This is a genomic window from Bacteroidota bacterium, from assembly GCA_016720935.1.
In the GTDB taxonomy this organism is placed as follows: Bacteria; Bacteroidota; Bacteroidia; order AKYH767-A; family 2013-40CM-41-45; genus JADKJP01.
In genome coordinates, this window is sequence record JADKJP010000006.1 from 692057 (window position 1) to 922742 (window position 230686).

General features: G+C 40.9%; 160 protein-coding genes and 1 pseudogene. 68 read left to right on the forward strand and 93 right to left on the reverse strand.

The features are described 5' to 3' along the window. Positions 1-150 precede the first annotated feature (150 nt). From IPP86_11225 to IPP86_11235, 3 genes are all read left to right on the forward strand, one after another. A complete protein-coding gene (locus tag IPP86_11225) occupies positions 151-2874 on the forward strand; it encodes a valine--tRNA ligase (GenBank protein MBL0139083.1) in 2724 nt (907 codons plus the stop codon). Positions 2875-3009: 135 nt separating this feature from the next. Then, entirely contained in the window at positions 3010-4050 is a 1041-nt protein-coding gene (locus IPP86_11230) for an aminopeptidase (GenBank protein MBL0139084.1), read from the forward strand. Between the two features lie 81 nt (positions 4051-4131). After that, positions 4132-4632: a hypothetical protein gene (locus IPP86_11235; protein MBL0139085.1), complete on the forward strand. Its 501-nt coding sequence runs from the start codon at positions 4132-4134 to the stop codon at positions 4630-4632. Between the two features lie 70 nt (positions 4633-4702). On the opposite strand, the gene IPP86_11240 is transcribed toward IPP86_11235, so the two are convergent. After that, a complete protein-coding gene (locus IPP86_11240) occupies positions 4703-5824 on the reverse strand; it encodes a hypothetical protein (GenBank protein ID MBL0139086.1) in 1122 nt (373 codons plus the stop codon). Positions 5825-6120: 296 nt separating this feature from the next. On the opposite strand from IPP86_11240, the gene IPP86_11245 reads away from it, so the two are divergent. Further along, on the forward strand, positions 6121-9501 hold the full coding sequence (locus IPP86_11245) for a methylmalonyl-CoA mutase family protein (GenBank protein ID MBL0139087.1): 3381 nt from the start codon (positions 6121-6123) through the stop codon (positions 9499-9501). A 174-nt stretch (positions 9502-9675) separates the two neighbouring features. Further along, positions 9676-12108 carry a phosphoenolpyruvate synthase gene (ppsA, locus tag IPP86_11250; protein ID MBL0139088.1) on the forward strand — a complete coding sequence of 811 codons (2433 nt, stop codon included), beginning with the start codon at positions 9676-9678 and terminating at the stop codon, positions 12106-12108. A gap of 113 nt (positions 12109-12221) precedes the next feature. On the opposite strand, the gene IPP86_11255 is transcribed toward ppsA, so the two are convergent. Next, complete coding sequence (locus IPP86_11255; GenBank protein ID MBL0139089.1) at positions 12222-14555, reverse strand: T9SS type A sorting domain-containing protein; 2334 nt, start codon at positions 14553-14555, stop codon at positions 12222-12224. A gap of 363 nt (positions 14556-14918) precedes the next feature. Between IPP86_11255 and IPP86_11260 the strand changes: the two genes are divergently transcribed. Next, on the forward strand, positions 14919-15779 hold the full coding sequence (locus IPP86_11260; protein MBL0139090.1) for a hypothetical protein: 861 nt from the start codon (positions 14919-14921) through the stop codon (positions 15777-15779). A 105-nt stretch (positions 15780-15884) separates the two neighbouring features. On the opposite strand, the gene IPP86_11265 is transcribed toward IPP86_11260, so the two are convergent. Genes IPP86_11265 through IPP86_11275 form a run of 3 tightly spaced genes read right to left on the reverse strand, consistent with a single transcriptional unit; the run spans position 15885 to position 19723 of the window. Continuing rightward, positions 15885-17936: a hypothetical protein gene (locus IPP86_11265; protein ID MBL0139091.1), complete on the reverse strand. Its 2052-nt coding sequence runs from the start codon at positions 17934-17936 to the stop codon at positions 15885-15887. Further along, a complete protein-coding gene (locus IPP86_11270) occupies positions 17923-19332 on the reverse strand; it encodes a sigma-54-dependent Fis family transcriptional regulator (protein ID MBL0139092.1) in 1410 nt (469 codons plus the stop codon). The genes IPP86_11265 and IPP86_11270 overlap by 14 nt, the downstream gene beginning before the upstream one ends. Positions 19333-19351: 19 nt before the next feature. Next, positions 19352-19723 (reverse strand): response regulator, encoded by a 372-nt coding sequence (locus tag IPP86_11275; GenBank protein ID MBL0139093.1) that lies wholly within the window; start codon positions 19721-19723, stop codon positions 19352-19354. A gap of 270 nt (positions 19724-19993) precedes the next feature. Here IPP86_11275 and IPP86_11280 point away from each other — a divergent pair, with 270 nt between their 5' ends. Then, positions 19994-20422, forward strand: coding sequence for a hypothetical protein (locus IPP86_11280; GenBank protein ID MBL0139094.1), 429 nt, complete (start codon positions 19994-19996; stop codon positions 20420-20422). Between the two features lie 232 nt (positions 20423-20654). On the opposite strand, the gene IPP86_11285 is transcribed toward IPP86_11280, so the two are convergent. The 5 genes from IPP86_11285 to IPP86_11305 form a co-directional block, all read right to left on the reverse strand. Then, complete coding sequence (locus tag IPP86_11285; GenBank protein ID MBL0139095.1) at positions 20655-21953, reverse strand: DEAD/DEAH box helicase; 1299 nt, start codon at positions 21951-21953, stop codon at positions 20655-20657. A 181-nt stretch (positions 21954-22134) separates the two neighbouring features. Further along, a complete protein-coding gene (locus tag IPP86_11290; GenBank protein ID MBL0139096.1) occupies positions 22135-22989 on the reverse strand; it encodes a trypsin-like peptidase domain-containing protein in 855 nt (284 codons plus the stop codon). Positions 22990-23040: 51 nt separating this feature from the next. Continuing rightward, entirely contained in the window at positions 23041-24339 is a 1299-nt protein-coding gene (locus tag IPP86_11295) for a T9SS type A sorting domain-containing protein (GenBank protein MBL0139097.1), read from the reverse strand. A 102-nt stretch (positions 24340-24441) separates the two neighbouring features. Then, on the reverse strand, positions 24442-25560 hold the full coding sequence (locus IPP86_11300) for a dipeptide epimerase (GenBank protein MBL0139098.1): 1119 nt from the start codon (positions 25558-25560) through the stop codon (positions 24442-24444). 175 nt (positions 25561-25735) lie between these two features. Then, the gene (locus tag IPP86_11305) at positions 25736-26440 is read right to left on the reverse strand and encodes a DNA alkylation repair protein (GenBank protein MBL0139099.1); all 705 of its coding nucleotides are present in this window, start codon (positions 26438-26440) and stop codon (positions 25736-25738) included. 204 nt (positions 26441-26644) lie between these two features. Between IPP86_11305 and IPP86_11310 the strand changes: the two genes are divergently transcribed. Then, entirely contained in the window at positions 26645-27040 is a 396-nt protein-coding gene (locus IPP86_11310) for a hypothetical protein (protein ID MBL0139100.1), read from the forward strand. 61 nt (positions 27041-27101) lie between these two features. On the opposite strand, the gene IPP86_11315 is transcribed toward IPP86_11310, so the two are convergent. Further along, the gene (locus IPP86_11315; GenBank protein MBL0139101.1) at positions 27102-27455 is read right to left on the reverse strand and encodes a nuclear transport factor 2 family protein; all 354 of its coding nucleotides are present in this window, start codon (positions 27453-27455) and stop codon (positions 27102-27104) included. Between the two features lie 280 nt (positions 27456-27735). Here IPP86_11315 and IPP86_11320 point away from each other — a divergent pair, with 280 nt between their 5' ends. Genes IPP86_11320 through IPP86_11330 form a run of 3 tightly spaced genes read left to right on the forward strand, consistent with a single transcriptional unit; the run spans position 27736 to position 29907 of the window. Continuing rightward, on the forward strand, positions 27736-28290 hold the full coding sequence (locus tag IPP86_11320; protein ID MBL0139102.1) for a sigma-70 family RNA polymerase sigma factor: 555 nt from the start codon (positions 27736-27738) through the stop codon (positions 28288-28290). A gap of 4 nt (positions 28291-28294) precedes the next feature. Then, positions 28295-28957: a hypothetical protein gene (locus tag IPP86_11325; GenBank protein ID MBL0139103.1), complete on the forward strand. Its 663-nt coding sequence runs from the start codon at positions 28295-28297 to the stop codon at positions 28955-28957. 20 nt (positions 28958-28977) lie between these two features. After that, positions 28978-29907, forward strand: coding sequence for a hypothetical protein (locus IPP86_11330; protein MBL0139104.1), 930 nt, complete (start codon positions 28978-28980; stop codon positions 29905-29907). A 91-nt stretch (positions 29908-29998) separates the two neighbouring features. Here IPP86_11330 and IPP86_11335 read toward each other — a convergent pair whose 3' ends face one another. Genes IPP86_11335 through IPP86_11345 form a run of 3 tightly spaced genes read right to left on the reverse strand, consistent with a single transcriptional unit; the run spans position 29999 to position 35640 of the window. Then, entirely contained in the window at positions 29999-31555 is a 1557-nt protein-coding gene (locus IPP86_11335; protein ID MBL0139105.1) for a T9SS type A sorting domain-containing protein, read from the reverse strand. 30 nt (positions 31556-31585) lie between these two features. Further along, a complete protein-coding gene (locus IPP86_11340; GenBank protein ID MBL0139106.1) occupies positions 31586-32500 on the reverse strand; it encodes an amidinotransferase in 915 nt (304 codons plus the stop codon). 14 nt (positions 32501-32514) lie between these two features. Next, positions 32515-35640 carry a PKD domain-containing protein gene (locus IPP86_11345; protein ID MBL0139107.1) on the reverse strand — a complete coding sequence of 1042 codons (3126 nt, stop codon included), beginning with the start codon at positions 35638-35640 and terminating at the stop codon, positions 32515-32517. A 487-nt stretch (positions 35641-36127) separates the two neighbouring features. On the opposite strand from IPP86_11345, the gene IPP86_11350 reads away from it, so the two are divergent. Together IPP86_11350 and IPP86_11355 are read left to right on the forward strand one after the other, a co-directional pair. Then, positions 36128-36307: a hypothetical protein gene (locus IPP86_11350; GenBank protein MBL0139108.1), complete on the forward strand. Its 180-nt coding sequence runs from the start codon at positions 36128-36130 to the stop codon at positions 36305-36307. A 173-nt stretch (positions 36308-36480) separates the two neighbouring features. After that, positions 36481-38364, forward strand: coding sequence for a PQQ-dependent sugar dehydrogenase (locus IPP86_11355; protein MBL0139109.1), 1884 nt, complete (start codon positions 36481-36483; stop codon positions 38362-38364). A 146-nt stretch (positions 38365-38510) separates the two neighbouring features. Here IPP86_11355 and IPP86_11360 read toward each other — a convergent pair whose 3' ends face one another. Next, positions 38511-39590 (reverse strand): LptF/LptG family permease, encoded by a 1080-nt coding sequence (locus tag IPP86_11360; protein MBL0139110.1) that lies wholly within the window; start codon positions 39588-39590, stop codon positions 38511-38513. Between the two features lie 211 nt (positions 39591-39801). Continuing rightward, the gene (gene tgt / locus IPP86_11365; protein ID MBL0139111.1) at positions 39802-40932 is read right to left on the reverse strand and encodes a tRNA guanosine(34) transglycosylase Tgt; all 1131 of its coding nucleotides are present in this window, start codon (positions 40930-40932) and stop codon (positions 39802-39804) included. A 222-nt stretch (positions 40933-41154) separates the two neighbouring features. Between tgt and IPP86_11370 the strand changes: the two genes are divergently transcribed. The 4 genes from IPP86_11370 (at position 41155) to rpmH (ending at position 43858) form a co-directional block, all read left to right on the forward strand. Next, complete coding sequence (locus tag IPP86_11370; GenBank protein MBL0139112.1) at positions 41155-42279, forward strand: glycosyltransferase; 1125 nt, start codon at positions 41155-41157, stop codon at positions 42277-42279. Further along, positions 42270-42875: a sigma-70 family RNA polymerase sigma factor gene (locus tag IPP86_11375; protein MBL0139113.1), complete on the forward strand. Its 606-nt coding sequence runs from the start codon at positions 42270-42272 to the stop codon at positions 42873-42875. The genes IPP86_11370 and IPP86_11375 overlap by 10 nt, the downstream gene beginning before the upstream one ends. Before the next feature lie 92 nt (positions 42876-42967). Continuing rightward, a complete protein-coding gene (gene rsmG / locus IPP86_11380; GenBank protein MBL0139114.1) occupies positions 42968-43603 on the forward strand; it encodes a 16S rRNA (guanine(527)-N(7))-methyltransferase RsmG in 636 nt (211 codons plus the stop codon). A 108-nt stretch (positions 43604-43711) separates the two neighbouring features. Further along, a complete protein-coding gene (rpmH, locus tag IPP86_11385; GenBank protein ID MBL0139115.1) occupies positions 43712-43858 on the forward strand; it encodes a 50S ribosomal protein L34 in 147 nt (48 codons plus the stop codon). Positions 43859-43894: 36 nt separating this feature from the next. Here rpmH and IPP86_11390 read toward each other — a convergent pair whose 3' ends face one another. From IPP86_11390 to IPP86_11440, 11 genes are all read right to left on the reverse strand, one after another. After that, on the reverse strand, positions 43895-44734 hold the full coding sequence (locus IPP86_11390; protein ID MBL0139116.1) for an alpha/beta fold hydrolase: 840 nt from the start codon (positions 44732-44734) through the stop codon (positions 43895-43897). 280 nt (positions 44735-45014) lie between these two features. Further along, complete coding sequence (locus IPP86_11395) at positions 45015-45443, reverse strand: cytochrome c (protein MBL0139117.1); 429 nt, start codon at positions 45441-45443, stop codon at positions 45015-45017. A gap of 157 nt (positions 45444-45600) precedes the next feature. Continuing rightward, entirely contained in the window at positions 45601-46074 is a 474-nt protein-coding gene (locus IPP86_11400) for a cytochrome c (GenBank protein MBL0139118.1), read from the reverse strand. 52 nt (positions 46075-46126) lie between these two features. Beyond that, complete coding sequence (locus IPP86_11405) at positions 46127-46687, reverse strand: hypothetical protein (protein MBL0139119.1); 561 nt, start codon at positions 46685-46687, stop codon at positions 46127-46129. Next, a complete protein-coding gene (nrfD, locus tag IPP86_11410; GenBank protein MBL0139120.1) occupies positions 46684-48027 on the reverse strand; it encodes a polysulfide reductase NrfD in 1344 nt (447 codons plus the stop codon). Before nrfD ends, IPP86_11405 begins: the two co-directional genes overlap by 4 nt. 159 nt (positions 48028-48186) lie before the next feature. Continuing rightward, positions 48187-49152, reverse strand: a complete 966-nt coding sequence (locus IPP86_11415; protein MBL0139121.1) for a 4Fe-4S dicluster domain-containing protein — start codon at positions 49150-49152, stop codon at positions 48187-48189. 676 nt (positions 49153-49828) lie between these two features. After that, entirely contained in the window at positions 49829-50602 is a 774-nt protein-coding gene (locus IPP86_11420; GenBank protein MBL0139122.1) for a Crp/Fnr family transcriptional regulator, read from the reverse strand. Between the two features lie 365 nt (positions 50603-50967). Next, complete coding sequence (locus IPP86_11425; GenBank protein MBL0139123.1) at positions 50968-51690, reverse strand: Crp/Fnr family transcriptional regulator; 723 nt, start codon at positions 51688-51690, stop codon at positions 50968-50970. Between the two features lie 244 nt (positions 51691-51934). Beyond that, entirely contained in the window at positions 51935-52507 is a 573-nt protein-coding gene (locus IPP86_11430) for a dihydrofolate reductase family protein (protein ID MBL0139124.1), read from the reverse strand. A 476-nt stretch (positions 52508-52983) separates the two neighbouring features. Next, positions 52984-53766 carry a CPBP family intramembrane metalloprotease gene (locus IPP86_11435; protein ID MBL0139125.1) on the reverse strand — a complete coding sequence of 261 codons (783 nt, stop codon included), beginning with the start codon at positions 53764-53766 and terminating at the stop codon, positions 52984-52986. A 115-nt stretch (positions 53767-53881) separates the two neighbouring features. After that, positions 53882-54256 carry a hypothetical protein gene (locus IPP86_11440; protein ID MBL0139126.1) on the reverse strand — a complete coding sequence of 125 codons (375 nt, stop codon included), beginning with the start codon at positions 54254-54256 and terminating at the stop codon, positions 53882-53884. 197 nt (positions 54257-54453) lie between these two features. On the opposite strand from IPP86_11440, the gene IPP86_11445 reads away from it, so the two are divergent. Next, entirely contained in the window at positions 54454-56187 is a 1734-nt protein-coding gene (locus IPP86_11445; GenBank protein MBL0139127.1) for a T9SS type A sorting domain-containing protein, read from the forward strand. Between the two features lie 565 nt (positions 56188-56752). On the opposite strand, the gene IPP86_11450 is transcribed toward IPP86_11445, so the two are convergent. From IPP86_11450 to IPP86_11490, 9 genes are all read right to left on the reverse strand, one after another. Continuing rightward, the gene (locus IPP86_11450; GenBank protein ID MBL0139128.1) at positions 56753-58804 is read right to left on the reverse strand and encodes an alkaline phosphatase D family protein; all 2052 of its coding nucleotides are present in this window, start codon (positions 58802-58804) and stop codon (positions 56753-56755) included. A gap of 214 nt (positions 58805-59018) precedes the next feature. Then, a complete protein-coding gene (locus IPP86_11455; protein MBL0139129.1) occupies positions 59019-60338 on the reverse strand; it encodes a PQQ-binding-like beta-propeller repeat protein in 1320 nt (439 codons plus the stop codon). 588 nt (positions 60339-60926) lie between these two features. Then, positions 60927-61706 (reverse strand): sterol desaturase family protein, encoded by a 780-nt coding sequence (locus IPP86_11460; GenBank protein ID MBL0139130.1) that lies wholly within the window; start codon positions 61704-61706, stop codon positions 60927-60929. A 287-nt stretch (positions 61707-61993) separates the two neighbouring features. Beyond that, the gene (locus IPP86_11465; GenBank protein ID MBL0139131.1) at positions 61994-63835 is read right to left on the reverse strand and encodes a T9SS type A sorting domain-containing protein; all 1842 of its coding nucleotides are present in this window, start codon (positions 63833-63835) and stop codon (positions 61994-61996) included. Positions 63836-64186: 351 nt separating this feature from the next. Further along, entirely contained in the window at positions 64187-64426 is a 240-nt protein-coding gene (locus tag IPP86_11470; protein ID MBL0139132.1) for a hypothetical protein, read from the reverse strand. 305 nt (positions 64427-64731) lie between these two features. Continuing rightward, positions 64732-65562 carry a hypothetical protein gene (locus tag IPP86_11475; GenBank protein MBL0139133.1) on the reverse strand — a complete coding sequence of 277 codons (831 nt, stop codon included), beginning with the start codon at positions 65560-65562 and terminating at the stop codon, positions 64732-64734. 269 nt (positions 65563-65831) lie between these two features. Beyond that, complete coding sequence (locus IPP86_11480) at positions 65832-67544, reverse strand: T9SS type A sorting domain-containing protein (GenBank protein ID MBL0139134.1); 1713 nt, start codon at positions 67542-67544, stop codon at positions 65832-65834. Between the two features lie 181 nt (positions 67545-67725). After that, entirely contained in the window at positions 67726-69216 is a 1491-nt protein-coding gene (locus tag IPP86_11485) for a T9SS type A sorting domain-containing protein (protein MBL0139135.1), read from the reverse strand. A 79-nt stretch (positions 69217-69295) separates the two neighbouring features. Beyond that, on the reverse strand, positions 69296-70729 hold the full coding sequence (locus IPP86_11490; GenBank protein MBL0139136.1) for a T9SS type A sorting domain-containing protein: 1434 nt from the start codon (positions 70727-70729) through the stop codon (positions 69296-69298). Between the two features lie 342 nt (positions 70730-71071). On the opposite strand from IPP86_11490, the gene IPP86_11495 reads away from it, so the two are divergent. Next, positions 71072-71251 (forward strand): hypothetical protein, encoded by a 180-nt coding sequence (locus IPP86_11495; GenBank protein MBL0139137.1) that lies wholly within the window; start codon positions 71072-71074, stop codon positions 71249-71251. A gap of 1 nt (position 71252) precedes the next feature. On the opposite strand, the gene IPP86_11500 is transcribed toward IPP86_11495, so the two are convergent. Beyond that, entirely contained in the window at positions 71253-72839 is a 1587-nt protein-coding gene (locus IPP86_11500; GenBank protein ID MBL0139138.1) for a T9SS type A sorting domain-containing protein, read from the reverse strand. 1164 nt (positions 72840-74003) lie between these two features. On the opposite strand from IPP86_11500, the gene tnpA reads away from it, so the two are divergent. Further along, the gene (tnpA, locus tag IPP86_11505; protein MBL0139139.1) at positions 74004-74495 is read left to right on the forward strand and encodes an IS200/IS605 family transposase; all 492 of its coding nucleotides are present in this window, start codon (positions 74004-74006) and stop codon (positions 74493-74495) included. Between the two features lie 1063 nt (positions 74496-75558). Then, complete coding sequence (locus tag IPP86_11510) at positions 75559-77145, forward strand: T9SS type A sorting domain-containing protein (protein ID MBL0139140.1); 1587 nt, start codon at positions 75559-75561, stop codon at positions 77143-77145. Positions 77146-78434: 1289 nt separating this feature from the next. Here IPP86_11510 and IPP86_11515 read toward each other — a convergent pair. Then, positions 78435-78818, reverse strand: coding sequence for a hypothetical protein (locus IPP86_11515; GenBank protein ID MBL0139141.1), 384 nt, complete (start codon positions 78816-78818; stop codon positions 78435-78437). Positions 78819-79062: 244 nt separating this feature from the next. Further along, entirely contained in the window at positions 79063-80073 is a 1011-nt protein-coding gene (locus IPP86_11520; GenBank protein MBL0139142.1) for a transposase, read from the reverse strand. A 411-nt stretch (positions 80074-80484) separates the two neighbouring features. Here IPP86_11520 and IPP86_11525 point away from each other — a divergent pair, with 411 nt between their 5' ends. Further along, complete coding sequence (locus IPP86_11525; protein ID MBL0139143.1) at positions 80485-80916, forward strand: hypothetical protein; 432 nt, start codon at positions 80485-80487, stop codon at positions 80914-80916. A 39-nt stretch (positions 80917-80955) separates the two neighbouring features. On the opposite strand, the gene IPP86_11530 is transcribed toward IPP86_11525, so the two are convergent. The 13 genes from IPP86_11530 to IPP86_11590 form a co-directional block, all read right to left on the reverse strand. Next, complete coding sequence (locus tag IPP86_11530; protein MBL0139144.1) at positions 80956-81537, reverse strand: Crp/Fnr family transcriptional regulator; 582 nt, start codon at positions 81535-81537, stop codon at positions 80956-80958. 587 nt (positions 81538-82124) lie between these two features. Continuing rightward, the gene (locus tag IPP86_11535; protein MBL0139145.1) at positions 82125-83420 is read right to left on the reverse strand and encodes a hypothetical protein; all 1296 of its coding nucleotides are present in this window, start codon (positions 83418-83420) and stop codon (positions 82125-82127) included. A 1219-nt stretch (positions 83421-84639) separates the two neighbouring features. Beyond that, on the reverse strand, positions 84640-85266 hold the full coding sequence (locus IPP86_11540) for a hypothetical protein (protein ID MBL0139146.1): 627 nt from the start codon (positions 85264-85266) through the stop codon (positions 84640-84642). Between the two features lie 102 nt (positions 85267-85368). Further along, positions 85369-85572 carry a hypothetical protein gene (locus tag IPP86_11545; GenBank protein MBL0139147.1) on the reverse strand — a complete coding sequence of 68 codons (204 nt, stop codon included), beginning with the start codon at positions 85570-85572 and terminating at the stop codon, positions 85369-85371. A 253-nt stretch (positions 85573-85825) separates the two neighbouring features. Further along, complete coding sequence (locus IPP86_11550) at positions 85826-87373, reverse strand: T9SS type A sorting domain-containing protein (protein MBL0139148.1); 1548 nt, start codon at positions 87371-87373, stop codon at positions 85826-85828. A 573-nt stretch (positions 87374-87946) separates the two neighbouring features. After that, on the reverse strand, positions 87947-88627 hold the full coding sequence (locus IPP86_11555; protein ID MBL0139149.1) for a hypothetical protein: 681 nt from the start codon (positions 88625-88627) through the stop codon (positions 87947-87949). Between the two features lie 264 nt (positions 88628-88891). Beyond that, complete coding sequence (locus tag IPP86_11560; GenBank protein MBL0139150.1) at positions 88892-89191, reverse strand: hypothetical protein; 300 nt, start codon at positions 89189-89191, stop codon at positions 88892-88894. Positions 89192-89247: 56 nt separating this feature from the next. After that, positions 89248-90096 (reverse strand): transposase, encoded by an 849-nt coding sequence (locus IPP86_11565; protein MBL0139151.1) that lies wholly within the window; start codon positions 90094-90096, stop codon positions 89248-89250. A 5-nt stretch (positions 90097-90101) separates the two neighbouring features. Next, positions 90102-90497 (reverse strand): hypothetical protein, encoded by a 396-nt coding sequence (locus IPP86_11570; protein MBL0139152.1) that lies wholly within the window; start codon positions 90495-90497, stop codon positions 90102-90104. A 98-nt stretch (positions 90498-90595) separates the two neighbouring features. Then, positions 90596-91330 carry an RNA-directed DNA polymerase gene (locus IPP86_11575; protein ID MBL0139153.1) on the reverse strand — a complete coding sequence of 245 codons (735 nt, stop codon included), beginning with the start codon at positions 91328-91330 and terminating at the stop codon, positions 90596-90598. A gap of 188 nt (positions 91331-91518) precedes the next feature. Next, entirely contained in the window at positions 91519-91833 is a 315-nt protein-coding gene (locus tag IPP86_11580; GenBank protein MBL0139154.1) for a hypothetical protein, read from the reverse strand. Positions 91834-92083: 250 nt separating this feature from the next. Continuing rightward, positions 92084-92686, reverse strand: a complete 603-nt coding sequence (locus tag IPP86_11585; GenBank protein MBL0139155.1) for a hypothetical protein — start codon at positions 92684-92686, stop codon at positions 92084-92086. A 1133-nt stretch (positions 92687-93819) separates the two neighbouring features. Next, the gene (locus tag IPP86_11590; protein ID MBL0139156.1) at positions 93820-94398 is read right to left on the reverse strand and encodes a transposase; all 579 of its coding nucleotides are present in this window, start codon (positions 94396-94398) and stop codon (positions 93820-93822) included. A 1133-nt stretch (positions 94399-95531) separates the two neighbouring features. Between IPP86_11590 and carB the strand changes: the two are divergent. The 5 genes and pseudogenes from carB to asnB all read left to right on the forward strand — a co-directional run bounded on the left by carB (position 95532) and on the right by asnB (position 104979). Beyond that, positions 95532-98349 (forward strand): annotated as a pseudogene (gene carB / locus IPP86_11595) (carbamoyl-phosphate synthase large subunit). A 75-nt stretch (positions 98350-98424) separates the two neighbouring features. After that, on the forward strand, positions 98425-98664 hold the full coding sequence (locus IPP86_11600) for a DUF4834 family protein (GenBank protein MBL0139157.1): 240 nt from the start codon (positions 98425-98427) through the stop codon (positions 98662-98664). A gap of 402 nt (positions 98665-99066) precedes the next feature. Beyond that, the gene (locus IPP86_11605; protein ID MBL0139158.1) at positions 99067-101550 is read left to right on the forward strand and encodes a YfhO family protein; all 2484 of its coding nucleotides are present in this window, start codon (positions 99067-99069) and stop codon (positions 101548-101550) included. 42 nt (positions 101551-101592) lie between these two features. Next, positions 101593-102897: a glycosyltransferase gene (locus IPP86_11610; protein MBL0139159.1), complete on the forward strand. Its 1305-nt coding sequence runs from the start codon at positions 101593-101595 to the stop codon at positions 102895-102897. Between the two features lie 255 nt (positions 102898-103152). After that, positions 103153-104979, forward strand: a complete 1827-nt coding sequence (asnB, locus tag IPP86_11615; protein MBL0139160.1) for an asparagine synthase (glutamine-hydrolyzing) — start codon at positions 103153-103155, stop codon at positions 104977-104979. A gap of 34 nt (positions 104980-105013) precedes the next feature. Here the strand turns inward: asnB and IPP86_11620 are convergent, their stop codons facing one another. The 4 genes from IPP86_11620 to IPP86_11635 all read right to left on the reverse strand — a co-directional run bounded on the left by IPP86_11620 (position 105014) and on the right by IPP86_11635 (position 111029). After that, positions 105014-108511, reverse strand: a complete 3498-nt coding sequence (locus IPP86_11620) for a PKD domain-containing protein (GenBank protein ID MBL0139161.1) — start codon at positions 108509-108511, stop codon at positions 105014-105016. A 229-nt stretch (positions 108512-108740) separates the two neighbouring features. After that, on the reverse strand, positions 108741-109934 hold the full coding sequence (locus tag IPP86_11625; protein ID MBL0139162.1) for an aminotransferase class V-fold PLP-dependent enzyme: 1194 nt from the start codon (positions 109932-109934) through the stop codon (positions 108741-108743). A gap of 76 nt (positions 109935-110010) precedes the next feature. Then, positions 110011-110754, reverse strand: a complete 744-nt coding sequence (locus IPP86_11630) for a T9SS type A sorting domain-containing protein (GenBank protein MBL0139163.1) — start codon at positions 110752-110754, stop codon at positions 110011-110013. Beyond that, complete coding sequence (locus IPP86_11635; protein MBL0139164.1) at positions 110751-111029, reverse strand: hypothetical protein; 279 nt, start codon at positions 111027-111029, stop codon at positions 110751-110753. Before IPP86_11635 ends, IPP86_11630 begins: the two co-directional genes overlap by 4 nt. Before the next feature lie 494 nt (positions 111030-111523). Here IPP86_11635 and IPP86_11640 point away from each other — a divergent pair, with 494 nt between their 5' ends. Further along, positions 111524-113773, forward strand: a complete 2250-nt coding sequence (locus IPP86_11640; GenBank protein ID MBL0139165.1) for a fibronectin type III domain-containing protein — start codon at positions 111524-111526, stop codon at positions 113771-113773. Positions 113774-114051: 278 nt separating this feature from the next. Here IPP86_11640 and IPP86_11645 read toward each other — a convergent pair whose 3' ends face one another. Further along, positions 114052-114921 (reverse strand): cyanophycinase, encoded by an 870-nt coding sequence (locus IPP86_11645; GenBank protein ID MBL0139166.1) that lies wholly within the window; start codon positions 114919-114921, stop codon positions 114052-114054. A 191-nt stretch (positions 114922-115112) separates the two neighbouring features. Here IPP86_11645 and cphA point away from each other — a divergent pair, with 191 nt between their 5' ends. The 7 genes from cphA to IPP86_11680 all read left to right on the forward strand — a co-directional run bounded on the left by cphA (position 115113) and on the right by IPP86_11680 (position 134283). Next, complete coding sequence (gene cphA, locus IPP86_11650; protein MBL0139167.1) at positions 115113-117767, forward strand: cyanophycin synthetase; 2655 nt, start codon at positions 115113-115115, stop codon at positions 117765-117767. Between the two features lie 310 nt (positions 117768-118077). Further along, positions 118078-121914 carry a gliding motility-associated C-terminal domain-containing protein gene (locus tag IPP86_11655; GenBank protein ID MBL0139168.1) on the forward strand — a complete coding sequence of 1279 codons (3837 nt, stop codon included), beginning with the start codon at positions 118078-118080 and terminating at the stop codon, positions 121912-121914. A 91-nt stretch (positions 121915-122005) separates the two neighbouring features. Continuing rightward, positions 122006-122935, forward strand: a complete 930-nt coding sequence (locus IPP86_11660; protein MBL0139169.1) for a type IX secretion system membrane protein PorP/SprF — start codon at positions 122006-122008, stop codon at positions 122933-122935. Positions 122936-123167: 232 nt separating this feature from the next. Beyond that, positions 123168-125093 carry an OmpA family protein gene (locus tag IPP86_11665; GenBank protein MBL0139170.1) on the forward strand — a complete coding sequence of 642 codons (1926 nt, stop codon included), beginning with the start codon at positions 123168-123170 and terminating at the stop codon, positions 125091-125093. Positions 125094-125423: 330 nt separating this feature from the next. Beyond that, complete coding sequence (locus IPP86_11670; protein ID MBL0139171.1) at positions 125424-131159, forward strand: gliding motility-associated C-terminal domain-containing protein; 5736 nt, start codon at positions 125424-125426, stop codon at positions 131157-131159. 71 nt (positions 131160-131230) lie between these two features. Then, on the forward strand, positions 131231-132160 hold the full coding sequence (locus tag IPP86_11675) for a type IX secretion system membrane protein PorP/SprF (GenBank protein MBL0139172.1): 930 nt from the start codon (positions 131231-131233) through the stop codon (positions 132158-132160). A gap of 206 nt (positions 132161-132366) precedes the next feature. Then, on the forward strand, positions 132367-134283 hold the full coding sequence (locus IPP86_11680; protein ID MBL0139173.1) for an OmpA family protein: 1917 nt from the start codon (positions 132367-132369) through the stop codon (positions 134281-134283). Positions 134284-134364: 81 nt separating this feature from the next. Here the strand turns inward: IPP86_11680 and IPP86_11685 are convergent, their stop codons facing one another. The 4 genes from IPP86_11685 to IPP86_11700 all read right to left on the reverse strand — a co-directional run bounded on the left by IPP86_11685 (position 134365) and on the right by IPP86_11700 (position 141029). Further along, the gene (locus tag IPP86_11685) at positions 134365-135717 is read right to left on the reverse strand and encodes a hypothetical protein (GenBank protein ID MBL0139174.1); all 1353 of its coding nucleotides are present in this window, start codon (positions 135715-135717) and stop codon (positions 134365-134367) included. Positions 135718-135786: 69 nt separating this feature from the next. Then, positions 135787-139173, reverse strand: coding sequence for a T9SS type A sorting domain-containing protein (locus tag IPP86_11690; protein MBL0139175.1), 3387 nt, complete (start codon positions 139171-139173; stop codon positions 135787-135789). Positions 139174-139227: 54 nt separating this feature from the next. Beyond that, positions 139228-139545 (reverse strand): hypothetical protein, encoded by a 318-nt coding sequence (locus IPP86_11695; GenBank protein MBL0139176.1) that lies wholly within the window; start codon positions 139543-139545, stop codon positions 139228-139230. A 308-nt stretch (positions 139546-139853) separates the two neighbouring features. Then, on the reverse strand, positions 139854-141029 hold the full coding sequence (locus IPP86_11700) for a sigma-54-dependent Fis family transcriptional regulator (GenBank protein ID MBL0139177.1): 1176 nt from the start codon (positions 141027-141029) through the stop codon (positions 139854-139856). A 110-nt stretch (positions 141030-141139) separates the two neighbouring features. Between IPP86_11700 and IPP86_11705 the strand changes: the two genes are divergently transcribed. Beyond that, positions 141140-142303, forward strand: a complete 1164-nt coding sequence (locus IPP86_11705) for a hypothetical protein (GenBank protein ID MBL0139178.1) — start codon at positions 141140-141142, stop codon at positions 142301-142303. A 55-nt stretch (positions 142304-142358) separates the two neighbouring features. Here IPP86_11705 and IPP86_11710 read toward each other — a convergent pair whose 3' ends face one another. The 10 genes from IPP86_11710 to uvrA form a co-directional block, all read right to left on the reverse strand. Then, positions 142359-143786 carry a glycosyltransferase family 2 protein gene (locus tag IPP86_11710; GenBank protein ID MBL0139179.1) on the reverse strand — a complete coding sequence of 476 codons (1428 nt, stop codon included), beginning with the start codon at positions 143784-143786 and terminating at the stop codon, positions 142359-142361. Positions 143787-143789: 3 nt separating this feature from the next. Further along, positions 143790-144938: a HEAT repeat domain-containing protein gene (locus IPP86_11715; protein ID MBL0139180.1), complete on the reverse strand. Its 1149-nt coding sequence runs from the start codon at positions 144936-144938 to the stop codon at positions 143790-143792. Between the two features lie 71 nt (positions 144939-145009). Next, the gene (locus IPP86_11720; GenBank protein MBL0139181.1) at positions 145010-146380 is read right to left on the reverse strand and encodes a CotH kinase family protein; all 1371 of its coding nucleotides are present in this window, start codon (positions 146378-146380) and stop codon (positions 145010-145012) included. A 9-nt stretch (positions 146381-146389) separates the two neighbouring features. Next, positions 146390-147706, reverse strand: a complete 1317-nt coding sequence (gene yaiO, locus IPP86_11725) for a YaiO family outer membrane beta-barrel protein (GenBank protein MBL0139182.1) — start codon at positions 147704-147706, stop codon at positions 146390-146392. Between the two features lie 106 nt (positions 147707-147812). Beyond that, complete coding sequence (locus IPP86_11730) at positions 147813-148178, reverse strand: response regulator transcription factor (GenBank protein MBL0139183.1); 366 nt, start codon at positions 148176-148178, stop codon at positions 147813-147815. A gap of 207 nt (positions 148179-148385) precedes the next feature. Next, positions 148386-150833, reverse strand: a complete 2448-nt coding sequence (locus IPP86_11735) for a response regulator (GenBank protein MBL0139184.1) — start codon at positions 150831-150833, stop codon at positions 148386-148388. Between the two features lie 264 nt (positions 150834-151097). After that, positions 151098-152555 (reverse strand): hypothetical protein, encoded by a 1458-nt coding sequence (locus IPP86_11740; GenBank protein MBL0139185.1) that lies wholly within the window; start codon positions 152553-152555, stop codon positions 151098-151100. A 3-nt stretch (positions 152556-152558) separates the two neighbouring features. Then, on the reverse strand, positions 152559-153764 hold the full coding sequence (locus IPP86_11745; protein MBL0139186.1) for a hypothetical protein: 1206 nt from the start codon (positions 153762-153764) through the stop codon (positions 152559-152561). 310 nt (positions 153765-154074) lie between these two features. Next, entirely contained in the window at positions 154075-154782 is a 708-nt protein-coding gene (locus IPP86_11750; GenBank protein MBL0139187.1) for a TIGR00730 family Rossman fold protein, read from the reverse strand. A gap of 105 nt (positions 154783-154887) precedes the next feature. Next, complete coding sequence (gene uvrA, locus IPP86_11755; GenBank protein ID MBL0139188.1) at positions 154888-157755, reverse strand: excinuclease ABC subunit UvrA; 2868 nt, start codon at positions 157753-157755, stop codon at positions 154888-154890. 264 nt (positions 157756-158019) lie between these two features. Between uvrA and porQ the strand changes: the two genes are divergently transcribed. Next, positions 158020-159060, forward strand: a complete 1041-nt coding sequence (gene porQ, locus IPP86_11760) for a type IX secretion system protein PorQ (GenBank protein MBL0139189.1) — start codon at positions 158020-158022, stop codon at positions 159058-159060. A 110-nt stretch (positions 159061-159170) separates the two neighbouring features. Here the strand turns inward: porQ and IPP86_11765 are convergent, their stop codons facing one another. Continuing rightward, positions 159171-159995, reverse strand: coding sequence for a hypothetical protein (locus tag IPP86_11765; protein ID MBL0139190.1), 825 nt, complete (start codon positions 159993-159995; stop codon positions 159171-159173). A gap of 262 nt (positions 159996-160257) precedes the next feature. Here IPP86_11765 and IPP86_11770 point away from each other — a divergent pair, with 262 nt between their 5' ends. Continuing rightward, complete coding sequence (locus tag IPP86_11770) at positions 160258-160986, forward strand: (d)CMP kinase (protein ID MBL0139191.1); 729 nt, start codon at positions 160258-160260, stop codon at positions 160984-160986. 69 nt (positions 160987-161055) lie between these two features. On the opposite strand, the gene IPP86_11775 is transcribed toward IPP86_11770, so the two are convergent. Beyond that, entirely contained in the window at positions 161056-162672 is a 1617-nt protein-coding gene (locus IPP86_11775; GenBank protein MBL0139192.1) for a T9SS type A sorting domain-containing protein, read from the reverse strand. 288 nt (positions 162673-162960) lie between these two features. Between IPP86_11775 and IPP86_11780 the strand changes: the two genes are divergently transcribed. The 9 genes from IPP86_11780 to IPP86_11820 all read left to right on the forward strand — a co-directional run bounded on the left by IPP86_11780 (position 162961) and on the right by IPP86_11820 (position 171542). After that, positions 162961-163848, forward strand: coding sequence for a 4-hydroxy-3-methylbut-2-enyl diphosphate reductase (locus tag IPP86_11780; GenBank protein MBL0139193.1), 888 nt, complete (start codon positions 162961-162963; stop codon positions 163846-163848). Positions 163849-164113: 265 nt separating this feature from the next. Beyond that, positions 164114-165973 carry a 30S ribosomal protein S1 gene (gene rpsA / locus IPP86_11785; protein MBL0139194.1) on the forward strand — a complete coding sequence of 620 codons (1860 nt, stop codon included), beginning with the start codon at positions 164114-164116 and terminating at the stop codon, positions 165971-165973. Positions 165974-166087: 114 nt separating this feature from the next. Beyond that, the gene (locus IPP86_11790) at positions 166088-166549 is read left to right on the forward strand and encodes a DUF1569 domain-containing protein (protein MBL0139195.1); all 462 of its coding nucleotides are present in this window, start codon (positions 166088-166090) and stop codon (positions 166547-166549) included. 127 nt (positions 166550-166676) lie between these two features. Beyond that, the gene (gene pyrR / locus IPP86_11795) at positions 166677-167207 is read left to right on the forward strand and encodes a bifunctional pyr operon transcriptional regulator/uracil phosphoribosyltransferase PyrR (GenBank protein ID MBL0139196.1); all 531 of its coding nucleotides are present in this window, start codon (positions 166677-166679) and stop codon (positions 167205-167207) included. Between the two features lie 166 nt (positions 167208-167373). Further along, entirely contained in the window at positions 167374-168303 is a 930-nt protein-coding gene (locus tag IPP86_11800; GenBank protein ID MBL0139197.1) for an aspartate carbamoyltransferase catalytic subunit, read from the forward strand. A 323-nt stretch (positions 168304-168626) separates the two neighbouring features. Continuing rightward, a complete protein-coding gene (locus IPP86_11805) occupies positions 168627-168998 on the forward strand; it encodes an STAS domain-containing protein (protein MBL0139198.1) in 372 nt (123 codons plus the stop codon). Positions 168999-169014: 16 nt separating this feature from the next. Continuing rightward, the gene (locus IPP86_11810; protein MBL0139199.1) at positions 169015-169770 is read left to right on the forward strand and encodes a T9SS type A sorting domain-containing protein; all 756 of its coding nucleotides are present in this window, start codon (positions 169015-169017) and stop codon (positions 169768-169770) included. Further along, entirely contained in the window at positions 169770-170684 is a 915-nt protein-coding gene (locus IPP86_11815) for a ribonuclease Z (GenBank protein MBL0139200.1), read from the forward strand. Before IPP86_11810 ends, IPP86_11815 begins: the two co-directional genes overlap by 1 nt. Positions 170685-170690: 6 nt before the next feature. Further along, positions 170691-171542, forward strand: coding sequence for a hypothetical protein (locus IPP86_11820; protein ID MBL0139201.1), 852 nt, complete (start codon positions 170691-170693; stop codon positions 171540-171542). A gap of 57 nt (positions 171543-171599) precedes the next feature. Here the strand turns inward: IPP86_11820 and IPP86_11825 are convergent, their stop codons facing one another. The 3 genes from IPP86_11825 to IPP86_11835 form a co-directional block, all read right to left on the reverse strand. Continuing rightward, entirely contained in the window at positions 171600-174209 is a 2610-nt protein-coding gene (locus IPP86_11825) for a tetratricopeptide repeat protein (protein ID MBL0139202.1), read from the reverse strand. Between the two features lie 96 nt (positions 174210-174305). Next, positions 174306-175367, reverse strand: coding sequence for a glycosyltransferase family 2 protein (locus IPP86_11830; protein ID MBL0139203.1), 1062 nt, complete (start codon positions 175365-175367; stop codon positions 174306-174308). A gap of 87 nt (positions 175368-175454) precedes the next feature. Continuing rightward, positions 175455-176909 carry a GWxTD domain-containing protein gene (locus tag IPP86_11835; GenBank protein ID MBL0139204.1) on the reverse strand — a complete coding sequence of 485 codons (1455 nt, stop codon included), beginning with the start codon at positions 176907-176909 and terminating at the stop codon, positions 175455-175457. 334 nt (positions 176910-177243) lie between these two features. Between IPP86_11835 and IPP86_11840 the strand changes: the two genes are divergently transcribed. The 3 genes from IPP86_11840 to IPP86_11850 all read left to right on the forward strand — a co-directional run bounded on the left by IPP86_11840 (position 177244) and on the right by IPP86_11850 (position 180879). Next, the gene (locus IPP86_11840) at positions 177244-178425 is read left to right on the forward strand and encodes a glycosyltransferase (GenBank protein MBL0139205.1); all 1182 of its coding nucleotides are present in this window, start codon (positions 177244-177246) and stop codon (positions 178423-178425) included. Between the two features lie 74 nt (positions 178426-178499). After that, entirely contained in the window at positions 178500-179921 is a 1422-nt protein-coding gene (locus tag IPP86_11845; protein ID MBL0139206.1) for an MBOAT family protein, read from the forward strand. A gap of 4 nt (positions 179922-179925) precedes the next feature. Further along, on the forward strand, positions 179926-180879 hold the full coding sequence (locus IPP86_11850; GenBank protein MBL0139207.1) for a hypothetical protein: 954 nt from the start codon (positions 179926-179928) through the stop codon (positions 180877-180879). 40 nt (positions 180880-180919) lie between these two features. Here IPP86_11850 and IPP86_11855 read toward each other — a convergent pair whose 3' ends face one another. After that, positions 180920-183658: a T9SS type A sorting domain-containing protein gene (locus IPP86_11855; protein MBL0139208.1), complete on the reverse strand. Its 2739-nt coding sequence runs from the start codon at positions 183656-183658 to the stop codon at positions 180920-180922. Between the two features lie 493 nt (positions 183659-184151). Here IPP86_11855 and IPP86_11860 point away from each other — a divergent pair, with 493 nt between their 5' ends. Next, on the forward strand, positions 184152-184652 hold the full coding sequence (locus IPP86_11860; protein ID MBL0139209.1) for an ORF6N domain-containing protein: 501 nt from the start codon (positions 184152-184154) through the stop codon (positions 184650-184652). A 168-nt stretch (positions 184653-184820) separates the two neighbouring features. Here IPP86_11860 and IPP86_11865 read toward each other — a convergent pair whose 3' ends face one another. Together IPP86_11865 and IPP86_11870 are read right to left on the reverse strand one after the other, a co-directional pair. Beyond that, positions 184821-186233, reverse strand: coding sequence for a T9SS type A sorting domain-containing protein (locus IPP86_11865; protein ID MBL0139210.1), 1413 nt, complete (start codon positions 186231-186233; stop codon positions 184821-184823). An 82-nt stretch (positions 186234-186315) separates the two neighbouring features. Then, positions 186316-187908, reverse strand: coding sequence for an aryl-sulfate sulfotransferase (locus tag IPP86_11870; protein ID MBL0139211.1), 1593 nt, complete (start codon positions 187906-187908; stop codon positions 186316-186318). A 412-nt stretch (positions 187909-188320) separates the two neighbouring features. On the opposite strand from IPP86_11870, the gene IPP86_11875 reads away from it, so the two are divergent. Next, entirely contained in the window at positions 188321-189643 is a 1323-nt protein-coding gene (locus IPP86_11875; GenBank protein ID MBL0139212.1) for a T9SS type A sorting domain-containing protein, read from the forward strand. Between the two features lie 168 nt (positions 189644-189811). Here the strand turns inward: IPP86_11875 and IPP86_11880 are convergent, their stop codons facing one another. The 4 genes from IPP86_11880 to IPP86_11895 all read right to left on the reverse strand — a co-directional run bounded on the left by IPP86_11880 (position 189812) and on the right by IPP86_11895 (position 194484). After that, entirely contained in the window at positions 189812-190204 is a 393-nt protein-coding gene (locus IPP86_11880) for a DUF302 domain-containing protein (GenBank protein ID MBL0139213.1), read from the reverse strand. Between the two features lie 170 nt (positions 190205-190374). After that, a complete protein-coding gene (locus IPP86_11885) occupies positions 190375-191196 on the reverse strand; it encodes a T9SS type A sorting domain-containing protein (GenBank protein MBL0139214.1) in 822 nt (273 codons plus the stop codon). A 360-nt stretch (positions 191197-191556) separates the two neighbouring features. After that, positions 191557-192702 carry an ATP-binding protein gene (locus IPP86_11890; GenBank protein MBL0139215.1) on the reverse strand — a complete coding sequence of 382 codons (1146 nt, stop codon included), beginning with the start codon at positions 192700-192702 and terminating at the stop codon, positions 191557-191559. 201 nt (positions 192703-192903) lie between these two features. Next, a complete protein-coding gene (locus tag IPP86_11895; protein ID MBL0139216.1) occupies positions 192904-194484 on the reverse strand; it encodes a T9SS type A sorting domain-containing protein in 1581 nt (526 codons plus the stop codon). Between the two features lie 789 nt (positions 194485-195273). On the opposite strand from IPP86_11895, the gene IPP86_11900 reads away from it, so the two are divergent. Further along, positions 195274-198606 (forward strand): T9SS type A sorting domain-containing protein, encoded by a 3333-nt coding sequence (locus IPP86_11900; protein MBL0139217.1) that lies wholly within the window; start codon positions 195274-195276, stop codon positions 198604-198606. Positions 198607-198717: 111 nt separating this feature from the next. Here the strand turns inward: IPP86_11900 and IPP86_11905 are convergent, their stop codons facing one another. Further along, positions 198718-199203 carry a hypothetical protein gene (locus IPP86_11905; protein ID MBL0139218.1) on the reverse strand — a complete coding sequence of 162 codons (486 nt, stop codon included), beginning with the start codon at positions 199201-199203 and terminating at the stop codon, positions 198718-198720. Positions 199204-199368: 165 nt separating this feature from the next. On the opposite strand from IPP86_11905, the gene IPP86_11910 reads away from it, so the two are divergent. Further along, positions 199369-199893 (forward strand): hypothetical protein, encoded by a 525-nt coding sequence (locus tag IPP86_11910; protein ID MBL0139219.1) that lies wholly within the window; start codon positions 199369-199371, stop codon positions 199891-199893. Between the two features lie 129 nt (positions 199894-200022). Here IPP86_11910 and IPP86_11915 read toward each other — a convergent pair whose 3' ends face one another. After that, entirely contained in the window at positions 200023-203325 is a 3303-nt protein-coding gene (locus IPP86_11915; protein MBL0139220.1) for a T9SS type A sorting domain-containing protein, read from the reverse strand. A gap of 279 nt (positions 203326-203604) precedes the next feature. Between IPP86_11915 and IPP86_11920 the strand changes: the two genes are divergently transcribed. The 4 genes from IPP86_11920 (at position 203605) to IPP86_11935 (ending at position 210229) form a co-directional block, all read left to right on the forward strand. Next, positions 203605-207705 carry a PKD domain-containing protein gene (locus IPP86_11920; GenBank protein ID MBL0139221.1) on the forward strand — a complete coding sequence of 1367 codons (4101 nt, stop codon included), beginning with the start codon at positions 203605-203607 and terminating at the stop codon, positions 207703-207705. An 845-nt stretch (positions 207706-208550) separates the two neighbouring features. Beyond that, the gene (locus IPP86_11925; GenBank protein ID MBL0139222.1) at positions 208551-208808 is read left to right on the forward strand and encodes a hypothetical protein; all 258 of its coding nucleotides are present in this window, start codon (positions 208551-208553) and stop codon (positions 208806-208808) included. After that, positions 208780-209061, forward strand: a complete 282-nt coding sequence (locus IPP86_11930) for a T9SS type A sorting domain-containing protein (GenBank protein MBL0139223.1) — start codon at positions 208780-208782, stop codon at positions 209059-209061. Before IPP86_11925 ends, IPP86_11930 begins: the two co-directional genes overlap by 29 nt. 49 nt (positions 209062-209110) lie before the next feature. Further along, entirely contained in the window at positions 209111-210229 is a 1119-nt protein-coding gene (locus IPP86_11935) for a hypothetical protein (GenBank protein MBL0139224.1), read from the forward strand. A gap of 386 nt (positions 210230-210615) precedes the next feature. Here IPP86_11935 and IPP86_11940 read toward each other — a convergent pair whose 3' ends face one another. Beyond that, a complete protein-coding gene (locus IPP86_11940; GenBank protein ID MBL0139225.1) occupies positions 210616-210942 on the reverse strand; it encodes a hypothetical protein in 327 nt (108 codons plus the stop codon). A gap of 7 nt (positions 210943-210949) precedes the next feature. Between IPP86_11940 and IPP86_11945 the strand changes: the two genes are divergently transcribed. Beyond that, the gene (locus tag IPP86_11945; protein MBL0139226.1) at positions 210950-211087 is read left to right on the forward strand and encodes a hypothetical protein; all 138 of its coding nucleotides are present in this window, start codon (positions 210950-210952) and stop codon (positions 211085-211087) included. A 50-nt stretch (positions 211088-211137) separates the two neighbouring features. On the opposite strand, the gene IPP86_11950 is transcribed toward IPP86_11945, so the two are convergent. The 7 genes from IPP86_11950 to IPP86_11980 all read right to left on the reverse strand — a co-directional run bounded on the left by IPP86_11950 (position 211138) and on the right by IPP86_11980 (position 220039). Beyond that, positions 211138-212109 (reverse strand): plasmid pRiA4b ORF-3 family protein, encoded by a 972-nt coding sequence (locus IPP86_11950; protein MBL0139227.1) that lies wholly within the window; start codon positions 212107-212109, stop codon positions 211138-211140. 470 nt (positions 212110-212579) lie between these two features. Beyond that, the gene (locus tag IPP86_11955) at positions 212580-213119 is read right to left on the reverse strand and encodes a transposase (protein ID MBL0139228.1); all 540 of its coding nucleotides are present in this window, start codon (positions 213117-213119) and stop codon (positions 212580-212582) included. 1015 nt (positions 213120-214134) lie between these two features. Beyond that, a complete protein-coding gene (locus tag IPP86_11960) occupies positions 214135-214392 on the reverse strand; it encodes a hypothetical protein (protein ID MBL0139229.1) in 258 nt (85 codons plus the stop codon). A 45-nt stretch (positions 214393-214437) separates the two neighbouring features. After that, positions 214438-214797 (reverse strand): hypothetical protein, encoded by a 360-nt coding sequence (locus IPP86_11965; protein ID MBL0139230.1) that lies wholly within the window; start codon positions 214795-214797, stop codon positions 214438-214440. A 217-nt stretch (positions 214798-215014) separates the two neighbouring features. After that, a complete protein-coding gene (locus IPP86_11970; protein MBL0139231.1) occupies positions 215015-215929 on the reverse strand; it encodes a hypothetical protein in 915 nt (304 codons plus the stop codon). A 636-nt stretch (positions 215930-216565) separates the two neighbouring features. Then, positions 216566-217129, reverse strand: coding sequence for a transposase (locus IPP86_11975; protein MBL0139232.1), 564 nt, complete (start codon positions 217127-217129; stop codon positions 216566-216568). Between the two features lie 1104 nt (positions 217130-218233). After that, positions 218234-220039 (reverse strand): adenylate/guanylate cyclase domain-containing protein, encoded by a 1806-nt coding sequence (locus tag IPP86_11980; protein ID MBL0139233.1) that lies wholly within the window; start codon positions 220037-220039, stop codon positions 218234-218236. 485 nt (positions 220040-220524) lie between these two features. On the opposite strand from IPP86_11980, the gene IPP86_11985 reads away from it, so the two are divergent. The 9 genes from IPP86_11985 (at position 220525) to IPP86_12025 (ending at position 230678) form a co-directional block, all read left to right on the forward strand. Next, a complete protein-coding gene (locus IPP86_11985; GenBank protein ID MBL0139234.1) occupies positions 220525-221124 on the forward strand; it encodes a hypothetical protein in 600 nt (199 codons plus the stop codon). 42 nt (positions 221125-221166) lie between these two features. Further along, a complete protein-coding gene (locus IPP86_11990) occupies positions 221167-221499 on the forward strand; it encodes a hypothetical protein (protein ID MBL0139235.1) in 333 nt (110 codons plus the stop codon). 106 nt (positions 221500-221605) lie between these two features. Continuing rightward, positions 221606-222592: an Hsp70 family protein gene (locus IPP86_11995; protein MBL0139236.1), complete on the forward strand. Its 987-nt coding sequence runs from the start codon at positions 221606-221608 to the stop codon at positions 222590-222592. A 127-nt stretch (positions 222593-222719) separates the two neighbouring features. Next, complete coding sequence (locus IPP86_12000; GenBank protein ID MBL0139237.1) at positions 222720-223208, forward strand: chlororespiratory reduction 6 domain-containing protein; 489 nt, start codon at positions 222720-222722, stop codon at positions 223206-223208. An 804-nt stretch (positions 223209-224012) separates the two neighbouring features. After that, on the forward strand, positions 224013-225467 hold the full coding sequence (locus IPP86_12005; GenBank protein ID MBL0139238.1) for an N-6 DNA methylase: 1455 nt from the start codon (positions 224013-224015) through the stop codon (positions 225465-225467). Then, on the forward strand, positions 225464-226636 hold the full coding sequence (locus tag IPP86_12010) for a restriction endonuclease subunit S (GenBank protein MBL0139239.1): 1173 nt from the start codon (positions 225464-225466) through the stop codon (positions 226634-226636). Before IPP86_12005 ends, IPP86_12010 begins: the two co-directional genes overlap by 4 nt. Before the next feature lie 22 nt (positions 226637-226658). Next, positions 226659-227549 carry a three-Cys-motif partner protein TcmP gene (tcmP, locus tag IPP86_12015; protein ID MBL0139240.1) on the forward strand — a complete coding sequence of 297 codons (891 nt, stop codon included), beginning with the start codon at positions 226659-226661 and terminating at the stop codon, positions 227547-227549. A gap of 3 nt (positions 227550-227552) precedes the next feature. Further along, entirely contained in the window at positions 227553-228278 is a 726-nt protein-coding gene (locus tag IPP86_12020; protein MBL0139241.1) for a phage Gp37/Gp68 family protein, read from the forward strand. A 3-nt stretch (positions 228279-228281) separates the two neighbouring features. Then, positions 228282-230678 (forward strand): DEAD/DEAH box helicase family protein, encoded by a 2397-nt coding sequence (locus tag IPP86_12025; GenBank protein MBL0139242.1) that lies wholly within the window; start codon positions 228282-228284, stop codon positions 230676-230678. The last annotated feature ends 8 nt before the right edge of the window (positions 230679-230686 follow it).

Consider the following 230686-nt stretch of genomic DNA (forward strand, 5'->3'; position numbering starts at 1 on the left):
GTGAAAAAAAAGAATTGTTGAAAAAACAAACAGGAGTACTTCCTTGACGATCCATTGAGCACATAGTTCTGTTGATGTTTAGTATAAATTTCATCGCTTAAATCTCCTCCCTTTTTTGTACGTTTGCCGATAGAAACAGCCCTTTTTATGATGGAAATCCCCAAAACATACGATCCCTCACAAGTTGAAGACAAATGGTACAAGCACTGGATGAAGCAAGGCTTTTTCAGAAGTGTGCCGGATGAGCGCGAGCCTTATACCATTGTGATTCCCCCGCCTAATGTAACGGGTGTGCTGCACATGGGTCATATGTTAAACAATACCATTCAGGATGTGTTGATTCGCCGGGCAAGAATGCAGGGAAAAAATGCCTGCTGGGTGCCGGGAACGGATCATGCTTCCATCGCAACGGAAGCTAAAGTGGTTGCTTTGCTAAGGGAAAAAGGAATTAAAAAGAGTGATCTGACCCGCGAAGATTTTCTCAAACATGCCTGGGAATGGAAAGAGAAATACGGAGGCATCATCCTCGAGCAATTGAAAAAACTCGGTGCATCCTGTGATTGGGACCGTACCCGTTTTACCATGGAAGATGATCTCAGTGACGCGGTTATTTCTGTGTTTATTGATTTACACAAAAAAGGATATATCTATCGAGGAGTACGCATGGTGAACTGGGATCCGGTTGGAAAAACCGCGCTCAGCGATGAAGAAGTAATTCACAAAGAAGTAAATTCAAAACTGACTCACGTTCGTTATGCTTTGATTGATGCTGCACTTGCATCCGTTTTGAAAGATGCAAAATCAGAGTGGAGCATTTCGAATGATACCTGGACAGTAACCGTGAATGGTAAAACACAGAGCGGAAATCAGTTTATTACTGTCGCTACAGTTCGTCCGGAAACGATACTTGGTGATACAGGTGTTTGTGTGCATCCCAATGATCCACGTTATACAAAACTGAAAGGAATGTTCGCGGTGATTCCAATGGTGAACCGTCCTGTCCCAATCATTTTTGACGAGTATATCGATATGGAATTTGGTACCGGAGCATTGAAAGTGACCCCGGCTCATGATATCAATGACTACAATCTTGGACAAAAACACGGTTTGCCTGTTGTTGATACGATCAATGACGATGGAACGATGAGTAAAGCCGCGCAGTTTTACATTGGTGAAGATCGTTTCATTGTTCGAAAAAAGATCACCAAAGATCTGGAAGCGATGGGCAATGTGGTGAAGATCGAAGATTATAAAAATAAAGTTGGCTTTTCTGAACGAACGGATGCTGTGATCGAACCAAAACTTTCCATGCAATGGTTTTTAAAGATGGATACCATCTCCAAACCTGCGCTGGAAAATGTATTGAACGGTACCATCAAACTCATTCCGGAGAAATTCATCAATACTTATAAGCACTGGATGGAGAATGTACACGACTGGTGTATTTCCCGACAGTTATGGTGGGGACAGCAGATTCCTGCCTGGTATTCTCCGGATGGTAAATATGTTGTAGCTAAAACATCAGCAGGAGCTGTTGAACTTTTTAAACAACAAGGAACTTCAGTAAAAGAAAATGATCTGAAGCAGGATGAAGACGTACTCGATACCTGGTTCAGTTCCTGGCTGTGGCCCATCAGTGTTTTTGATGGTTTCAAAGATCCGGGTAACAAGGACATCAAATATTATTATCCGACAAATGATCTGATCACAGCTCCTGAGATTTTATTTTTCTGGGTAGCAAGAATGATTATTGCCGGTTATGAATACATGGATGAAAAGCCTTTCACCAATGTTTATCTAACCGGAATTGTCCGTGATAAACTGGGCAGAAAAATGTCCAAGTCGTTGGGGAATTCTCCTGATCCGCTGGACCTGATTAAAAAATACAGCGCGGATGGAGTGAGAGTAGGGATGTTGCTCAGTTCTCCTGCCGGTAATGATTTGCTTTTTGACGAATCATTGTGCGAGCAGGGAAGAAATTTCGCGAATAAAATCTGGAACGCATTCCGTCTTGTCAAAGGATGGTCGGTGGATACTTCGTTGAAACAAAATCCAAGTTCGATGGTGTCAGTTGCATGGTTTGCTTCGCGTTTCGAGGAACAATTGGCGATCATCAATGATCACTATTCCAAACACCGGATGAGCGATGCCCTGATGGCAACTTATAAACTGATCTGGGATGATTTCTGTTCCTGGTATCTGGAAATGGTGAAACCGGAATTTGTGGACGGACAAGCTTTGCCTGTTGATCAGGCAACGTATGAAGCGACTATCGGATTCTTTGAACAATTGCTGAAAGTTGTTCATCCGTGGATGCCATTCATTTCGGAAGAGCTGTGGTCACTGCTTGGCGAACGTAAAGAAAAGGATTGCATCATCGTAGCTTCCTGGCCTTCGTCAGGCAAAATGGACGAGACTTTGCTCAAAGGTTTTGAAATTGCAAGTGAAGTAATCAGCCAGCTTCGTAATTTGCGTAAGCAGAAAAATATTTCTCCGAAAGAAAAATTGTCATTGTATTTCAATTCCAAACAAACCATGGATCCGAGATTCAATGAACTGGTTTGTAAACTGGGAAATCTCGATCAGCTCAACAGTACGGATGTAAAAGTCGACAATGCGATTCCGTTTATCGTTCAGCAATATGAGTTTTATGTTCCGCTTACTGCTGCCATTGATTTGAAGGCGGAGAAAGAACGTTTGCTGAATGAACTGGAATACAACAAAGGTTTTTTGAAGTCTGTCCAGGCCAAACTCGCGAATGAACGTTTTGTATCAAATGCCAAACCGGAAGTCGTGGAGAATGAGAAGAAGAAGCAGGCAGATGCTGAAGCCAAGATTAAGGCGATAGAGGAGCAGTTGGCAAACCTTAGTTGATTTTTGATTGCTGATTGTTGATTGAGGATTGAGGATTGAGGATTGCAGATTGAGAATTATTGGTGGATGACAATTGCGTAATTTTAACAACGGACTCCAAACTCCCGACTCCGTACTTCTGACTCCCGACGACTAATGCTAAAGCGCATCCTCAAGTACCTCGCTCTGTTTTTGATAGCAATCATCGTTGTGGCGGGGACCTGGGCTTTGTTCAACAGGGAATTGGTGGGATATGGCTGGCAGCAGTTGCAGGGTCAGCTGAACATCATTCGGAATGCGCGTTCCATTGATAAGATTCTGGAAGATCCCAATGCACCGGATTCTTTGAAAGCAAGAATTCGGTTTATCAATACCGTCAAGAAGTTTGCGGTTGATTCATTGGGATTAAAAGAATCCAAAAATTACACAACCCTTTACGATCAGAACGGAAGACCGATTTTGTGGGTTCTTACCGCGAGCGAACCTTTTGAAATCAAAGCCTATCAATGGACTTTTCCTGTATTGGGTTCCGTTTCATACAAAGGATTTTTTATCAAAGAGAAAGGATTGAAGGAGGACTCTCTTCTCAGAGCGAAAGGATATGATACGGACTATGATGATGTGAGTGCATGGAGTACATTGGGTTGGTTCCGCGATCCGATTTTGTCGAACATGTTGTTTCGTAAGGACGGACAATTGGCAGAGTTGATCATTCACGAAATGACACACGCGACATTGTACGCGAAAAGCCATGTCGATTTCAATGAGAACCTGGCTAGTTTTGTGGGTGAACAGGGAGCTATTCGTTTTCTTACAGCCAAAGAAGGAGCAGGATCAGAAAAACTCGCACAGTACATTCATTCCAAAGAAGATTATGATTTGTTCAGCAATCATATGCTGAGAGGAAAATTATTTCTGGATTCTGTTTACGCGCATAGTCAAAAAATGGAGTTGGAGGAAAGAAAGCAACTCAAAAGCGTTTCGATTGATTCAATAGTTAGCAGTCTTGACACGCTCCCGTTTTTTAATAAAGAGAGATTCAAAGACATTTATAAAAATCAAAAACCAAACAATGCGTACTTCATTAATTTTGTCCGCTATGACGCGATGAAGAAAAAAATGAAGATGCAGATGGATCGTAAATTTGATGGGGACATCAGGAAATATCTGACGTACTTAAAGACAAAGTATTCATAAATCTTTGTGCCCTTTGTCCCGATGGGATGAAATTTTACTTCCCATCGGGACAAAGGACGCAAAGTGGAGTTTGCTAAAGGAATGAATATCAGGGAAGAATTTCTCAGTAAACACTCGAGGAAACAAGCCGAGAAAGTTGTAAAGTATGTAGGAACTGACAAAGCTCGGTTTCGCGAGCTCATGACTTGTTACCTTTCGAATGAAAAGGTGTTGGCTCAAAGAGCCGCGATGTCAGTCGGGTATTGCGCGATGGAACATCCTGAGCTTTTTTCCGGTTATTTTCCCAAAATAATAAAAGCCATAAAAATGCCGGTGCATGATGCGGTTGTGCGGAACGGTCTTCAGATTTTTCGTCGTGTAAATATTCCTGAGTCCATGGAAAGTAAAATTGTTGAACTCTGTTTTGAATTGATGTCTGCAGCGGATTCACCAATTGCCATTAAGGTTTATGCCATCAGTGTCATTCAGAAAATCGCAAAGAAATATCCTGAACTTCTCGTGGAGCTAAAAGCAAGAGTGAATGCTCAATTGCCTTTTGAAAGCAAAGCCTTTGCGGCACATGCAAGAAGAAATTTAAAATAGATAAAAACTAAAAACAATAAACTAATTACGAAAGGAGTCAATCATCAATCAAAAATCATCAATCAACAATTCAAAGCGCTTTCATAAACACCCGATACCTTTTGTAAATACTACCTCCCAGTCTTTCCACTTCAGCCCGCATTTTTAAATTTGTTTCAAGAATCAAATGGCTGTCCATATAAGTAAGTCCGTATTTTCTGGCTGTATCCATCAGTTTTATTCCCAGGATGGATGTGAGTCCACGGCCCTGATATTCTTCCTTCACTGCTCCCAATAGTAAATCAAGTTGCTGAGTTTTTTTAGCGGAACTAAGTATGTGAATAAATCCGAATGGAAATAATTTCCCTTTTGCTTTTTTAATTCCTTTGCTCATATCCGGCATTGCTATTACAAATGCGATCGGTACATTTTTAGCGTCAAGTATTAATTTTACAAAAGCGGGATTGAGAATAGGCAGATACTTTTTGGCCATTTCAAACATCTCCGCTTCTTCCATGGGAATAAAGCCGAAAAGATCTTTGTAAGTTTCATTGATCAGACGAAAAACAGGAACGATATATGGTTTTAATTCGCTCCGGTTATTGAACTCAAGCATTCTGACATTGTTGTTCCGTATGGCACGTTCGTAAATCCTGTTGTAGAATTCCGGAATGACTTCCGGGATTGGTAATTTGTAACTGATGCAATCAAGTAACTTGGAAAAACCTTCCTGCTTCACAAGTGTTTCAAGATAGGGGGGATTCGTCGGTGTTGCGATGACCGGCAAATGTTCAAAACCTTCTACCTGCAACCCCTGTGGGTCTTTGTCGGAGAAGCCAAACGGCCCGATTAAAATTGTGGATCCTTTCTGGATGGCCCAGTTTTTTACAGAAGTAATTAGTTCGTGGGAGACAGAAGCATCGTTTATGCATTCCAGTTGAAAAAATCTCGCGGTACGTTCATTCTTCAATCGATTGTAAGGATGCGGAATGATTCCCATGATGCGTCCAACACAATGATTGTTTTGATATGCTAAAAACTGTATGCTGTCACAATGAGCGAGAGAAGTATTTTCTTTTGGATCATAAAACTTCCATTCATCCATGTACAAAGGTGGAACCCAGGTTGCTCGATCACTGTATAATTTTGAAGGAAGAAAAATGAATTCCCTGAGGTCCGATTTGTTTTGTACAATTCTGATTTCAATTGACATGTTTCAAATGTATACAAATCACCGGCTATCGTAGATGATATTAGTCTTCTAAATAGTTCTGAATTTTGTGGTGAACCTTTTGAACTGGCAATATTCATGAATTCAGCATACTTCTGTCTGTGTTAGTCTGTGTGTACACTTTGTCCCTCTGTATAGTAAAAATTTCAAGTTTAGATTGCAACAAATTTATTTTTCAATTTAATACAATAAGCTGAAAATCAATCTGTATGAGGTGATTTTCTTTGTTTATAAAACCCCTGAATCTCTTATCTTTGCAACAATCCTATCACCCGACTATGCATAAAATTGAAGTCTATAAGCCTAAGAATAAAGTACGAATTGTTACAGCCGCTTCTTTGTTTGACGGTCATGATGCCGCGATCAATATCATGCGGCGCATTATTCAAAGCAGTGGCGCTGAGGTGATTCACCTTGGTCATGATCGTAGTGTAGAAGAAGTGGTGAATTGCGCGATTCAGGAAGATGCGCAGGCAATCGCGATGACAAGTTACCAGGGCGGACACGTGGAATATTTCAAATACATGCACGATCTCCTCAAAGAAAAGGGTGCAGGTCATATTAAAATATTTGGTGGTGGAGGTGGGACTATTCTTCCTTCGGAAATTGATGAACTCCAGAAATACGGAATCACAAGAATTTATCATCCCGATGATGGTCGCTCCATGGGTTTACAGGGAATGATCAATGATTTGCTTCAGAAAAGTGATTTTGCAACTGGCGAAAAATTGAATGGTGAAGTAGGACATTTGCTGGAAAAAAACTGGAATGCCATTGCCCGATTAATCTCCGCTGCTGAAAATCATCCCGAAGGTGCAAAGGCCGAATTGAAAAGAGTCCACGAGCTGGCTAAAGAAAGTAAAACACCTGTTCTCGGAATTACGGGTACCGGTGGTGCCGGGAAATCATCTCTGGTAGATGAACTTGTTCGACGTTTTCTGATTGACTTTCCGGAAAAATACATCGGTGTGGTTTCAGTGGATCCTTCCAAACGTAAAACAGGTGGTGCCTTGCTTGGTGATCGGATCCGGATGAACGCGATTCAGAATCCGCGTGTGTACATGCGTTCACTGGCAACTCGTCAGAGCAATCTTGCGCTTTCCAAACATGTGTCAGAAGCGGTAGCCATTTTGAAGGCTGCAAAATATGATCTCATCATCCTGGAAACATCAGGAATCGGACAAAGTGATACCGAAATAGTCGAGCACAGCAATGTTTCTCTCTATGTGATGACACCGGAATATGGCGCCGCTTCACAGCTGGAAAAAATCGACATGCTCGACTTCGCTGATTTGATAGCTCTAAATAAATTCGATAAGCGTGGAGCACTGGATGCATTGCGTGACGTGAAGAAGCAATACAAACGCAATCATCAGATCTGGGATACCGATGATGAACTCATGCCTGTTTACGGAACGATTGCCAGTCAGTTTAATGATCCCGGCATGAATAATCTGTACAAAGCAGTAATGGATCGCGTCGCTGAGAAAACAGGTGCTCCATTGAAATCAAATTATCATGTAACGAAAGAAATGTCGGAGAAAATTTATGTTATTCCTCCGAATCGTACCCGTTACCTCAGTGAGATTACCGAGAACAACAGGAGTTACGCAAACTGGGCTGAACAACAAAGTCAGATCGCGGAACAGTTGTATGGTTTGCATCTCAGTATGCACACCTTAAAGGAAAGTAAGATTGAGGATAAAGACCGTTTGATCAAATCCCTCCAGGAGTCTTTTGAAAATGTAAAACTGGAACTCGATCCCAGAAATTGGAAATTGATCGAAGGTTGGGAAGCGAAACGGAAACAGTACAAAGACGAGGTATATACATTCAAAGTGCGTGAGAAATCTGTGAAGATTAAAACGCATACCGAATCACTTTCTCATTCAAAGATTCCTAAAGTTGTTACTCCTCCTTATAAAAACTGGGGAGCCATCTTGAAATGGTCGCTGATGGAAAATGTTCCCGGTGAATTTCCATATGCTGCCGGAATTTATCCTTTCAAACGCGAAGGAGAGGATCCGACGCGAATGTTCGCTGGAGAAGGCGGACCGGAACGTACTAACCGACGTTTTCATTACGTAAGTAAAGGAATGCCTGCCGCTCGATTGTCAACTGCTTTTGATTCGGTGACACTCTATGGAAACGATCCGAACTGGCGTCCTGACATCTATGGTAAAATCGGGAATTCCGGTGTGAGCATTTGTTGTCTGGATGACGCGAAGAAATTGTATTCCGGTTTCAATCTGGCGGATCCTACTACTTCTGTTTCCATGACAATCAATGGTCCGGCTCCGATGTTGCTTGGTTTTTTCATGAACGCGGCAATTGATCAGCAATGTGAATTGTATATCAAATCACATGGACTGGAAGAAGAGGTAAAAAAGAAAATCGATCAGATTTATAAGGAAAAAGGAGTGAAGCGTCCCTCATATCAGGGCCCGCTTCCGGAAGGAAATGACGGACTTGGGCTAATGCTTCTCGGTGTCACAGGAGACCAGGTTTTACCGAAAGATGTTTATGCCAAAATTAAAACGGATACTCTAAAAGTTGTTCGCGGTACAGTGCAGGCGGATATTCTCAAAGAAGATCAGGCACAGAATACCTGCATCTTTAGTACTGAATTCGCTTTACGCATGATGGGCGATATTCAGAAATATTTCATCGATCATAAAGTCAGGAATTTTTACAGTGTATCGATCAGTGGATACCACATCGCGGAAGCAGGAGCAAATCCGATTTCACAGCTGGCATTTACCCTTGCTAATGGTTTCACCTATGTGGAATACTATCTGAGCCGCGGAATGCACATCGATGATTTCGCTCCCAACCTTTCGTTCTTCTTCAGCAACGGTATCGATCCTGAATATGCTGTGATCGGTCGCGTGGCAAGAAGAATCTGGGCAAAGGCTTTGAAGCTGAAATACGGTGGTAACGAACGTTCACAAATGCTGAAGTATCATATTCAGACTTCCGGACGTTCCTTGCATGCTCAGGAAATTGATTTCAATGATATCCGGACAACGCTTCAGGCATTGTACGCGATTTATGATAACTGTAATTCTCTTCACACAAATGCTTACGATGAAGCCATTACTACACCTACGGAAGAAAGCGTTCGTCGTGCCATGGCTATTCAGTTAATCATCAATAAAGAATTCGGATTGGCGAAGAACGAGAATCCCATGCAGGGTTCATTCATCAATGAAGAATTGACTGACCTCGTGGAAGAAGCGGTGTATGCTGAATTCGATCGTCTGACAGAACGGGGAGGAGTTCTGGGAGCCATGGAGACGATGTATCAGCGTGGAAAGATACAGGAAGAATCGCTTTATTATGAAACATTAAAACACACCGGAGAATTCCCGATCATCGGAGTAAATACTTTCCTGAGTTCTAAAGGATCACCAACTGTTTTACCAAGAGAGGTTATCCGTGCTACAACTGAAGAGAAGGAATACCAGATCCATATGTTGGAAGAATTGCACAAAGGGAATGCCGGGAAATCCGGAGAGTTGCTTGGTAAAGTTCAGGATGCAGCCGTTCAGAATAAAAACATTTTCGAACAACTCATGGAAGCTGCCAAGTATTGTTCTCTGGGTGAAATCACCAGTTCGCTTTTTGAAGTTGGCGGACAATACCGCAGAAATATGTAATTCAGAAAGGGAGAATTTTATCTCCCTTTTTTTTGTCTCTTTTTAGAGAATTGTTTGCGTTTTCACAGGTTTTAGATTTTATTTTTACTGATGATATAAATCACGGCATTTTCAACACGGAAATCATCGCATTTTCTTCGTGGAATTTGTATTTTACTATAAATAAAATATACCATGGAAACTGCATATGTTATTCCTTACATCAACCTGAATCGTTCTGATCTTGCAAGGGTGGGTGGAAAAAATGCTTCTCTTGGGGAGTTGATTAACTATTTATCAGGTTATGGTATCAAAGTACCGGATGGTTTCGCTACCACAGCGGACGCGTATCATTATTTTATCAGGTATAATCATCTTGAAGAAAAATTGACCCGGGTATTGTCAGGACTCGACAATTTGCAATTCTCCAATCTCGCTGAAATTGGTTTAGCTGCAAGAAAGCTGATGGAAGATGCGCAATTGCCACTTGATTTAGTAATGAAAATAAAAGAAGCATACATTCAGTTATGCGAACAATACAACAGGGAATTGGATGTTGCAGTGCGCAGCAGCGCGACAGCTGAGGATCTTCCAACGGCCAGTTTTGCCGGTCAGCACGATACTTTTCTGAACCGCCGTGGTGCTGATGCTGTGATCAAAGCAGTGCAACGTTGTTTTGTTTCTTTGTTCAATGATCGCGCGATAAAATACCGGGTCGACAATGGTTTTGACCACATGAAAGTCGCTTTGTCGGCGGGTATCCAAATCATGGTTCGTGCGGATCTATCTGCTTCCGGAATTTCTTTTACGCTCGATCCTGAAAGCGGATTCCGAGATACTGTTTTAATTTCCGGTTGTTGGGGACTGGGAGAAAATATTGTTCAGGGTATAATCAATCCGGATGAATTTGTCATTTTCAAACCTACATTAATGGCAGGTAAGAATGCGATTCTTTCAAAGAAGATGGGATCGAAAAGTAAGACAATGATTTATTCAGAGGAAAATGATCTGCAGAATCAGGTATTGAATACGGATACACCCGTTGAAAAACAAAAAGCCTGGGTCCTGAATGACAAAGAAATTACTCAGTTGGCGCGCTGGTCTGTACTGATTGAACAGCATTACGGCAATCCTATGGATATTGAATGGGCGAAAGACGGAAATACAGGAGAGATTTTCATCATCCAGGCAAGACCCGAAACCGTTCATTCACGGAAAGATCCTTTCCTGAGAAAGGAATATCATCTGAAGACAAAAGGTGTGGTGATTACGCAGGGAAGCGCGGTTGGTTCAGGTATAGCAAGTGGCCCTGCCAGGATACTGAATTCACCCGCTGATGCAGATCAACTCAAAGAGGGTGAAGTGCTCGTTACTGATATCACAAATCCGGATTGGGATCCGATTCTGAAAAGAGCAAGCGCTATTGTTACAAACAAAGGTGGCAGGACCAGTCATGCCGCTATTGTGGCGCGGGAAGTTGGTGCTGTTGCAGTAGTGGGGACAACGGACGCGACAGAAAAAATCAGGAACGGTCAGATAATTACCATTTCTTGCTCTGAAGGGAAAGCAGGTTACATTTATGATGGCAATCTTCAATGGGAAGAAAAAACCATTAATCTTCGTGACATCCGTATGCCGCAAACTGCACCGATGATGATCCTGGGTGATCCTGATCAGGCCTTCAGACTTGCGTTTTATCCAAACAAAGGAATTGGTTTGATGCGATTGGAATTTATCATCAACAACGCGATCCGTATTCATCCGATGGCACTTGTTAAATTTGATGAATTAAAAGACGAAAAAGCCAAAGCGGAAATTGCGGAACTCACTTATCAATATCCAAATAAAGAAGAATTTTTCATAGATAAACTTTCACAGGCAGTAGCAACAATTGCCGCGGCATTTTTCCCTAAAGATGTGATCGTTCGTATGAGCGATTTTAAGACGAATGAATACGCGAATCTGCTCGGAGGGAAACAATTTGAACCGGAGGAGGAAAATCCAATGCTTGGTTTTCGCGGAGCATCACGGTATTATCATGAAAAATACAAAGAAGGTTTCCGTCTTGAATGCCTTGCTATGAAAAAAGTCAGGGAGCAGATGGGATTTACCAATGTGAAGCTGATGATTCCTTTTTGCAGAACAGTAGAAGAGGGGAAGAAAGTTGTTGCTTTAATGGAAGAATTTGGTCTGAAACGCGGCGAGCATCACCTGGAAATTTATGTAATGGCTGAAATTCCAAGTAATGTTTTACAAGCGCCTGAATTTGCTAGAGTGTTTGACGGGTTCTCAATTGGATCCAATGACCTGACTCAACTTACTTTGGGTTTGGATCGTGATTCATCTGTGCTGAGCGAATTGTTTGATGAAAATAATCCCTCAGTAAAGAAGTTGATTTCCTCCGTTATTCATGATGCTCATAAATCCGGAGTAAAAATAGGTCTGTGTGGACAAGCACCAAGTGATTTTCCGGAGTTTGCTCAATTCCTGATTTCACAGGGCATAGATTCTATTTCCTACAATCCGGATGCATTATTAAAAGGAATGGAAAATATGCTTCTTGCCGAAAAAACGATGCAACCAAAATTGAAAAAAGAGGCGGCGGCTAAAATACACAAAGTGTATTGATTGTAGATTTTAGATTGCAGATTGTTGATTGCAGATTGTTGATAGAACTTATTTGAAAAAGAAAAAGGCGCGGGATGAGTTCCTGCGCCTTTTTCTTTTTGAGTGAATTTATCTTATAGTTTCACAAATCGTGTTACTCCATAGGTTTCTGATGAACGAACTGTCAGGATGTAAACACCTCCGGAGAGATCAGACAAATCCATTTCATACCAGGAGTCGCGAACACTGTGTACAGGAACCGCGATTGTTCTGCCGGAACCGTCAGTGATGGTAACTTCTTTAATATCCTTCTCCGCTGAAGAAAGATGCAGGAAGGCTTTATCATTAGCGGGATTCGGAATGATAACCAGATCAGCAGGTTTAAAGATGGAAGCTAAACCGGTATTCAATGCGGGTCTGCAATTGTCATGTAAGTCATGCATTGTTTGCTCAGCATCCTGATTGATCAGATCTTGAACAGCACTGATGCAAATGGATGTATCTGTCACAGCACTGAAATATATTCTTACCAAGGACTGATTGGATGAACGCTCCAGTGAAGAATCCTGAATGGAAATTCCGATCACTTCATTAGTAGAAGGAATATACCGTACATCAACAGGGAAAAGCAGCGGATCAGCAAGACTCACTACACTGCTGATAGTAATTCCGCTCATCGTGAATTGGAAAGCCTTGATTTTAGCGGATGGATTTTGAATCGCGACATCGACATAATTGTCGGTGTAATTTACATCTGCGATAGAAATACCAACCATGTCATTTGGATTGACAATATTTCTCGGGAAATTACAATGGTTATGATAACTTCCTCCCGGATGCGCATTGTTACCATGCATGCACCAGTTGATCAGGGCCGCATCAATCGCGGAGATATCACCATCCGCGTTCAGGTCATAGCAACTTGATGGAGGCATATTCGATTGGATAATATCCAAATAAGTATCAATATCTCCTGCATCAAGAGTTCCATCACTATATGTATCTCCATATACTCCAGGTCCGTTACAAACTCCGCTGCAATCCAGTTCACTTGTTCCTCCCGGGACTCCGGAGCAATCGACATATGGTGTACAGTTTGGCAACAAGGTATACGATGGTATTCCACCGTTTCTAGAGATATGCATACAAACCTGCAGCGCGTTATTCAGATAATTTGTTTCATAATGTCCCATAGCATCCGGGAGATGGTGGGAATTTATAATAGCGACCACACGGTAATCACCTTCAGGAACATCCGTGATGTCAAGCCATTGACATTGTGTACCTGCTCCGTAAGCGTCATAGCAACCGGTGGAGATACCCATCATGCTGCAATTGTATTGTCCGAATCCGCACAGATCCATTACGCAGAAACCATTTTTGTGTCCTGCAGGAACAAGATTTCCATTGCTGTCAAACAGACGGTAATCACCATATCCTTCATAGTGCGCGTGACCATGGCAATTGTTTGTATTGAACATTCCGGGATTTGATCCGGGGTCTCCAATATAAAAGTCGAGAGAACCGATATTGTTGATCTTTGAAGTAAAAGTGACAACATATCTTGTTCCGTAACCGGTTACGCAACCTTCATCGATGTCACATATTCCGGCTGACTGGGATTGAATACTGAGGCTATTCAGAAATGCCATTGAATCCAATTGAAGATCCGGACCGGCACAACCGGGGTTTCCATTATAGATGCAACTTCCATCATCGATCGTAGCCAGTGGATTATAATTGCATCCATTGGGATCCATGCATCCTGCGATTGGACCTACATAAGCCAGATCAAAATTGATGCTTCCAGTGCATAGATCGATATTATCTCCGATACGGATGAAATAGGTTGAGTTCGCTACCATCACAACGTTCAGATTTGCCTGTGTGCCACAGTTATTGTCATCATTAAATGCATAGGTTCCGGGAGGACCTTCCGGATAAGGAGTTGTCGGGCAGGTGCTATATACCCAGATTTTAGTATCACAGGTATTGTTATTACATGTTGTAATATTATATGTGCCGGATACTGTAGGTGTATAGATATACCATGTATCATCAAATGGAGCTGTGTAAGAGCCTGCAGTGATGGTCAATGGACTGGTACAGAACATTCCCGGAGGGCAGTTCAGAGAATACTGTGTCTGAAAACCAAAATTAGATCCTGTCGCAACTTCCACTCCGTCAACATAAAGCCAGAAACCGCCAGGGGTAATAATTCCATCACCAAAACTATCATAGATGGTGAATAAATGACAGGAATTCAAAGGGATACAAAGTGTATCACCAATGGAATCACCCATTGCAATAACAGCACCTGCTGAATCTGTAATGGACCAGGAAATCTCGGTAGGATAGTTATCAGGAATGATGCTGACAATAACTTCCGAATAACCGGAAGTACAGCTGGCAGAAGCCTGAAATGTGTACCATAAACTACATACAAGGAGGAGTAAGAGTCTTTTCATTTTCAATTTGGGTTAGAGCCCGAAAGATATAAATCTCCCTTGATTATCAAAATGCAATAATTAGATGAATTCTTGGATTTGTCTGCTTTCAGCATCCTCAATAAGTTGGAATGATTTTCAAAAATCTTCTTCAGGCAGCTGTGAAAGCGCCAATTACACATAGATATTGTCTTTCTCCAACGATGATGGGAAAAAAAATCCCCAAAATGTGGAATCTGGAATTGATCCTGAGTGGTCTTGTTTTTAAGATGTTTCAAATTTTTAGAAAAATCGAAGGTTGGGTTTCTGGCATGGTTCTGATTAAACCTAATCATAATATTAGAGTATAATGTCGAATCCAAATTCTAAAAAAAATAGACGACTATGAAAAAGATCTTGTTTGCCGCATTTATCGTTTTACTGGCAACCGGCTGTCATGATTACAAAGCCGATGCCGATAAGCTCCAGCAGGAGAAGACTAATTTGTCTGCCGCAGTACAATACAAAGATTCTACAATTACAGCATTCCTTGCCTCCTTTAATGAAATTGAAACAAATCTTGCTGCGATCGATACCAAGAAGGCACTGCTTGAAAAATCAACCGGTAATGGTGAATTGAAAGCTACACAGATGGAAAGAATAAATGAAAACATTTCTTCTATCAATGAGCTGATCAAACAAAACAAACAAAAGATAGCTTCATTAACGGCTAGTCTGAAAAAATCAAATGTGAAAATTCATGGTTTCGAAGAGATGATTGCGAAATTGAATCTTCAGATTGAAGAAAAAGACAAACAAGTTGCTGACCTCAATCTCCAACTTGCGGAGATGAACACCAAAGTCGAGAAATTGAATACTGACGTGTCTACTCTGACGGCTGACAATACCACCAAGCAGGTTTTCATAGAAGAACAAACCAGCAAATTGAATCAGGCCTACTACACGACCGGTACATTCAAAGAATTGCAAAGCAAACAGGTCATGAAAAAAGAGGGTGGAGTATTGGGTATCGGTGCGACTAAAAAAGTGAATGCTGATTTTAATAAAGATTCATTCACAGCCATCGACATCACGAAGGTTCAAACCATTCCTGTTGCAGCAAAGGATGCTAAAATATTAACCAATCATCCTTCTGAAAGCTACACAATCGAGCACAAAGGAAACCAGGTGAGTGATATCTTAATCACGAATCCTGAGAAATTCTGGGCTGCCTCTAAATACCTGGTTGTAGTAGTAGATAAATAATTTCCCGTGTATGTGTTTCTCCATCAATTTTCCAACGGGAACGCAACCATTTTTGAAGCCCTCCTTGAAAAAGGGGGGCTTCTTGTTTTATTATTGTCTGCGAAATCAGGATTTAGTCACCGCCGGAAACCGAATGATAAAAGTTGTTCCGTTTTTATATTCACTTTCTACCCGGATGGTTCCTTTATGCGACTGAATAATATTCTGTGTAGTTGTTAATCCAAGCCCCATTCCTTTTGCTTTATTGGTAAAGAAAGGATCAAACAAGTGAGGGATGTCCTCCTGTTTTATTCCTGAACCATTATCTGATATCGTAAGAACACAGAAATCCTCATCCCTTTTACTTTCAATGGAAAGTAATCCTTTTCCTTCTTCCATTGCTTCAATACCATTGAGCATGATGTTTAATATGGCTGTGCGCAATCTTCCCGGATCACCTTCTATTTCCAAAGGTGTTGGACTTAGCCGGATTTCAAGAGCTATTTTTTTTAATTGCATCCGGTCTTTGATCAGTTCCTTTGCTTCTGAAACCAGCTTGTTAAGGTCGCAGGTGTGTGCCAGAATTTGTTCTGGTCTTGAGGAATTCAGTAATTCTGTTATCAACTGATCAATTCGTGAAGAGTTTCGCTCAATAATTTCCGGATAGATTGCTGCTTCTCCAGAGGCAGGCAATTCTGACTTGAGTTGAGCCGCTGCAAGATGAATATTGGTCAAAGGATTTCGAACTTCATGAGCGATCACACGTGCCAGTTTGCCTGTAATGGCAAGCCTTTCAGCAGTGAGGAGTTCTTCCTGTGCATTTTTTCTTCTGGAAATATCACTCACTGTCAATGCCAGTCCGTTTTTAAGAGGAACAGCAACGAGATAAAACCATTTGTTAAAGGCTTTGCTGAAATATTCATGGCTCATTGTTTCCCCGTTTTGAATCACCGGTTGTAAAAGCTCCAGCCATCCTTCGTGAATGGTATCGGGTAAAATCGCGCTCAATTTATTCCCCGGTAAAAGTGTATGGTCCGGACCAAATAACTGTTTCACAGCAGGGTTTGCAATGGTCCAGGTGAGATCTGTGAGTATACCCTCTTTGTTTTTAATTGCAGTGAAAGCCATAATAGCGGAAGGTGAACTGTTCAGTACACCGCTTAATTTTTCTTCCGTTTCTTGTCTGACCACAACTTCCTGGTTTAGTTCAGTGATAACACGTTGTTCACTGCGATGCGTTTCCAGGTAATTCAGACTAATACCGATAAATGGAAGTATATATGTGATGGCAGCCATGAAATGCGAAATGTTGAAATTGTTATCAAACAATTCGTTGGAGCCAAACACCATGTATAATTGAGTAGCCACCGCCGGAATCATACTCAGTGTTAAGGTTTGTGCGAAGAGGGATGGAAACCTGTTTTGAAACCTTGGCAATATATACAATCCCAATATTGCATACAGGATAAGCGGTACAAGATCATACGAGCGCGCTAAATTGCGGTATGGATAAAGCATTTGAGGAATATCTGTCCGCAAATAAAGAGCTCCGATTGTAAAAAAAGTAAGTGCGACAAAAAGAACAGACAAACCTATAAACATACGTCTTCGATTTGTTCCGCTTTCTTCCCGGAATGCGGAAGGTTTAGCAAGAAATACGCCGGTACCAAGAATCAGAATGGATGCATGGAACAAACGACAGAAAAACCAGGTGAATGAAGCAAGATAAAATTGCTGAGACTGAGTATGGATGATCTGTGTCGCCGACAACACATGGAAGGTGTCGAACAAGCCGGAACAAAATAAAGCTACACCAACGATCGGAGTACTGAGCTCTCCTTTAATCCGGTAATCAATAAAGGCAAGCAGGATGGTGAGAAAGGAAATTGTTATGGAGATAGATACAAAAATCGTGTGCACATACCGGCCACGAAGAATTTCCTGCAGATACGTTTGTTGTTCGAATTGGTAGAGCTCGGTAATCTTGTAAGGATCAATTTTACTACTGATAAAACCGAAGTCGACACCGGTAACATTCAGCAGCACAGGGAGGGCACATACCAGTCCAATGATCCAGACAATTTTATCGGGAACACGAATTTTTATCCTGGGCACCAGAACACTGGTTCCTATGCCATCATTTCCGCGCTGGTTGTGCTCTGTTTCATTCTTCGCCATCAGACGTTTCGTTTGTTAAGCGGAACATTTTCATTTTATTGTACAGCGTTTTCCGGTCGATTTTCAATAGCTCAGCCGCTTTGGATTTGTTGAAGTTTACTTTTTTCAAGGCTTCCAGAATTGCCTCGTATTCCGCCTGCATCGCCGCGGATTTTAGATCCGGTGATGTTTTTGGGATTGGAGCATGATCCTGGAAATGCTCATTTCCCATAAACCTGGAAGGATTGGAGATTTCCAATGGAAGATTGTGCATCTGAATGAGATTCGATTGAGCAAGAAGAGTAGCCCTCTTGACCACATTCTTTAATTCACGGATATTTCCCGGCCATGAATAACCAAGCAAACACCTGGATACATCTTCATCAAAACCCTCAATCTGTTTTTGTAATTCTTCATTCACTTCTTTGAGAAACCAGTTTGCAAGCGGAAGGATATCTTCTTTTCGTTCACGCAATGGACTGAGATGAATGCTGAACTCGTTGAAGCGATGATACAGGTCTTCCCTGAACTTTCCTTTTTTTGTCGCTTCGTATAAATTTTCATTGCTGGCAACAAGGATTCTTACATCAAGAGAGATTTCATTAGCACCTCCGATTCTTTTCATTTTTCTTTCCTGTACAACACGGAGTAGTAGGGTCTGAATATCAAAAGGAAGATTCGCGACTTCGTCAAGAAACAATGTGCCACCTTCCGCCAATTCGAACTGACCGGCTTTGGAATTGATGGCTCCTGTAAAGGCTCCTTTTTCATGACCAAACAACTCGCTTCCCGCAAGGTCCTTTGGCAATGCACCGCAATCCAATGCGACAAAAGGATGACCGGCACGTTTACTCTTTTCGTGAATTTTTCTTGCTACCGCTTCTTTTCCTGATCCTGTTTCACCAAAAATGATTACGCTGAAATTTGTTGGTGCGACCAGCTCAATTTGTTTTTCAATTTCGATGGATTGAGGACTGGTTCCCATAACAAAACCGGTACTTGCCGTTGATGGTGGGGGCGCTTTCTTTTCATTTTCAGAATTGGATTTCTGTTTCGAATGAGCAATTGCTTTCTTCAATTGAATCAGGATCTCTTCAGGTATGAGGGGTTTCGCGATGTAGTCGAAAGCTCCGCTTTGTATCACATTGACGGCAGTTCGTATATCAGAATATCCTGTAATAATGATGACCGGTAACTGAGGGGCAATGGATTTTATTCCGCTCAGAATTTCAATACCATCCATATCTCCGAGACGAAAATCACACAACACAGCATCAAAAGTCTGCTCTTTCAGTTTTGTAAGTGCTGACTTTCCGCTATGCGCGGAATCCACCACATATGAATTTTTTTCAAGTAACCTGGTTAATAATTTGCAGGTATCCAAATCATCGTCAACCAGCAGTATTCTATGTTCCATTTGCAATGGATTTATATTTTCAGGATCTAAGGAGGGATGTTTTTACTAATTCATCAATAATCTCCTGCTGAAAGGGTTTGGGTAAAAAGAAATCAGCACCGTTTTGAATAGCTGTGTTCTTTTCAGCCGGTCCATCAAAAGCACTCATGATCACAATTGTTATTCTGGGGAATGTGTTACGTATCATCGGAATAGAATCCAGTCCGGAACCATCGGGAAGCTGAATATCCATGAACAACAAGACCGGAGAAAATTCATGCAGTTTGCTCAATCCCTCCTGCACTGAATTGGCGCTTATCGACACAATTGATCTGCTGGATAGCATTTTCCCAAGCAGATAACAGATGTCAGGCTCATCGTCAATTATTAAAGCAAGCCTTTCGCTTTCCATTTTCAATAGAGGGTTGATTCTAAAGGTACGGAAATCCAACGGAATTTGTACTTATTTATTGAATTCCTTCCGGATTGCCTTCAGGAAACCAAAACGCTGTGAAAATACCATGGATGATGCCGGGAATATTCCATTTTAACATCACTTTATTCCCGTTCAGAGAAAATTAATTTTTGATGAGAACTTGCCACTGTATGTTTACATCATCAATTTGAAATCTAAAACACAATCTACAATCTAAAATCTAAAATATTTCAACCCACCCTAAAAATGAAAAAAAGCCTGAGCTCCATGAGGATGTTTCTTTTAAGTATAGTGCTTCTATTGGGTGCCTGTAAGAAGGACGATAATTCTTCCTCTTCCGGCAGTACCAATAATGTTTCAACAACGGTAACTTCCGGTAGCTGGCGTGTATCACAATTCACTGAGAGCGGTGATGATCATACCGCGGACTTATCGGGTTATGTTTTTGTATTCGCTTCCGGTGGACAGTTGACTGCTACAAAATCCGGTGTGACAACTACGGGTTCATGGAGTAATGATGATAGCAGTAATAAATTGCATCTGAATATCGGCTCAAGTCAACCCTTAAGTAAAATCAGCGATGATTGGGTAGTGATTGAAAATTCAAGCACAATGATTAAACTGAATGATGATAATCCTTCAAGGAATGATGTGCTGCATTTTATCCGTAATTAAGGAATAATGCTCTGAAGATAATCCGTTCCGTAAAACGGCACCGCCCCGGTTCATGTCCTCATGATCACCGGGGCGGATTTTTTTTAATAATTCAGTACAATGAAAATCTAAAATCTAGATTCTAGATTCTAGATTCTAAAATCTAAAATCTAAAATCTACAATCTTCAATTTACAATCTTCAATTTACAATCTTCAATCTACAATCTAAAATCTACAATCTAAAATCCCCGTTCACCATCTCCTTTTTTTCTTCACCGAAGCCTTAGCCGGTGCCGCTGCAGGAGCACTTGTTTGATGATGTCTTTTACCCGCAGTAGCCGGTTTACCGCCACGGTGACTTCGTTGTTGCGGTTTCTTTTTCTGACCGGATGAAGAAGCTTCAGGTGATGGATTCCCGAGAATCGGGTAGGGGTGATTGTCAACAACAGGGATTGATCTTGAAATCAGTTTTTGAATATCCTTGATGTATGGCTTTTCATCGTTGTCACAAAATGATATTGCAGTACCACTTGCCCCGGCTCTTCCTGTCCTTCCAATTCGGTGAACATATGTTTCTGAAATATTCGGAATCTCGTAATTGATAACGTGTGAAAGATTATCGACATCAATTCCACGCGCTGCAATGTCTGTCGCGACCAGCACACGGGTTTTCCCCGATTTGAAATTGCTCAACGCACGCTGACGATTGTTTTGTGATTTGTTGCCATGAATAGCTTCCGCGTGAATTCCCGCTTTTGCAAGATCACGAGCCACGACATCCGCGCCACGTTTTGTTCTTGTAAAAACAAGGGCGGATGCGATTGCTTTGTCTTTCAGCAAATCAACAAGCAAACGTTTTTTATTTCCCTTGTCGACGTAGTAGAGTGATTGCTGAATGGTGTTCGCAGTTGAAGAAACCGGAGTCACTTCTACACGCACCGGCTTTTTAAGGATTGTGTCGGCCAGGCGCGCAATTTCGTCCGGCATTGTAGCGGAGAAAAACAAGGTTTGTCTTTTCTGTGGAATCGCGGCGATCACCTTTTTGACGTCATTGATGAATCCCATGTCAAGCATACGATCCGCTTCATCAAGAACGAAAAATTTGAGATGTTGGAGATGGACAAATTTCTGAGCCATCAAATCAAGCAATCGGCCAGGAGTGGCAACGAGGATGTCGATACCGGTCCTTAACGCGGTAGTTTGAGAATGCTGAGATACACCGCCGAAAATAACGGCATGTTTTAATCCTGTATATCTTCCGTATGCACCGAAACTTTCCGAAATCTGTAAAGCGAGCTCACGGGTAGGTGTGAGTACCAATGCTTTAATGGTACGATGTCCGGGAGCATGTTTTTCTTCGTGTAATAATTGCAGGATAGGAATAGCGAACGCGGCAGTTTTACCGGTTCCTGTTTGCGCGCAACCAAGCAGATCGTGATGTTTCAACACCACCGGAATCGCCTGTTCCTGAATAGGAGTTGGGGTCGTATATCCTTCTGTTTTTAATGCTTTTAAAATTGGTTCAATAAGATGTAATTGTTCGAATGTCATTATTTTTTAATTTGTTGTATAGTAATTATTATTGATTAGATGTTTGTTGTCAAGTGCAAGGTGCAAGGTATTAGGTATAAGGTTTAGTGTTCGATTTTAAATGTTCGAGATTGTTGAGTGCGAAACTCCCAACTCCTCATCATAACTCCCAACTCATAACTCATAACTCATAATTCATAACTCAAACTTCGCTCTTCCTATATTTCACTCCATGCTCATCCAAAAAGCGAAGTATGGTTTTGATATGAACTCCCCAGCCAACATTGAGGAATTGATTTTCTTCAATTTCCTGGTTGCCTTTCCGGATCTTCGGTGTAAATCCTAAAGGAAGGTGTCGGGTCTGACTTTGGATGGCCCAGATTTTTCCTTCTACATCGAAGATCGGTCCGCCACTTTGGCCGCGGAGTCCGGGAGAAGAAGTTTCGATGTATTGGATGTCGAATTTTTTATCGGCAGTTTTTCCGGCATTGATGTTTCGTGTAAATATTCCTTCAATCGGAAACCTCGGAATAGGAAAGATGGAAGGATCGAACATGAAACTGTTGTTTGCTTCATTGAATGTCGCTTTTACATCGTAGAAGGGATATCCAAGTTTGCACAGACTTGTGCCATTCATCAGTACATCCGGATTTTTAAAAACAGGATATTTAGACACAAATGCCGGATTGTAATTTTCTATTTTCCCGATGGCAAAATCATTTTCTTTCAGGATCATGAAATTGTTTATCCGGTGATGATCAGCGCCCCACCAGTGAGAAAAATTGATCAGCCATTTTGGATTGGGCGTAAAATAACTGATGTTACTTCCCGTAGAAGAACTGCTCTTCATAGAAGCTTTGTATTTATCAATTTCTATCGCGTGTTGCTGGAATTGAATCAGTGGATCAAGGATATGCGCGGCTGTCATGATCCAGCCCTCTTCGTTGATGATCACAAAGCTGCCTAAACCACTTTCAACACTTTTGTCGAAGTAACGGAATGAAAGCAATACAGGATGTGTGTATTGGCTGGCAATAGCATAAGCATTAGCAAACATAATAAGAATGGAATCTTGAAGATTGATTTTAAAAAGAAGAAACGGAATTGCTTATTCTTTGATTAATTTTTTTGAGAAATGTTCTGATTGCAACAGGTAAATTCCGGAGGATAATCCACCCAGATCAATTGTTTCGTGTTTTTTATTTAACATTCCTGATATACACAATTCGCCATAGGAATTGTAAATATGAAAGGCTTCTCCGTTCAGAGACGAATTTTCACGATTTAAATACAAGAGGTTATTTACAGGATTCGGGCCCAGTTCAACAGAAGCATCTGTGATAGTTTCTGTACCGGTTGGCACAGAAAAGATCGTTTCATAATTGATCGCGTATTCATCCGTGGAAGCGCAAGTGCTCACGGCATCCCAGTTTATCGACCAGGTCATCATCCCTCTTAAGTCGGGATAACCACCATTTTGTAGTAATGTATAATTGCCTGCCTGTGGTCCTGTACCACGGAGATAATTTACGGCTGATTGCACAACAGCCGGGCTCACGTAACCCCCACCGGCAGCGGAAGGGCATGCAGGCAGTCCGATAGCGACATGATTTGAGGGAATCCCGGAAAATGTTCCGCCTGATGTATTGAATCCGCGAATTACCGCTTCAGTCATTGCAACGATAAAATCAGCAGTACCCTGAGTATAAATGTTCCCATCCAGACCAAACATGGAACCACTGTTGTACAACTGAACTTGTAATATTTCAATGGAATCTTTCAGCGCTTCAATCACCGGTAAATATGCGCCCCATATACCACCAAATGCCGACATGCCACCCTGAACAAACGCGGTCTCCGGGGCCATTGTGAGCATCAATCTTTTTCCATGATGAATTTGATAGTCGAGCATGATCGCGCGAATGGCTTCTATCAATAAAACAATTTGCGGATCCGTTGGGTTTGATATTGTACCGCCGGATGTAGAAAGCGAACTTCCTTCCAGATCTATATCAATACCATCAAAATTATAGGTGTTGAGTATGTCGAGCATTGTTGAGACAAAAGTATTTCGGTCGTTCGTATCTAATAGACTAACCGGATCCGTTGCTCCACCGATACTGATTAAAACTTTTTTTCCCTGGCTTTGTAAAATTTGCAGATCCGTAATGAAAGAAGTTTGTGTTGTACCTGATGGACTGAATTGCATGGATGCATGAGTACCGGGAGCAGGTGTCGCGAAAGCGATTTCAATTACGGTGTATCTGGAATCAATCTGTGGCAATTGCAGATATGGTGCATTCGCATCATTCCAATTGTGCCAATAACCTACCAGATCCGGTCCGGAATTTTGTGAACGAACTGTAATGCCGATGAAAATAAATGCAAGTAAAATCAGATTTTTCATTTTCTGGAATGCTATTAAGGACTATTTCCGGGTGAGGGAGAAGGAAAAATGATCGAAAAGGGGAAATTTCACCAGTTTTAGACTTTCCTATAAGGGTGTAATTTAGTGAATTATATGCTTGTTTTGACGTGAGAGATAGGATTCATCGATCCATACACCAAGACCCGGAGCATCCGGAATTTGAATGCTGCCATGATCTCCGTATTTAATTCCTCCTTCAACAGGATCTTCCGCGAACATTAGTGGTGTGTCGAAATCGATGAATTGAACGGCCGGACTACTCAATGCAAGATGTGCGGATGCAGTAAAACCAATTCTGGATTCAAGAAAACCACCCATCTGAACAGGCAAATGTGCTTGCTCAGCAAGTGTCAGAATTTTTCTTGCTCTGAAAATTCCTGATGACTTTCCTAATTTTACATTTAGTGAATCACATGCATTTAATTGAATGAGTCTTTCCGCGTCGTTTTCGTCACAGCAGGATTCATCCGCCATAATTGGTATCGGACTTTTTTCGCGAAGTGATTTCAATTGCATGAATGCCCATCGTGGAATGGGCTCTTCGCAATGTTGAATATTCAGGGAAGAAATTTCATTCAGAATTTTAAGAGCGGAATCCGGGTTCCAGCCCTGGTTGGCATCGATCCTGAAAGGGATTTCCATCCCGACAGCTTCACGCATGCGTCGGATTCTTTCGATATCCTTTTCGGCGCTGTCGCCAAGTTTAATTTTGATGAATTTAAATCCTTCACTTTTAATTTTTTTCGCATCAGCAACCATTTTTTCAACGGGAGCAAGACTTACAGTATAATCTGTGAACAATATTCTCGATTCATTCGCGCCAAGAAGTTTGTACAATGGTTGATTGTGAAATTTTCCGAGAATGTCATGCAAAGCCAGATCAAATGCACTTTTAATGCTGCTGTTTGAATAAAATAATTTATTCATCAGAGAAATACAATCTTCAATTTCCAATGGATCAGAATGCAGCAATTGACCGGCTAATTCTTTCCCGACAATCATCGCTGTCTCCATCGTTTCGCCATGAATGGTGCGGAACGGACTGCATTCGCCAATACCGGATATACCCTGATTTGTGCGAATGATAACCACTACATTTTCAGCAAAATGCAAAGGTCCAAGAGAAATGATAAACGGTTCTCTGAGTTTAATGGGCGAACTGTAAAGTTCAATCTGTTCTATTCTGAGTGAAGAAGGCATTAGAAATTTTGCTCGAATCTGATAAATAAAAGTACTCAGGCATTGTATTCGATTTCCTTACTTCAAAAGAACTTTTCAGCCTTCTGATCTTGAAAAGCTGCATTCAGAAACAGAGGATTATAAAAGATTGATCCAAAATATTTACATCAGAGGTGTTCTAATGATAAATATCCAATCATTTGGCTGAAATCAATCTCAAGGCTTCTCTGGCACTTAAGGGTTTTAAAGGATGGCTGCTGACAAATTTCACAACAGTTTTCGCGTCGGTTTTGCTGTACTGTCGAAGGGCCCAGCCTATCGCTTTTTGGTGAAAGAATTCTTTTGATGAAAGATGAGGCAGGATAGCCCGGAATAATAAATCAACATCTGTTTTATTTCCATATTTCATCTGAAAAATAATCGCTGTTCTGTTCATCCACATGTCGGGATGTGTGGACCATTTGTCAACCATTTTAATTTTTTTCTCAGGCCATTTAATAAAATAATGACCAATGAGTGTTGTCGCGATCGTATCCACCGAATCCCACCATGAATTACTGAGAACCATTTCTTCAAAAAGAGAAAGAATATCTGATGTCCACTGTTTTTTATTTCTGAAAAGAATTTCCATTGCCAGATAATGCAACTCACGCTGAGGCTTTTTCCAGAGCCATTTCACTGCTCTGAACTGATCTTCCATTGAGATGTTTTTCAATTGAGGTAAATAAGCTTTCAGCAATTTATCTCTGTCTGGTTTTTTAATTCCATAACAATCAAATTTATTCTTTAAATATGCTTTCATTCCAATGGAAATAGTTTCGTTTCTGTTTGAATAATATAGCTGATTGATTTCAGAAAGAATAGTTATCAGGTCCCTGTTATTATTTTTATTTACTGACATATCAGATTGAATTATAAATTAATAAATTGAATTGAGGCGTTTATTAATTAACATTTGATTTTTTTTAAAAATGACAAAAATGGATGTAAAAAAGCTGTATTTATATAATTTCTAATATTCTCTTTCACTATTTATTGTTCATGTTGATTCTTGATTTAGAAGTGTATCTTTGAGTTCTCTTATTTTATACCAAAAACTTTTATTATGGCAAAAAGAAAACCAGGTCGTCCAGCCGCTAAAAAAGGTCCCGGACGTCCACCCAAGCACAAAGGACCCGGTCGCCCTGCGAAGGCTAAAGGTCCTGGCCGTCCGCCGAAGAAACGCGGACCAGGCCGCCCGCCAATCAGCCGTGGTCCCGGCCGTCCGGCAAAGAAACGTGGACCAGGCCGCCCGCCAAAGGCAGAATCGATTAAGCATTCAAAAGTTTCTCCGAATGATCTTGGAAAATTCATTGATTTGCAAAGTAAAATTCTTGATGTTCAAAAAGAAGTATTTAAACGTACAGGTAAATTTGACATCGGAATGCACAAGCAGTTCACTGACAATTTTAACAGCATTGATCAGCTTATCGCCAATGTTGCCAAGTTTTTTGAAGCTTAACCAAGCGAATTAATTTCAGAATGAAAATGGGCAAAAGGAGCAATCTTTTTGCCCATTTTCTTTATGCGTGATACACTCTGGAAGATTGAATTTTTCCATCACGGATTTCCAATACTTCCGCTATCATCATGTCTTCTTCTCCCTGAACTGATCGCAGGTATTCCATGAAAATTCTTTGCTCATTCGCAGTCAGCGATTTTACTTCATAACGCAAAGAAGGTAAACGCTGAAATGCATCTGCCCACCATGCTTTAAGTGCCGCTTGTCCTTCAATCCAGCCTCCTGTTTCCGGTTTTCTTAGTTTCAATTTAGGACTGAAATGCCGGGCATTTTCAGCATATAAACCGATGAGATCATCAAGCTTCTTGGTGTTGAAGCATTCAAACCAACGTATCGCGATTTCTTCGTGGGTCACAATTTTAGATTTAAATTAAAATGTTATTCAAATGTACAGAAATGACATGGATTGAATTTTAGCCGGGACTGAAGATTTTCTTCTAATAAATTCTATTTTTACAGAAAGGGTTAATCATTGTCATTCGATTTATGATTACGAAATTTCCGGAATCAGACCTGAAAACAAGTCTATATAGCCATTTTAATTTGCTTATAATAAGCGGTTTGTGTAATCGTTAATATTTTTAATTGCAGCCAGACAACGAAAGTCACTGTCTACGCATTATATGATTGTGACCATGAAACAATTTTCATTTGCTTTTATAAAGGAATGCGAAGGCGGTGATAAGCGTGCTCAGAAAAAATTATTTGAGCAGCTCTACACACCGATGTTTCGGGTTTGTCAACGCTATGTTTTCCATATTCCGGACGCGGAAGATTGCATGATGAACGGTTTTATGAAAATGTATCAGAATCTTTCATCCTTCCGGTTTGAAGGTGAACATAGTTTGTTCAGTTGGGTGAGGAAAATAATGGTGAATGAATGCCTGATGTTTCTTCGGAAAAAGCACAATTTCATGTTATCTCTCGACGCTGAAGATATGGATGTCGCCATCCCGAATGAAATGATGCTGAAACTTGATACTGAAGACTTATTTCAAAAAATCACAAGCCTGCCTGCCGGATACAGAACCGTTTTTAATTTATATGAAGTCGAAGGGTATTCTCACCAGGAAATTTCAGGGATGCTGGGAATCAGTGAAAGTACCAGCAGAACACAGTTGGCCAAAGCAAAATTCAGATTAAAAAAAATGATAGAAGAAAAGGAGGATTCGCATGCAACAATTGGATAAAAATATGCTTCAGGAAAAACTGGAAACGCTCGATCAGCTACCTGCAGGATATCAGCCGGATCTGAACTCAAAGTGGAATTTATTGGAGACTGCTCTGGATGGTAAAACAGAGCAGAAGAGTAAGAAATTTATAATTCGTTGGAGTGTGGCAGCTTCTTTATTGCTACTTCTTGGACTTGCTTATTATATAGCAAGTGAGCAAAAATTTCATCCTGTTATAAAAAGTCAAATTTCTGAACAAGAGAAAAGCGATAATTCTATAGTGCCGAAAACCCCAATTTCTAATTCTGTTGTGAATTCTTCCATAACTCAGAAATCTTCGGGAAATCAACTACGAAAGAAAATAAAGAAACAAAACGTAATTCCTCATACTCCTGCAAATGCTGTCATCACTCCGAAAGAAAATTTAATTGAGACAATAATTCAGGGACAAGAAGATGTTCTGAATGCATCTTTACCTGAAATCGCAGAAGAGAAAAATGTCCGGCCTTCTTCAAGGTATGTACAAATAGATTTCGGTTCAGAAGAGCAGGGATTACATGAGAACAATATTTCTGTAAATAACAACCAGGGTTTACGCTTACGTGTATTGCCACTGGAAATCAAAATGCCAAAATCATTAAAGCAGTCATCTTCTTCGTCGATGGGACTGCATACAAGATTCTAACCCAAAAACATATTTATTCCATGAAAATTAAATTGCTTCTTGCAACAGGGCTATGTATTGCCCTTACGGTAACAAATATTTATGCAGGCGACCCGGAAACGGAAACAGGTATAAATGACACACTAATATTTTCTCCAATAACAGACAGCAAAGTGCTGATCATCGGACCGGATATGTCGCTCTTTGCCGGCTATACGAAACTTGATTCTATAAAAACGCTTTTTCTTTCCGACATGAAGAAATCTCAGGAGCAAAACAGCTATCCTGCCGGTACGAAAGTGACACATTATTTTGTTCATCCGAATGGAAAGCGACGGATCAAGGCTGAGAACACTGATTTTCTGCAACCCGGTATTAATGTTGAAGAAGAACGAAAGTCATTATCTCTTGAACTTTTTCCTTACAGCTATATCTTGCATGATTTAGAATCAGATATCTACTGTACAATTTATCTCCGTGAACCATCTCAACTTCCTGCATTGGAAACTATCAGTTTCAATGATGCATTGCGTTCACTTTCGGCCGACAAAAAAGCGGCGCGTAAACATTACCGGATTGATCTTGAAAAGGAGGGAAGTGAATGGAAACACAAATCCGAATTCGCTTCGCATCAGGATTTCCTGGAACTCACTCCTTCATTCGGACTTGGAATCATAGGCGGAGCCTGGAGCCCGGTCCTTGGCGCGCATTTGTCACTAACATTCAACAACAAGTACGGCCTCCCCCAGTATAAATTGAGCGGGTCCCTGAATGGTTATCTGTTCGCGGATTATTTCAATAAAACTTTTTCGAATTTTTATCCGGTACACAATTACCAACTCGGTTTCATGTTCAATTTTGCACCCATCGAAAACATCCAAAGCGAATTGGTTTGGTCTGCAAGGTGGATATTTTCAGTCGAGAGAAAGCGGCAGTCTGAATGGAGCTTACAAAGTAGGTGTAATGTGTGAAGGTTTCAGCGTGTTCAATTATTCTGTTGATTTGATTCGTGATAAACAAAAGAATAATATCATGGGAATCACGTTGCGCTTTCCTTTCTGATCAATTGGAAACAATGATTCGTTTTGATCGACGAATTTCAGGAGTCTTCAGTTCAAGTAAATATTCTCCTTCAGGTAAATTAAGATCGCGGAAGTATTGTGTCTGATGACCCGATGGCACCGCGATCTTTTTTGTGTTCCAAACCAATTTCCCTTGCATATCATAGAGACTGAAATCTACATCTGATTTTTTTGGAAGAAAATAATCAGACTGAAAATGATCTTTACAAGGGTTGGGATAAGGTGTATACAATTGAGGAGTGGATACGATTTCACTGTAATTAACTCCGGGAACAGAAGCGATCACAGTAGAATCGATAATAATATTTTCATCACCGGGTAAATAATACGTATAAGAGAAAAATACCAACATCATTTCATCAGTTGTCGCTTCACCAAGAAAAACAGGCTGAGGCGGGTTATTCGGATTGTTTGGATTGTTGATGGTGTTGTCATAATCCGCGCTTGAATAGAGTATAGTACCATTCGGAATTTTCAGCAGACGTGGAAAATGGTACATGCCCTGCCAGTGAAAATCCCATTCCGGAATATCGATGAAAGGAATTGTATCATTCGTTGGCGTAACTCCAAAACTCATAATACTTTTTCCGATCAGGTGCATGTGCGGGCCGACAGCAAGGGCTGTAATGTCAAAATTTACCTGGTAATGCGCGGTGAATGTTCTGGTGGTATTCGCAGGGATATACAAAGGACCATTATCCAGGGCATAATGTGACAGTGGCGCGTCAATGTATACTTCCCGCATAAAATTGGATGAAAGATTGAATCGAATCTGCGTGCTGTCAACCTGATTGCTGACTCCTCTCGGATAATGGATCTGCAAAATAATTTTCGAATTTGCCAGAAGTCCGATACCCATATTTGCAGGGAGAAATTCCGCTGTTTGTCCGGGAACCCAAACGCCAATTAATCTTGATGAACCGGAACCTGTCCCGCCAAAACTGGTATATCCCGGATCAGGATCCGCGGCATCCAGCTGGTCGGGAACAGCTGAAGTATCTGAATAAATAAGCACGTGATGAACAATAGAACGATTGCCCGGGATTGCTTCCAGTGCGGTAATATATTTGTGGAGCGGAATTCCTGTTGGTAACACAAAGCAACGGTATAAATCATCTGTAGGTGTGTTCACTGTGTAAGGCGGAATCTGTACGATGAGGTCAGGGTTTGCCAACTCCGCGATACTGCTGAATACAGGTGGTGCAGGTTCTAGTGTGCTGTCACCACGAGGCGTTCCATTATTTACCCATGCATTAATATCATTGATTTCCTGAGCCGACAAAACCCTCTGATGTGCAAAAGCGGAATATGCAGGATCCGGCGGCCAGGGTGGCATGACCCTGAGATTGATCGCGTCCGCAATATCAGAAGCATTGTCCACTGCATCTGTATAACTCATCAGTTCGAATGGCGCAATTCCGTTGCTGTTGTGACAGCTAGAGCATTTTGTATAAATCGTATTCGCTACAGATCCGGACCAGGTTTGTCCATTGGATAGTAGTGGCAGGAGAAACAGAAGGAATGTAATTTTTTTCATGGGGCTATTTGGGAAGAGGGTTAAATATATTCAAAATAATTCAGCCAGCATACACCGGGCGCCACCACCGCCATAATTTTCGATGGTGTGCAGGTCGGTATGAATAATTTTCGCGTATTTTTCGATGTTATTTTTTTGTTGTGAATTAAATGCCTGAAAGGAACGTGAAGACATTACCAGCAGGTGTTCCCCGTCGACATTTTGAAGCAACAAACAGTTTCCGCAAAAGGCGTGCATTTGTTCAAGGCTGATTTCAATAATTTCTTTGCCCGTCGCTTCAAGTTTATTCCTAAGCAGATTTTTTTCTGAATCCTCCCGGATACTGTCAATGCAAACAATAGCGAATTTGTCTCCAAGAGTCATCACCACATTGGTGTGGTAAACTATCGAATGATTTTGCTCTTCAGCCTCAAAAACCACAGACTCGTAATTCATTTTTGCAGACCATTCTTTCAATAATTGTACTGAAGTCCTTTGTGATTTTGCCGCGTAAACAATGCGATTTTCAGTATCAATCACCATGCTACCTGTGCCTTCGAGAAAATGTCCTTCTTTTTCGTATCCTGAATAATCGGTGAGCTCCGGATAATTTATTTTCAGTTCATCAATTATATTCTTCCTCCGTTCCGATCTTCTGTTCAACGCTTTCATCGGATACAAAACCAATTTACCTTCAGGATGAGTGGAAAACCAGTTATTCGGGAATATCGCATCAGGTGTGAAGAGTTCGTCTGTCTGTGTATAAACTTTTACTTCAATTCCATGTGACAGTAATAAATTTTTCAGCCTTGTAAATTCTTCCAGTGCTTCTGTTTCCGGATTTGAATTCGCATCGGTAGCAGCCTGAAATGAATTGTCGACACTTGTTTCCGGGTTGGAAATAAAATTCCGTGGGGAAATCATCAGCACTTTTTTTGCCGGATATTTGGAGGAATCAATTGACATGTTATCCGGAAAAATTAGTCCTTTAGCTTGATCAGTTTGTATACATATTCCTGATCCTTTCCCTGTATTTTCAGAGTATACATTCCTGTCGGGAGATCACGCAAATCCAACATTTGCTCGGATCTATCTGTACGCAAAGGTCCGGAAATTAATTGACCTGAAATGTTGAATAATCGTAAGGTGATAATACCCTGATTCATTTTCTTCGAACGAATGGTCACAAATTCATTGAATGGGTTTGGATAAATTCCAAAAGATGTCTGGTTGATGTCTTCAATGCCTGAAACTTCGACGTGCACAATTCCTGATTCAGACGAACAACCATTGATATCGGTGATTGAAACATAGTAATCTCCCGTTTGTGTGGCGATGTAGCTGCTTTGATTTGCTCCGGCGATCATTCCGCTTTGAACACTATACCATTGATAGCTGTTTGCTGCTGAGCAATTCAATGTATCTCCATTCGCTGTAATGACAGGTGTTGCAGGCGCGCTCACGGTAATGTAGTTTACAATGGATCTGGTCTTGGTGCAGGTTCCATTGTTGACGGTTACTGTCACCGGAAAAATTCCGGAATTGGAATAACAAATGTTCGTGGGATTGGTCACTGAAGAAGTATTGGGATTTCCTCCCGAGAAAAACCAGGAGATTGTCGAAATCGTTCCGGGAGTAAGGTTTGTAAAATTCGTGCATTCGCCTCCACAAAGTATAGAATCAGCACAGGTGAAATTGACATCGGGAAGTGTAAGCATATTCACGACAATGGAATTCGTAACAGTATCTGTTCCTCCGCCATTGCTCACAATCAGTTCAAGCGGATAAGTTCCCGACTGGGTAAAACAGAATGGAGCGGGTGTTGCTCCGCTTTGGTTTGGATTCACAGCTCCTGGACAAGACCACAACCATGAGGAAGGACTGCCGGTAGAAGTATCCGCGATGGAAACACATGTAGTATCACAACCGGGTGAAATGGATAAAGTATGGAAACCTGCAACAGGTCCGGCGAGACTGACAGTTGAAGATTGAGCAGTGCAACCATTACTATCCGTTGTCACAACATAATAATCAAAACCTGAGATTCCTGTAAAAGTATTTTGTGTAGCGCCGGAAATTAATCCATTCTGTACTGTATACCATTGATAGGAAATAGCAGGTGAAGACGTAAATACAGAACCGTTGACACTTATGGTTGGTATTACAGGCGTGACAACGGAAATGTAATTGCTGATCGTTTGACTCGCTGAACAGGAGCCATTGCTCACAGTAAGTGTAACCGAGTAATCACCTGCATTTTGATAACAGATCGAATTTGGATTTGTCAAATTGGAAGATGCCGGATTTCCTCCCTGGAATGTCCAGGATGAGGTAGTGATAGTTCCTGAACTGAGGTTGGTAAAATCTATACACGTTCCGGAACAGATCACATCATTGCTTGCAGTGAATGACACAGAAGGAGAGGGAAGCATCGTTATGCTGACCGGATGCGAAACGCTAGATGAACCAATTGCATTGCTCACTGTGAGCGTTACTGTGTAGGTGCCTGCAGAAGTAAAACAAAAAGATGCGGGAGTGGTTCCACTTTGTGACGCATTGATAGCACCCGGACAAGACCACGACCATTGAGAAGGATTTCCGCTAGAAAGATTGTTCACTGAAACACAGGTTGTATCGCAACTTTGTCCGGGAGTGCCAAGACTGAAGGCGGCTACAGGAGCAGCCATGTTCGTATTTGCCGACTGAGCTGTGCATCCGTTTGCATCCGTGATCACGACATAGTAGTCGCCCGGTTGTGTGACGCTATACGTAACCTGATTGGCTCCTGCAATCATTCCGTTTTGTACTGAATACCATTGGTAGGACTGAGCAGTGCTGGAACTGAGAATATTTCCATTTATTGTAACAACCGGAACAGTTGCAGTATTTACCTGCACATAATTGCTGATACTTGCGCTCGATGAGCAATTCCCATTTGTCACTGTGAGAGTTACTGCATAATTCCCGGCATTCGCATAACAAACACTCGCAGGATTTTGCACACTGGAAGAAGATGGATTACCTCCCTGAAAAACCCAGGAAGAAGAAGAAATACTTCCGGAAGTGAGATTTGTAAATCCGGTACACTCACCTCTGCAAAGAACAGAATCAGTAGCAGTGAATCTAACCTGAGGTGAAGGCTGAACAGTTACATTCACATTTTGAGTAACGGAATTTGACCCGTTGGAGTTAGAAACAGTAAGCGTAATCGGGTATGTACCGGATGCAGTGAAACAAAGCGGCTGCGGACTGGAGGAAGATTGTGGGGAATTGGTCGCGGCAGGACTGCTCCATGTCCAGGTGCTTGGATTACCTGTTGAAGCATCAGTAAGCTGCACACATACTGTATCGCAACCTGTGTTTGAAGCTGAAGCTGAAAAGGCTGCCACCGGACTGGTAGTAGCAGGCACAGTTAATTCAAAATCGTCAACTGCAAAGGAAGGATCATTGCCGACACCATCATCATTATTGATCCACTTGAATGCAAAACGGAGATTAGGAATATTTTCACAAATAGAAGGAAGGATGGAAGAAAAGGAAGTCCAGTTTCCCTGGCCCGGACAGGTTGTAGGTGTCTTTGGTGTATTGGTAAAACCCAGCCAGCTTGCGCCTCCGTCAATACTGAATTCAATCATCGCGTCATCTAATGAATTCTGCCCAAGTTCAATGTATTTGAAGTGAAGAGAAATATTGGTTCTGCCAACAGTGTTGATCAACGGAGAAATAGCTCTCTTGTTTGTCGTAGGATCTTCACCGGTAAGGGAAGAAGGGCCTGCATTGTAAGCGGCTCCGCAATCACCGCTTGGGCAGGTCAAACAAAGTGAGCAAGGCACGCTTCCGACATGCAATGTCGCGTTGTTTCCACAACCTGCTCCGCAACTGCCAATAGGTTCACCATTTTCTGCACAGCTTACAAACCATTCGTTGGCAAAATTTCCCGGAGGAGTCACATCCACCACGGTCCATGCTCCATTGACACCCGCATATCCATTCGCGCTGCAATTGTCGGTACAGCCATTATTGAAATCCTCAAACCAGATGACGGTTTGCCCCGAAACCAATAGTGGAAATACAATTGAAAGTAAGAGTAATCTGAATTTTAACATAGCGACATTCAATTTTCAAATCTAATGAAAATCGAGAGATTTTAAAATCAGAATCAGATGGATTTCACCTTGAAAACAAGAGTTTAAATTCCCGACGTTTTGAACGTTTTTATCATTAACCTGAAGGATGATAAGAAGGAATGAATGACCACCCAGAATGCTTTGCTTTAAAATCCCCGATTGAGGATTTTAAAGAATCTTTTTCCTTCAAAATTTGAATTCGTTTTTAGATCATATTTTAAATTCATCACCCGATGAATTGCAATAAAATGCCCTTTTGACTCAAAGAATTCTCGATGGGATCATTTTGCAGATAAATGGGAAATTTCTTGCATCTGAAAAACCGCTCATTCCTGCGGAAAGTGCATGATTTATGCAAAACAGTCCTCATTCCGCTTTGTTTTTAGTTTTTCTTACAATGCAAGAATTGACTTGGAAATGATGTGACAAGGCATCGGATTCATTGTATTCTTAGAAAAAAAAGAAGATGATGAAAAGCGAACCCGTAGTAACCTACAATCATATGGAAGATGATGAACAGGGGCAACTTTCCGATCAATTACAGGATGGAAAAGCGGAGATCCCAATCAGTCTTTATATGATTCTGATTGTCGATGCGATTCTGGTATCAGCCATCGTTTTTTTCACCTTCACGGTGATTTTCTGATCTGCACCACACGCACAAAGAATCTGAAGCCTGGCATAGCCGGGCTTTTTTTTTGGATGAAAATGTTTTTTAAACGGAATTTTGCCTGATAATACACGGCTTATTTTAGCTTCCATGCTGCCGGATTCATTCCCTTTTCTATTTTTGTAGGAATCCAAAGAACCCGGTTCCAGATGAAAAAAATTCTACTCCCCTTAGTACTTGTATTGATTTCAGTTCAATATGGTTTTAGTCAAATCACAGCTACCAGCTTTGCAACAGGATTAAGCAGTCCTGTTGACATCAAAAGTTGTGGTGATGACCGTCTGTTTGTTGTTGAGCAACCCGGACGAATCCAAATCCTCGATCAGAATGGTATAAAAAATCCATATCCATTTCTTAACATCGTTTCCCGCGTGATTGTAAGTAGCGAACAGGGATTGCTGGGATTGGCATTCGCTCCTGATTTTGCAACCAGCGGATATTTTTATGTGAATTACACTGCACGTACACACGGTGATACACGCATATCAAGATTCCGTGTGAGTGCAACAAATCCGGATTCCGTGGATCCGAATACGGAAGAGATTCTGCTTACGATATGGCAACCCTATTCCAACCACAATGGCGGACATCTTGCCTTTGGCCCTGATGGCTATCTGTACATTGGTATGGGCGATGGTGGTTCCGGTGGTGATCCTGAAAACCGTGCACAGAACAGAGACTCTCTTCTTGGAAAAATTTTGAGAATTAAAGTTGATCCTTCTATTCCTACTTATGAAATTCCTCCCGGAAATCCATATCCCTGCAACGGTACTCCCGGCAGAGAAGAACTGTGGGCCATCGGAATCAGAAATCCCTGGAGATGGAGCTTTGACCGTGTTTCAAAAGATTTGTGGATAGGAGATGTCGGACAGAACGCAGTAGAAGAAATAGATTTCCAGCCGGCCTGGGCGCAGGGTGGAAGAAATTACGGCTGGAGATGCTGGGAAGGCACTTCACAATATTCTTCAGGTTCCGGTTGTTTACCATTGGTGAATTACACCAGTCCGGTTTATACATACACGCACACAAGCGGAAACTGTTCCGTTACCGGTGGATATCGCTACCGTGGTGGATCGCATAACGATATGTGGAAAAAATATTTTTTCACGGATTATTGCGCTTCAAGCATTCGCTACATGGAAGTAGATTCGCTGGGAATTTATACTGTCACGAATCTGGGTAATATCGGACCGACAAACGTTTCCTGTTTCGGGGAAGATCGTTATGGCGAATTGTATTGCGCCGGAGTTGGAACAGGAACAATATTTAAATTTTCTTCCGCTGATTGCACTCCCGCGACTTATATCAATGGTGGTGTTGACACGGTTATTGATTGTGGAACAGGGAGTGCATTATTAAGCGTTCCTGAAGGTGCCGGTTTTACATACCAGTGGAGCCTTGACGGAACACCACTTACCGGCGCGGATTCATCAAGTATTCCTGCCAGTCAGGAAGGCGTTTATTCTGTTGATGTAAGTGCCGGTCCAGGTTGTACGAATACCGCTGCTACACGTTTTGTTCATTCCACTCCAATCAATCTTAGTTTTTCCGGACTGGATACTTTGTATTGCGTATTTAATCCTGCGGTAACATTAATGCCTTCCGCTTTGGGTGGAGCTTTCAGTGGTCCGGGTATACATTGTATTTCTTTTGATCCTGCCGAAGCCGGAATAGGAACACACGAGATTTCTTACATCTATCATTCGCCGCAAGGTTGCAATCTGGTAGCGACACAAACCGTGCGTGTAGATGCTTGTCTTGGAGTAACAGAAAATACCTGGCTGAAAACAATTGAACTTTATCCAAATCCGAATTCAGGTTCGTTTACACTTGATTTTGTAACCAACATGGAAAAGACACTCGAGTTGAAAATCTCGAACATGCTTGGGCAGACTGTTTCTGTGAAAACAATTTCTGCGGAAAAAGGAATGTCAACTATTCCTGTAGATGCTAACCTTGCCAATGGTATTTATTCCATCCAACTCAGCGACGGAAAAGCTTCAGTAACGAGGACCTTTGTTGTTCGTCAATAATCGTGCGATGTTTCAGATTAGAGGTTGGATTTAAAGTCTAACCTCTAACCTCTAACCTCTAACCTCTAACCTCTAACCTCTAACCTCTAACCTCTACCTCTAACCTCTAACCTCTAACCTCTAACCTCTAACCTCTAACCTCTAACCTACTTCGGCGCAAACCGAACCAACAGCGCCGCGATCCCCGCAAAAATAATGTTCGGGATCCAAATGGCCAGCAGGGGAGGAATAGAGCCATTAATGGCGAAAGTGTTTGATACCTGCATGAAAAGAATATAGGAAAAGCTAAGTGTGATTCCCAATCCCAACTGCGCTCCGATTCCACCTCTCACTTTTCTGCTCGACAAAGAAACACCAATCAGCATCAGAATGAATGTTGAAAAAGGTACAGCGATTCTTCTGTACTTCTCAATGAGATAAGCGTTTACATTTTCTGAACCCTGACTTTGTTCCTCTTCAATGAAACGATTCAGAGCAGGTGTATCCATTGCTTCGATAATGTTCAAACGTCTTTTGAAATCTCCGGGTTTGATGGAGAGCGTAGTGTCCATCCTTGGTCCGGAAGCGAGTTTTTCATGAAAGCCGTTGATGGAACGGATATAATAATTTTCGATTCTCCATTTTGAACTGGTAGAATCCCAAACGATCCTGTCGGAATTCAAAAACCATGTTCTTTTTCCGTTCTCGATTTTTTCAAGAGAGAAACGATAACCGATATTGTCGATATTGTTATAGCTCTCCATATACATGTAGGTGCCCGGTGAAATTTGCCGGTGGAGATTTCTATCTTTGAATTCAACAGGGTTTTTTATGTAAACATTTTCAAAATCAAGTTTGATTTTATTAGAGTGCGGAATCACCCAGCCGTTGAAATAGAAGGATAAAATTGCCAGCGCGGAACAAGCCACAAAATAGGGGTAGAGCAATCGCCGGAAACTGATTCCGCTGTTGAGGATAGCTACAATTTCAGTATTCGCGGCGAGTCTTGCCGTGAAATAAATAACAGAGATAAATACAAAGAGATAGGCAAATAAATTCGCGAAGTAGGGAATGAAATTGAAGTAGTAATCAAAAATGATTTTGTTCAGCGGAGCTTTTCTTTCGATGAAATCGTCCAGCTTTTCCGAAATGTCAAACACCACCGCGATCAAAATGATCAAAGCCAGGGAAAAGAAAAACGTCCCCAGGAATTTACGGATAATATAGCGGTCGAGGATTTTGAGCACTCTGGTGGTTAGTTGTTAGTTGTTAGTTGTTAGTTGTTAGTTGTTAGTTGTTAGTTGTTAGTGCTTGGTGGTTAGTGGTTAGTGGTTAGTGCTTAGTGGTTAGTTCTTAGTGGTATGACCTTAATATTATTTATTAAATTCATAAAAACTGAACCTCGAACCCGGAACTCAGAATTCAGAATTCAGAATTCATAATTCATAACTCATAACCCTAAAGCCTCCGTCCAAGCACCCCAACCATGCTATCCTTCCACTGCCGAAAGGTGCCTTCAAGAATTTTTGTTCTGGCTTCGGTTACCAGCCAGAGATAGAAAGCCAGATTGTGTAATGTCGCTATTTGTGCACCAAGGATTTCTTTGCTGATGACGAGGTGGCGAAGATAGGCTTTTGAATAAAACTGATCCACATAGGAAGTTCCATCCGGATCAATTGGACCGAGGTCCTCTTTCCACTTTTCGTTACGGATATTGATGATCCCGTTTTTGGTAAAGAGCATTCCATTCCGCGCGTTTCGTGTCGGCATCACGCAATCGAACATGTCCACTCCCAAAGCGATTCCTTCGAGGATATTGATTGGAGTGCCCACACCCATGAGGTAACGGGGTTTGTCTTTGGGGAGAATATTGCAAACCAGTTCGGTCATTTCGTACATCATTTCAGCGGGCTCGCCAACAGACAAGCCGCCGATTGCATTGCCTTCTCTTTCCTGACCGGCGATAAATTCTGCGGATTCTATACGAAGATCTTTGTAAACACTTCCTTGTACGATAGGAAACAGAGTTTGTGAATAGCCATATTTTCCTTCCGTGAGATCGAATTGTTTGCAACAGCGCTGGAGCCAGCGATGCGTCATTCCCATACTGGTTTTCGCGTATTTGTGATCGCAGGGATAGGGAGTACATTCATCCAATGCCATCATGATGTCGGCACCGATGCTCCGTTGAATATCCATCGCCCGTTCCGGCGTAAAGACATGCTTGGATCCGTCAATATGCGATGTAAACGCTACGCCTTCTTCCTTTATTTTTCTTTTGTCGGCAAGAGAATACACCTGGTAACCACCGCTGTCGGTAAGAATGGGACGGTCCCAGTTCATGAACTTGTGCAGACCTCCCGCTTTTTCAAGCAAACCGGTTCCGGGTCTCAGGTAGAGGTGATATGTATTTCCAAGGATGATCTGCGCTTTGATATCCGATTTGAGCTCGGGTTGTTGCACTGCTTTCACAGTCCCTCCCGTTCCCACCGGCATAAAAATTGGCGTCAGAATTTTCCCGTGATCCGTCGTAATCTCCCCGGCACGCGCCTTGGAATTGGGATCGGTTTTTTTAATTGTGAAAAGCATTTTGTTCAGTGCTTGGTTCTTGGTTCTTAGTGGTTAGTGCTTAGTGGTTAGTGGTTAGTGCTTAGTAGCTTGTACTATGCACTAAGCACTAACCTCCAAGCACCGGTCATGTCTTCATCAACAAACGAGCGTTAATATCTCCGCAAATATAGACACTTTGGTAGGATGGGTCTGGATACATTTGTAGAAAGTGTAAAAGTTGGATAATTTCTATCTGTTCGTATGATGTTGGTGAAAGGGCCGGTAACGGACCTGTTGTTTTTATTTCTGAGTGCAGTGACTTTCATCCAGTTCTGGGTGTATTGGGTGACGTATCGACGACTGGCATTTTATAAAGCTGAGAAATTAACTCCTGGTAATGAACCGGTTTCAGTGATTATCTGTGCCAAAAATGAAGCGATCAATCTCCGGAAGAATTTGCAGGCGGTACTTGAACAGGCTTATCCTGATTTCGAAGTGATAGTTGTGAATGATTGCTCCTGGGATGAGTCTTCGGAATATCTCGACGAGATGGCGCTCACTTACAAGCATCTCAAAGTTGTCACGATCAAAGAACAGGAGAAATACCGCCATGGTAAAAAGTTCGCGCTCACCCTTGGTGTAAAAGCCGCGAAGAATGAATTGTTGCTCATGACCGACGCGGACTGTATTCCTTCATCAAAAAACTGGCTGGCGCAAATGCAATCACAATTCAGTTCAGAGACAGAAATTGTTCTGGGTTATGGTGCTTATCAGAAAAAGCCCGGCTTTTTGAATAAACTGATTCGCTTTGATACATTCCTCATTGCCATGCAATACTTCGGATTCGCGCTGGGTGGAAATGCATATATGGGAGTAGGAAGAAACCTGGCATACAGAAAATCACTTTTTTTCAGAAATAAAGGTTTCGCGAAACACAATCACCTTTTTTCTGGAGATGATGATTTGTTTGTGAATGAAAATGCCAATAAACAAAATACCAAAATAGAAATATCAGAATCCGCGTTTACACTGTCCGAACCAAAAGCAAAGTTTGGCGATTGGTTCCGTCAGAAGAGAAGGCACATGAGTACAGGAAGACATTACAAAGGAATCCACAAGCTTCAGATCTTCCTTATTTCAATGAGCGGAATCTTCTTTTATCTACTGTTAATTGCCTTATTATCATTGCGTTTTGAGTGGAGAATACTCGTATCTTTGTACGGAGGTTTGTTATTACTCAAAATGCCGGTTTTGTGGAAGAGTGCGACCCGACTCAACGAAAAAGACCTCATTTTCCTATTTCCCGTACTGGAGCCAGTGCATGCATTGCTTCAACCGGTCATTTATATCTCTAACATGTTCACAAAGCAAAAAGCATGGAAGTAAATCCCAATTTGTCAGAAAAAGCACAAGTCGACTTTAAGCTCGTGCAACTCGCTGTGAAAGGCGATCAAAAAGCCTATGCAGAGCTGATGTCGCGCTACAAGGATTCCATTTACTTCATGTTGTTGAAAATGGTCAATAACCGCGACGACGCGGATGATCTGACCATCGAAGCCTTTGGTAAAGCGTTTAAAAACCTTCATCAATATACTCCGGATTTCGCCTTCAGTACATGGTTGTTTAAGATCGCGACCAACAACTGTATCGATTTTATCCGTCGTAAAAGGAAGTACACTTTCTCCATTGATAAAAATATGGAGAACGACAGCGGACAGGAAATGCAATTTGAAATCAAATCTCCGATGCTTGATCCGGAAGAGAAGATGATCAAAAAGCAAAAAGCAATCCTGATGCGTGATGTTGTGGAAAAATTAAAACCACGTTACAAACGTCTTGTTGAACTGCGTTATTTCCAGGAACGTTCATATGAAGAAATTGCTGACGAGCTGAAGCTTCCTCTGGGAACCGTAAAAGCACAATTGTTCCGTGCCCGTGAGTTTCTTTATCAGATCCTGAAGAATCAGGAGGAGCAGATATAAATCCGAAAATTTATTTCGTCCCATTTGGATAAATTGACCAATCTTATCATGGTTGTGTTCTTTGTCCCAATGGGACGAAACATTTATACCTAATGGAGTTCCCGCATTCAGAAATTATCCTTCACTACTTTCCAACGCTTACAGCAAAGCAGCAGGATCAATTCAACCTGCTTGGCTCTCTTTATAAGGAATGGAATGAAAAGATCAATGTGATCTCCCGCAAGGATATCGAGAACCTTTACATCAATCATGTATTGCATTCCCTGGGCATCGCGAAAGTGATCAGTTTTGTTCCGGGAACAAGTGTCCTCGATGTAGGTACCGGCGGAGGCTTTCCCGGGATTCCCCTGGCAATACTTTTTCCGGAGGTGAAGTTCCATCTGGTGGATTCCATCGGAAAAAAGATCACCGTCGTGCAGGAAGTCGCAAAAGCCCTCGGTTTGGAGAACCTCAGAGCCAGCAAAGCCAGAGCGGAGGAATTGGACGAAAAATTCGATTTCGTGGTCAGCCGTGCGGTGACTACCCTCACAGAATTCTATGGCTGGGTCAACCGGAAAATCAGGCCGGGAGGGAAGAATGCGCTGAAAAATGGCATTTTATACCTGAAAGGGGGAGACCTCGATCAGGAAATTGCGGATCTGGGAAAACCGAGTCTGGTTTTTGATTTAAATCGTTATTTCAAAGAAGAATTCTTCGAAACAAAGAAAGTAGTTTATATAAGTATTTAATAATCAGAGCATAAGTATAAAGGCTTCTTTTTCTTCAATATTTGTTCAGAAAAAAAAATAGTATACCTTTGCCATCCTGATTTTTGAGGCCCAAAACAGTTAATTACCATGAAAAGGACATACCAACCGTCGAATCGTCGCAGAAAGAATAAACACGGCTTCCGTGAACGTATGAGTACAGCCAATGGCCGTCGCGTGCTTGCCGCACGTCGTGCCCGTGGACGTAAGAAACTCACTGTTTCTGACGAGAAATAATCGATTCGGTTAAAGATATTATGCAAGATGCTGGCTTCAGTCAGCATCTTTTTTATTGTCCGTAATTAAACGGTAGAGCTCCTCGGCGACTTTTTCTTTGAGCAAATTATGTCCCATCTCGAGGACATCAAACGTTACCGGTGTATCCAGACCTTTCCTGAATTTTTTGCCCCAGACTGCAGGGATGATTGTATCGTAGGCACCAAAAACCAGATGCAGAATAACCTGGTTCTCATCCAGTGAAACTTTTACGATGTATGGATCCGGAAGAATGTTCCGGAAGATCATCCACACATTGTACACCTTTTCTCTTTTTTCTTTTGTGTCAAAATTTCCCAAAGCGAATTTGTATTGCTTGGCTCCAACCAGCCGGAGCTTTCGAAAGAAACCCGCGATCGCGAAAAAGTTGTTGGGATTGACGACAACCCGTTTGAACAATCTTCTTCCGATTCTCCAATGCGTCACAAAACGATACCAGCGACTGATTTTTAAACCGTCAGGAGCCAGCAGAAATACGCGGTTGATTCTTTCGGCGTAAGCAATTGTGAGCTGAAGGACTATTCTTCCGCCCAGACTAAAACCAAGCAAGGAGAATCGTGTGCAATTAAATTCGATGAGGAAGCGATTGAACAATTCATTCAGGTCATTTTCGCTGAAGCCGGGTTTGTAGACTCCTTTTTCGGAGAAACTTTTTCCATGAAAAAAAAGATTGATAGCAACGATGGTATATCTTTTTCCCAACGCTTTTTCAAAACAAGAAAAGTCTACCGCGTCATTGTCAAAGCCATGAAAGGCGAAGAGATATTCAGGTCCGTTTCCGTACACAAAATATTCCCAATGAAAACCTTTCCAGGAAATGATACCGGTCTTGTTCATTTTATAATTTACACGCGATGATATGAAGGCTCAAGATAAAAAAAATGCTGCCAGCATCTGATTTTGCTTATTCTTCTTTACGCTCTTTTCACGAAGTTTTTCTCCCATCGGGACAAAGGACACGAGTTAATTTGGGAACGAGGGTCAATAAACAGGCCCGACCATCAAAGGAATTTCCTTTTGGCCGGGCCCAGTCGAGAGGTGTTCATTCTCCTGACATATCTGTTAGAATGGCGCTCAGCAATGAGCTTAGACCATCTGTCTATTTTTCGGGATTGGATTATTTAAAAGTACGGGTAAACAGTACGATCATCCAGCGTTCGTTGTCTGTTAACTTCTCTTTGTATGAAGGCATAGGTTTTCTTCCTTCAGTTGTTAGCCAGTATAATTCTCCATCAGTTCTTTTCTGATATTTCTCGGAAGTAAAATCACCACAGGAAATATTAATAGATTCCGCTTTGGTTCCATCGCCTTTGCCTGTTTTTCCATGGCAGGATTTGCAATGTTGATTCCATAGCTCTTTACCGGTGGTCATTACACTTGCATCAGATTTGATAGGGCTTTTAACTTTCGCTTCTTTGTCGGGACAGGGCCAGGGTTTACCTTCCGGCTTACCATCACCTGCAAATGATGTATTCGTATAGAGGGTGATTCCTGCGAGTGTGATTCCTGCGAGGAACATGTTGAGGTAATGCAAGGATTTTTTCATATTTTTTCTTTTTAAATTTTGATTGTGGATGGATGGATTAAAGAACTTGTTTGATGACTTTCTCATTGACACTCCCTGTCCCCCAAAATTCTCCGGCTTTAATCTTGCGTCTACTTAAGCCGGAGATATTTCGGGTTGTTCCATGGAGGTAAATTGATTACCGATAACTCAAAGTTTGACTTGAATCTTTTTCTTTTGGAAGTGTACGAATGTAATGGATGACAGACCACCTGTCGATATCTGATAATTCATGTTTCCAGGATGGCATTGGTTTTCTTCCTTCTTTGGTTTTCCAGAATAATTCACCATCGGGTTTGCTTTGAATTTCAGGGGATGTAAAGTCGGCAATTGTCACATCAATATTTTTTGATTTCGTGCCATCGCCGTGACCGGTTTTTCCATGGCAGGACTTACATTTCTGCAACCAGATTTCTTTTCCAGCTGCAAGAATTCCGGGTTCAGGACTGATCGGATTGGTGAGTTGTGCTACTTTTTCAGGACAAGGCCATGGTTTATTTGATGATTTTTGTTTTTGAGCATTTCCGTTAAAAGCGATCATTGTGAAGAGGAGAAAACTGATAACGCTCATTCCAACCAGGAATAACGTTGATTTAGTGGTGAACTTTTTCATAATAAGAAGTATTAGACTGGGTTAATATTACTTTTGAATGAATTTTTTAATGTCAGGGTTGATAATTTGCGCCGCTCTTTTTGACCCGGAAGAACAGCAGGAAGACGATATACCCCATCGTACCCCATATTCCGGCAATAATCGTATTCGAAAGGATAATCAGATACGTTGGCGCGTTTGAAGACCACAATGCATTTGGATCAACCGGAGTGGTGAGAACTGCTTTCGTTCCCCATGCAATCGATTTTTGATCCGTGATGGATTCATCCTCATCGAGACGAGCGATGACAACCACATTTCCATTTGCATCACCGGGAATAGTTTTTGGGAAGTTAACATTGGCTTCACCTTCATCGTTAGTGTTTTTCAGGGTGCCGATCGGAAGCAGTCCGATATTGCGTTGGATATAAAAATTTACTGCAACACCACTTACCGGCTTCGAATCGGCAGATAACACGAGGGCCTTACATGACCTGGCATCCTCAGTTTTTGTCAGCGTGAGTATAATCTTCTGAGGTCCTGATTCAGCTGCCCATACCAGTGAAGGAACGAAACTCAGTAGTATCAGAAAGCTTTTACACATTACCCCGATTGAATTGATAATCTTTTTCATACCATTTTTGATTTAATGTGTTTATTGATCCTGCTCAGATTGACTCCTTCTCCTTCGGCTACTTCCCAAATCGAAATAATTGGAAACAGCCTGGAGAATAAAGTGACAATGAGCAGCAATGCCGCGAATGTCGCGCCTACAATCGTCATCTCAATAAGACTGGGAGTATAGTGCGTCCATGATTCCGGAACATCCTGAATCGGAAGAAACGTATGTGATAATCCCGGTATTACAATAAGATAGCGTTTGAACCAGGCAGCAATTACAACCGTAGTTGCTATGATAGTGAGCGGAAGAGGTTTCCGCATTGCTTTAAACATGGGTAAAGTTCCCGGGATAATGAAGCCAAAGACGGCAACCATCCAATACATCGCGGCGGATTCTCCTACAAATAAATCAAGCAGGTGGTTGGCATGCAATCCGCTCATTTTATAAGATGGCACGAGATATTCGTTCACATTAAAATACGTGTAACAAAGCCCGAGCAATACCAACATCTTACCCATGCGATCAAAATGTTTTACCGTAAGATATTTTTCGTAATGGTAAAATTTGCGAATCATATAAACCGCTACGATCATTGCCGCGCAGCCCAGCAGGAAGGCACCGGAAACAAAGTAAGGTCCAAAATTGGTACTGTCCCATTCCGGACGTAGTGTTGTTGCAAATAACCATGCCGTTACCGTATGAATGGAAACGCCCAGGGGAACAACCATTACCGCAAGAATGTGAACACTCCGCTTCACTATTTTCCATTGTTCGGGAGCACCCTTCCATCCGAAAGAAAGCTTATTGTACATCCAGCGCATCCACGCAGGTTTTTCAGTAAGCCGGTCACGGCATATCGCCATTTCAGGAAGCATCGGAATGAAGAGTAACAAACAGCTTGCGGCGATGTAGGTCACGACAACGATCACGTCCCACACAATCGGAGACTGAAGTCTTCCGTGCAGAAGAAGATAATACAGCCGATCAGGACGGCCCATTGCGGAATCGATACACAGTCCTGCCATGATGATCGCGGAGACCGAAATGATTTGTGCTATTCTGGCCAGCGGGCGATACCATTCGAAGTTGATCAATTTGAGAATGGCAGACATCAAAGCACCGACTAAGCTTAAAGCAACATAAAAAACGAATGTCGAAATATAAACACCCCACATGGTGTAATCCCGAAGTGCAATCGTTTCGTATTTGCTTCTGGATTCCTGCAGATAATAAGCATAAAGTCCGCACAAGCAGGCTATAATTAAAAATCCTATCCAGATTTTCCCTGCAAGACTGATTTTACGAATCGGCTGAAGTAGATCTGATTCCATTTTACTGTACTTCTCCTGCATCCTCTTTTCCCAGGCAAGTTTCTGCCTCTCCTGAAATGCTTTGATCACTTCCGGTTGGACAAAAATTTCCTCACTTGATTTCAGCTTTTCCTGAATCACGGGGTCATATGCAATAGTGGTCGTTTCCATAATGAATGTGTGTGATTGGGATTGATTGTGTTATTCCTGTGTATTGTGTTTTTCCTTAGCTTCCTGGAAGGGGAAATTACGTTTCACCGGCGGCAGATAATAGGTTCTGGGTTTTGTACCCAGCGTATCGAATTGGCGGTAGCCTGCGCGTTCAGTGAGAAGAGCGGACAATTGAAATATTTCATCTCCATTGGAAACGGTGTCTTCGTTCTCATCACCATAGAAGATCACACCATTCGGACATTTGCGGACACATGCAGGAAGTATTCCTTTCGCCATATCATCAGGGCAGCCATCGCATTTGGATACAGTGCCATAATTTTCTGGTTTACTGGTGGGGCAAATACCTGGATCATCTTTATGCTTTTCGAAATATGCTGTTTGTTCGGGTCTTCCGAAATTGAAGCTACGTGCGGAATAAGGGCAGGCTGCCATACAGAATTTGCAACCGATACAGCGTGAATTATCCGTCTGCACCAATCCGTCGCTTCTCTTAAATGTAGCATCCACCGGACATACTTTTGTGCACGGAGGATTATCACAGTGGTAACACATTTGAGGAAACCAATACGGTGATTCCATTTCCACATCCTGCATCTTTTTCACTTTGATCCATTCGATAGGAGGAAGCAGGTTGTGTTGTTTCTGACATCCTTCAATACATGCACGTTCATTTGAACATCGCGCCAAATCGATGACACGGACGAATTTTTTTCCGGGTACGCCCTGACGGATGTTTGTACCGGCAGTACTATCCACGACAACTGCATGCACATTCGCGCTGTCCACTTCAACCAGTTTCCCGTCTTTACTCAACAGCTTAATTTTTTCACCGTTCGATGTCTTGGGTCCGGCCAACATTCTTGTGACTTCCGCTCCTGCCAATGCAACTCCCCCGGCCAAAAGACTAAGTTTTAAAAAGCCCCGGCGAGTGGATGCTTTTTCATTTGCTGCGGATTCAGATTTGATGATTTTATTTTCTTTTCCGGTTTCCATTTATTTCTTTATTAAGATTGGTTAGGATCTTTATTATAAGTGGTCAGAATATTTGTTGACTGATGCAAGGGTAAATCCCGGCGAGAATCACTTCAGCAGAGTTCATTGAAAGCAATGGTGCATGGAATTCTGTCGCTGAAAGTAAACCTGGATTTGTTTTAATTTTCATCTTTGATTGGGTTGAACTCCTTTGAATCACAGAACAAAATTGGCCACTTCTGTATGAATATACTTCGTCCAGGGGCTGACAAATCCAAGTTTGTTGCCCATGTAAATGCCGACATATGTCGCAGAGAAGTTTGTCATTCGTCGGTAAGCAGTAATAGATAAGAATGAAAGATCAATCCTTGCAGACGTGTAAACCTGATATTGTAAAGGTTCTAACAAACAGAACTGTGGACAACAATTGCAGGCCGAACCTGTTATTCACAACGACATCGGCAAGATATTATCGATCGATGGCACGGTAAACCAACAGGCCGAATGCCTTCCCGGAATCATATTTTCAGAAAGTGAAAAGCAAAACATATGCTTTTACTTTCTAAGCGACGAACAGCTAAAAAAAAACAACGGAATTAAAATAATTTTAGAAAGAGTAGAGGGGAGGAGTGCAAAAAAAATCCCTGCTTATCAAGGCAGGGATTCTCCAAAAAATTGGAGGGCTTACACAAGCATATCAGTTCATTATTTTATCGAGATAATCGCTGAATGAAATTATTTTTCGCAAAGCGAGCTTGTCAATATATGTGTTTTTACCATTTGTGATGATGATTCGTTCTTTTCTAAAATCAGACAACTGCTTGCTTACCCGGTCTTCACAAATGGCAGATAATGCTGCGATTTCCTTCCTGGATAATACAACACGAAGCGAAATTTCATCCAGTTTGTTTTTAAACAAGTCAAGCAGTATTAATATGGAGTGAGCTACTTTTTCACGCACATTCATTTCCGCCATATTGCGCAGGTCATCTTCTGTTTTTTTTAATTCCTTGATATAATCGTGCAAAATGCTGTTTAAAGCAGAATCCGATTTGATAACCGGAAGAAAAATATCTCGTGTGATAAAGCAAAGCTGTGAATCCGTCATCGCTGTGGCAGTGAGCGAATAATTATTGTTTTCCAGCGCGCCCCAAAATCCCATCATATCCCCTTCTTTTGCGAAACGAATAATTTGACCGTCTTTGTGCAAGCCTTCCTTCCAGAGTTTAACGATTCCGGATTCAACAAAATAGATAAGATACGAGGGTTGATTTTCATAAAATACAACTTCCCCCTTTCTGTAGTTCCGGCAATTCATGTGCGCGATAATGTAATTTTTTTGATCATCCGTACACCCCTTGCTCAATGAATTGTTTTTGAAAATCGTATTTACAATATTTTCTTTATCCCGGGTAGAATTTCTTCCGGACAACTTGTCAAAATAAACTTGTTTTGAATCCCCGTATCTCATAATGTTCCTGAGTTATTGTTCTTGGTGAAAACAATTCTGTTCGTTTCCGGTTCCCCTAAATAGCCCGCCTTTGGAAGCTGAACCTGTTCTTGTGTGGAGCGTTTTCATTCGACCGTATTCATTAACGACAAATTACAGTACAAAAGAACAACATGTGTATAACCAAGCCCTGCCCGATGACTGAACTAAAAAAGTTTGTGGACGTCAAAAAAGCCGACATATGTCAGAGTTTTAAAGAACGCAGCCTTGGGATTGGAGTTTGATCAAAGTTTGCCTGTCAGGGAAAGTTTAGTAAAATTTTACTGATCAGGATGTACGAAACAGGGCAGAAGCTTATGCTGTCAATAAATTGGAAAAGCCGGAACTCAGGATAACATATAAGGTTTTATAATTTCCTGCAAGGCCTGTTTATCGATAAAGGTTTTTGCACCTTCAACGATAATTTTACGTTCCTTCTTGAAATCAGAAAGTTGCTTACTAACCCTGTCCTCACTTATCGCGGATAAAGAGGAAATTTCTTTCCTGGACAGAACAATTTTATACGTGTGCTCATCCAGGTTATTTCTGAAAAGATCCAAGAGTTCAAGCAGCGAATGGGCTACTTTTTCACGAACATTCATTTCGGCCATATTCCGGAGGCTATCTTCTGTTTTTTTTAGCTCTTTGATATAATCGTGGAGGAGCATATTTAAAGATGAATTGGCCTGCACAATGGGAAGAAAAATATCCTTCTTGATAAAGTATAATTCTGAATCTGAAATAGCTGTCGCTGAAAGTGAATAATTTGAATTCTCAAGTGAACCCCAAAAGCCAAACATATCACCTGTTTTTGAAAAACGGATTGATTGCTCCAGTTTATGACAACCCTCTTTCCAGAGCTTCACAACCCCGCTGCAGATAAAATAGATGAGAAAGGAAGGTTGTCCTTCATAAAAGACTACTTCATTTCTATGATAACTCCTGTGAATCAGATTCTTGACAATCAGCGACTTCTCATCTTCTGTACAGTACTGACTCAATGCACTGTTATGAAAAATCAGGTGTGATTTACACTCCAAATCATTACCCAATTGTTTGTTAAATAACATACACTTTATTTAGCCGCAAAATAAATGATAATTGCCGTTGTAGACAATGACGGATGTCTTTCGCAACACACGAATGAAGGAGAAATGTACCTGCGAAATTGCAGACATTTTTCAAGTTAACGGTAGGTTTGCTCATCATCTTTGAACGAATTGCATATTTCGCGTCCTTTGCGTCTTGCTTTTTCATCTTTGCGAACTTTGCCCCGATTTGCTGAGAGTGTGTCATCCGCAAAAAGAACGCAAATTAATTACTGCTTTTTGCATAATGCAGCGCAATCACTCCGCCAGCAAAAGTTTTAGATTCCAGAAGCTTCAGTTTGGTTGTTTCGGTGATGCTTTTAAAAAGAGGAATACCTTGTCCAAGAAGAATCGGGTTCACAAATAACCAAAATTCATCCACCAGACCCAGACTCAATAAAGAATGCGACGCACCCGGACTACCAAAAATCAGAATATTTTTTCCATCGCGGTTTTTTATCTTGTTGATATTGTCTGTAAGATTGTCGCCAATGACAACAGTATTTTCAAGACCTGCTTCACTCAAGGTCTTTGATAAAACAACCTTCGAAACATTTTTGTACCAAACAGAATGTTCCTTATCGTGTTTTGAAGCGTTTGGTTGTTGACCGGCTGTTGGCCAGTAACTTTGCATCATTTCATAAGTTACCCGTCCATACAAAGCCGTGTCGGCTTGTGCTGTCATCGTAGCGACAAAATCGAAAATCTCATCGTTAATACTTACCCAGTTCAATTCTCCCTTCGGGCCGGCAACAAAGCCATCGAGGGAAGTATGCATAAAAAATATCAGATGTCTCATTTGTAATTAAATTTTCAAGATAAAGATGCGTACTTACAAAACACAACTCCATCAGGTATTAACTGAATTATTAAATATTCTCTTTACCCGAATTTTTATTTGTCCAGTCTGCACAACCTGTAAAACAAAAGACCCTTCCTGGATTTAGCCACCTGTCCATTGTCCGTGAATGTCCAGACAGAATGAAATTTCTTTCCGGGATCACTGTTTTCAAGTAAAACTTTGTTGCCTTTTAAAGTCCAGTTACCGCTGACTGAAATCGAATTCTTCGGATCAGAAAAGTCCTGGTAAAGATAAGTGTGGTCAGCATGGATGGTCAGTTTAATATCGGATGGATCCGAAGAGGAAACACCGTAAGTTCCGGGGAAAATGTGGGGGGAATTTGTGGAGGGAGGAAGAGCACGAAGGCTGAAACAATTACTGTGAGGGTTTTAAGTGTTAGATTCATGGGGGTTGATTTGGTTTATAATTATGTTTTATGTAAATCTTGTAGTCAAATTATTATTCAGGTATTTATAGCAAATTATAAGTATCAAAGTTGCAACAGTCATCATGAATAGCATCAGAGATGGATTCTCATGCAGTTTTAAAAACTTTGACCAGGAAAGGTAAGCCATCATATTATTCAGAAAATGAAGCATGATACATGGGAGCAATGAATTGGTTTTCCAATAGATCCAGCCTGTCAGTAATCCGCCAACAGTAGCTGTAATCATTGCACCGGGATTCATGTGCACTAGTCCAAAGATGATGGCTGACAAAAAAATTGCTACTGTCGGCTTGTAATTTTTTAAAAGCCCTTGAAGTATAATTCCTCTAAAGAATATCTCTTCGGTTATAGGTACAATAATTACAGCACGGACTAAATTTAAAAAATTAGGTTCATATAATTTGTGATAATATTCAGCAGTTTTATGCGTTATTGGTATATAAATTGTGAGTGCTTTTGTAATAATCAGTACAGACATTCCCATTATAGCTAAAATTGACAAATTAAGAAAGCTAACTCTTTTAAATTTTAACTTATAATTATCCTTGTTGCGTTTTCTCATTATCATCAATGCGACAATAATTATAACAGTCATCTCCAGAACAGAACTAATTAAATGAATAAAAGATGATTTCAATTCCGGATTATTTAGTTCCGTTATTTTTCTGAGCAAAGAAAATGGGAATTCGATTACAAAGAGCAAAATGACCAAACCTATTGAATGAAGTAAATTGGGAAAATAGACTTTATCCTTTGTTTCGATTTGCATTTATTGCTTTAATTTCTTAGTCTTTGCATTTTTAAGCGGATAACTTAAAGTTATAAATGAACGTGGTATTTTATAGCAGATATCGTTCAGAACAATGATATTCTCGTTACAATCATCAGCACCATTCCTTAATTTTATCTAATATTGCTGTTTGCTCGCTGGTTAGTTCTTTAAATGTAAGATTAATCTTCAAATATTTGTACAATGGGTCATTAAGTTTTATGTCAACATTTCCTTTGATTTGTTGATTGAAGTGAACCTGTTCGGGTTTATAGGATTCAAGATACGTGAAATTCTTTTTCACTGTGTCAGGTTCTGATGTGACTAGAACAGGAGCAAAAAGGACTTTAAAAACAAAATTCTTTCTGCGAACAAAAGCAAAGTACTTGTCAAATACATAGACATCGCATAAGTTGTTCGGTGATATATACGTCTTCGCACCATTTGATGTCTGATAGTGCAGTTTTATATTATAAAGCACTTTAGGCATTAACTCACCTGTTTGTGTAATAAACCTTTCTCTGGCGGCCAGCGCTTTTTTGTTATGAAAGATCAGAGATATAGAAAGAACGGAAATAAGAATGAATAGGATAGATTTCAAATAAAATCTGTCATAATCCTGCAAACAGCTGATATATATTTGGTACATTCCCAAAGAACATTATTTTTACCTCAAATTACGAATGTATGAAAAGGTTATTTCTTTTGACATTACTGTTTTGCAGCTTTTGTTTGATAGGCGAAGCTCAAATTCCGAATTGGGAATGGGCTAAAACTTTAGCAGGCAGCAAGGATGATAATGGCCGGAGTATAGCCTGTGACAGCAAGTCCAATGTGGTGATGGTTGGCGATTTTCTTAGTGATTCCATCTCTTCCGGTTCGCAGTACTTTCCGAATGTAAATCCTACCGGAGGTATTATAAATCAGTATACGATGTCGGATATTTTTGTAAGTAAATACGATTCATCAGGCAATATTTTATGGACAAAAAGTTTTGGCGGTGATAGCATGGATATAGCTGCCAGTGTAGCTATCGACCAGGCAGATAATATTATCGTAGTAGGAAAATTCAACGGTGATTCCATGAACATTGGAAGTATCGTGCTTAGAAATCCAATCGGCCCTGTACGGTCGGATGCCTTTATTTTTAAATTGGATCCTTATGGAAATGTGTTGTGGGCAAAAAACATCGGTGGCACTTCGATTGATGAAGGCAAAGCTGTCACGACCGACGAATTTGATAATATTTATATAGCAGGTTTGTTTTGGAGCGCGAATGTCAATTTTGGCGCCAACACTTATTCATCTGTCGGTGCGGAGGATATTTTTATTAGCAAATATTCCAGTACTGGAACTGCTATATGGGCAAAGGCCTTTGGATCTTCAATCAATGAAAGCGTCGTGGATATTTGCGCGGATAAACAAGGACATGTCTATTTTACAGGTGAATACAGAGAATCAAGTCTGATCATTGGAAGCATGCTGACAAGCAATGCAGACAGCTCTCCAACGACAGAAGTGTATGTTTCAAAAATGGATCTGAATGGCAACATCAGTTGGACCAAAACCGCCAATTGCATTGGTTCGGATTATGTGAAAGGAGTGTGTGTGGATCAACAACAGAATGTGCTGATTACAGGCCGGTTCTCGGATTTTTACATTGATATCGATGGTAATGTTTTTCCCGGAGATCAGATTCACAATCCTTTCTGCACAAATGGTTCCGGATTTTTCTTAATCAAGTTTGACAGCTTAGGTGTGTTTCAATGGTTTCAGACAATTTCAATTTCTATAGAAGAAGTTGGATTATCGGTCAGGACCGACAAAGATGACAACATTTTTGTTGCGGCATTTGGTAAAGGAGATTCGCTCCTGATTGACACCATGATGGTTTACAACATTCCCATCAGCGCGACATTGCTTTTAAAGTATGATCCGAATGGCCATATTATCTGGCAGAAAACATTTGGAGAAGGAGATCATCAGGGTTATGGAGATACGGAGACGGATATCGATATTTCGAAGCAAGGTCTATTGTATTTAGGAAGTACATTCTTTAAACAAAACTATATCATGGATGGCCTTACATCTGTGAATACAAACTTATATACTACAGAACCCATCATTGCCAAATTGGGGCCCATGGCCAATCAAAGTGTAGGTATACAGCAGACTAATTCTAATCATACCTTCAATCTCTATCCGAATCCAACCCGGGACAAACTCAATATTCAATTAAACATTCAACAGGAATCTTACACGATTCGTTTATTGAATATCCAGGGTCGGCTTGTGAAAGAATGGAAGAATCAAAATGGAACTGTTTCATTATCACTTGGAGATATTGTGGAAGGGATTTATTTTCTGGAACTGTCCAATTCCTCGCTATTCGAATCTTCCCGAATTATAGTTTATCCTTGAAGCAGGCAAATACTCTGCTTCGCCGGATATCCATGCCTTGTATTCTAAAGTGTGATTTCAATCAACCAGCTTCGACGGATATTCATCCCTTGTTTTTTAATTGTGTGATTTTAATCCACCTTGAATCGCTCAACGTGTCGGCATACTTCTAAATTCATTTTAATATTTCAATCGTTGTTGTACGAATGTTTGAATGAAATGGAGTAGGGGAAGCATTCAGCATATTTAAATCGCTATATCTCCTCTGTGAAACTCTGTGTGACACTTTGTGCCCGCTCTGTGTTAAAAATAGTGTTTAGGAAATTAATAAACCTTCTCACAAATACCAGTCTTGCTATTTCGACCATTAGAAATGTCTGCACTATGATTTGTTTGATTTATTTGATTACGCTGATGAGGGAGAATTTATTCATCATTAAACTTTCCTTGAACTACTGAACATACCCTTATAAATAGTCGCCCAAACAATAAGACAGTTACACATTCAGCGAAATCAAAATAATCAAAGTTCAGACTTTTCCCCCAATCTAAAATCTACAATCTAAAATCTAAAATCAAAAATCCCTCAAACACAATACCCCGCATCCCCCTCAAGTATCTCCTGCTCCAGTTTAGGAGCTTCTCCCGCTTTCCATAAACGTGTACGGTGAACAACACGATACCTCAAAGGACCACCATCCGCTTGTTCACTGCGTTCGAATGGTATCGGGATGCAGACAAATTCTGTTGATAGTTGATCGGCGGTGGCTGTGACCAGACCGTAACCATGCCCGCCCATGTCGAGCAAGGATAAATGTGGTGATACATCCGGATTGCGTACAGCTCGGGCCTGCTTCATGTCTCCGGTCTCTTTTAATTTCAGCGTCGATGCCACACCGTGCAGAGCGCTTACATTCACGGAAGGAATCATCTTCCCATCCGGCTGATCAATCAGTTGGAGCACACGTTTCGGGTGATCTTTTTTCATGGTTACTTCCAGTACCTCTTGCAGAGTCTGCTGTGAGATAGAACCGGTGATGAACTCCACACCGATTGGTTCGAATTTCTTTGGCGGAAGCGCTTTGGAAACCAGTCCTGCAAAAAAAGCGTGACGATCACCGCCGACTACACAAAAGCCCGTGATTTTCTGATCGCGGATGAAATCAAAGATCAAATCTTTATCACGAAGGAATCGGTTGTCCATCACCGCGTAGCCGACATCCTTTGGCCACTTGCTTCCCAATTCCCCGGACAAATTCTGATAATCGCAACGCAGTTCCATGGTGCCGAAAGTATGTCCCCAGATTTTCCATCGTGCTTTGGAAGCGCCGAGTTGTTCGATGAACCAGCGTCTTTGTTCTGTACCGAGGAAGGTCTGTGCAAAAACTTCTTTCGTCGGATTCGGAATGTCCTTGCCATTGAATTGAATGGTTTCCGGTGGATTGTTGTTGTTGTAATGCTTACCATAATTCATGATTTCAAGCGGGATCTGTGGAGAGACCCTCGGATACTCCGGAACTTCAAAATCATCCGTCGACATATCGGGAGAGCGGAAGGACCAGTTATCGGTCAGCAACAGATCCACATTCTTGCCCCAACGCAATACACGCTGAATCTTCAGACTATGTATCGCGAGCAGGTTATTGGGCTCTTCGGAGAGTCCGTCATCGTTGAACTCTTCCATAGGAGTATCCACTACTTTGGGAGGAATGAACTGTTCGAGCTTTGGATTGCCGGGTTGTTGCACCATCGCCGGGATGAATTCCCACCATGCCTGATTCGCGTACACCTTCTGATTTTGTGCAGGAGCATTGTAACCACCTCCCGCGACATACTGACTTTGATAACCGGCCCATGCGAATTCGTGATTATCCCATACGCATACAAAAGGCCAACGGGCGCGTGCATCCTGCAGATCGGGATCTTCAAGATAGGCGCGGTAGAGTGTACGGTAATCTTCGAGAGTTGCGGGCAGATGAAAATTGCTCACCTTTCGTCCTTGTGGGAATTTGTACAGATTTCTGATCCGGCGTCCACGGTTTCCGTTTGGATTGTCTTCCGCATACCAGGTCACTTCGTAAATAAAATCACCCAGATGCAAAACAAAATTCAGCCGCTGATCATTTGGACGAGCTTCATCTTCATAGATCATTTTTCGGTAAGCATTGAGGGCGCCTTCGTTCGGACATTGACAGGAGACAAAAGTAAAACGCACAGGAGCGTCCGAATTTTCTTCCGGAGCAGTGATCGTACGACCGATGCGGCTCGCGAAGCCCTGATCATCAACAAAACGATACCAATACTCAAGGTTTGGATCCAGATCTGTTGCGAGGAAACGACAGGTCCAGTCTGAATCAGCACTGAGTTTTGCAACACCGCCCGAATGGATATTTTTGAATTCCGGAGTCGTTGAAATTTCAACGGACAGCCTTTTTGCTGCGTTATCATTCACAGGCGGACGTCTCGTCCACAAGATGACCGACTTTGCTGTGGGATCACCGGAGGCTACACCTTGAGGGAAGAGGTCACGGCGTTCTGTAGCGGAAAGCGGAGCTTTGTTTGACCAGCCTTTTTTTGTCGCTATGGCAAAGCCAAGGAAGAGAGAAGCATGAAGGAACTCGCGGCGGTTTAAGTGCATGTGATTTTATTTTATACTGCTTTAAGATTCGGAATGAAGTGTGTGATTTATTTTTATTTCGTTGTGTTCAGAATTCGTTGATACATTTTATTAAATAATGTATTTTCTGAGAGCAATGAAAGTGTAATTACAATTCATTTTCGATCAACACGCGCAAATAATTATCTTCAATTTACTTAAGAGGTCTAAGTGAATTTCCTGGACAAAATAATTATCACTGTAATGCATATATATTTCCATTTGTTGAGCCAAAATAAATTACGGCATCCTTAATAACCGGTGAAGAATGAATTGAGCCCAGATTAAAAAGCATTTCCATTGATGTTTTATTTTCCTTTTTCCTTTTCTGATCAGAAAAAACAATTTCATAATTCAATACACTGTCCGGACTTAGTATTTTATAGAAATCAGTTTGAGAGGATTCTAATTGGTAAATCCATAATTGTTTTCCTGTCGAAATATCATTTGCATATAAAAAACCATTAAGATCGCCATAGTAAACAATGTTGTTTACTAGGGATGGTGATGACATAATCCAACCTTTTGAATTAACCTGATAAATTGAATCACCGGTATTTTTATTCAGTGCAACTAAACTTCTTGAATCTCCTGTTGTGTAAATTAGTTTTTCATCAGCAACAACGGGACAACTACTTACCCATGCAAAATCATTAAACCGTTTCCACAATAATTTACCGTTTATGGCATTTAATGCATACAGGTGTGAATCACGACATCCAAAGTATAAGTTACTGTCGGAAACAACCGGACTGCCCTGCATACCGGTTTGATTGTATATAACAGTATCAATTCCTGTTTTAAATTTCCATACTTCTGTCCCGCTTTTTTTATTTAACGCATATAAGTATGTATCCCAACTTCCAAAATATACATTGTTAAATGCGATGGCAGGCGATGAATGAATCACGCCATTTGTTTTAAACTTCCATTGTTCTTTACCTGTTGCAGCATCAAGCGCATAAAAATAACCGGAACCGGTTCCGAAATAAACTGTCCCTTCATCAATGGCAGGAGATGAAAGAAAGAAATCCCACTCATCCTGAAAAATAGAATCTTTCGGTAAATGCCCGTGAATACCGGGTGCTGAAAATCGTTTTTCACCATCTGTTTTGAAAGTCCATTTCATTGAACCATCATTTGCATTTAAAGCATAAAAAATTCCATCGTAACTGCCAAAATAAATGGTTCCATTTGAGAATGCCGCTGTAGAATAAATTCCGCCTCCTGTTTTATATTTCCAATTTAGTGTTCCGGTACTTTGTTTGAGAGAATAGAAATTGCTGTCGCCACTACCAAAGTAAATATTTTGTTCATCAAATGCGACAGATGAATTAACCGGTCCTCCCGTCTTAAATTCCCGTTTGAGAGTTGGTTGTTGGATGATAGATTCAGAAACATATTTTCCCTGATGGGTAATATCTCCCCTGAACATTGAATTGAAATTATTTTGTGGAGTTTGAGGTGTACAGGAACAAAGGAGACAAATAAATAGTAGAAAATTTATTATTTTCATTATCAAGAAAATTTAGAATGACAGTTTAATTTAGCAGTGTTCCGAAGCACTGCGCACAATACAAATATATACGCACTTGCTTACGGAATGATAATCATGATAAGATTCATGCTAAGTTTAACACATTTTATGTTAATGAAATTTTAACATGCCTGCTTCTACGGATATTCATCCGTTGCTTTTTAATTGTGCGATTTTAATCCACCATGAATCGCTCAACGTATTAGCATACTTCTAAATCCATTATAAAATTTCAAACGTTGTTGTAAAAATGTTTGATTGAAATGGAGAAGTGTAGGAGAAAAGCATTCAAAAAATTTAATTCACAAGACCCGCTTCGACGGATATTCATCCGTTGTTTATTAATTGTGCGATTTTAATCCACTTTGAATCGCTCAACGTGTCTGCATACTTCTAAATTCATTTTAAAATTTCAAATGTTTTTATAAGAATGTTTGATTGGAATACAGTAGGTAGGAGAAAAGTATTCAAAAATTTAATTCACAAGACCCGCTTCAACGGATGAATATCCATCGAATCGTGTCATGAGTAGAATGGAGGATGCAAAGAAATTCGGATCAGCTGTGTTTAATTGCTTCCTTCTCGATTTACGTCTCCACTATTTATATCTTTAAACAATAACATATCTCCTATTCTTGAAGATGCCCCCGTATAAAATCCTGTTTCGTTCGCGAATTCTTTTGGATTGTTGAAAGTTCCCAGGATAATGTCAAAAAGTGGAAGGTCAGAATAATTGAATGCATGAATACCTTTTGCGTGATGAACAGAGTGCGATTCAGGTCTTTGAAATATATATCCCATCCATTGCGGTGTCTTAATATTTGCATGTTGAATTACTGCCAGAAATGTTGCTCCGTAAATCGCATAAATTGTTGCCTGAACAGTAAATCCGCCTGCTACGACTAATGCAAGGCTGGTTAAGAATGTGAAGCCTATCATATCCATTGGGCTAAAATAGAATGCACCATATGCATCTACACGTTCGGCACTGTGATGCATTTGATGAAATATCCGCCATAGAATATTGCTTTTATGCATGGATCGATGCCAGATGTATACTCCAAATTCATAGATAAACAATGCAACAATTGCTCCACCAAAATCACCCAGGAATGACATATCAAAGAGTTGATATTGTGCAAGTGTGTCATTCCAAAACATCGGCAGATAGGTGGAAAGAAAAAAATAAATGACAAAGAATACTATCCCTTTTATTTTCCAATATTTGATTTTTGGTAAAGGTCTGCCTGGAAACAACTCTTCGGCAATCATTAGAACGATAAAGATACTTATCACAATTATGGATGCCGGGTCCATCAAAATTTGAAGAGGATTTGGTAGGTTCATTAATTTGTCAATAATAGAATTGTCGTGATATAAGTGTTTACAAATTTTGTGCTAACAGGTAAATATACAAAACTCCCTGAAAATACTTATAACGATAAATAGCTGTTTTGCTAAGATTTAGTGTCGGCATTTACGAAACCATTTTAGACCCAGGTTTACCGGACTGTGATGTCTTGAAAGGGGAGCAGCCTTCATCCGGAGTCGGAATACCCTTACTCACAACCATTCACATAACGTTCCTCCGAACTGGATTTTTCTGATTTCTCAATCGTATATCCCTTGATAATTTACAATTTCACCACGCGAACCGCCGCCTTTTTATCTCGGGTTCCAATTTTCAAAAAATAAACTCCCGGTGATACATCAATATTTAAATGCAGTAATTGTTTATTCGTGAATGTCTCGGACCGGACAATTTTTCCATTCAGATCAGTCAGATTTACGGTAACGGTGTTGTAGATTTCTCCCAATTGAATATAAAAATCGGCGAGGGAAGGATTTGGATATAACGCGAACTTATTTCCGAAATCATTTTCGATGATTCCGATATGTGTTATAGCCTGGCAATCTGTCGTATCCACACAATTATGTTGTGTCAGTTGAACAGCATACAGACCATTATATCCCGGAGTAAAAGTTTGGTTTGTTGCATCCGGAACTATTGCATAATTGTTACCGCAATCCAACCATTGATAGGTTGCGGAACTATTATTGGCAGTTATTGTAGTATCGGTTAAAGAAGTTGTCGTATCCGATACATAACAGCCATCGGAAAATTCAGCAAAAATTGCGTCGCCGTGATTGTTGATGATAGAATCTGAGTAATAGTTATAAATAAAAGGACCATCAATCCGTCCGGCATAGAGAATCCGATTGTCTTTGCAGGTAACCTCATTCTCAAAGGTTGCTGATAATTTCTTTGCCCATTCTGGTACCCGGTTGCTATTTAATTTTAATAAAAAGCCGGCATTGAAACCGGTGAGCATGATTGTGTCAGGTACAACTCCAAGAACTACAGTATCATTAAAAGTACCGGTGATAAAGCATTCATCCGAACTATTGAAAGCAATACTATGCAAGCGACAATAATTCGATGAATAAATATCTTCTGATTGTACAGCTCCATTCGAATCATAGAATCCAAGGAGCCCATCCGGATTTGATCCCAATGAATTATATCCTGCGACTCCGATCAGACCGGAAGACGAAATACCCAATCCCTGACAATATGAACTACCGTTATTAAACAGGCTGGTCTTCCACAATTCCGTTCCATTGGTATCGTATGCAACCAAAAAGGTTGCATAGCTGGCAGTCGTAGATAAAACACCTGTATCAAAATAGATGTCATTTTCAAATCGCCCTACAATGATAATTTTGCCGGAAGTCCTGTCAAGCGCAATGTTGTGACCGAATGCAAATGAATTGTGTACTGTACCACCTACATGTTTTGCCCACACCAAGTGACCATTGGGTTGATACTTTGCAACAAACATATCTTTCGTAGTGCCACTCGTTGTATTTGTCAACGTAATTGAATCTCCCAATGTAATCGTACTGGCAAACCAGCCGGTTAAAAAGATGTTTCCCTGTGCATCGGTTGCAACGTTTTGAAAAGAACTTGAAATGGAACCATGGTCATACCACAGATAATTCCCATCGTTATCGACCTTGAGGATCACGCCTTCACCACTGTATTGTCCCGGAGAAGTTATACCGGCAAGTACCTGTCCGTTATATGTAAAGTTATGTCCCGCAGAAGTTACCAGTATGATCACATCATCATTATCGTCGACATGAATATCCATTCCGGAATCATAATAGGTAGGGTCATCGCCGCCTAAAGTTTTAAACCATAACAATTGATGGTAGGGAGAAAATTTCGCGATGAAAGCATCACCGTCACCATTCGCGTTGTAGCTGGTGGTGTCTAGAGCCACAGTTGGTCCGGTACCATAGCCAATAATAAACAGATTTCCTTGAGAATCCAGATCAGAGGCAACACCGTATTCATAATCGTTACTGGAAACACTTTTTGCCCAAAAAGCTTCCTGTGCATTACTTGTTTCTGTAAAAAGTAAAATGATACTCAGGAATAATGTGTATAAAGAAAATATTGTTCTATTCATGTCGGTAGGGTAGAGTGTTCCTGATTTGTTATGGCTGAATTCAATTGTGGATCAATGATACTAGATATTGAAAGAACTAAAATGGAACTTGCATTTTAATATGGAAAGATAAATGGTTTATGTATTATTAGCAAATGGTATTTGATTGCTTTTTTACGCATTTAATCTTTCTCATCTACCGATTGTTTATTCAGGACTGAAGAAAGTTTTAGAAAAAGAAATTTAATTCTCTATAAAATAGCATGCTGAAAATTGACAATTGAAAAGATTTGAATGATGGATGAATATCACACAGTTGGTTGGCTCAGGATCTTGGAGATCCTTCGCAGCGGGATAACGTATTTTGTCTTGTTACCTTAATGCAATGATTTCAATTTTCATATATGGATAGTATGGTAGCGTTGACAGTTTTTTATCTGCGTCTGATTTGTCGTTAGCCATTAAGACCAGGTAGATCCCGGCAGTTTCGCCTTTTATGTAAGAAGCTAAAAGGGTGCCATTGTCTTCCCACTCTTTTATTATTTCTTGTTCCCGGGGTAACAATTTTAATCTTGTTTCATTGTCTATTCCTTGTAAAAGGATATCGATCATAAATTTATTCATTGTTTGTTTTTTTTAGTAGCTTCCTCTATTCGGTTTTCAGCGTTCTCCGCTTTAAATATTATCAAAACTATTTTTGGTACAGAATTTCAAGTTAAACTTTCGTCTTTTATGCTGACGCATAACAAGTAAATGTACGAAAATTCGATAAAATACTTATAAAGATAAACAGCTGTTTTGAGAAGATTGTGTGCTTGCATATATTCAGCCACTTTTGTCCAAAATCTACCTAACGTGATGTTGTGAAAGAGGAGCAGTTGGCTTCAAGATTTATGGTATTCATAATTAAATATACTCTAACAACCACAAACTGTATATCTCGAAACTTCTTCAATTAATTTGTCTGAATATTTATTTGACATCAGGAGAACATAATCCATACATGCGAAGTGACCCGACACAGATAGTAATATGTCCAATTTTCCATCTCCGTTGATATCTCCAATCCATCTAATAAAATAACCGCCTTCGTAATCTCCATCGAACCAAGTATTAAGATTCATTTCATAAAGTTGTTGTTCTCTGGTGACGCTGTGTTGTGATAAGCTATCCCGGCTGATTTCTCTAAGGATCAATTTATAATTTTGTATTTCAGAAAAAGGTAATATTGAATCTTTAGATTCAATTACATTTCCTTTTGCATATAAATGGTATGAAATCCTATCCATGTAAAAGTTAACCGTCTCTCCGGGATATAACCTTCCGTTACTAAGTCGTTTTCCCTGAATCAATGAATCTTTGATATCAAGACCTGAAATTATAAAGTCTGGCATAGGATCTTCGGTTTTCACAACGATTCTATATGCTCCAAATGTATAGTCTTCTAAAAGACTATCCTGACCATTAAATAATTTAACAGCAGATGTATTTTTATGCTCTTGTGGGTAAATTCCGTAGTATTTATTTTCCTTAGAAAAAATTGCGATGGCGCTATCTCCTTGCCAATCATCAGGGCAAATAATTTTTATAGAATTGTTTGATTCATCCGAATTTTGAACTTCCGATTCCAACGAATTTGCTATATATTCTGTATTACCCTTTTCTTCAGATCGTGTGGAATTTATTTGGGCTATTGAATAAGTAGTTACAAAAAAGAAAAGAATAAATAGGTAAATTGTTGTTTTCATTTTTGCGAAGTTTAATAAACAAAACATTAAATTCAATTGCATTGTCCTATTATGTCAAACTTACTAATTAGTAAATATACAAGACTCTCACAAAAAGCTCTTTAAATGAATAGCTGATTTGAAATGAAGATGGCAAGAATTTAACCGACCTTATTTTCCAAAATCTACCTAAGATGCAGACTCGAAAAGGAGTAGTTGGCTTCTGGAGGTGTAATAATTTGTTGCATGAGCTTTCAAAAAACATCCTCATCTATAGAAATTCTGTCCGTTCATTTTTTTACTACTTTTCCATTCCTGAATACTCCATTTTGATTTCTCAATACATAAAAGTAAATTCCGTTTGCAAGTTCTTTCGTATTTATTGTGACAGCTTTTGTAAATTCCTGTTTTAATAAATTTCTGGCAGAAATATCGTAAAGAATTATTTCTGTTTGTTCATTTGTTTTCACTTCGATATTTAAATTATCACAAAACGGATTGGGATAAATGGATATTTCATCTTCATAACTGCTTGTTGAAATTACTGTTGGAAAGCAACTCCGATCAATTTTGTAACGCCACATGCTGTTATAGCTGTTGGAGTTTCCATCGTCGCTACCGCCAAATATCCAAACCTCATCATTGAGATACCATCCGAGAGAGCCAAATGTTTTTGGTGGTGCATTGCCTGGAGAAGAAACTCCTTTAGTTCCCCATGCTACCGGTCTATTTTGCATTAATAAAGTCCATTCATTGTCAATAGTGCTGTATTGCCATAATTCATTCGTACTTGCTGTATATGTTGGGCAAAAGCTACCAATACTACCAAACATAAATACATTGCCTACGGAATCATAGCATGTTGAACGATTTTCAAATCCATTTCTTGGGATATTAGTAGAGAGCGGAGTACATTCACTAGCATAAGAGCCAGAATTGTTTTCAGTTGAATCACCCCCTATCCAAGTCCAATTATTCAAATTGATGTCATATTTCCAAATATCATTATAACCCATGTAGCCGCACGATCCCAAATTGAAACCTCCAAACAAATAAAAATTTCCAGAGGGATCCTTCCATTTTGCGTAAGACATTCTTGCAGGTGGACGATTCAATGGAGAAGCGATCCCTTTTATTCCATAATAGCCGGTATCATTGGGATAATCAGGTCCATTCATCCACACCCACTGATTGACTGAAACATCATATTTCCACATATCATTGTAAATAGCTGGAGAGGCGATAGGATCTCTTGAATCACCGCCAAAAAGCCATAAGTTTCCATTATTGTCGGTCCAGGAAGCAGTCACTTCGGATCTATTCCCGGGCGTGTTCAATGAATCAGGAATTTGAAAAGTACCATGATGAGGATAAATCGGATGTAACAAATTACCATAGTATGTACTTCCTTGCATCCAAGTCCATTCATTAGTAGCAATATTGTACCTCCATAAATCAGCACTATTGGTTCCTGAATAAATCCAAAAGTTCCCATTATCATCTGACCATGTTGGCGTTCCCCAACCTCTTCCTGCTGGTCTATTTAAGGGAGAAGAAACTCCAATTGTTCCATAATATCCCGGATCTACACCACTAACTATTACGCCCACACCTTTCATCCATGTCCATTCATTTGTTAATGGATTGTATTTCCATAAATCAGCCATATCACTGCCAAATCGATAACAGTAACCTCCGAACACCCAAAAATTTCCACTTTTGTCATACCAGTCACATGGTTCATAGACTGCCGGAGGATAATTTGCAGTATCTGGTATTCCTTGTATTCCATAATGTCCGGCAGATTGAATATAATTATCTCCACTCATCCATGTCCATTCTCCGGACTGTGCAAAACTGCTAAAATACAGAAGACAAAAAATGTAGGTGATAGTTTTTCTCAGCATTGCTGTAAAGTCTGAATTAGCAACATCATTTATTTTGGAAAGTTGTAAATTTTCATCTTTTACTTTGAAATGAAGATCAGGAATTACTTCCGACAAGTAAATATACAAAACTCCTGAAAAAATCTTCTGATGAAAAAGCTGTATTGATATGATTGAGAGCTGATCCAATGCTTAGGCTATAACTCCTTATTAATGCTAGTAGCTTTAAAATTTGGTATGCTGATAATGATGTTGTAAGTCCCTCTCGCCAGTTACATTTCCACTGCATCGGCTTGCCTTATTCTTTCATAACCTTCCAGGATTTTATTCTCCCCTCGCTTTCAATACGAAGCAAGTACAGACCATTCGAAAGAGCTTGGGTGGGTAAATCAATTTCTGTTCCATAAAAATACTGCTTTATAACTTCTTTACCGGTGCAGTCAAGCAGTGATAAATTCCCATGTTCAACACCGGGTAAAGTCAAATGCAAACGCGAAGAAAAAGGATTTGGAAAAGGATTGATCGAAAAAGTAGAAAGATCCGGTATCGCATCAATCAAAAGAGAAAAGTCCAGAGGAGTACCACAGGAATCGGTGTGTTTTTTGTAGTAGAGCAAATCAAAGTTATCAGGGTGGGTAAATTGGGTGTCAAAATTGTAATGACTCACTTCACCCAAACCTTCTGCAAAGGTTGCATTTAAATGAATACATCCGCCACATCCAGCTACATTTAGGTTTACACAATTTATCCCAGCCCATTCCACACAATTTTGAATATCAACAGCTATTCGATTTCCACACGAAAAGGTGTGCCAGTTTTGGTATGTATTTTCATATTGCAGATAAGGCATTGCATTAAAGACTTGCGAACAATCCCATGTATCAAATCCTATGATCGTGCTTACGGTTGCTGTATCAAATCGTTCAGAATGACCCATCCATCCACCGGTAATATAGAGGCTGGAATCAAAAAATGTATATTCGACACTTAAAGGTTGAACAACTTTTGATAGGACAGTTCGCTTTGTGTAATCTAAATGATCAACGTTCGAAGTATACCAGATCTGTCTGAAATGAAATTTATCACCCACATCATAATTGTAAATAGCTTCAGGTAACGGTCTACTGCGTCCGGCCTGCATACCGCTGTCGATTCCGGCAAGCAGATACATCCGGCTGCTGTCTGGGAAATTTCTTAAGTATGGGAAACGATACAGCCCAAACTTTTCACTGATTTCAAAGAAAAGAAAATTCACAGGGTGTGTAATCTGATTATTCAGACTGTCTTCCATTTGAAGTGAAATATGCTTCAACGTGTCGGCTATACCCAGAACAGTATCCGGTGTATTCGAAACAACCTGCGCACGGATATGATTCCCATCTGAGAAGGAGGTAAGAATCCATTGATCACCCGGCTGTGAAATTGTTTTCAAAGCGAGTGAATCACCTCTTCCTGTGATTATATAACTCATCGGTCCCTGTTTCACATAAATCTGTGATCCGAAACCATCTTTATGTGTGAAACAGTAGTATCCATTCATGACGCGATGGTTCAATGCGGAATCATCGAGATGAGTATAATTCTTCAGGACCGTATCACTTCCGAGCGCCAGAACAAAATCAGGTTTGTAGACACTGTAATTTCCCTGAACATCTTTATACATAGCAATCCTGTTGGAATACATCAACTGATAAGCTTGTCCGAAGGAAAGGAGAGAACAGGCAAGCAAACAAAACACACACATTAGTTTCTTTATCGGGAGATGAATACGAAGAGTTAGATTAAACATGTCTGTGTGTTTTTTGAAAACAATTTTATAGTTTTCATTCATTCCGGAAATAAACCTTCCGGTTTGTATATTTTTTGTATTAATGCAAAATCATTAAGCGTTTGTATAAAACTTCCTTACCCGATTTTATTTTCAGTAAATACAGACCTTGGTTCAGATGAGATACATCCAGACTCCACTCTTCACCGGGTTTGCCACTCAGCAAGCCGGCAGATTTTCCGTCTATCGATAAGAGATCAACTTTTTCAATTTGCTGTGCAGGATTGTTTGTTTTCAAATGAACGACAACGCTTGCCGGATTCGGCCATACTTGTAGATTCTCTAAAGGAGGTGTTTCTTCCAATTTGGTATAGAAATCACAATAGTCTCCATTTGTTTGGTAGACTGTAAAATGAAGAGTGTCGGTTATCGGAATCGGGTTCTGACTCAGGTTTACAGGGATTCTGTTCATGGATATTGTCCCTAAGGGTATGTTTTGAAAAATAAAATCACCCGGAATATCGGGCCCCATGCAGGTGTTGTGCAAAGTAGAATCAAATTCCATGGAGTAATACGCATTGCCCGGATTAAGCCATAATTCTGTGTGTAGTTGATTGTCAGTAAAATGCATTTGAGTAAAATGGTAAATATTTGGTGGAAAAGAGTTCCATTTGTGTTCTCTTATTATGTTCCCCAATGAATCAAGTTTCGAAGCGATGTATCTTTTCTGGTTTCCGGATGGAGTTACAGAATCACAGGATGAAATCATATAAACATCGCCGATGGAATCGCAGGAAATCACACTGTTGTAAAGAATCATATTAACGGTTGTATCTGTATCCTGCATTGTTTTCGTCCAGAGTAGTGAACCTTCCTTTGATATTCGTGAAAGCAATGTGGAGCTCACATTCATACCTATGTTTACAGAGGAGAATATAAATACATATCCTGAATCGGGCATCATCGAACATTCAAAATAATTACCATAACCCGGCAAAATATAAGCCGGACTTGGAAATGCCGGATCAATCAGGCCCATGCTGTCTGTTTTTAATAAACAACAATAGGTTGAATCATTGTTGTTGAGGAAAGAGCAGATGATCCAGGCTCCCTTTTCCGCATTATTAAAGATTGAAAGCTGCCATATACTGATGTTGTACATCCATACAACATGCGCATCAAGCATGTTTCCGAGAGTGTCAAATACAAATGTTGCTAAGAAATAGTCACCGGGAATTCCAAACGGATTTCCTTGTAATCCCAGCACAATTATTCTGTCTCCCGACACAGTATAACCATAGATCCGGTGAAAGTCAGGGCTGTTCACGAAAGGCGCTGAAAAATTCCAGGCCCAAAGCGTGTTTCCGCTTGCATCCATTTTATAAAAAAGGGTGTCATTGAATCCATACGAAGATGAATTCACACTTTCCTGTGAGAGCTGGGATAGGTCAGTTTGCTGAGCCTTTGAATTCGGCAATAAATTCAGTAGCAAAAATAAAATCGCGCAAAAGATTTTTCGTAAATAAGAATTCATTGCTGAAATTTAAGAAACTGACAAACGAAGTTACCTATTGTTAGTCAAACAGAAGTATTTTTCACAATCACTTGTGTAGAATTCACCCTTGATAAACAATGCTTAGCCAAAAAATGAAGATTATGTTTAATGCACAGACATGCCATTTGTCAGGCTATAAGTCCGTAATAAAGCTAAATGCTTATACAGCGGTAACATATCCTGCGCAACTGGGGAGGATCAGAGATTGAAAAAGCCAGGTGTATCGACTGCAATGACCGGTGGTGTGAGACAGTCAACAGCAAGCAGGGCTCTGTTGCCTGACGGAATATTGTGGGCGGGATTTTGATAGCTCATTCCGCCATGGACTTTCGAAAAGTTTTCAGTGAAAGAATCGCTACCCACCTCCGCTACGGAATGACCTTGCATACAGGCATTCACACAACATTCCGTCGAGCGGGAGCCATTACATATCCTTCGAAGTGCGGACATATCCTGCGCAGCGGGGGTTATATCCAGCGCAGCTGGGAATTATATTTCTAATTTATTGAATAATTAATTTCTTAGTGTAATACTTTTCTCCGTCACATACTTTCACACAATAAACTCCACCTGAAATATCTTTTAGACTGATTTCCTTACTCATTTCATTTAAAATAATTTCTTTAAAAACACTTTCTCCTAGTGCTGTTAATATTTCGATATTTCCTTTCATAATCATTCTTTCAAAGGACACAGTGAAATTATTTACCGATGGGTTAGGGAAGATGTAAAAAGAAATATCCGATGCAATTTCATTTATTCCAACATTACTGCATAGCAATGTTATAATCCCTCCACTACCCACAAGCGGAGTAGGGGTGGTTGTTATGCCGCCTGATGAAATTATAATCAAGGGACTTGCAACTTGGGTAGGAGGTATTGTTGTAATTGTGGTGGCGTTAATTTCATTACAACCACTATTACCACTGCTATCTGTTTTGATTAAATAAAAGTCATCATAGCTTGTTCCAAAATCACTAGTAGTAGCAGCTATAATGTAGCCACCATCATTTGTTTGCTGAAAAGAGTTTCCATGTTCAGAATCTGATCCACCGAAAGTTTTTTTCCAAAGAATATCACCTACGCTATCAACTTTTATCAAACTAACATCGATTTGTGCCCCAATTATATTAAGTGTTTGGTTACTTAGGAAAATATATCCACTATTGTTTGTTTGAAAAACGCAAGACCCATTATTAGTATAATTTGCCTCACCAATAGTTTTTGACCAAAGAAGATTTCCAAAACTATCTGTTTTTATTAAATAGATGTCTCCACTACCAACTCCAAAACTACCTGCATAGCCGACAATAATATAACCATTATCAGTCGTCTGCTGAACAGAACTACCTAAATTATAACCAGCACCACCAAAGCTCTTCGTCCAAGTTGTATCTCCATACTTATTGGTCTTGATAAGGTAAATATCGCCAATTGAAAATCCATCTGATCCGAAAGTGCCTACAATGATAAATCCACTATCTCTGGTCTGTTGCACAACATTACCCCAATCATCATTTATGCCACCATAAGTTTTTGTCCAGACTGTATCACCGTTGCTATCCATTTTAATAAAATACACATCTTTCCCCCCTGCACCAAAACTACTTGTTCCGCCTGTAGCAATGTACCCTCCATCAATTGTTTGTTGAATTGAATTACAAAAATCATAATTTGTTCCGCCAATTGTTTTTGTCCAAAGGACATTTGCATTAGTATCAACTTTGACTATAAAAACATCATTACTTCCTGCTCCAAAGCTATTTGTTGTACCCGATACGATAAAGCCACTATCTGAAGTTTGCTGTACAGAATAACCATCTTCTTCACCAATTCCACCAATAGTTCTCGTCCATGCAGTATCCCCATTTGAATTTATTTTAACTAAATAAATATCATTATCTCCTGCGCCATAGCTTCTTGTCATACCAACAAAAATATAGCCTCCATTGCTTGTTAATTGAACAGAATTACACTCTTCTGCACTTGATGTACCCACAATTTTTTCTTGAAAAGTAATTTGAGCAAACCCAATGTTCGAATAAAGAGAAAATAGTAATATCGATAAAAAATGCATCTTTCTTTTCATTGGTATGAAATTTTCACTATCGTCAAAGCATTGTGACTAACGGGAAATTCGCTGAACTGCCGACCTTCCACATTTCGCTTTGGAAAGATAACCTGTTTGAGGCATTTCAGCAAACAGTTGTTGTTCGCAGTTTTAATGGTTTTCTCCATCACCTTTAGCTCCTGCAGTTTTAATAAAAATCTATTGCGCTAATCTTTGATTGACACAGTAAATTTAGTTGTCAGGATTGCAGATAGATTCGCCCGGGTATCCGTAATTCTCTGTGAAATAGTAACCTCAAATTTGACATCTGAAAAGCCTTGATGAGTGGATGAATATCACACAGTTTAAGGGTAAAGGATCTTGGAGATACTTCGCAGCGGTGACATATCCGTCGCAGTGGGTAAGGAGCACACATGCTGCGCAGCAGGGTGACTTCGGCATAAACATGCGAACCTCGTGAGCAATGTCATTATTTAATCACAAGAATTCATAATAAGTAAATGCATTTAGAAGTGACAGGCCCTATAGGGCTGTACTTTTGGTAATTCCAGAAACACGGGCATGTTAAGCCCCTTTAGGGGCGCACTCTTTAAACACAACTGCACTCAGATTGGCAGGCCCTATAGGGCCTTACTTTTGGTGATTCCAGAAACAAGGGCAAGTCAAGCCCCTTTAGGGGCGCACTCTTTAAACACAACTGCACTCAGATTGACAGGCCCTATAGGGACTTACTTTTGGTAATTCCATACTACACGGGCAAGTCAAGCCCCTTTAGCGGCGCACTCTTTAAACACAACTGCACTCAGATTGACAGGCCCTATAGGGCCTTACTTTTGGTAATTCCAGACTGCACGGGCAAGTCAAGCCCCTTTAGGGGCGCACTCTTTAAACACAACTGCACTCAGATTGACAGGCCCTATAGGGCCTTACTCTTGGTAATTCCAGAAACACGGGCAAGTCAAGCCCCTTTAGGGGCGCACTCTTTAAACACAACTGCACTCAGATTGACTGGCCCTATAGGGCCTTACTCTTGGTAATTCCAGAAACACGGGCAAGTCAAGCCCCTTTAGGGGCGCACTCTTTAAACGCAACTCATGTGTCAATTTATTCAACACCGTAAAAGTTCCTGCATATATCGGTTGCATTCGACTCATCCCTCATGTATAATTGTGAAAAAATCAAATGGCAAATACCTACACACAAATACATCTTCAACTCATCTTTGGAGTAAAATATCGTGAAGCATTAATTAATCCCAATTGGGAAACGGAATTGCATAAGTACATTGCCGAAATTATAATGAACCGTCGTCACAAATTGTTGTGTATAAATGGGGTTGAAGATCATCTGCATATTCTGATTGGTTACCGTCCATCTGATCCCCTGCCTGATTTGATGGAAGAGATAAAGACGGACTCTAGTAAGTGGATAAACAAGCGTGGATTTATAAAATATAAATTTCATTGGCAGGGAGGTTATGGAGCCTTTTCTTATAGCAAATCCGATTTGATGAATGTGATTAATTATATTAAAAATCAAAAAGAACATCATAGGAAAATCTCCTTTGTTGAAGAGTACAATAAGTTCCTTCAACGCTTTGAGGTTGATTTTGACGAACGATATATTTTTAAACAACCGATTTCAATTTTTGATGACAAGTTATTTGGGAGGTGAATACAGTGAGCCTTTGGTGTCGAAAAGGTATGTCTTTAAAGAGTACGCCCCTAAAGGGGCTTGACGTACTCGTGTTTACAGTATTACCCAAAGTATGGCCCTAACGGGCCTGATAATTCGATAAGCTGAATTGAGTTTCTCATTTTTTCAATAGAGATTTTTAAGCTGTGTGTTTAAAGAGTGCGCCCCTAAAGGGGCTTGATGTACTCGTGTTTATAGTATTACCCAAAGTCTGGCCCTAACGGGCCTGATAATTCGATAAACTGAATTGAGTTTCTCATTTTTTCAAGAGAGATTTATAAACTGTGTGTTTAAAGAGTGCGCCCCTAAAGGGGCTTGAGGTATTCGTGTTTATAGTATTACCCAAAGTATGGCCCTAACGGGCCTGATAATTCGATAAACTGAATTGAGTTATTTATTTTTTCAAGAGAGATTTTTAAGCTGTGTGTTTAAAGAGTGCGCCCGCTGCGCAAGCTATAACCCTTTTAAAAGCTAACCGCCTTCGAAGCGTTATGCTGCGAAGGATTTTCCAAAATCCTTTGCCCTTAAACTGTGTGATATTCATCCACTGATCAGAGCTTTTCAGATTGGAACTTAGGAAGCCGGTATTGGAAGGGAAGGATCAGAGATTGAAAAAGCCGGGTGTATGGAATGTAATGACCGGTGGTGTGAGGCAATCAACAGCAAGCAAGGCGCTGTTGATTGGCGGAATATTGTGGGTTGGATTGTGTGACAGCTCATTCCGACATGGACTTTCGCAAAGGTTTCAGTGAAAGAATCGCTACCTACTTCAGCGACGGAATGACCTTGCACACAGGCATTCACACAACATTCGTCGAGTGGGGACGGGATTTCTTTACAAATAGATGACGCAATGAAAATAGGTTTTGATGTATTATTATAAAAATAAATAGCTGGAACCAAAAATAAGAACAGAACTATTAGAATTTTGTAATTTAGCAATCTATCAAGATGCTGTTATAGTATTTTAAATATTTTCCAGATGAACCTGATTATTATATCTATCAATTTTCAATTAATTGAATTTACAAACCATTGACCCATGAAGAATATTCTAAAAATTGCATTGTTTTGGAGCTGTTTAATGTTAAGCTATACTGCCCACGCTCAACTAACCTGGCAAAGAGTTGTAGGTAGTCCATCTAATGAATCTGTGTTAGATTTAATTTTGACAAATGACAGTAATTATGCCTTTACCGGTTTTATAAATGAATTGGATTCAACACGTGTGTTATTATGCAAAATGGATCTAAATGGAAATATTATTTGGAATAAAACATATTTAGCGAACTCTTTTTCCTTTGGAAAATCATTGATTGAAACAAATGATGGAGGTTACCTGATTGCAGGTGATACTTATGGCGTATTGAATGAAATTATATTGATTAGAACAAACAATATTGGTGATACACTTTGGACCAGGACAATACAGGACACAATGGGCTTAACTTTACGGACCGTTTTTCAAAAGAACAATGGATCATATATTCTGAGCGGTGATTTACTAACATCCAATGGCTTCTGTTTCATTGAAATTGATACCGCCGGAAATATTGTATGGTCAAAGAAATATCTGACTAATGAAGTTGCAACATACCAAACGCTTCAAACAACAAATGGGGCACTTTTTACGGTAGGAGAAGATTGGCGAACATTGGATTCTACGCGGACTTTATGTTTACAGATGGACTCATATGGAAATTTACTTCAGAATAAAACTATTCAGTTAAGTGGTTCCGAAATGATGTTTGCTCAATCCGTTTCAAATACAGTTGATTCTGGGTTAATTGTTGTCGGTATTGATTATAGCAGGACTTCACCATTTAAATTTATTTTGACTAAGCTGAATAATAACATGGATGTCCTTTGGACCAAAGTAATTTCAGATTCTACGGGTGAGTATATGCCGACTGATGTATACATAAAAGAATGCCTGGATAGTGGATTCATTATTACAGGTGCAGTCCATACAAATTTTCCTGATTCGATGAGTATGTTTCTTCTTAAAACAGATGAACGGGGAAATGTTTTGTGGTCAAGGATTATGGGAGCTTTGGGTAGTCCATTTGGTGAAGCCGCATATCAGGTAATTCAAAATATTGACGGAGGATATTTGGTTGGTGGTTATACTGATTTTTTAGGTGCATCAACTATTGGAGTCAGAGATATCTATCTTGTTAAAACAGACGGTGAAGGTAACAGCTCTTGTTGGAATTATCCCGGACATTTCGGTTCGCAAACAGAAAATGTATTAATTGATTCAATCCAGATACAAGTCGATACAGGCATAGTTTGTATTCAACAAAGTGTATCCATTGGAACACCTGTCTTGCGGAACGATACGCTCTGCTTCACGAGTTCAATACAAGAGGTCAACGGCAATTATCCTAAACTATATTGCCATCCCAATCCGGTCCATGATTTCACCTTCATATCATTCCCAAATCCAAACAATCTAAAATGTTCATTGACACTTTATGACATGACCGGAAGGGTGAGGAGAAAAATGTTAAGAGTTGAGAATACATTGACCAGAATCGAAAAAGGAGATTTGGAAGCAGGACTTTACATTTTTGAAATCAATTCTGAAACGAAAGTAATGGGAGTAGGAAAACTTCTGATTGAATAGTGGGCTGAAGCATTTATTTAATTTCGATTGTAGAAATTATCCCGCTGCGAAGGCTATAACCCCTTTAAAAGCTAACCGCCTTCGAAGCAGTATGCTGCGAAGGATTTGTAAAAATCCTTTGCCCTTAAACTGTGTGGTCTTCATCCACTGATCAGTGCTTTTCCGATTGGGATCTAGGAGGCCGGTATTGGAAGGGGAGGATCAGAGATTGAAAAAGCCAGGTGTATTGAAGTGACGACCGGTGGTGTGAGACAATCAACAGCAAGCAGGGCGCTGTTGCTTGGCAGAATGTTGTGTGTGGGATTGTGTGAAAGCTCATTCCGCCATGGACTTTCGAAAAGGTTTTAGTGAAAGAATCGCTACCTGCCTCCGACGACGGAATGACCTTGTACACAGGCATTCGCACAACATTCCCCGGGCTGGGGGTACCAGATCCTGCGCAGCTGGCTTTCGAAAAGTTTTCGTCGAAAGAATCGTTACCTGCCTCCGACGACGGAATGTCCTTGCGCACAGGCATTCACACAACATTTCGTCGAGCTGGGCAGCAGGGGACATATCCTGCGGAGCGGGGGTAGTTGGTCTCCAGAGATGAAATGACCTTGCTCACGGGATTCTAAACATCAGTCTCCCCAGCAGAAAATTCTTCCCAGCTATACTTATAAAATTGATTGTTGCCTAAGAACAGCTAATAAAATTAGTAGTACCATTGGTAAAACAGTTATCGTAATTGCTTTCAATCGATTTCTATAAGGATTGGTATATGTTTTATTGTATACAAGTATTAAATGATTTGTTCGATTTTTATTAAAATGAATTCCAATGATAATCCATAGAGGAATACAAATAATAAAATAAACCATTTTATTTGAAACATATTGTCCATTATTTGGTAGGGGAAATATATTAATTCCTATTGTACGTAAAATGATCTCAGCTAAAAATAGAAAGTGAATTATTAAGGTAAAAAGTACATGCGCACTTCCGACAATTCTTCCGTCATTTCCACGTTTTTCCCAGAATTTATAGAAATAACAAAAAACAAAATTGTAAATGTTCATCTTTTACTTTGAAATGAAAATAAGGAATTGCTGCCGAGAAGTAAATATACAAAACTCCTGAAAAGTACTTATTTAAAATGCCTTGATCAGTGGATAAATATCACACAGTTTAAGGGCAAAGGATCTTGGAGATCCTTCGCAGCGTTGACATATCCAGCGCAACTGGGGAACATATCCTGCGCAGCGGGAAGATCCTGCACAGCGGGGTTGTTTTTTGTCCATCCAAAAATTTTATACCGCTAATATTCTTTTGTCTATTTGGGTCCAATAGTCCCTTCTCATCCAATAATAGAAGATATTCCAAAATTTGCAATTGAGTCTATGAAAAATATTTTTTCTCCGATTGAATCTCTTAGTACATTCTGAAAGTAGCCATTCTTCGTTAAAACCTGCCCATTCTCCAGCCACATTCAATAAGTTTGGTTGTAGAAGCGGAAAAACCTCAATCAAATCAATTTTTTTTATTTCACTTAATTCTAGTCCTGATTGTAAAAAAGTATTTGATATTCGGTCAAAGTCCTCACTTGTCAACTCGGTATCCAAGTAGAATTCGGATAATTCAATCCAAATTTTCCTTCGAGTTTCAAGTTGCTGACTATCCAGAGTATCTTTCATTAGATAATGTTTGTCTTACAATGCTCCATAACAGTTGAAAGCTTGCCGAAGGCGGGGCTTTCGGAGCATAAAACAGTCGAGCCACTACAAAGATAATTAAATGCACGAAAACTTTAAATTTTCACTGTCGCCCCGCTTTTGGCAAGGTGCAGTTATGTGTTCCGCTTTCTTACCGTTCATTTTTCTCCAAAAGTGAATATTTATATTTCTTAACTAAAGTCAACGAGATTAAAAATGGTGATGTCTAATTCTTAGTTGAAAAATTGCATCGTGGTTTCCTGATGACGTGATTTTTGATTGCTTCCTGTAATTTATTTAGATGTTTAAAGTTATGAATTTTATTCAAATTATTTTCTAATTCCAATAAGGCTGCAGCAACCCATCTTTGTCGTTGATTACTGTTGGTCCAATGCTTAACATTTCGTACATATTTCGCCATTTGGGAGTTCAGGTTTTCAATACAATTTGTCGTAGCCAAACTTCTGGAAAATATTTGCGCAACTTTCAATTTGTGGAGTGTAAGCGTTTCTTCCAAGCCTTCCAGTAGAGAGTTCGCTGCATTTTGATTGATTTTTAAGAGCTCTTTGTGGATGTTTAGCAATACCAGTTTAGCTTTATTGTAATCAGGTTCCCGGTATGCATTCTGTATTTTTGTTTTAAAATTCGATTTGTCCCGATCACTTAAATAGCTCAGTACATTTTCACGTTTGTGCCACTGACAACGCTGAATAATTGCTTTTTTTCCAAACACATCGACCACCGCCTTGTGAAGCCCCTTGCTACCATCGATCACGACAAGTAAGCCGTCAGTAAAACTAAATTTCTTTGCGAGTATTTGTTTAAGCAACTGGCTTATGGCACGGCTATTTTCATTTGATGTTTGAATAAAACCTACCGGAATTTTGATCCCTTTATCCGTCACACCCAAGGCGACTACCATCTGTTCACTGGCCAGATATTTTCCGTCAATTAACAGTACAACAAAATTGTGATCTTCATAGGTTCGTTCACAAAAATGCTTGAATGCTTCTTCGCTTTGTTCTTTAAACTCACGACTGACCTGACTTGAACTGAGTCCGAAACTTTCGGCTAAATGGTTAGTTACTTTTTTATAATCACGGGTGCTGATTCCATGAAGAACCTTTTTGAGAACTTCTTCGGTTGGCTCGGCTAGGTTTCTTAAGTTTTCCAGACCTGGAAGCGGTACACATTTTCCACTTGAAGATTCCCTGATTCTTGGAATTTCCACCGGCAATCGATGATCTCCCATTTTGATGCTCCCCGGATTGAAACCGTGGCGATAGAATTTTTTGGGCCCGAAAGTGAATGCTCATAACGTTCACCTGTCTTTTCTCTGATAATTTCTTCAAAAATCTGATTAATCATGATTCGACACATCTCAAAATGATTCATCACCATTTCAAATTTAATGTCGACTGGTTGGTCGTAAAACCAAGCAATGTTTTCTCGTTGAACTTTTGTAGATTTGCTCATGGTAGTTTGATTTTAGATTTTAGGTCGCAAATCAAAAATACTCATTATCAAACCACTTACTTAGCAGCGACTTCGGTAGCTGCTAAGTTTTTTTCAACTAACTTTGGGACTACACCTTAAAAATTGTCAAGTCTACCTTTGTACAATAAATTAATAAAAAGAAATATAAAAAATGAACACAAACGAAAATTCAACAGAAATGACAAACACAAAATCAAAACTTGCAGCATTATGGTTATTTGCAATGCTTACTTACACCTATGGTGATGTAGTAACATTAATGGATCCTGTCAAACACGGTGATTTTGAATTGACCGAAGGATTTCTGTTAGGAGGCTCCATATACATGATGATTCCTCTTTCTATGGTTCTTTTGTCAAGGCTATTGAATTACAAAGCAAACCGATTGGCTAGTATAATAGCAGGCTCAATAATGACAACTACTCTGATTATGACATTATTTGCAGCTGTGCCAACTTCGTATTATGTATTTTTCACTGCAATTGAAGTTTTGACTACTGCATTCATTGTTGGGTTTGCATGGAAGTGGCGTAAAAATGAAGGCAGTATTAACACTACATTCATCGAAGCTAAAACTGTATAAACTATTTCGATTTAATTTATTAAACCAACAGAAAAAGAGTTACTTGAGTTTATCAAGAACTCTTTTTCTGATTCTGCTCAATGATTCAGCCTTTACACCAATATAACTAGCAATTTGATATTGAGGAATTCTTTGAAACAAGTCGGGTCGTGAATTCAATAAAAGCAGGTAGCGTTGTTCGGGAGAGTCCGTCAAGAAGGAAGTCAGTAATTTCTTTTGCTCTGTAAAAAATGATTCCATTACCGCCCGTGATATAGTTTCAAATCTCGGAAACCGTTTGAACATTTCCTGAGCTGATTTTTCATTTCCAACACTGACTGTTGTGTCCTCAACACATATCAGATTATTTGATGCCGGGCTTTGAGGGCCAAAGTTGTTTAGTGAAATCACCCATTGCCCCTCTGTGAAAAAATTAGTTGTTTTTTCTTCTCCATCGATTACTACAAACTCTCTGATACATCCTTCCAGAATAAAGTAAGTATCTACCGATAGTTGCCCCTCCTTTAGCAAAACAGTTCCTTTCTTGAAGGTTTTAATGCACATACCATCTTCAATACCTTTTGCCTCTTCCTCAGAAAGAGGTGAAATTCTCGAAAAATATTCTACAAATTTGTTTTTCATTACGATAGTGTCTTTTTAAGCTGACGAATAACAAGTAAATATACGAAACTCCAGGAAAAAGCTTGAAACGATAAACAGCAGTAATGAGGAGAATGAAGGACGGCAACTACGAGACCACTTTAGGTCAAAGTCTACCTGAAGTGATGTCTTGAAAGGGGAGCCACTGGCCTACGGAGGCGGAATAACCTTGTGCACGGGCTTTCACACAACATACTGATCAACGTGGCAATTCACCCTTTTAAAAACCAGCACGCATTAGCAAATCTGAAAAGCCTTGATCAGTGGATGAATAGTACACAGTTTAAGGGCAAAGGATATTGGAGATCCTTCGCAGCGGTTGCATATCCTGCGCAGCTGGGCTTTTAAATTGGGTCATATCCTGCGCAGCGGGGGCACCCTTTGCAGCTATTAATTATTAACTGGGGGCATATCCTGCGGAGCGGGAGGTGCGACGAAAATAAAAGAAATCAAGGTGCTATGCAGGTTCATCAATATTATAAAATTTGGAGCACCTTTTCTTGTCCATTACAGAATTCCTCTATATTATTCACTCGCCATATCGTTTTTAAAAAAATTGGCTTAGTAATTTATTCCAAAACAAATTTTGCAGTGTATATCTTTTTCCAATTGTACAACGCAACATTGTAAATTCCAATGCTATTCCCCGTGAAATTGATTTGGATACTTTCTGTATCGCTTTTAATATCTTTTTCGATAATGACACGACCTAATACGTCTACTATTCTCAGCGTGCATTCAGTGTGCATCATTTCTGATGGAATTCGTATCGAAAAATTTCCTGAATTTGGATTTGGCGTAATTAAAAAATCAGAATAATATTCAGGAATACTACCAGTGCTTACCCCTCCATTTCGTGTTTTTAGTATAACTTCTTCATACCAGTTCCCTATAAAAGCCATACCAACGATATAACCTACACTATCATTGAACATTTTTACTCTTGGATTGAAAAGATTACTTATTGATACTGGATGGGAAGACCAATGAAGTCCTGAATCTACAGTTGTATTATAGTAAACATTGCTGAGCGAATCTGTGGTCGTTGAATAAAAGTGAGTTTCATTTAAAAAATGAATAAAACCCATTGTGTCATTCTGAAGAGCAACAAACCATGAATTTCCTTTGTCGATTGTTTTGTAGATGAAACCTGAATCAGCCCTTAGATATACAGTCGAATCATTAAGAGCTTCAATTTGAGGGTAAAATGTTCTTGTGCTATCTAATGACACCTGGCTCCATGTCATTCCACCATCCGCAGTTCTCATCATTTTGTCAATGGTATAGTCATTTGGCGATGGCCGTAACATTATAATTCCTGTTAAGCTATCCATAAAGTGCATTCTGTAGTTATTAATTGAGAAACCGGTTACTGTGTTTACAAAGTAGATCGAGTCATTGTAAAACCTGTATAGATCATTACCGGTAAAACCATATCCCAAATGACCATTTATAAAAAATATATCCTCTGGCCGATTTGTTGAAAGTGAAGTCCATGTTGCACCACCGTCGTGTGTTCTTTCGAATTCATATTGGTACCAACAATAATAATAATGAAATACAGTATCTGCTGAAACAATGTCATTATCTAATAAGTATCCATAGTCACTGCATTGTTTAAAACCCTGTGTAGTTTCAAAGGAATTTGTTGTTCTATCAATATAAAAATATGCGGTATTGGTCGGAGAGCAGGCATCTCTTGACCAACTCCAATATGCCACATCTGGATTGATGAATTGCAAGTTGTAGGGTATTGGATAATAATCGCAATCTGCATCGAAGCCGAGTGAGTCCACTACATACCATTGTGAGAAACAATGACTACTTAAATTCAGAAGTAGAATTACAAGAAAATACTTTTTCATTTTGGCATTGATTTTTAAGAATTGTGTGCCAAGTGTTGAAATAAAATAGTTGAAAAATATGCGTCCTCCTATTGCAATGTCAAGGTACACATTTATCCGTTAAATCTCAAGAGGTTATTTTTATTAATTCTTCCCGCGCATAGATTAATAGATACGATTTTTTTATTGTAGAATCAATGAATGAAGGTTTTTGAGAGTCGAGGTTGTGTCGTTAATGATTTTATTGCTGTAAAAAGGTAAATTTTAGCTAGTTCTATATCAGGCAAGCTTATAAATAAATTCTTCTATTTCCTTCTGCCTGGCATTTGCATAACCTCTGTCGGTGCCGATTATGCTGCGAAGGATTTGCAAAAATCCTTTGCCCTTAAACTGTGTGATATCCATCCACTGATCAGGGCTTTTCAGATTGGAATTCAGGGAGCCGGTATTGGAAGGGGGGGGATCAGAGATTGAAAAAGCCGGGTGTATTGACTGTAATAATCGGTGGTGTGAGGCAATCAACAGCAAGCAGGGCGCTGTTACTTGGAGGAATGTTGTGGGTTGGATTGTGTGATAGCTCATTCCGCCATGGACTTTCGCAAAGGTTTTAGTGAAAGAATCGCTACCCACCTCCGCGACGGAATGACCTTGCACACAGGCATTCACACAATATTCGCCGAGCTGGTCGAAAAGGTTATGTCTTTAATGAGTTCGCCCCTAAAGGGGCTTGACGTACTCGTGTTTATAGTATTACCCAAAGTCTGGCCCTAACGGGCCTGATAATTCGATAAACTGAAATGAGTTTTTCATTTTTTCAAGAGAGATTTTTAAGCTGTGTGTTTAAAGAGTGCGCCCGCTGCGCAGGCTATAACCCCGGTTAAAAGCTAGCCGCTTTCGAAGCTGTATGCTGCGAAGGATTTGCAAAAATCCTTTGCCCTTAAACTGTGTGATATTCATCCACTGATCAGGGCTTTTCAGATTGGAATTCAGGGAGCCGGTATTGGAAGGGGAGGATCAGAGATTGAAAAAAATCGGGTGTATTGACTGTAATGACCGGTGGTGTGAGACAATCAACAGCAAGCAAGGCGCTGTTGCCTGGCGGAATGTTGTGGGCGGGATTGTGTGATGGCTCATTCCGCCATGGACTTTCGAAAAGTTTTCAGTGAAAGAATCGCCACCTACCTCCGCGACGGAATGACCTTGCGCACGGGCTTTCACACAACATTCGCCGAGCGGGGTTCTAATCCGTCCAAAACTTATCAGTTGTGAAAAAAACTGTATCTATAAAATATAGAATTCCGTTTCTTGTCAATACATTTTCATCGTGTAAATCCTCTAAAATAATTCCAAGTTCAGGATTGAAGTAATCATTATTTCTTGTATTTATAAAACCGTTCGAATCCATAAAAACTTTCACATGTTCCAATTCGGTATTTTGAGAAATTTCAACATACGATTGCTGAACAACTGCATATAAAATATTCTTTTCCTTGGTAAAACCTATTAATTCGTATGCTGTATCAGTAAAGAAAAAGTTGTGAAGTAATAAATTGTAAAAATAGTCCTTCCAGGAACGATAGTAAATTGCATCGTTTAATTTGAGAACATGTTCTGAATCCTTTAGAAAAACTCTTTGCTCAGCACCTTCACTCACATATTGTGTAAAATCAATATCCTTAATCCAAAGCCCCTTTTCAAAAATGAGTTTTTCTAACCTCGCTGTTTCTTGTTCGCGGATTTGCTTTGTGTCTTCAATTTTTGAGCCTGCTTGCGGGCCTTTTTCAAGGTCACTGGCGATTGTTTGGATAATTGTTCCGAACCTAACTTGGACCTTTCCTGAAATGATATTTCGTAGTTCATTTTTCAGCTGATTTTGCATTAACACAAAGATAAGCAAAACCCTAAACATCGAAAAACTGCTATAAATAGGGTTTCTTTGAAATCCCCCGCTGCGCAGTCTATAACCCCTTTAAAAGCTAACCGCTTTCGAAGCCTTATGCTGCAAGGATTTCCAAAATCCTTTGCCATTAAACTGTGTGATATTTATATACTGTCCAGGACTTTTCAGATTGGGATCCAGGAGGCCGGTATTGGAAGGGGAGGACCAGAGATTGAAAAAGCCGGGTGTATTGACTGTAATGACCGGTGGTGTAGGGCAATCAACTTCTTGCAAGGCGCTTCTGTTTGAAACATTTTAACGAACTTAGAGCATAGCCTGCACGATGAGCGATTCAAGGTGGATTTAAATCACACAATTAATAGACAACGGATGAATATCCGTCGAAGAGTGGGATGAGTAGGATGGAGGATGCAATTAAATACGGCACAGCTGGGTGAATATCCGTCGAAGCGTGTGGGATGCAAAGAAATACGGCACAGCTGGGTAGGATGGGGGATGCAATGAAATACGGCGCAGCCGGAGGAGGTCATTCAACAACAATCTTCGCATTCATCATTTGTCCGCTTTCATTAACTAGTTGAAGAAAATATATTCCGTTCTGAAGTTCATTACGATTCAATACATATGTTTTTTGATTTGAAATTCTTTCTGCTCTTATAAGCGAACCTTTAGCGTCGAAAATATTCAAATTTGCACTGGCAAACTCTGAAGTTACTTGCAACCAAGTTGATGTATGAAAAGGATTAGGAGAAATTTGAAATCCAGGATGTGAGATCAATATTTTTGGAGATTCTTTGTCAGAAAGCCATGAACATAGGTCTCTTGTAAATAAAGAAGATATAGTAAAGGATGAAATTGTATCTATAAGGAAAAAATTGGAATGGGTAACCAATGGAGTAAAAAATGAATCTTCGATCATCACAATAGAGTCAATGATAGTAGCTGGCTCATTGAAGCAAAGATCATCACAGTTAGTATTCGATCGTATGAAAATAATTTGTGAAAGGGGAATGCCCCAAAAATTTTGGTACATCCCAAATAAGTAAAGAGTATCTATTTGGGAATCAAAATAAGGAAATGCGAATGTATTAGATGTTTGAGAGAAGTTATTTTGGTAAGCTGAAATCAAATTTCCAGATGAATCAAGTTTAATAAATAAAGGTGTTCCTATCTGATTGGAATCCTGAAGGGAACCAGATAATCCAATTGAATTATTTTCCATTTCAACAGGTAAAATAAGACCCAAATCAGTTGTACTACTATGCAATGTTCTTGAAAAGATCACATTACCAGAATTTGAAAATTTATAAACCGCATATGCGGTATGTGTAAATCCAGTTATAAGAATGGACGAATCCGAAAGTTTCAATAATGAATGTGGAGAGTAAGCCGAGTTTCCTTTAATGATTTTAGCCCACGAAACATTTAAGTTAGTGTCAACAACTATTAGAGCAGTTTGATTCCAATCATCATAAGTAATTGCAAATTGAGAATTATTGATACCGGATATTTTGTAATCCCAGATAATGTGATTAATGGTATCAGAAAATGCAATTTGGTCCAAAATATCACCATTGTTGCTTAATTTTAAAATTGTTATACTGTTTCCAGGGCAGTAAGAAAAGGTGCAGAAATAATACTTGTCCTCTATCTCAATAGTATATGTGGGAAGCGTACTAAAACAAGAATCGGGACGTAATAATTTAATCCATTCCAAATTGAATAAACTATCAGTCTTAATAATGCATTGATCATATTGAAGATTACCTGCAATACCTGTAAATAGATAACCCTGATCAGATGTTAGAATGAAAGACCTTAGATACAATGAATCGTTTGCAACACACGAAATAATTTCTCCATTTTTGTCAAGCTTAGAAATAATATAGCTAATATTTAAGAACGTATTATCATCTAGACTACCAAGAAGAACAAACCCTGAATTATGTGCTGGTGCTGCAAATGTGAGATAAGTACTTGCACGTGAAGTGTCTACGATTGATTTTGTTATTGCTTGAGAAAATCCCGCTTTACTTACGTAAATAAGAATAAAAATAAATAAAAGTTTTTTCATGACTCTCACTTAAAATTTTACAGATACTTTAATTGAAGTGTGAAAGGATTGACAACAAATAAAGCTTGTCGAAGTTATAAAAAAAATGAATGGGTAGCACAGATTTGCATTCAACTATTTTGGAATAAAATTGGAACAAATACCTTCTTTGTTTTATGTGGAAATAGTACTTATAAATATTCAACCAATGGATGGTTTTTTATAAATTCTTTGTCCTTGTATTATGCGATATTCATCCACTGAATAGGGCTTTTCAGATTGGAATCTAGGAGGCTGGTATTGGAAGGGGAGGATCAGAGATTGAAAAAAGACGGGTGTATTGACTGTGATATCCGGTGGTGAAGGGCAATCAACTTCTGGCAAGGCGTTTCTGTTTGAAACATTTTAACGAACTTAGAGCATAGCCTGTACGATGAGCGATTCAAGGTGGATTTAAATCACACAATTATAAGACAACGGATGAATATCCGTCGAAGCGTGGTATGAGTAGGATGGGGGATGCAAAGAAATAGGACACAGCTGGTAGAGGGACCACCGCTATCGCAACCACCATGTTAGTTGCCGTTCTGCTATTCATTCGAAGTCGTGTCGTTTCAAGTTTTGAAATTCAATTCGATATTCTTTCAAACCTCCCTTTATTATCATGAAACCAAAGTAAGAGCCGAGCAATAGGACTATTAGCCCGATAAACATTGGATATCTTAACCATTCATACAGCGTCATCTTTCCACTTTCCATTCCTTTGACACGATTAACGTTGGGATTGTCAGATAAATATTCAACAATTATCTGATATGGCGTGTTCGCAACATCTGCCAAGTATTCTGGAATATCTCCGTTTTCTTTTCCTCCTCCTTGAATAGTTCTGCCATTCGGAAGTTTGAAAGTAAATTCATAATAGTAGAAATAAGCAACAGCAGCACTTCTGCTGTCGTTGTATTCAACAACATCTGATTGTTGCTCAACTTTATTAATAAGGCCTTTGGCGGTCGTTGGATTAGTAATCAACCTATATTCATTAAATGGATTATCGAATGAAGAAAACCACATCCACATTCCAATTATAGGGATTGCTATTCCCCAAAAAATGCTTTTAGCAAAAGTAAATTGAACTCGCTTTTCATCACTAAGTCGGTCAAGAAGGCGATTAACTATAATGTTCAAGATTAAAGCTGCAATACCAATACCAATCCCAACAATGGCAAGATAAATCAAAGGATAATTCTCACTTATACTGTGCAACCAATCTTTCATAAGAATTCAATTTTCTTGTTTGGTAATATATTTCTGGCTTGCCGTTGCTTTTACATATCCTTCTCAGCAGGCATTCGAAAAGTTTTCAGTGAAACATTCTCAACCTTCTTCCGCGATAGAATGACCTTGCACACAGGCATTCACACAACATTCCGCCAAGCCGGGCTGACAGATCCTTCGCATCAAGAGCTAGACGCTCTCAAACTTCGATAAAGTAAATTGGTTTTAATCCCCTTCAAATTAGTACTTTCTGCCTGCTTGATTTTAGCCTTTGTTCACGGCTGGGCTTCTTCCATTTTTATTTCTCTTTAATAATATTAATTCATCTCGATACTTTTTGAATTCGGCATCACTAGGGTTTATTTGCAAAATGAAATTTACTTTACCTAAGAGATGTTCAATATAATTTTGTTTTTTAATCCCTTCTCTTTCCATATGGCTATCTAATCCGAACTTAATTATGAAATAAAGTTCCTGGCGGATTTTGTTTCTTTTTTGAAAAGCAACTTGAGTTTTCTTGTTTACCACAATACCGGTAACCGTCTGCCTTTCATTAGGCCTCATCAATTTTGTTTTTTCTTTATTTATTGACAAACCTAAAGTACTAACAGAGGTGATGTCTAATTCTTAGTTGACTTTTTTAGAAGTGGTTTCTTTTTGAGATGATTTTTGATTGCATCCTGTAATCTGTTTAAGTATTTAAAGTTATGTATTTTTTTCAATCGGTGTTCAACTTCTAATAGTGATGCCGCTATCCATCGTTGGCGTTGGTTGCTATTCGACCAGTTTTTCACATTTCTTGTAAATTTTCCGATTAAGGAATTCATACTTTCAATGCAGTTCGTTGTCCCCAGGCTGCGACAGAATATTTGCGCAACAGTTAATTTTTGCAATGTCAGTGTTTCTTCCAAACCCTCGAGAAGCGAATTGGCTGCACTGATATTTATTTTCTCTAACTCCCGATGGATTTCCATTAACGCTGTTTTTGCTTTTGGATAGTCTGGCTCCCGATATGCATTCTGGATTCGAACTTTGAAAATTGTTTTATCTCTTTCACTCAAGTAACTAATGACATTTTCTCTTTTATGCCATTGGCAACGCTGTACTACTGCGGATTTCCCAAAGACATCTTCAATCGCTTTGCGGATACCCTTGCTGCCATCAATTACGGTTAGCAAACCTCCATCGAACTTAAATTTTCGATCAATTAATCGCCTGAGCAGCTGACCAATTGCCCGGCTATTTTCGTTGGAAGTTTGAATAAAATCCAAGGGGATTTTTACTCCTTTATCCGTCACTCCCAGAGCGATAACCATTTGTTCTTTGGCTAAATATTTTCCGTCAACCAACAAGGCAACAAAAGTGTGCTCTTCAAAGGTCCGTTCGCAAAAATGTTTTACTGCCTGTTCACTCGCTTCAATAAATTCCCTGCTGACGTGGCTGGAACTTAATCCGAAATTTTCCGCCAAATGCGCTACGACTTTTTATAATCCCGTGTACTGAGGCCATGCAGTACACTTTTAAACATTTCATCATTTGGAGCTTCGATATTCTTTAACTTTTCAACGCCAGATAACGGAACGCATTGACCAGTTTGGGATTCCCGAATCCTGGGAATTTCCACCGGCAAGCGTTGTCCTCCCATTTTAATGCTCCCTGGATTAAAGCCGTGCCGATAGAATTTTTTGTCTCCGTTTTCAGCATGGGAATAGCGATCTCCTGTCTTTTCTCTTACTAGTTCTTCAAAGATCTGGTTGATCATCACCCGGCACAATTCAAAATGATGACCCAGTAGCTCAAATTTAAGGTCCATGGGTTGGTTTAAAAACCATTCGTAATTTTCTCGGTGAACTTTCGTAGTTTTGCTCATGGTAGTTTGATTTTTTGATTTTTAGCTGCAAACCAAAAATACTCAATTTCAAACCACTTTTCCTGACAGCGACTTCGGTTGCTGTCAGGTTTTTTCAACTAACTTTGGGACAAGACCCTAACAGATTCTTCAATAATTTTTAATAATTCATTTTCATCAAAGTTCCCTGAAAAGCTAAGATCGTCTGCATATCGAGTATATTTTATCTCATTTTTAACGCAATAATTTATTATATTGTCATCGGCTGATTTAAAAAAAATATTTGAAAGATAGGGACTTGTTGGTGCGCCTTGTGGTAACGAATTATTCAATGTACAAAGTTTTGCTAATAAATTTGACAAAATCTTTGAGTAGCCAAGTTTCAAAAAAATATTTTCAACTGAGGAAGTAGTTATGGATGGGAAAAAGTCTTTAATATCAACAGTAAAAACTTTTGGCTGATTCTTATGAAATTTAACATTTTCAATTATATTGATCCTTTTCCTGTATGCTTTTGCAAATGAACTAACCTTAACTTGTTCTAAAATATTTTCAAGAATCCAATTTTGGATTTCTTTTAAACTAGGTAATGGTTCAGATATTTCACGCAGTTTGCCGTTGCGTTTTTTAATTTTAAAATTTCTATAAAAATATGGAGTATAAACTACTGCTCTTTTTAAATAATCCTTTCTATATCCAACAAAAACTGATAAGTTAGAAGTATTGTATATTACTGGTAGCCCTTTCTCAATAAGTGGTTTTGCATAATTCAGGCATCGCTGTATATTCTCATCAGTATATCCTGATTTTGATGCCTTTTGCTCGAATTTCGTTCTATAATTTTCAAAGTTCATATTCTTAAAATCGTTAATTGAGTGGGGGGCATATCCCCCACACTCAAGTTAGTGAATACGGGTTTAAAAGGGTCGGAGCTTCAGCGAAGACCCTTTTAAACCCGAAGGCTTGAAAGCCCATTCAATTACAGAACAGTGACTCACTGTTCCGGTGTCAGCCTAAGCCAACACAATATTTTAAGAAAGAACTAAAAAGTCAATTCATTTTGTCTAGGTACAAAGATAAAACTTTTTTTCCTTTTTATCAATACGACTTTTTCGTCTTTCTCAATCCATTCTTTTTTATTCGTCTTTTTGTACGTATCTTCTAAGGTTCTCAACAACTCAATTCCTTTGTCAGTTAGTATTATTCTGCTATAAGAATTTGTAACCAACCCATTTAAAATTGCTTTATTTGTCTGTACTGCAATTTCGCTAAAATCAATACCATTTCTTACTAGCCGTTTTACAGAACCATTCCGGAAAATTACATCAAGAAGTATGTATAAACTATTTTCATTCATATTTTAGTATCTTGAAAATGGTGCCTCATAAATTTCTCCACTTTTTTTGTGTTCTTTCCAAAATATAGGAAAGGTATTATCTGGTGTTCTCATAAGAGTAATTAAAGCTTCAGATTGATTGAATCCAAAAGTATAATGATTACCAGGTATCAATTTCTCTATTTCCATCATTATTCTAATTTTTTCTTCTAATTCTGGGGGCTTGTAGTAGTCTGAGATTCCTTTTTTGTTATCATGTCTGTATAATAGGCTACATCAATTTTTTTAAGAATTCTGTTGAATCTGATTGGGCGGCTATTGAGATAACATTTAATTTTTTTGGCTCAATATTTCTATTTGAAAGAAACTCTTCTATTGTTGCTTTGATTGTTTCACCAGAACCTAAATAATCGTCAAGAAGAAAAACTGCATCAGTATCTTTTAATTTAAAATCACTTGATTTGATATGGTCATATGATTCGATTTCTATAAATTCTATTACTTTATATCTAATTAACATTGGCTTAATAGCTCTCAACATATAAAGTATAGTATGCCCACTTTTTGTTTTTTTCTCGTCTTCAGGTTTCATTACTGGAAATAAAATAATTCTTTTTAGATTGTCCAGTTTTTCCTTTTCTACTAAATTTAAAGTATTTACAATTTTTGATTGATATTCGCTTAAAGTAATCCAAGTATATCTTTCCGCTAAGTCAATAATTAATTCTCTTTGCGTATCGTTTAGATTAGATAATAATTTACAAAAGTTTGTAAAGACAATATTATTACCTTCTTTATCTGTCCATTTTTTGTCATTAAAGATTGTGTATAGTTTTGTAATTGTTGTTATGTCCATAACTCTATGTTGTGTCATTTATTTTTTCTGCCTTGCTGTTAACGTTTTCGCGGTTGGCGACGGGGCCGGCCACCGCTTTAACATTTTTATGTATAACATCGGCCGGCCCTGGCGCCACACCGCGTTTTATGCTCAGCATTTTCTTAATAGATAGGTTGTCTTAATTACTCAATCATTTTTAAGGTAGACATTGTTTGTCCGCAGTAATTTATTTGTAAGTATTTACCATATTTTATAACTCAATGAATGGACTATATATATTGCAAATAAGAGCAATATTATCTTCTGTGAAAATTCTTTCATTTATTGGACGATTTCGCATTTGAATCGTGTAGCCGCTAAAAGTATTTCTATCAATGTTTATTTCTGTTACCATAAAAGCCGGGTAATAAAGTAAACATCTTACAGGTTGGTTGTCAATTGCGATTCTAAAGTAAATATCTACCGGGATCTGCTGCTCTATTACATGTATTAATCTTTCTATCATAGTTTTATTTTCAAATTTCATTGATATTGTAGTCAATGTAAACAATTATTTGAATGATTTTATATCTTGTGCATAACGTTTCGGTTTACGCAACCAGTTTTGTATATAAATTGAAATTGATTGGGTTCACACAATTGATTGCATATATATTTGAATTGTGCGACATCCGAAATTCAATTATTAGATTTGATTTTGTGTGAATAGGATAAGGTGATGTCTAATTCTTAGTTGAAAAATTGCATCGTGGTTTCCTGATGACGTGATTTTTAATTGCTTCCTGTAATTTATTTAGATGTTTAAAGTTATGAATTTTATTCAAATTATTTTCTAATTCCAATAAGGCTGCAGCAACCCATCTTTGTCGTTGATTACTGTTGGTCCAATGCTTAACATTTCGTACATATTTCGCCATTTGGGAGTTCAGGTTTTCAATACAATTTGTCGTAGCCAAACTTCTGGAAAATATTTGCGCAACTTTCAATTTGTGGAGTGTAAGCGTTTCTTCCAAGCCTTCCAGTAGAGAGTTCGCTGCATTTTGATTGATTTTTAAGAGCTCTTTGTGGATGTTTAGCAATACCAGTTTAGCTTTTATTGTAATCAGGTTCCCGGTATGCATTCTGTATTTTTGTTTTAAAATTCGATTTGTCCCGATCACTTAAATAGCTCAGTACATTTTCACGTTTGTGCCACTGACAACGCTGAATAATTGCTTTTTTCCAAACACATCGACCACCGCCTTGTGAAGCCCCTTGCTACCATCGATCACGACAAGTAAGCCGTCAGTAAAACTAAATTTCTTTGCGAGTATTTGTTTAAGCAACTGGCTTATGGCACGGCTATTTTCATTTGATGTTTGAATAAAACCTACCGGAATTTTGATCCCTTTATCCGTCACACCCAAGGCGACTACCATCTGTTCACTGGCCAGATATTTTCCGTCAATTAACAGTACAACAAAATTGTGATCTTCATAGGTTCGTTCACAAAAATGCTTGAATGCTTCTTCGCTTTGTTCTTTAAACTCACGACTGACCTGACTTGAACTGAGTCCGAAACTTTCGGCTAAATGGTTAGTTACTTTTTTATAATCACGAGTGCTGATTCCATGAAGAACCTTTTTGAGAACTTCTTCGGTTGGCTCGGCTAGGTTTCTTAAGTTTTCCAGACCTGGAAGCGGTACACATTTTCCACTTGAAGATTCCCTGATTCTTGGAATTTCCACCGGCAATCGATGATCTCCCATTTTGATGCTCCCGGATTGAAACCGTGGCGATAGAATTTTTTTGGGCCCGAAAGTGAATGCTCATAACGTTCACCTGTCTTTTCTCTGATAATTTCTTCAAAAATCTGATTAATCATGATTCGACACATCTCAAAATGATTCATCACCATTTCAAATTTAATGTCGACTGGTTGGTCGTAAAACCAAGCAATGTTTTCTCGTTGAACTTTTGTAGATTTGCTCATGGTAGTTTGATTTTAGATTTTAGGTCGCAAATCAAAAATACTCATTATCAAACCACTTACTTAGCAGCGACTTCGGTAGCTGCTAAGTTTTTTTCAACTAACTTTGGGACTACACCTAGGATAAGTGTGATATAGGTTCATTGAGGAAAATAATATTTATCTTTAACTGAAATTATTTATTTTATTGAATACAATTATCAAATTGAATTAAATATTCAAAAAAATATGCTGACTAAGATACGTTTTTCAAATTGTTTTAAAAGAAAAGAGAGGAATTTTTATGAGGGACAGAGGAGTGGAGCGAGGGACGAAGGACGGGGGACGGATTGTGTGTGTAGGGCTGGCTTTGGAAATTAGTAGTCGGGAGTCCGTAGTCTGTAGTCTGTAGTCGGTTTGGAAAAGAGACGCGGTGATTGGTGCGAGCGTTTTAAGTTAAAGAGTTATTATAAGTTAAAATATAAGTGGTAGCGAAAGTGGAAGTGTATGTGGAAGTTTTAAGTTTTTTTGAGGTTTGTGGAATGGGAGGGGGGAGAGAATTTGTGGACAGGGGGGAGTAGATTATTTAATCCAACCACTAACCACTAAGCACCAGGAACCCAAATAGATTGCGGTGCAGCCAGCAAACTAACCGCGGGCGAAGCGAGGGACGAGCGGAGCACGGGGAGGGCAGAGGTAGATTGACGGGGGGCTTGCGTTCCAAATCTTTGAGGTACTTGGCGGATTCTTAGTGATTATTTCGCCCCATCGGGGCAAAGGGCGCAAAGAGACGCAAAGGCAATATTGCAACTATCAGATAATTAACAAATTATAACATTTTGTCAATAAGTTTTTCTTCCTTAAGAAGGGGAAAAAATTACCTTTGCGGACGAAAAAGAAGGCTTTTACGCAATTAATCCCGTTCTCCGACAAATGCCACGTGATCTCTCCATTAAATCAGTTCTCATCATAGGTTCAGGTCCGATTATTATCGGACAGGCTTGTGAATTCGATTATTCAGGTTCGCAGGCTTCGCGCTCGCTGAAAGAAGAGGGAATTGAAGTGACGCTCATCAATTCCAATCCTGCGACGATCATGACGGATCATGTGACGGCGGATAATATTTATCTGAAACCGCTCACGAAAAAATCCATCATTGAAATTCTGGAAAAACATAAAATCGATGCGGTGCTGCCTACCATGGGCGGACAAACTGCTTTGAACCTTGCGATTGAATGTCAGAAGTCGGGAATCTGGGATCGATATGGTGTGAAAATTATTGGTGTCGATATCGATGCCATTAACATGACGGAAGACCGGGAGAAATTCCGCTTACGCATGCTTGAACTTGGCGCGGGAGTGTGCAAAGGAAGAACAGCGACTTCTTTCCTCGAAGGAAAAGAAATCGCCCAGGAGATTGGTTTTCCGCTGGTGATTCGTCCCTCCTTCACACTCGGCGGAACGGGTGGTGGTTTTGTGCATACCAAAGAGGAGTTCGACAGTTTTCTTAACCGCGGTCTGCATGCATCGCCTGTACACGAAGTATTGATCGAACAGTCTATCATGGGCTGGAAGGAATTCGAACTGGAACTTCTTCGCGACGCCGCCGGAAACGTTATCATCATTTGCTCCATCGAGAATTTTGATCCGATGGGAATTCATACGGGTGATTCCATCACCGTTGCTCCGGCGATGACATTGTCGGATGTGACCTACCAGAGAATGCGTGATCTTGCCATTCGCTGTATGAACGGTATCGGAAATTTCGCGGGTGGTTGTAATATTCAGTTTTCGGTGAATCCGGATAATGAAGAGGACATCATCGTGATCGAAATCAATCCGCGTGTTTCGCGTTCTTCGGCGCTGGCTTCAAAAGCGACCGGTTATCCTATCGCGAAAATCGCAGCCAAACTGGCCATCGGGTATCATCTCGATGAATTAAAAAATCAGATTACAAAAAGTACTTCCGCGTTTTTTGAACCGACTCTCGATTATGTGATCGTGAAAGTTCCACGCTGGAATTTTGATAAGTTCAAAGGCACCGATCGTCACCTTGGTTTGCAGATGAAATCTGTGGGCGAGGCAATGGGTATCGGTCGTTGTTTCCAGGAGGCTTTGCAAAAGGCTTGTCAATCGCTCGAGATCAAACGTAACGGTCTGGGTGCCGACGGCCGCGAGATCCGCGACCAGGAAGAAATCCTCGACAGTCTGGAACGTCCGAGATGGAATCGTTTGTTCCATATCTACGACGCGTTCAAACTGGGCATCTCATTCAATACAATACAAAAACTTACCAAGATCGATCCCTGGTTCCTTCGCCAGATCGAAGAGCTGATCGAACTTGAAAAGGAAATCGAAAAATATACAGTCGATACGATTCCGAACGCTTTGCTGATGGAAGCAAAGAAAAAAGGATACGCTGATCGTCAGGTTGCGCATCTGCTGCGTTGTCTGGAAAGCCAGGTGTTTAAAAAGCGCGGGGAGCTGGGCATTCGCAGAGTTTGGAAACTGGTCGACACCTGCGCGGCAGAGTTTGAAGCGAAGACGCCTTATTTCTATTCCACATTCGATGAGGAAAATGAAAGTGTCTCGACCAATAAAAAGAAAATTGTGATTCTTGGTTCCGGTCCGAACCGGATCGGGCAGGGGATAGAATTCGATTACAGTTGCGTGCATGGTGTTCTCGCTGCGAAAGAAGCAGGTTACGAAACCATCATGATCAATTGCAATCCGGAGACGGTCTCTACCGATTTTGATATCGCCGACAAGCTGTATTTCGAACCGGTTTTCTGGGAACATATTTACGAGATCATCGAGCACGAAAAACCGGAAGGTGTCATCGTACAGCTGGGCGGTCAAACCGCGCTGAAGCTCGCTGAGAAATTAAATAAATACGGAATTAAAATTATCGGCACCAGTTTCGAGTCGCTGGATCTGGCGGAAGATCGTGGTCAGTTTTCCACGCTGCTGCGCGATCTGAATATTCCGTACCCGAAATTCGGTGTAGTGGAGAATTCGGATCAGCTGGTGGGACTTTCAAAAGATCTTGGTTTCCCATTGCTGGTGCGTCCGAGTTATGTGCTGGGCGGACAAAGCATGAAGATTGTGATCAATGTGGAAGAGCTGGAAACGCATGTGATTAAAATTCTGCAGGACATTCCGGATAATAAAATCCTGCTCGATCATTTCCTTGAAAAAGCGATCGAAGCGGAAGCCGACGCGATTTGTGACGGGGAAGATGTGTACATCATCGGAATGATGGAACACATTGAACCGGCGGGAATCCACAGCGGCGACAGCAACGCGGTGCTTCCTCCGTTTGATCTGGAGCGATAATGTGCTTCAGCAGATGGAAGCGATCACGCGCAAGATCGCGCTGGCGATGCAGGTGAAGGGTTTGATCAATATCCAGTTCGCCATCAAGAACGAAACGGTGTATGTAATCGAAGCGAATCCGAGAGCTTCGCGTACGGTGCCGTTTATCGCCAAGGCTTACGATGAGCCTTATGTTAATTATGCAACGAAGGTGATGCTGGGTGTAAACAAACTGAAGGATTTCAAATTTTCTCCAAAGAAAAATGGTTACGCGATCAAGGTTCCTGTTTTCTCTTTCGATAAATTTCTGGATGTGAATAAGGAGCTGGGTCCTGAGATGAAATCAACGGGTGAAGCGATTTATTTCATCGATGACCTGGAGGATGATTTCTTCCAGAAAGTCTATTCCGAACGTAATCTCTATCTATCACGATAAAAACTTGCGCCCTTTGTCCCGAGGGGACGAAATAATTTCATTCCCTCGGGACAAAGTGCGCAAAGAAGAAAACATATGCAGGAATTTCTCATCATAGCAATACTTCTGATTCTCTTCTTCAGCACCGTGAGGAGATTCGTGTTTTTTAATTCCACCAACGCCTTCAACAAAGCTGCCGATCAGTTCATGAAGCGCCAGGAGATGGAAGAAAGAAAACGCAAAGAGGAAGGAAAAGTCTACGTCGAAAATATTCCTCCCGGTAAAAAGAAGATGAAGGATGAGGGGGAGTATGTGGATTATGAGGAGGTGGATTAATTGTTGATTTTAGATTGTTGATTGTTGATTGATTGTAGATTGTCTGGATTGTTGATTGTTGATTTATTTTAGATTGCAGATTGTTGATTGTTGATTGGATTGTAGATTGATTGGATTGTTGATTGTGGAATGTGGAATGTAGAATGTAGATTGGATTTTTATCATAGTAACTAAATAACCCAATAACCCAATAACTTAATAACCCAATAACCCAATAACCCAATAACCCAATAACCCAATAACTTAATAACCCAATAACCCAATAACCCAATAACTCAATAACTCAATAACTCAATAACCCAATAACCCAATAACTCAATAACCCAATAACTCAATAACTTAATAACTTAATAACTTAATAACCGAATAACCAATAACTCATTTCCCCTTCAATTCAAAAATATGAAGAAATTCCTGCCACACATTATTGCCATTGTCGCTTTCCTGGTAATAACTTTTATTTACTTTTTCCCATTGCTGGAAGGCAAAGAATTAAGACAGAGTGATACGAACAACTGGAAGGGGATGGCGCAGGAGATTGTTTCGTTTCAGGACAAGACAGGAGAGAAGACGTATTGGACGAATTCCATGTTTGGCGGAATGCCGGGGTATCAGATTTCGGCGGTGTATGGAGCGAATCTGATTCAGTATATTGATAAAGCGATTTTATTTTTGCCGGCTCCGGCGAATTTGTTTTTCCTGTTGCTGGTTGGATTTTATTTTCTGCTGGTGACCTTGAAGGTCGACAACCGTGTTTCGATAATCGGATCGCTGGCCTTCGCGTTTAGTTCTTATCTCATCATCTTCCTGGTGACGGGGCACAATACCAAGGTCCATGCGATCGGGTACATGGCTCCTGTGATTGCCGGGATCATCATGACTTATCGGGGACGAATGTGGCTGGGCGCGGCGCTCACGGGTTTGTTCCTCGCATTGGAACTGAACGCGAATCACGTGCAGATCACGTATTACCTGATGCTGATGGTCGTGATTCTGGGGATAGCGGAATTGTATTCGGCATTTAAAGAGAAAAGGATTCCTCAGTTTGTGAAAGCTACCGCGCTGCTGGGAGTTATGGCGATTCTGGCAGTTGCCACGAACATCACGAATCTGTGGGCGACACAGGAATATGGAAAATATTCTACGCGTGGTCCGTCTGAGTTGAAAGCGGATAAAGAAAACCAGACAACCGGTTTGGATCGTGATTACATCACCGACTGGAGTTATGGTATCGGTGAAAGCTGGACATTCCTTGTCCCGGATTTTAAAGGAGGAGCGAGTGAAGGCATCGCGAAGAACAACAAAGATGCTTTGAAAGGTCTGGATGAAAATTACAAACAGAATATCGCGCAGTTCAGTTCTTATTTCGGTGATCAGCCTTTCGTAGGCGGACCACTGTATCTTGGAGCGATTGTGTGTTTGCTTTTTGTGCTGGGATTGTTTGTTGTGAAGGGTCCGATGAAATGGTGGCTGCTGGCTTCCAGTCTTTTGTTTTTGTTGCTGTCATGGGGAAAGAATTTTATGTCGTTCACGAATTTCTTCCTCGACAATGTTCCGGGTTATGATAAGTTCCGGGCGGTGACGACAACGCTTGTCATTCTGGAATTCACATTCCCCTTGCTTGCGATTCTTGCGGTGGACAAAATGGTGAAGGAAACAGATTTCTTTACCAAATACAAAAAGCAATTGATGTATACGCTGGGCGGAGTGCTTGCGGTGATCGGTCTGATGTGTGTGGCTCCGGGAGTGTTTACTTCTTTCTATACGCCGACGGAATACGATCAGGTGACTGCATCTGTTCAGGGAAAAAATATCGGTCAGGATGTTATTGACGCTTTCTTCAGCAATCTTTCCGATGCGCGTAAGCACATTGTGGTGAGCGACGCGGTGAGGAGCTTTATGTTTATTCTTCTTGCCTGTGCTTTAATCTGGACATATCTGCGTTACCGTTATTCAAAAGAGATCTTTGTGTATGGTTTGATGTTCCTGATCGTTCTGGATCTCGCGCCTGTTGGCAAGCGTTATCTCCTGACGGAAGATTTTGTGAAGAAGAGTGCGAATGCTGTTCCCTTCCCGATGTCGCAGGCGGATCAGATGATCAAGCAGGATACTACACAAAGTTATCGTGTCCTGAATCTCGCGGCGAATGTATTTAACGATGCGAGTACTTCGTATTATCATCAGTCGATTGGTGGTTACCACGGAGCGAAACTGAAGCGTTACAAAGAGCTTATTGATTACAGTCTGACTCCGGAGCTTGCCGCTTTGAAAACAGGAATGCAAAAGCCGGATTCATCCTTCATGGCCGTGTTGGGTGGTCAGCCTGCATTGAACATGTTGAACACAAAATACATTATCTACAATCCGGATGCGGCTCCATTGCAGAATCCGGGTGCGTTGGGTAACGCGTGGTTTGTAAAGGAATTCAAAGTGGTTGCCAACGCGGATTCAGAAATCGCTTCATTGAATTCATTTGATCCTGCAAGGACAGCGGTGATTGATCAGCGTTTCAATGAGCAGATCACTGGTTTTCAGCCGGGCAATGATTCCGCTGCGACAATTAAGCTCACGAAATATCAGCCGAATCATCTGATCTATTCGATGAATTCATCTTCGGATCAGTTCGCAGTTTTCTCTGAAATCTATTACGACAAAGGCTGGATCGCTTATGTTGACGGCAAAGAAGTTCCGTATGCCCGTGTCAATTATGTATTGCGCGGCATGCGTGTTCCCGCAGGATCACACACGATCGAATGGAAATTCGAACCGACTGTTGTGAAGACAGGAGAAAAGATTGCCTTGGCCAGTTCGGCATTGTTGATTCTCCTGGTGGGGGGATTGGGTTGGATGGAGTGGAAGAAGGGGAAATCATCTCAGGCTGCCTGAGGAATAGTTTTTTAATGCTGAATTAAGTATCGAACGGAGCGAATGAAGAAAATTCTGTACATCACCTACTACTGGCCGCCAAGCGGTGGAGCGGGGGTACAGCGATCACTGAAGTTCGTGAAGTACCTGCCTGAATTTCAGATTCAGCCCGTGGTGCTTACGGTCGATGAAAACAAAGCAACGTATCCGCTTACAGACAGCAGTCTGCTCAAAGAAGTTCCGAAGGATCTGGAAATAGTCCGCACGGATTCTTTTGAAGCCTTGCAGATTTTATCGAAGGTCACTAGCAAGAGTAAAATTCCTTACGGCGGTTTCGCGAATCCCGGTAAGGAGAAATTTTCACAAAAAGTTTTACGATTTATCCGTGGTAATTTTTTCATTCCCGATGCGCGGAAAGGCTGGGTGGATTATGCTTTGAAGGCTGCATCAAAGATTATCACAGAACAGAATATTGATACGGTGGTGATTTCGAGTCCGCCCCACAGCTCACAGCTGATCGGTTTAGCGCTGAAAAAGAAATTCCCGAAACTCAACTGGATAGCGGATCTGCGTGATCCATGGACGGATATTTATTATTACAAGGAAATGTTACACACTCCGTTTGCAAAAGCGAAGGACAAGAGACTGGAGCGAGCGGTACTCGAGCAGTGTTCTGCAGCAATTGTTGTGAGTGATGATATCAAGAGATTATTTCTGCAAAAATCAAATGCCATTGCTGCCGCCAAAGTGCACGTGATCCCGAATGGATTTGATGATGTGGATTTTGAAGCAGGGGTGGAGCCGGTGAAAGATAAGTTTCTGATTACCTATGTTGGTACCATCGCGGACTCTTATAATTCGGAGATCTTCTTTTCTTCGGTTAGTAAATTGAAACAGCAGTTTCCTGCATTTCCTTTAGGGATTCGTTTTGTTGGAAGTGTGAGCGGACAAGTGCTTGAATACCTCGAGAAATATAATTTAAAGAGTCATACAGAGATCATCGGACATGTTTCGCATGATGAAGCGATTCGTTACATGCAGAAATCCAGTTTGCTGTTGCTGATCATTCCGCATATTCAGAATGATAAAGGGATTCTCACCGGAAAATTGTTCGAATACATCGGTGCGAAACGTCCGATACTGGGCATTGGTCCGGTTGATGGTGATGCAGCGAGGATAATGAATGAATGCAATGCCGGGAAAATGTTTTCCCGGGAGCAGGCGAATGAACTGGAAATCTGGCTGAAGGATGCTGTGAACCGATGGGAGAAGAATTCGTCTTTCAGAGACGGCAGCGTCAACTCCGAAAAGTATTCACGTAAGGAGCTAACCAAGATGCTGGCGGCTTTGATAGTGAATGGATTTTAGTTGTTAGTTGTTAGTGGTTAGTTGTTAGTTGTTGGATATAAATTATGAAGTTTAGATATGATTATAGGATAAAATTATATTCGAAACTGATAGAATGCTTATCAGTCTTATTACCTTCACCAACCACTAAGCGCCAACCACTAAGCACCAACCACTAAGCACCAACCACTAAGCACCAACCACTAAGCACCAACCACTAAGCACCAACCACTAATAACTAATAACCAATAACCAATAACCAATAACTAAGTACACGTGTGCGGCATAGCAGGTTTTATTGATCCCCGAATAAGTGCTCAGGATGCTCCGGCTCTGCTGGAACGCATGTTGAGTTCCATTGCCCACCGCGGTCCGGATGCAAGAGGAACTTATTTCCACGAGTCCATGGCAATTGGTCAGAACCGCCTCAGCATCATTGATCTGAGCGCCGATGGTAATCAGCCGATGCATTATTTCAATGCAAGCATTGTCTACAATGGAGAGATCTATAATTACAAAGAACTTCGTGAAACATTAATTCAAAAAGGTTATCGCTTTAAGACCGCTTCGGATACGGAGGTGATATTGGCGAGTTATCGGGAGTATGGAGAAAATTGTGTTCAGCACTTTGTTGGAATGTGGGCCTTCGCTTTATGGGATCATGAATCAAAATATCTTTTTTGTTCACGTGACCGGTTTGGAATAAAACCTTTTTTTTACCTGAATGAAGGTGACAGGTTTTATTTTGGTTCTGAATACAAAGCTTTAAAGCCATCTCCTTTATTTACGAATAATGTCAATTGGGCTCAGGTCAGTCGTGGATTGCAAATGGGTTGGAATACCTATGCGGATGAAACTTATTTTGAAGTTTTAAAAGCATTGCCTGCTGCATCGAACCTGATTTTTCGGAATGGACAAATTAAAATCGAGAAATACTGGGATGTCCCGGAAGGAAATAGATTTGAAGGTACTGCTCAGGAAAAGGCGGATCGTTTTCGTGAATTGTTCATGGATAGTATTCGTTTGCACATGCGCAGCGATGTGGAAGTGGGAGGTTGCTTAAGTGGCGGCCTGGATAGTTCCGCAATTGCATCTGCTGTTGCGAAAGAATTTCCATCTTCAGATTTTCAGACATTTACCGTTTATTATGACGGAGAAAATGAGGTGGATGAAAGACCATGGGCAAATGAGGTGATCAAAAAGTATCCTGTACTGAAGCCGCATTTCATGAAGCCTTCCATGGATCAGGTTGGTGAATCATTTGATCGTGCTTTGTATCATGCGGATGTTCCTGTCGCAGGTTCATCCCCTTTATCACAATATTTCGTGATGCAGCTTGCAGCTCAAAACAAAATTAAAGTGTTGCTTGACGGACAAGGAAGTGATGAATATTTGGGTGGATACATGCATTCATTTTATCGTTTGATTGGCGGATTGTTTAAGTCGGTTCATCCTTTGAGAGCATTTAGTGAATTTCGGTCGCATGGAAAAATGCAAAAGATGACATTGACGAAGCAGAGTGATGTACTTCTAAAAAGTATGATCACAATGTTTGTCCCCGAACAAAAGGCATACGGATTAGAGTATAAGAGTTATTTTCCTTTTCTTGGACCGGATCAGGCTATTCCTTTTCATTTGAAGCAAAGAAATGAAAGTCCTTTAAAACAGTTTTTATACCATTTGTTATTCACAACCTCTCTGCCAACCTTACTCCAATTTGAGGATAGGAATAGCATGGCCTTTAGCATAGAATCAAGAGTTCCTTTTTTAGATCATCGATTGGTTGAGTTTGCTTTTTCATTAGATGACCGGGATTTGATTCACGATGGAGAAACAAAAAGTATTCTAAGAAAATCCATGAGCGGAATAATGCCTGATCAGATTATTAACAGAAGAGATAAAAAGGGATTTGTCACTCCCGGCGAGGTAAAATGGTTGCGAGGACCTTTGAAATTTCTAATGGATATTGATGAGAAAAAAATAGATCGTCTGCATGTTCAACGTGTACGTTCCATTATCCGTGATTTTAATGCGGGAGATAACAAAAACGCGAATCTCGTTTGGAGAATCGCGGTCTTAAATTATTGGTTGAAAAAAATATAGGAATTTTTCTTTTTGAAAGCTCAAATTTAGAGCCTTATCTGGTGAGCATGATCATGCCGGTTTTTTGAACGTTGTTTCCTCTCAATAAATATACATAAATACCTTCCGGAGATCTTTTGTTCAGATAAGTTCCGTCCCAGGTTGCATCCAATGCATCTTCAGAATGAAGAATTTGTTCGCCCCATCTGTTGAAAATATCAAAGGTATAGGTATCACAATTGCTCCAACCGAATAATTTAAATATATCGTTGATGCCATCTCCATTTGGTGTAAATGAATTTGGAATAAATATTCTTTCTCCAATTTCAGTATTAACAACAATCATTTTGGTTAATTTATTAGCGCAAGGCGTGTTTTCATTCACGGTCAATGATAATGGAAAAGAAGTGCCTGTTAAAGGTATTTCGAAGGATGGATTCTTTGTTTTGCTTGTATCGGTGCTGTTAAAAATCCATTGATACGATGTAACCTGATCCACAATAGACGTGAGTACCAGCTGTCCATTGCAGGAATCAATGTTTGCTTCAAAATATGCCGGTGTGAAACGGATCACAGAAATATTTTTTGTGATAGTGTCTTTACAACTCTCCTGTGATTCAACATACAATTGAATGTTGTAATTTCCTGAGCTGGCATATGTATTCGAAGGATTTTGCTGAGTACTTGTATTTCCGTCTCCCAAATCCCAGGCGTAAGAAGCTGAGGCGGAAGAAAGGTTAAATAACTGTATTACGGAATCGCATGTTTGATAAGATAATTGAAAATCCGCGTGCGGTAATGGTGCAAGATTTATTGTTTTTTGCAGACTATCAATACATCCATTGGTTGTTGAGGCATTTAGTTGGATGGTGTAATCCCCGGAATTAATGTACTGATGGTTTTCATTGGAATTTGTGCCAGTGGATTGATCACCAAAATACCACACATAGGAATCTGAATTTGTTGATTGATTTATTAGTTGTACTTGGTATTTACAGGTATCAATATTCAGAATGAAATCACTGGTCGGTTTTGGTTCGATGGAGATTGTTTTAGATAATGTATCTACACAACCATTTCCATCTGTAATAATAAGTGTAGCTGAATGTACTCCACTGGTGGCAAAGTCATGATTGGGACTTACATTCTGATTTGTCGTGCCATCGCTGAAAGTCCATGTTTGTAAATTATAATTTGATGATTGATTTGAGAATTGAACTATTGTACTGCACGGCGGAATTGAATAGGTGAAATCAGCCACAGGAAGTGGTGATAGTTGGATAGTGTTTTGTGTAGTGTCCTTACAACCGTAGTTTGATGTTGTAACCAGTGACACATTAAATTGTCCGGTGGTAGTATAATTGTGTATCGCATTTGTGCCATTGCCGGAAATACCATCTCCGAAATTCCAGTTAAAAGTAATACCGGCAGTAGAAGTATTTGTAAACTGAATGCTCGCTGAACATGGAGTAACCTGATAGGTAAATGAACTGGAAGGCAGTGGTGGGAAGGTAATTGTTTGAGCAATGGTATCTCTGCAACCCGTTGTAGAATTTGAAGCTATGAGTTGAACAGAATAGGTTCCGGAATTCAAATAAGTATGAACAGGATTTGATTGCGAATTGGAATTCCCGTCTCCAAAAGTCCAGGTATAAGAATTAGCGTTTTGGGATGTATTGTTCCCTGTAAAATTCAAACTGCAGGTGTCAAGACTGAACGTAAAATTTCCGGTTGTCGCATTGTTAATGTTTATACTTTGATTTGAGGTGTCACGACAACCGGTGGTTGTATCAGTTGCTATCAATACAATCGTGTAGGGACCTGCATTGGAATATGCGTGAGTCGGATTTTGGTTGGTACTTGTTGTTCCATCACCGAATTGCCAGAGGTAACTATTGGCAAACTGCGAACTGTTGGTAAATCCCACCTGCAAATCACATGAAATTAATTGTGTATTGAATGAACATACAGGTTTTCTATTGATGTTGACGGTATTGGTAATTGTATCCCTGCAACCACTAACAGTATCAATAGCAATTAATGTTATTGTGAAATTCCCTTGTGACGAATAAGAATGTGATTGAGAAAAACCACTGGCATTTGTTCCGTCTCCGAAGTTCCATTGATAATTGTTAGCGTTTATTGAATTATTGGTAAACTGAACCAATTCGCCCTGACAAAGCGAGTTTGAAGATTGGAAACTTGCATTTGGATTTGCGTTTAGTACATTGATATATGCCGGCTTTGTTAGAACAAGTGTATCCCCGCAAGCGACCATTCTGAGTGTGACATCATAGGTTCCGGAATTAGAATAATGATGAGTCGTTATTTCATTATTGGAAGTTGCTCCATCACCAAAATTCCATTCCCACCATGTTCCTAAACAGGAAGAATCTCGGAACATGTATTCTGAACAATTGCCTGTTGCATTTGCTTCAAACCAAATAAAAGCAGGTGTAGTTGTGGTTCCTGGCAATTCCCCTTGAATGGCACTTGGCAAAGAAGAACGCATTCCTGATGCGGAAATGAAAACTCCATTGTGATTATATCCAATGCCGGCAATTGTACTTGCATTAGGATTGGCGACTTCTGCCAGATAGTCTTGATTGTAATTGGGGCTTACATACAGTCGTCCATTTCCCGCAAGTTCAATTACTCCAATATATCTACCCATCAAAGGGTCGATTAATTCAACCGCATTTGCAGTAAAATTAATTCTTCCAAAATCAGAATCGTCAGTAGTCACATTTCCTACATAATACAATTTGGAATTATCCGGTGACCATTCTATTCCATGAATTTGGTCGGTAGAAACACTCCAGTCAACCCGGTTGGATACAGTTCCGGAAAGAAAATCGAAGTCCCACACAATGATGTCAGGATCATTTGGATTGTCACGATGCGTCGAAAAGGCTAATTTTGTATTGTCAGGTGATAGTTCCAGTTCATATGGTCCGTAATTAAAAGTTTGATTAAATGTTACTGTTGCAATTACAGTTGGTGAACCGATTCCGACATCTGAAATCAGATAACGAAGGATGTTGTATTGAGTGGTACTGATAATTTCTGGTACGATTAACCATCTACATCCGGTAGGGAGTTGATGCGAAACAGTTTTCCCTTCACCAATATTATTTCCGATTAAAGTATTTTTCCGAATAACATCGCCATTTCCCGAATTCAATGACATATCGACTACAGAATAATATAGATTTGAAGGAAGCACACTCGAGTGAACCATGTAGTATTTATTAGTAGTACAGGGAATCCTGACTACTGCTGATTCCTGAGTACTATTGTTGCATAGTAATCCTGTTCCATTAGGCATCACATTATACCCCGCATCCCTTACTTCAATGAAATTGTTCATGTAAACTAAATGAGTGAACAAAATATTATTTGAGGCATCGGTCATGATGTTGTTGTCTTCATTATCACCTAATGCTACCGAGTAACCATATCCCGCTGCGGAAGAAGATACCGTTGGAATTGGTGTGCTGAAATCAACAAGATAGGATTGCCCGAAAGTGTCCCTTACCAACCATTTCATCATTTGTGAAAAAGTCGGGTTTGAAAAGAAAATAAAAAATAAGATTAAAAAATCTTCTAAATTGTTGCATGATGACCCGAAGTCATATGCAATATATCAAATTTCGGCATGAGGTGAAATATTTAACAAAAAATATTGGTGAATATTAATTATTTCACAAAAAAAGAGGGTAATATAGTTCGCAATCTTCGTTCTTTAATAACGTACCCAATAAATGAACAATTATGCAATTTTATGATCCCGCCTCCCTCAACACCTCCCCCAAATACTCATACTGCTCCAAAGAGTTATACGCTTGCGCTGAGATGCGGATCCAGATGCGGGGATTGGAATGTGGCCAGGCGTGGATGGGGATCTGGATTTTGTATTTATTGTAGAGCATCCTGCCAAAAGGATGAGTATGATTAAAGAAATATTCAGGACGCTCGTAAGGAATAGGTAATGGAATGGTTGAAAGGGAACCAAGCAATTCGTCCGGTGCCGGGGCTTCGGTATTAAGGGCTTGCAGGATTTTGTTCCTGCCCTGGATCAGCAAATCATGATTGTGTTTACGTAAGGTGGGCCAGTTCTGCAGCATGGATCCCATGTATTCGATAGCGTCTGCTACACACAAGGAGGCACTGTAATCATTTGTTCCCGGCCAGAAAAATTGACCTGACCATTTTCTTTCTTCAAGAGGTCTGTCATAAGAATGTCCTGTTGTCAAAGGGAGAAAATTCTTTTGTCTGTCTTCGCGAACGTGAAGCAAAGCGGAACCTTTCGGCGAACAAATCCATTTGTGACAATTTCCTGTATAGAATTCAGCACCGATATTGTCGATATCAAGATCCAGCATGCCCGGAGCATGAGCACCATCGATGATGACAACAATTCCTTTTTCCTGTAAAATTTTCGTGAGTTTTTTGACGGGGAAAATGATTCCTGTTGCGGAAGTGACGTGATCAATTAATGCGAGCCGGGTTTTAGGCGTGATGGCCTTTACAAAAGCATCAATAATTTCATCTTCTGTTTTCAATGGAAAGGGAACTGAAGCGGTGATTACATTCGCTTTCCATTTTTGCGCAAAAGCCAGCAAGGCATTGTTACATGCCGAGTAATTGTGATTATGCGTAAGGATTTCATCACCGGGATTCAGACTCAGATTCTTCAAAACCAGATTCACACCGGTCGTGGCATTCGGGACAAATACGAGATCTTTTGCTTTACAGCCGGTGAATCTGGCAAGCGTTTCTTTTGATTGCCAGGCCAATTCCTCCAGATCCTCAACCATGAAACGGACAGGATCAGATTCCATTTGGGTCCGATAAGTATTTTGCTTTTCCAGCACTTTGATTGGACATGCGCCAAAAGAACCGTGATTGAGAAAAACTATTTCAGGGTTTAATTGCCAGTGTTTGGCGTAAGTGGAGTAGGAAGGGAAATTCATGTGGCAAATGAACAAAAATTTGCGCACATGAATTTCCCTTTACTATGAATTTAACTCATTTTATGAAATGTGTGCTCTACCTCACGGATAATTTATACATGTGGTTTTGTGTGTTGGTAATCAACTGCAATTCATACACTCCGGAACAAAGATCCGCAGTTGAAATTTTGAAATAATTCTCGCCGGAATTGATGTTTCCATTATGAACCGTTCTTACTATTCTGCCGTTCAGATCATAGATATTTATCTTTGCGTTTTGAATTGTCGCTGAGTTAATTTTCAATTGCGTCTGGTCGGAAGCCGGATTAGGGAAAATAATTACATCTTCTCCAACTGCTGCATTAGGAATGCTTGTATTTTGAGTTCTGTAGCCAACAGCTTTTGAATAGGTCGTATTTCCCTGAGAAGTATTGGAAGAGAATACAATTTGAAATATGGGCTCCCGGATTCCATCGGCATACCAATTATAACTTTCATTATAATCATAAGTCAATGTGATCTGACCAAAAATATTGCTTGAATCCATTGAGGACACAATCGCTTTTATACGAAGTACATTCTGATAAGTAGCTTCCGGTAATACCAGTGAACCATAGCCATCAGCCGTTACTTCTGAAGTTCCGGAATGATAGGATGGGAAACCAAATGCGGAACCAACTGCTTCAAAGGGATCCGTGAAAGTTGAATTGTAGGTGAACGGAAATTCTAACATCGTTTGCGGATCACTGAATTGTTCGAGAAAAACACTTCCGGAAATGCCGTTAAATACATACGCGTTACTTGTCACCGTATAATACATGGCCATCGTGCTGTCTATCATGTGCGCAACTGTTGTTCCCGGAAAAATGATGAGCCGGACGTGGTAGCCGGATCCACATAATTTGCAACGACAGGTGTTCCATCCGGAACAAGTGAAGAGAAATTCCATTGAACATTCGCGCCACTATTGCCTTGTAGTACTCCGGTCGTATCACAGCCTTGAGAATAAAAGATATCACCCGGTACAGGAGTACAGGAGCTGGTCAGCGTAATCTGTGCATTGCCGGTCAGTGCAATGAATACCAAACTCAGAATGGTTAGTAGAGAAGTTTTCATGGCTTTGGATTTAATTTTAATTCTAATAATTTACTCTTATTTCAAAGTGAATGCAATGATTCCTGTCAGAGAATACTCCGTGCAGTTTGAGTTGCAACTGAATATTATTTTTTCGGAAGAATCAACTCTGTGGATCGTCTACAGTATTTGGTTTTATTCTATTGAAAATATGTTTATGGTTTCCTGTTTTTTCGCAGGATATTGATAAGAATTTAGAATGAAATTTCCTTTTTATTCTGAAATAATTCTGGAGAAAACAAGAGAGAAAATCCAGAATGTCTTCATGCTGATGACAAGATTGTAGAGTGGGGAATCTGGGCTTTAAATGAATATCCCATCATGGGTAATTTATTCCTCAACTCAAATCGTTTTTGTTGAAATTCATTCTGAAAATTTAAGGCACAATTATTTCACATGAGTCTGTGAAATACACGGCAACCTCTTTTTATTCTGCGAAGGTGCCGGGAGAATTAAACAGTTTAAATGATCGAGCAATGAAAAAATTATTTACCAGGGTATTGCCAGGATGGTTCATCCTGCTATTTGCATTTGCAGCATTCACCTCAAATGCACAAACAACAACATTGATTCCCGCGAATTCCGTTTTCAAGTATCTTGACAACGGATCGAATCAGGGCACAAATTGGAGATTAGCTTCATTCAACGATGCCACCTGGTCGCAAGGCGCTGCAGAACTGGGTTTTGGAGATAGTCCTGTGACAAAAATTACAAGTGGCAAGCTGGCCTACTATTTTAGAAAAACAGTCAGCATTTCAAATCCAACACAGTATTCCAGTCTGACGCTCAAAGTGAGACGAGATGACGGTATCGTGGTGTATGTGAACGGTACAGAAGTGTACCGCAACAACATGCCTACGGGAACAATTGCTTATAACACCAGGGCTTCGAGTACTTGTTCGGATGATGGAAGTTCTGTGTTGACAACAACATTGGCGAACTCACTTTTCATCAATGGAAATAATGTAATCGCCGCGGAAGTACACAATCGTTCAGCAAGTTCTAGCGACGTGACTTTTGAATTGCAGTTACTCGGTAATACAACAGCCGCAAGTACATGTGGAATTCCGGATGTAAATCAGTTTGGAACCTTGAATAAAACTGCAACCTCTGCAAGTCCTTATTGGGTTGGAATATCGGGAGCGACGAGTTATAATGTAGAATACAGAATCAGAAATATTGGAGCTGCTTATTCGGCACCAATCAGTACGAGTACAACAGCACTTACAATCACCGGTTTGCAGCCTTCTTCAAATTATGAATTCATTGTTCAGTCGGTTTGTCCTTCCGGAGTGAGTGCATTTTCTCAAAGCGGATGGTTTACCACTTTGGCCGGAACCGGTACTGCATGTGATCTTCCGGCAGGTTTATCCGTGAGCAATATGGGTACAACTACAGCTACTCTGAACTGGAACACTGTTTCTGCTGCCACAAGTTATAAAGTGCAATACCGGAAATCCGGTACCACTACATGGACTTCCGCGAATGCAAGTACCAATTCACTCGCTATATCCGGATTGACAGCGACTACATTGTATGAATTCCAGGTACAGACAGTTTGCAGTTCCGGATCAAGTGCATTTAGCTCCAGCTCTTCGTTCACGACAAATGGCACTCCGGGAATAGCTGTTCCCGCGTTTACTCACATTGTTGTAGTAATTGGAGAGAATACTAATGCAAGTTCTGTGAATGGAAGCGCTGCCGCGCCATATATCAACAGTCTTGCAAATGCAGGCGCGAAGTTTTCGAATTCTTATGCAATTACGCATCCGAGTCAGCCGAATTATCTGCAATTGTTCTCAGGTTCAAATCAGGGAGTGACAGATGATAATACACCGTCCGCGCATTTTACTTCAGCGAATCTTGCACGCGAACTGGTGAATGCCGGAAAATCTTTTATCAATTATTCAGAAGGTTTGCCTTCTGTAGGATATGATGGAGGTTCATCAGGTTTGTATGTCCGCAAACACAATGCTGTAGCGAACTGGATGGGAACAGGTACGAACCAGGTTTCTACAACCCTGAACCAACCATTCACAAGCTTCCCTACAAATTACAGTTCACTTCCGGGTGTCAGTTTTGTTATTCCTGATTTGTGTAACGATGGTCATGATGTGTGCGCCCCGATCAGTAATCGCACCACACAATTTGATCGTTGGGTTCAAAATAATCTGGATGCTTACAAACAGTATTGTGCCAACCCGGCAAACAATTCTTTGCTGATTGTTACATACGATGAAGATGATTTTACATCAACCAATAAAATCTTCACTGTGTTTTATGGTGCTCATGTTCTCACCGGTACTTATGCGCAAACCATTAATCATTACAACGTTTTGCGTACAATTGAAGAAGCGATGGGTTTAACGACTCATGCCGGAGCTGCTGCAAGCAGTACTTCAATTAATTATTGCTGGTCGGCCACGGCTCGTGTAGGTGAAGTACAAGGTGTGGATGCCGTTGCGGTTAAATACCAATTGCAGGTTTACCCCAATCCTGTCAACGATCTGTTGAACATAGAATTTCAAACCGAAAATACTGAGCCGGTTTCAATATCGATCTACTCACTCACCGGACAGATTGTTTATTCGAAAACTGAATCTGCAGTAAGCGGAAGCAATACGATCAGTGTAAATATGGATCAAAATAGTTTATCAAAAGGATTATATATTCTGAAACTTGATTTTTCAGGAGAAAAATATTTCCAGAGAATTATTAAGAATTAATTCGGTCAGGTTTAATTGCCTTCTGAGGGATCATGTGAATTGATTTTTCAGGAGGCAATTTTATTTTAATTATACCTGGTTGAAAAAATATTGTATCACAAAGCGACACTAAGGTGACACAAAGTACACCAAGCGGTTTTGTATATAAATCATAGTGAACTTTGTGTAACAAAATTCTTCAGCAATGTTTAAAGTGCCACAATGAGCTTTTAAATAAAACCTATGGCTATAAAAAAAGCGGCAAAAGCCGCTTTAATATTTTTTCAGAAATTGATTTCTTATTTATTCACCATTGCTTCCGCGTAGAACTTACGTTCTTTAAGATCGAAATGATTTCCTTTCGCCATAACATGCACGATAAGGTTTTCAATGGAGATAGGGGATCCTTCTTTCAGATCAGCAATGTTGGTATGGCGAATGTTATGTCCATCAATGATGATGATCAAACCTGAACCAACAGCTTCCATGTAACGGCCTTCTGTAACGAGTACGCCAGTATCTTCTCCCAAACCAATTCCTGTACAGGAAGGGTTGGCGGCAACAGCCTGAGTGAGACGACCAAATCGTCCGCGTTTTACAAAATGAGAATCGATGATCACATCCTTCATGAAACCGAGTCCGGTTGTAATTTTCACTTCGCCTTTCAGCAAAGCTTCAGAACTGCTACCCTGGTAAATCATGGTATTTGACATGGCCATTGCACCCGCGCTTGTTCCGGCGATAACGAATCCGGTTTCGTGCATGTAGCGTTCGGAGAGTATTTCGAGAAATTCAGTTCCGCCAAAGATGGAAGAGAGGCGCAATTGATTCCCGCCACTCATGAGTACACTGTCGCAATTCCGAATCCGTTCGAGTATTTCCGGTTTTTGAGCATCTTCACGGTTACGGATATCCATGACCCTGATTTTCTTTCCGCCCAGTTTTCCAAACGCGTCGAGATAATTTTGTCCGACTTCTTCAGGAATAGAAGAGGCACTGGTGATGACTTCAATATATGCATCGTGACCGCCTGCTTCGTGCATGATACGGCTCAGAATCTGAAGCTCAAAAAAATTAAGATTGTTTTTCTGTGCATAATTCGGTTCCGGCTCAGTGCCTTTGTCCTCATTACCACCGATGGAAAACAGCTTTCCTTTTGGGATTTCCATAATTTAGATTAAGAATAATCGGGCGCAAAGATAAAATTCCAGTCCGAATAGAGCCCTTTTCTGACAAGTGTTTTCAACGTTTTTCCCAGCTGAAAGATTCAGAAATGAGCAATATTTCATGTTTTCTTTGACTTTTCGCAAAATCTCGCTACTTTGAACGTCTGTTATTTTGTAAAAATACCCTACCAAGTATGAAAATCGTCGAAATACGCGCCATGAAAGGCCCGAATTACTGGTCAATTCGCCGCCACAAACTGATTGTGATGAAGCTGGATATTGAAGAATTGGAGGATTTGCCTACCAATAAAATCCAGGGTTTTGCTGAAAGGCTTGAGAAAACCTTTCCCACACTTTTTGAACACGAATGTTCGGAAGGACATGCAGGTGGTTTTTTTAAACGTGTTCGCGAAGGTACCTGGATGGGACATGTGATTGAACATCTTGCACTGGAGTTGCAGACACTCGCAGGGATGGATACCGGTTTTGGAAGAACTAGAAGTACCGGACAACACGGTGTGTACAATGTCGTGTTTAGTTACATGGAAGAAAAAGTGGGTGTGTACGCGGCAAGAGCAGCAGTAAGAATTTGCGGCGAAATGGTGCATGGTGATGTCTTAAATATTGATGAGGATATCCAGCGATTGCGTGAATTGCGTGAAGAAGAACGTCTGGGTCCTTCTACAGGTTCCATTGTTGAAGAAGCGATCAAACGCAAAATTCCATGGATCCGTCTGAACCGTCATTCTCTGGTGCAATTGGGATATGGAAAAAATCAACGTCGCATTCAGGCGACGGTGGCAAGTACAACAAGTTCTATTGCTGTTGAAGTTGCATGTGATAAAGAAGAAACAAAAAATCTTCTCGAAGCCGCATCTGTTCCTGTTCCACGTGGACGTGTTGTTTACGATGAAGAAGATCTGGAGTCGGCGATTCGTCGTATTGGTTATCCTGTAGTATTAAAGCCTGTTGGCGGAAATCACGGAAGAGGAGCAACCATCAATGTCACAACATGGGAGGATGCTGTCACCGCTCTTGCAGCGGCGAAAAGAATTTCCCGTGGTGTGATTGTAGAAAAATTTATCACAGGTTATGATCATCGCTTGTTGGTGATTGATTACAAATTTGTCGCGGGAGCGAAACGTACTCCGGCGATGGTTACCGGTGATGGAAAACATACCATTCAGCAGTTGATCGAAAATGTCAACAAAGATCCGAGAAGAGGATATGGTCATGAAAAAGTTTTGACATCGATCAAGATTGACGATACTACTCTGGCGATGTTGCAGGAAAAGGAACTCACACTTGAATCAGTCTTGAAGAAAGGGGAGGAGCTTCACCTGAAACGCACAGCGAATTTAAGTACTGGCGGAACTTCCACGGATGTCACTGACATTGTGCATCCGTACAATGTCTTCATGGCGGAGCGAATTGCAAGAATCATTGGTCTGGATATTTGCGGTATCGATATCATGACTCCGGATATCAGTGTTCCCATGCATGAAAATGGTGGTGCCGTGCTTGAAGTAAATGCAGGTCCGGGATTCCGCATGCACATTGCACCTGCAGAGGGATTGCCAAGAAACGTTGCCGAGCCGGTCATTGATATGCTCTATCCTCCGGGAGTGAGTTCACGAATTCCGATCATCGCGATTACAGGAACGAATGGAAAAACTACCACTACACGACTGATGGCACACATGGTGAAAACTATGGGACATAAAGTCGGATTTACAACAACGGACGGAATCTATATTCAGAATCAAATGGTCGAAGCCGGTGATTGTACTGGTCCGATCAGTGCCGAATTTGTATTGAAAGATCCTACTGTTGATTTCGCGGTGCTGGAATGCGCACGTGGCGGAATTCTGAAAGCCGGACTTGGTTTTCACAACTGTGATATTGGTATCGTTACCAATGTCGCCGCGGATCACCTTGGACTGAAAGACATCAATACCATTGAAGAAATGGCGAGAGTAAAAGGTGTTGTCGCTGAGAGTGTACTTCCGGATGGTTACGCGATTTTGAATGCGGATGATGACCTGGTTTATGAGATGCGTAAAACTGTAAGCAGTAATGTCGCATTGTTCAGTCTGGATGAACACAATCCAAGAATCCTTAAGCATTGTGAAAAAGGTGGTATCGCGGCAATTGTAGAAAACGGATATGTGACCATTTGCAAAGGAACATGGAAGATTCGTGTACATAAAGTGGTAAACATTCCTCTTACCTTTTCCGGTAAGGCGATCTTTATGATTCAGAATATTCTTCCGGCAGTGATTGCGGGTTTTGTGAGCGGATTTAAAGTGGATGATATGCGTCTTGCTTTGGAAACATTTATCCCTTCACCTTCATTGACTCCGGGACGAATGAATATGTTCAAGTTCAAGAATTTCGAAGTGATGGTCGATTACGCGCACAACCCTGCCGGATTCCAGGCGATAGCCAGATTCCTCGATCGTATCGATGCAAAACCAAAAGTCGGTATCATCGCCGGTGTTGGTGACAGGAGGGATGAGGATATTATTTCACTCGGATCACTCGCTTCTCAGATGTTTGATGAAATTATTATTCGTCAGGATAAAAATCTCCGTGGCCGTTCTGAGCAGGAGATCATTGATCTCATGATGAAAGGTGTTCAGATGCACGATGCGAAAAAGAAGGTGACAGTAATGCCAAAAGAATCGGAAGCGATTGAATATGCATTACGAAACGCGAAAAAAGGATCTTTCATCACCATTTGCAGCGATGTGGTTCCGGATGCATTGGGTCAGATTATGAAGTATAAGGAAGAAGAGGATCACTTTATAATTCAGAAGGAGGATATACCATCTCCGGTCATCCTTTAATATGCCTTTTAAAGAGTAATAAGTTGACTGTACTTTTTAACTTAATTACTTCAATATCAATTTGATTTATTCATATTGAATTGTTGAAAATTTAACCCTGCTTCCACACGAAGCAGGGTTTTTTATTACATTTTTATCGCATCAAAATTACAAGGGTAAAATCCGGAGATCAGGATTTTAGTTAAAAAATGGAACTTTTGTCTCTTGATTGAAGTAAAAGATTAGAATTTCTTACAATTTGAATCGTCAGGTCGATCGTCTGATGGTTTTTTTTCTTTGAACAGATCTTGGAATTAAAATATTAAGACTCATGAAACAAATCCTACGCAGGTTAATTTTGTTGATTTCGCTGGCTTCAACAGCGGGTATCCTGCCAAAGAAGGCAATGGCAACACACCTTGTCGGATCTGACATTTCCTACACTTGTCTGGGTGGAAATACTTATCGTGTAGAACTGACATTTTACAGGGATTGCAAAGGCTCATTGCCACCTCTCGGAGTTGGTATAGCTTTTCGCTCAGCAAGCTGTAACCAGTTTTTTACGGATACACTTTTGCAGGTTGCCGGAACCGGAGGGGAAATCACTTATCCTTGTCCAACCGCGATTTCATCCTGTGAAGATCCGAACTCTACGCTTCCGGGTATACAACAATACCGTTATTCCGGGATCATCACCTTCCCGATGCAATGTGCCGATTGGGTTATCTCCTGGTCGTATTGCTGTCGTAACTGTGACATCACAACTCTTAATCTTCCTTCACCCTGTGTAGTAGGTTCAAATCCGGGTATGTATGTTGAAACGACACTCGACAATTTAAATTTCAGTTGCAATTCATCTCCTCAATTTAGTAACGTACCTGTAGCTTTCCTATGTGTAGGACAGAATTTTACCTATAACCATGGCGTTACTGACCCTGATGGCGATTCACTTGTTTATTCACTGGTAGATCCTTTGCAGGATTCACTCGGACAAGTGATATCAGTTCCATTCCTTCCGGGATACAGTGGAACCAATCCGATTTCATCTTCTCCTGCAATCACCATCGATCCACAAACCGGAGATTTGGTAATGACACCGACTCAGATTGAAATTGGTGTTCTCTCAGTATTGGTACAGGAATATCGCAACGGACAATTAATTGGCAGTGTGGTACGAGACATGGAATTTTATGTACGCAATTGCACAAATAATTTGCCGACAGCTTCCGGTATCAATGGTACCAACGTTCGTGACACAACAATTTGTCCCGGACAGCAATTGTGTTTTGACATTACTTCCGATGATGTCGATGCAGGTCAGATTGTAACCATGACCTGGAATCAGGGTATTACCGGTGCAACTTTTACCACTTCAGGATTTCCGTATCCTACAGGGAATTTCTGCTGGACACCTCCTGCAGGAAGCATCAATCCAAACCCTTATACATTTACTGTAACTGTGCTTGACGACAACTGTCCGAACAGCGGCTTCCAGATTTACTCCTTTAATATATATGTAAACTCGCCGTTATCTGCGGTGAACAGTACTGATATTTCCTGTCATGGTTTAACGGATGGATCGGCGACAGCTGTTCCAAGTTCTTCAACCGGAAACTATACCTATTCCTGGGTACCCGGGAATTTTAACACTGCAACCATTACAAACTTGTCTGCAGGTACATATACTGTAACTGCAACCGAATCCAATTCAGGATGTGTGGCTACGCAAACTGTTACTATTGTTGATCCTCCTCAACTGACAACCAGTACAACTGTCAGTTCACAGCCATGCAGTGGAGCCAATACAGGAATTGCAATTGTTGTCGCATCAGGTGGAACACCGGGATACTCTTATTCCTGGGATACAAACCCTGTCACACTGGAAGATACTGCGACAGGATTAGCTGCAGGAGTCTATCATATTATTGTCACCGACAGCAGAGGTTGTGTAACGACTGATTCCGTTACTGTTTCACCTTCATCAACTGCATTAGTTGTAAGTATTGATTCTGTTTCAGGTCCCTTGAATTGTTTTGGGGACACAAACGGATTCGCATCAGTAAGTGTAACAGGTGGTACTCCCGGTTATACTTATACCTGGAATACTGTTCCTCCTCAAAGCGGAACAACAGCGACCAATTTAGCTGCCGGAACTTATGTAATTACCATCACGGATACAGTTGGATGTACGGGCGTTGATAGTGTTACAATTACGTCGGCCCCACAATTGGTGTTGACAGGTTCTTCAACCAATTCATCTTGCGGAGTGGCGAATGGCAGTGCTTCCGTAAGTGTAAGTGGTGGAACACCGGGATATACTTATGCATGGGATACTTTGGGTGCAACCACTTCTGGAATCAACGGCGTTCCTGCCGGCATTTACAATGTTGTTGTAACAGACACCAACGGTTGTTCAAGTTCAGCGGATGTTACAGTTTCTGATAATATTCCATTACCATTTGCATATACAATTGAAAATGTTTCTTGTAATGGTTATGCTGATGGTATCGCTGTTGTCATTCCTGATTCATCTTTGACAGCGCCTTTCACTTATATATGGAATACTGTTCCGCCACAAACTTCCGATACTGCAGTAAGTCTTTCCGCTGGTATTTATATCGCGGGTGTTCAGGACGTGAATGGTTGTTTGTCTTTTGATACTGTTCAGATCACTGAGCCTACACCACTTGTTGTAACAGTGCTTTCGTCAGATGCGACCTGCGCCGGAGACAGTACCGGTATCGCTACCGCTCAGTTGGTGAGTGGAGGAACTAGTCCGTATACATATTCCTGGACACCATATGGTGGAACTTCATCAACAGCGACAAATCTTGTTGCCGGTTCATATAGTTTGTTTGTAATTGACGCCGCTCAATGTTCAACATTTGTGAATGTTCAGATTGATGCGCCTGTAGCAATTGCAGTAACTGTAAACTCTACCATTGAACCGGGATGTTACGGTGGAAATAATGGATCGATTGATATCAGTGTCAGCGGTGGGGTAGGTGTCTACAATTATTCCTGGAATCCCGGAGGAGCTACATCACAGGATCTTTCCGGTGTCGATGCCGGTATATATGTTGTAACTGTTACTGACCAAAACAATTGCTCTACTCAGCAAACAGTAAATCTGAATCAGCCTTCTCCTGTGCTCGCCATTGCGGGACCTGATACAGCAATGTGTTCAGGTACCAGCATTCAAATGGCAGCCAGTTTGCTTTCCGGGCAAACAGGAGTCTGGAGTTCCACAACAGGCATCACTTTTTCAAATACAACTGATCCGAATACTGTAGCAGGGAATTTCAGTCCGGGTTTCAACCTGGTTACATGGACTGTTACCGATGCCAACGGATGTACGGCATCTGATAACGTCACTGTATTTAATTACACAACCTTTATTGCAGATGCCGGCATAGACACTGCATTCTGTGGTCTCGCGCAAATTCAATTGAACGCGACAACATACACCGGATTCAGTGGTATCTGGTCAACATCCGGAAATTCCGCTTTCAATGATCCTACACTTCCAAACGCGCTTGCCGATATTTTGACCTATGGCTCAGATACTCTCACCTGGTTAATTTCAAACGGTGCATGTTCGGGTTCTGATAGCAGAATAGTCAGAGCAGATGAGCCGGTGTCAGCCGAAGCGGGAGCTTATCAGGCGCTTTGCACTGACCATGGTCAATTGGTTGCACTAGGGTTGAACCTTGGTCAGGGTAGTTGGACCATTCAGGCTCCCGGACAGGGAACAATTGTTAACCCTGCAAATGACACTACTGATGTCAGAGCTCTTCAGCCGGGTCAGACTGTTTTTGTCTGGCAGGTAACAAATGGAACATGTTCCGCTTCGGATACGGTTTCTGTGGATTATGATAATCAATGTGATCTTGATTTGCCAACAGGATTTTCTCCGAATGATGATACCTATAATGATGGATATGAAATCAGAGGAATCGAAGGATATCCTTTGAATACTTTCCGTGTGTTTAATCGTTGGGGTAATGAAGTGTACACAAAAGAAAATTATGTGAACACCGATTGGAAAGGTCAGAACAACAGTGGAGAAGATCTTCCTGAAGGAACATATTTCGTTATCCTTACAATTAAGAATTCTGACATAAAGAAGAATACTTACGTTGATTTGAGAAGATATATCGCAAAATAAATTCGAGGAATTTACTTGATTGAATTAATAATTGTTTGAATTTATTTTGAAATCATCGGAATCATTCAGAAAGAAAATTAAAAAAGAATCCATGAAAAGAATCTTGACGTTGTTGATGCTGCTGACGGGACTGAGCAGTTACGCTCAGCAGGACATCCTGGTAAGTCAGTACATGTTTAATCATTTGCTGCTGAACCCGGCGTATGCGGGGAGCAAGGATTACATGATGGCGAGTTTGTTGTACCGCAAACAGTGGGTCGACTTTAAAGGAGCGCCGGAGACACAGGTCGCTTCGGTGCATGGTCCATTGGGTCTGACGCATTTTGGCTGGGGCGTATTGCTGAGCCACGACAAAATCGCGGTGACGGATCGTACGGATGCATATCTGAACGCTGCATATCATCTGCCTGTAGGCAAGAAGATGAAACTGTCGGTAGGTCTTCGCGCTGGCGGTGGTTACTACAGCTATAAGAACAGTGATTTAAAATACTGGGACACGGGCGATCCTGCTTTTGCGGGCGACCAGGTGTCGAAGTTCCTGCCCAATGTAGGAGCGGGAGCGTATTTGTATACGGATAAATTTTACGCCGGACTGTCGGTACCGACGATCATCAGTTACGATCCGAGCAAAAGCCTGAGTGTGGATGTAGCCAGTGGAGAAGTAGTGCCTCATCAGGTGCGTCACTATTTTGGAACAGTAGGTGTGGTGCTTCCGGTGCATCCGGATGTGGTGCTCAAACCAAGTGTGCTTGTAAAATATGTACAGAACGCACCGGTAGAAGCGGACTTCAATTTGAATGTACTATTGGCCAATACAATCTGGATCGGCGGAAGCTACCGTACGGGCGACAGCTTTGTGGCGCTGCTGGAACTTCAGCTGAGCCGTAAACTTCGTTTGGGCTATAGCTATGACTTCACGTTTACGGATATAAAAGATTACAGCTCGGGCTCTCATGAGATTATGCTGGGCTATGATTTTGGATACGATATTATGAAGATCAAGACACCGAGATATTTTTAATTGGAGATTTTGGATTGTTGATTTTAGATTGTTGATTTTAGATTGAATTAGTGGTCGAAGAATTTTTTATCAATAACTAAATAACCCAATAACCCAATAACTCAATAACCCAATAACCCAATAACTCAATAACCCAATAACTCAATAACCGAATAACTCAATAACCGAATAACCCATTAACTCAATAACCAACCCGGAGACCGAAAAAGGGGAGCCGGAACTCACATAGATCATGACAAAAACTTTTTCCAGGATAGCAGCGGGCACGGCAGTAGTACTGATGCTGGGCAGCTGCGCAAGTTACCACATGCGTCAGGGTAACCGTATGTATTCGGATCTGGCCTATAGCAGTGCGATTGAAGAATACCAAAAGGCCCTGGGGAAGAAAAATTTTCCGGAAGGACAGATCAAACTGGCCGAATGCTATCGGTTGACCAACAATCTTGGCAAAGCGGAAGAGGCGTATGGCAAGGTGATGCAGCTCAAAGAAGTGCAGCCGGTTCACCGTTTGCGTTATGCGCAGCTGCTTATGCGGAGCGGCAAATACGAACAGGCGAAAAATTATTTTGATCAGTATCTTGGCAGCCAGCCGACGGACGAAGGAGCACGCAAACTACGCAACAGCTGCGACAGTATTACACGGTGGCAGACCGACAGCGCCCGCTACACACTTGAAAAGAGCGGAGTCAATACGGGTCAGAGTAACTTCAGTCCGGTGTGGTATAAAGACGGAATCGTTTTTGTGAGCGACCGCACACCGGGCAAAGGCAGTACGAAAACCTACGAGTGGACAGGCCGTCCGTTTTTGGATTTGTATTATTCCAAAAGCGATGGCAAAGGAGGCTATGGCAGTCCGGAACTGATGCGAGGAGAACTCAATGGAATCTACCACGAAGGTCCTGCAAGCTTCAGCAGCAAAGGCGATACGGTATACTTCACACGGAATACGTATGTAAAGAAGAAAGTAAAGAAATCGGATGATGATGTGGTGATCTTAAAGATCTGCCAGGGCATCAAGAAAGACAGTACCTTCAGAGAGATCACGGACTTTGCCTACAACAGCATTGATTACAGTACGGGTCACCCGAGCTTAAGCAAAGACGGCAACATGCTTTATTTTGTGAGCGACATGCCGGGCGGTCAGGGCGGAACGGATGTTTACCAGTGTAAGAAAGTGAACGGACAGTGGAGCAAACCGGAAAACCTGGGCTCTGCGATCAACAGTCCGTACAACGAACTGTTCCCGATGATCTGGCAGGATTCGGTACTGTACTTCAGTTCGGAAGGCCATTACGGCATGGGCGGACTGGATGTGTTCAGCAGTACCAGAGAAGGTGGCAGCTGGAGCCGTCCACAGAACATGGGCTATCCGCTGAACACGAGCTACGATGATTTTGGCATCGCGCTGAACGACAGCGGAACGGCAGGACTGGTATCGAGTAACCGGAATACACAGAATACGACCCAGGATAATATCTACTCCTTCGCGGTGAATGATCTTCGCTTCAGTCTGGAAGGAATCGCAGTTGAGAAATCGACACAGGAACCGCTGTCGGGAGTAGTGGTGGAACTGACCAACAAGAAGAGTGGCAAAAAGGAAAGCGTAACCACGGGACCTGACGGAAAGTTTTTCTTTAAACTGAACCCGGAAACGGATTATGTGGTGGTGGGCAGCAGAGACAGTTACTTTACCAATACGGAACCGGTCAGTACGGTAGGGAAGAAGCGGAGCGAGAATATGTTTGTGAAGCTGAAGCTGGAGATGGAACAGATTGTGGTGAACAAACCGATCGTGCTGGAGAACATCTATTACGATCTTGACAAATACAACATTCGTCCGGATGCGGCTGAAGGGTTGGATAAGCTGGTAGGCATCATGAAAGACAATCCGGAGATCTCGATCGAGCTGAGTTCACATACAGACTCCAGAGCGGAAGACAAATACAACATGACTTTGTCACAGAAGCGTGCAGAATCAGCGGTGAGTTACCTGGTGAGTCACGGCATCGCCGCAGAGCGAATGATGGCCAAAGGTTATGGAGAATCCCGCCTGGTGAATGGCTGCAGCAACGGAGTGGAATGTACCGAAGAACAACATCAGGCCAACCGCAGAACAGAGTTCAAGGTGACCAGGATGGAAAAGAAGGCACAGGAATAAAAAGATAATTTACGATTTGAAACCGGGGAACTCAACAGGAGTTTCCCGGTTTTTTTTTGAATCAAATTTCAAATCACGATGAAAATATATTCATAATGAAAAAGTAATTCAGACTTTTCGATGATAGAAATTTTGGAATTCAGCTCTTATAAAAGCTGACGATAATCTGATGTTAAAACTCTCATTTTCTGTTAATAAAAGTGTTCATAAGGAAGACATGTATAGAGTGATTTAATAGACTGTGAAATACGAACTTGCAACGTTGAAGTAAGCTTGTTTGAAAAGCGTTTAAACAGGCACGTGTTATTTTACATTACTCTATCCCTCCTAATGAAACAATTATTCCATATGCCGGCAAAAAGAAAATCAGGTACAGGTAAATTCTCCATATCATCCTTTGTTTTGTTGATTTTGTTTTTTGTTTCTACATCTCAGAAAACATTCGCAACACATTCATCCGGAGCGGATTTGACATACACTTGGGTGAGTGGTAATACATATACCGTTACTGTATCCTTTTACAGGGATTGCGCCGGTGTTGCGGCTCCGGGAACTGTGACGCTGAACGCGAAATCAATATCGTGTAGTAAAAACCAGAATTTCACTTTGAATCTGGTTCCGGGTACCGGACAGGAAATTACTTTTCCATGCAGAACAGTAGTGACAAAGTGTACAGATATAAATTCCCCTTATGCAGGTTATCAGCAATATGTTTACAAGAACAATGTCACACTTCCCCAACAATGTACTGATTGGGTGCTGAGTTTTTATGTGTGTTGCCGGAATTGCGCGATTACTACTTTGAACAATCCTTGCAGCGACAATATGTATGTTGAAGCAACATTGAACAACCTTGCTTTTCAATCGAACAGCTCACCTCAGTTCACGAATATTCCTGTAGCCTTTGTTTGCGTAAATCAAAGCTTCACTTATAATCACGGTGTGTATGATCCGAATGGTGACTCACTTGTTTATTCTTTTATCACACCAAAGAAATACGATGCAGGTACAAATACAATTGGTACTGTAACTTTCAATCCGGGTTATTCAGCCTCGTCTCCATTGACTTCCAGTCCTGCTGTTAGCCTCAATGGTGTAACAGGAGACATTAATATGAATGCGACTGCAACAGGTGAAATTGGTGTAACGGCAATCCTTGTCAGGGAATATAGAAATGGGGTGCTGATCGGAAGTGTTATCCGTGATATGCAATTCCTGACCAAGATGTGTAATCCGAATTTATTACCAGTCGCATCCGGAATTAATGGTACTAACATTTTTGCAACAGTCGGCTGTCCTGGAAATACGCTTTCGTTTACCGTGAATTCTACCGACCCGAATCCTGCAGATACAATACTTATGTACTGGAACGATGTGATTCCCGGAGCTACATTTACTACTAATGGCGCCTTGAACCCAACCGGAACATTTACATGGACTCCAACACAAGCGGATGCTCGTTCACAGCCTTATTCCTTTATCGTAATTGTTCGTGACAACGCCTGTCCGACAAATGGGTCGCAAACATTTTCCTATTCTATCATGGTTCCTGTCATTGATGTGAATGTGAGCTCGCCCGGTTATAATGGTTACAATTTGCATTGTAACGGTGGTAGTGATGGTGCAATTACGGCTGTTGCTACGGGTGGTACATTGCCATACACCTATGCCTGGAATCCTACAGGACAAACAACACAAACTGCAACCGGACTGGGAGTTGGTACATATACTGTGACAGTTTCCGACGCAAGTGGTTGTACCAAAACTAATTCTACCACACTAACTGCTCCACCCACAATTGTCACTTCAACAGTTGCCTCTTCAACGGATGTGAGTTGTTTCGGTGGTGCTGATGGAACTGCAACCGCTTCCGGTTCGGGGGGATTGACACCTTATTCTTATTCATGGTCTCCGGGTGGACAAACAACTCTGACAGCAACCGGATTGAATGCGAATACATATATAGTAACCATCACTGACAGGAATAGTTGCACGAGTTCGGATACCATTCAGATTACAGAACCAACAGTTCTGAATGCTTCCATTTCAGGTTTTACAAATGTTACTTGTAATGGCAATGCCAATGGTACCATTTCTACCAGTGTGAGCGGGGGTACATCTCCGTACACACATTCCTGGTCGAATGGAGCAACCACCGCCAATATCACTGCTCTGGCTCCCGGAACGTATACCGACACAGTTCGTGATTCAAAAGGCTGTCAGCAACTGATCAGTCAGGTTATCACACAGCCAGGTGCAGCTGTTGGTATTCCTGCATCATCCGTTTCAACTACCAATGTTCTTTGTAATGGTGGCTTCAGTGGAACGGCAAATATTGTTCCATCAGGTGGAACGGCTCCTTATACTATTTCATGGTCAAATGGTGATGCCGGTTTGAGCGCGGACAGTTTATTCGCGGGAACATATACAGTGACCGTTGTTGACGCCAACTTATGTACTTTCGATACGACAGTAAATATTACAGAACCTCAGGTCTTATCGTCTTCCTTTATAAATTTCTCGACTACTCCCGGTGGAACGAATATCGCTTGTAACGGTGACGCGACCGGAACTGTGAAAGTAACGGTGCTCGGAGGGACATCGCCATACAGTTATTCCTGGTCAAATGGTTCAACAGTTGATTCCATAGCATTAGTTACTGCGGGTACATATATTGTAACGGTTACAGATAATAATGGATGTACACTTTCGGATACAACTACATTGACAGAACCCACGTTGTTACAAGATTCCCTGATCGTTCATGATGTAATTTGTAAGGGAGAAGCGTCCGGTTGGATCAAAACTGTCGCTTATGGTGGTTCATCACCATATAGTTATTCCTGGAACCCGCTTTCACAAACTACAGATAGCATTGGTGGATTGTTTGCCGGTTTTTATGATGTCACCATCACCGATGTGAATGGTTGTTCTATTCTGGATACTGTAACAGTAACAGAACCGGATACACTTGTTCCGCTCATTACTGCCATCCAGTTTTTCGGGGATGTGAATGTGAGATGTTTTGGTGATTCATCCGGAACTGTGTGGGCACAGGTAACCGGGGGAACTTCACCTTACACTTATTTGTGGTCAACAAGTTCGGCTAATGATTCAGTATTCAATCAGCCAGCGGGCGATCTTGAATTGCTGGTGCGTGATGTCAACGGTTGTTCTATTCTCGGCAATACAACCCTGGTACAACCAACTCCGTTCAACTATGCTCCGGTTATTCAGCAGCCAAGATGTTTTGGAGATTCATCCGGTTACGTGATTTTGAATGCTTCCGGAAGTGTCGGACCTTATACATATGCATGGTCATCAGGAGCGACAACTGATTCTTGTGGTCATTTGACATCCGGAACAGTTTACGCGATTGTTACTGACGTGAACAGTTGTACCGACAGTGTTGGATTTGTTCTTCCGAATCCTGATTCACTGACAACTCCTGCGGTCACAACTGATTTTCAGGGATACAGTGTGGCGTGTAATGGCGGAAGCAATGGATATATTGTTTTGCATGTAAGTGGGGGAGACGGGAATTACACTTATTCATGGTCCAATACCGCTACAACAGATAGTATATTCGGACTTAACGCAGGGACATATACTGTCACTATCCTTGATGGAAATGGTTGCCGCAAAGATACAAGTGTTACTTTGTCAGAACCTCCTGTCCTGGATGATACCTTACTGGCAACGTCATTCAACGGTGGTGTGAATATTTCTTGTTTTGGTTACAATGATGGTACAGCATATTCTACTGTCACCGGAGGTGTTCCGCCTTATCAATACCTATGGTCGAACGGAGATGTTGCGGATTCGGCAGTGGGCCTCACCGCGGGAACATATTACCTTACTGTAACTGACAGCAATGGTTGCCAGCATACTGATTCTATCGCCTTCACGCAGCCGATTCCTGTTAACCTCTCCGCTACTTTGTCAACTTTTAACGGTTACAATGTTCCATGTAATGGAGATTCGCTTGCTTGTGTTACCCTTGCAGTAGGAGGTGGAAATGCTCCATACACATATGTTTGGGATATTCAGGATACAGCGACTGGATCGCAATTGTGTAATCTCCCTGCCGATACAATCAACGTGAGAATCTTTGACGCGAATGGTTGTACGCTCGATACTACATTCATTCTTACTGAACCTCTTCCATTAGGTCCGAATGCTACACTTTCAGGATTTAACGGTTTCAATATTTCATGTAATGGATCCGCGGATGGATTCATCAACCTTAGCGTCAGTGGTGGTGTTACACCAATTGATTATTTGTGGTCCAATACTGAAACAACCCAGAATATCACCGGATTAGTTGCCAATACTTACAGTGTCAATATCACTGATGCAAATGGTTGCATTGATTCAGCAAGTTTCACTCTCACCGAGCCACCCGCTATCACAAATACAGTTAGTTCTACTCCGACTACATGCGGACAATCAAATGGTACTGCTACTGTAACCATGACCGGTGGACTCACTCCTTATTCATACAGCTGGAGTCCCGGCGGACAAACTACTGCTACTGCAACCGGATTGGCTCCGAATACTTATTATATCACAATTACAGACAGCGTTAATTGCACACATTTAGATAGTGTGGTTGTGAGCGCTTTACCGGTTATTGCTGCAAGTATTGCTTCGCAATCTGATAATCTTTGTTTTGGTTCCGCCATTGGTAATGCAACTCTTTCACTTTCCGGTGGAACTTCTCCTTTCACATATGTATGGTCGAATGGTGATACAGGAATTACAGCAGATAGTCTGCCGGCAGGACTTATTTCTGTTACCATAACTGATTCAAATAATTGTACGGGATCAGCATCAACGACCATTACCGAACCTGCACAAATTGTTCCAACTGTTACAGGAACTGATGCACTATGCAGTGGGGTCAATGACGGTTCTGCTTCTGTAAGTGTAGCCGGTGGAACATCTCCATTTAGTTATTCATGGTCAAATGGAGATTCGGGTTCCTTGTCTGATAGTCTCGGAGCAGGTTATGCAGTGGTTACTATTACTGACAACAATTCCTGTACTGTACTCGATTCAGTGAATATACTTCAGCCTTCATCTATTGTATCATCCATTACTACGACATCTCCTGTGAGTTGCAATAGTGGAGATAATGGATCCGCAATTGTTGCTGCTCCTTCCGGTGGAACAAGTCCTTATACATATTTGTGGTCCAATGGTGATGCAACACCTACAGCAGATAGTCTTACTGCCGGTCCGGTTACCGTAGTAATTACAGATGCAAATGGATGTACGTTGTCCTTAAATGGATCGATCACTCAGCCGGTAGCTATAGCGATCAATGCGACTTCCACAAATGTCACTTGTTATGGTGATGCGGATGGTGCCGCTAATGCAGCAGTTTCCGGAGGAACAAGTCCATACAGTTATGCATGGTCTCCAAGCGGTGGAACAGCGGTTTCGGCTTCAGGTCTGGCACCGGGAACCTATACTGTTACAGTAACTGATGGAAACAATTGTACCAGCACTTCTTCTGTAGTCATCACACAGCCGAACCAGATTCTTGCACAAGCTGGATCAGATCAAGCCGGTTGTGATCCTGTGTTTGCTCTCGATGCGCAGTTGAGTGGCAGCGTGACAGGAACATGGAGTCATCTTACAGGAAATGCGACTTTCAGTAGTATTTCTTCTCCAAACGCAACTGTCACCAATCTTTCTGATGGTGCCAATATTCTCCTTTGGACGATTACCGATGGAACATGTTATGGATACGATACTGTACAAATTACAATCAGCCCTGCTGCTGACTGTGATCTGGATCTTCCTTCCGCATTTTCTCCAAATGGTGATCAGTTCTCTGAGTATTATGAAATCCACGGAATAAACAAATATCCTGAAAATACATTCATCGTCTTCAACCGTTGGGGCAATGAAGTTTACAGAAAAGAAAATTATAAAAACAACGACTGGAACGGTCAGAATAAGGATGGCGATCCATTACCGGAAGGAACTTATTTTGTTGTGCTTTCTATCAAGAATTCTGATATCCGTAAAAACACTTACGTGGATCTGAGAAGATAATTGATTGAAGAAAAGAATTAGTTCGTAAAATTTTGAAAGCACGTTTGATTGAAGTATAAATTAATTTGCCCATGAAAAGAATCTTGACGTTGTTGATGCTGCTGACGGGACTGAGCAGTTATGCTCAGCAGGACATCCTGGTAAGTCAGTACATGTTTAATCATTTGCTGCTGAACCCGGCGTATGCGGGGAGCAAGGATTACATGATGGCGAGTTTGTTGTACCGCAAACAGTGGGTCGACTTCAAAGGAGCCCCGGAGACACAGGTTGCCTCGGTGCATGGTCCATTGGGTCTGACGCATTTTGGCTGGGGCGTTTTGCTGAGCCACGACAAGATCGCGGTGACGGATCGTACGGATGCATATCTGAACGCGGCGTATCATCTGCCTGTCGGCAAGAAGATGAAACTGTCGGTAGGTCTTCGCGCTGGCGGTGGTTACTACAGTTATAAGAACAGTGATTTAAAATACTGGGACACGGGAGATCCTGCTTTCGCGGGCGATCAGGTGTCGAAGTTCCTGCCCAATGTAGGAGCGGGAGCGTATTTGTATACGGATAAATTTTACGCCGGACTGTCGGTACCGACGATCATCAGTTACGATCCGAGCAAAAGCCTGAGTGTGGATGTAGCCAGCGGAGAAGTAGTCCCTCACCAGGTGCGTCACTATTTTGGAACAGTAGGTGTTGTGCTTCCGGTGCATCCGGATGTGGTGCTCAAACCAAGTGTGCTGGTAAAATATGTACAGAACGCACCGGTAGAAGCGGACTTCAATTTGAATGTACTATTGGCCAATACGATCTGGATCGGCGGAAGCTACCGTACGGGCGACAGCTTTGTGGCGCTGCTGGAATTGCAGCTGAGCCGTAAACTACGTTTGGGCTATAGCTATGACTTCACGTTTACGGATATAAAAGATTACAGCTCGGGCTCTCATGAGATTATGCTGGGCTATGATTTTGGATACGATATTATGAAGATCAAGACACCGAGATATTTTTAATTGGAGATTTTGGATTGTTGATTGGAGATTTTGGATTGTTGATTTTAGATTGAATTAGTGGTCGAAGAATTTTTTATCAATAACTAAATAACCCAATAACCCAATAACTCAATAACCCAATAACCCAATAACCCAATAACCAATAACCAATAACTCAATAACTCAATAACGAATAACTAACAACCAACCCGGAACTCACAAAGATCATGATAAGAAACTTTTCCAGGATAGTAGCGAGCCTTGCAGTAGTACTGATGCTGGGCAGCTGCGCAAGTTACCACATGCGTCAGGGTAACCGTATGTATTCGGATCTGGCCTATAGCAGTGCGATTGAAGAATACCAAAAGGCCCTGGGGAAGAAAAATTTTCCGGAAGGACAGATTAAACTGGCCGAATGCTATCGGTTGACCAACAATCTTGGTAAAGCGGAAGAGGCGTATGGCAAAGTGATGCAGCTCAAAGAAGTGCAGCCGGTTCACCGTTTGCGTTATGCGCAGCTGCTGATGCGGAGCGGCAAATACGAACAGGCGAAAAATTATTTTGATCAGTACCTTGGCAGCCAGCCGACGGATGAAGGAGCACGCAAACTGCGCAACAGCTGCGACAGTATTACACGGTGGCAGACCGACAGCGCCCGCTACACACTTGAAAAGAGCGGAGTCAATACGGGTCAGAGTAACTTCAGTCCGGTGTGGTATAAAGACGGAATCGTTTTTGTGAGCGACCGCACACCGGGCAAAGGCAGTACGAAAACGTACGAGTGGACAGGCCGTCCGTTTTTGGATTTGTATTATTCCAAAAGCGATGGCAAAGGAGGCTATGGCAGTCCGGAACTGATGCGAGGAGAACTCAATGGAATCTACCACGAAGGTCCTGCAAGCTTCAGCAGCAAAGGCGATACGGTATACTTCACACGGAATACGTATGTAAAGAAGAAAGTAAAGAAATCGGATGATGATGTGGTGATCTTAAAGATCTGTCAGGGCATCAAGAAAGACAGCACCTTCAGAGAGATCACGGACTTTGCCTACAACAGCATTGATTACAGTACGGGTCACCCGAGCTTAAGCAAAGATGGCAACACGCTTTATTTTGTGAGCGACATGCCGGGCGGTCAGGGCGGCACGGATGTTTACCAGTGCAAGAAAGTGAACGGACAGTGGAGCAAACCGGAAAACCTGGGCTCTACGATCAACAGTCCGTACAACGAACTGTTCCCGATGATCTGGCAGGATTCGGTATTGTACTTCAGTTCGGAAGGCCATTACGGCATGGGCGGACTGGATGTGTTCAGCAGTACCAGAGAAGGTGGCAGCTGGAGCCGTCCACAGAACATGGGCTATCCGCTGAACACGAGCTACGATGATTTTGGCATCGCGCTGAACGACAGCGGAACGGCAGGACTGGTATCGAGTAACCGGAATACCCAGAATACGACCCAGGATAATATCTACTCCTTCGCGGTGAATGATCTTCGCTTCAGTCTGGAAGGAATCGCCGTTGAGAAATCGACACAGGAACCACTGCCGGGAGTAGTTGTGGAACTGACCAACAAGAAGAGTGGCAAAAAGGAGAGCGTAACCACGGGACCGGACGGAAAGTTTTTCTTCAAACTGAACCCGGAAACGGATTATGTGGTGGTGGGAAGCAGAGACAGCTACTTTACCAATACGGAACCGGTCAGCACGGTAGGGAAGAAGCGTAGCGAGAATATGTTTGTGAAGCTGAAGCTGGAGATGGAACAGATCGTGGTAAACAAACCGATCGTGCTGGAGAACATCTATTACGATCTTGACAAATACAACATTCGTCCGGATGCGGCTGAAGGGTTGGATAAGCTGGTAGGCATCATGAAAGACAATCCGGAGATCTCGATCGAGCTGAGTTCGCATACAGACTCCAGAGCGGAAGACAAATACAACATGACTTTGTCACAGAAGCGTGCTGAATCAGCGGTGAGTTACCTGGTGAGTCATGGCATCGCCGCAGAGCGTATGATGGCCAAAGGTTATGGAGAATCCCGACTGGTGAATGGCTGCAGCAACGGAGTGGAATGTACCGAAGAGCAACATCAGGCCAACCGCAGAACAGAGTTCAAGGTGACCAGGATGAATTTGAAATAAATTTCATCATCAAGAAAAGGAAATAAAAAGGAAAAGCCTCTCAGATTCTGAGAGGCTTTTCCTTTTGTCTTGTGCTTACATTTATCCTTTGGTGACTTTCGTGCTTATTTTTTTATTGTCAAAAATCAGGTTCAGTGTGTATTCTCCACGCTCAAGATTAACCTGATCTTTAAATACATGAACATTTTTTCCTTTTGGAGCTTCAAAGGTTTCTGAGCTTATTACTTTTCCTTTTGCATCCGTTAATTGCATCCATACTCTTCCTGATTTTGGAAGAAAATAAGAGATGTCAAAACTATGTTCAAATTGTTGTGGGTTGATTCGTTCAATTGCGAAATCTTTTTCAGTCTTGAATTTAATAGCTGAAAGGGGATGAGTTACAAATTTTCCATTGAGGAAGGTTTGTCTAAGCCGGTAATAGACGATGCTCGTTGTCGCGGCTGTTTTGTCGGTGTATTCATATTCTTCACCTTCAGGTTTAGCCGGATTTGCTTTCACATTGCTCACATTCACAAAATCGACACCATTGATGGAGCGTTCTATAGTGAAGTAATCCACCTTGTCATTTGCCGAACTTGACCAATGTACTTTTACGACACCATCTTTTGGTTCAAGCATAAAATTGAGTAATGATTCAGCAAGCGGAGAAACCGAGCCGGTAGAACGAACGACAAGGTTGTCAAGAATAGCTTTGTCAACGCCATTCCCATTCATGTTTTTACCAATAATAATGTTTCCTGCATTTTTCCAATAGAGTGGGGCATTTGGATTACCCTGATGATTCCACACCATCACACTGTTCACGAAAATTTCAGCTTTACCCGAATTGGGTGAATAGATAAAACGATACGTACGGTACAGCGGATCATCCGGAACTTCATAATTGGTTTTTTCTTTTATCGATTCGCTTCCACCCTTTGCATTTTCTACTTTGTATTCAATGCTCAGGTAACCATTGTCGATTCCAAAATTGAAGTTATTTCCGCGACTAAAAAATGACCCTGAAGGTTCACTCTTTCGGTAGTCAATACTGATGTCTATCCCTTCCTGGTTGAATAGTTCTGTACCTTCAATTTCGAGATTGATATCCTTGCCATTCGGTCCTGGCGAAAGTCCATTCGTAGAGGATCTGCCACCGGTAGCACTGTGAGCATCTTTTCCGGATTTTATTCCATCAGGACCTAAAGTTGCCATTGTGACCGGGTCTTTTTCCCATGTGAATTCAGTCAGAATTTCTCCTGTTGTATTCAGGGCGATTCCCCCACCTTCACTACCGTTTCCGGAAGCTCTTGTTTTGCTCAGGTTATTAAAATTCAGATATACCAGCCACCCTAAAGTGAGCAGGAATACTCCTGAGAATGTAGCAATGACGATCATCAGCCTTGTTGACATTCTTGCCTTTTGACGATTCCGTGTACGTAATGATTTTTTCATATCGCGATGAACTTAAATTCTTAATTCTTAATTCTTAATTCTTAATTCTTAATTCTTAATTCTTAATTCTTAATTCTTAATCATCTTTCTACTCACCTTTTCATCATTGCAAACCAAATTCATAATGTAAATCCCTTTTTCAAGTTGGATTTGATCTGTAAATACAAACAGGTTATTTCCTTTATGCGCTTTAATTTTTTCTGTACGTAGAATTTGTCCATTTGAGTTCAGCAGGAGAAATTCAACTTCACCGTCATTCTCCATTGAGAAATTCACATTAAAGGAATCTGAAAATGGATTTGGACCGGCTGCGTCTATCTTGATAGAATTTGCTGGTGCCGGATTGTAATGGATTACCTCAACATTTGAGTAAGTGAACTTTCCGTCATAATCAGTTTGTTTCAACCGGTAATAGGATAATCCATTCATCGGTTTTTTATCTGTAACCCCATAGGTTAACAGGGTGGTGCTGTTTCCGGCTCCGTTGACGTGTTCTATAGATTCATAATTGATACCGTCTGTACTTCTTTCTACGTTGAAAAAGGAATTGTTGACTTCGGAGGCTGTTGCCCAATTGATCAATACTTCATTTCCGGTAACACTTGCTTTAAAATAGGAGAGTTCAATCGGGAGTGTAACGGAATTGGATGCAATGATCCAATGCGGAAATCCGCTTGCATTGATTACACTCACGGTACCGATTCCTGAATTTACTCCCGTACCACTGCCATGTGGTTCACTCCAGTGATCTGTTTCCCAATTTAAAATACTCAGGTTTCCGGATGCCAGTTCCGGCGATAATGTATTTTCTGAAGCAGGATAACTTAGAGTGACATTCGCGGTAATTCCACTTGCAGTAATATTCCACCACCGGTCAATTATTTTTGTAGTTGAAAGATCTGCTCCATCAATGGTTAAATTAATTCCACTGACTGCCGGAAATGGTTTGTTGTCCGAAGATGTACCACGTGTGGCAAATTGAATATCTGCAGGTGTTCCGGTAATCGGACTCATCAGTAGTGGAATGTAGGTTGTGGAATTTAGCCCGAAAGGAATTTCATGCGAACCGGAATCCATTTGTTTCCAGTTTAAAATCCCCGCATCGTCTTCGCTATAGAGATAACCGCTATTTCTTGTGATTCCTGAACTGTGTCCATTCATTAATGTAAGTGTATTGCCGGAAAGCCGTAATTCACCGCTTTCCAGATTAATCTGTCCTCTCACAGTAACATTGGAAGCATTCAGTTCTGCATAGGAACCACCACTTTTATTTATCTTCAGAATTCCATAGTTGTGATTGTTCGTGGTAGCAAGACCATTCCCCAGACCGGTGATAGTCTGATTTATTGTTCCCGAATATTCAATCACACTATTGGAGTCCAGCGTGAAATTCATATTTCCGGATGATGAAATAGCTGCAGCTGAAGTTCCTGTATAAAGTCCGTTGGAATGTTGAGTCGAAAGTGTTCCTCCGGAATCAACAGTAATTCCGCTATAGGTATAACTTCCTTCTGAAATAATTTGCTTATCCAACAAATCAAGTCTGGCTCCTGGATATATTTTTAAAAAATTGAGTGAAGCGGTATTTGATGAAGACAACAAAAGATTTCCTGCACCTATGCTCAGTTCAGAACCGGCGGCGACTTCCACTTTCACTTGTGTCATGGAATGGGTATTCGCTGTTCTGCTATATACCTGGGCTCCGTTTTTTGCAAATCGTAAAAGGCCATATACAGAACAGGATCCTGCTCCTGCATGCGTAATCAAGCCGGTTCCGCCAATAGAATATTGTGCACCATAAAGGTTTAAAATATTTTCCGCGCTGGAATTAGAGGTATTGTCGTCAAATGAAAATGTTCCTGCACTTTGGCTGAATGTGCCATTAATATTTAATGTAACAGGGTTCGGACTGGAAGTAGTTCCATTGCTATGCATGTAAAAATATCCACCACTTTGTGTGAAATTACCCGTCGCAGTTGCATTACAAATGCCGGAAGAACCTTTTAATGCAAGTGTTCCGCCTGAAATGGAAATGTTTCCTCCGATTGTGATATCAACCGTTCCTGCATTTCGTGAAAGAAAACATGTCCCGCCATTTACAATCACATCTCCACTGATAGTCAATGATGTTGTATGCGATGCAGAAGTTGTTCCATAATTGAAGGAAACAACTCCGCTATTGATTTGGAGATTCCCGCCAATAGTAACAGTCTCATCACCCGCTGCTGCTGAGCTTGTAAATTCAGCTGCTCCCGGACCAGAGAAAACAAGATTTCCTCCGACTGTGAAATTCACTTTTGCATTGTTAAGTGTAGCTCCGATACTTGATAGTGAGGTACACCGGAATTTATCTGCTGCTGAAGAAAAATTAATGGTACAATTATTATTGACTGTCAGTGAACTTGTATTTCCGACTACATGACAACCGGTTTGTCCCATGAAGATTCCACCCGTCAATGAGATATTACCAAAAACGGCTGTGAATGTCCCTGAAGCAAGTGTGGTTACATTATAAATAATTCGTGTATCACCTGTGCTTTGAAGATAAGTTCCACTTACCGTAAAACTGGCATTGCCATTGCAAACGTTTAAGATTCCACCGTTATTGATAATTTTTACGTTACCGATATTTGTAAAATTTCCACTGACCTGAACAGTAACATTTCCGTTTCCGTTATTGAGCCCGTAAAATACTCCACCGTTGTTTGTGACAGATCCTGTTGAAATTGTGAATGAACCGGGATGTGTTCCACTGTGACCATAAAACGATGAATTCACAGAAGTAAGAACAATGTTTCCAATACTTGTTGAACTGATGTTCCCGGACTTATCTAGAGTTACCCATCCCTGATTAACAGTGAGTGTACCCACAATCTGATGCGTCTGAAATTCGTTATTTTGATTCCATTCTACAATCGAACTGATAGCACCCGGACTGTTTATTTCCAGGTTGCCAAAATTTCCGGTGACAACAGAACCCAGCGCAACTGTATAATTGTACCAGTTTTTGATAATGAGAGTGCTGGTAGAAGAGAAGCTTTCTGCTCCTCTGGTAAACAAAGTGGCGTTTGCTGAGTTATTTGTTCCCGGATCCCAGGTAAAAACTGAAGCTGGACCTAATACAAAAGCTAATCCGGGTGAAGAAAGTGTAATTTCTCCTTTGTTCATTGTCGCGGTACCATTCACTGTGAAATTTCCGTTGATTGTAATTCTTTTGCTTGCAGTCCAAAGCAGTGTCCCTCCTGAATTTACAGTCAGGTTTTGTATGGTTTTATTATTGTCAATTGTCACAATATGCGAAGAGGCGATGACTGCATTGTCAGAGTTAGCTGGTACTCCGGATGGAGACCAAACTGTGGCATCTGTCCAGTTACCGCTTTTGACGGACGTTTTTGTAGCAGCCTGACTTACATTCACAACAAAGCACAGCACAACCGCGGTGAGAAGCAGTTTCATGAACTGAGTGCAGATTATTGTGAGTGCTTTTTTCAAGGAAATAATTGAAGCGGTTTACTGGAGATATGTCTGAGCATTTTCATGCAAAGGTTTCGCTTTGCGGATGTAGATTGTATTCGGATTATTGCTCAGTCGTGAATCAACAAAAGGAGCATCCATTGTTTTCTCGTTCATTGGCTGAAATTCCGGAGCAATCAAGACCTGAATCTCCGCACCGCTTTTGGCACTGCTTTTTCCAGATTGTGAGAAATTGAAAAACAACGTTACTCCGATGCAAATGAGCAAAAAGAATGATGCTGACAGGATAATTACCATCCGTCTCGACATTCTCTGACGTTGTCGTGTCCTGAAATTGATCATTTTCTTCTTCATGAAGATATTTTTAGGCTTATATTTTATACGCCGATATCAGTATTTAGCTGATTGGGAAAATGACAGTGCATTACATTTGTAAGATTTGTGGATTTTGAATAGAACCAGGCAGTGTATGTTAAATGAATGGTTCAAAAACCTTGATAATTTGTGAAATCTGAAAGAGTTATTAATTGGCCACCGTCTGATTTCTGAAAAAGTTTAAATTCCATATGTAAGATTCTCCTGAAGATTTCTTCTACAGGGATAAAAAATAAAAAAACCTCCATGTTTTCATGGAGGTTTTGGAATATATGATGCTTTACTTTTTATGAATTCGCAAATACCAGGTCTTCAGGAGTAATCACATTATTTTCCGACATGATCGCCGCGCGTTCAATTACGGCTTTCAATTCGCGGATATTACCGGGCCATTTGTAATCCATAAGGAATTTCGCAGCTTCCTTTGAAAGAACAACCTGTGGCATTTTATTTTCTTTGCAAAAATCAGTGAGGAATGTTTTGGAAAGAAGAATTACATCATCACCACGCTCATAAAGAGGAGGGAGCTGAATGAGAAATCCCTGGAGTCGATAAAACAAATCTTCTCTGAAATTTCCGGCCTTCACTTCATTCGCGAGATTTCTGTTTGTGGCAGCAATAACCCGTACATCCAATTTGATGGATTTGTTGGAGCCAATGCGTGTCACTTCTTTTTCCTGCAATACACGAAGCAGCTTGGTTTGAAGTGCAAGATCCATTTCTCCGATTTCATCGAGGAAGATAGTGCCTTCATTCGCTTCTTCGAATTTACCTATGCGTTTATCGCGTGCATCTGTAAAAGCTCCCTTTTCATGACCGAAAAGTTCGCTTTCGATCAGATCTGCCGGAATAGCTCCCATATTTACTGTAACGAAGGGCTTCCGGGCACGTGGGGAATTGTAATGAATTGATTTCGCTACAAGTTCCTTTCCGGTTCCGCTTTGACCTGTTACCAGGACCATGATATTGCTTTTTTCAACTTTTTGGATCAGTCTCAGCACTCTGAAAACAGCCCCGCTGTTACCAAGAATGGAAGTATATTTGTTACGATCAATAATCTGATCCTTCAGAGTTTCATTTTCCTGCTTTAACTTAACCGTTTTGCAGAGATTCTTTACAGAATTTTCCAGGTTCACAAGAGCATTATCGTTCTTGATAATGTAATCCACGGCACCTTTCTGGTAGGTCTCAATCACCACATCCAGTTTTTCCTGTCCGGATACCATGATGCACTGAATCTCCTGGTTGTAGTTTTTGATTTTTTCCATCAGCTCAATTCCGTTCATTCCGGGAAGCAAATAATCGATGGATACAATGTCAGGATTCTCGTGTAAATGGTTCAAACACTCTTCAGGAGTGAGAAAATGAGAGACTTCTGCAAAGTCTAGTTTTTCCAGCGATTTCTTAATCAGGTTGCCGAGGAACTGGTCATCCTCTACCACAAAAATTTTGGTTGTTGCCATGGTTTTTAAACACTATTGTGTGTATCTTTTTAGTCCGATAGCCCTTATTTTGTTGCATTCAGGGCCATTAATTAAAGTACATTTATGCACTAAACCTTACAGTTTTACGAATGAAAAGCCGTCTGATTCTGCTCACCATAGTACTTATTCTGGCTACCCCTCTTTGGATGAGAATTGCCTGGGAATTCAGCCCTAAGAAATCTCTGGATGTTCTGATCATTGATAAAACGGTTTTGAATCAGAACAGCTTCAAGCACCGTTCTGTGAACTGGATTCTCGATTATGAGAAATACATCAAAGCCGACAGCGCCTTTTACGATATCAACAAGGATTATTTTGGTTTTTTTCCTGAAGAGGATGAAAAATATTCGATTCATGATTTTGAAAAATTCAATGATCAGGAACTCGATAGCCTGGTCTCGATTTATGATCTGGCTTACTTTACAGATACTTATGGTGTCCTTGGTAATGAGTGGTACAGACACCGTGACGTAAATGAGAACTCAGAAAGCATTTATGGTGGTATGTCGGAAAAGGACTTGTTGTTTCTTAGAAAAATGAAAACGAAACAAAAGACCATTCTTGCGGAGTTTAATTCAATCGCTTTTCCGACACCCTTGGACGTAAGACAAAATTTCGAAAAATTGTTCGGGATAGAATGGACCGGCTGGATGGCACGGTATATTGCATCTCTTGATACCGTAAACAACCCGGATCTTCCAAAGTGGATCGTAAAAACATATAAGCAAACGCACAACGGAATCTGGAACTATAAAAAATCAGGAATTCTGTTTATTCATGAAAGCGGAAAAGTTCTGGTTCTTGAAGAGGGTAGGGAACTGTCAGAAGCTGTTCCAAAGATTTATACAGATATCAAATTTCAAAACCAATACAATGTGCCTTCTGTCATGATCTATCCTTATTGGATGGATATCATGGTTAATAGGAATGATACAAATGAGATTATGTCGAAGTACGTTCTGAATACAACAGCCAATGGATCCGCATTGCTTGCTGATAACGGGATTCCCAAAATATTTCCAGCAATTGTTCGACGTACAAAGGATTGCCGGTTCTATTACTTTTGTGGCGACTTCGCGGATAACCCCACTAAATTCAGATTCGCGAAATTGTCCGGGATAACAGGTTTGAAATTTTTGATGTACAATGCAGTAGATATTACCGACCGCAACCGATTCTTTTGGGAATTTTATCTTCCTTTAATGCAAAGAGTATTTCGGGATGCATACATCACCACCGGCAAAGGGAAATAATAATATTATAAGTGGATGTATTTAACCGTTGAATAAAATTCAATGATGACTGCCTTTATTTCTTTCTTGAAAATCCTGCACGTGTCATCTCTCCCCAGTTTTTCACACCTGTAAGCAAGTCCAGGTTTCCACGGATAGCATAATAAACTGTAAGTGGATGGATGATTAGTGGTTCGATAAAAGCGGTACCTAACAAGCGGAAAATGTCCCTTTTGCGTTTGTATTGATGGAAAGACAATTCTTCAAATAGAATCGCCGCGGTTGAATACATGATTGCAAACACATAGATGAGGCAGAATAGTGTGATAAATAATTCCACGTTCAGGATCCCCAGAAATGCCATCATGATCAGATACAAAAATGCAGTCATTTCTACGATTGGAGCCAGCCATTCGAAAAGAAACCAAAATGGCATGCTTATCATTCCAAGGAAATTGTAACGGGGATTAAAGATCAGTTTTTTATGAATCCACAATGTCTCTGCTGTACCACGCGTCCAGCGATTACGTTGTTTGCTCAGGATTTTCAGAGAGGAAGGAGCTTCTGTCCAGCACAATGGATCAGGAAGATAAACTACCCTGTATTTTTGTTTACGTTCTTCCATATAACGCCGCATGCGTATAACCAATTCCATATCCTCTCCAACAGTACGATGGTTATAACCCCCACAGGCGATGGCTATATTTTTATCGAACATCCCGAATGCACCTGAAATCAAAATCAATCCATTCAACCGGCTCCAGGCCATACGACCCAAAAGAAATGCACGGATGTATTCCAAAACCTGGATACGCGGTATGATCTGATCAGGAAGGTTTACACGAATGATTTTACCCTCGTCAACTTCACAGGAATTCGCGATCCGAACGACACCACCAACCGCAATAACCTTATCGGATTCGGTCTGCTCCATAAATGGTTTAACCATTTTGAGCAGGGATTCATATTCAAGAATACAATCCACATCGATAGCGGCAAAAATTCCATACCTCGAAACGTTTATACCCGCATTCAACGCGTCCGCTTTACCGCCATTGACTTTGTCTACAACAGTGAGCCGGCTCAGGGAAGGAATCCTGGATTTATAGACCGCTACAATGGGTTTGGATTCGAGTTTTTGTTCAATGGCGACAGGTGCCGCTTCCAGCTCATAGGCTTCGATCATTAACTGCAATGTATTGTCCTTACTGCCGTCATTCACGATGATGACTTCGAAATTGACATAGTGTATATTCAACAAAGACCGAACGTTCTCAACAATTGTTTTGGATTCGTTGTATGCAGGTGCAATGATCGAGATGGATGGGGCGGAAGGAGCAGTGAGAATATCTCTGTAATCAATGAAACTGTTTCTACGCATGTACTTTTTAATATCCATTGCGGAAAATGCGGAAAGGATAAAGTAGGTACAAAACAGCATTCCGCTATAGATCAAAATAAAATGATCCGCGAATTTTGTAAAGTAATAAAAAACTAATCCCATGGTTTAAAGTCGTTTGTCCAGCGCGTGCCGAATGATCATTTGCAAGGTCGGCTCCCCTGTACGAAGCATGTCCTGAACTTTTTGAGGTCCATTGACAGCTGTTATCATAAGTGAACGAACAGCCTGAATGGCAAGCCTGTATTCTGTAATCGGATGCCTGAGGATTTTTTCAAGGAGGGAGGTGGATTTCTCCCTGCCAATCACTTCAAGTGTTTTGAGTATTTCAAACTGAATTTCGGAAGTTTCAAGAGGGTAGAGGGTGATCAGACTTTCTTCCGCACTCCTCGCGTTCAGATCGCGTAAAGCTCTGACAACCGCAAGACGGATTATTTCATCCTCATGATTCAGAATCCTTACCAATACATCCGCTGATTCCTGCTGACGATAATACCCGATCATCATGATACAAAAATGGATCACCGTTTTGTTGGGTGAATTCAACCATATTGAAAAATCAGGAATGACCGGTGATTCCATGCGCGTAAGCATCGCATGGATATTCGCCTTGTCCCAGTCGGTAAGAGGTTCTGTTTCTTTTGATAAGAAAGACAGTGGTTCCGATTCGCTGAGCTTCATCATCGCCACACGCGCTTCCATCCTCAAAATTTCATTCTTTGAATTCAGGAATTTTGCCAGGATGGGATGTGCTTCCCTGACATTCATCAAGGCAAGCTCCCGCATCGATTTTGCAACCAGATGCCATTGAGTACTTTTTAGTCGACGAATGGAATCTTCGTGAAAGAGTAATTGTACAAACAGCTTTTCAAGACGGAGGGCAGCATCCCCGGTAAAGTTCGAGTGCAGGTGAATGATCTCATTGTTGATGATTTCCCGGTGATAAGGGATTTTCAGATCTGTTTCTTCAAACAGTTTATATACTTCTTCATCACTCAATGCTTCATCGCTTTCAAAAAGGATCCTTGTGAAAACAGGCTGGTATTTTTTTCGCAAAAATATTCTTTTATTTTCACGCTGCGTTTTATAAATCCTGCTGCCCATAATTACACCGAGCAAAACCAGGATAATCGCAAGGAACAGGATGGTAACCCCGATCAGTACACGGATATGCACGGGGAAACTATACACGTCTCTGCTAACTTCGTCAGCTGTGTATTGTAAATCCGTCCAGTCTATTTGTAATAAGTGATGCAAAGTGCTTAGAGTCTCTTATTCTGTTGAATGATTTTATATTGAGGAATTTCTGGGATTCAATATCAATGAAATTAATTCAGGTTCTTCTTCAAAGCCTCCAGTTCGTTCAGAATATTTTGTCTTCTTTCCGAAAGATAGGATTTGAGTCCGGGAATAAAATTACCCGGATCCAGCGGATCACCGATCGTGGATGAAATGTTTGTATCGTAATCAGTATTGGAGTACATTTTATTAATATCCGCGTAAACAGAAACGCGAATACGAATGGTTAAACTGTCAATGATGTGATTCATTCTTTCGGGAGAAAAATCGGTGGTCATTAACTCTTCAATAATTTCAAGATATTTTTTCTGTACAACTTTGCTTTTTCCCAATGTTCGGTCGAGCAATGGTCTTGCTCCTTTATAGGGCGTAGAATCAGGAACCATGATACTCATGCGGGTAAGCTGCGGGAGATTCATGATTGGATTCCATGCGGCAAAAGAGTAGTTCCCGTCCAATGAGATCCAGTTCCATTTCAAAGTGGTGCTGTCATGATACACGAAGAAGTTGTGCGGATAAAACATGTTGTAAGCATCAATATTTCCGATCAGGTTGTTGATGGCCCAGGCATACAAACAGCTATTCAGATCAAATGCGGCATTTAGTTTTTTCAGGTAATCTTCTTCACGAAGCATGGTGTCGTTGATGACTTTGATAAATTTCACCAGGTCGCTCCAGTCGTTTTTTGTTTTATTTGTTTTCAGAATATAATGTGGCCAGTATTTATCCTGGTCATTTCCGAGATAAACAAAATTCGCCATCGGCTCTCCCTGGTATAAATTTCCTTTGGAATTGCCAAAGCGTGTTTCGAGAAATACATTGTCGATATTTTCGTTCGCGAGATACAATCCCCAATATTTGTCGTTCACATACACCTTCGCGAAAGTCGCACGGGGAGCGGGAAGCCCGTGTTTATTCATCAGATCCAAATAAATTTTTTCACGAATCATAGTCGGATCCTTGAAATTGTTCGTGAGGTTGAGGTCTTCAAGACCATTGAAATTCTGTCCCTTGATGAATTTGTCAAATTTGATACGGAATGGTTTTTTCTTTCCCGGATAGAAATCGTAGGAAGACTCTCCCTTGAAACGCAATCCGCAGGTATAGAATTTTTTTCCGTCGATAACCACGGCAGCCTGAAGATACTGTGTGGTTTCAAGTGAATCGTTCAGTTTTTTATAAATGGCCAGAGAGTCCCAGTAATTGCATTGAGCAAAATAAAGTCGAATAACATGAATGGAATCCTTCCCGAAAAATTCTTTTCCATAATCCTTACTCTTTTTTTCGGAAGGAGCAGGAGCGGTTGAAGGTGTAGTCGTTTTCTGTGCTGAGACGAACTGCGCGACTACAGATATCTGTATCGCGACAATCATCAACAGGCGGAACAGGAATTTATTCATGATATGCAATTAAAATATTGTTTTAAGGATAATACCCATTGTAATCCGTTGCTGTTTGACAGCGTTCTGATTGGAATCAAACCTTGTTTCTTCAGTGGAGTAACCCATTTCACCCTTTATCACCCATCGGCCAAAGGCGAGACGCTGGTACTCGATACCGCCCTGAATGGATTGGAGAAACAGTATACTCGACTGATCAAACTGTGTGCGTTCATCCGGTGACTGGCCCTTTCCAAAACGTAAACCAAAATAATTATCCGCGTCACCAAAATAGTTCCGGATGTTGAGAATTAGTGTTTGTGAAGATTTTTTCAGAAAATCATTTGTTTCAATGGTTGATTTGGGAGTGAGGTAAATTCTGGCAGCAAACCAGAAGTTACGGAAGTAATTTCCCAAACTCGCCGTATATATTTTTGTCCCCGGATTTGAAAACTGCAGATAACGGAATCCTCCGGATAATTCAAAACCCGCGGGAATCTTTTGATAAATTTCTGCACCTGCACGCAGTTCAGGGAAGATCTGAGAATCACTGAATCCGACATTCAGATAAAAATAATTTGACTTCACAAAACGGAGATAGCCATCCACTTCTGATTGTAAACCTTTCTTGCTGAAACGTTCTGCATAGCTTGCCCGGTAGGAAATGGATCCAAATGCAAAACTTCTTCCGATTTCACCGGAAGCCAGCTTTTGTGGTGTACTTTCCTTATCAATAAAATCAGTATTGAAGGCAAGCTGGAAACGATTGCTGAGACGATTCGCGGTCATGCTGTTCAATAACTTCAACGCTTCCTTATTTCCCGGATTCAAATCGAGAATTCTTCTTAATGTCAGCGAAGCACTTTCTTCCTGATCGAGCTTCATCTGCAATTTGGCTTTCCTCAACATCAGATCTTCGGAAGTCGGGTAATACCCCAGACCTATTTTCAGATAATCAGCAGCGACCTTAAAATTCTCAGTCCACATTTCCACGTCAATCAAAGCTCCAAGGGCTTCAATGTCATCTTCCTTTTCAATAAGTACCCGACTGAATTCCACCCGTGCTTCATCGTAACGTTTGTCCCAGGCATAAGTGCGACCCATGAACGTGCGAACATCATAATAACCCGGTTTCTTCTCGAGAATTTTAACACAGATCCTGCGCGCTTGTTGATTGTTTCCCTGGAAACTGTAATCTCTTGCCTTCTTGAATAACGCGTCGATATTGGTTGTGTCAGTAACTACCACCAGGGTATCTGCTCCTTTTGATTGTGCCAAAATCTTTCCCGGACTCCAGATCAGGAGTAGGAGTAAGCAAAACAGATGTTGTGGTTTTATTCCAATCATAAGGGAATTCCCATTTCTTTTCAATATCCGGAAAATCCGGCCGGTTTGAATTGAAGCTGGAAAGGGTAAAGAAAGTGTACGGAAATCGTGAATTTAAGTTTAAAAATCAGGCGGATTTCATTAATAATTTTTTTACCCTGACAGACAGTTCATTTGGACTGAATGGCTTGGTAATGAAGTCGTCAGCTCCGAGCTGAAAGGCTTCCAAAACGGTTTTCTCAAGCCCGATAGAAGATACAATAATGATGGGAGTATCCATACCCAATTGTTTGCGAACCTGATGCACAATTTCGAGTCCTGTGAGATAGGGCATCATGATGTCCGTGATAATGATATCCGGTCGAAGTGAAGCGATTTTGTCCAAAGCCTCTTTCCCGTCTTTCGCCAGGTGGACTTCATAACCTTCCTTCTGAAGGCGGAACTCCACCATTTTCAGGACCATTTCATCGTCTTCGCAAACTAGAACTTTCATAGTTTATTCTGTATGAAAAGAAAGGGCTAAGATACTATTTAATTCGGATGAAAATTAGTGAGAATGACTGTCATTTCAATCTTAATTAACATGAAAAGTAAACTATTTATACAGTAAAAAGCCCGGAAGTTTTTCCGGGCTTAGAATTCATATTACGTACAGAATATCGTTTAAAAGGAAGTACAATTCCCCGTGAAAACGAAACAATTATTTCAGATCGGTGAGAGCGTTTTCCAACTGCTTGAAAACCGATTTGCTGAACTGACAAACTTCTTCCACCAGCTCTGCTAAACGTTCAGGATTGGTATGCTCTTCACTGAGCTTTTCAATTTCAGCAAGCATTTTTTGAGTGTCCGGTAAACCGATATAACCAAAGGAAGGCTTGATACGGTGAGCGATTTGTTTTAACTCTTCCCAGTTTTTATTCCTGAATGATGCATCCAGAGTTTCCATTGCCTGAGGTGTCTTGTTCAAAAACATTTCAATCATTTCAATGATGAATGAATCGTTGCCTTCCGCAATCTGTTTAAGATAGGTGAGGTTGATCTGCTGCTCCGAAATTACAGGTTCCTTACGTCTGGAAGGATTCTCAATCACCAGGTTTGGAGTCTGCAGGGAATTACGCTGATCTTCCTGATTGGATGATTCAGAAGGTTCCTGTTTTGCTTTCATTATTGACTCAGATTTGGACTCATTTGAATCCAACTGAGCATTGTTCAACGAAGGATTATTGAGTTTGGTTAGCTCTATGATCTTCTTTTTTAACTCCGAAGGTTCAAATGGCTTGCTGATGTACTCATCCATTCCTGCTGCCAGACACTTTTCTCGCTCATTTTGAGTAGCATGGGCGGTCATGGCCATGATCGGAATCCTTTTCAGATGATCCGGCAATTCATTTCGAATGATATTTACCGCCGTATACCCATCCATTTCAGGCATCTGAATGTCCATCAATACAAGGTCAAAACTTGAATTGTTCAACTTTTCGATCGCGATTTTACCGTTATCCGCAAACTCAATGGGTGTTTGCCAGTCGGCAAAAAGTTTTTTCACAATGAGCTGATTGATGGGATTATCCTCCGCAACAAGGATTCTCAGATGTGAAGTGGAGATATTGTCTTTTACTTCCGTGACTTTTACATTCAACTGTTCTTCTTTTGCGATGGCAAAACTGAGATGAAAGAAGAAGGTGGTTCCAACACCAACCTTACTCCGGACTCCGATGTTTCCTCCCTGTAATTCAATCAGACGTTTCACAATCGTGAGTCCAAGTCCTGTTCCTCCAAACTTTCGTGTTGTATCTGTGCTGGCCTGAGTAAAGCTTTCAAAAATACTATTCAGACTTCCTTCAGGAATTCCAATACCGCTGTCTTTTATTTCAAAATCAATTGTAACCTGTTCATCCCTTTTACTTCTCATTCGTATGATCAGACTAACCTCGCCTTCATTCGTGAATTTGATAGCATTGCTCATCAGGTTGTTCAGAATCTGACTGAGTCGGGTAGGGTCCCCGCAAATAGCTTCCGGAATATCACGATCTATTTCTGATACCAATTGAATAGAATGTTCATCCGCTTTCGACTGGAACAATTCCAGTGCGTGTCTGGCAAGATCCTGAATCCGGAAAGGAACACTTTCGAAGCTCATTTTTCCTGCTTCAATCTTCGACAAATCAAGGATATCATTGATGATCACCAGGAGGTTGTCAGAACATACTTTGATCGATTGCAGGAACTTCAATTGCTCTTCACTCAATCCGGTATTCAACAGAATTCTTGTCAGCCCAATGATTCCATTCATCGGAGTCCGGATCTCATGACTCATGTTCGCAAGGAATTGTTCCTTGAGTCGGGCTGTTTCTTCCGCCAACGTCATGGCAGTTTTTAATTCCTCTTCCGCCCGCTTGTGACCTGTGATATCGGATACAACACCGATGACTCCGACAATCGCGTGATCTTCGGATTGAATAGGAGTATAAAATATTTCAAAATAACGGGAAGATACTTCCATTACAGAAGTAGTTTCTTCGCCATTCATCGCCTTACGGTAATTTTCTTCGTGAATAGGAATTCGCTGAATTGAATGAATGGATTCTCCGATAAATTCTTCTTTTTGAATTCCCATCGATTCCAGACCTTTTCCTTCAAACAAGGTAAATTGCGCCTGCTCATCCAATGCAAACAGGATGATCGGAGAATTTGCAACAACAGTTTTTAAACGCCTTTCAGTTTCTTTCAACTGTTGTTCAAGCAGCAACCTTTGTTTCTCCTGCGATTTCAATGTCACCATAAATCGCACTGTTTGCGCGATACCATCAGCCGACAAAAGACTTTTCGGGATATAATCATTCGCGCCATTTTTCATGGCTTCAACAGCGATCTTTTCATCACCCTGACTGGTAACGAGAATGATTGGCGAGGTGTTTTTAGCTGCTCTGATTTCTTTGAGCAGCTCAAGACCTGTTCCTCCGGGAAGATTGTAGTCCAGGAAAATGCAATCGTATTCCTTTCCCTCAGCTGCTGCTTTTCCACTTTCATGATCTTCTGCAAAATGCAGTTCATGTTTCATTCCTGATCCGTTCAAAGCACGCTTCATGATCATCCTGTCCAATTCATCGTCTTCCACCACGAGAATCTGTAAAAGTTGTTCCGACATAATTTCGAATTAAAAAATTTGATTCAAACGGGATTTTCCGCTTTTATAGTATTGTCTGATACTCAAAAGATAAAAAGTAGTTAACCCAAAATCACCCAATAACTTACAAATTGTTTTAAAGAAAAGCCACAAAAACACTCCAAATCACAAAAAAAATGACCAATGGAAGGAAATTCAAAATTTAAAATTCAAAATTCAAAAAGATCTCACTCCTCAATCCCGGAACTCATAACTCATAACTCATAATTCATAACTCATAATTCATTACCGCTGGCTAAAGAAGAAATCAATCAAATTATAAAACTCCTGCACCGAGTAAGCAGATTTTCCTGCCATATAATCATCGATTGCAAAAGAAATTTCTTTAGGTGAAATGATACCGTTGAGATCCTTGTCAAGTCTCCTGTAGAGCGAAGGAATAATGGTGATATCCGCAGGCATACCGTTTGGTTTTACCGCGTCTCTTTTTTCGATATTCGGATTACGCTGAGTGAGACGATCGTAACTTTGAATGTACTCAATCAATGCAGGAAGGGCGGCGAGTGAATCTTCGCGGAATTTTTTCTCAATCATTTCTTCCGTGATGGTTTCGCCATCTGTATTTACCACTGCGTCTTTCGGTGAATTCAGCTCTTTGTCGCGGTAATCCGGAATTCCATCATCGTCGACATCCAGTGGTTTTCCGTTCATTTTTACTTTATTGTTCTGTGGAGTAGCGGAAGAATCATCCAGAACATCCGGAATTCCGTCAAGGTCAGCATCTTCTTTTGCAAGCGCGTTGAAGTCAACATGTTCGACGTCTTCCTTGCGGATTTTGGTTTTGTTTTTCTTCGGTACATCCCTCGGTGCCGACAAGTCATACCTGAAAGAAACGGATGTATAAACAACCTTGTCGTTTTTTGCATTACCCTGACGGCTTCCGACACTCTCAGATGTGACGCCTTCAACGAGATCAGAATTGATCAGGTGAACAACGGAACTGAAATGCATTGAACATCTCCCGGAGATCCTGAATCTTGCACCTGCACCAACGGGGAAAGCCCAGGAACCTTGTCGGTATTTTCCGAAACCATCAATGTTCGCGTCACGCAAATCGGTCTCGTAAGTATAATCTCTGTGAATTTTAACAGCTCTGTAAGCTGCCGTATCGTCTTCCGCAACATCACGGATGGATCCGTCTTTCCAGTAATTATAGGTGGTGCCATTCGCATCCTTCAGATCCGCTTTGGCATGAAAAAAAACATATTCTACTCCGGCGGTGATGTACGGAATTAAAATCTGTTGCGAATTATTTTTTGAACTGAAATCAAAACGAAGCATGATTCCTTCAGCAACCATGGAAGAACGGAAATTCAAAGTGCGCATCAGAGATTTTTCTTCTCCGAAAATTCTTCCTGATAAGATGAATGCCGCGATGGATAAACGCGATGAAGTATGATGCTGAACTTCCAGTTGAAATCCGGAACGGGCAGTGAAAGGCTGGTTAAGACGGGAATAACCGATGTCTCCAATGAAATTTAAAACGCCTTGTCCGATGCTGATGACAGGAAGGTGATGAACTTTTTCTACTGTAGAATCCGATTCAGATTGAGCCTGTACAGAATTATTGTTTAGAACCAACAGGATAAAAAGGAATAATTTTACAATTCCGATGTATTTAATGTTCAAAGTATTCATCATCCGCTTCGCAATCAGATTCACAGGCATATTTTTTCTCGTCAAAAATTATTGATTTTCATTTTTCGCTTTCAAAGCCTCTTGCACCGGAATGCGTTGCCCCTGATCATAGGCGACAACAAAGGCATCAGAAACCTGGGCAGAAGTTTGGTTGCAAAAAGCTTTTGCCTCAGCATAATTCTTGAAAGTGCCAATAAGATATTTTTTCCAGCCTTCATGCATGGTCAGGTCAACAGAATTCTGCCATTTGTATTTTGTAGAAAACCAGGTATTGTCACGTTCAGGACTCTTACGGGTAGCGGAAATTTGAACTTTGTAATAGATCCCGCTTTGTGGCGCAGGCAGAATTAAATCCGGCGTGGCACTCTTGGTTTCAACCGCAGCAAGTGTCCGGTTATTTTCAGATTCCACAAGGGATTCTACAATGATGTCTGCCGGTTGCTTGCTTGCCGTATCCTGAAGCATCGCGACTCCTGAATTGGAAGTCAGCATCTGATCACCGTAAACAAGCATACCGTTGATATTCGGTGATGGTTTGTTTTCACCCGCACTCACTTTGTACACAATACTGAATGATGATTCCGCAGGTAGAGCTTTCCAGGAGAAAATTGCCGATTGGTCTGTAAAAGAAAATTCTGCTCCGTGTGCATCAACAACTGAAGCGACATATCCTTCCGGAATATCATCAATGAATCGTGCAGCACCGTTTTCTTTGTTCGGATGAATCATCAACTCAACCTGATATTCGCCTTTTTCAGGAGCAAGAGCGATCAGTTTTCGTTCGATTTCTGGTTTTGTATTCGCTGATTCCTGTGGAAGTGTCGGATCCAGAAGAATAGTGGCCTGATCAAGCGCAAGTTTTTCTGTTTTATCATCCTTGATAAAGGATACTTCGCCATTCAGGTATTTCTCACCCTCAGCTGCAGCATCAACCTGTACTTTCATGCTGACCGTAAATTCACTTTCATCCGGGAGCTGAACCCAGATAAATTTCACATAATCTTCTTCGAAAAGAAATTGAGCGTTTTTTAATTCCATTGGCGATACTGAAAAGCCTTGTGGAATAAATACCTGAATACGACCAAAGCCATTCAGGTTTCCCTTGTTTAAGGTCAATTGATAAATGAAAGAATCACCTGGTCTTACTTTGGACGGAGCCTGAACTTTTACTTGCATTGTTTCTCCAGGGCCAAAAAAGTAGGAGAGGATAAACAACATCGAGGCGGATAAAAATGCCGAAAGTAGCTTGAACATCTGAGTAGGGATTGATGGCTCAAGATACTCCAAGCGTTGAAGGCAAAAGGTTTGTTTTTGTGGCAGTTATCCAAAGTTCAATGTTGAAAACATACACCTGATTAAGCGGTCCGTTTTCCTGATGAACAATGCTCTGAATGGGTTGCTCAGACTGCATTTGAAGAGGGTAGAGGCAAGAAATGAACACCTGAATTGCCACTCAGTTCATCATTTTTTTGAATCGGGATGGAATTTTTGTCAGCCAAAATGTCCTCGTATTAACCATAAAAAAGACCGGTGATTAGCCGGTCTTTTATCCTTTCGAAGGTGATTAGAAATTCGGTTTGAGGAGATATCGGGAATAGAATTCATTGATATGCTTCACAGCATGATCAGCGTCTTCTGCTAGCATCAGCAAATTCAGATCGCTTGGCTCAATCATTTTTTCGCGGATAAGGGTTGATTTGATCCAGTCAAACATTCCTCCCCAATATTCTTTCCCGGCCATAACGATCGGAAATTTTCCGATTTTTTTTGTCTGGATGAGAGTGAGCGCTTCAAAGAGTTCGTCCATAGTACCAAATCCACCCGGAAGTACCACAAATCCCTGTGCATACTTGATGAACATCAGTTTACGTACAAAGAAGTAGTCAAAAGTGATCAGCTTGTCACTATCGATGTAAGGATTGGATGACTGCTCGAAGGGCAGTTCAATGTTCAATCCTACAGATTTACCACCTGCGGTTTTGGCTCCTTTGTTCGCGGCTTCCATGATTCCGGGACCACCACCGGTGATGATTCCATAACCTTCCTTGGTCAGTTTGTAAGCGATTTCCTCTGCCAGTTTATAATATTCATGATCCGGTTTGGTACGTGCCGATCCGAAAATCGAAACACAAGGCCCGATTTTACTCAGCTTTTCAAAACCATCCACAAACTCCGACATGATTTTGAAAATCTGCCAGGTGTCGTGGGCTTTAATTTCCTGCCAGTCTTTATCTGAAAAGGCTCTGCGGATTTTTAGTTCATCAAAATTCATAGTGTGTCTTAAAATTTATATACAACTTCCGGAATCGAAAAGAGAGTAGAAGATCCGAAATTTCAGAAGGTTCAGAAAAATCAAATCGATTCCGAAGAATGACTTTTACGTCTTCGCGAGTTTAAGGTTTCCGAAAGCTTTGTATTCCTGGAGTTCTTTTTTCAGGAATTCAGCGGTTATGCTTTTTTTGTTTTTAATAATTTCCTCAGGCGTGCCTTCACAAACAATCGTTCCACCACGTTGCCCGCCTTCAGGACCCAGATCGATGATGTGATCCGCGATCTTGATGACATCCATGTTGTGTTCAATCACCAACACTGTATTCCCTTTGTCGACAAGGCGACTCAATACTTCCAGCAGTATCCTCACATCTTCAAAATGCAATCCGGTTGTTGGTTCATCGAGAATGTAAAATGTATTTCCGGTGTCTCGCTTGGATAATTCCGTCGCCAGTTTTACACGTTGAGCTTCACCACCACTCAATGTAGTGCTTTGTTGTCCCAGAGTGATATATCCCAGACCGACTTCCTCAAGCGTTTTTATTTTATGCAAAATATGCGGCATGTTGTTGAAAAATTCAACAGCCTGCTCAATACTCATGTCGAGTACATCGCTGATGGATTTACCACGATAACGGATTTCCAGCGTTTCACGATTGTAACGTTTGCCTCTGCAGGTTTCACAAGCAACATAAACATCCGGAAGGAAATTCATTTCAATCACCCGCATTCCGCCTCCCTGACAGGTTTCGCAACGACCACCTTTTACATTAAAAGAAAATCTTCCGGCTTGGTAACCGCGTATTGCAGCTTCAGGTAATGCGGCAAAAAGATTACGGATATCCGTAAATACTCCCGTATACGTCGCGGGATTCGAGCGTGGTGTTCTGCCAATCGGTGACTGATCAATCTCGATGACTTTGTCAATATGATTCAGTCCGGTGACGGAAGTATAAGGCAATGGTTTTTGATGCGCGTCAAAAAAGTGATGATTCAGAATAGGGTAGAGGGTCTCATTGATCAGCGATGATTTCCCGCTTCCGGAAACTCCTGTAACGCAAACAAATTTTCCCAGCGGAATCTTAACGTTTACATTTTTCAGATTGTGACCTGTGGCTCCCTTGAGTTCGAGAAATTTGCCTGAACCTTTTCGCAATATTTTTGGAATCGTAATCTGACGCGTTCCATTCAAATAATCTGTCGTCAGACTTTTTACTTCCATAATTTCTTTTGGTGTACCCTGCGCAACAACTTTTCCTCCGTGAGTTCCTGCACCCGGACCCAGATCAATCACATAGTCAGCGGCCAGGATGGTTTCCTTATCGTGTTCCACAACGATCACCGAGTTTCCTGTGTCACGTAGATCCTGGAGTGATTTAATCAGCCGCACATTGTCACGCTGATGCAATCCAATACTAGGCTCATCGAGAATATACAATACACCCACCAACTGTGAACCGATTTGTGTTGCCAGCCTTATTCGCTGCGATTCCCCGCCGCTCAGGGATTTACTACTGCGATTCAGGGTGAGATAATCCAGGCCTACATCCAGCAAAAACTGGATACGTTTACGAATCTCTTTGATAACTTCCTGTCCGATTTTTTTCTGACGTGCGTTCAACTTTGAATCAAGGGAAGAAAACCATTGGCCCAAAGCTAGAATATCCATCCCGGCTAATTCGGCAATATTCTTATCGTGAATTCGGAAGTTCAACGATTCTTGTTTTAGTCTGGAACCATGACATTCCGGACACTCCACCTGCAACATGAAACTTTGAACCCATTTGCGCATGGAATTAGATGTCTGTTCCGTGTCCTGGTTGACGATAAAATTGACAATCCCTTCATAGGTTATAGCGTGGTGATAAGAATTGCCACCCGAATAATCCATGGATACATTCAAAACATCTTCAGAACCATAGAGAATAATGTTCAATGATTCTTCCGGAATCTCAGCGATGGGCATTGTGAGATTGAAATTGTATTTTCTCCCAAGCGCAATCAGTTGTTTGAAAATCCAGGTATCTTTTTGAGGACCGAGAGGAACAATTCCTCCCGATTTAATATTCATCTTCGGATCCGGGATGATACTCTTGATATCTATTTCGGAAATGGTCCCAAGACCGTTACATTTCCTGCAGGCTCCATAAGGTGAGTTAAAAGAAAAGGTATTTGGCTGTGGCTCGTCGTAGGATATTCCTGAAGTCGGACACATCAGGTGACGGCTGTAATAGCTTTCTTTATCCTTTTCCGCGTCAACGAGTAAAATGGATCCTTTGCCAAGCTTCATCGAAAGTACAAGTGATTCCGTAAGCCTTTGCTTGGAACTTTCGCTGACTTCCAACCGGTCCACTACCAATTCAATATCATGTGTTTTGTAACGGTCAAGCTGAAGTCCTTTTTTCAATTCAACTACTCGTCCATCTGTTCGTACACGAAGATATCCTTGTTGCATCAGTTGCTCAAAAAGTTCACGATAATGTCCTTTCCTGGCTTTTACCAGAGGAGCAAGCATAATGACTTTCCTGCCTTTGAATTTTTTAATGATAAGATCAATGATCTGATCATCGCTCAACTTGATCATCTTCTCGCCGGTCACATAAGAATAAGCTTCTGATGCCCGGGCATAAAGCAGACGGAGGAAATCATAAATTTCTGTAATCGTACCGACTGTAGAGCGAGGATTAAGATTCGTGGTTTTTTGCTCAATGGAAATAACAGGACTCAGACCACTGATTTTGTCCACATCAGGACGTTCCATGTTGCCAAGAAACTGTCGTGCATAGGCGGAAAAACTTTCGAGGTATCGTCGTTGACCTTCCGCGTAAATGGTATCAAAAGCAAGTGAAGATTTTCCACTACCGCTGAGACCGGTGATCACCACAAGCTGATTCCTTGGGAAAGTGAGATCAATGTTTTTCAGGTTGTGAACCCGGGCACCATATATTTCGAGAAATTCTTGGTCTGCAGACATAAATATTTGTCGGAAAGGGAGGACTTGCAAAGGTACATAAAAGAATGACCGGAGATTAGATCGATTCATCTTGATTTTCTTGAGTGCATCTTTCAGCAAGACTTTCAGGCTATTTGAAAAGCTTCAGTGTTAAGATTTTGAGTAAGTCGTGTCAGAATAAAGGTCTTGAACTGAATGAATTGAAATTGAATTGAAAGAAGGACAATAAATCAACTCTTCTTTCGTTGTCCAAAGACGTCGAAATTTTATTTTCTTTGCATATCCATGAAGAGACACTACTTCCTAATCTTATTCTCGCTGTTATCAATTTCAGCATTTGCCCAAACAGGAGGTTCATCTGTTTTTTCATTTCTGAATGTTCCGGCATCAGCAAGAATCGCAGCGCTGGGTGGAACATTGATTTCTGTCCGTGACAATGATCTGAATAGCGCCCTGCAGGCTCCATCCCTGTTGAACCCTGCCATGAGCAAGTCAATTGCATTGAGTGCAGTGACTTATGTTGATGGTGTTAAATTCGGTGATGCTTCCTATGCAAATTCTTTTGGGAAAACGGGTACATTCATGGCTAATATGCATTATGCAAATTATGGTGATTTTAAAGAAACTGATGTTTATGGCGATGTACAGGGTGCTTTCAAGGCCTCAGATTATGCCCTGACCATCGGCTGGGGTTATCAGTACAATTCTCATTTTTCAGTTGGCGCAGCTATCAAAGGAATTTACAGTGATTATTATATCTATAATTCATTTGGTCTGGCTGCGGATATCTCCGGAACCTTTTACGATTCATTAAAACAGTGGACAATCACTTTCGAAGCCCGGAATATTGGTGCTCAATTAAAAAGTTACGTCGAAAAAAACAATGAGCCTCTTCCAACAGAAGCCTTGTTAGGGGTATCCAAAAAACTTGCACACACTCCTTTACGTTTTAATCTCACCTACCGCCATCTCGAAAAATTCGATCTCTCTTATTCTGATCCTTATGATCTTGGCGATGTTGATCCCTTAACAGGAGAGGCACAGGTAAAAACGATTGGTTTTTGGAATAAATTTTCAAGACATTTTATCTTAGGAACCGAAATACTTCTCTCCAAAAATTTTCACCTGAGAGCTGCATACAATTTTCAACGTCGACGTGAACTGCTTGTGGATACCCGAACAGGAACAGTCGGTTTTTCTTTTGGCTTCGGATTAAAAATCAGCAAATTTATCCTGAGCTATGGCAGAGGAAATTACCATCTCGCCGGTTCTGCAAACCATTTTTCAATCAGCACAAATTTGTCAGAGTTTGCCAGGAAGAAATGATTTCTTTTTTAGTTGTTAGATTTTAGTTGTTAGAATTTAGAATTTAGTTTTTTTTTCTCGAAAGCTAAGCACTAAGCACTAAGCACTAAGCACTAAGCACTAAGCACTAATCAAAAGACCACTCCCACCGATATCCCTCCACTAAAAACCAGCGGGAGTTTTTTTCCAAAGAAAAGGTGAGAGTATGCATAGTTGAAATCTACTTCCTTACTGTCGTAATCAGATTTTAAATTGTAAGTGGTTGTTTTGAATCCTGTTCCGATACTTCCATACCAATCAAACAAAAACCATCTGTTCAGCACCATCTGCCGACCAAAAGCAATGTTCACCGTATAATGTGTGTAACGTATAATGTTGTGTTTTTCAAATGTTTTGAATGAACTGAAAATTATTTCTGGTCGGAAATAACTCCCTTTGAGCGGGTCTTTGTATTTGAGACCTTTCCAGATTCCTTCACCGCATTTGACAAATTTCAATCCTGCTTTCACAAGGAAACCTTCCGAATATTTTAAACTCTCATTGATCCTGAAACCGATTATTCCACCTTTCACTTCCAGATTTAAACCGAGTTTTATTCGTCTCTCATAACCGATCGTAATATGATTCATGAAGGGAGCAATGATATCCCCTTTTATAGCTTGCTTTTTATCCGGTACGGATAGATCTTTTGAAACTTCGTATGGATTATAAATAATGGTAACAGTGGTTCCATTTTCATAAATGACGGATTTTACCTGATTTTTAGGAATTTCGAGTATGGGTCCTGTTTTCATTCCCGGATAGCGAAAACGAATCTTTTCTCCGGTTAGCTCAACGATTTTGACTTTAACAGAATCATTATTCAAACGAACAAGAATATCCTGAGAATAGGAGCGAACCGTTAACAAAAAAAATAGCGCAGTAAGGATACCGCTACAATAGTAAAATCGTCTCATCCAGAATAATCTGAGCAGCGAATATAGGATTATGGCGGAATAAGTTCAATATCCCATGTCAGGTTGGCAAAGACGATGTGAGGGTCGGGGGACAAGGGACGAGAGACAGTATTCCAGAGTTAGATTGTATATACTCCCGTCTTCCGTCTCCCGTCCCTCGTCCCTCGTCCTCCGTCCCCATACCAAGAGTTTCCATTTTTCTTCGTTTCTTTGCCATTCCGCCATGTCCAGATTTAATATTCCCCCCACAGGTTCCTTTATTATGCAAGAAAAGCCGTCTGTCAAGAGTCCAAAAATCATTATTGCAATTGACGGATATTCTTCTTGCGGGAAGAGTACTTTGGCTAAAGCTCTTGCCAGGAAGCTGGCTTATAGTTACATTGATTCAGGAGCGATGTACCGCGCAGTCACTTTATTTGTTCAGCAACATGATATTTCGCTTGAACAACTGGCTGAAATGACTCAAAAACAGCTGGAAGGTCTGATGGATAATATCCATATCAGTTTTCATGTAAACCCGGAAACCGGCTTATCTGAAGTCTTTTTGAACGGATTAAATGTGGAAAAACGAATCCGTGATTTAAAAGTATCGGATTGGGTGAGTCCCGTGAGTGCTGTGCCTGAAATCCGGCATCGTATGGTTGAGCTCCAGCAAAGTTATGGAGTACATAAAGGAATTGTGATGGACGGACGGGATATCGGAACCAAAGTATTTCCCCATGCTGAATTGAAAATTTTCATGACAGCACGTGATGAAGTCAGGGCAAAACGCCGTTTCGATGAACTGAATAACAAAGGCTTCATGGTCACCTTTGACGAAGTGATGAAAAATATTCGTGACAGGGACTACACTGATACCCATCGTTCAGAAAGCCCATTGCGCCAGTCGGAAGATGCCATCATTCTCGACAACTCCGATCTGAACGAACAGGAACAATTTGAATTCGCTTTAGAACTTGTAAAAAAACTGAATGTTCAGATTCCTGCATAGACTCTGAATTTTTTCATTCCCTAAAAAAGGGACCCGATTTTCTGAATAAGTTTTCCGGCTAACTCACATTTACTTCACAAGAAGTTTATTCACAAACCGATCTCCATCAGCTACGACCTGGATAAGATACAAGCCGGAGCTCAGACCTTTTGTCGAAAGAGTGAACTGTGAAGAAGTGTTGTGATGATAATTTTTACTGAAAATTTCTTGTCCGCTGATGTTGCTGATGCGAATTTCAATTTCTGAATATTGTTTTTTGCAATTCAAAACGAACTGATCCGAAGCCGGATTCGGATATACGTCGGGTTTTTCTGTTACAATATTTCCAAGATTTGTCAGCGTACCGGATGGTGAAACACGTGCGCCATAAATATCTGAATTGTCAGTCCAGAATGCGGCAACCGATCCTGTCGGATCTGAAACAAGAACATATTCTGCATAAAAAGGTGCTGTGTTTGTGGCCACAACTATGCCGTCGGTCTGCCATAAAGTGATACTATCACTAGTCAGACATTGCGCACGAAATGCCCCACCCGTGAGATAAGTATTCACAACATTCCCGTTTGCACCCATGGTGATTTTAGGGTAGGGGATATAGCTGTTCAGGCTGCTCACGAGTACACCATCCGTTGTCCATTGCGCGGTGCCCGAAGTGTCTAACTTTTGAGTGTATATAAATGCATTTGCTGCCGGCGCACGGCCATCACACCAGGTGATATAAATATCATTGCCGTTTATAATGTAATCTGTTCTTGATTGATCACCTGAATAACCACAAACAGTTTTATAATTTGTAGGCCACATCAAATTTCCCCGGAGATCTGTTTTCGAGATCTGAATATCCCCAAGATTATCATCCCAAAGCAGGTATGCATTTGTATCCGCATCACAAATTACATTCCATCCGGAACTTCTGCCTCCTGCTCCTTGAGTCATATCAATGAGCGTAGGAAAAGTTGCCAAACCATCAAGCCCGTAATGCTGCATTTTAATTGGTGAACCAATACCACCACCGCAAGAGGCAACATAAAATCCATTGTGATTGTCGTATTGGGGAACTGCAATGTATCCGCTTAAAGTGATGGAAAAGTTATTTATAGGCCAATGAAGATTCCCGGCAAAATCAATTCTGTTAAAACTGAAAACATCAGCACCGCCACCGTAAGTCAGACTATATGTTATGAATGCTCCTGAATCATTCGGCATCACTTTTAAACCGGATTCTGAAACATAAATGACACTGGCGGTTTTATTTGAAACGTTCACCGGTTGATTCCACAAATGATTCCCGGATGCATCGATGTAATCGCAAAATAAACTATCACCACCTAAACCAAATCCTCCTTCCAGCCAGGCGATAAGAAATCCATTCTGCCATGGCGCGATGTCGTATGCCCATATTTCTTTTCCAACAGTTGTATAAATGGCCTGACCATTGGCGGAAAGTAATGGTACTCCCGATGAGTCCAAATGTTGAATATACAAAGCACTTCCTGCGCTCCCGTTTCTTTTATCAATCCAGGTTGTCAGATAGTCTGACCCATTCACAGAGAATGCATGTACTTTATTTTGTACATCACTCGCATTGCAAATAGCAAAAGGATGTGCAGGATCAACAGAAAATTGAGCCTTGCTTGCAAGGTTGAAGAAAAATAGCAGTGAAAGGAGGCTGTAGATTTGTTTCATGAGCAATATTTAAATAATAAATGCGTTTGGAATGATGAATGTTGAAATATTTGTCAAGCTCTAAATGTACAGGAAATATTTAAAATGAATGTTTAACACACAGTCCATAAAATTTTTAAATGATAGTATTCCAACATTAAAAATTTAACCTAATAACCTAATAACCTAATAACCTAATAACCTAATAACCCAATAACCTAATAACCCAATAACCTAATAACCCAATAACCTAATAACCCAATACCTCGAACATGCAACCTCCCAATTCTTTTCCCTATCTTTGCAAACATGAAAGTTACCATTGATCCGCACTCAGGATTTTGTTTTGGAGTGGTTTACGCCATTCAAAAAGCGGAAGAAGAATTGCAACTTTCCGGCAAATTGTATTGCCTTGGTGATATCGTTCACAACAATAAGGAAGTAGAAAGATTAACCGCCAAAGGTCTTGAAATCATTGATCACGACCGTTTAAGAACCCTGCACGATTGTAAGGTGCTGATTCGTGCCCATGGCGAACCTCCTGAGACATATGAAATTGCATTGAAGAATAATATTGAGCTTATCGATGCTTCCTGTCCTGTTGTATTGAAATTGCAAAACAGGGTAAGGACCAGCTTTGATGAAGTGCTTGAAACAGGCGGACAAATTGTAATTTACGGTGAAACAGGACATGCTGAAGTGAATGGACTTGTTGGTCAAACAGCCGGAACAGCTCTCATCGTTCGTAATGAAGAGGATCTGGATAAAGTAGACTATTCTCGTCCTGTCTATTTTTTCTCTCAAACTACCAAGAGTTCAAAAGGATTTGAGAAAATGAGAAGTCTACTTGAACAACGTTCAGCTGCTGCTCAGGAAAAAGAAATCCGGGAAGAATTATTGAGTTCCAATGATACCATCTGCCGACAGGTGAGTAACCGTGAGCCACAATTGAAAAAATTTGCAGCCATGCACGATGTCATTATTTTCGTTAGTGGTAAAAAAAGCTCGAACGGTAAGGCCTTGTTTGAAGTCTGCAATGCTGTTAACCCAAGAAGTTACTTTGTTTCCGATGTGGAAGAATTGGATCCGCACTGGTTCGAAAATGCTGAATCCGTCGGAATTTGTGGCGCTACTTCTACGCCAATGTGGCTGATGGAAAAGGTGAGCAATCACATCTCCGAAACCCAAATCGCCTGAGTCTGGCTTTTTTCTTAAAAGCTGACAGAATTATTGAGTCGAATTCAGAATTTTTAACATCCGTATTTTATTGATATTCAATAGCTTGTACTTCTTGTTTTTATTTCGTTGAATTTCTCTCTTCCTTTTTTCTCTTTTTCCTCATTTTGACCACAATACGTTAAAAAATCTCTGGCTTACCCCTTTTTTCATAAGATTTAATTCGATACATTTGCGTCCCTTTTAAGCGAAAAACCGAAACTTTCATAATAATTCTAAAAACTAAATGATTACCGAAGAAATCACGAACCAAACATCGGAGTACAAACCAGAAGTCTTTAACTGGGATTCCACAGGAAAAGGCGGATCCGACTATTCTGCTGAAGAGCGCACACAAATGGAACAGATGTACGACAAAACCCTGAATTCAGTGGTTGAGCACGACATCGTAGACGGACTGGTAGTTTCCATTACTTCGAAGGATGTGCTGATCAATATCGGCTACAAATCCGACGGTTTGGTACCACTGGCTGAGTTCCGCCACATGCCTGACCTTAAAGTCGGCGACCGGGTGGAAGTCTATGTGGAAACACAGGAAGACAAAAACGGCCAGCTGATTCTTTCTCACAAAAAAGCTCGTGCCCTCAAATCATGGGATCGCGTTAACGCGGCTCTTGAAGGAGATGAAATTATTACCGGCTATGTAAAATGCCGTACAAAAGGTGGTTTGATTGTCGATGTATTCGGAATCGAAGCCTTCCTTCCGGGTTCACAAATTGATGTGAAACCAATTCGTGACTACGATCAGTTCGTAGGCAAAACGATGGAATTTAAAGTCGTTAAAATTAACAACGAATTCAAAAACGTAGTTGTTTCTCATAAAGTCCTCATCGAAGAAGAACTCGAAGCTCAAAAAGCAGAGATCATGAAGAAACTCGAGAAAGGACAAGTTCTCGAGGGTACTGTGAAGAACATCACTTCTTATGGTGTGTTCATGGATCTTGGTGGTGTTGACGGTTTGTTGCACATCACTGACATTTCATGGGGACGTATCTCCCATCCTGAAGAAGTACTTAAACTGGATCAGAAGATCAATGTTGTTATCCTTGATTTCGATGACGAGAAAAAACGTATCGCTCTTGGTTTGAAACAACTTACTCCACATCCTTGGACGCAGCTTGATGCTAACCTGAATGTAGGTGATAAAGTAAAAGGTAAAGTTGTCGTGATCGCTGATTACGGTGCTTTCGTTGAAATCGCTGCCGGTGTTGAAGGACTCGTGCACGTTTCTGAAATGTCTTGGTCACAGCACTTACGCAGCCCGCATGAGTTCCTGAAAGTGGGTGATGAAATCGAAGCGGTTATCCTCACCCTCGATCGTGAAGAACGCAAAATGTCTCTCGGTTTAAAACAACTGAAAGCTGATCCTTGGGTGACTGTTGCTACTAAATACCCTGTTGGTTCCAAACATACAGCTACCGTTAAAAACTTCCAGAACTTCGGCGTATTCGTTGAACTCGAAGAAGGTATCGACGGACTGGTTCACATCTCTGACCTGAGCTGGAGCAAAAAGGTGAAACATCCTTCTGAGTTCTGTAAAGTAGGTGATAAGATGAATGTAGTTGTTCTGGAAGTTGATCCGGAAAACCGTCGTCTCAGTCTTGGACACAAACAACTCGAAGAAAATCCTTGGGATGTGTTCGAAACTATCTTCACAATGGATTCTGTTCACGAAGGAACTGTTCTCAAAATCGGTGAAAAAGGAGCGACTATCGCTTTGTCATACGGTGTTGAAGCTTTCTGCCCGAACAAACACATGGTGAAAGAAGATGGTAAGACTCTGAAAGCTGAAGAAAAAGCTGATTTCAAAGTCATCGAATTCAGCAAAGATCAACGCAAGATCGTTGTTTCTCACAGCCGTATTCACGAAGAAAAAACAGCTACAAACCGTGCCGCTGAAAGTGCTCAAAAAGGCGCTGAACGCGAAGAAGGTGCTAAAGCTGTGAAGAAAGTGAAAGAAAGTGTTGAGAAAACCACTCTTGGCGATCTTACAGCTCTTAGCAATCTGAAGAATGAAATGGAAGCTGCTGAGAAGAAAAAGACCGACAGCGAAACTGTAAAATCAGAAGATAAGAAAGAGGATTAATCCGATTTCTTAAGAGTATACAACCGCCCATTCTTTTACAAAGGATGGGCGGTTTCTTTTTGTGCTTTTTTGATTAAAGGGAAATTGTAATTTTACATATCAAAAAATTTAAAGATGGATTCAAAACTCTATTTCCTGCAGCGTAAATTCATTGATAAGCTGACAGAACTCGATCCGGATACAAAGCCACTATGGGGTAATATGAATGTTCAGCAAATGATTGAACACATGAGCGAATCATTGCGTATCGCAAATGGCAAGAATCCACATCCATTAATCACTCCGGCTGAAAAGGTACAGGCGATGAAAGATTTCCTGGCCAGTGACAAGGAGTTTCGTCCAAACACGAAAAATATTTTAATGGAAGAAACGCCTCCTGAGCTTCGTCTGAAAGATAAAACCAAAGCAATTCAGGAACTCGAAAATGAAATCAAGTATTTCGTGGCACATTTCGAAGAACATCCCGGAACAACTGTGACCAATCCTTTCTTTGGACATCTGACTTTCCAGGAATGGATCCAGCTCTTGCACAAACACGCGAAACACCATTTGAAACAATTTGGGGTAGAAGTGTAGATTGATTAGAACAGTTTTCAGAATCAGTACTTACCCGGGTTCTCTGCAATTCTATCTAAACACCTGGAATCGATGAATTTTCACTCTATTTGAAAATTGCACGATTAAGCGTACATTTGAAAACGGAATGCAAAAGCGACTGCTGCTCAACAGTACACACTTCGATATCACGATCAAACGGCTCTGTTACCAATTGATCGAAAATCACGATAATTTTTCTAATTCCGCATTGATCGGACTTCAACCCCGCGGAATTTATGTCGCCCGTCGAATTGAACATTCTCTCAAACAAATTCTGAATTTACCTTCCATCGCGATCGGCGATCTGGATGTTACTTTCTATCGGGATGATTTCCGTAGAAGGGAAATTATTGCCCCTAACCAGACCCGGCTCGATTTTATTATTGAAGATAAAAATGTAATCCTTGTGGACGACGTCTTGTTCACAGGAAGAACCATACGTGCAGGAATGGATGCCTTGCTCGATTTCGGCCGTCCGCGTAAAGTTGAATTGCTCACCCTCGTCGATCGTCGTTACAGTCGTCATTTACCCATAGAACCTGATTATATCGGGATCTCTGTTGATACCATCACCTCAGAAAAAGTAACTGTAAAGTGGAAAGAAATCGATGGCGAAGACGGAGTCTGGTTGCAGTAAAAGAGTTCAGAATTTTAATTTAAAATGAATGAATGGATAAGGGGACGAGAGACGTGGGACGTGGGACGAAAGACGGAAAACAATTACAAATCTAATCAACCACCACCAACCACTAAGCACCAACCACCAACCACTAAGCACTAAGCACTAACAACCAACAACCAAAATGGGAGCCCTCTCCGTAAAACATCTGTTAGGAATCAAAGATCTCAAAGTCGATGACATTGAGCGTATTTTTTCTACTGCGGATAATTTTAAGGAGGTTCTCAACAGACCCATCAAGAAAGTTCCATCCTTACGGGATGTGACCATCGCGAATCTCTTTTTTGAAAATTCCACACGCACACGACTTTCATTCGAACTCGCGGAGCGGAGGCTTTCGGCCGACGTGGTAAATTTTGCAGCATCTTCTTCTTCTGTCAGTAAAGGCGAAACACTGATTGATACAGTCAATAATATTCTGGCGATGAAGGTGGACATCGTCGTGATGCGACATCCTCATGCGGGCGCCGCGCAATTTCTTTCAAAGCATATAAACGCAAGCATTGTAAATGCGGGAGACGGAGCACACGAACATCCAACCCAGGCATTGCTCGACGCGTTTTCCATCCGCGAAAAACTGGGTGAAGTAAAAGGGAAAAAAGTAGCCATCATCGGTGATATCCTTCATTCACGAGTCGCTTTGTCGAATATTTTCTGTTTGAAAAAATTGGGTGCGGAGGTAATGGTTTGCGGTCCGACGACATTAATGCCAAAGTATGTTTCTTCCCTGGGTGTGAAAGTCGAATTCAACCTTAGAAAAGCACTTGAATGGTGTGATGTCGCCAATATGTTACGCATCCAACTCGAACGTCAGGATATTCGTTATTTTCCTTCACTGCGTGAGTATGTTCAGCTTTTTGGTCTCAATAAGGAAATTCTGGATTCACTTTCAAAACGCATCACCATCATGCACCCCGGTCCGATCAACAGGGGAGTGGAAATCACCAGCGATGTAGCCGATTCTTCCCAATCGATCATTCTCAACCAGGTCGAAAACGGCGTAGCCATCCGCATGGCCGTCCTTTATCTCCTCGCCGGGCAGGTGAACCAGTAATTGGTTTTAGGTTCCGTGTTTAGGGTTCCGTGTTCCATGTTGATTTTCATTTTAAGGTATTCAATTTTTACCCTTGCATCCATCATAAATTTCTTAGCTATATTCTCAACACATTTTTCCTCAATCCTCAATCCTCAATCCTCAATCCTCAATCCACAATCCTCAATCCACAATCCACAATCTACAATCCACAATCCTCAATCCTCAATCATCAATCATCAATCATCAATATTAACAAATCCCCGTTCCTGCTTGTTGAAAATTAATCCCTTACACGTTGAGAACCCAAAAAATCCTCGTAAATTTGAAAAAATGCTCATCCTATGAACTTAACAATCGATAGACAGGAAAAGTACGCGCTGGTCAAAATTCATGAACAGAAACTTACCTCTAATGTTGCCCCGGAACTGAAGGCTGAAGTTGTAATGCTTCACCATGAAGGATTCAAAAACCTGATTTTTGATCTGAATGAAGTACAATACTGCGATTCGTCCGGATTGAGTGCTATTCTCGTGGGTTTCAGAATGTGCCGTGATCAAAACGGAACTTTTGTGCTGACCGGTGTTCAGGATCATGTTCGTAAGCTGATCTCGATTTCCCAACTCGATAGCATGCTTACACAATTACCTACCGTAAACGAAGCCATTGATTTGATCTTCATGGAAGAAGTTGAAAAACAATTGCACAAAGAATAGTTAGAAAGCTCCGCGTATGAAAAAATTCTTCTCCCTGTTACTGGTTTCAATTGCATTTTCTTTTTCCGGATACAGCCAGTGTGTCCCGGATACTTCCATTACTCATAATGTAACCGGGATTTATCCTGACAGCGCTACAGGTTTGCCTCATGCATTTGTTGGCACCTCATACGTGGCGGATATTCACCTTTGTGTTCCTGCAACAACGACTTATGCCGGACAAAGCGTAACAGTCGATTCTGTGCGGGTGACAGCTGTAACCGGACTTCCTTCCGGCTTTACGTATTCATGCACACCATCTAATTGTATTTTCCCGGGTGGGGCCACCAGTTGTTTCCAGATTACAGGAAATGCTCCAACGGTAGGAATGATTGGTAATTATCCTCTTGAAGTGAGCCTGAAAGTAAGTGGCAGACTTCTCGGTATTATTCCTCAACAAGTGGACACCACCAATGGAAATTACACCATCGTAATTGATGATAATATCGGTGTAGCCACATTGGTTCCTTCCACATTCCAGGTTTCTCAAAACAAACCCAATCCGTTCTTTGGAAAAACGGATGTGATTGTTTCTTCTCCTGTTTCAGAGACAATACAAATAAAAGTATCGGATCTCATCGGCAATGTATTGCAAACTCAAAGTCTTCGCCTTCCTAAGGGCAACAATACTGTTGCTTTGACGTCAGAAGAGTTGAGACCGGGGATATATCTCTACACCATCACCAATGGCCGGTCTTCTTTTACCCGCCGAATGATTGTTTCCGGTAACTAATGATTTTTGAAGTAGGCATACTTGGCAGTAGTTCTGCAACTCCTATTTATCAACGACATCCTACCGCTCAGGTTATAAATTTTCATGAGCGATTTTTCTTAGTTGATTGCGGAGAAGGTACACTGATACAAATGAACCGGTATAAGATTAAATTCCACCGGATCAATCACATTTTCATCAGCCACCTGCACGGCGATCATTACCTGGGACTACTCGGGTTAATTTCTACCATGCATCTGCAGGGGAGAGCTTCCACACTCCATATCTACGGGCCTCGTGATCTGAAGGAAATTATCGACATCCAGCTAAAGTACTCCGAAACGATACTGAGATACCCTGTTGAATTTCATGAAGTGGATTCTCGTAATTCTACCATCCTGTTTGAAGATGATGATGTCCGCGTGGAGACGATCATTCTCAGTCACAGGATCCCGTGTACAGGTTTTCTTTTCTCGGAAAAGCCCCGTCAGCGAAAATTAAAAAAGGACAAGCTGTCTCTCTACAAAGTCCCTGTAACAGCTTATAACGATTTAAAAGCCGGCCATGATTTTGTCGCTGAAGACGGTAAAATTATTCCCAATTCATCACTTACAACTGATCCGCGTAAGCCCAGGAAATACGCATTTTGTTCGGATACTATATTTGATGAACGACTTGTTGGAATCGTGAAAGGCGTGGATTTACTATATCACGAAGCAACTTTCCTTTCTGATAAAGCGGATCGTGCCAGGGAGACTTTTCATTCCACAGCAGAACAGGCCGGTTTGATTGCGAAAAAAGCAGGGGTGAAGCGTTTGATCATAGGGCACTTTTCAGCGCGATACAAAAATTTGTATCCATTGCTGGAAGAAGCCAAAGCGGTGTTTCCCGAAACCACCCTTGCACTTGAAGGCGATCGATTCACGATAGAATAATTACAAATGATACTGATAGCGGATAGCGGTTCTACCAAGACAGAATGGATGCTTGTTTCCGGGAAAGAACCTTTACACAAGATCCGGTCAGGTGGTTTGAATCCCTTTTTTCTGGATGAAGTGCAAATTGCCGAAATCGTCAGCAGGGAAGTGTGTGCTTCCTTTCCCGAAAATACAGTTGTGAAGGAAATATTCTTTTATGGTGCAGGTTGCGGAACTCCTGAGAAATGTAAAATCATCCATGACGGACTGCGAATTCATTTTGAAGAAGCAAAAATTGAAGTTCACTCCGATTTATTTGGTGCTGCAAGAGCTCTCTGCAAGAGAAGCAAAGGGCTCCTTGGAATCTTAGGTACCGGATCTAATTCCGGTTTTTATAATGGAGATATTATCATTAGCAAAGTCCCTTCCCTGGGTTACATACTTGGTGATGAAGGAAGCGGAGCCTATATTGGTAAAAAAATTCTGAGAGACTACCTCTATGGAGAAATGCCTGCCGTATTAAATGCTGATTTTGAAAAGGTGTATGCTGTTAGTAAAGGAGATATTCTCGAACATATTTACCGTCGTCCGCTTGCCAACAGGTATATCGCTTCCTTCGCCGCGTTCGCGGGAAAACACAAGGACGAAAAATACATTCAGGACCTTTTGAAAAACAGTTTTCGTAAGTACTTTAAACGAACAATCATGAAATACCCGGAACATTTAATGTATCCGGTCCATTTCACCGGGTCCATAGCATGGAATTTTTCTGATGTATTGAAAACATCAGGGGAGGAGCTCGGTTTGAAAATCGGTACCATCAGCGAGAATCCTCTCGACGGACTTGTCGAATTTCACAGAGGAAAAGCCAAATAAAATTTCTTTCGAAAAATATTTTCCAGGAAAATATTTTGAACCAATTTTAATTTAGGTTCAATGCATTTTACTCACCAGCTGACGAAGTTTTCCAAGTTCAGCTTCGAGATTACGCACCGCTATTTTTGAACCTTCTTTAAACTCAGCATACAAATGCGGAATTTCTTCCAGACGCTCGCCATCACGTGCGTATTCTTCAATATTTGTAATGAGTTTCTTCAATTCCTGAAATTCAAAAATCGCGATACTGGATTTCAACTTGTGTGCAACAGCATGCGTGTCTTTCCATTCACGTTTTGGGATGTGAACATTCAGCTTTTCGATTGCTTCAGGAACCTGTTTGAGAAAAATTTCAATGAGCTGAATCGTCAATTCCTGATCACCACCGGTGAATTTATCCAGGAAATCAAGATTCATACCCGGAGTATGCTTCTGATAAATGGCGGCACCATCCAATCGGTTGCCTGCTTTGGCATCCATTTTCTGTTCCTGTTCCGGAATAAATTTCAGTAAGGTGCTGTACAATTCTTCCGGAGTATACGGTTTGACGACATAGTCATTCATCCCGCATTCCTTCGCCTTGATCTTTTCCGTTTCAGAAGCATCCGCCGTCAAAGCGATGATTGGAATATTACGAACTTCCGGACGCATCCGCATTCGTATTTCACGCGTAATTTCATAACCATCCATCTCCGGCATCTGAATATCCATGAGAATGATGTCGTATTCGTGTTCTCTCAATTTCGCGAGAGCGGTTCTTCCGTTTTCAGCACAGTCAAAATTTTCAAAACCAAATTTCTTCAGCATGTTTTTAACCAGCAGCTGATTCACTTTGTTGTCCTCTACCACAAACACACGTACGTGTGAAAAATCTACCGGCTCCGAAGTGTCTGCAACCTGAACCGGAACTGCTTTCGGTTGATTATTTCCTAATTTGAAATACATTTCAACCGTAAATTCAGAACCTTCATTCACTCTGGATTTAACGGATATACTACCGCCTTGCAATTCGACCAGTTGTTTTACAATGGTCAATCCAAGACCTGTTCCTTCATAACGTCTCTTGTTGTTCTCCGCCTGCTCGAAGCTTTCAAAAATGGATTGCAACTTGTTGTCAGGTATTCCGATTCCCGTATCGGTAATCCGGAATCGTACTTTGCAGACGTTATCTTTTATTTCAACTACTTTAATATCGAGCGTCACTTTTCCTTTCTCGGTAAACTTGACGGCATTCCCCATCAGGTTTACAAGAATTTGGTTCAAACGAATAGGGTCGCCCAATAAAAAATCCTTGATATGATAATCAAGTGTACAACCTATCTGTATTTTCTTTTCATCCGCTTTTACCTGTAGAATCTGGACAATTCCTTTGATCAGATCGCGGAGGTTAAATTCGGTTTCTGAAAATTCTATTTTACCCGCGTTGATTTTTGAAAAATCCAGGATGTCATTGATGATCACCATCAGATTATTCGCGGAAATTTTTATCGCGTCAATATATTCCTCTTGCTCACGGGTTGGGTTTGTTTTGCCCAGCAAATGAGCCATTCCAAGCACGCCATTCATCGGTGTACGAATCTCATGACTCACATTGGCAAGAAATTGTTCCTTCAGTTTGTCGGATAATTCTGCAATCTCTTTTTGCTTTTTGAGTTCTTCCAGATCGTATTTGATATGAAGAGCCTTGGTTTTTAAAGTGACTTCTTCGTTAGTAAACTCCTTATCGAGCTCAAAAAACTTTTTGAAATGCAGTAGCGCATTTTCTGTATCACCGATTTTCTCATAAGCTATGGAAAGAAACTGGTGGATTTTCACCAGCTGCGCTTCCATCGGCGATGATTGCGCGATCTTCAAACTCTGCTTCAGTACTTCAATCGCTTTGTCGTACTGGGTCAAATCAATGTAAAGGTTGCCAAGACTTTTTTTCAACTGAGCCTTTACTGTATTCGATGCTCCTTCCGAAGCAATGTCCAGCGCTTTGTTGAAATAGGAGAGGGCCTTATCGTATTCTTTCAGTTTGGTGTGTAAAATGGCGAGACTACCGAGGGTTTTTGAACGTGTTTCTGCATCCTCGAGGTGTTCCATTGAATTTTCTGCACGCAATAAATAGTACAGAGCTTTATCCAGATCGTCCATCCAGTTATAAGCATTGCCAAGAAGGAAAAAGGAATGAACCATTTCCTTTTTGTTTTTAATGCCTTCAAAAATCTTCAATGCCTTTTTGAAATATTCAATCGCGTTCGGATACTCCTGCAGATAAATGTGAAGCTTTCCGATTTCATTATACCCCAATGCAATCCCTTCAGAATCTCCCCGCTCGGTATTAATTTTTAGTGTCTCAAGAATATAAGTCAGGGCTGATGGAACCTCACTCAGTTTGAAATAAATCGAACTGATTTCAGTCAAACAACTCAATTGTCCTTCCTTATCATCCAGGTCCTTGAAGAATTGTAATGCTTCGTTGTAACCGGTGAGCGCCCGTTTGTAATTCTTCTGAATAAAAGAACATGCTGCTTTGTCACGAATGACCAAGGCAATGCCTTTTTTATAATTTATCTGCTGAGCAATCGACAAAGCATCATCCAGCAATGCAATGGCCTGGCCGATGTTTCGTCCACGCAAAACCTGCGCACGCTGGATCAATATGTCTACACTTTCAATTCCCATAATTTCAAGCTTCTGGAGACCAGTTGAGGTCCCGGTATGTTCAGCTATAGTATAGGTCTGAAATACGTTTTTGTTACCCCAAAATTCATCCTTCCCTTACACCTTTCTACCGGCATCATGAGCCTGGGGGAATCTATTAAGGTCGGAAAATTTCCTTGATTTAAAAAGGTAAAAGGCAAGCACAATGGATCTCCAGTAAATAAGATTAAAATACTGATTATGAACATTATGCGTATTGGTTCGGAATCCTTTATAACCCTTTTTCATGGCATGAAAATCCCTGTGAGCCTGAATAACAGCTTTGAAATCGGCCTTACCATTCCTGATCAGAAAGATCAAAGCAGCCGCAGAATCGAGTATTGTACGGGCAATGATCACCTTAGGGAATAAATCCACCGGCAGATTTTTGTACAACATCAACAGATTATTACGGAAATTCAGATAGGTTTTTCGGGGATTGTTCTTGGGTAAGGTTCCGCCGCCGACATGATAAACAGTGGAAGCACCGCAATACCAGACTTCCTTTCCTTCCCGATGAATCCTCCAGCACAGATCAATCTCTTCCATGTGGGCGAAGAAATTGGAATCAAAGCCATTCAATTCGTGGAAGACTGAAGAACGAATAAACATGCAAGCTCCGGATGCCCAGAATACCTGGCGCGAATCGTTGAATTGTCCCTCATCTTTTTCCAAAGAATAAAAGATTCTCCCTCTGCAAAAAGGATAACCGTAATGATCAATAAAACCTCCTCCGGCACCCGCGTATTCAAATTCGGTGGGGTGTGCCAGGGAACAAATTTTGGGCTGACAGGCTGCTCTGTCCGGATTTTGATCCATCAGATCAAGCAGCGGTGATAGCCATCCTTCTGTAACCCTTACATCTGAATTAAGGAGTACATAATACTCGTTCGAAACCTGTTTCAGAGCTTCATTATATCCACCTGTAAAACCCAGGTTTTTATCCAGCTGAATAATCCTGACTTCCGGAAGGTGCTTTTTCAACCAGGCAATGGAATCATCCGAAGAGGCATTGTCGGCTACAATTATTTCCGCAAGGTCCTGGCTAAACCGGATCACATCAGGAAGAAATGATTCCAGAAAGAATCTTCCGTTCCAGTTCAGAATGACTACCGCAATTCGTTTTTGTGTGCCTGCCATAAAAAAAATTACCCTGCCGGGATGCAAGGTAATCTTAAAAGATTGATCAGAAAAACAGTTTATTCCCTTTAGATTGTCCTTTACAAATTACTTTGGATTTTTGAAATTATCCTTGGTTTTTGTACCGTAAATATCAATAGAATTTTCTTTATCAGGATCATTGAATTGCTGTGAACGACTGTGTAATTTGAGCTCCCAGCTGTCATCCTTCAGCTCTCCGTTTGCATCTGAATGCAGGAGCTTGTAATCGTTTGAAACTCCATCCGGATTGTAAAACACAAATTTACGGTTGCTCTGATTTTGAATGGCGTAATAATGCCAGATCTCATAGGGAATAGCGTTTGGATCAATGTTGTCGCTGGTGATGGAATTCGGCGGACCATACTGAAGATAAACCCGACCGCGATCAGCTTCATAACCACGTTTGTTCAGAGTTGAAAAACTTGCATTCACTTTGTTCACTTCCGCCTTGTAAGCGTTCCAGGCACCTTCGGGATCTTTCGGATTTTTTACCGTCCAGAAATGCAGGATGTATTGTTTCATATTTTGTTCATCACCAAGCGCCATCTGATTTTCAGCAATCTGTACATCCAGGTTGGATGAAATCGGAGCCAGGCATGCGATGAATTCTTTCAGCGTGTCTTTGCTGCTAATGTTCGACACAAAAGAATTGTTGATATCAAGTGTCACCGATTCATTCTTGTCAGCCAGCGTTTGTTTGATATTGCTCCTCTGGAAAAAGACCTGACGGTAAGTGACCAGTTTGTTATCTTTGTTCCTAACTTCTACGGTAAGCATGTAATTTCCGGAAGCCAGGTTTGTAATAGGGATTTCACCAAGAATCACATTGACATCCGCCGGATTCTGTTTTTTATAATTGACAAGATCATTTTGCAACAACCTGTTTTCATTATTTGAAATGTAATATTTCACGAGGTATTCATCACTCAGAAATTGCTTTGTCCGATAGATCTCCGCGTAGAATTTCAGACTGGAAATTTCCGGAGGATAGTAGCCCAGGATATAGGGAAGGACATCATAACCACTTTTCGTAAATGTGGTAGCAGTCTTTGCGGGAATATAGGATTCCAGCAATTCGATATCAGAAATACTTACCTGTGAGGAAGGGAAAGAGACCTGAATATCCTGATGTACCGTATAGGGTGCATCACCTGAATTTTTATCGGAGATTTTCAGTTCAATATTGTATTTTCCAGTGTCTAAAACTACTCTCTGCTGATCGATAAAATCAGGAGAAAACTGAGTGGAACTGTCTAAAGCCGGACTGTGCAGATTGTATTTATCAAAATGTACGATCTGATCACCTTTTTTGAAAACCCATTGAATTTCAAGAGTACCGATGTATTTACCCTGTGCATCCGGTTTCAGTTTTACACTGCTGCCAACTATATTCAAATAGGTTTCAACATAAGCGGAATGTCCCGGCTGATCATAGGTGGCATAAGCAAAATATGCGTTCAGTGCCCCAAAAGACCTTTGACATGAAAGGATAAGGAGAAGGAAGAAACAGACTTTTTTCATGTTCGTGTATTTACCTGATAAAGTTACAAATAATTAAGGCCCCATTACCCGATTTATGAAGCGCTTTTGTCGATTTTAACAGGAATATGACATATTTAATGCATCATATTCATGCATTTAAAGTCAGGAAAGGGCAGAAGCGATCAATCGGTTTCCTTTCCAAAAAAGGAGAACGGAAAACACATAAATGCAATGAAGGTTCAGGTTTTAGACCTGCATTTAAATAGAACCCTGGCAGGTATTCTGGCTATCTGAATAACTTGGATTCCGGCTCCTCAATCTTTTTTGCCAGTTGAAAAGGCAATGCCTATTTTTGGCATACTCCTGAACGATTATGGTCAATTATTTCCTCTTCTTTTTCTGTCTGGCTGTTTTTGTCGTTTTCTATAGCTATGTTTTGTTTCCCCTCATTCTTTCCTTCCTTGCAAATGGTAAAACTTTCCGGCATGCAATAAGTGAAATAAGCTCAGACTTACCGGCGGTGAGTATCGTAATTTCAGCATTCAATGAAGAGCGGGTAATCGGAGAAAAATTGAAAAGCATTTTAAAATCCGTTTATCCAAAAGATAAAATGGAAATCCTTGTTGGATCAGATGCTTCCAACGACGCGACCGAAAAGATTGTCAGATCAATTGCAGAAACAGATTCCAGAATTCGTTTTATACAATTTGGAGAGAGAAGAGGAAAGCCCTCTGTAATCAATGATTTGGTGCGCGAAGCAAAAAATCCTATCCTGATCCTTACGGATGCAAATGTCATGTTTGAACCTGACACCATCGCATATTTAAACCGACATTTTATTTCAGCTGAAATAGGTTTGGTTGGCGCCAATATTCTAAACATCGGGATGAAAAAAGACGGAATCTCCATGCAGGAGAAATCGTATATAGAAAGAGAAAATAGAATTAAATACCAGGAAGGACTCATCTGGGGTTCCATGATGGGACCTTTCGGTGGTTGTTATGCACTGCGGAAGGATCTTTTCGCCCCTGTGCCCTCTAATTTTCTGGTGGATGATTTTTTTATTTCCATGAAAGTACTTGAGAAAGGATATAAATGTATTAATGAACTGGAGGCGATTTGTTACGAGGATGTTTCCAATGAAGTAAAACAGGAATACAAACGAAAAGCAAGAGTCTCCACAGGAAATTTTCAGAACCTCAAGGTCTTTTCCGGTTTCCTTCTCAAACCATTTTCACCTGCAGGTTATTGTTTTATCAGCCATAAGGTATTGCGATGGTTGACGCCATTTCTCATCCTCGTTTCTCTCCTCAGCCTTGTGGCTATGCTGATGCTTACCGGCCATCCACTATTTAAAATTTTGCTTGGCGGAGAATTATTACTGCTCTTTACACCTGTCATCGATAGCCTCATGGGTAAAGCAGGCATTCATTTGCGCCTGCTTCGTTTTGTTTCATATTTCTCGCTGATGAATCTTGCTCTCTTGCATGGATTTTTTAGATTTTTGTTTGGTGTAAGGAACAATATCTGGACTCCGACAAAACGGAATATCTAAGACTCAGGGAAATAATATGACTCGATTGCTAAAAATCAGTAAATAATTACATTTGGAAAACCAATCAGCGCTACGTGTTATTTAACTCCATTGTATTCCTGATCTTTTTTGTCGTTGTGACGGTGCTTTATTTTGCACTGGCTCCCAGATTCCGCTGGATTTTATTACTGGTCGCCAGTTGCTATTTCTACATGTACTTTTATCCGCCTTATTTGCTGATCCTTATTTTTCTGATCCTGGTGGATTACTTCGCGGCCATTGTCATTGATAACGCGTCAACAGAAAAACGAAAAAAAGCCTGGCTCACCATCAGTTTAATTGGTAATCTGGGAATGCTTGCTTTCTTTAAGTATTACAACTTTCTGCTCGACAATGTGGATCAGTTGTGCGCGCCACTGGGTTGGCACAATCCCATGCCGGTGATGAATATCCTGCTTCCGATCGGATTGTCATTCCACACATTTCAATCCATGAGCTATACGATCGAAGTGTACCGGGGAAATGTAAAGCCCGAAAGACATCTTGGGATCTACTCACTTTTTGTCATGTTCTACCCTCAATTGGTCGCTGGACCTATCGAGAGAGGAACAACACTTTTGCCTCAGTTGAAGAAAAACGACAACCGTCTGGAATACGACAATGTGATGATCGGACTTTCACAGATGCTGTATGGCCTATTCAAAAAAGTGGTGGTCGCGGATTCCCTGGCAATGTATGTCAACAGCATTTACAATTATGGTAATTTCAATACCGGCTTTACCGCTTTGTTCGCTACCTGGATGTTTGCATTCCAGATTTATTGTGATTTCTCCGGGTATTCTGATATCGCGATAGGAGCAGGACGGGTGATGGGTTACCGGATGATGACCAATTTCACTATTCCTTACTTCAGTAAATCGGTTACGGAATTCTGGCGCAGGTGGCACATCTCACTCTCTTCCTGGTTAAGGGATTACCTGTATATTTCATTGGGAGGAAACAGAAAAGGTAAATTCAGAACCTACCTCAACAACATGATCACGATGTTACTCGGCGGTCTCTGGCACGGAGCTTCCTGGAACTATGTCATCTGGGGCGGACTGAATGGAATGTATCTCGCCGGGGAGAAAATGTTTAATGTGAAAGTACACAAGCCCGCGATGCCATTTTGGAAAAAAGCGGTTTATGCTTTCATTACTTTCAATTTGATTTGTCTAACCTGGGTGTTTTTCCGTGCGCATACTTTCGCCAGCGCCATGGGAATTTTGCATTCTATCTTCAGTCCTGTCGATTGGTTCAATCTCCGCATTCAGGATACCAGTATCTTTTTCAACATGGTTTCCATGCTCACGCTTTTGTTGCTTTTTGATTATTTCATTTTCAGAAAAAAGAACGCGGAGACCTTTTACAAAAGCAGCAATCGTTTGGTATTCTCCGGTTTTCATCTCCTGTTGCTGGTGATCATTTTGCTTTTCGGTGTTTCCGAAGGGGATCAGTTTATTTATTTTCAATTCTGAGGCCATGGGAAAAGTCAGAAAAATACTTTTCGTTATTGCCGCATTCACTGTCGGCTTGCTGATTGTTGACAGAGTGGTAAATAGTGTTTTTGATTATTTCTATAATAAGTGCCTGGTCGGACAAACAGGAGGGAAGATCAATTACTATCTTCAGAAAAAACAAATGCCGGATATGCTCATCATGGGTAATTCAAGAGCATTTTACATGCTTAACCCGGATAGTTTCAAAGTGAAAAAAGGATTCAACATCAGTCATGCCGGTATGGATCAGGGTTTTCAGAATGGTTTGTTCAGCATTCTCATTGGAAAAAACAAAATGCCTTCGCAGGTATTGCTTCATGTAGAACCCGATTTTCTGCTCACGACTACTGATGAAAAAGTTCTCTCCAAAGGTATTCAGCAGTTAAAATATTATTATGGTATCGATCCTGTTGTTACAGAATACCTGAATGAACTTGGTCCATTTGAATTTTTAAAATACCAATTGAAAAGTTATCGGTTTAACGGCCGGGTGATTAATATCGCGCTCAACTTCATGAGTACGCGTGTTAATCCTGAGGCAACCGGAAATGGCTTTATACCCCGACCGGTGACTAAACTCGATAGTTTGCATACCGAGTACACGTATAAAAACAGGGTCCCGGGAAATGTCTCCCTGAACAGAACCGCGACGCGTTATATTATTCGTTTTCTGGAAATGGCTAAGCAAAACAATATTCATGTGGATTGTTTTACATCTCCCATGTATTACAAACGTAACCTGGATTATTACAAACCCGCCCGCGATTTTCTGGATTCACTTTTTGAGGCGAACTCGGTGAAGTATATCGATTACGAACGCACACCTCCCCCGGATCCCCGCATTCGCGATCCGCATTTCTGGGAAGACTCAGAACACCTCAATGGGAATGGTGCCGCTATTTTCAGCCGACAAGTTGCTGAGGATTTTGGGTATTAAAAGTCTGATATCATTGGTGAAATTGAGTGCGATAAACTCATTATTGAATTACAAGATTAAGAGATTGCATTTTCCCTGAATCAGACAAGATTCTGATTGAATAGATGCCTTTTGATAATGAATTTAATTGCAATTCTCTTGTTGTTTCAGAATTTTGTAATTCAAATCTTTTTCTGAAAATTTCTTTTCCAATCATGTTATAAAAAGTGATGGTGTAATTCTTTTCAGTTGTTGATTTAAAATTGAAAATTATATTTTCGTTTGCAGGGTTTGGGTAGATCGAAGCAAAAGACTCACCATATACCATGTTAATGTTGTTTAATGAAAAATAGAAATTATCAGATTGTGTTGAACAACCTGCAGAATCAAAAACAACAACCATGTAATGGCCGGGCTGTGTAGGTGAAATAGTGGATAAGTTAGCTCCGGAGTTAAATAATTGACCATTATAATACCATTCGTAATTGAATCCAGTACTTGTGGTATTCAATGTGATTCCTGTCTGAGTTATTATTGGTCTTGTTGTATCACTGACAGATACTAGTATATCTGCTGATGCAATACACCCATTAGAGTCTGTAATTTGAAGCTGATAATTGATGGTTTGCAAAGTTGTAGAAATAGGATTAGGATCATTCGTTGAAGACAAGTTCGTTGAAGGGGACCATAGGAATGAATAAGGAGGAGTTCCACCAATCGCTGATGGGTTTCCACCTAATTGGATGCTTTGTGCAAAGCAAATATTAACTGAGGCTCCAGGGTTGGAGATTAATTCCTGTGGTTCTTGAATAGAAACTATTTCTTCACCCGGACAACCATTAGAATCGGTCACAATTACATTATAATTTCCTGCAGGAAGCATGAAGCTCCCTTCGCCGATATATGGCGGTGTGCCTCCGGTAGCCTGAACAATTAAATTACTTGAATCTCCATGACACAGAATTTCAGATGTTGAAATTACAAGGCTTGGGGAGCTCAGGACGGTCAAAGTAGTTTCAATCACAGAATCACAACCAAGTGCTGTTACTAGAACAGTTGAATAGACTCCTGCAACATTAGCAATAGTACTGTCAGGCAAATAGAAGTCCTGACCATCACAAATTGTTGCTTGTTGATAAACCTGAATAGGTGTTGTTATCTGGGTAATTGAAATCGTATCGGAAAACATACTACAGGAAATTGTAGAGACATCTCGTGGAAATTCAACTCCCTTGGTCACCAGTGCATAATAATTTCCGGGCTGTGTAATAATCAAATACTGACCGGAGCTTAGATATGTTCCATCCTGATACCATCTTACTGTAAGATCATATGAATAGTCTGAAATGGTAATTCTTCTGTTTCCCAGACATTGTGTTTCATCAAGTAGGGATGGCTTTCTTAAAATTGATTGGACCTGAAAGTAAGAAGTGTCGGTCCGATTTTGGTTGTCGGTAACAATGAGAGTATATAAAGTTGTGTCGCCAACTAAGATCTTAGGTTTTAAAACGGTATCAGAGGATAGTCCTGAATTGGGATACCAATGAAATTGATATGGTGTACAGCCACCGGAAACCTCTACCGATGGTTGAATGGAATCACCGGTACAAGCAGGCGAAATACTTCCCCAGGTAGGAGTAAAAATTTGTACTGCATTTGTATCGGAATAATAATATTCTTTTTCCCAATCTTCTTCTTCGGTCTCTCCATTAAATAAATCTCTGTTGTAAGTATATTTTTCTTTTGAAATATGTCCATTGGGATTAAAAAAGATAGAATCATGTGCTTCTATAATAGAGGGGATATTGTGAGTTTCACTGTAAAATGAATATCCCGTATACCGCCCATAGGAATCATAATTAGTAAACGTTTGCATTTGATGACTATAAACCCATCCCATACCTGAATAATATGTGGCTCCTGCTAAATACTCTATATTCGTTGTTTCCTGTAAAATGCCATTAATTCTTGAATAAATAATATTTATACCATCATCACCATGCTGTACAGTATCAATAGGAACGTGTGCAATATATTTTCTGATCACTTCATCCAATGTATCGTATTCCATAAATTCTTCAGAACCGGGAATGCCATTGTAATCTATCGGCCGCATTGTATAGATTCTGGCGCTCCAAACGCCATAATGTAATTGATAATATGCAGTATCAATCCTTACCCATGCAGATGATGTCGAATCCCATTTACTCAATTCCAATGTATTTCTTGTTGTGCCGGAATATGTATACACAAACCGTTTTTCAGGATTCCAAAGGGACCAATTTCCGGAATAAATAATTTTTGTATCAGGACCGGCTGTAGTGTAAGTTATTTCACTTTTATAATTATTAATCCATACAGATGTGTCTTTATTCGTCCATAACTCTAGTGTAAGACGGTCAAATGAATCGTATTGCCAGTTTCGCCATTGAGTAGAATCCCATGATGCGCCATTCCAACTTTTAATAACCTCATTTTCTAATTTACCAGATAAAGTATACGAACGGGTAATTGTTGTTTTATTTGTCCAGCCATTGATTGAGCCAATTCTTGTTAATATTTCTGAAATTAAACTATCGGAATTATAAATTGTATCTGTTTTCTCCCAGTAAGAAACTTGTCCATTCTGATCTGTCACATATCCTGAATCTCTGTTATAATGATACACTTCATTGGTAAAAGTCGTAGGGTTTTCGATTATTGGGTCATAATCATAATACGAAAAGATAATTACTGTGGAATCATTATTGCAAATCGATGATTGAGCTTGAGTTGGGTTAGAAAATAATCTAAAGCTCAAAATTATAAACGAAAAAATCGATATTAATTGATGTTTTCTCATGTTCTGCAAAATAAGAAAAAGTGCTTGTAAAATACTATGAACGGCACTGTGGAAAATACTGACCCAAAGATAATGTAATTTGGTTTGGTTTGATAAATAATCTAAAATTCTAATGGGAGTAGGGTTGTTTTGAATTTCAGCTTTTATAGGATGTTTCTAATATATTTCCTTAATCTCCCAAATAAATCTGAGCTTAATTCTAATAAGTGCAAATGTTGCTCTACATGATTTCTTTGACCTCTGGTTTTTAGAATAGAATTTATACTACATGCACTATGATTCTTTCCTATAAAAAATATTCAAGGTTTGAAGGAGATCAATGCATTTATTTCGCATATAATAAACTGATTTGATGCGTACTTATTTTGAACTGCTCTTGCAAATTCGGTTGAATCAATATTTTTGATTCATGAACAAGAAATCAAAACTGATGATCCCTGACGAGATTGTGATGAATAAAATTTACATCATACGGGATTTGAGAATCATGGTCGACCGGGATCTGGCGGAATTGTACGGAGTCGAGACAAAAAGGCTGAAAGAAGCTGTCAGACGCAATATGCAAAGATTTCCATCTGATTTTATGTTTGAAATGAATGAAGAAGAACTCCGGAATTGGAGGACGCAATTTGCGTCCTCCAATTCCGATGTTATGGGATTGCGGTATCATCCTTTTTGTTTTACAGAACAGGGTGTAACAATGTTGTCCTGTATTTTGAATAGCGAACGTGCAATCGCGGTAAATATCCAGGTCATCAGGATATTTACAAAAATGCGAGAACTTCTTTTAACAAACAAAGAAGTGCTGCTGCAATTGGAAATGCTGGAAAAACAAGTGCTGAAAAATAAAATAGATATTCAAACCATTTTCTCCGCCCTCAGACAATTGATCAATCCAGCTCCAAAACCAAGAAAACAAATGGGATTCAAGCCTGAAGAAACTAGCTGTTAACGAAAAAACGACTGATTGAGGGACGAGGGACGAGGGACGAGTGCACTAACACCTAACACCTAACACCTAACACCTAACACCTAACACCTAACACCTAACACCTAACACCTAACACCTAACACCTAACACCTAACACCTAACACCTAACACCTAACAACTAACTAACAACTAATAACCTGCGATTATCAACCTTTTTCGGTGAACCGAAATTTCCGAAACAAATTCTACAATATAAATTCCTGGTACTAATCCAGCGAAGTTTAATTCTCCGCTTATTCCGGCTTGCTCATAGGTTTGTAGAATTGACCCGCTCATTGAAAGTAACCTCAGGCATGAAATGGAAATATATTTTGATTCCCAATGCACTTTGTTCTTTGACGGATTCGGAAACAATAAAAATTGTGTTGAAGATTCGATTGCATCCGGTTCGGATAGGGAAGTAACAAGTCCATTAGCATTCGTCCGCACAAGGTATATATCTCCGTCATTGTTTGCCGTCATCTCTGTTTGTCCTGAGAGAATAAATCCTCCATCTGCCAAAGAAAGCACTGAACTCGTTTTATCTTCTCCATTTGTATTTCCACCATAATAGCTTGTCCACAACGATGCTCCGGTTGAATCCATTCGATACAATACCGCTTCGGAAGATGCTCCTGTGAATTTAGCTCCTCCAAAAATAAATCCATTGTCGCTCGTTGCGTCGAATGCAAATTTCGCTTCTGTATCATACAAGTAGAATGGATCATTATAAGTTTGTGTCCAAAGTGTATCCCAATTGTCATTGGTTCTCAAAACCCAGACATCATACCCATTGATCGTTCCCGACTTAGCGGAAATAATATATCCACCTTGTGCGAGATGATGTACACTATTGATATTTTCTACGGTTCCCTGCTTGTCGTAAATATGGCTGTTCAATAAAGTCCCGGCGGTGTCGTATTCCATCACAATTCCCTGGAATGTTCCGCTGAGAAAAGCGCCCGCGAGTAAATAGTTTCCGTCGTAATTTTGTTGGCAAAACTGAGCATAGGAATTCGCACTAGATCCAATTTGTACTGACCAAAGTGAATCTCCTGTTTCGGAAAATTTCATCATCGTCGCTTTGGCGTATCCGTTTACACTTAACCAGCCACAGGCCAGAAACGAACCGTCATCATTCTCGCTGATATCCCACATCCTGTCATTATTCGGTTTGCGTATCATCTTTGTCCAAAGAGTATCCCCGTTTGCATCCGTGCGCAAAATCCACCAGTCACTGTAATTCGGAGCCTGTGATGATAAAGAATAAGTTGTTGACGAAACCAAAAAACCGCCATCCCGTGTTTGTACTACAGCTGATGGAAAATCGTTGGATCCGGGACCTCCATAATTTTTGGTCCATAATGAATCACCGAGGGAATCTACTCTCATCAACACAATATTTGTGTAGGGAGTCGAATCAGATGTGGATATCCCTGCAATAATAAATCCACCATCACTGGTAGAACTGATGTATTGCCCGTCCTGGTAGCCATCGCCTCCCCACTTTTTCTCAAACGTAATTTGCGCGTTTGTAAAATGTACAAAAAGTGAGAGTAGCATTGTTGAAAGTACTCGAAGGCGAAACGTGTTAATGGTTGATCTCATTAGAAGTTGAAAGGAAGATATTTATAATTGAGTGATTTTATCTCTTTACAATTTTAACTACATGTATTTTCGTCCCGGAATGCATTTTGAGAAAATATAATCCGCATGCAAGATGTGAAAAATCTTGTTCTTCAAGATCATTTCCGCGATACAAAGTTTTTCCCAGGCTATTTATAAGTTCATAATCCAAATCAGGATAGAAATTCTTTGTGTGGATTTTATCTTCAAATGGGTTTGGGAAAATTTGTTGCTGATCGGAGAAGGATTGACCTATACCTACACCGGAAGTGTTGCAAGGATCTGCGATATTGGAAACAACAAATTCTTCCGAGCTGACATACCCGTCAGTTCCTTTTGGAACAAACACGGTATATGTACCGGTGTCAACAACCTGAATCATTTGTGAGGTTTCTCCTGTTGACCATTGATAAGACGCGTGTCCGGATCCTGCATCCAGAAAATACTGCTGATTGATTTCAGTACAAGTGATCACAGGTCTATGCAAATCCCATGGTAATGTTTCGTAATTGAAAGCCCTGTATGTTTGTAAAGTGTCATTGTACCTGATTTGAAAAACTGTATTGCCACCAGGGCTCACTACTTCAAAAGTAGTTACAAGCTGATCTACCATTCCATAATCTAATAGAGTATTGCCATTTGTCAATCGTTGCATATTACCTGTCGCTGAACTGAAAAGCCCGGTATCCGGACAATGGCTCCATACTAATGTCGCCTGCAGCAGATTTTCATCCAGTTGGTATTCTTTACCAGAGACAGAATGTCTGGGCTTCCCGTTATCAAGTAAAGTAATGTTGCCATTGGCCAATCTTCTGCAATCGTGCTGACCAATGAACATAGTTGTGTCGTTGGTGAAAGTAAAATCATTTAATTTTCCTCCCAATCTCCACAGGATATTTCCTGTGCTTTTGTCAATCTTGATAATTTCATTGAAATGCCGAATAGAGGCAAGGATGTTTCCATCTGTATCTAACGCGATGGAATTGAAATGTGTCCAGTCTACATTCGTAGGACTATTAAGCCGACTTGTATCAACCTCGGAAAAATTGAAGTAATTGATCGCATGCCATTCAAAAACAACATTCTTATTTGCATCTTGTTCCTGTATCACTCCGGATCTTACGGTCGCGGAACTGCTTCCGGCACTTCCGTTATTATTAAACCAATGATAGGAACTCAAATCCATGACGAGGTTTTCCCATCCCAAAAGTAAAAAATGACCATTGGGAAGAACCTGCATGTCATGACCATCCTGTATTATTCCATTTTTGCACCTCACAGAATCCACCACTGTGAAGCTGCTGTCCATCAGGTAAAATTTATTCTGATAGCTATAGGAAATAAATCGATTGTCCTGAATTTTAAAATCCCCCGTGTTGCCTCCGGATATAAATTCTTTGAAGTAAACGACATTGCCTCGCCCATCCAGAATCATGTGGGTCGCGTTTTGTGCAGGGCCTCCGGTTCCTGTCCGGATCGGAATCAGAAAATAATAGCCGCTGGAAGAAGAGTCCCATTGACTAATAGTGAAGTCCGGATAGGTCTGCGCAGTCACAGGTTGTCCGGATAGGTGCAAAAAGATTAGCAGAAAAAAGTATTTTGAGAGATTCATTTTAAAATTTTATAGTGATTGTCTTTGATGGTCTTTGTAAACTAAGGTTTACAGGCCTACCCTAAGAAATTATCCGGATCTTCATATTAATGAAAATGCAGCCTTGAATCAACCCCATTCCTGCATTTAGCGGATACTTTATAGGCGTAAAATAGGAAAAATTCACAGCCGTTCTGTTTTGAATTGTAAATGTGACTTGCTTTCTTATTTTTACAATATCGTTTAGGAATATCAATCAGGTTCGGATTTATTTTTAAAAAAAAATGGGACGAGGGACAATTGGGACGAGGGACGAAAACCCAATATCAACCCCTAACCACCAGCCACTAACCACTAAGCACTAAGCACCAACCACTAAGCACCAAGCACCAAGCACCAAGCACTAACCACTAAGCACTAACCACCAACCACCATGAAAAAACTCCTACACTTAATTGTCTTCTTCATTTTATTAATAGCAGGCACAGCAAGTGCTCAACAGAATGTTAATCTGCTCGTAAATCCCGGATGTGATGACGGCGCAACCACGGGTTGGGATGTGACTTCCATGATTGATGATGGTTGGGCCGTTGAAGCAACCGGCGGGACCGATGGTACACCTTGCTGGGTTAGCTCTTATTCGAATACAACCAAATCTCAGGTCGTTGATCTGATTGCTTTGGGATATACACCAAGCTATCTTGATCAGGAACCCATAATTCTATATGCTGAAAGTTACAAAGGTTTTTACGGTGGTTCATCAATGTCTGACGAGTATCAGTTGAATATTTATCTCATGGATGATAATAATGTCGTCTTGTATACATATCAAAGCGGAATACTGATTTGTGATTCGACATGGCAATCCCTGAAAGGTGTTATCAGGAGTTACGGAACAGGTGTTCGTAAAATAATGTATGAACACATCGGAAATTGCGCGAATTACTGGGCAGGAAATTATGGTGCTATGATCGATGATTCATATTTATCTATTGGTAACAATATCTATTATTCAAGCGGAAAAACACATTCATTGGCCGGTTGGACCATTGATGCAAATGGTGGTGATGGATGGATGGTGGATCCCAATGGATACTATATTACTTCCAATGCGACGGATACTAAGTCACAGATTATTGACCTGGTCGCGCAGGGTTATACTCCTATTGATCTGGACATGCAACCGGTAATCACCTTTGGCGAATTCGCTAAAGGCACACAGCCTGATTACGCGGATTATTACAATCAAACCGTCACATTATTGGATGCGAGCAGCAATGTACTCGCGACATCCACGCAGACTCCCACCTTGACGGATCAATGGCAGTGGGTGAGTGGGTCATTTTCGGGATACGGCACCGGTTTGCGTTATATCAAATACGAACATTCAGGAAGGGATGTAGAGGGCTTGGCCGGACATAGCGGTTCTATGATGGATTATATTCTTTTGGAAATTGGAGGCGCCACAACCGGGATCGACTCCCGTGACAATGAGAGTTTCAATTTCGCAATTTCTCCAAACCCATCCAATGGTAGTTTTACACTTTCACTGAAAAATCTGAGAAATAACGCTCCGGTTAAATTGACGATTTCTGATATAGAGGGACGAATAGTTTATGCCGAGCAGATTGAGAATAATTTGAATCAACTTTCGACTTCAACATATATGCTGAACCAGGTACTTAGCAAAGGTGTGTACATACTTTCCCTTGCAGATCAGACATCGGTGCAGTCAACAAAACTATTGATTCAATAAGGCGAATGCCATGTATAAAAAAAAGAGTCCCGGGCAAGTAGCCTGGGACTCTTTTTTTTTGACAATAGTAATATATTTTAAATGTTCAGCGCAATGCTTACTCAGTTTGTGTTCTGTTAGAGAAATTAATGGAGCCGACCACTCACACGTGATTCGATTCGGAATAAATTATCCAATGCCATTCAGCATTTTTGTCAATTTGTCCTGAACTTCCTGTGCCAGTAAAATTATCTCTTTATTGTTTACAGATCCCATGGCAGCCACCGGATTAATTGTCGCTATTTCAATTGCATGGTTTGTATTTTCCTTGATGGTAACATTGCAGGGGAGCATTGCACTGATATTCGGTTCGATTTGAAGTACCTTATCGGCGTATACCGGATTGCATGCTCCAAGAATTGTATGTGGAAGATAATCCTTGTCAAGCTTTTTTTTCATGATGGCCTTCAGATCGATTTCGGTCAGCACACCAAAACCTTCGTCCTGTAAACCTGCAATTACTTTTGCCTTGATATCCTCAAAATTTGCATTCGGAACTGATTTTATGTTGTAGTAGTTCATTTTATCATTGTTTTTATGAATACAAATGTACCTGCAACAAACTACACTTTGTGTGATATAAGTTCCAAAGAGATCTTAGATATGATGGTATGTACCCGAAATCTCTTCGAATGAATGATTTTGAAGATAAGAATGCTTGAGATATTAACAGCGCAAGGGTTGAATAAGTGTTATTCTTTAATCAATTTACCCTTCTTGAGGATTGCGCCTTCCTGTTTCAATTCATAAAAATAAATACTACTGCTTAAAAATTCTGTATTCAAAGAAGAAATAGTCGGTATAGTCTTATGAATTAGTTTATTCGAAAATGCATCATACAGTGTAAATTCTACATCTGAACTATTGTTGGATTTTAAATTAAGCGAAGTAGTGAATGGATTTGGGTACACATCATTCGCGAAAATATTCTCATATTCAGGGGTACCATTTACCGCATCGCAAATGAATAGTGAGAAAATTGCACCATTCCCTTGTCCCCACACAGCAATATCCGCTACCTGTAAGGATGAAATATTGCCGGTAATGGTTGTGCCCAGCCAGCCAGATACCGAACAACTTACACAACCGGTAATGTCACCGTCAACAGTTAAATCAGCAAGTGCATCACAACCGTTAGGATCACCTACAGATGGTATTGCATAATGAATTCCGTTGATAGCAAGCACTACAGATTCCTGACCTATGCCTGCATTGGAAATACCGCTGAAGTTTAGGGTCAGCGAATTTACAGGTGGGAAAAAATCGAATGTATACATTCCATTCGCACTGCCTGTTGTTGAGTTATAACCGACAAAATAGGGGAATGTATTTACACAATACGAAGTATTGTCATCAACATGACCGGTGGTTGTGACTGTGATATCCACTCCATTTACAACAGCTGTTCCAGCCAGATGTGTTACCTGGTTTGAACATTGTGAATTGGAATTGGTATAGCTGATTAATGAACAAAATGTTAGTACGTAAATTTTTAGTTGTAGTTTTAGCTTCATCAGAATTGATTTTAAAATTAAAATTAGTATGTGTATTTGAGAGTTCCGGCTAATAAAGATTGGCATTCAAAAAAATTTCAATGTGGGCGTACTCAGCAGCACCCTTTCAATAAAGGCAAACATACACAAATGGCACCTGTTATAGAATACGAAGATGTTGATTTTGCATTTTTATGTTTAATTTATTTTATTATGGGAAATCCTGAAAATCCAATATTACAGTTCTGTTTTTATAAAACAGCCAACTAATCACGCAAGAAGTTACAAATATTCATTTCCATTGATACAAAAAAAACACTAACAACTAACCTCTAACAACTAACAACTAACAACTAACAACTAACAACTAACAACTAACAACTAGCCCAGTGCCTCACCAAAATACTGCTTCCTGAACCAGATCTCAAAAGCAGGATCAGTGAATTCGTATTTCCCATTGTTTTCCTGAATCAGATCGTTGTTGATCAATGAGGCTTTGCTTTTTGTTACGTTATTGGGAGTACCCAGACGGTAATGTTCCATCACCGCGACGCTGGTAAGTTGTGTTTCACCTTTGGCTACGGCTTTGAGCAGATTGAGCTGACTGGTGGAAATGCTTTCGACTTCTTTTTGGTAGAGCGGCGAATTGGCATTCAATAATTCCTGTAATGCAGCCTGCGCTTCTTTCAAACTGCAGCTTTTGTGTGTGAGGTTCCAGGTGTAATGAGCCAGTTGCTGAACATACCAGGAATGATTTTTCATAATTTCCGGAATCCAGGAGGCAGTTTTTTCATCGATATTTTTTCCGGTGTTTTTAAATCCATTTGTGATAAAACGCAACCATTTGGCATGTTCGATTTTGGGAAGCAATAATATATCTCCGAAACGATAAAAGGGCTTGGCCGGGTTGTTGAAAATATCCGTCATCATATGTCTTTTGCTTCCATACAAACAATAGGTGACCAGTTTCTGTCGCTGCCATACCGCCCGCATTTGCTTTTCAAATTCTTCGTAACCGGGGTAGGAGGCCAGGTTTTGGAATTCATCCAGACAAATAATCATCCGGATTCCTTTTTTACGGGCTATTGTTTCAGGCAATTGCAGTACTTCTTCGCTGTATTTGCGTAATTCTTTCCAGTCAAAACTAATGCTGAAATCCGTGTTCGGATCTATTCCCAAACTAAGTTTCGGGATCAGCTGTCTGAAAAATTCTTTTCCGCTTAGCATCCATTCCTGCCATTTTCCGGAAGAAGCCTTGATGACTTCCTTCGCGAATTGTTCAAGGAACTCTTCCTTGCTGCCGACTGAGAACAGGTCAATCACCACTGTTTTGTGCTTTTTTTCTTTCGCGTTGATCTCCCGGATCACTTTTTCTACCAACGAGGATTTTCCCCACCTGCGCGGCGAAATGATCGTGGTGTTGATTCCGTTCAACAGATTGCTTTTGAGTTTTTGAACATCCTTTTCACGATTGGTGAATGCGTGACTGCTAACGGTTGTTCCGTAAACGAAAGGAGAATCTTTCATGTGAGTGTGTGTGGATTTAAATTATACCAAATGGTATTATACCCAAAGGTATAAAATATTTTCCAGAGTTACAAATTGATGCTGAGCTAAATGGGTGATTACCGGTACAGGTTTGATCCTGGCAGGATTGTATCCGCCAAAATCATAAAAGAAAAAAAAGGAACCTGTTTGGGGTTCCTTTTTTCTTTTGTAAATTTAATCTTACCGGTCGGTTTTCACAAGACGGATAGTTTGCCTTCCTGAATTACTGTTTAGATTCAGGTAATAAATTCCGGGAGCGAGATTTCTACCGAATTTGAAATCACCGGAAATTTGGGCATACTGAGCGATGACTCTTCCGCTGAGATCTATCAAAACTGCATCAGTAATAACCTGGTCAGATTCGAAACGCAAGGTGAATTCATCCGTGCTTGGGTTGGGATAGGCGATAGCAGGAGGGAAGGAATTGTTTTCCGCACGCAGACGCAGGCCTCCACCCGGTTGAGAGAATTTTTCGAGTACCATATCCACCGTTGCTGAAGCTTCACTGATTCCGCAATACACATTGCCACCGGCTGAAACATAAATACTGTTTACGAAATTAGCTCCGGTGAATGAACTTCCGGCTTCAATCCACCGGAGATCACCTGTCATTCCATCTACTTTTGTTATTGCCCAACGATAGACACCCGGTCCTGCACCATAGTTTCCGTAACCGCCAAAATAAATATTACCATAGGAATCAGTTGTGCAATTGTTGGAATATTCATAAAGTTCCGGGTTCGATAATGTAGGGTCATTGGGATAAACGTAAAATAGTTTTACACCGGTAGAACGGTTGAGCTTAGTGACAAACATTCTTTGTGCTTCATGGATATCATCATGGTATGATTTGTCGCCGATCAGAACAGGATTTTGAAATGCATCAAAAATAAAATCATCCACTCCTCCCCATTCTGCACCACCTGTAGTTACAATGTACTGTTTCCACTGGAATGTACCGGCAGGGTTAAATTTTACTACTGTTTGGTTTTGTCCTCCAGATCCAAAGGCGTCAACTTCACCGCAGGAATAAATATTTCCTCCGGCGTCAATTCTTAAAATCTGAGAGGAGTTCCAGGGGTAGTTATCAGGACCTGCATAACGAATGCTTAATACCGGAGAAGGAGATGAAGCGTTGAATTTTACAATATACATTTGTTCCTGGTACGAAGCATCTTCGGTACTTCCTCCAACATAGGTATTCCCGGCATTGTCAATGGTGAAAGCACGGCCATTATATCCGTTGCCTTCTGTTCGTGTCCAGACAGTTCCTCCGTCACTTGCGCGATAACAGCGTACGAAGAAACCTGTAGTCGCTTGTCCACCGGTATAGACACGGTTTCCTTTTACTTCCAGTCCGGCCGGACTTTCAGCAATTGTTTTTGTCCATTTTAGGTGAGCGTCTGCTCCAAATTTTAAAAGAGTATATCCGCTTATTGAATAACAAATCATGTACGTATTGAAAGAAGCGTCACGTTTGATCCACCGGATCGTGCCGGGAATTGAACTTGGTGAAATACGTGACCATTGCAAGTTTCCGTTGGTTCGATACTTGCGAATGATCAATTTATTATCCGTGCCTACCTGGGTAGTGCCCGCGATGTGAATAAAATTAGAGCCTTCGGGGCTGACAAGTAAAGCCCCATCGATACTTCCTCCATCATAAGACCTGCTCCATTCATACATAACCTGTGCCTGTGCCGATTGCAAATAGAATAAAGCAATAAAGGCAACGATCAGATAACTAATCTTGTTTTTCATGTGATTGAGATTAATAAATTTTGTTTGAAATTTTAAAATCAACCCTAAATTACATTGGGATTCACCGAATTGTTCAGTTTGGACTTAAATAAATACAAAAAATTATAGAAAAATTTATTAGAAAATTAAATCTTACTGACGAAGATCATTTTTATATTCGATATGATTTCAGAAATTATCGCCATTCATAAAAGTGATTCCAATTTGCAATCCGGACGACATCAACTATTCCCAACTTTTGCATCAAGACCTTGGGTTGTCTGTATTGACCTCAATTAGTGCCAGGTTCAAGCTTCTCGGAAATTCTTATCTTTTGGATTTGGACTGGAATTACTTGTCGAAAATTCTACATTTCGAATTTAATATAAGTTGAAAGCAGCAAACTTTTGCTTAGACTTTGTAAGAAATGTTCTGATATTTTTTGCTTCCCGGATTGAATTTTGTTTTTTAAGCCCTTCTAATTTTCTTTTTTTGAGAAATACTACTCATTTAATTTTATTAACCAATTTCTAGTTTTCGGAAATGCGATTAAAAGCATTCATACTGGTGAATGAAGTGCTTTTTTATTGATTTAGGCTATATTTTATTTGAATACAGCGGTTTAAATTTTATTTCCGATGAAGGTTTCTCTGAATTGTTAACTGTAAGATTTTCCAAATTTATGTATAACAAGTAGTAGCAAACATTGTAGAAGAAGAAATCAAATTATCAGAAAACCGGCCTTAGGCTCTTTCTGAAGGGAAATGAACAAAATTCTTCAAGTGATTAATTAGTGAATATTCATCAAATATGAACCCCAGACGTTCAAAACCAGCGAGCAGGTTAAAGCTTTCCGGAAGAACCCGGATGCGAACACGCTTTCGTCAAATTAAAATTGTTGCAGGAAGTATGATTGTAGCCATGTTTATCGGGCTCACAATTTATTTTAACCTTGACAATTCTACGGTGAGCTATGCAGCTGCTTCTGGTGAATATCGTTCGGTGGGTTCAGGAAACTGGAACCTTATCACCACCTGGCAAAAATACAATGGTTCTTCCTGGATTGCAGCAGTTGCAGTTCCGGACAGTTCAGCCAATATCATTACTATTCAAAGCGGACATAATGTAACCATCACAGCAAATCAGAAAGCTGACCAACTGGTAGTGAGTTCCGGTGGTACACTAACATTAAACAGTGGCGTGACGTTAACTGTGAGTAATGGTACGGGTACAGATATGACTGTAAATGGAACTTTTGTGAATGCAGGAACCGTAACCATAAGGACAGGCTCTGCGATAAATTTCAGCAGCACCGGAAAATATCAGCATAATTTTACAGCAACTGCGGGTACTATCCCGACTGCAACCTGGTCCTCTGGATCAACTTGCGAAATCATAGGATATACGTCCAATCCTACCGCACCTTCTGGGATTCAAGCTTTTTCAAATTTCACATGGAATTGCCCTTCACAATCAAATGATATCCGATTGGGGGGAGCACTTACAACTATCAGTTCAAATTTCAATGTGATCTCCACCGGTTCAAAATCGCTTCAACTTGCCGCCGCAAACAGTACACTTAGTGTTGGTGGTGGTCTCACAATTTCAGGAGGTTCATTGATTTGTCAGATTCAGGACAATACAACGTATTCATTAACTGTTGCAGGAAATTTTTCTCAAAGCGCCGGAACATTTAATCTGCTTAATTCAAAAAATTGTACAGGCGCATTAAATGTTAGCGGTAATTATACTTTATCAGCAGGGACTTTCATTTTTACAGACAAGGACAACAACACAATCAACTCGACAATTTCTGGAAATTTCAGTCAAACAGGAGGAACAAATAGCTGTATGCTCGGTAAATCAGAACGGACAAATTTGACGGTGAATGGAAATTTCGCATTCAGTTCCGGGACATTTGCAATGGGCAACGACAATTCTGATACGGCAATTGTAAACCTGAAAGGAAATTATTCACATACCGGAGGCACTCTGAGTATGAACGGTAGTAATTCTTATGCGCAAATGATTTTCAGTAAGTCCGGCAGGCAGACATTTACTGCTTCAGGAAATACTGTCAGTGGAAGTGTTGATTTTTATGTAAACAGTGGATCAACACTGAGCCTGAGCACAAATATTTTAACTGGCCGTAACTTCACTTTACAATCGGGTGGAGCACTTGAATTGGGATCTGCGGATGGCATTAGTTCTTCGGGATCAACCGGAAATATTCAGGTCAGTGGTACCCGTACATTCAGTACAACCGGAGATTACACTTACAATGGAAGCGCTACTCAGGTTACCGGAAGTGGTTTACCTTCCGGAGTTCGGAATCTTACCCTGAACAACAGCACCGGATTGACATTAAGTGCAGGTACTACTGTAAGTGGAACTCTTACTCTCACATCAGGTAAAATTACAACCGGCAGTTATGAGCTTGCTGTATCAAATACTGCAACAGGTTCCATCGTTTCTTCCTCATCGAATTACATCATCGGCAATCTCCGACGTTCTGTTTCTTCAAGTGGTACTTACACTTTTCCGCTTGGTACTTCGTCGAAATATGAAAGAGCAACACTTGCTTTAAGCAGTATCGCCGGATTTACTTCCGTATTAGGTTCATTCACAAATGCCGATCCGCTCGATCCTTCCAATCCTCTTTCTTCTATTGAGGTTAGCGGAGTGGATATGACTGATTTGCTCGATTACGGATACTGGACGCTGACACCAAATGGTACTTTGTCATCCGGAACCTTTACAGTTACAATGGCAGAGACCGGTTACTCAAATTCTCTCACCGACGGAAGTCTTATCAGTTTATTGCAAAGAGATAATGCATCTTCTGCATGGGCATCAACCGGAACTCATAGTGACAATACACAAAGCCTTTCAGCGGGAACAGTGACGGCGGCGAGAAGTTCAATGAATACATTCGGACAATATGCAATTGCATTTGGTGATTTCCCTTCATTCAGTTCGTCCTCTCTCTACAGTGGAACTGATGGACAAATTGGCGCTATCTATATCTTCCCGAATGTGACCAGGGGAGTTGATGCCTGGGTGGAAATCATGGATATACAGGGCGGTGCCACGCTTGACAATATTGATGACCAGAGTACAGGATATACGGTTTGTTTCCAGCCATTCATTAATTATGCAGTGAATGCTGAAGGATATTTTGAATGGAAAATCTCATTTAAAAAGGCCGGAACCCCTACAGATACTACTCTGCGAAAACTGACAGCTACAGGAGTCGACGTGGATGGCGGAACTTCCGGAGGAAAACAGATTCGTGAGTATATTGAAGCAACCATGCCAACCAGTTATAGTCTGGATGCAGCTTCTACATTGACAATTACAAATAATAATGGCCGGTACCGAGCCCTCGGAGGAACAGGTACATTTTCCAATATTGATACTGTTAACCACACTGCCATGTATGAATTGTATTATACCAATGTTCATACAATTTATTATCGAACCGGTAGTATCAGTACCTACAGTTCAATTCAAACAAGACAAACTTCACTTTATTTCAAATCCTTCAATCTTTCCGTAAAGAACATTGCCTTGCCGATCGAGTTGATGTATTTCAAGGCAAGTTACAAGGATAAAGCGGTGAACCTGAATTGGGCAACTGCTTCTGAAGTAAATAACGATTACTTCACTGTTGAACGATCATCGGATGGTATAAATTTTGAACCGATACAAATGATCAGAGGAGCAGGCAACAGTACTTCCGTTCGGAATTATTCCTGGACAGATTCTGATCCATTGGAAGGGTATTCATTCTATCGTTTGAAGCAAACCGACTATGACGGGCATTATACGTATAGCGATGTTGAAACGATAAAATCAAAAGGAGGAAGTAGTCTGGAAGAGGCATTTGAAATCAAATCTATTTTCCCGAATCCTTTTTCTGATCACATCAATGTCGATTTCCTGACACAACAGGGTGGTGAGGCGGAAATTACTTTGTTGAGTGAAACAGGAAGTATTGTCGCGTCCACAAAAAGGGAAGTGCATGATGGATACAACAATGGCGGAATCGATAATCTTGGTAACCTGCCGAAAGGTACTTATATCCTGACGCTGTTCTTCGATGAATACAAAGTGAGCAAGAAAGTTGTGAAGTATGAGTAATGGCTTCACAGGCTTCCGGACAATTTGAGTATTTGTTGATTGCTTCAGCCGGTTAAAGCTTCATCACTTTTTTCCAATAATTTTCGCCGGATTTTTCAAAGCGGAACAAATTCAATCATGGTGACTGCTTGGATAGGTCGATAAATCGGTCGCTGTATTTTCACATACTTTTTTACCAAGTGAATTCAATACAGATATTTTTCCATTAAAAAAATCTGAGAGGTGAATGGGTCCGGCTGTTGGATTTGGATACAGACCAATCGATGAATTGGATTTCGGGACATCTATTCCTGTTTCAAACCCTGAACAATCATAAATTTTTACATCATCAATAATTCCTTCAAAGGAATTCCAATTTGCATTCACAGAGTTTGCCCCATTTAAAAGCTGATTGATGTAGATAGCCGGTGTAAACATGGCTGTGCTCACGTTGTCAACTATTCCGTTCACATATTTTGCTGCAGTAGCATGAGATTGTGTTGCCATCAGATAGGTCCACTGATTGAGAGGAATTGGATTGTGCGCTATCAATTCGGTGATGTTAGTACCGTCGTGCTTAACCAGTCCGGGATTTCCGTTCGGAGTCAGACAAAGCAAAAAGGAAGCATCTGAATCCCGGCAAAAAAATCTCGAACCTATAGGCCTGAATGTTATTTTATTTATATTTGAATCGTTCTGTATTGTGATTTCGATTCCTTTGGTATGTGTTTATTCTGCACATCAGAACATTAGAATATTTTAAAACTTTAAACTATCTATATTATGGCAGCAACAGCAATTTCATTGGTTTTCCCATTACAAAACCCTCAGGCCAATTGCGCGGCTATGGCGCAAACATGGTTGCACATGAGTTTGTCAAACAAAGCTCCGGTGACTCAGCCGCATCTCATCACTTCTGTGAGAAATATGACACAGACCAGGGATGCACGGAATCTGGGTGGACCATCCATGTCAAGTCTTGCAGGAAATAATTTTACAAGTACTCCTCCGATTATTTTGCAAAACACGCCCTATAACCAGTGCTTCAGTACCTTGATGAATCAAAATAAGACTTATCCGGGTTATTACATCACAATAAAATTTAATGGCGGACAACATGCCATGGCTGCATGGCTTTCTCCATATTTTTCATTTTTACTTGAGCCGGATTCAGGATTGTGGAATTTCACAAATAATTTCAGCGGAGCCGAATCACTTGCAGGATTGATGGACAAAATGAAACTCGGTAGAGTTTGTCCGGAATTTAAAATCTATTCTGTTGTACATGCCAGATCCTGGGGAAAATAATCCCCGGAGAAGTGCTACACAAATTTTGCCTGATGAATTTATTTTATTCTAAATTCATCAGGCATATTTTTTAAACAAAGATTTATAAATCTATTCCTGACTGAGTAGGAGTAGTAATTGCAAATTGAATTACTTAATAATTTTCCTGCAGACACTCTGTGTGCCATCACTTATTCGCAATAAATAAATTCCCGTAGAGAGATCTGAAGCTGAAAGCTGAATGCGAATATTGGGCTTGATACTTTTTCGCAAAATACATTCACCGGTTACAGTATGAAGGGTTAAAACACCTTCGTGTTTCCCGGAGCTTTTCCACAATACGGTATAATCTGAATGGACAGGGTTGGGAAAAACATCCAGCTCTTCAGTTGAAGAATTCAGGTCCGGTACTTTTACTCCCGGCATTGACAGAATTTGAATATTGTCAAGGAAAAGTTCGCAACGACCAATACTGTTGATTTCAAATCCAATCTGAAAAGGTGACTGTGATGCTATCGCATACAATGAAACAGTATCTGTTGTCCAGGATGACGAATCAAAACTGACACTATAGTTTGTATAAACGCTGTCAGTCTTGAGCTCAAGACCGCCACGGCTGAAAAAATAATGTTTCGTAATCCCGCAATCATAAGAATAAAAAAGCTTGAAGGTGTCTGCTTCAGCGGGAATGTAATCATAAGCGTAAAGTCTGTCGTATTGAAGAACCGGATCAGGAACGCCTGACAAATCAATCACCGGAGAGATGAAAAAATCCTGTTGTATACCGTTATTAACCCATGAACCATAGCTTATGGAATAATTGGATTGCTGGTATCCGGAATAAAATCTGTTCTGTCCAAAATTTGTTCCGATATGAAAATGATTCCAGTTCCATCCGGCAGGAGGGAAGACGCTTCCTTCAAAACCTTCCATGAATGGAGCGGAAAGGGTGGGAGGAGTGTTTACGATTACTGTAGCTGTCTTCGTCAGACTATCGCTTCCATTGGAGCCGCTCATCCTGAGACTCACATCATACGTACCCGGAGTGGTATACATCACTGCAGGAAAAGCCAGACTGGATTGAGGAGGAGTACCACCGGGAAATGACCATTGATAGGTTGTCGCGAAACCGGGGCCGGCATTCAAACTGTTGTCGTAAAAATGGATGCTGTCGCCCGGACAAACAGTTGTTTTATCCTGCATAAAATCTGTGACCAGACTTTGACCGGAAACAAAGAAACCGCTTTCCCACACACCTCTGCCAAGAGTAGAAACTCTAACAATACCTACATCAGGCATTGCTTTGATTCCTGTAACAGGTGCACCCGGGAAGCCGTTCGTGAAGGGTTGCCAGTTACTCAAAGTATTGTCACGGTAATAAATCATCCCGCCAATTGTCAGAAAGATTCCATCATTCGTAGTATTCAAACATTCCATGTTGATAGTGGATGAATTGAAATTCACATCATAACCAGGTAATTCTTGCCATGTATTGCCTGTATCGTTGCTGAACCAGATGGAATAATGGTTCTGATCATTTTGAACAGACCACACTTTATTGATTTCATCCGGATCCACTGCATAAACAGGTTTGCTGATCGGAGTCCAGCTTAGCCCTTCATTGTGTGTACGTGCAAATCTGGTGAAGATTGTATTTGTATCGTGAGGGGCAACAAATAAAAATCCTCCGGCACTTGAGTTGACGAAACCGGAAATCGGGTGCAGGGAGTCCCCGCCGTCGGTGCTTTTCCAAACATTGCGAACCGCTACATACAACGAATTTGGATTGATCGGATTGAATCGCACCGGGTAACCGGTGCTCATACTGTATGTATTTTCATTCAAGCCGACAAAATAATTTCCAAGATCATAGCTGGCTCCACCATCAAAAGTGCGCCAGTAACCGTATTGGTTTTTTCCATAAAAATTATCCGGGTTACCGGGATTGATGGAGACATCAAATCCATCTCCCGCAAAAGTATTTTTCCAGCCGTTGCCTTTATGGACAAGAATTGAATTGTCCCAGGCTCCACAAAGGAAGATGGAAGTATCCTGAGGGGAGCAGTCGAGTGAAACAAACTGCGAAACATCCAGACCGGTGGTTTTATCGGTATAGCTCACTCCGGCATCTTCGCTTTTGTAGATGCCACCGTCATTACCATCCCAGAACGATCCGCTTGTTGTAAATGCAAGATAGCGGTGATCCGGATGAACAAAGGGAAGTACTGATGTTGAATCGTAAGAGTAAGTACATGCAAATTCCCAGGTGAGGCCACCGTCAGTGGATCTGGACAACATTTCACCGCCCATCATCAATAGATCTTTATTTTGAGGATGAACGGCAATCATCGGATTTACAAAGTAGCAATTCGTATTTGTCGAAACCGGTTCTTCGGTAAATGTATTCCCGCCATCGAGTGAAACCACCACGCCACCATTCGATGTTGCCTGATAGGATATGTAGATACAGTTGGAATCCGCGGGGGTGACAGCCATACTGAAGAGTCCGCCCGGATGTGTAATAGTAGTTACCGAATCAAATGTCAACCCTCCATCCATGGAACGTAAGAACACATTTCCGCTCACAGAATAAAGCACATCCGCATTTCCGGGTTTGATGGCCCAGGGGATAGTGGTATTCATGAACTGCCATGTCGCTCCTTCATCGGTAGATTTGTACAAACCAAGGTTGTTCAGCGTGAGATACACCGTGGAAGGTTGTGACGCATCGACGAAAATGTTTCCGGTATAAGCCTCCGATCCATAGATGAGGTTCCATGTACTTCCTGTATCAATGGATTTATACAAATTTCCTCTTCCCAGTAAGTACCAGATAGCAGGGTTAAGGGGATGGCATTTTACGTCTCTTAATCCACCGCCCGGACCACTCAGGATCTCCCAGTGCTGACCATCATCCAGGGATCGCCAGGTACCGACACCGGATCCTCCGGTGAAAATGATATTCGTATCCGGCGGGCTGATTCCAAAAGGAAAAACCCTTCCAATCCCTTTACCCGCTCCTGTTACACCGGAAAGTGAAGGTTGTGAGTCAAAAGGGCCCCGGGCTTTCCAGCTGCCCTGGATCTGCGCGTTGTTATTTCCGACCTGAATACTGCGTTCAGTGGCGAAAGCAGGATTCATCGATTCCGATGGCTTTGGATTTCCCTGCAGATCGTAATTGTCTTTTGAGAAAAATTGCCAATGCCGGAAGTGATCTTCGCCTTCTTCTTTTAGTTCCGATATTTTTTCGAGTTTTTCTTTTCCGAAAATTCGGGAGACCAGAGAACCCTTTCCGATCCGGATCATACTGTCTTTCCACTGCTCATAAGATTTCACCACATCAAAATAATTTGATGCCGGATCATTCATCAGCTTAACCCAACGTGGTGATTGTGCCGTTGATGAAATGGCAAAGAGGGAAAAGAGGAAAAGGATCAGAGAGTATGGCTTCATTAATCAAAAGAACGAAATTGCGTCCATTATTCCGTGTGTCTGAGTTAATTCTTTTGGGTATTTTGATCAATGGGGTCAAATCATAGGTGAAGTGGGAAAATTGATTTGCGATTAAAAACAGAAAGCATTTTTTTAAATTGAACGATGAGAATTGCTGCTCTCAGGAACATGACCAGATATTGGTTCAACTTAATCTACAAATAAGGACGCATTATTACCATTTTTCAATATCTTCAAACCTTCAATCTTTCCCACCCTGTATTAAAAGAAATGCCAACCATGAAAAAAAATATTAAGCTTTCATTTTTCCTGATCATGATCTGTCCTTTTTATTTAATGGCCGCAAGTACAGATCCTTTTCATCTTCCAGCAAGTATTCCGGTTCCGCAATGGGTTCAGAAGGTTGATTGGTCGGCTCCGAATGTGTATTCAATTGATAAAATTATCTATGAGTATAAAAAATCTGATGAATATGTCCGAAACGAAGGGGAGAGGCGTGAAAAAGTACAGGATGTAAATGCAAATGGTGGTGCCGGAGAAAAGGAAGATCCCTATGAAATCGCCTACATCCGTTGGAGAATCCAGATGAAAATGCTGAAGGCTATTCAATCGGACGGCTCTGTAATTATTGATCAGAATAAATATCTCGAAGAACTACGCATCGCAACCGGAAATCAAACCCGGAGATCTTCTTCAAACATGTCCGGAAACTGGACAGAGCTCGGACCCATCGAGTCCTTTGGTGCCAATAACTACGGACCGGCTTTTGATCACGCGAATGTTTATTCCATAGCCATTGCACCATCGAACGATAACCTGCTTTATTGTGGAACAGAAGACGGAGCGATTTTTAAAACTGTCGATAAAGGTTTGCATTGGGCTTGTGTTTCAAATTCACTTCCTGCCAACGCTCCGGTTTCTATAGCCATTGATCCTGCTGATGAAAATATTGTTTATGCACGTCTGTCTTTAGCCATCATCAAAACAATAGATGGAGGAATCAACTGGACAGATCTCGGTTTCAATGGTGCAAATGGTGAAAAAATCATCGTATTACCCAACAGCCGTGTGGTGACAATTGGTGGTGCTGTGGCGTATTACAGTGATAACGGTGGGAGTACCTGGACCACTTCAACAGGGATCACCGGAATGGATCAGCTGTATGATGTGAGGGCACGTGCATTTGGCAGTGATACACTTTTTGTTTCGGGTGCAGTTGGGAATCTTTTGCGAATTTTTGTTTCTACGGATGGTGGTGTTTCTTTCAGTGACGTGACAGGAAGCAATACTTCAGTAGAAAATACCGGCTCCCGTTTTGCGACCAGCATCGCTGATCCTTCCATAGTATATTGTTGCGCGCTTGGGAATATCACCCCGCCAACGCTTTTGAAAAGCATTGACGGCGGTTTTACCTGGAGCGTAACTGTGCTGGCAACCGGCACCGGCTTGGGCGGAAGCAGTACTACTGTCGGTCTGGGCATGTCGAACGGACAGGGTTATTATGATTTTGATATCCTGGCTGATCCGAATAATGCCGACAATGTTATTGTTGCGACAACATCCTCTTACAAATCTACTGATGGCGGTTATAATTTTTCTCCGCTGGGTGGTTACGCGGGAGGACCTATTAGTATGCATGTGGATATTCAATGCATGCTGGCAACGCCGACAGATGCATACATCAGCAGCGACGGAGGAGTGATTCATTCCACAGATTTTTTCTCCGACAACGCGAACGCGATAACACGCAATCATGGAATTACCGGCTCCAATTATTGGGGCTTCGGTCAGGGATGGCAGGAAGATATCACGACCGGCGGAAGATATCACAATGGAGACGACGCCATGTTCAGTGATAACTATGGCGCAGGGAACAGTCTTAATCTCGGTGGCGGGGAATCGGGGACAGGACATGTGTTTCCTGGTCGCGAGCGCACAGTTGGTCACAATGATATCGGTGTTTCTCAAATTCCGGTTTCGTTGGCAGATCCAATTCAGTACGGAATTTTTATAAATTCAAAATGGCCGGTTGTCAATTATTATTATCAGTTTCATGGAAAGCTGGTAGTGCATCCATGGTATCGTAATGTTTTTTATGTAGGGGAGGATAGCATTCTGTGGAGAAGCAATAATTCCGGTCAGTCGTATACAGCGTTTAAAAATTTCGGAGCCGGTGATGTCGTCTGGCGTTTTGAGATTGCGCGCAGCAATGTAAACGTGATGTATGTACTCACGGAAAACGGAATCTATAAAACGGCAATTGATAACGGAACCACCTGGACCTCGTTGACACTTCCGGTTGCCTATCAGTATTACAACGCGGATGTCGCTGTTAATCCGGAGGATGAAAACGAAGTATACATCTGTATGGCCTATGGTCCTGCCAACGCGAAGGTTTTTAAATCGACAGATGGTGGCGGACACTGGACAAATTACACCGGCACAGCTCTTAATGGAAAATATATTTACTCGCTGAACTTCCAGGGAGGAACGGATGGGGGAGTGTATGCCACTTCACAGGACAACCCTTCCGAAATGTTTTACCGCGACAATACCATGTCGGACTGGGATAATTTTTCTTCAGGATTATTTCCAAATCATCTCGCATCAGCATGTCCATTGATATTTTATCGTGACAATAAAATTCGTCTCCCCGGACTGAGAGGCATCATGGAAAGTCCGCTTTATACGCAGGGCTTACCTGTAGCTCAGGCGATGTGCAACAGAGAATATCTGGGTTGTGAAAAAGATACCGTGGAGTTTTACGATTACTCCATGCTCAATTATGCAGGTGCTACCTGGCAATGGAGTTTTCCGGGATCTTCCTGGGTGAGTGGTCTGAGTGACCGCAATCCGAAAGTGTTGTATTCTGCTCCGGGAATTTACAATGTGTCTTTAACCGTTACGGATGGCTTTGGACACAGTGATACACGAACATTTAACAACATGGTTCAGTTCCCGCAAAGTTATTGTTCGCCTGATACCGTGATCGGTAATTGCATTGCTTTGTCCACGGTCAATCGTACGGTGGACATCGGGAAAGTGAATATTAACAGCAATACTTTTTCCATCTCTACCTGGGTGAAGCCCGATGGTTTGCAGGTTTCCTTCGCGGAGATCGTTGGACATTTTGGTTGTCCGGGTTCTCCGAATTATGGATTTGGACTTGGCATTACATTTTCAGGATACACACCGAACCTGCAATTGTGTTATACGGATGAACAGGTGAATTATGGAAATTACAGCGGACTCGTGATGGACAGCACCCGCTGGAACAATGTGGTGCTCACGTATTCGCCTGTTGGAGTAAAAATTTATCTGAACGGACAAGTCGCGGATGTTAACAGCAACCTGATGCCTGCTTTGGATTTTACACAGGCACCTTTTTATATCAATCCGGATATTCATAACCAGGGTGGTTATTTCAGAGGGCAGATTGATGAGCTGAAGTTTTACAATTATACACTTTCACAAAACGAAGTGAGGGAGAAGATGCATTTGATTCAAAGCGATCCGCTGAATGAAAGTGGTTTGGTGAAATACATTCAGTTTGATCAGCTGGATCCTGCAACGGCTTGTGTATATGATGTTGTTAACGGTATTCCTGTGTCAACGGTGCAAAATACCATTGTCACTTCCACGGCGCCAGTTGGAACCGGTACAGTCTCTCGCAATCCCATGGTGAACACTCAGGGCTTGCATGATTTTCCGGCAGCGGATTTAAAAATGTATTTACCTGCTTCCGGCACTTATCCAGACGGTGAGATGGTAGCCTTTCATCTGCGCAGCAATCCTGATGCATTGCCGGATACACGGCCTTCGGTTCCGGGATATTTTATTCTGAATAATTACGGTAACAATCTGTCTTATACTTCTCCCGATAGCATCGTTTTCTCCGGCTTAAAAAATCTGAGTGCTGCCAATGAAGCCAATGAATTCCTGATGTTTAACCGCAACAGTTTTGATTTTGGATCCAGCTGGCTTTCTGCATCACCTGCAGCTGATCGCTTCCATTACTTCAACAACCAGAACAGCGAACTCAGCTGGCTTTCATCGCCATTATTCGTTTCAGGCGGACAGTACGTGATCATTCAGGACACCAGTCTGTTTACAGCCATCGAAAAGCCTCAAAGCAGTCCGACGCTGGATTTGTCAGTCTATCCGAATCCCGTGCGCACAACCCTTCGCCTCGATGTACAATCTTCAGTGACGGAGCATACCAACATTTCACTTTTTGATACCAAAGGAAGTTGTGTACTCAATTTGGTTCAGAAACTGAACGCCGGCAAAAACATCCTCATGATTCCGGTTCAGAATTTGCCGATGGGAGTTTATGAGGTTGTGATCAAAGATTTGAGGAGAAAAGTTGTCATTGAATAGTGAAGGATTTTGGATTTTTTGCATTTTAGATTTTAGATTGATGATTGAAGATTGGTAGTGACCTTTTACATGGCATTATGTTATGGGCGGGATTGTGTGATGGCTCATTCTACTCTGGCCGTTTTGAAATTTATGTTGTCGACGGATCGCCAGCTACCTCAGGGGAGGATTGGCATTGTGCATAGGCTTTCATATAGCATTCCCTCTGTTGTCTGAACTGTGATTTAGATGATTTATTTGATTTTATGATTAGCGATTAATCAACTTGAATTCCTGTGTACCTTTTCGAGATCTGTTTGAAAATTTACTTATCGAAACTCAATAAAGCCATGACACTTCACGAAATCTATTAATCATCTAAATCACAGTTAAGACAGTTTCGTCATCTTGTTGGAGTTTTAAAAAAAATTTCTTATCGAAACTCAATAGAGCCCTCACACTTCAGTGAAATCAAATAAATCAGGTAAATCTCAGTTCAGACAATTTCTCCGGGCATCTGAGGTTTGATTCTACTGAGCATCCATGTACCTGAGTTGCTTGGTGGGATTGTGTGATAGCTCATTCCGCCATGGCACTTCGAGACGTAGTTCAGTGAAAGTATCGCCACCCACCTCCGCGACGGAATGACCTCGCGCACAACATTCCGTCGTGCTGGGGTATCATCTGATAGATGACCATCCAAATTAAATCAGGCAAAAGAGTCGCGATTTTAAAATTGAATATTTCCTTCTTGATTACGAATATTATTAAGGATTGTAAATAGTGATTGTTATCATAGTTATTATTAAGTGGGTACACTACATTGCCCGACCCAATTTAACGAATTTATTAAACTCTATACTCTCATGACTAAGCTAACTTTTATTTTTGTAATGTGCATGGGCATCTGCTTTACTGCAAATGCACAGCCTGAATTGACGAAAACTGTGGTGGCGAGCAGCGGTGGTAATTTTACCAACGGAACGCTCACCCTTTCCTCTACAGTTGCTGAAATGACGATGGTGACAACATTAAGTGTTTCCGGCAATGATCTCTTTCAGGGGTTTCCAAAACAATGCGTGGATAATTCAGGACGTGGCTGTTCGGCCTGTTGCGAACACTGATCTTACTGTTGTACTTTATCCAAATCCTGCAACTACATTTCTCAATCTTGAAGTAGTAGGCAGAAACACCGGCAAAATGATCATTTCGATTGTTGACATGCTTGGGCATACTTTGCAACTCATTTCAGTTCCTGAACTTCAAAGCAAAATGCAGCTTGATGTCAGTAAACTACCGTCAGGTATATATGCACTGGCAGTACTTGATCAATCCAATCAAGGAGTATTTAATCAAACTTTTAAAATTATTCATTAAAAATTTAATCAATAAATAAAATTATTTTACTACTAAAATCCACTTACACATGAAAGCGCTAAAACTATTAGTATTATCCGGCATAGCGATGTTGCTGTGCACTCTTATTTATGCACAGGTTCCCCAGAAATTCAACTACCAGGCCGTGGCTAGAAATAACAATGCAATCATAGCTAACGGACAAGTGGGGGTGCAGCTTACTATTACAGATTCCCTGGGTACTTTGGCGTATTATCAGGAAACTCAAACTGCAACTACCAATGCCTATGGAATATTTTCATTGGAAGTAGGAGGCGGCAACCCGGTAATTGGCACTTTCAGCGCTATTGACTGGAAAACGGGAGGCAAGTGGTTGAACATACAGATTGATCCTGCCGGGGGCACTGCTTATACGGATATGGGTTCATCTAAATTGCTGAGCGTGCCTTTTGCGTTGCAAGCATCAAAGTCACTTGACAGTTGGTTAGTAAATGGAAATTATATTTACAATCCAAACGGAAATAACGTAGGTATTAATACAAATTCACCTGACAAAAGCTTATCTGTAGCCGGTGGAATGGATGTAGATAAATTAGGGCTGAGTGATGGATCAGAAGGATCCGGGAATGTGGCTCTTCAAAACGGACTTACTTTCTCCGGCGGAAGTGGAGAAGGACTGGCATCAAACAGGTTGAGTTCAAATCCAAACCAATATGGCATTGATATTTATACCAACTTTACTAAACAACTTTCGGTTACAAACGGTGGAAATGTAGGAATAGGCACTTCAAGTCCCTCGACAAAGCTTGATGTACAAGGGGGCGATATAAATACAAACGGTAACATAAATACAGGGAATAAAATCACCGCTACTCCTACCGGTACTGCCAATATGATACCTGTTGCATATGGTAAAGTGCAATGGGACGGTTCAATAATGAACGCAACTCCGAATGTTCAGACACCCACTCATGTTGGACCGGGCGTGTACCAGATTGGAATATCAGGAATCACTTTTGACGGATCATATACTTGTGTTGTTACACCGGCAGCTCCCTTATGTTTCGCCTCGGCATTTCCTGATCCAAACGGTTTTCAACTGGATATAAATACTTTCCAGATGTTCCTGGTGCTTGCTCCACCTGTTCCCTGGGATTTTGCATTTAGTTTTGTTGTCTATCATAATTAAAATAACCTTGATAGAATGTTTCACTAATTCTACTTAGACAATATTCGTTGACAAAACTTCCCGCCATTTTCTGCAGGGAAGTTTTTTTATCGTCTCGTTGCAGAGAATAATGTGTGCATGCAAGTAAAACGGTTCATTCCGCCATGGCACTTCGAAAAGCAGTTCTTGAAAATATCGCCACCCGCCTCCGCGACGGAATGTACTTGTACACGGGCTTTCACACAACATTCCGCCGAGCTAGTTTTAGATTTTAGATTTTAGATTGTTGATTGAAGATTGGTAGTGACCTTTTACCTCGCATTAGGTTATGGGCGGGATTGTGCGATAGCTCATTCTGCCCTGGCCGTTCTGAAATTAATGCAGTGAACGTATCGCCGCCTACCTTCTCAGCGGAATGACTTTTCAAGCGGGCTTTCGCACAACATTTCCTGAGCAGGATTGTTCTGTTGAGCGTATGTTTTAAACATTTTCAGTAGAATAGGATGGAAGTTTTTGTAAATTTGAAGCATCTGAATTAATTGAAATGGCAAAATTAAAAAGACCCAAATTGGTGCATGAGGTGCGCAAAAAAAAGCTGAAGTCGGTTCGTCCTCTGAAAAAGCCTCCAAAGCCGTATTCAGAAGAGACGCGAAACAAACTGCTATTCTTGTAAAAGTTGGGAGGAAGGGTTCTGCAAACGCAATCCGAGCCACAAAGGCTCTTGGTTTATCCATTACATACATGAAAAATGGTGTTTTGTACAAGGAGTTTCCTGATGGCAGAACAGAACAATTGAAATCAGTAGAAGTAAAAAAATCAACTTCAAGAAGATCAGTCGGACGATTGAAAAAAGGAGTAATTCTTCATGCTAAAAAGTAAACGCCTTCGGATTTTTGCCGGATTTTTAACTCATAACTCATAAATTGTCTTCAGTTGTCTGCACTTTCTTCCAGAGGAAGCGGCCATATATCCACTTCCGATTCAAATTCAACTGAGAAATATTTGTTAAATGTTTTCCAATCCAGGTTTTGTGGCCAATTTGCCGGTTCTCCGAACCATCGTGTATACATTTCCAGCAGTACCATCCCATGATTTTTTTCCATGAAATCAAAAGCAAGTTCTGAATCATCCATGTAAGGGATCATGAAAACTTTAGCCAAATCATGGTAATGAACAGCATGCTCCGGAATTTTAAATTTTGGATTTAATTTTTGTTTGTATTTCAGAGCGTCCAATGTTGGTCGGATGATAACTGCACTTACCTTCCCTTCGAATCCATCCTCTTCTTCTTCTAAAAATTCTTCATCTTCAAAATCATCATCCGCGTTTAATTCAAGTGCCAGAGATTTATAGGATGAAAGTGATTCAGTAACATCATCTGCATTAAATTCTTCAGGATTAAATGGTGCTCCTATCCACTTTTTGATTTCTTTGTATTCCGGATGCTTTTTATCTGACATGATTTTTATCAGATTCATATAACCACTTGGTCCACCACTATCTTCAAGGGGACCTGAACGTTCTCCTTTCAGACAAACAGGCAATGATAATTTCAGGCCATCCAATGCTTCAAGCACACGGATATCCACCTGCCATCCGTCTCCAAAATCATATTCATAAAGTACAGACTTGCCTTTATCAGTCAGTATTTTATCGATTAAAGTTGTTCTGGAATTTATCAGGTTGCGACCCAATTCTTCTGCATCCGTCATTTCAGGATCAGCTATTATTGTTTCCCTGTCCAAAGGGAATTGGTAGAGATGGTATGACTCCCAACCGAAAGCCAGCTGAAGGATTGCATGCGTTTCATGAAAGGTGCAATTTCCGGGTATGGTCAGTTCTCTCCAAATCTTTGGAGTTACATGTCTCAGAGTAGCATTGATACGAAGCAGGGCAGTCATGGGAAGAATTTTGATCAGATAAAAGTAATGAAAAACCCGAAATTTAGAATTCAGTGGCAAAAGGCTAAACTGTTATTTCGCAGATTTGGGAATTGTGAGTGAGAATGCTACTGTTGCTTGGCTTAATGTTGTGGGCGGGTTTGTGTGATGGCTCATTCCGCCATGGCACTTCGGGAAGTTTTCAATGAAAGTATCGCCACCCACCTCCGCGACGGAATGACCTTGCGCACGGGCTTTCACGCAACATTCCGCCGAGCATCTGAGCTTTGATGCTATGGAGCATCTATGAACCTAAGTTGCTTGGCGGAATGTTGTGGGCGGGGTTGTGTGATGGCTCATTCCGCCATGGGCTGTCGACAAGTAATACTGTGAAATTAAATCAGCCGAATGCTATTGACGAATAAAATCATGCATGAACTATTTAGCTACATTTAGCGAATAGGTATGTTATGTATACAAATTATGTAAATTCAAAGTCGATACAATGACAGGGCCTTTTCTCCCGCATAATCGATGGCACTGCTATACATATATTGTTCGGGTCTGTTTACAAGACCAGCTTCTACCGGGTTCATGTGGATGTAGTGAATTTTTGATAATGTAAATTTTGCACTATAAACTTCTTCCGCATGATTATTGTATTGCCACACCTGATTCTTTGATTTTATTTTTTGTTTTTTTCCTCCTTTTTGAAAAAGTTCCAGCAACCATTCTTTCCGGCTTTCATTGCTTGCTTCTATTTCCTTGATTATTTGTTTACTTGTATATTTCTTCAAATCACGGATAATTGCACTCAGGTTTTCATTTTTTGCTCGTGCAATCATATGAATATGGCTTGACATAATGACGTAGGCGAAAATTTCCAATCCTTTCTCGTTAACGCAATAGTTGAGGCTTTCGCAAATGATATTCTTTTGTTGTGGACGAAGCAAAACATCTGCCCATTCAACAGCGGTCAGTGTTAAAAAATATGTAGCTTCTTGTTTGTGGATTTGATATGCGTAAGACATAGTGCAATAATCCAATTCTTAAAGTTGAAATACAATCTATATATGCTGGATATTTTATATCTATTTATAAGGATTCAATGTAATTCAGTTGTCAGAAGAAAAGCTATAGATGGGTAGGGGCGATAACAAATTGCGTTGAGCATGCTTTGGCCTGAGTTGCCTGGCGGAATGTTGTGGGCTTGATTGTGTGATGGCTCATTCCGCCATGGCACTTCGAGAAGTTTTCAATGAAAGTATCGCCACCCACTTCCGCGACGGAATGACCTTGCGCACCGGCTTTCACACAACATTCCGCCGAGCATCTGAGCTTTGATCCTATTGAGCATCTATGGACCTTAGTTGCTTGGCGGAATGTTGTGGGCTGGATTGTGTGATGGCTCATTCCGCCTTGGCACTTCGAGAAGTTTTCAATGAAAGTATCGCCACCCACTTCCGCGATGGAATGACCTCACGCACGGGCTTTCGCACAGCATTCCGTCGAGCAGGGGGGAATGACCTCGCGCAACGGCTTACACACAACATTCCGCCGAGCTGGATTTTATAAAACATTCCGCGGAGCTGGGGCATCTATGAACCTGAGTTGCTTGGCGGAATGTTGTGTGCGGGTTTGTGTGATGGCTCATTCCGCCATGGCACTTCGAGAAGTTTTAAGTGAAAGTATCGCCACCCACCTCCGCGACGGAATGACCTATCACACTGGATTTCGCACAACATTCCGCCGAGCTGGGGGGAAGAGGGTTAATAAAATGTGTGTGGTTAAATGAAAATTCTCCATAACACTGTTGTGAGGGAGCATTTCGTGTGAATGAGGTGTTTTGACTGCCTTGCATGAGGGAATTTCTATGTGGGATTGTGTGATGGCTCATTCCGCCATGGCCATTCGAAAAGTTTTCAATGAAAGTATCGCCACCCACCTCCGCGGCGGAATGACCTCTCGCACGGGCTTTCACACAACATTCCGCCGAGCTGGGTATCGCCGCCCACCTCCGCGGCGGAATGACCTTGCGCCCAGGTTTTATAAAACATTCCGCGGAGCTGGAGGGATTGTGTGATGGCTCATTCCGCCATAGCCCTTCGAAAAGTTTTCAGTGAAAGTATCGCCACCCACCTCCGCGACGGAATGACCTCTCGCACGGGCTTTCACACAACATTCCGCCGAGCTGGAGTGCGGATTTGTGTGATGGCTCATTCCGCCATGGCACTTCGAAAAGTTTTCAATGAAAGTATCGCCACCCACCTCCGCGACGGAATGACCTTGCGCACGTGCTTTCACACAACATTCCGCCGAGCTGGGGTTTTGTTCATTGAACTACCCCCTTCAATCCTCACACAAATCTTCCCCAGGAATCTTCCCCATTTTTCCTCCGCACTTCGGACACAAAGCCTGTTGAGTATCCCAAACATCCAGATTTTTACTATGGCAGTCAGTGCAGTAAGGCGGAAAGAAGTCGTATTCTCCTGAAGGTAGTTCAGTTTGGTTTCCCGTAACAACAGGATCTCCTTTTTTTGACCGACGGTTCCTTCGTTTGCTAAAGTTTAATATCAGAAGCTGCTGAAGTGAATGGCAATCGTTGCAAACATAGGTATTTGTAGCTCCCGCCATGATCGCATCCGGTCCGCCCGAAATTCGGGTCGAGTAATTGCAGGAGTTGCATTGGAAAAGGCTGCTATGTCCCATCTATAAAAACTTCGCTTTTTGTAGTGAAATGAAAGGTAATACTATTTTCATTCTTTCAAACCAGATCTTCTGCAGCTGTTTCAAAATCCTCACTAGCACCACCGTACCAAATCGACAATACCTTGTCTCATCGGAATGACATCAGGTAGGGTCTTTCATACAATATTCCGCCGTGCTGGGGTGAGGAATTGCAAATCCTGTACTGCGGGATAGAATATCACTCTTCCGTCTTTTCACCAATTGCTTTTTTTATTAATGGCAAAAAAGTGCTCGCTTTCGTTTTACCAGGTGTGATTTTAAATCTGCCCTCACCACGAGCATAGACCATTTCAATACCAGGAACTTTAACTTTTTTCAATTCTGATTCTGGCATCCTCAGTCGGAATCCAAATGATTTAGATCCAAGCCATGCAATTGAAAATATGGTATTAAATCCATACTTAAAGCCACAATAGTGCTTGTTAAATCTTTTTTCCAATTTGATGTTTTTCTTTTTCAGAAGCTGTTCCATTTCCCTTACATAACCTAAAAACTCTACAACACTCTTTTTATTTCTCGACTTTTCATAAAATGCTTTGTCATATATTTCCAGTCCTTTTGTTGGACCGGTCTTTTTCTCGTGAATTTGTTCAAGGTAATCAACCGAAAGAAATATGTCCTTTTTATGAATCCATCTTTTTATCTCAACAAAATCAACATCATATTGAATGGATGATATGTAATTTAAAGCTACAGGATTTATTTCTGGTGCAATCACAATAATTCTAACTTCATAATTATCCCAATTTACATTTAGGTCGTCATCCAAATCCAACTCATGCCATAAGTTTTTTATCGCATCAGGATTGGATTTTGCCCAAATTGCATATGCTAATACCTGAGGAAGTATTTTCTCATCAACGGTAACATTTTTCATCTCTATAACACAAACATTTCCGTCTTCATCAATACCCACCATATCAGGGATTCCCGGCTTACGGCCTCCCCGAATCTGCCGATTCAAAATTGTAATGCCTTGTAGAATGTCTTCATTATTAAACACAAACTCCTCAAACTCCTGCTCAGATCCAAATGGTTTGGTTATTAGTTCAATAGTTTTCTTTCCTTTTGGGGTCCAGAATAAGTTTGCCATGATACTGTTTGTTTAGTACTGCTAAGTAATAAGATAAGCTAAAATTACTACTTTTTCTTACTTTTTCGTTTTTTATTAGGTTTCTCTCCTATAAACAAATCACCCGTTTTGTTCTCATACAACCAAAGCCCGTGTGTTTTTCAATCCACCATTCTGTGCTTAACCGGCTAACCACATTCGTGTTGTTTCATCTTTTCATGAAAATCCTGCCGAAGGGACTAGGTCAGCCTGCGTATGGGCTTGTGTTAAATACTTGACCTAGCGATGGAAAATTAGGCCGAACGGGGGCATGCTTTGGCCTGAGTTGCTTGGCGATGTTGTAGGTGGGTTTGTGCGATGGCTCATTCCGCAATGGCACTTTGAAAAGTTTTCAGTGAAAGTATCGCCACCCACCTCCGCGACGGAATGAGCTTGCGCACGGGCTTTCGCACAACATTCCGCCGAGCATCTGAGACTTTATTCCAATTTGAATTTGTGTACATATGTTGCTTGGCGGAATGTTGTGGGTGGGTAAGTGCGAGAGCTCATTCCGCCATGGGCTGTCGACAAGTAATACTATGAAATTAAATCAGCCGAATGCTATTGACGAATAAAATCATGCATGAACTTTTAAGCAACATTTAGCGAATAGGTATGTTATGTATACAAATTATGTAAATTCAAAGTCGATACAATGACAGGGCCTTTTTCTCCTGCATAATCGATTGCACTGCTATACATATATTGTTCGGGTCTGTTTACAAGACCAGCTTCTACCGGGTTCATGTGGATGTAGTGAATTTTTGATAATGTGAATTTTGCACTATAAACTTCTTCCGCATGGTTATTGTATTGCCATACCTGATTCTTTGATTTTATTTTTTGTTTTTTTCCTCCTTTTTGAAAAAGTTCCAGCAACCATTCTTTCCTGCTTTCATTGCTTGTTTCTATTTCCTTGATTATTTGTTTACTTGTATATTTCTTCAAATCACGGATAATTGCACTCAGGTTTTCATTTTTTGCTCGTGCAATCATATGAATATGGCTTGACATAATGACGTAGGCGAAAATTTCCAATCCTTTCTCGTTAACGCAATAGTTGAGGCTTTCGCAAATGATATTCTTTTGTTGTGGACGAAGCAAAACATCTGCCCATTCAACAGCGGTCAGTGTTAAAAAATATGTAGCCTCTTGTTTGTGGATTTGATATGCGTAAGACATAGTGCAATAATCCAATTCTTAAAGTTGAAATACAATCTATATATGCTGGATATTTTATATCTATTTATAAGGATTCAATACAAGTCAGTTGTTAGAAGGAAAGCCATGGAAGGGTTGGGGCGATAGCAAATTTCGTTGAGCATACTAAGGCCTGAGTTGCTTGGCGGAATGTTGTGGGCGGGATTGTGCGATGGCTCATTCCGCCATGGCACTTCGAGAAGTTTTCAATGAAAGTATCGCCACCCACCTCCGCGACGGAATGACCTCTCGCACGGGCTTTCACACAACATTCCGCCGAGCTTGGGGAGCGATGGCAAATTGCGTTGTGGATGCTAAGGCCTTAGTTGCTTGGCGGAATGTTGTGGGCGGAATTGTGTGATGGCTCATTCCGCCATGGCACTTCGAGAAGTTTTCAATGAAAGTATTTCCACCCACCTCCGCGACAGAATGACCTCGCACACGAGCTTTCACACAACATTCCGCCGAGCTGGCGGAATGACCTTGCGCACGGGCTTTCACACAACATTCCGCCGAGCATCTGAGCTTTGATCCTATTGAGCATCTATGAACCTTAGTTGCTTGGCGGAATGTTGTGGGCGGATTTGTGTGATGGCTCATTCCGCCATGGCACTTCGAGAAGCAGTTCAGTAAAAGTATCGCCACCCACCTCCGCGACGGAATGACCTCGCGCACGGGCTTTCACACAACATTCCGCCGAGCATCTGAGCTTTGATCCTATTGAGCATCTATGAACCTGAGTTGCTTGGCGGAATGTTGTGGGCGGGTTTGTGTGATGGCTCATTCCGCCATGGCACTTCGAGAAGTTTTCAATGAAAGTATCGCCACCCACCTCCGCGACGGAATGACCTCGCACACGGGCTTTCACACAACATTCCGCCGAGCTGGGTATCGAAAAAATAAGGTTACTTATTTGTAAATTATTAACCTTTGTCTGGGTAATGTTGCGGGCTAGATTGTGCGATGGCTCATTCCGCCTGAACCGTTTTTGAAAAGTGATGTTGACAACGTTTCGTCAGCAAGCTCCGCGGAAGAATGACCTTTCGCACGGGCTTTCATACAACATGCTGCAGAACTGTGCTAAACTCATTCGATTTCCACAAAGTCCCCTTTTTTTGGAATGCATAATGGGGTACTATTTTCTGGAATGAAACCAGCTTTAATGAGTGAGTCATAACACTCCACAACCTTGGCCCTTACTGTAAAATACCTTTCATAGGCTACTATCCAAGTTGGCCTAGTAATAATTTCGTTGAAATTCAAGACATGTGTAGATGTATTTTGAATTAAAGTTTCAGATTCTTTAAAACCGGATTTTGACTCATTAAGTGAAAGTAATTTCAATTTATCTTTCAACTGAAGAATTAATTTATTATCGAACCTACCTTCTTTTTTCTTTGAGAGGAATGTTGAAATGAATTCAGGCGTGGTCCTGCCTGAGACTCTATACAGGGTATCAAGTTTTTGTAAATTATAAAAAATTTCGATTGTCAATTCTGATAAATAATTTTTAATTCCTTCGTCTTCTGCATATTGCCTGTACAATTTCAGTTTTGTTCCCTTAGCCAATCTTGGCATATCGAACAAGCATGGTTTGATCAACAGGACATTGTTTGAAAAATCCGAAACAACAAATTGATATCTGGGCTTGATTAAATTATCAAATATTTCTCTTAAATCGGATTTGAAATCCGCATCAAAATTTCCAATACTTTCAATATAACTTCCTCCCGCCCAGATTGGATCCGTATTATGGCTATCTGCTATCCTGTTATATGCATTGATTTCAAAAACGATCGAATCTTTTGCATCTGATTTATCACATTTTACTTTTATTGAAGCCCAACGTGAAACCCCCAAGGAATCTCCGGCAGCGTCAAAATTTTCAGGTGGTATTCCATTAAAAAATTGACCCTGCCTATTGAAATAGTTTTTCGCATCCTGGAGTGTGACTAGTGAGTCCGGATAGATGACAGAAAGCAACACTGAAGTCATTCTGTCAATGAGGGCATTTGTATCTCTGACGAAATGAATGTACTCTTCAGAAGTATTGTTTTTCTTAGAAAGTTCTGAAAGGTTGAATTGGAGATAGAATGTTTTAGGGACTTTATCAGTGTTAACTAAATTGGAATTGGTTGCTAGTTTAGAGTAACTTGAATAGATAAAGTAGCCTGTCAAAATAACAAGAAGTAAAATTGCTATCGATAGGAGACCTTTCCTTTTTTGTTGCTTTTTAAATATTTCAGGTGTAGGAGGAGGTGTTTGATTTCCATTGTAGAAACCATAGATTTTCAATTTCTCACTAATTCCTTTCAATCTGGTTGATCCATAACAGATTGACTGAATATTTTCCTTGCTATTTTCTTGTAACCAACCGGCTGCATTCTCCCAAATTGATTGTGATGTGAGTACCTGTCCACCCTGAGCTATTGACTGTATCCTTGCTGCCCTGTTTACATGCTTACCAAAGATATCGGGTGCAAGGTTATTCTCGATTGCAACCTGTCCGAGGTGAATTCCTATTCGTACAGTCAGGTGATAATCTTTAATTGAAAGGTGTGCCCGGTTTGCTGTTATTGCATTCTGGAATTCCACGGAACGCTGAACTGCAGTAGAAGGTTCAGCGAACACACAGAGAAAAGCATCACCAATCTCTTTTACGATTACACCCGCGCCATCGCGAGGAATGATAGATCTAAACAGTTCATCGTGCAGGTGTCTGATTTTAGCAAATGCTGTTTCTCCATACTTTTCTACTGCAAATGTCGAGTTTACAATGTCTGAAAAAAGTATAGCAAGTACTGCTGTGTGCCTCGACCTTCGATAGTTTTCGATAGCATTTACTTCTTCAGGGCTGAGGGAATGGATCAGTTCGTCTGCGGGTGTTTGCATGAGTACTTCTTATCAAACCAAAATGAAAAGGAAAATTCTTAAATTGAAGATGTTCTATCCAAAGTTAAACTTTTTTTTGCTTTTGAATACAAAATTAAACATTGCCGGATATCTGTTTTAATTGTGAATTGAGAAGGGGCCGTCACTCTGAATTATATTAAATATGGTCAAAAACAATCCGGTTGAGGGTCGAATTGCCTGGATGGGAGTGAAGGTTGAAAGCTCAAATCACTTGTATGCCTTATTCGTGTGATTAATGTATTTGTGGAATTGTACGATGGCTCATTCCGCCCTGGCCCTTCGAAAAGTAATTCAGCTAAAGTATCGCCACCCACCTCCGCGGCGGAATGACCTTTCGCACGGGCTATCACACAACATTCCGCAGAGCTGGGTAAATAAATGTTTTGTAACTTAACCTCACATTTAGGACTAGCAAGAGTAAGCTGTTAGACATGTTGCAATTGTTCTAAACGATCTTCAAAATTATGTCACATCAACTCCCTCAAATAAATGTTAAAATAAAATCCGGCCAGGAGCAATTGAATACTAATGGTTCACCCACAGGTATAAAACTCATTGACTTTTGGAAGTGGAGCGTCTCGGATCTAATTAGTAACGCGACTCGTGGACGATTCGCTGAATTTATTGTTGCTTCAGCTTTGGGTATTAACATGGAAAATGTACGCGACGAATGGAGCGCCTATGATTTGATAAGTCCAGAAGGAATTAAAATTGAAGTGAAATCCGCAGCTTACATTCAGAGTTGGGCTCAAGAGTACCTTTCAAAAATAAGTTTCTCAATCAAGGCTGCCAGATATTGGGATCGCTCAACAAATATCCAAGATCCCACACCATCCAGACCTTCTGATTTTTATGTTTTTTGCCTTTTAAAACATCAAGACCAACCGACTCTTGATCCAATGAATTTAGATCAATGGGAATTTTATGTTGTTTCCACACTTGAAATCAGCAATTATAAAAGAAGCCAAAGTTCGATTACACTAAACTCATTGCAAAAGATTACGCAATCTGTAAAATATTCTGAACTTCAACAAGCTATCATTGATCGAAGTCAGCGACAGTAAACTAATCCCTGAAAGTAATAGTTGCATAGACACTTGAAATACATGGAAAAAGTAGTTTTGTTTTACTTAGAAAGACCGGATATTAAAATATCTATGGAGATTTACTTTAACGAGAAGGATCAGTTGTGCTTTGATGGATATGATATTGGCAAATCGGTCGAGGGGGCTATGGGGGATTCTGATTATGAATATACTTATACAATAGAGCCTGAAGAGGTAAATAAATTCTATCCAATTTTTAATTTAACACCCGGAGATAGGCAGGGACTATTACAAGAAATAAAAAAGAGATTTAGTGTTAATGAAGCCTACTCATTATTTAGAGAGTTTATGCGACTTCACAAAATAGAACATGGTAGTTCAACTTGGACTTAGTGGGGTTGATTAGTTCTTATCATTATTGTAAGTTGCAACTGGGTTGCGGTTAGCGAAATATTAACGGCAATTATTTAACGACCTACAAATTTCAAACAGTGTAACAATGGAGAAAGTATTTTTCAACAACATTCGTAAAAATATTCTTGGCGAAATCTTGAAAGCTGAACACACAATCAAAGTTGGTGTTTGTTGGTTTACCAACCATGAACTTTTTGATGCTCTTTGTTCTAAAATTGAAGATGGAGTTAAAGTTGAACTAATAGTTATAAATGATTACATCAACAATAGAACCGATGGACTCAACTTTCAAAAGTTCATAGATATTGGAGGTGATTTTTATTTCGGAGACAATGAAAAGCCAATGCACAATAAGTACTGCATTATTGATGATAAAATATTAATAAATGGCTCTTACAATTGGACTTATTATTCCGAAAACAAAAACGAAGAGAATATTATAATTCATGCTGGTAAGAAAAACCTTTTGTTGAACTTTATTAAAGATTTTGAAAGAATTAAATCGGGACTTCCTAAAGTAAAGTCATTAAGTCAAATTGCAATTACCGAAATCAACAACAAGAATTATTTTGGAGCAGAAAATTATTTAGCTCTCGATTATTTGTATGAATCAAGAGAAACTAAGATGCCTTCTATCGTTGAGAAAGCACTTCAACTTGCACCAAACAATTTTCAAATACAAAAAGAGGCAGTTGCTCTTAATATCTTAACCAAAAGGAAAACGATTACAAATATTGGTAGAGAAATTATCGAAGATGGATTTGTTATTCTTATTCCCAAAGGCACAGTAATTCCAATTGAAGGAGAAAATACTTTTCATACAGTTGAAGATAATCAAACTGAAACAAGTGTGGACATTAGATATGGAATTTATGAAAATGCGAGTGGGAATAAACTAATCGGGTCATTTAATATTTCTGGCATTCCTGAGATGCCAGCAGGAAAGGCGGGTTTGATAACGAAATACAAAATAGATATTAATGGGAAGCTAACTGTAACTGAAATTATTGAGGGAACTGTAAATAGTGTGACAATGGATTACAATGTTAGTCACTTATTGACTAATAAATAATTTGTTAACGATGAAGCATAACTGCTGCTAACAACTAAGGCTTCGTTGCGTTCGTAGAAGGATAAATCCCAATTCACGCAATGGACAGCAGTGAAACGGTTAATAGCTACCCCAAACAATAAGGTATATGGAAAAACTAATGGACTTTACTGAATTTCTAATTATTGAGATTAGCAAACAGGAAATAGAATCCAACGACTTCCAACCTGTGTTCAGAACACTCAACCGGCTGCTTGAAGACAAGGAAACTATTCTGTACTTTTTTGAACGAGTCGAAATCTCAGTAGGTGGTTACGAGAACGACCCAAGAGAACTTTGGGAAATTCCAGAAGTGAAAAAATTTATTGAGGAACTCGATACACAATTTCCTTATTGGTTTTACTTCCTTACAAAGTATGGAGCTGGTTTAAAAATGATTGCTTTTTGTTGCAGTAATTTAATCAAGTTGACTGCAACGAAAGTTTGGCTTGATCCGGATTCACTTGATAAATTTTTTATCAAACATTTTGGAGCGGTGAATATGCTTGCTTATAAGATTAACATGACAGAAAGGGAAAATGCAGAGTTGTCAAAAAAAATTACCGATTACTTCTCTCATAATTTTAAAAGAATATAAAGTTAAGGCTTCCTTCCGACGAACGATCATTTCCCATTTCGGGCCAGAGTCAACCAGTGTCTTAGCCCCATTTATCCCGCAGCACATTCCCTCCAGCCATTTTCTGAAAAGGCAAAAGAAGCACCTACCCACCTCTGGTATTGGATGTCCCCAAAACGCTTCGTTGGAAGCCTTATCTCCTGTTTGCGGTACTGGACTACCCCACGGAGTTGTTATACGGCAGCCGATAGCGTTTTTTACTGAGCGTATAGTGGATAGTATTAGGATTGTGATGATGGCAGAAATGTTTTTTAAGGGGTTATTTCTTCCGATTATATTGACTACTACTGATATATATTTGGTTTACAGTCGTTTAAGCACTTCTTTGAATCGAAAAGGTTGTTTTAAACCCTCCGGAATCTGGAAAACCCCGAAAAGCGGAAAACAGCACCTTTCAAGTTCCCGTATTGACCGAACCCCAAAACACCTCATACAATCCATCTAACTCCTCCCCTGACGTACCAAAGTACCTCCCGAACACGATAGTGCTTCCAGCACACCCGTTTGTTGCCTCTAATCTAGATTATCAGGGCGGGCTATATCCTGCCGGAACAGATTCCGGTGCTTTTGCTACATAAACTTGGATTTTTACTAATATTGGGGAATAATACTTTCTGATACCCTCGGTTTTAATGTTATTCTGGTATGTCCAATGATTTAGAGGTAAAACCAGGTATGTGGTGGACACGGGGCTTCTTTCAGGAATGCCTTCTTGAATTGAATCTCTTAATCCTTAAATGATTTAGATTAAAACGAAGAATAACTATGTTCGAACAAACCTTCAAAAACATCGACGACATCCTTCACAAGGATGCGGGATGTGGGAGTGAACTGGATTACGTGGAACAAACATCCTGGGTCTTGTTCCTGAAGTATCTCGATGACCTGGAACGAGACAAGAAGACGGCGGCCGAACTTTCGGGGAAGGCTTACACCGCCATTATCAAACCCGAATTTCAATGGACGAAGTGGGCTGCGCCCAAGACCAAGGATGGCAAGCTCGATCACCAGAAGGCCCTGACGGGCGACGATCTGGAAGAGTTCGTGAACAACAAGTTGTTTCCTTATCTCAAGAAATTCAAGACCGACGCGGAAAGCGCGGATACCATCGAATACAAAATCGGGGAGATCTTCAGCGAACTGAAAAATCGGATTCAAAGCGGATACAACCTGCGGGAAGTGATCAACCGCATTGATGAACTGCGCTTCCGGACCCATGCCGAAAAGCACGAGATGAGTCACCTCTACGAGGGGAAGATCCAGAACATGGGCAACGCGGGACGTAATGGCGGCGAATATTACACGCCTCGTCCGCTCATCAAGACCATCGTAAAAGTAGTGGCACCTGAAATCGGGCAGAAGATTTACGACGGCGCCGCGGGTTCGGCGGGATTCCTTGTGGAAGCTTTTGAATACTTGAAGCAGAGCCGTAAACTCTCCACTTCCGATGTGACTACGCTTCAGAAAAAAACATTTTACGGCAAGGAAAAAAAATCCCTGGCTTATATCATCGGAATCATGAACATGATTCTGCACGGTATCGAAGCGCCGAATATCGTACACACGAATACGCTCACCGAAAACCTCAGCGACATACAGGAGAAAAACCGCTTCGATATTATCCTGGCAAATCCTCCCTTCGGCGGAAAGGAACGCGCCGAAGTACAACAGAACTTCCCGATTAAAACCGGCGAAACGGCTTCACTCTTTTTGCAACACTTCATTAAGATGTTGAAGGCGGGAGGGAAAGCCGGCATTATTATTAAGAACACCTTCCTCAGCAATACCGACAACGCCTCCATCAGCCTGCGCAAACTGCTTTTGGAAAGTTGCACGCTGCATACCGTACTTGATTTGCCGGGCGGAACATTTACGGGTGCCGGAGTGAAAACCGTTGTCTTGTTCTTTGAAAAAGGTGCGCCGACGAAGAAAACATGGTTCTACCAGCTCAACCTTGACAGGAACTTAGGAAAGACGAATCCTCTCAACGAAAACGACCTTGCCGACTTTGTTAAACTCCAAAAGACAAAAGCAAACAGCGAAAATTCATGGACGGTAAATGTAAAAGACATCGACCAAACCACCTTCGACTTGAGCGTGAAGAACCCAAACAAAAAGGAAGAAGCTACGCTTCGTGAGCCGCAGAAAATATTAGAGGAGATGAAAGCCCTCGATGAGGAGAGTGCGGAGATTTTGAACTCAATTTCTGAATTACTATGAAGCCTGGCTGGGAGTGTAAAAGACTCGGAGAAATGTGCGAAAAAATATCAAGAGGGATTTCTCCAATATATGTAGAGAAGAATGGTGTTGTTGTTCTCAATCAAAAATGCATTCGAGATCATAAATTAAATTTCGAACCCGCAAGGAGACATGACGATACAAGTAAACCTGTGGGTTCTGATAAGTTTATAAGGATTGGCGATGTTTTAGTCAATTCAACTGGGGAAGGAACTCTTGGGAGAGTTGCTCAAGTTAAAAATTTGCCTTTTGATAGAATAACAGTTGATTCGCATGTTTCAATAGTGCGTCCACTTAAAGATAAGTTTTACCTCGATTTTTTCGGCTATGCTTTAATTTATATAGAAAATGAAATAGAGAAAAGTGGTGCTGGTGCCAGCGGCCAAACTGAACTAGCAAGATCAGTATTAGAAAATCAATTCAATCTTACCTACCCAATACATCTCCTCGAACAAAAACGCATCGTCTCCATCTTAGACCAAGCCTTCGCCGCCATCGACAAAGCTAAAGCGAATGCGGAGAAAAATCTGAAGAATGCGAGGGAGGTGTTTGAGAGTTATTTGCAGGGGGTGTTTGAGAATAAAGGCGACGATTGGAAGGAGAAAACACTAGGAGAGGTTTGTGAATTTCGCAATGGGCAAGCGCACGAACAACATATTGATGAAAAGGGAAAGTACATTCTTGTGAATTCCAAGTTCATTTCTTCTGATGGCGAAAAAGGTAAGCGAACAAATAATGCTCTCTCTCCTTTGTTTATAGGAGACATTGTCTTTGTAATGAGTGATGTTCCCAACGGCAAAGCACTTGCTAAGTGTTTTTTAATTGATAAAAATGACACCTACACATTAAATCAACGAATTGGAGCTATTTGTTCAAAGGTGTTTGATAATGATTTTTTAGTTTACCAGTTTAATAGACATAAATATTTGTTGAGTTTCAATAATGGAGAAAATCAAACAAATTTGCGTAAAAACGACATCTTGAATTGTCCCTTATACATTCCCCAACTCGCGGAACAAAAAACTATTGTGAAAAAACTCGATGATCTTTCCTCTGAGACAAAAAAGCTGGAAGTTATTTACCAAAATAAAATCACTGATTTGGAAGAATTAAAAAAATCCATCCTCCAAAAGCCTTTTCCGGAGAATTGAAAACAGATAAAGTTATAGCAGTATGACAACTAAGCAAAATAATTTCTTCAATGAGCCGGCCGGGGAATGGGGCGGTCCATGGACGGAAAAGAAGCTGGAAGCTTTTTCAAAGTATGTATCGTCCTACCTTATCATTATGAAGAAAAATCCATTTTGGAAAACCATTTATTTTGATGGTTTTGCCGGAAGCGGCACCAGGGAAATGCAAACTAATTCAGAAATTTATAAACAACTTAAAATTACTGAAGAAGAAGAAAGAACCTACAAGGGAGCTGCTGAACAAGTGCTTGGATTGCAGGGTTTAGGTTTTGACTATTACTATTTCATTGATAAAAAGGAAGAGTCGCTTAATAAGCTAGCTGCAAAACTCGGTGATAGATTTATAGAGAAGAAAATAGTTTACAGGCCTGGAGACGCAAATCTTCAAATTTCTGAACTTGCAAAGGCATTAAAGACAAACGAATTTGCTGCCCTTGTTTTTCTTGATCCTTTTGGAATGCAGATAGATTGGTCTTCTATTGCAGATTTAGAAGGAACCCGATCTGATGTTTGGATTTTAATTCCTACCGGTGTTATTGTTAACCGTCTGCTTGACAGGGCGTGCAAGTTGGAATTCAGCGATAAACTTGAATCATTTTTTGGTTTGCCGATTGAAGAAATAAAATCATATTTCTACAAATCAGAGATAAGGCCTACGTTGTTTGGTGAAGAAGAAATTATTACGAAAGTATCACAACCTATTGAAAAGATTGCACGCTTGTATGCTGAAAGAATGAAAACTATCTGGCAATATGTAACGGAAGAGCCGATGGTATTGAAGAATCGGAATGGTGTACCACTATTTCATTTTGTTTTTGCTTCCAATAATAGGAATGCGAAGAAAATTGCGAAAGAGATAATCCAAAATATTTAGAAAATGGCACAAACTAGCATCGAATGGACTGAACTTACCTGGAACCCGACAACAGGTTGCACCAAAATATCTGCCGGATGCAAATTCTGCTATGCAGAAGTAATGTCAAAACGACTTCAGGCAATGGGAGTTCAAAAATACAAAGACGCTTTCGAGGTTCGCACACATCCAGAGAATTTGAACATTCCTTATACCTGGAAAAAGGCTAAAATCGTTTTCGTGAATTCGATGAGTGATCTGTTTCACGAAGACATTCCACTTACATTTATCAGGAAAGTATTCGATGTAATGAATGACAATCCGCAACATGTTTTTCAAGTGCTGACAAAAAGAGCGGAACGTCTTTTTACCGTTCACAATCAGTTAAAATGGACACACAATATCTGGATGGGCGTTTCTGTTGAAAGCGAAAAAGTAGTTGACCGTATTGACTTTCTTCGTAAGACAAATGCCAGAGTAAAATTTCTATCCTGCGAACCGTTGATTGCTCCATTACCAAACATGAATTTGAAGAATATTGATTGGGTAATTGTAGGCGGTGAAAGCGGACAAAGTCCCAGACCAATGAATGCCGACTGGGTTTTAGATATACAAGAACAATGTGCAATTGCTGATGTCGCATTCTTTTTCAAACAATGGGGGGGCAGAAATAAAAAAGCGAATGGTAGATTGCTGAACGGCAGAACTTATGACGAGATGCCAGAAACTGAACTTCAATTAAGTGTATAAATTATGAACGAATCCGAAACCCGTGCCGAACTCATCGACCCCTGGCTAAAAGCTTGTGGTTGGGGAGTTGTGGAGGGTTCTAGAATTTTAAGAGAATTTCCTATCACCGCCGGAAAGATTCAGGTGGGGAGCGGTCGTGGCAAGAAACTCACCGCGGATTACGTATTGGTGTACAAAGGAATTAAACTCGCCGTTGTCGAAGCCAAGAGTGATGAATTGGAAGTTGGCGAAGGTGTGGCGCAGGCCAAACAATACGCGGAGAAACTGAAGCTGAACATCACCTATTCCACCAATGGAAAAGAGATTTACAAAATCTCGATGGACACGGGCAAGGAAGCGCTGGTAAAACAGTTTCATTCTCCGGAAGAATTGTGGAACCTCACGTATGCCAAAGAAAATGAGTGGAGAGAAAAATTCTCGGAGGTTCCTTACGAAGACAAAGGCGGGACATGGCAACTTCGTTATTACCAGGAACTGGCCGTAAAGAATACACTGGAAGCCATCGCCAATAACAAAAACAGAATCCTGCTCACCCTCGCCACCGGAACAGGAAAGACAGCCATTGCATTCCAGATCGCATGGAAACTTTATCAGTCACGCTGGAACCTTTTACGCGACGGCAAACGCAGACCGAGAATCCTCTTTCTCGCCGATCGGAACATTCTGGCGGATCAGGCTTACAATGCTTTCTCGGCTTTTCCCGAAGATGCCCTGGTGCGGATCAAGCCCAAAGAGATCACAAAAAAAGGAGGCGTGCCCACTAACGGCAGCATCTTCTTTACCATTTTCCAGACCTTCATGAGCGGCACCGACAAAGAAGGCAAACCCGCTCCATACTTCGGCGAATACCCCAAAGACTATTTCGATTTTATCGTCATCGACGAATGTCACCGCGGCGGCGCAAACGACGAAGGAAACTGGAGAGCCATCCTGGAATATTTCTCTCCCGCCGTTCAGCTGGGTCTTACCGCAACGCCTAAACGTCAGGACAACGTAGATACTTACAAATATTTCGGAGAACCCGTCTATGTCTACTCGCTGAAAGAAGGCATCAACGACGGCTTCCTCACGCCTTTCAAAGTCAAACGCATCCAAACCACCCTCGACGATTACATCTACACCAGCGATGACACCATCATCGAAGGCGAGATCGAAGAGGGAAAACTTTATACCGAAACAGATTTCAACCGCATTATTGAAATTAAAGAACGCGAAGCAAAGCGTGTGAAGATTTTTCTTGATCAGGTCAATCAGAACGAGAAGACCATCATCTTCTGCGCTAATCAGGAACACGCCGCCGCCATTCGCGATCTGGTGAATCAATATAAGAAAAGCACGAACCCGAATTACTGCGTGCGAGTCACCGCGAACGACGGCGAAATCGGCGAGCAGTTTCTCCGCGAGTTTCAGGACAACGAGAAAACCATACCGACTGTTCTCACCACTTCTCAAAAACTCTCCACCGGAGTTGATGCCCGGAATATCCGGAATATCGTATTAATGCGCCCAATCAATTCCATGATTGAGTTTAAGCAAATTGTAGGACGGGGAACACGATTATTTGACGGCAAAGAATTTTTCACGATTTACGATTATGTTGACGCCTATAGATTGTTCGCCGACCCGGCTTGGGATGGAGATACCCTTCCATGTGAAGTTTGTGGCAAAGTGGTTTGTGAATGCGAAGGAAAAACAGTAACACAACGAGAGCCATGCAAAGTATGTGGTAAGTCACCTTGCATTTGCATTCAAGATACACCGCCACCTTGTTACAAGTGTGGAGAAAGTCCTTGTGTTTGCGACAAGAAGGTAAAAATCAAGATCAAACTCAAAGACGGAAAAGAGCGCGAGATCCAGCACATGATTTCCACCTCATTCTGGAGTTCGGATGGTAAACCTATCTCGGCAGCAGAGTTCATGGAAAGTCTTTTTGGCAAACTCCCTGAGTTGTTCAAAAGCGAAGCTGAATTAAGAAAAATCTGGAGCAACCCACTCACCAGAAAAACGCTCTTGGAAAAACTCGAAGAAGCCGGTTTTGGCAAAGACGATTTATTAACACTACAGAAACTGGTTAACCTCGAAAAGAGCGATTTGTTTGATGTCCTGGACTATGTTTTTAATTCAGAAGCAAAAACCATGACCAGGGAAGAAAGAGTTGCAGCATCACAAGCCACCATTTTTGCTCTCTTAAACAACAAGCAAAAAGAGTTTATCGAATTTGTTTTAAGCAAATACATTGAATCAGGCGTCGAAGAACTTGATCAGGAAAAATTGCCCATACTTCTCACAAATAAATATCAATCACTGGAAGATGCCAAAGATGTCCTTGGCGAAGCAGTTGAGATAAGTTCTTTATTTGTGGGCTTTCAAAAGTATTTGTATGAACAAAAGGTTGCATGAAGTTTAGC

Coding starts and splice junctions, on each gene's coding strand:
- rpmH (MBL0139115.1), top strand. CDS start 43,712: ATGAAAAGGACATACCAACCGTCGAATCGTCGCAGAAAGAATAAACAC.
- IPP86_11935 (MBL0139224.1), top strand. CDS start 209,111: ATGAAAGCGCTAAAACTATTAGTATTATCCGGCATAGCGATGTTGCTG.
- IPP86_11225 (MBL0139083.1), top strand. CDS start 151: ATGGAAATCCCCAAAACATACGATCCCTCACAAGTTGAAGACAAATGG.
- IPP86_11780 (MBL0139193.1), top strand. CDS start 162,961: ATGAAAGTTACCATTGATCCGCACTCAGGATTTTGTTTTGGAGTGGTT.
- IPP86_11265 (MBL0139091.1), bottom strand. CDS start 17,936: ATGGCGAAGAATGAAACAGAGCACAACCAGCGCGGAAATGATGGCATA.
- IPP86_11270 (MBL0139092.1), bottom strand. CDS start 19,332: ATGGAACATAGAATACTGCTGGTTGACGATGATTTGGATACCTGCAAA.
- IPP86_11610 (MBL0139159.1), top strand. CDS start 101,593: ATGAAGAAAATTCTGTACATCACCTACTACTGGCCGCCAAGCGGTGGA.
- IPP86_11945 (MBL0139226.1), top strand. CDS start 210,950: ATGAAAAATGGTGTTTTGTACAAGGAGTTTCCTGATGGCAGAACAGAA.
- IPP86_11950 (MBL0139227.1), bottom strand. CDS start 212,109: ATGACTGCCCTGCTTCGTATCAATGCTACTCTGAGACATGTAACTCCA.
- IPP86_11860 (MBL0139209.1), top strand. CDS start 184,152: ATGAATAAAATTTACATCATACGGGATTTGAGAATCATGGTCGACCGG.
- IPP86_11870 (MBL0139211.1), bottom strand. CDS start 187,908: ATGAATCTCTCAAAATACTTTTTTCTGCTAATCTTTTTGCACCTATCC.
- IPP86_11535 (MBL0139145.1), bottom strand. CDS start 83,420: ATGAAAAAGTATTTTCTTGTAATTCTACTTCTGAATTTAAGTAGTCAT.
- IPP86_11500 (MBL0139138.1), bottom strand. CDS start 72,839: ATGAAAAGAAAGATGCATTTTTTATCGATATTACTATTTTCTCTTTAT.
- IPP86_11990 (MBL0139235.1), top strand. CDS start 221,167: ATGGAAAAAGTAGTTTTGTTTTACTTAGAAAGACCGGATATTAAAATA.
- IPP86_11665 (MBL0139170.1), top strand. CDS start 123,168: ATGACAAAAACTTTTTCCAGGATAGCAGCGGGCACGGCAGTAGTACTG.
- IPP86_11510 (MBL0139140.1), top strand. CDS start 75,559: ATGAAGAATATTCTAAAAATTGCATTGTTTTGGAGCTGTTTAATGTTA.
- IPP86_11915 (MBL0139220.1), bottom strand. CDS start 203,325: ATGAAGCCATACTCTCTGATCCTTTTCCTCTTTTCCCTCTTTGCCATT.
- IPP86_11560 (MBL0139150.1), bottom strand. CDS start 89,191: ATGAGGCCTAATGAAAGGCAGACGGTTACCGGTATTGTGGTAAACAAG.
- IPP86_11970 (MBL0139231.1), bottom strand. CDS start 215,929: ATGGCAAACTTATTCTGGACCCCAAAAGGAAAGAAAACTATTGAACTA.
- IPP86_11835 (MBL0139204.1), bottom strand. CDS start 176,909: ATGAAAAAAGTCTGTTTCTTCCTTCTCCTTATCCTTTCATGTCAAAGG.
- IPP86_11910 (MBL0139219.1), top strand. CDS start 199,369: ATGGCAGCAACAGCAATTTCATTGGTTTTCCCATTACAAAACCCTCAG.
- IPP86_11390 (MBL0139116.1), bottom strand. CDS start 44,734: ATGAACAAGACCGGTATCATTTCCTGGAAAGGTTTTCATTGGGAATAT.
- IPP86_11850 (MBL0139207.1), top strand. CDS start 179,926: ATGGGAAAAGTCAGAAAAATACTTTTCGTTATTGCCGCATTCACTGTC.
- IPP86_11840 (MBL0139205.1), top strand. CDS start 177,244: ATGGTCAATTATTTCCTCTTCTTTTTCTGTCTGGCTGTTTTTGTCGTT.
- IPP86_11745 (MBL0139186.1), bottom strand. CDS start 153,764: ATGTTCAAGCTACTTTCGGCATTTTTATCCGCCTCGATGTTGTTTATC.
- IPP86_12025 (MBL0139242.1), top strand. CDS start 228,282: ATGAACGAATCCGAAACCCGTGCCGAACTCATCGACCCCTGGCTAAAA.
- IPP86_11370 (MBL0139112.1), top strand. CDS start 41,155: ATGATGTTGGTGAAAGGGCCGGTAACGGACCTGTTGTTTTTATTTCTG.
- IPP86_11485 (MBL0139135.1), bottom strand. CDS start 69,216: ATGTTTAATCTAACTCTTCGTATTCATCTCCCGATAAAGAAACTAATG.
- IPP86_11790 (MBL0139195.1), top strand. CDS start 166,088: ATGGATTCAAAACTCTATTTCCTGCAGCGTAAATTCATTGATAAGCTG.
- IPP86_11335 (MBL0139105.1), bottom strand. CDS start 31,555: ATGAAAAAAATTACATTCCTTCTGTTTCTCCTGCCACTACTATCCAAT.
- IPP86_11800 (MBL0139197.1), top strand. CDS start 167,374: ATGGGAGCCCTCTCCGTAAAACATCTGTTAGGAATCAAAGATCTCAAA.
- IPP86_11450 (MBL0139128.1), bottom strand. CDS start 58,804: ATGCACTTAAACCGCCGCGAGTTCCTTCATGCTTCTCTCTTCCTTGGC.
- IPP86_11670 (MBL0139171.1), top strand. CDS start 125,424: ATGAAACAATTATTCCATATGCCGGCAAAAAGAAAATCAGGTACAGGT.
- IPP86_11415 (MBL0139121.1), bottom strand. CDS start 49,152: ATGGAAACCGGAAAAGAAAATAAAATCATCAAATCTGAATCCGCAGCA.
- IPP86_11750 (MBL0139187.1), bottom strand. CDS start 154,782: ATGAATTTTGATGAACTAAAAATCCGCAGAGCCTTTTCAGATAAAGAC.
- IPP86_11965 (MBL0139230.1), bottom strand. CDS start 214,797: ATGGGACATAGCAGCCTTTTCCAATGCAACTCCTGCAATTACTCGACC.
- IPP86_11495 (MBL0139137.1), top strand. CDS start 71,072: ATGGACTTTCGAAAAGTTTTCAGTGAAAGAATCGCTACCCACCTCCGC.
- IPP86_11570 (MBL0139152.1), bottom strand. CDS start 90,497: ATGAGCAAAACTACGAAAGTTCACCGAGAAAATTACGAATGGTTTTTA.
- IPP86_11455 (MBL0139129.1), bottom strand. CDS start 60,338: ATGAAAATAATAAATTTTCTACTATTTATTTGTCTCCTTTGTTCCTGT.
- IPP86_11735 (MBL0139184.1), bottom strand. CDS start 150,833: ATGTCGGAACAACTTTTACAGATTCTCGTGGTGGAAGACGATGAATTG.
- IPP86_11695 (MBL0139176.1), bottom strand. CDS start 139,545: ATGAAGAAGAAAATGATCAATTTCAGGACACGACAACGTCAGAGAATG.
- IPP86_11475 (MBL0139133.1), bottom strand. CDS start 65,562: ATGAAAACAACAATTTACCTATTTATTCTTTTCTTTTTTGTAACTACT.
- IPP86_11770 (MBL0139191.1), top strand. CDS start 160,258: ATGCAAGAAAAGCCGTCTGTCAAGAGTCCAAAAATCATTATTGCAATT.
- IPP86_11375 (MBL0139113.1), top strand. CDS start 42,270: ATGGAAGTAAATCCCAATTTGTCAGAAAAAGCACAAGTCGACTTTAAG.
- IPP86_11590 (MBL0139156.1), bottom strand. CDS start 94,398: ATGGGAGATCATCGATTGCCGGTGGAAATTCCAAGAATCAGGGAATCT.
- IPP86_11765 (MBL0139190.1), bottom strand. CDS start 159,995: ATGAGACGATTTTACTATTGTAGCGGTATCCTTACTGCGCTATTTTTT.
- IPP86_11245 (MBL0139087.1), top strand. CDS start 6,121: ATGCATAAAATTGAAGTCTATAAGCCTAAGAATAAAGTACGAATTGTT.
- IPP86_11330 (MBL0139104.1), top strand. CDS start 28,978: ATGAAAATTAAATTGCTTCTTGCAACAGGGCTATGTATTGCCCTTACG.
- IPP86_11305 (MBL0139099.1), bottom strand. CDS start 26,440: ATGTCAGTAAATAAAAATAATAACAGGGACCTGATAACTATTCTTTCT.
- IPP86_11575 (MBL0139153.1), bottom strand. CDS start 91,330: ATGAACTTTGAAAATTATAGAACGAAATTCGAGCAAAAGGCATCAAAA.
- IPP86_11645 (MBL0139166.1), bottom strand. CDS start 114,921: ATGGAAATCCCAAAAGGAAAGCTGTTTTCCATCGGTGGTAATGAGGAC.
- IPP86_11815 (MBL0139200.1), top strand. CDS start 169,770: ATGATTTTTGAAGTAGGCATACTTGGCAGTAGTTCTGCAACTCCTATT.
- IPP86_11900 (MBL0139217.1), top strand. CDS start 195,274: ATGAACCCCAGACGTTCAAAACCAGCGAGCAGGTTAAAGCTTTCCGGA.
- IPP86_11230 (MBL0139084.1), top strand. CDS start 3,010: ATGCTAAAGCGCATCCTCAAGTACCTCGCTCTGTTTTTGATAGCAATC.
- IPP86_11585 (MBL0139155.1), bottom strand. CDS start 92,686: ATGACACAACATAGAGTTATGGACATAACAACAATTACAAAACTATAC.
- IPP86_11580 (MBL0139154.1), bottom strand. CDS start 91,833: ATGAATGAAAATAGTTTATACATACTTCTTGATGTAATTTTCCGGAAT.
- IPP86_12010 (MBL0139239.1), top strand. CDS start 225,464: ATGAAGCCTGGCTGGGAGTGTAAAAGACTCGGAGAAATGTGCGAAAAA.
- IPP86_11355 (MBL0139109.1), top strand. CDS start 36,481: ATGAAAAAAATTCTACTCCCCTTAGTACTTGTATTGATTTCAGTTCAA.
- IPP86_11345 (MBL0139107.1), bottom strand. CDS start 35,640: ATGTTAAAATTCAGATTACTCTTACTTTCAATTGTATTTCCACTATTG.
- IPP86_11730 (MBL0139183.1), bottom strand. CDS start 148,178: ATGAAAGTTCTAGTTTGCGAAGACGATGAAATGGTCCTGAAAATGGTG.
- IPP86_11955 (MBL0139228.1), bottom strand. CDS start 213,119: ATGTCTTACGCATATCAAATCCACAAACAAGAAGCTACATATTTTTTA.
- IPP86_11340 (MBL0139106.1), bottom strand. CDS start 32,500: ATGTCAATTGATTCCTCCAAATATCCGGCAAAAAAAGTGCTGATGATT.
- IPP86_11235 (MBL0139085.1), top strand. CDS start 4,132: ATGAATATCAGGGAAGAATTTCTCAGTAAACACTCGAGGAAACAAGCC.
- IPP86_11630 (MBL0139163.1), bottom strand. CDS start 110,754: ATGATAGACAGCACGATGGCCATGTATTATACGGTGACAAGTAACGCG.
- IPP86_11975 (MBL0139232.1), bottom strand. CDS start 217,129: ATGTCTTACGCATATCAAATCCACAAACAAGAGGCTACATATTTTTTA.
- IPP86_11285 (MBL0139095.1), bottom strand. CDS start 21,953: ATGACATTCGAACAATTACATCTTATTGAACCAATTTTAAAAGCATTA.
- IPP86_11885 (MBL0139214.1), bottom strand. CDS start 191,196: ATGAAGCTAAAACTACAACTAAAAATTTACGTACTAACATTTTGTTCA.
- IPP86_11720 (MBL0139181.1), bottom strand. CDS start 146,380: ATGAATAAATTCCTGTTCCGCCTGTTGATGATTGTCGCGATACAGATA.
- IPP86_11890 (MBL0139215.1), bottom strand. CDS start 192,702: ATGAAAGATTCTCCTTTCGTTTACGGAACAACCGTTAGCAGTCACGCA.
- IPP86_11530 (MBL0139144.1), bottom strand. CDS start 81,537: ATGAAAAACAAATTTGTAGAATATTTTTCGAGAATTTCACCTCTTTCT.
- IPP86_11985 (MBL0139234.1), top strand. CDS start 220,525: ATGTCACATCAACTCCCTCAAATAAATGTTAAAATAAAATCCGGCCAG.
- IPP86_11490 (MBL0139136.1), bottom strand. CDS start 70,729: ATGAATTCTTATTTACGAAAAATCTTTTGCGCGATTTTATTTTTGCTA.
- IPP86_12000 (MBL0139237.1), top strand. CDS start 222,720: ATGGAAAAACTAATGGACTTTACTGAATTTCTAATTATTGAGATTAGC.
- cphA (MBL0139167.1), top strand. CDS start 115,113: ATGAAAATCGTCGAAATACGCGCCATGAAAGGCCCGAATTACTGGTCA.
- IPP86_11290 (MBL0139096.1), bottom strand. CDS start 22,989: ATGTTTGCTAATGCTTATGCTATTGCCAGCCAATACACACATCCTGTA.
- IPP86_11435 (MBL0139125.1), bottom strand. CDS start 53,766: ATGCAAATCGAAACAAAGGATAAAGTCTATTTTCCCAATTTACTTCAT.
- IPP86_11685 (MBL0139174.1), bottom strand. CDS start 135,717: ATGAAAAAATCATTACGTACACGGAATCGTCAAAAGGCAAGAATGTCA.
- IPP86_11400 (MBL0139118.1), bottom strand. CDS start 46,074: ATGAAAAAGTTCACCACTAAATCAACGTTATTCCTGGTTGGAATGAGC.
- IPP86_11295 (MBL0139097.1), bottom strand. CDS start 24,339: ATGAAAAATCTGATTTTACTTGCATTTATTTTCATCGGCATTACAGTT.
- IPP86_11940 (MBL0139225.1), bottom strand. CDS start 210,942: ATGGATAAACCAAGAGCCTTTGTGGCTCGGATTGCGTTTGCAGAACCC.
- IPP86_11920 (MBL0139221.1), top strand. CDS start 203,605: ATGAAAAAAAATATTAAGCTTTCATTTTTCCTGATCATGATCTGTCCT.
- IPP86_11880 (MBL0139213.1), bottom strand. CDS start 190,204: ATGAACTACTACAACATAAAATCAGTTCCGAATGCAAATTTTGAGGAT.
- IPP86_11240 (MBL0139086.1), bottom strand. CDS start 5,824: ATGTCAATTGAAATCAGAATTGTACAAAACAAATCGGACCTCAGGGAA.
- IPP86_11445 (MBL0139127.1), top strand. CDS start 54,454: ATGAAAAGGTTATTTCTTTTGACATTACTGTTTTGCAGCTTTTGTTTG.
- IPP86_11680 (MBL0139173.1), top strand. CDS start 132,367: ATGATAAGAAACTTTTCCAGGATAGTAGCGAGCCTTGCAGTAGTACTG.
- IPP86_11465 (MBL0139131.1), bottom strand. CDS start 63,835: ATGAATAGAACAATATTTTCTTTATACACATTATTCCTGAGTATCATT.
- IPP86_12020 (MBL0139241.1), top strand. CDS start 227,553: ATGGCACAAACTAGCATCGAATGGACTGAACTTACCTGGAACCCGACA.
- IPP86_11635 (MBL0139164.1), bottom strand. CDS start 111,029: ATGAAAACTTCTCTACTAACCATTCTGAGTTTGGTATTCATTGCACTG.
- IPP86_11660 (MBL0139169.1), top strand. CDS start 122,006: ATGAAAAGAATCTTGACGTTGTTGATGCTGCTGACGGGACTGAGCAGT.
- IPP86_11995 (MBL0139236.1), top strand. CDS start 221,606: ATGGAGAAAGTATTTTTCAACAACATTCGTAAAAATATTCTTGGCGAA.
- IPP86_11470 (MBL0139132.1), bottom strand. CDS start 64,426: ATGATCGATATCCTTTTACAAGGAATAGACAATGAAACAAGATTAAAA.
- tnpA (MBL0139139.1), top strand. CDS start 74,004: ATGGCAAATACCTACACACAAATACATCTTCAACTCATCTTTGGAGTA.
- IPP86_11440 (MBL0139126.1), bottom strand. CDS start 54,256: ATGCCTAAAGTGCTTTATAATATAAAACTGCACTATCAGACATCAAAT.
- IPP86_11925 (MBL0139222.1), top strand. CDS start 208,551: ATGACTAAGCTAACTTTTATTTTTGTAATGTGCATGGGCATCTGCTTT.
- IPP86_11625 (MBL0139162.1), bottom strand. CDS start 109,934: ATGAATTTCCCTTCCTACTCCACTTACGCCAAACACTGGCAATTAAAC.
- IPP86_11820 (MBL0139201.1), top strand. CDS start 170,691: ATGATACTGATAGCGGATAGCGGTTCTACCAAGACAGAATGGATGCTT.
- tcmP (MBL0139240.1), top strand. CDS start 226,659: ATGACAACTAAGCAAAATAATTTCTTCAATGAGCCGGCCGGGGAATGG.
- IPP86_11395 (MBL0139117.1), bottom strand. CDS start 45,443: ATGAAAAAATCCTTGCATTACCTCAACATGTTCCTCGCAGGAATCACA.
- IPP86_11865 (MBL0139210.1), bottom strand. CDS start 186,233: ATGCTACTCTCACTTTTTGTACATTTTACAAACGCGCAAATTACGTTT.
- IPP86_11655 (MBL0139168.1), top strand. CDS start 118,078: ATGAAACAAATCCTACGCAGGTTAATTTTGTTGATTTCGCTGGCTTCA.
- IPP86_11260 (MBL0139090.1), top strand. CDS start 14,919: ATGAAAAAGATCTTGTTTGCCGCATTTATCGTTTTACTGGCAACCGGC.
- IPP86_11280 (MBL0139094.1), top strand. CDS start 19,994: ATGAAAAAAAGCCTGAGCTCCATGAGGATGTTTCTTTTAAGTATAGTG.
- IPP86_11300 (MBL0139098.1), bottom strand. CDS start 25,560: ATGCCTTCTTCACTCAGAATAGAACAGATTGAACTTTACAGTTCGCCC.
- IPP86_11275 (MBL0139093.1), bottom strand. CDS start 19,723: ATGGAAAGCGAAAGGCTTGCTTTAATAATTGACGATGAGCCTGACATC.
- nrfD (MBL0139120.1), bottom strand. CDS start 48,027: ATGCAGGAGAAGTACAGTAAAATGGAATCAGATCTACTTCAGCCGATT.
- IPP86_11875 (MBL0139212.1), top strand. CDS start 188,321: ATGAAAAAACTCCTACACTTAATTGTCTTCTTCATTTTATTAATAGCA.
- ppsA (MBL0139088.1), top strand. CDS start 9,676: ATGGAAACTGCATATGTTATTCCTTACATCAACCTGAATCGTTCTGAT.
- IPP86_11325 (MBL0139103.1), top strand. CDS start 28,295: ATGCTTCAGGAAAAACTGGAAACGCTCGATCAGCTACCTGCAGGATAT.
- IPP86_11310 (MBL0139100.1), top strand. CDS start 26,645: ATGGCAAAAAGAAAACCAGGTCGTCCAGCCGCTAAAAAAGGTCCCGGA.
- IPP86_11620 (MBL0139161.1), bottom strand. CDS start 108,511: ATGATGAAATGGTTGGTAAGGGACACTTTCGGGCAATCCTATCTTGTT.
- IPP86_11640 (MBL0139165.1), top strand. CDS start 111,524: ATGAAAAAATTATTTACCAGGGTATTGCCAGGATGGTTCATCCTGCTA.
- pyrR (MBL0139196.1), top strand. CDS start 166,677: ATGCAAAAGCGACTGCTGCTCAACAGTACACACTTCGATATCACGATC.
- IPP86_11805 (MBL0139198.1), top strand. CDS start 168,627: ATGAACTTAACAATCGATAGACAGGAAAAGTACGCGCTGGTCAAAATT.
- IPP86_11810 (MBL0139199.1), top strand. CDS start 169,015: ATGAAAAAATTCTTCTCCCTGTTACTGGTTTCAATTGCATTTTCTTTT.
- IPP86_11705 (MBL0139178.1), top strand. CDS start 141,140: ATGAAAAGCCGTCTGATTCTGCTCACCATAGTACTTATTCTGGCTACC.
- tgt (MBL0139111.1), bottom strand. CDS start 40,932: ATGCTTTTCACAATTAAAAAAACCGATCCCAATTCCAAGGCGCGTGCC.
- IPP86_11895 (MBL0139216.1), bottom strand. CDS start 194,484: ATGAAAAACAAGATTAGTTATCTGATCGTTGCCTTTATTGCTTTATTC.
- porQ (MBL0139189.1), top strand. CDS start 158,020: ATGAAGAGACACTACTTCCTAATCTTATTCTCGCTGTTATCAATTTCA.
- IPP86_11460 (MBL0139130.1), bottom strand. CDS start 61,706: ATGAACCTACCAAATCCTCTTCAAATTTTGATGGACCCGGCATCCATA.
- IPP86_11830 (MBL0139203.1), bottom strand. CDS start 175,367: ATGGCAGGCACACAAAAACGAATTGCGGTAGTCATTCTGAACTGGAAC.
- IPP86_11675 (MBL0139172.1), top strand. CDS start 131,231: ATGAAAAGAATCTTGACGTTGTTGATGCTGCTGACGGGACTGAGCAGT.
- IPP86_11425 (MBL0139123.1), bottom strand. CDS start 51,690: ATGTTATTTAACAAACAATTGGGTAATGATTTGGAGTGTAAATCACAC.
- IPP86_11980 (MBL0139233.1), bottom strand. CDS start 220,039: ATGCAAACACCCGCAGACGAACTGATCCATTCCCTCAGCCCTGAAGAA.
- rsmG (MBL0139114.1), top strand. CDS start 42,968: ATGGAGTTCCCGCATTCAGAAATTATCCTTCACTACTTTCCAACGCTT.
- IPP86_11320 (MBL0139102.1), top strand. CDS start 27,736: ATGAAACAATTTTCATTTGCTTTTATAAAGGAATGCGAAGGCGGTGAT.
- IPP86_11515 (MBL0139141.1), bottom strand. CDS start 78,818: ATGAAAGATACTCTGGATAGTCAGCAACTTGAAACTCGAAGGAAAATT.
- IPP86_11690 (MBL0139175.1), bottom strand. CDS start 139,173: ATGAAACTGCTTCTCACCGCGGTTGTGCTGTGCTTTGTTGTGAATGTA.
- yaiO (MBL0139182.1), bottom strand. CDS start 147,706: ATGATTGGAATAAAACCACAACATCTGTTTTGCTTACTCCTACTCCTG.
- IPP86_11600 (MBL0139157.1), top strand. CDS start 98,425: ATGCAGGAATTTCTCATCATAGCAATACTTCTGATTCTCTTCTTCAGC.
- IPP86_11430 (MBL0139124.1), bottom strand. CDS start 52,507: ATGAGACATCTGATATTTTTTATGCATACTTCCCTCGATGGCTTTGTT.
- IPP86_11555 (MBL0139149.1), bottom strand. CDS start 88,627: ATGAAAGATTGGTTGCACAGTATAAGTGAGAATTATCCTTTGATTTAT.
- IPP86_12005 (MBL0139238.1), top strand. CDS start 224,013: ATGTTCGAACAAACCTTCAAAAACATCGACGACATCCTTCACAAGGAT.
- IPP86_11710 (MBL0139179.1), bottom strand. CDS start 143,786: ATGGGATTAGTTTTTTATTACTTTACAAAATTCGCGGATCATTTTATT.
- uvrA (MBL0139188.1), bottom strand. CDS start 157,755: ATGTCTGCAGACCAAGAATTTCTCGAAATATATGGTGCCCGGGTTCAC.
- IPP86_11605 (MBL0139158.1), top strand. CDS start 99,067: ATGAAGAAATTCCTGCCACACATTATTGCCATTGTCGCTTTCCTGGTA.
- IPP86_11255 (MBL0139089.1), bottom strand. CDS start 14,555: ATGAAAAGACTCTTACTCCTCCTTGTATGTAGTTTATGGTACACATTT.
- rpsA (MBL0139194.1), top strand. CDS start 164,114: ATGATTACCGAAGAAATCACGAACCAAACATCGGAGTACAAACCAGAA.
- IPP86_11350 (MBL0139108.1), top strand. CDS start 36,128: ATGATGAAAAGCGAACCCGTAGTAACCTACAATCATATGGAAGATGAT.
- IPP86_11550 (MBL0139148.1), bottom strand. CDS start 87,373: ATGAAAAAACTTTTATTTATTTTTATTCTTATTTACGTAAGTAAAGCG.
- IPP86_11825 (MBL0139202.1), bottom strand. CDS start 174,209: ATGGGAATTGAAAGTGTAGACATATTGATCCAGCGTGCGCAGGTTTTG.
- IPP86_11420 (MBL0139122.1), bottom strand. CDS start 50,602: ATGAGATACGGGGATTCAAAACAAGTTTATTTTGACAAGTTGTCCGGA.
- IPP86_11775 (MBL0139192.1), bottom strand. CDS start 162,672: ATGAAACAAATCTACAGCCTCCTTTCACTGCTATTTTTCTTCAACCTT.
- IPP86_11525 (MBL0139143.1), top strand. CDS start 80,485: ATGAACACAAACGAAAATTCAACAGAAATGACAAACACAAAATCAAAA.
- IPP86_11700 (MBL0139177.1), bottom strand. CDS start 141,029: ATGGCAACAACCAAAATTTTTGTGGTAGAGGATGACCAGTTCCTCGGC.
- IPP86_11405 (MBL0139119.1), bottom strand. CDS start 46,687: ATGAAAAAGATTATCAATTCAATCGGGGTAATGTGTAAAAGCTTTCTG.